This window comes from Pseudacidovorax intermedius, assembly GCF_003350475.1.
GTDB classification, from domain to species: domain Bacteria; phylum Pseudomonadota; class Gammaproteobacteria; order Burkholderiales; family Burkholderiaceae_C; genus Xenophilus; species Xenophilus intermedius.
In genome coordinates, this window is sequence record NZ_QQAV01000002.1 from 56,928 (window position 1) to 283,522 (window position 226,595).

204 protein-coding genes, 2 tRNA genes and 1 riboswitch (1 of these 207 only partly in view) are annotated in these 226,595 nt (G+C 69.2%); of the genes, 128 read left to right on the forward strand and 78 right to left on the reverse strand.

Translation table 11 applies throughout. From position 1 onward, the window contains the following. Positions 1-47 precede the first annotated feature (47 nt). On the forward strand, positions 48-1,028 hold the full coding sequence (locus tag DFR41_RS06945; protein WP_017758009.1) for a site-specific integrase: 981 nt from the start codon (positions 48-50) through the stop codon (positions 1,026-1,028). Between the two features lie 92 nt (positions 1,029-1,120). Here DFR41_RS06945 and DFR41_RS06950 read toward each other — a convergent pair whose 3' ends face one another. Further along, positions 1,121-2,329 carry a porin gene (locus DFR41_RS06950; protein WP_425326692.1) on the reverse strand — a complete coding sequence of 403 codons (1,209 nt, stop codon included), beginning with the start codon at positions 2,327-2,329 and terminating at the stop codon, positions 1,121-1,123. Positions 2,330-2,605: 276 nt separating this feature from the next. On the opposite strand from DFR41_RS06950, the gene DFR41_RS06955 reads away from it, so the two are divergent. After that, the gene (locus DFR41_RS06955) at positions 2,606-3,073 is read left to right on the forward strand and encodes an OsmC family protein (RefSeq protein ID WP_043113299.1); all 468 of its coding nucleotides are present in this window, start codon (positions 2,606-2,608) and stop codon (positions 3,071-3,073) included. Positions 3,074-3,130: 57 nt separating this feature from the next. Here DFR41_RS06955 and coq7 read toward each other — a convergent pair whose 3' ends face one another. After that, complete coding sequence (coq7, locus tag DFR41_RS06960; protein ID WP_043113298.1) at positions 3,131-3,766, reverse strand: 2-polyprenyl-3-methyl-6-methoxy-1,4-benzoquinone monooxygenase; 636 nt, start codon at positions 3,764-3,766, stop codon at positions 3,131-3,133. A 307-nt stretch (positions 3,767-4,073) separates the two neighbouring features. Between coq7 and DFR41_RS06965 the strand changes: the two genes are divergently transcribed. From DFR41_RS06965 to DFR41_RS07015, 11 genes are all read left to right on the forward strand, one after another. After that, the gene (locus DFR41_RS06965; RefSeq protein ID WP_114802247.1) at positions 4,074-5,339 is read left to right on the forward strand and encodes a porin; all 1,266 of its coding nucleotides are present in this window, start codon (positions 4,074-4,076) and stop codon (positions 5,337-5,339) included. 298 nt (positions 5,340-5,637) lie between these two features. After that, entirely contained in the window at positions 5,638-6,618 is a 981-nt protein-coding gene (locus DFR41_RS06970) for an ABC transporter permease (protein ID WP_114802248.1), read from the forward strand. Positions 6,619-6,661: 43 nt separating this feature from the next. Beyond that, positions 6,662-7,945, forward strand: coding sequence for a M20 aminoacylase family protein (locus tag DFR41_RS06975; RefSeq protein ID WP_114802249.1), 1,284 nt, complete (start codon positions 6,662-6,664; stop codon positions 7,943-7,945). A gap of 40 nt (positions 7,946-7,985) precedes the next feature. Further along, a complete protein-coding gene (locus DFR41_RS06980) occupies positions 7,986-9,560 on the forward strand; it encodes an ABC transporter substrate-binding protein (RefSeq protein ID WP_114802250.1) in 1,575 nt (524 codons plus the stop codon). Between the two features lie 141 nt (positions 9,561-9,701). Beyond that, the gene (locus DFR41_RS06985; RefSeq protein ID WP_017758599.1) at positions 9,702-10,613 is read left to right on the forward strand and encodes an ABC transporter permease; all 912 of its coding nucleotides are present in this window, start codon (positions 9,702-9,704) and stop codon (positions 10,611-10,613) included. A 17-nt stretch (positions 10,614-10,630) separates the two neighbouring features. Continuing rightward, entirely contained in the window at positions 10,631-11,701 is a 1,071-nt protein-coding gene (locus DFR41_RS06990; protein ID WP_114802251.1) for an ABC transporter ATP-binding protein, read from the forward strand. After that, positions 11,698-12,738, forward strand: coding sequence for an ABC transporter ATP-binding protein (locus DFR41_RS06995; protein ID WP_114802252.1), 1,041 nt, complete (start codon positions 11,698-11,700; stop codon positions 12,736-12,738). Before DFR41_RS06990 ends, DFR41_RS06995 begins: the two co-directional genes overlap by 4 nt. Positions 12,739-12,856: 118 nt before the next feature. After that, complete coding sequence (locus tag DFR41_RS07000) at positions 12,857-13,888, forward strand: ABC transporter substrate-binding protein (protein ID WP_114802253.1); 1,032 nt, start codon at positions 12,857-12,859, stop codon at positions 13,886-13,888. After that, the gene (locus DFR41_RS07005; protein ID WP_114802254.1) at positions 13,889-16,087 is read left to right on the forward strand and encodes an ABC transporter permease; all 2,199 of its coding nucleotides are present in this window, start codon (positions 13,889-13,891) and stop codon (positions 16,085-16,087) included. Between the two features lie 31 nt (positions 16,088-16,118). Further along, positions 16,119-17,168 carry an ABC transporter ATP-binding protein gene (locus tag DFR41_RS07010; protein WP_114802255.1) on the forward strand — a complete coding sequence of 350 codons (1,050 nt, stop codon included), beginning with the start codon at positions 16,119-16,121 and terminating at the stop codon, positions 17,166-17,168. A 102-nt stretch (positions 17,169-17,270) separates the two neighbouring features. Beyond that, positions 17,271-19,211, forward strand: a complete 1,941-nt coding sequence (locus DFR41_RS07015; protein ID WP_114802256.1) for a bifunctional metallophosphatase/5'-nucleotidase — start codon at positions 17,271-17,273, stop codon at positions 19,209-19,211. Positions 19,212-19,414: 203 nt separating this feature from the next. Here the strand turns inward: DFR41_RS07015 and zwf are convergent, their stop codons facing one another. Further along, positions 19,415-20,881 (reverse strand): glucose-6-phosphate dehydrogenase, encoded by a 1,467-nt coding sequence (zwf, locus tag DFR41_RS07020; RefSeq protein WP_114802524.1) that lies wholly within the window; start codon positions 20,879-20,881, stop codon positions 19,415-19,417. A gap of 110 nt (positions 20,882-20,991) precedes the next feature. On the opposite strand from zwf, the gene DFR41_RS07025 reads away from it, so the two are divergent. Beyond that, positions 20,992-21,630 carry an HAD family hydrolase gene (locus DFR41_RS07025; protein ID WP_114802257.1) on the forward strand — a complete coding sequence of 213 codons (639 nt, stop codon included), beginning with the start codon at positions 20,992-20,994 and terminating at the stop codon, positions 21,628-21,630. Positions 21,631-21,666: 36 nt separating this feature from the next. Here the strand turns inward: DFR41_RS07025 and DFR41_RS07030 are convergent, their stop codons facing one another. Beyond that, the gene (locus tag DFR41_RS07030) at positions 21,667-22,347 is read right to left on the reverse strand and encodes a lipocalin family protein (protein WP_114802258.1); all 681 of its coding nucleotides are present in this window, start codon (positions 22,345-22,347) and stop codon (positions 21,667-21,669) included. Positions 22,348-22,478: 131 nt separating this feature from the next. Between DFR41_RS07030 and tal the strand changes: the two genes are divergently transcribed. The 3 genes from tal to DFR41_RS07045 all read left to right on the forward strand — a co-directional run bounded on the left by tal (position 22,479) and on the right by DFR41_RS07045 (position 27,354). Next, positions 22,479-23,432, forward strand: coding sequence for a transaldolase (tal, locus tag DFR41_RS07035; RefSeq protein ID WP_114802259.1), 954 nt, complete (start codon positions 22,479-22,481; stop codon positions 23,430-23,432). After that, a complete protein-coding gene (gene pgi / locus DFR41_RS07040) occupies positions 23,432-24,982 on the forward strand; it encodes a glucose-6-phosphate isomerase (RefSeq protein WP_114802260.1) in 1,551 nt (516 codons plus the stop codon). Before tal ends, pgi begins: the two co-directional genes overlap by 1 nt. A gap of 134 nt (positions 24,983-25,116) precedes the next feature. Beyond that, a complete protein-coding gene (locus DFR41_RS07045) occupies positions 25,117-27,354 on the forward strand; it encodes an NADP-dependent isocitrate dehydrogenase (RefSeq protein WP_114802261.1) in 2,238 nt (745 codons plus the stop codon). A gap of 291 nt (positions 27,355-27,645) precedes the next feature. Here DFR41_RS07045 and groL read toward each other — a convergent pair whose 3' ends face one another. Together groL and groES are read right to left on the reverse strand one after the other, a co-directional pair. Further along, positions 27,646-29,286, reverse strand: a complete 1,641-nt coding sequence (gene groL / locus DFR41_RS07050) for a chaperonin GroEL (RefSeq protein ID WP_043113290.1) — start codon at positions 29,284-29,286, stop codon at positions 27,646-27,648. 29 nt (positions 29,287-29,315) lie between these two features. Continuing rightward, positions 29,316-29,606, reverse strand: coding sequence for a co-chaperone GroES (gene groES / locus DFR41_RS07055; protein WP_038211938.1), 291 nt, complete (start codon positions 29,604-29,606; stop codon positions 29,316-29,318). Between the two features lie 406 nt (positions 29,607-30,012). Between groES and DFR41_RS07060 the strand changes: the two genes are divergently transcribed. From DFR41_RS07060 to DFR41_RS07080, 5 genes are all read left to right on the forward strand, one after another. After that, complete coding sequence (locus DFR41_RS07060) at positions 30,013-30,408, forward strand: hypothetical protein (protein ID WP_114802262.1); 396 nt, start codon at positions 30,013-30,015, stop codon at positions 30,406-30,408. Positions 30,409-30,595: 187 nt separating this feature from the next. Next, entirely contained in the window at positions 30,596-32,716 is a 2,121-nt protein-coding gene (locus DFR41_RS07065; protein WP_114802525.1) for a TonB-dependent siderophore receptor, read from the forward strand. Positions 32,717-32,746: 30 nt separating this feature from the next. Continuing rightward, entirely contained in the window at positions 32,747-33,958 is a 1,212-nt protein-coding gene (locus DFR41_RS07070) for a PepSY-associated TM helix domain-containing protein (protein ID WP_114802263.1), read from the forward strand. Beyond that, on the forward strand, positions 33,955-34,206 hold the full coding sequence (locus DFR41_RS07075) for a hypothetical protein (RefSeq protein WP_114802264.1): 252 nt from the start codon (positions 33,955-33,957) through the stop codon (positions 34,204-34,206). Before DFR41_RS07070 ends, DFR41_RS07075 begins: the two co-directional genes overlap by 4 nt. Before the next feature lie 157 nt (positions 34,207-34,363). Next, positions 34,364-36,472: a TonB-dependent receptor family protein gene (locus DFR41_RS07080; protein ID WP_425326693.1), complete on the forward strand. Its 2,109-nt coding sequence runs from the start codon at positions 34,364-34,366 to the stop codon at positions 36,470-36,472. Positions 36,473-36,592: 120 nt separating this feature from the next. Here DFR41_RS07080 and DFR41_RS07085 read toward each other — a convergent pair whose 3' ends face one another. Further along, entirely contained in the window at positions 36,593-38,080 is a 1,488-nt protein-coding gene (locus tag DFR41_RS07085; RefSeq protein WP_114802266.1) for a nucleobase:cation symporter-2 family protein, read from the reverse strand. A 130-nt stretch (positions 38,081-38,210) separates the two neighbouring features. Between DFR41_RS07085 and DFR41_RS07090 the strand changes: the two genes are divergently transcribed. Further along, positions 38,211-39,113, forward strand: a complete 903-nt coding sequence (locus tag DFR41_RS07090) for a LysR family transcriptional regulator (protein ID WP_114802267.1) — start codon at positions 38,211-38,213, stop codon at positions 39,111-39,113. Positions 39,114-39,120: 7 nt separating this feature from the next. Here the strand turns inward: DFR41_RS07090 and DFR41_RS07095 are convergent, their stop codons facing one another. The 7 genes from DFR41_RS07095 to DFR41_RS07125 all read right to left on the reverse strand — a co-directional run bounded on the left by DFR41_RS07095 (position 39,121) and on the right by DFR41_RS07125 (position 46,952). Next, positions 39,121-39,849 (reverse strand): ABC transporter ATP-binding protein, encoded by a 729-nt coding sequence (locus DFR41_RS07095; protein ID WP_017760387.1) that lies wholly within the window; start codon positions 39,847-39,849, stop codon positions 39,121-39,123. Next, entirely contained in the window at positions 39,842-40,639 is a 798-nt protein-coding gene (locus DFR41_RS07100; RefSeq protein WP_017760386.1) for an ABC transporter ATP-binding protein, read from the reverse strand. The genes DFR41_RS07095 and DFR41_RS07100 overlap by 8 nt, the downstream gene beginning before the upstream one ends. Before the next feature lie 226 nt (positions 40,640-40,865). Then, positions 40,866-41,894 carry a branched-chain amino acid ABC transporter permease gene (locus DFR41_RS07105; protein WP_114802268.1) on the reverse strand — a complete coding sequence of 343 codons (1,029 nt, stop codon included), beginning with the start codon at positions 41,892-41,894 and terminating at the stop codon, positions 40,866-40,868. Next, positions 41,891-42,754 carry a branched-chain amino acid ABC transporter permease gene (locus DFR41_RS07110; protein WP_114802269.1) on the reverse strand — a complete coding sequence of 288 codons (864 nt, stop codon included), beginning with the start codon at positions 42,752-42,754 and terminating at the stop codon, positions 41,891-41,893. The genes DFR41_RS07105 and DFR41_RS07110 overlap by 4 nt, the downstream gene beginning before the upstream one ends. Before the next feature lie 34 nt (positions 42,755-42,788). After that, entirely contained in the window at positions 42,789-43,979 is a 1,191-nt protein-coding gene (locus DFR41_RS07115; RefSeq protein WP_114802270.1) for an ABC transporter substrate-binding protein, read from the reverse strand. Between the two features lie 187 nt (positions 43,980-44,166). Next, entirely contained in the window at positions 44,167-45,606 is a 1,440-nt protein-coding gene (locus DFR41_RS07120; RefSeq protein ID WP_114802271.1) for a glutamine synthetase family protein, read from the reverse strand. Between the two features lie 5 nt (positions 45,607-45,611). Next, positions 45,612-46,952: an aromatic ring-hydroxylating dioxygenase subunit alpha gene (locus DFR41_RS07125; RefSeq protein WP_114802272.1), complete on the reverse strand. Its 1,341-nt coding sequence runs from the start codon at positions 46,950-46,952 to the stop codon at positions 45,612-45,614. A gap of 282 nt (positions 46,953-47,234) precedes the next feature. Between DFR41_RS07125 and DFR41_RS07130 the strand changes: the two genes are divergently transcribed. After that, positions 47,235-47,972, forward strand: a complete 738-nt coding sequence (locus DFR41_RS07130; RefSeq protein ID WP_114802273.1) for a GntR family transcriptional regulator — start codon at positions 47,235-47,237, stop codon at positions 47,970-47,972. A gap of 10 nt (positions 47,973-47,982) precedes the next feature. Here the strand turns inward: DFR41_RS07130 and DFR41_RS07135 are convergent, their stop codons facing one another. Further along, complete coding sequence (locus DFR41_RS07135) at positions 47,983-48,903, reverse strand: LysR family transcriptional regulator (protein WP_052383562.1); 921 nt, start codon at positions 48,901-48,903, stop codon at positions 47,983-47,985. A 112-nt stretch (positions 48,904-49,015) separates the two neighbouring features. Between DFR41_RS07135 and DFR41_RS07140 the strand changes: the two genes are divergently transcribed. The 4 genes from DFR41_RS07140 to DFR41_RS07155 are packed head-to-tail and all read left to right on the forward strand — an operon-like array spanning position 49,016 to position 54,598. Continuing rightward, positions 49,016-50,254, forward strand: a complete 1,239-nt coding sequence (locus tag DFR41_RS07140; protein WP_017761301.1) for an NAD(P)/FAD-dependent oxidoreductase — start codon at positions 49,016-49,018, stop codon at positions 50,252-50,254. Continuing rightward, entirely contained in the window at positions 50,251-51,891 is a 1,641-nt protein-coding gene (locus DFR41_RS07145; RefSeq protein WP_244917689.1) for a hydantoinase/oxoprolinase family protein, read from the forward strand. Before DFR41_RS07140 ends, DFR41_RS07145 begins: the two co-directional genes overlap by 4 nt. Next, complete coding sequence (locus tag DFR41_RS07150) at positions 51,888-53,597, forward strand: hydantoinase B/oxoprolinase family protein (RefSeq protein WP_114802274.1); 1,710 nt, start codon at positions 51,888-51,890, stop codon at positions 53,595-53,597. Before DFR41_RS07145 ends, DFR41_RS07150 begins: the two co-directional genes overlap by 4 nt. After that, positions 53,594-54,598, forward strand: coding sequence for a Bug family tripartite tricarboxylate transporter substrate binding protein (locus tag DFR41_RS07155; RefSeq protein WP_017760529.1), 1,005 nt, complete (start codon positions 53,594-53,596; stop codon positions 54,596-54,598). The genes DFR41_RS07150 and DFR41_RS07155 overlap by 4 nt, the downstream gene beginning before the upstream one ends. A gap of 1,104 nt (positions 54,599-55,702) precedes the next feature. On the opposite strand, the gene metK is transcribed toward DFR41_RS07155, so the two are convergent. Further along, a complete protein-coding gene (gene metK, locus DFR41_RS07160; RefSeq protein WP_017758676.1) occupies positions 55,703-56,884 on the reverse strand; it encodes a methionine adenosyltransferase in 1,182 nt (393 codons plus the stop codon). Between the two features lie 207 nt (positions 56,885-57,091). Here metK and DFR41_RS07165 point away from each other — a divergent pair, with 207 nt between their 5' ends. Together DFR41_RS07165 and DFR41_RS07170 are read left to right on the forward strand one after the other, a co-directional pair. Beyond that, entirely contained in the window at positions 57,092-57,964 is an 873-nt protein-coding gene (locus tag DFR41_RS07165; protein ID WP_114802275.1) for a lysophospholipid acyltransferase family protein, read from the forward strand. A 127-nt stretch (positions 57,965-58,091) separates the two neighbouring features. Continuing rightward, positions 58,092-58,967 carry an LpxL/LpxP family acyltransferase gene (locus tag DFR41_RS07170; RefSeq protein WP_114802276.1) on the forward strand — a complete coding sequence of 292 codons (876 nt, stop codon included), beginning with the start codon at positions 58,092-58,094 and terminating at the stop codon, positions 58,965-58,967. An 81-nt stretch (positions 58,968-59,048) separates the two neighbouring features. Here DFR41_RS07170 and DFR41_RS07175 read toward each other — a convergent pair whose 3' ends face one another. Together DFR41_RS07175 and yihA are read right to left on the reverse strand one after the other, a co-directional pair. Beyond that, positions 59,049-59,963: an alpha/beta fold hydrolase gene (locus DFR41_RS07175; RefSeq protein WP_114802277.1), complete on the reverse strand. Its 915-nt coding sequence runs from the start codon at positions 59,961-59,963 to the stop codon at positions 59,049-59,051. Between the two features lie 54 nt (positions 59,964-60,017). Next, complete coding sequence (gene yihA / locus DFR41_RS07180) at positions 60,018-60,620, reverse strand: ribosome biogenesis GTP-binding protein YihA/YsxC (protein ID WP_244917700.1); 603 nt, start codon at positions 60,618-60,620, stop codon at positions 60,018-60,020. Between the two features lie 268 nt (positions 60,621-60,888). On the opposite strand from yihA, the gene DFR41_RS07185 reads away from it, so the two are divergent. From DFR41_RS07185 to DFR41_RS07205, 5 genes are all read left to right on the forward strand, one after another. Further along, positions 60,889-61,548: a c-type cytochrome gene (locus DFR41_RS07185; RefSeq protein ID WP_114802279.1), complete on the forward strand. Its 660-nt coding sequence runs from the start codon at positions 60,889-60,891 to the stop codon at positions 61,546-61,548. 113 nt (positions 61,549-61,661) lie between these two features. Further along, positions 61,662-63,845: a cytochrome c biogenesis protein ResB gene (locus DFR41_RS07190; protein WP_114802280.1), complete on the forward strand. Its 2,184-nt coding sequence runs from the start codon at positions 61,662-61,664 to the stop codon at positions 63,843-63,845. Further along, positions 63,842-65,173 (forward strand): c-type cytochrome biogenesis protein CcsB, encoded by a 1,332-nt coding sequence (gene ccsB, locus DFR41_RS07195; protein ID WP_017757741.1) that lies wholly within the window; start codon positions 63,842-63,844, stop codon positions 65,171-65,173. The genes DFR41_RS07190 and ccsB overlap by 4 nt, the downstream gene beginning before the upstream one ends. A gap of 163 nt (positions 65,174-65,336) precedes the next feature. Then, positions 65,337-66,338, forward strand: coding sequence for a protein-methionine-sulfoxide reductase catalytic subunit MsrP (gene msrP, locus DFR41_RS07200; protein WP_114802281.1), 1,002 nt, complete (start codon positions 65,337-65,339; stop codon positions 66,336-66,338). Further along, a complete protein-coding gene (locus DFR41_RS07205; protein WP_114802282.1) occupies positions 66,338-67,015 on the forward strand; it encodes a protein-methionine-sulfoxide reductase heme-binding subunit MsrQ in 678 nt (225 codons plus the stop codon). The genes msrP and DFR41_RS07205 overlap by 1 nt, the downstream gene beginning before the upstream one ends. A 38-nt stretch (positions 67,016-67,053) precedes the next feature. Here DFR41_RS07205 and lysA read toward each other — a convergent pair whose 3' ends face one another. After that, on the reverse strand, positions 67,054-68,349 hold the full coding sequence (lysA, locus tag DFR41_RS07210; protein WP_114802283.1) for a diaminopimelate decarboxylase: 1,296 nt from the start codon (positions 68,347-68,349) through the stop codon (positions 67,054-67,056). Further along, a complete protein-coding gene (lptM, locus tag DFR41_RS07215; protein ID WP_114802284.1) occupies positions 68,346-68,606 on the reverse strand; it encodes an LPS translocon maturation chaperone LptM in 261 nt (86 codons plus the stop codon). The genes lysA and lptM overlap by 4 nt, the downstream gene beginning before the upstream one ends. Before the next feature lie 19 nt (positions 68,607-68,625). Here lptM and cyaY point away from each other — a divergent pair, with 19 nt between their 5' ends. After that, on the forward strand, positions 68,626-68,958 hold the full coding sequence (cyaY, locus tag DFR41_RS07220; RefSeq protein WP_017757745.1) for an iron donor protein CyaY: 333 nt from the start codon (positions 68,626-68,628) through the stop codon (positions 68,956-68,958). Positions 68,959-69,049: 91 nt separating this feature from the next. Here the strand turns inward: cyaY and DFR41_RS07225 are convergent, their stop codons facing one another. After that, complete coding sequence (locus tag DFR41_RS07225; RefSeq protein ID WP_081682162.1) at positions 69,050-71,461, reverse strand: penicillin-binding protein 1A; 2,412 nt, start codon at positions 71,459-71,461, stop codon at positions 69,050-69,052. Between the two features lie 245 nt (positions 71,462-71,706). On the opposite strand from DFR41_RS07225, the gene DFR41_RS07230 reads away from it, so the two are divergent. The 34 genes from DFR41_RS07230 (at position 71,707) to DFR41_RS07395 (ending at position 105,879) form a co-directional block, all read left to right on the forward strand. Continuing rightward, positions 71,707-72,783: a pilus assembly protein PilM gene (locus DFR41_RS07230; protein ID WP_043113835.1), complete on the forward strand. Its 1,077-nt coding sequence runs from the start codon at positions 71,707-71,709 to the stop codon at positions 72,781-72,783. Next, on the forward strand, positions 72,780-73,391 hold the full coding sequence (locus DFR41_RS07235) for a PilN domain-containing protein (protein WP_017757748.1): 612 nt from the start codon (positions 72,780-72,782) through the stop codon (positions 73,389-73,391). Before DFR41_RS07230 ends, DFR41_RS07235 begins: the two co-directional genes overlap by 4 nt. Before the next feature lie 14 nt (positions 73,392-73,405). Continuing rightward, entirely contained in the window at positions 73,406-74,083 is a 678-nt protein-coding gene (locus tag DFR41_RS07240) for a type IV pilus inner membrane component PilO (protein WP_114802285.1), read from the forward strand. After that, positions 74,083-74,628: a pilus assembly protein PilP gene (locus DFR41_RS07245; protein ID WP_017757750.1), complete on the forward strand. Its 546-nt coding sequence runs from the start codon at positions 74,083-74,085 to the stop codon at positions 74,626-74,628. Before DFR41_RS07240 ends, DFR41_RS07245 begins: the two co-directional genes overlap by 1 nt. Next, positions 74,625-76,799 carry a type IV pilus secretin PilQ gene (locus tag DFR41_RS07250; RefSeq protein WP_114802286.1) on the forward strand — a complete coding sequence of 725 codons (2,175 nt, stop codon included), beginning with the start codon at positions 74,625-74,627 and terminating at the stop codon, positions 76,797-76,799. Before DFR41_RS07245 ends, DFR41_RS07250 begins: the two co-directional genes overlap by 4 nt. A gap of 110 nt (positions 76,800-76,909) precedes the next feature. After that, positions 76,910-77,437 (forward strand): shikimate kinase, encoded by a 528-nt coding sequence (locus DFR41_RS07255; protein WP_269214516.1) that lies wholly within the window; start codon positions 76,910-76,912, stop codon positions 77,435-77,437. A gap of 30 nt (positions 77,438-77,467) precedes the next feature. After that, positions 77,468-78,580 carry a 3-dehydroquinate synthase gene (gene aroB, locus DFR41_RS07260; protein WP_114802287.1) on the forward strand — a complete coding sequence of 371 codons (1,113 nt, stop codon included), beginning with the start codon at positions 77,468-77,470 and terminating at the stop codon, positions 78,578-78,580. A 25-nt stretch (positions 78,581-78,605) separates the two neighbouring features. Continuing rightward, complete coding sequence (locus DFR41_RS07265) at positions 78,606-79,739, forward strand: deoxyguanosinetriphosphate triphosphohydrolase (RefSeq protein ID WP_114802288.1); 1,134 nt, start codon at positions 78,606-78,608, stop codon at positions 79,737-79,739. Positions 79,740-79,753: 14 nt separating this feature from the next. After that, entirely contained in the window at positions 79,754-80,956 is a 1,203-nt protein-coding gene (locus tag DFR41_RS07270; protein WP_342354297.1) for an MFS transporter, read from the forward strand. A gap of 64 nt (positions 80,957-81,020) precedes the next feature. Continuing rightward, positions 81,021-81,587, forward strand: coding sequence for a DUF1415 domain-containing protein (locus DFR41_RS07275; protein ID WP_114802290.1), 567 nt, complete (start codon positions 81,021-81,023; stop codon positions 81,585-81,587). Continuing rightward, positions 81,584-82,504 (forward strand): class I SAM-dependent methyltransferase, encoded by a 921-nt coding sequence (locus tag DFR41_RS07280; RefSeq protein ID WP_114802291.1) that lies wholly within the window; start codon positions 81,584-81,586, stop codon positions 82,502-82,504. The genes DFR41_RS07275 and DFR41_RS07280 overlap by 4 nt, the downstream gene beginning before the upstream one ends. A 2-nt stretch (positions 82,505-82,506) precedes the next feature. Then, positions 82,507-83,211 carry a transposase gene (locus tag DFR41_RS07285; RefSeq protein WP_017759869.1) on the forward strand — a complete coding sequence of 235 codons (705 nt, stop codon included), beginning with the start codon at positions 82,507-82,509 and terminating at the stop codon, positions 83,209-83,211. A 180-nt stretch (positions 83,212-83,391) separates the two neighbouring features. Further along, on the forward strand, positions 83,392-88,128 hold the full coding sequence (locus DFR41_RS07290; RefSeq protein WP_017759870.1) for a glutamate synthase-related protein: 4,737 nt from the start codon (positions 83,392-83,394) through the stop codon (positions 88,126-88,128). A 35-nt stretch (positions 88,129-88,163) separates the two neighbouring features. Beyond that, on the forward strand, positions 88,164-89,642 hold the full coding sequence (locus DFR41_RS07295; RefSeq protein WP_017759871.1) for a glutamate synthase subunit beta: 1,479 nt from the start codon (positions 88,164-88,166) through the stop codon (positions 89,640-89,642). Positions 89,643-89,783: 141 nt separating this feature from the next. Next, entirely contained in the window at positions 89,784-90,608 is an 825-nt protein-coding gene (locus tag DFR41_RS07300; RefSeq protein WP_017759872.1) for an ABC transporter ATP-binding protein, read from the forward strand. Next, the gene (mlaE, locus tag DFR41_RS07305; RefSeq protein ID WP_043115075.1) at positions 90,605-91,387 is read left to right on the forward strand and encodes a lipid asymmetry maintenance ABC transporter permease subunit MlaE; all 783 of its coding nucleotides are present in this window, start codon (positions 90,605-90,607) and stop codon (positions 91,385-91,387) included. The genes DFR41_RS07300 and mlaE overlap by 4 nt, the downstream gene beginning before the upstream one ends. Before the next feature lie 9 nt (positions 91,388-91,396). After that, complete coding sequence (gene mlaD / locus DFR41_RS07310) at positions 91,397-91,903, forward strand: outer membrane lipid asymmetry maintenance protein MlaD (RefSeq protein WP_017759874.1); 507 nt, start codon at positions 91,397-91,399, stop codon at positions 91,901-91,903. Beyond that, on the forward strand, positions 91,900-92,688 hold the full coding sequence (locus DFR41_RS07315; RefSeq protein WP_043115074.1) for an MlaA family lipoprotein: 789 nt from the start codon (positions 91,900-91,902) through the stop codon (positions 92,686-92,688). Before mlaD ends, DFR41_RS07315 begins: the two co-directional genes overlap by 4 nt. A gap of 121 nt (positions 92,689-92,809) precedes the next feature. Next, complete coding sequence (locus DFR41_RS07320; protein ID WP_114802292.1) at positions 92,810-93,463, forward strand: MlaC/ttg2D family ABC transporter substrate-binding protein; 654 nt, start codon at positions 92,810-92,812, stop codon at positions 93,461-93,463. A gap of 13 nt (positions 93,464-93,476) precedes the next feature. Next, positions 93,477-93,767 carry an STAS domain-containing protein gene (locus DFR41_RS07325; RefSeq protein WP_114802293.1) on the forward strand — a complete coding sequence of 97 codons (291 nt, stop codon included), beginning with the start codon at positions 93,477-93,479 and terminating at the stop codon, positions 93,765-93,767. A gap of 51 nt (positions 93,768-93,818) precedes the next feature. After that, a complete protein-coding gene (locus DFR41_RS07330) occupies positions 93,819-94,766 on the forward strand; it encodes an ABC transporter ATP-binding protein (protein ID WP_114802294.1) in 948 nt (315 codons plus the stop codon). Positions 94,767-94,771: 5 nt separating this feature from the next. Next, entirely contained in the window at positions 94,772-95,542 is a 771-nt protein-coding gene (locus DFR41_RS07335; protein WP_017759879.1) for an ABC transporter permease, read from the forward strand. A 74-nt stretch (positions 95,543-95,616) separates the two neighbouring features. Beyond that, entirely contained in the window at positions 95,617-95,859 is a 243-nt protein-coding gene (locus DFR41_RS07340) for a BolA family protein (RefSeq protein ID WP_114802295.1), read from the forward strand. A gap of 43 nt (positions 95,860-95,902) precedes the next feature. Beyond that, a complete protein-coding gene (gene murA / locus DFR41_RS07345; RefSeq protein ID WP_017759881.1) occupies positions 95,903-97,183 on the forward strand; it encodes a UDP-N-acetylglucosamine 1-carboxyvinyltransferase in 1,281 nt (426 codons plus the stop codon). Next, complete coding sequence (hisG, locus tag DFR41_RS07350; RefSeq protein ID WP_017759882.1) at positions 97,180-97,821, forward strand: ATP phosphoribosyltransferase; 642 nt, start codon at positions 97,180-97,182, stop codon at positions 97,819-97,821. The genes murA and hisG overlap by 4 nt, the downstream gene beginning before the upstream one ends. 23 nt (positions 97,822-97,844) lie before the next feature. Further along, a complete protein-coding gene (gene hisD, locus DFR41_RS07355) occupies positions 97,845-99,170 on the forward strand; it encodes a histidinol dehydrogenase (RefSeq protein ID WP_114802296.1) in 1,326 nt (441 codons plus the stop codon). Further along, a complete protein-coding gene (locus DFR41_RS07360; protein WP_017759884.1) occupies positions 99,167-99,523 on the forward strand; it encodes a hypothetical protein in 357 nt (118 codons plus the stop codon). Before hisD ends, DFR41_RS07360 begins: the two co-directional genes overlap by 4 nt. 35 nt (positions 99,524-99,558) lie before the next feature. Beyond that, positions 99,559-100,671 carry a histidinol-phosphate transaminase gene (gene hisC / locus DFR41_RS07365; RefSeq protein WP_114802297.1) on the forward strand — a complete coding sequence of 371 codons (1,113 nt, stop codon included), beginning with the start codon at positions 99,559-99,561 and terminating at the stop codon, positions 100,669-100,671. Continuing rightward, entirely contained in the window at positions 100,668-101,315 is a 648-nt protein-coding gene (gene hisB, locus DFR41_RS07370) for an imidazoleglycerol-phosphate dehydratase HisB (RefSeq protein ID WP_244917690.1), read from the forward strand. Before hisC ends, hisB begins: the two co-directional genes overlap by 4 nt. Positions 101,316-101,367: 52 nt before the next feature. Beyond that, positions 101,368-102,015: an imidazole glycerol phosphate synthase subunit HisH gene (gene hisH, locus DFR41_RS07375; RefSeq protein WP_017759887.1), complete on the forward strand. Its 648-nt coding sequence runs from the start codon at positions 101,368-101,370 to the stop codon at positions 102,013-102,015. Positions 102,016-102,144: 129 nt separating this feature from the next. Beyond that, a complete protein-coding gene (gene hisA / locus DFR41_RS07380; protein ID WP_043115076.1) occupies positions 102,145-102,891 on the forward strand; it encodes a 1-(5-phosphoribosyl)-5-[(5-phosphoribosylamino)methylideneamino]imidazole-4-carboxamide isomerase in 747 nt (248 codons plus the stop codon). 51 nt (positions 102,892-102,942) lie between these two features. Continuing rightward, positions 102,943-103,803 (forward strand): D-hexose-6-phosphate mutarotase, encoded by an 861-nt coding sequence (locus DFR41_RS07385; RefSeq protein ID WP_114802298.1) that lies wholly within the window; start codon positions 102,943-102,945, stop codon positions 103,801-103,803. 8 nt (positions 103,804-103,811) lie between these two features. Then, positions 103,812-104,591 carry an imidazole glycerol phosphate synthase subunit HisF gene (gene hisF / locus DFR41_RS07390; RefSeq protein ID WP_114802299.1) on the forward strand — a complete coding sequence of 260 codons (780 nt, stop codon included), beginning with the start codon at positions 103,812-103,814 and terminating at the stop codon, positions 104,589-104,591. A 196-nt stretch (positions 104,592-104,787) separates the two neighbouring features. Further along, entirely contained in the window at positions 104,788-105,879 is a 1,092-nt protein-coding gene (locus DFR41_RS07395; RefSeq protein ID WP_425326688.1) for a polysaccharide biosynthesis/export family protein, read from the forward strand. 129 nt (positions 105,880-106,008) lie between these two features. On the opposite strand, the gene DFR41_RS07400 is transcribed toward DFR41_RS07395, so the two are convergent. The 5 genes from DFR41_RS07400 to DFR41_RS28155 all read right to left on the reverse strand — a co-directional run bounded on the left by DFR41_RS07400 (position 106,009) and on the right by DFR41_RS28155 (position 112,674). Further along, a complete protein-coding gene (locus tag DFR41_RS07400) occupies positions 106,009-108,246 on the reverse strand; it encodes a polysaccharide biosynthesis tyrosine autokinase (protein ID WP_017759892.1) in 2,238 nt (745 codons plus the stop codon). Positions 108,247-108,272: 26 nt separating this feature from the next. Then, complete coding sequence (locus DFR41_RS07405; RefSeq protein WP_043115070.1) at positions 108,273-108,707, reverse strand: low molecular weight protein-tyrosine-phosphatase; 435 nt, start codon at positions 108,705-108,707, stop codon at positions 108,273-108,275. 108 nt (positions 108,708-108,815) lie between these two features. Further along, a complete protein-coding gene (locus DFR41_RS07410) occupies positions 108,816-111,776 on the reverse strand; it encodes a YjbH domain-containing protein (RefSeq protein ID WP_114802528.1) in 2,961 nt (986 codons plus the stop codon). Continuing rightward, entirely contained in the window at positions 111,773-112,486 is a 714-nt protein-coding gene (locus DFR41_RS07415; RefSeq protein ID WP_114802300.1) for a YjbF family lipoprotein, read from the reverse strand. The genes DFR41_RS07410 and DFR41_RS07415 overlap by 4 nt, the downstream gene beginning before the upstream one ends. A gap of 56 nt (positions 112,487-112,542) precedes the next feature. Beyond that, entirely contained in the window at positions 112,543-112,674 is a 132-nt protein-coding gene (locus DFR41_RS28155; protein ID WP_280525152.1) for a hypothetical protein, read from the reverse strand. Between the two features lie 371 nt (positions 112,675-113,045). Here DFR41_RS28155 and hisI point away from each other — a divergent pair, with 371 nt between their 5' ends. The 7 genes from hisI (at position 113,046) to tatC (ending at position 116,351) form a co-directional block, all read left to right on the forward strand. Further along, positions 113,046-113,438 (forward strand): phosphoribosyl-AMP cyclohydrolase, encoded by a 393-nt coding sequence (gene hisI / locus DFR41_RS07425; RefSeq protein ID WP_017761024.1) that lies wholly within the window; start codon positions 113,046-113,048, stop codon positions 113,436-113,438. Beyond that, positions 113,435-113,839, forward strand: coding sequence for a phosphoribosyl-ATP diphosphatase (locus DFR41_RS07430; RefSeq protein ID WP_017761023.1), 405 nt, complete (start codon positions 113,435-113,437; stop codon positions 113,837-113,839). Before hisI ends, DFR41_RS07430 begins: the two co-directional genes overlap by 4 nt. 47 nt (positions 113,840-113,886) lie before the next feature. Beyond that, positions 113,887-114,276, forward strand: a complete 390-nt coding sequence (locus tag DFR41_RS07435) for a DUF4870 family protein (protein WP_043118226.1) — start codon at positions 113,887-113,889, stop codon at positions 114,274-114,276. Between the two features lie 36 nt (positions 114,277-114,312). Next, a complete protein-coding gene (locus DFR41_RS07440; protein ID WP_017761021.1) occupies positions 114,313-114,669 on the forward strand; it encodes a histidine triad nucleotide-binding protein in 357 nt (118 codons plus the stop codon). Positions 114,670-114,712: 43 nt separating this feature from the next. Beyond that, complete coding sequence (gene tatA, locus DFR41_RS07445; RefSeq protein WP_017761020.1) at positions 114,713-114,952, forward strand: Sec-independent protein translocase subunit TatA; 240 nt, start codon at positions 114,713-114,715, stop codon at positions 114,950-114,952. Positions 114,953-114,987: 35 nt separating this feature from the next. Next, the gene (tatB, locus tag DFR41_RS07450) at positions 114,988-115,449 is read left to right on the forward strand and encodes a Sec-independent protein translocase protein TatB (protein WP_017761019.1); all 462 of its coding nucleotides are present in this window, start codon (positions 114,988-114,990) and stop codon (positions 115,447-115,449) included. A 92-nt stretch (positions 115,450-115,541) separates the two neighbouring features. Continuing rightward, on the forward strand, positions 115,542-116,351 hold the full coding sequence (gene tatC, locus DFR41_RS07455; protein WP_017761018.1) for a twin-arginine translocase subunit TatC: 810 nt from the start codon (positions 115,542-115,544) through the stop codon (positions 116,349-116,351). A 137-nt stretch (positions 116,352-116,488) separates the two neighbouring features. On the opposite strand, the gene DFR41_RS07460 is transcribed toward tatC, so the two are convergent. Next, positions 116,489-117,646, reverse strand: coding sequence for a S1C family serine protease (locus DFR41_RS07460; RefSeq protein ID WP_017761017.1), 1,158 nt, complete (start codon positions 117,644-117,646; stop codon positions 116,489-116,491). A 303-nt stretch (positions 117,647-117,949) separates the two neighbouring features. Between DFR41_RS07460 and DFR41_RS07465 the strand changes: the two genes are divergently transcribed. From DFR41_RS07465 to pdxA, 3 genes are read left to right on the forward strand one after another with little or no spacing between them, the layout of a single operon-like run. Next, positions 117,950-119,263, forward strand: a complete 1,314-nt coding sequence (locus DFR41_RS07465; RefSeq protein ID WP_114802302.1) for an MFS transporter — start codon at positions 117,950-117,952, stop codon at positions 119,261-119,263. Next, on the forward strand, positions 119,260-120,024 hold the full coding sequence (locus tag DFR41_RS07470; RefSeq protein ID WP_114802303.1) for a Nif3-like dinuclear metal center hexameric protein: 765 nt from the start codon (positions 119,260-119,262) through the stop codon (positions 120,022-120,024). The genes DFR41_RS07465 and DFR41_RS07470 overlap by 4 nt, the downstream gene beginning before the upstream one ends. Before the next feature lie 10 nt (positions 120,025-120,034). Then, positions 120,035-121,087 (forward strand): 4-hydroxythreonine-4-phosphate dehydrogenase PdxA, encoded by a 1,053-nt coding sequence (pdxA, locus tag DFR41_RS07475; RefSeq protein ID WP_017761014.1) that lies wholly within the window; start codon positions 120,035-120,037, stop codon positions 121,085-121,087. A 71-nt stretch (positions 121,088-121,158) separates the two neighbouring features. On the opposite strand, the gene mscL is transcribed toward pdxA, so the two are convergent. Beyond that, a complete protein-coding gene (gene mscL / locus DFR41_RS07480; RefSeq protein ID WP_017761013.1) occupies positions 121,159-121,593 on the reverse strand; it encodes a large conductance mechanosensitive channel protein MscL in 435 nt (144 codons plus the stop codon). Positions 121,594-121,832: 239 nt separating this feature from the next. Between mscL and petA the strand changes: the two genes are divergently transcribed. The 6 genes from petA to DFR41_RS07510 all read left to right on the forward strand — a co-directional run bounded on the left by petA (position 121,833) and on the right by DFR41_RS07510 (position 126,038). After that, positions 121,833-122,453 (forward strand): ubiquinol-cytochrome c reductase iron-sulfur subunit, encoded by a 621-nt coding sequence (gene petA, locus DFR41_RS07485; protein WP_017761012.1) that lies wholly within the window; start codon positions 121,833-121,835, stop codon positions 122,451-122,453. Between the two features lie 16 nt (positions 122,454-122,469). Continuing rightward, on the forward strand, positions 122,470-123,873 hold the full coding sequence (locus DFR41_RS07490) for a cytochrome b (RefSeq protein WP_114802304.1): 1,404 nt from the start codon (positions 122,470-122,472) through the stop codon (positions 123,871-123,873). A 24-nt stretch (positions 123,874-123,897) separates the two neighbouring features. Continuing rightward, positions 123,898-124,653, forward strand: coding sequence for a cytochrome c1 (locus DFR41_RS07495; protein WP_017761644.1), 756 nt, complete (start codon positions 123,898-123,900; stop codon positions 124,651-124,653). A gap of 102 nt (positions 124,654-124,755) precedes the next feature. Continuing rightward, complete coding sequence (locus tag DFR41_RS07500) at positions 124,756-125,367, forward strand: glutathione S-transferase N-terminal domain-containing protein (protein ID WP_017761645.1); 612 nt, start codon at positions 124,756-124,758, stop codon at positions 125,365-125,367. Positions 125,368-125,404: 37 nt separating this feature from the next. Beyond that, positions 125,405-125,926, forward strand: a complete 522-nt coding sequence (locus DFR41_RS07505; protein ID WP_114802305.1) for a ClpXP protease specificity-enhancing factor — start codon at positions 125,405-125,407, stop codon at positions 125,924-125,926. A 36-nt stretch (positions 125,927-125,962) separates the two neighbouring features. Then, positions 125,963-126,038, forward strand: a tRNA-Thr gene (locus tag DFR41_RS07510). 183 nt (positions 126,039-126,221) lie between these two features. Here DFR41_RS07510 and DFR41_RS07515 read toward each other — a convergent pair. The 7 genes from DFR41_RS07515 to bcsD are packed head-to-tail and all read right to left on the reverse strand — an operon-like array spanning position 126,222 to position 138,032. Continuing rightward, a complete protein-coding gene (locus tag DFR41_RS07515) occupies positions 126,222-130,619 on the reverse strand; it encodes a cellulose biosynthesis protein BcsC (RefSeq protein WP_114802306.1) in 4,398 nt (1,465 codons plus the stop codon). After that, entirely contained in the window at positions 130,601-131,809 is a 1,209-nt protein-coding gene (gene bcsZ / locus DFR41_RS07520) for a cellulose synthase complex periplasmic endoglucanase BcsZ (protein WP_114802307.1), read from the reverse strand. Before bcsZ ends, DFR41_RS07515 begins: the two co-directional genes overlap by 19 nt. A gap of 11 nt (positions 131,810-131,820) precedes the next feature. Next, a complete protein-coding gene (gene bcsB, locus DFR41_RS07525) occupies positions 131,821-134,130 on the reverse strand; it encodes a cellulose biosynthesis cyclic di-GMP-binding regulatory protein BcsB (RefSeq protein ID WP_114802308.1) in 2,310 nt (769 codons plus the stop codon). Then, complete coding sequence (gene bcsA, locus DFR41_RS07530) at positions 134,127-136,292, reverse strand: UDP-forming cellulose synthase catalytic subunit (protein WP_114802309.1); 2,166 nt, start codon at positions 136,290-136,292, stop codon at positions 134,127-134,129. Before bcsA ends, bcsB begins: the two co-directional genes overlap by 4 nt. Positions 136,293-136,338: 46 nt before the next feature. Further along, a complete protein-coding gene (gene bcsQ, locus DFR41_RS07535; protein ID WP_114802310.1) occupies positions 136,339-137,130 on the reverse strand; it encodes a cellulose biosynthesis protein BcsQ in 792 nt (263 codons plus the stop codon). A 6-nt stretch (positions 137,131-137,136) separates the two neighbouring features. Continuing rightward, positions 137,137-137,535, reverse strand: a complete 399-nt coding sequence (locus DFR41_RS07540; protein WP_114802311.1) for a hypothetical protein — start codon at positions 137,533-137,535, stop codon at positions 137,137-137,139. An 8-nt stretch (positions 137,536-137,543) separates the two neighbouring features. Further along, a complete protein-coding gene (gene bcsD / locus DFR41_RS07545) occupies positions 137,544-138,032 on the reverse strand; it encodes a cellulose biosynthesis protein BcsD (RefSeq protein ID WP_043117362.1) in 489 nt (162 codons plus the stop codon). A 610-nt stretch (positions 138,033-138,642) separates the two neighbouring features. Between bcsD and DFR41_RS07550 the strand changes: the two genes are divergently transcribed. Then, complete coding sequence (locus DFR41_RS07550; protein ID WP_114802312.1) at positions 138,643-139,026, forward strand: DUF4148 domain-containing protein; 384 nt, start codon at positions 138,643-138,645, stop codon at positions 139,024-139,026. An 8-nt stretch (positions 139,027-139,034) separates the two neighbouring features. After that, entirely contained in the window at positions 139,035-139,475 is a 441-nt protein-coding gene (locus DFR41_RS07555; protein WP_114802313.1) for a DoxX family protein, read from the forward strand. A 19-nt stretch (positions 139,476-139,494) separates the two neighbouring features. On the opposite strand, the gene DFR41_RS07560 is transcribed toward DFR41_RS07555, so the two are convergent. Further along, positions 139,495-140,211, reverse strand: coding sequence for a Crp/Fnr family transcriptional regulator (locus DFR41_RS07560; RefSeq protein WP_114802314.1), 717 nt, complete (start codon positions 140,209-140,211; stop codon positions 139,495-139,497). A gap of 26 nt (positions 140,212-140,237) precedes the next feature. Here DFR41_RS07560 and DFR41_RS07565 point away from each other — a divergent pair, with 26 nt between their 5' ends. The 5 genes from DFR41_RS07565 to DFR41_RS07585 all read left to right on the forward strand — a co-directional run bounded on the left by DFR41_RS07565 (position 140,238) and on the right by DFR41_RS07585 (position 145,939). Continuing rightward, positions 140,238-141,935, forward strand: a complete 1,698-nt coding sequence (locus tag DFR41_RS07565; protein ID WP_114802315.1) for an adenylate/guanylate cyclase domain-containing protein — start codon at positions 140,238-140,240, stop codon at positions 141,933-141,935. A gap of 9 nt (positions 141,936-141,944) precedes the next feature. Next, positions 141,945-142,014: riboswitch (S-adenosyl-L-homocysteine riboswitch) on the forward strand. 70 nt (positions 142,015-142,084) lie between these two features. Continuing rightward, entirely contained in the window at positions 142,085-143,518 is a 1,434-nt protein-coding gene (ahcY, locus tag DFR41_RS07570; RefSeq protein WP_114802316.1) for an adenosylhomocysteinase, read from the forward strand. Between the two features lie 122 nt (positions 143,519-143,640). After that, positions 143,641-144,414 (forward strand): TlyA family RNA methyltransferase, encoded by a 774-nt coding sequence (locus DFR41_RS07575; protein ID WP_114802317.1) that lies wholly within the window; start codon positions 143,641-143,643, stop codon positions 144,412-144,414. A 20-nt stretch (positions 144,415-144,434) separates the two neighbouring features. Further along, on the forward strand, positions 144,435-145,268 hold the full coding sequence (metF, locus tag DFR41_RS07580) for a methylenetetrahydrofolate reductase [NAD(P)H] (protein WP_114802318.1): 834 nt from the start codon (positions 144,435-144,437) through the stop codon (positions 145,266-145,268). Next, positions 145,265-145,939 carry a septal ring lytic transglycosylase RlpA family protein gene (locus tag DFR41_RS07585; protein ID WP_114802319.1) on the forward strand — a complete coding sequence of 225 codons (675 nt, stop codon included), beginning with the start codon at positions 145,265-145,267 and terminating at the stop codon, positions 145,937-145,939. The genes metF and DFR41_RS07585 overlap by 4 nt, the downstream gene beginning before the upstream one ends. Before the next feature lie 51 nt (positions 145,940-145,990). Here the strand turns inward: DFR41_RS07585 and DFR41_RS07590 are convergent, their stop codons facing one another. After that, positions 145,991-146,890, reverse strand: coding sequence for a 23S rRNA (adenine(2030)-N(6))-methyltransferase RlmJ (locus DFR41_RS07590; RefSeq protein ID WP_017759428.1), 900 nt, complete (start codon positions 146,888-146,890; stop codon positions 145,991-145,993). 186 nt (positions 146,891-147,076) lie between these two features. Between DFR41_RS07590 and rplM the strand changes: the two genes are divergently transcribed. The 4 genes from rplM (at position 147,077) to mdtD (ending at position 149,915) form a co-directional block, all read left to right on the forward strand. Then, positions 147,077-147,505, forward strand: coding sequence for a 50S ribosomal protein L13 (gene rplM / locus DFR41_RS07595; RefSeq protein WP_114802320.1), 429 nt, complete (start codon positions 147,077-147,079; stop codon positions 147,503-147,505). A gap of 11 nt (positions 147,506-147,516) precedes the next feature. Then, positions 147,517-147,909: a 30S ribosomal protein S9 gene (gene rpsI, locus DFR41_RS07600; RefSeq protein ID WP_017761458.1), complete on the forward strand. Its 393-nt coding sequence runs from the start codon at positions 147,517-147,519 to the stop codon at positions 147,907-147,909. A gap of 113 nt (positions 147,910-148,022) precedes the next feature. After that, complete coding sequence (gene erpA, locus DFR41_RS07605) at positions 148,023-148,397, forward strand: iron-sulfur cluster insertion protein ErpA (RefSeq protein ID WP_017761459.1); 375 nt, start codon at positions 148,023-148,025, stop codon at positions 148,395-148,397. A 90-nt stretch (positions 148,398-148,487) separates the two neighbouring features. Continuing rightward, positions 148,488-149,915 carry a multidrug transporter subunit MdtD gene (gene mdtD, locus DFR41_RS07610; protein ID WP_017761460.1) on the forward strand — a complete coding sequence of 476 codons (1,428 nt, stop codon included), beginning with the start codon at positions 148,488-148,490 and terminating at the stop codon, positions 149,913-149,915. A gap of 88 nt (positions 149,916-150,003) precedes the next feature. On the opposite strand, the gene DFR41_RS07615 is transcribed toward mdtD, so the two are convergent. Together DFR41_RS07615 and DFR41_RS07620 are read right to left on the reverse strand one after the other, a co-directional pair. Next, complete coding sequence (locus DFR41_RS07615) at positions 150,004-151,119, reverse strand: anhydro-N-acetylmuramic acid kinase (protein WP_017761461.1); 1,116 nt, start codon at positions 151,117-151,119, stop codon at positions 150,004-150,006. A gap of 105 nt (positions 151,120-151,224) precedes the next feature. After that, the gene (locus DFR41_RS07620; RefSeq protein ID WP_081682274.1) at positions 151,225-152,577 is read right to left on the reverse strand and encodes a M23 family metallopeptidase; all 1,353 of its coding nucleotides are present in this window, start codon (positions 152,575-152,577) and stop codon (positions 151,225-151,227) included. A 165-nt stretch (positions 152,578-152,742) separates the two neighbouring features. On the opposite strand from DFR41_RS07620, the gene tyrS reads away from it, so the two are divergent. Next, positions 152,743-153,975 carry a tyrosine--tRNA ligase gene (gene tyrS / locus DFR41_RS07625; protein ID WP_017761463.1) on the forward strand — a complete coding sequence of 411 codons (1,233 nt, stop codon included), beginning with the start codon at positions 152,743-152,745 and terminating at the stop codon, positions 153,973-153,975. A gap of 106 nt (positions 153,976-154,081) precedes the next feature. Here tyrS and DFR41_RS07630 read toward each other — a convergent pair whose 3' ends face one another. Together DFR41_RS07630 and DFR41_RS07635 are read right to left on the reverse strand one after the other, a co-directional pair. Next, positions 154,082-154,702 carry an OmpA family protein gene (locus tag DFR41_RS07630; protein ID WP_017761464.1) on the reverse strand — a complete coding sequence of 207 codons (621 nt, stop codon included), beginning with the start codon at positions 154,700-154,702 and terminating at the stop codon, positions 154,082-154,084. Beyond that, entirely contained in the window at positions 154,699-155,160 is a 462-nt protein-coding gene (locus DFR41_RS07635; protein ID WP_017761465.1) for a FecR family protein, read from the reverse strand. Before DFR41_RS07635 ends, DFR41_RS07630 begins: the two co-directional genes overlap by 4 nt. Before the next feature lie 103 nt (positions 155,161-155,263). Between DFR41_RS07635 and DFR41_RS07640 the strand changes: the two genes are divergently transcribed. Continuing rightward, the gene (locus DFR41_RS07640) at positions 155,264-156,226 is read left to right on the forward strand and encodes a cation diffusion facilitator family transporter (RefSeq protein ID WP_114802322.1); all 963 of its coding nucleotides are present in this window, start codon (positions 155,264-155,266) and stop codon (positions 156,224-156,226) included. After that, positions 156,223-156,663: a D-aminoacyl-tRNA deacylase gene (gene dtd, locus DFR41_RS07645; protein WP_017761467.1), complete on the forward strand. Its 441-nt coding sequence runs from the start codon at positions 156,223-156,225 to the stop codon at positions 156,661-156,663. The genes DFR41_RS07640 and dtd overlap by 4 nt, the downstream gene beginning before the upstream one ends. Before the next feature lie 61 nt (positions 156,664-156,724). Here the strand turns inward: dtd and ybeY are convergent, their stop codons facing one another. Next, on the reverse strand, positions 156,725-157,186 hold the full coding sequence (ybeY, locus tag DFR41_RS07650; RefSeq protein WP_043115104.1) for an rRNA maturation RNase YbeY: 462 nt from the start codon (positions 157,184-157,186) through the stop codon (positions 156,725-156,727). Further along, positions 157,186-158,139: a PhoH family protein gene (locus tag DFR41_RS07655; protein ID WP_017761469.1), complete on the reverse strand. Its 954-nt coding sequence runs from the start codon at positions 158,137-158,139 to the stop codon at positions 157,186-157,188. Before DFR41_RS07655 ends, ybeY begins: the two co-directional genes overlap by 1 nt. Positions 158,140-158,187: 48 nt before the next feature. Between DFR41_RS07655 and ruvA the strand changes: the two genes are divergently transcribed. Beyond that, positions 158,188-158,769: a Holliday junction branch migration protein RuvA gene (ruvA, locus tag DFR41_RS07660; protein ID WP_017761470.1), complete on the forward strand. Its 582-nt coding sequence runs from the start codon at positions 158,188-158,190 to the stop codon at positions 158,767-158,769. 142 nt (positions 158,770-158,911) lie between these two features. Here the strand turns inward: ruvA and DFR41_RS07665 are convergent, their stop codons facing one another. From DFR41_RS07665 to DFR41_RS07690, 6 genes are read right to left on the reverse strand one after another with little or no spacing between them, the layout of a single operon-like run. Continuing rightward, on the reverse strand, positions 158,912-159,859 hold the full coding sequence (locus DFR41_RS07665) for a phosphatidate cytidylyltransferase (RefSeq protein WP_017761471.1): 948 nt from the start codon (positions 159,857-159,859) through the stop codon (positions 158,912-158,914). Then, the gene (locus DFR41_RS07670) at positions 159,856-160,560 is read right to left on the reverse strand and encodes a lysophospholipid acyltransferase family protein (protein ID WP_017761472.1); all 705 of its coding nucleotides are present in this window, start codon (positions 160,558-160,560) and stop codon (positions 159,856-159,858) included. Before DFR41_RS07670 ends, DFR41_RS07665 begins: the two co-directional genes overlap by 4 nt. Then, a complete protein-coding gene (locus DFR41_RS07675) occupies positions 160,557-161,042 on the reverse strand; it encodes a hypothetical protein (RefSeq protein ID WP_114802323.1) in 486 nt (161 codons plus the stop codon). The genes DFR41_RS07670 and DFR41_RS07675 overlap by 4 nt, the downstream gene beginning before the upstream one ends. Then, positions 161,039-162,364 carry a phosphatase PAP2/dual specificity phosphatase family protein gene (locus tag DFR41_RS07680; RefSeq protein WP_114802324.1) on the reverse strand — a complete coding sequence of 442 codons (1,326 nt, stop codon included), beginning with the start codon at positions 162,362-162,364 and terminating at the stop codon, positions 161,039-161,041. The genes DFR41_RS07675 and DFR41_RS07680 overlap by 4 nt, the downstream gene beginning before the upstream one ends. Next, complete coding sequence (locus DFR41_RS07685; protein WP_114802325.1) at positions 162,361-164,118, reverse strand: bifunctional alpha/beta hydrolase/class I SAM-dependent methyltransferase; 1,758 nt, start codon at positions 164,116-164,118, stop codon at positions 162,361-162,363. The genes DFR41_RS07680 and DFR41_RS07685 overlap by 4 nt, the downstream gene beginning before the upstream one ends. Before the next feature lie 45 nt (positions 164,119-164,163). Next, the gene (locus tag DFR41_RS07690) at positions 164,164-164,772 is read right to left on the reverse strand and encodes a CDP-alcohol phosphatidyltransferase family protein (RefSeq protein ID WP_114802326.1); all 609 of its coding nucleotides are present in this window, start codon (positions 164,770-164,772) and stop codon (positions 164,164-164,166) included. A gap of 109 nt (positions 164,773-164,881) precedes the next feature. Between DFR41_RS07690 and ruvB the strand changes: the two genes are divergently transcribed. From ruvB to DFR41_RS07715, 5 genes are all read left to right on the forward strand, one after another. Beyond that, entirely contained in the window at positions 164,882-165,946 is a 1,065-nt protein-coding gene (gene ruvB, locus DFR41_RS07695) for a Holliday junction branch migration DNA helicase RuvB (protein ID WP_114802327.1), read from the forward strand. A 36-nt stretch (positions 165,947-165,982) separates the two neighbouring features. Continuing rightward, entirely contained in the window at positions 165,983-166,975 is a 993-nt protein-coding gene (dmeF, locus tag DFR41_RS07700; protein WP_017761356.1) for a CDF family Co(II)/Ni(II) efflux transporter DmeF, read from the forward strand. A gap of 160 nt (positions 166,976-167,135) precedes the next feature. Then, positions 167,136-168,011, forward strand: a complete 876-nt coding sequence (locus DFR41_RS07705; protein WP_017761357.1) for a UDP-2,3-diacylglucosamine diphosphatase — start codon at positions 167,136-167,138, stop codon at positions 168,009-168,011. 91 nt (positions 168,012-168,102) lie between these two features. Continuing rightward, on the forward strand, positions 168,103-169,737 hold the full coding sequence (locus DFR41_RS07710) for a peptide chain release factor 3 (RefSeq protein WP_017757656.1): 1,635 nt from the start codon (positions 168,103-168,105) through the stop codon (positions 169,735-169,737). Positions 169,738-169,751: 14 nt separating this feature from the next. Further along, positions 169,752-170,561, forward strand: a complete 810-nt coding sequence (locus tag DFR41_RS07715; RefSeq protein WP_114802531.1) for an HAD-IIB family hydrolase — start codon at positions 169,752-169,754, stop codon at positions 170,559-170,561. Positions 170,562-170,566: 5 nt separating this feature from the next. On the opposite strand, the gene DFR41_RS07720 is transcribed toward DFR41_RS07715, so the two are convergent. The 8 genes from DFR41_RS07720 to DFR41_RS07755 form a co-directional block, all read right to left on the reverse strand. After that, positions 170,567-172,006, reverse strand: coding sequence for an enolase-like domain-containing protein (locus DFR41_RS07720; RefSeq protein WP_114802328.1), 1,440 nt, complete (start codon positions 172,004-172,006; stop codon positions 170,567-170,569). An 11-nt stretch (positions 172,007-172,017) separates the two neighbouring features. Further along, positions 172,018-172,797, reverse strand: a complete 780-nt coding sequence (locus tag DFR41_RS07725) for an ABC transporter ATP-binding protein (RefSeq protein WP_114802532.1) — start codon at positions 172,795-172,797, stop codon at positions 172,018-172,020. Positions 172,798-172,895: 98 nt separating this feature from the next. Next, on the reverse strand, positions 172,896-173,912 hold the full coding sequence (locus tag DFR41_RS07730) for an ABC transporter substrate-binding protein (protein ID WP_017757526.1): 1,017 nt from the start codon (positions 173,910-173,912) through the stop codon (positions 172,896-172,898). Positions 173,913-173,976: 64 nt separating this feature from the next. Beyond that, positions 173,977-174,747 (reverse strand): ABC transporter permease, encoded by a 771-nt coding sequence (locus DFR41_RS07735; protein WP_114802329.1) that lies wholly within the window; start codon positions 174,745-174,747, stop codon positions 173,977-173,979. Positions 174,748-174,769: 22 nt separating this feature from the next. Beyond that, positions 174,770-175,834 carry a dihydrodipicolinate synthase family protein gene (locus DFR41_RS07740; protein ID WP_114802330.1) on the reverse strand — a complete coding sequence of 355 codons (1,065 nt, stop codon included), beginning with the start codon at positions 175,832-175,834 and terminating at the stop codon, positions 174,770-174,772. A 4-nt stretch (positions 175,835-175,838) separates the two neighbouring features. Continuing rightward, complete coding sequence (locus tag DFR41_RS07745) at positions 175,839-176,726, reverse strand: GNAT family N-acetyltransferase (protein WP_114802331.1); 888 nt, start codon at positions 176,724-176,726, stop codon at positions 175,839-175,841. Continuing rightward, positions 176,713-177,789, reverse strand: coding sequence for an NAD-dependent epimerase/dehydratase family protein (locus DFR41_RS07750; RefSeq protein WP_114802332.1), 1,077 nt, complete (start codon positions 177,787-177,789; stop codon positions 176,713-176,715). Before DFR41_RS07750 ends, DFR41_RS07745 begins: the two co-directional genes overlap by 14 nt. Before the next feature lie 146 nt (positions 177,790-177,935). After that, positions 177,936-178,583, reverse strand: coding sequence for a TetR/AcrR family transcriptional regulator (locus DFR41_RS07755; RefSeq protein WP_017761386.1), 648 nt, complete (start codon positions 178,581-178,583; stop codon positions 177,936-177,938). Positions 178,584-178,767: 184 nt separating this feature from the next. Here DFR41_RS07755 and DFR41_RS07760 point away from each other — a divergent pair, with 184 nt between their 5' ends. Next, entirely contained in the window at positions 178,768-180,210 is a 1,443-nt protein-coding gene (locus DFR41_RS07760) for an NAD-dependent succinate-semialdehyde dehydrogenase (protein WP_017761387.1), read from the forward strand. Positions 180,211-180,422: 212 nt separating this feature from the next. On the opposite strand, the gene DFR41_RS07765 is transcribed toward DFR41_RS07760, so the two are convergent. Further along, positions 180,423-181,400, reverse strand: a complete 978-nt coding sequence (locus tag DFR41_RS07765; RefSeq protein ID WP_017761388.1) for a tripartite tricarboxylate transporter substrate binding protein — start codon at positions 181,398-181,400, stop codon at positions 180,423-180,425. Between the two features lie 276 nt (positions 181,401-181,676). Here DFR41_RS07765 and DFR41_RS07770 point away from each other — a divergent pair, with 276 nt between their 5' ends. The 6 genes from DFR41_RS07770 (at position 181,677) to DFR41_RS07795 (ending at position 187,100) form a co-directional block, all read left to right on the forward strand. Continuing rightward, entirely contained in the window at positions 181,677-182,447 is a 771-nt protein-coding gene (locus DFR41_RS07770; protein WP_170159330.1) for a porin, read from the forward strand. A gap of 133 nt (positions 182,448-182,580) precedes the next feature. Then, on the forward strand, positions 182,581-183,234 hold the full coding sequence (locus tag DFR41_RS07775) for a thermostable hemolysin (RefSeq protein ID WP_017761390.1): 654 nt from the start codon (positions 182,581-182,583) through the stop codon (positions 183,232-183,234). Next, positions 183,231-184,688: an AMP-binding protein gene (locus tag DFR41_RS07780; protein ID WP_114802334.1), complete on the forward strand. Its 1,458-nt coding sequence runs from the start codon at positions 183,231-183,233 to the stop codon at positions 184,686-184,688. Before DFR41_RS07775 ends, DFR41_RS07780 begins: the two co-directional genes overlap by 4 nt. A 40-nt stretch (positions 184,689-184,728) precedes the next feature. Further along, on the forward strand, positions 184,729-185,421 hold the full coding sequence (locus DFR41_RS07785) for an iron-containing redox enzyme family protein (protein ID WP_017761392.1): 693 nt from the start codon (positions 184,729-184,731) through the stop codon (positions 185,419-185,421). Further along, positions 185,418-186,299 carry an SDR family oxidoreductase gene (locus DFR41_RS07790; protein WP_017761393.1) on the forward strand — a complete coding sequence of 294 codons (882 nt, stop codon included), beginning with the start codon at positions 185,418-185,420 and terminating at the stop codon, positions 186,297-186,299. Before DFR41_RS07785 ends, DFR41_RS07790 begins: the two co-directional genes overlap by 4 nt. 165 nt (positions 186,300-186,464) lie before the next feature. After that, a complete protein-coding gene (locus DFR41_RS07795; RefSeq protein ID WP_114802533.1) occupies positions 186,465-187,100 on the forward strand; it encodes a tetratricopeptide repeat protein in 636 nt (211 codons plus the stop codon). Positions 187,101-187,127: 27 nt separating this feature from the next. On the opposite strand, the gene DFR41_RS07800 is transcribed toward DFR41_RS07795, so the two are convergent. The 7 genes from DFR41_RS07800 to DFR41_RS07830 all read right to left on the reverse strand — a co-directional run bounded on the left by DFR41_RS07800 (position 187,128) and on the right by DFR41_RS07830 (position 194,242). After that, complete coding sequence (locus tag DFR41_RS07800) at positions 187,128-188,483, reverse strand: ATP-binding protein (RefSeq protein WP_017761395.1); 1,356 nt, start codon at positions 188,481-188,483, stop codon at positions 187,128-187,130. Between the two features lie 25 nt (positions 188,484-188,508). Beyond that, on the reverse strand, positions 188,509-189,183 hold the full coding sequence (locus DFR41_RS07805; RefSeq protein WP_043115085.1) for a response regulator: 675 nt from the start codon (positions 189,181-189,183) through the stop codon (positions 188,509-188,511). A gap of 165 nt (positions 189,184-189,348) precedes the next feature. Further along, positions 189,349-189,425: transfer RNA gene (locus DFR41_RS07810), tRNA-Met, on the reverse strand. A 52-nt stretch (positions 189,426-189,477) separates the two neighbouring features. Beyond that, positions 189,478-190,257, reverse strand: coding sequence for an enoyl-CoA hydratase (locus DFR41_RS07815; RefSeq protein WP_017761397.1), 780 nt, complete (start codon positions 190,255-190,257; stop codon positions 189,478-189,480). Between the two features lie 132 nt (positions 190,258-190,389). Further along, a complete protein-coding gene (locus tag DFR41_RS07820; protein WP_114802335.1) occupies positions 190,390-192,273 on the reverse strand; it encodes a M61 family metallopeptidase in 1,884 nt (627 codons plus the stop codon). Then, on the reverse strand, positions 192,273-192,974 hold the full coding sequence (locus tag DFR41_RS07825; protein WP_114802336.1) for a DsbC family protein: 702 nt from the start codon (positions 192,972-192,974) through the stop codon (positions 192,273-192,275). Before DFR41_RS07825 ends, DFR41_RS07820 begins: the two co-directional genes overlap by 1 nt. 95 nt (positions 192,975-193,069) lie before the next feature. Next, positions 193,070-194,242 (reverse strand): FAD-dependent monooxygenase, encoded by a 1,173-nt coding sequence (locus DFR41_RS07830; RefSeq protein ID WP_114802337.1) that lies wholly within the window; start codon positions 194,240-194,242, stop codon positions 193,070-193,072. 160 nt (positions 194,243-194,402) lie between these two features. Here DFR41_RS07830 and DFR41_RS07835 point away from each other — a divergent pair, with 160 nt between their 5' ends. Continuing rightward, positions 194,403-195,302: an MOSC domain-containing protein gene (locus DFR41_RS07835; protein ID WP_017756871.1), complete on the forward strand. Its 900-nt coding sequence runs from the start codon at positions 194,403-194,405 to the stop codon at positions 195,300-195,302. A gap of 27 nt (positions 195,303-195,329) precedes the next feature. Here DFR41_RS07835 and rbsD read toward each other — a convergent pair whose 3' ends face one another. The 6 genes from rbsD to DFR41_RS07865 all read right to left on the reverse strand — a co-directional run bounded on the left by rbsD (position 195,330) and on the right by DFR41_RS07865 (position 201,353). Then, on the reverse strand, positions 195,330-195,728 hold the full coding sequence (gene rbsD / locus DFR41_RS07840; RefSeq protein WP_043118958.1) for a D-ribose pyranase: 399 nt from the start codon (positions 195,726-195,728) through the stop codon (positions 195,330-195,332). After that, positions 195,725-196,684, reverse strand: coding sequence for a ribokinase (gene rbsK, locus DFR41_RS07845; protein ID WP_280525153.1), 960 nt, complete (start codon positions 196,682-196,684; stop codon positions 195,725-195,727). Before rbsK ends, rbsD begins: the two co-directional genes overlap by 4 nt. Before the next feature lie 109 nt (positions 196,685-196,793). Next, positions 196,794-197,804, reverse strand: coding sequence for a LacI family DNA-binding transcriptional regulator (locus DFR41_RS07850; RefSeq protein WP_114802338.1), 1,011 nt, complete (start codon positions 197,802-197,804; stop codon positions 196,794-196,796). Positions 197,805-197,831: 27 nt separating this feature from the next. Beyond that, the gene (locus tag DFR41_RS07855; RefSeq protein ID WP_114802339.1) at positions 197,832-198,827 is read right to left on the reverse strand and encodes an ABC transporter permease; all 996 of its coding nucleotides are present in this window, start codon (positions 198,825-198,827) and stop codon (positions 197,832-197,834) included. Further along, positions 198,824-200,383: a sugar ABC transporter ATP-binding protein gene (locus DFR41_RS07860; RefSeq protein ID WP_114802340.1), complete on the reverse strand. Its 1,560-nt coding sequence runs from the start codon at positions 200,381-200,383 to the stop codon at positions 198,824-198,826. Before DFR41_RS07860 ends, DFR41_RS07855 begins: the two co-directional genes overlap by 4 nt. 16 nt (positions 200,384-200,399) lie before the next feature. Then, positions 200,400-201,353 carry a sugar ABC transporter substrate-binding protein gene (locus DFR41_RS07865; protein ID WP_114802341.1) on the reverse strand — a complete coding sequence of 318 codons (954 nt, stop codon included), beginning with the start codon at positions 201,351-201,353 and terminating at the stop codon, positions 200,400-200,402. Between the two features lie 227 nt (positions 201,354-201,580). Between DFR41_RS07865 and ychF the strand changes: the two genes are divergently transcribed. Next, positions 201,581-202,675: a redox-regulated ATPase YchF gene (gene ychF, locus DFR41_RS07870; RefSeq protein WP_017760058.1), complete on the forward strand. Its 1,095-nt coding sequence runs from the start codon at positions 201,581-201,583 to the stop codon at positions 202,673-202,675. Positions 202,676-202,754: 79 nt separating this feature from the next. Here the strand turns inward: ychF and DFR41_RS07875 are convergent, their stop codons facing one another. Next, positions 202,755-203,240: a YqaA family protein gene (locus DFR41_RS07875; RefSeq protein WP_043113748.1), complete on the reverse strand. Its 486-nt coding sequence runs from the start codon at positions 203,238-203,240 to the stop codon at positions 202,755-202,757. 204 nt (positions 203,241-203,444) lie between these two features. Between DFR41_RS07875 and dusB the strand changes: the two genes are divergently transcribed. The 4 genes from dusB (at position 203,445) to DFR41_RS07895 (ending at position 206,904) form a co-directional block, all read left to right on the forward strand. Then, positions 203,445-204,506 carry a tRNA dihydrouridine synthase DusB gene (dusB, locus tag DFR41_RS07880; RefSeq protein ID WP_114802342.1) on the forward strand — a complete coding sequence of 354 codons (1,062 nt, stop codon included), beginning with the start codon at positions 203,445-203,447 and terminating at the stop codon, positions 204,504-204,506. 70 nt (positions 204,507-204,576) lie between these two features. Beyond that, positions 204,577-204,813 carry a helix-turn-helix domain-containing protein gene (locus DFR41_RS07885; RefSeq protein ID WP_017757135.1) on the forward strand — a complete coding sequence of 79 codons (237 nt, stop codon included), beginning with the start codon at positions 204,577-204,579 and terminating at the stop codon, positions 204,811-204,813. A 40-nt stretch (positions 204,814-204,853) separates the two neighbouring features. Next, the gene (gene purH, locus DFR41_RS07890; protein WP_114802343.1) at positions 204,854-206,461 is read left to right on the forward strand and encodes a bifunctional phosphoribosylaminoimidazolecarboxamide formyltransferase/IMP cyclohydrolase; all 1,608 of its coding nucleotides are present in this window, start codon (positions 204,854-204,856) and stop codon (positions 206,459-206,461) included. Continuing rightward, on the forward strand, positions 206,461-206,904 hold the full coding sequence (locus DFR41_RS07895) for a c-type cytochrome (RefSeq protein ID WP_114802344.1): 444 nt from the start codon (positions 206,461-206,463) through the stop codon (positions 206,902-206,904). Before purH ends, DFR41_RS07895 begins: the two co-directional genes overlap by 1 nt. 24 nt (positions 206,905-206,928) lie before the next feature. On the opposite strand, the gene hemL is transcribed toward DFR41_RS07895, so the two are convergent. Both hemL and thiD read right to left on the reverse strand, forming a co-directional pair. Further along, on the reverse strand, positions 206,929-208,215 hold the full coding sequence (gene hemL, locus DFR41_RS07900; RefSeq protein WP_114802345.1) for a glutamate-1-semialdehyde 2,1-aminomutase: 1,287 nt from the start codon (positions 208,213-208,215) through the stop codon (positions 206,929-206,931). 4 nt (positions 208,216-208,219) lie between these two features. Beyond that, positions 208,220-209,203 carry a bifunctional hydroxymethylpyrimidine kinase/phosphomethylpyrimidine kinase gene (gene thiD, locus DFR41_RS07905; RefSeq protein WP_114802535.1) on the reverse strand — a complete coding sequence of 328 codons (984 nt, stop codon included), beginning with the start codon at positions 209,201-209,203 and terminating at the stop codon, positions 208,220-208,222. 110 nt (positions 209,204-209,313) lie between these two features. On the opposite strand from thiD, the gene DFR41_RS07910 reads away from it, so the two are divergent. The 6 genes from DFR41_RS07910 (at position 209,314) to DFR41_RS07935 (ending at position 219,473) form a co-directional block, all read left to right on the forward strand. Beyond that, on the forward strand, positions 209,314-209,484 hold the full coding sequence (locus DFR41_RS07910) for a rubredoxin (protein ID WP_043113757.1): 171 nt from the start codon (positions 209,314-209,316) through the stop codon (positions 209,482-209,484). Between the two features lie 73 nt (positions 209,485-209,557). Further along, complete coding sequence (locus DFR41_RS07915; protein WP_017757129.1) at positions 209,558-209,968, forward strand: response regulator; 411 nt, start codon at positions 209,558-209,560, stop codon at positions 209,966-209,968. 43 nt (positions 209,969-210,011) lie between these two features. Next, positions 210,012-210,377 (forward strand): response regulator, encoded by a 366-nt coding sequence (locus DFR41_RS07920; RefSeq protein ID WP_114802346.1) that lies wholly within the window; start codon positions 210,012-210,014, stop codon positions 210,375-210,377. Positions 210,378-210,474: 97 nt separating this feature from the next. Further along, positions 210,475-211,008 carry a chemotaxis protein CheW gene (locus DFR41_RS07925; RefSeq protein WP_114802347.1) on the forward strand — a complete coding sequence of 178 codons (534 nt, stop codon included), beginning with the start codon at positions 210,475-210,477 and terminating at the stop codon, positions 211,006-211,008. A gap of 37 nt (positions 211,009-211,045) precedes the next feature. Then, positions 211,046-213,307: a methyl-accepting chemotaxis protein gene (locus DFR41_RS07930; RefSeq protein ID WP_425326689.1), complete on the forward strand. Its 2,262-nt coding sequence runs from the start codon at positions 211,046-211,048 to the stop codon at positions 213,305-213,307. A gap of 271 nt (positions 213,308-213,578) precedes the next feature. Continuing rightward, positions 213,579-219,473: a hybrid sensor histidine kinase/response regulator gene (locus tag DFR41_RS07935; protein WP_114802348.1), complete on the forward strand. Its 5,895-nt coding sequence runs from the start codon at positions 213,579-213,581 to the stop codon at positions 219,471-219,473. On the opposite strand, the gene DFR41_RS07940 is transcribed toward DFR41_RS07935, so the two are convergent. Then, positions 219,474-220,322, reverse strand: coding sequence for a class I SAM-dependent methyltransferase (locus tag DFR41_RS07940; protein WP_114802349.1), 849 nt, complete (start codon positions 220,320-220,322; stop codon positions 219,474-219,476). A gap of 131 nt (positions 220,323-220,453) precedes the next feature. On the opposite strand from DFR41_RS07940, the gene DFR41_RS07945 reads away from it, so the two are divergent. Both DFR41_RS07945 and DFR41_RS07950 read left to right on the forward strand, forming a co-directional pair. Continuing rightward, positions 220,454-220,888: a helix-turn-helix domain-containing protein gene (locus tag DFR41_RS07945; protein ID WP_114802350.1), complete on the forward strand. Its 435-nt coding sequence runs from the start codon at positions 220,454-220,456 to the stop codon at positions 220,886-220,888. 304 nt (positions 220,889-221,192) lie between these two features. Further along, the gene (locus DFR41_RS07950; protein ID WP_114802351.1) at positions 221,193-222,398 is read left to right on the forward strand and encodes a urate hydroxylase PuuD; all 1,206 of its coding nucleotides are present in this window, start codon (positions 221,193-221,195) and stop codon (positions 222,396-222,398) included. 73 nt (positions 222,399-222,471) lie between these two features. On the opposite strand, the gene DFR41_RS27325 is transcribed toward DFR41_RS07950, so the two are convergent. Then, positions 222,472-223,275, reverse strand: a complete 804-nt coding sequence (locus DFR41_RS27325; RefSeq protein WP_147284325.1) for a hypothetical protein — start codon at positions 223,273-223,275, stop codon at positions 222,472-222,474. Between the two features lie 61 nt (positions 223,276-223,336). Continuing rightward, positions 223,337-224,725: an 8-oxoguanine deaminase gene (locus tag DFR41_RS07955; RefSeq protein ID WP_114802352.1), complete on the reverse strand. Its 1,389-nt coding sequence runs from the start codon at positions 224,723-224,725 to the stop codon at positions 223,337-223,339. A 65-nt stretch (positions 224,726-224,790) separates the two neighbouring features. Between DFR41_RS07955 and DFR41_RS07960 the strand changes: the two genes are divergently transcribed. Beyond that, the gene (locus tag DFR41_RS07960; RefSeq protein WP_114802353.1) at positions 224,791-226,131 is read left to right on the forward strand and encodes a glycerate kinase type-2 family protein; all 1,341 of its coding nucleotides are present in this window, start codon (positions 224,791-224,793) and stop codon (positions 226,129-226,131) included. Between the two features lie 21 nt (positions 226,132-226,152). On the opposite strand, the gene DFR41_RS07965 is transcribed toward DFR41_RS07960, so the two are convergent. Continuing rightward, a protein-coding gene (locus tag DFR41_RS07965; RefSeq protein ID WP_017759228.1) for an EAL domain-containing protein crosses the window boundary here: on the reverse strand, positions 226,153-226,595 show its 3' portion. 358 nt of this gene lie beyond the right edge of the window; the window shows 443 of its 801 coding nt (coding positions 359-801); the start codon falls outside the window, past its right edge — the gene reads right to left on this strand; the stop codon is at positions 226,153-226,155.

Here is a 226,595-nt window from a genome sequence, read left to right on the forward strand (position 1 = left end):
TAACAATTAAGAAAGAGTCGTCAGACGTTTTTGTCAGAGACCTCGCGATGGGCTTGCTGCAGGCGGAGCGTGCTCGCGTGCAGCGCAAGGAGATTGCGTGGGGGAGCTGGCAGATCATGAGCAACCGCATGGATGCCCACCTGCTGCCCTTGCTGGGTGACCGGCTGGCGCGCGACGTGGATGGGGTGGCCGCGCAGGAGTTGATCGATCGCCTGGGGGAGCAGGACTTCACCAGCACGACGATCGCGCAGTACATGGTCCTGCTGCGCAAGACCTTGATGCATGGCGTGCTGATTGGCGTGCTCGATGAGATGCCGCGGCTGCCCAAGGTCAAGATCCGCAGCCAGCCGCGTGGCAGCTTCAGCGTGGCGGAGTACCGGCGCCTGGTTGCCACCGCGAGGCGGTTGGTAGGTCAACCCCATCCCGTCCTCGAGACGCTGCAGCCCGGCGAGCGCTTCTGGATTGCGCGCGAGTTGCTCTACATGCCCCGGGAGTTGCCGTGGCTGATCCGGTGGATGGTGAACACCTTCGTGCGCCCCAGTGACATCAAGAGCGTGAGGCATCGCCACATCGACGTCGTGCGTGGCAAGCATGTGTACCTGCGCATGCGGTTGCCCGAGACCAAGCGGCACAGCCAGCCGATGGTGAGTCTTCGGCCTGCCGTTCAGGTCTATGAGGTGCTCCGCAGCTACCGTCGCGCGAGAGGCGAGGTGGCGCCCGATGACTACCTCTTCTTCCCTGAATTGAAGAATCGAGAGCACGCGCTCGCGGTCCTCAACTTCTTCTTCAAATGGGTGCTCCAGGAGGCCGGCCTCGAGACCGGCCCGCTTGGGCAGAAGCGAACGCTGTATTGCCTTCGCCACACGGCGATCACCCTGCGTCTGCTCTACGGTCAGGGGATTGACATGCTCACGTTGGCCCGCAACGCGCGGACCAGCGTCAACATGATCGAGCGCTTCTATGCGTCGATCCTGAGTGGGGAAATGAATGTGGGGCTGCTGCAGAGCCGGCGTGGCCGCGGGGATTAGGGAGCGCAGCAGCGCAACTAGCGCGAAAAGCCACCCGGCTCTGGCTGGGTGGCTTTCAAGAGTCTTCGACAACTGGCTCACGCCAGCTTGCATCAGAAGGAGTGACGAATACCCAGGTCGTAGCCGACCGAGGTCTTCGGCGTATAGCCTCCGACGGCGGTGCCATTCGTGATCGACACCACGGTCGGAGCCGTGATGCTGTTTGAGCCTGCACTGAAGTTGGCGCCGTTCTTGTTCTTGATGTAAGCCACGGTGGCGTACAGGGCGGTGCGCTTGCTCAGGTTGTGAACGTAACCGACAGCCAGTTGATCAGCCTTGGGGGGGCTGTAGCTGAAGGTGGAGAGCGGGTTTTGGTCCGTCTTGATCTTCACGTTGCCATAGGAGGCTTTGATCACGCCTGCGCCGACCGGAACGGTCACGCCCAGCAGATAGCCATCCAACTTGGTCGCAGGATTGAACAGGGGCGCGTTCTCGGAGTAGTCGATCACGCTCTTGGTGTTCTGGTACTGGGCAAACAGCTTGGCGGCGCCGAAGTCGTAGCTGCCAGCCAAGCTGAAGTTCTTGACCAATGCGTCGGCTCCTAGGGCGTACGACGATTTGGCGTTCTGTTCACCGTAGGATAGGGCGACATCCACGGGGCCGTTGGCATAGCCGAAGCGGCCGCCCCAGTACCGGCCGCCCCGGCTGTTGTCGTTCAGGCTGCTTTGGATGGCACTGTCGTACTTGCCTTGCTCATGGAATGCGTACTGCAGTTGACCGTAGAAGCCTCCCAGATTGCCGGGCAGGAAGTAGCCGATCGAGTTGTTGCTGCGCACGTTGTTGGCTTCGAAGGCGCCGGCGGCGCGCTGCACCAGTGCCGAGCCCGCGCCGTTCGTGCCGAACGGATCGAACACGGTCAGATTCCAGAACGTGGGCTTGTAGTCACGGCCCAGGCGCACTTCACCGAAGGGGCCCGACAGGCTCACGGTTGAGCGACGCTGGAAACTGAGGCCGCTGGCGGTACCGTCGTCGTTCGACAGCGCACCTTCCAGCCAGAAGCTGGCTGCAAGTCCGCCCCCCAGATCTTCCTTGCCGCGGAAGCCCAGGCGGCTGGAACTGTTGGCCGAGTTGTTTAGGCCGGTCTTGCTGGCCTTTGCCGTGCTGGGCAGCAATGCGTAAGCCAGAGGGTTGGCCAGCACCGTCAGCGGGTCTTGAGCCAGTTCACTTTTGTTGGAAACACTGCTGATCGAGGCATCCACGATGCCGAACAGCTCAACCGACGATTGGGCCGAGGCCACACCGGCGACAGCCAGGGCAGCCAGAGCAGCTAGGGTTGCCCACGATCTTCTAGAGTGGCCGCTGCTCGCACGAACCCACAAGCCAAAGAAAAAAGCCCCGAGTCTTGCGACTCGGGGCCAAATCCACCAATTGGGAGGGTGGAGGAGACAACTGGGGCATACCCTGAGGTATGCGTTGGGCTAAAGTATAGCAAAGCAATGCTGCATCGCAACAAGTGGGTGATGCGGAAGCGCAACATTTCTACAGATGCCCGTCATGCGGTGAAGCAGTTCACGGAGGCGGGTCAGGAAGTCTTACAGATGGAATGCACAGTCAGTTGGACCGGCCACGCCGGGACGCGCTCATCCATGGGCTTTGTTGCTGAGACGGGCAGCGGTCACATCTTGACCATGGACGGCGCGCCGGACGCTGCACGGCCTGAGAACGGGGGGCAGAACCTCGCCCCGCGGCCGATGGAGACCGTCCTGGCGGGAACTGGGGGATGCACCGCCTACGACGTCGTCATGATCCTTCGCCGCGGACGTCATCAGGTGGAAGGCTGCAGCGTGCGCCTCACCAGCGAACGCGCGGAAAAGGATCCCAAGGTCTTCACCAGGATCCATATGCACTTCACGGTGACCGGCCGTGCGATTCCGGAGGCGGCCGTCGAGCGGGCGATCTCGCTGAGTCACGAAACTTACTGTTCAGCCAGCATCATGCTGGCCAAGACAGCGCAGATCACCACGAGCTATGAACTCGTGGACAGCGCTCGAGCCGCCTCGGCCTGAGATATCGCGTTCACTGGGCGCCCGCCGCGCTACCGGTCGGTGAGGCGCATGGCGTGATCAGATTCGATGGGCGACGGTGGTCATGACACGCGCGGCCGCGCGCATGAGCGCCTTTGCCGGGGCGGGCAGTGGCAGCCCGCCCGCCTCTTCTGCCCAGGCGGCGTGAGCGGCTTCGTCCGCCTTCATGCGGGCGACTACCGCGCGGGAGGCGACATCGCCGGCGGGCAGACGACTGAGATGGCCGTCCAGATGCGCCTCGACCTGCCTTTCCGTCTCCTGGACGAAGCCCAGACTCCATCTGTCACCCAAACGACCAGCAATCAGCCCCAGTGCGAAGGCGCCGCTGTACCAGAGTGGATTCAGCAGTGAAGGTCGAGCACCGAGCTTGTCGAGGCGCTCGCGCGTCCAGCTGAGGTGATCCGTTTCCTCCTGTGCCGCGCGCAGCAACTCCTGTTTCAGTAACGGGTCGGCGGTAGTCACCGCCTGCGCACTGTAGAGCGCCTGTGCGCATACCTCGCCCACGTGATTGACGCGCATCAGCGCGCCAGCCTCTGTGCGTTCGGCGGCGGACAACCGTGCTTCGGAACCCGCTACGGCTCGGGCGGGTGATGGCATGCTGGCGCGTGGGCTACCCCAAATCGTGCGCAGCGCGCTATCCAGAGCGCTGATACAAGCATCGACAGATGAACTCATGTCGCCATTGGAACGCATCCCGCGGGCGCCTCGCTTGCAACAAGGTTTCGATGCTTTTCTCTATGTGAAACTTCTGTGGTCTATGCGCGAGCGGGAGTGCACCCTGACCTTGTTGTACTGCTGCAACGAAACGCGGAGCGCTCTCCAGATTTGGCCCAATTTGCTTTGCCGTGGCGCCGAGCGTCTGGTGCAATAGCGACAACTTCCCAAAAGGAGGTTGGCCCGGGGCCCGGCGGGAGCACAGCATGTGCCAGCGCGGTGAACCCTTCGCACCGGCGCCCTATGTTTAACCTTGGAGAAACTTGCAATGAAAAAATCTCTAGTTGCTCTGGCTGCCCTGGCTGTCGCCGGTGTGGCCTCGGCCCAATCGTCGGTGACCCTGTTCGGTATCGTTGACGCTTCCGTGAGCGGCGTGTCGAACAAGAGCGAACTGGTGACCAACCCCGCGGTTCTGCTGGCCAACCCGTTCGCCTACGCGTTCCTGCCCCAGTCGACCTCGGTGAGCAAGACCGGCCTGAACAACTCGGCCAACAGCTCCAGCCGTCTGGGCTTCCGCGGTGTGGAAGACCTGGGTGGCGGTCTGGCTGCCAGCTTCTGGCTGGAAGGCGCGCTGTCGAACGACGACGGCACCGCCAGCGGCTTCAACTTCCAGCGCCGTTCCACCGTGAGCCTGTCGGGCCCCTTCGGTGAAGTGCGTCTGGGTCGTGACTACAAGCCGACGTTCTGGAACCTGACCGTGTTCGATCCGTTCGGCACGAACGGCGCCGGCACCGCCCTGGTGCAGCGCGCTATCAGCGGCAGCACCGCCCTGCCTGGCATCGAAACGTCGAACGTTCGCGCCAACAACAGCGTCGGCTACTTCCTGCCCCCGAACCTGGGTGGTTTCTATGGCCAGGCGATGTATAGCTTCAGCGAGCAGACGAAGTACGACAACTTCCTGCAAGCCAGCGCCAACAACAACAGCCGCGGTGGCCGTTACTGGGGTGGTCGCTTCGGCTACGCCAACGGTCCCCTGGACGTTGCTGTTGCCTACGGCGAGCAGATCAACACGTCGAACTTCGCAGTTGGCACCAACAACCTGTCGAAGAACTTCAACGTCGGCGGCAGCTACGACTTCGGCGTCGCCAAGCTGTTCGCTCAGTACGTGAACGTCAAGGGCACCGTTGACTACTCGGGCGGCAACCAGCCCCTGTTCAACCCCGACACGAAGCTCGACGGCTACCTGCTGGGCGTGACCGTGCCGGTCGGCGCTGGTCAGATCAAGGCTTCCTACGGCCACGTGAAGACCAAGGTCGACCAGAGCCCCCTGGTGTACCTGACGAACCCCTTCTTCACGTACAACGCTCCGAAGGCTGACCAGCTGGCTCTGGGCTATGTTCACAACCTGAGCAAGCGCACCGCCCTGTACGCCACCGTGGCCTACATCAAGAACAAGAACGGCGCCGACTACAGCGCTGGTTCGGGCAACATCACGGCTCCGTACGTTGCCACCTTCACCAACGCCTTCGGCACGGGCACGTACCTGCCGAAGAACTCGGTGGGCTACGACTTCGGTATCCGCCACTCGTTCTAATCCGATGCTGGCGAAAGCCAGCTGACGACCAAGTTCGACAAAGCCACCCGGTGCAAGCCGGGTGGCTTTTTTCATGGCCGCGGGCCTTCACTGTTTTGACTGGAGTGCCGATCTCAAGGGGTGTTGCGGCGCACTGCCGACGCGCTGGTCGCCCCCGGTCGGCGCTGCGCGCCCTAGTGCTTTCCATGAACCAAAACAGGGCGCTGGGCGCGGTGTTTGGTCTTATGCTCCCTGCGGCCGGGATGCGGTCTGGGCATGTCCTTTGCTCTGCATCCTGCTTCGAGGAATTTCCCCACGCATGCTCGCCTTCGTCCTGCGCCGCCTCATCCAGGCCGTCATCGTCATGGTGGCGGTGGCCTTCATCGCCTTCCTGCTCTTTCAGTATGTGGGCGATCCAGTGGTCTTCCTCCTGGGGCAGGATGCGACGCCCGATCAGATCCGCGAGTTGCGTTCGGCACTCGGCCTCGACCAGCCCTTCTTCGTGCAGTACTGGCACTTCCTGATCAACGCGGCCCAGGGCGAGTTCGGCCTTAGCCTGCGCCAGGGTGCCAAGGTGTCCGGCCTCATCGCCGAGCGCTTTCCTGCCACATTGGAACTGGCGCTGGTTGCAGCAGGACTCGCGTTGCTGCTGGGCATTCCGATGGGCGTGTATGCGGCACTGCGCCGCGGCAGCTTCATGAGCCAGATGTTCATGACGCTGTCTCTGTTGGGCGTCTCGCTGCCCACCTTCCTGATCGGCATCCTGCTCATCCTGGTGTTTGCGGTGCACCTGGGCTGGTTCCCCAGCTTCGGACGAGGCGACGTGGTGCAGATCGGCTGGTGGCGGACGGGCCTGCTCACGCTCGACGGCTGGCACCACCTGGTGCTGCCGGCCGTGACGCTGGCGATCTTCCAGCTGACGCTGATCATGCGGCTGGTGCGCGCCGAGATGCTCGAGGTGCTGCGCACCGACTACATCAAGTTCGCGCGGGCGCGGGGCCTTTCGAATCGCGCCATCCATTTCGGCCACGCGCTCAAGAACACGCTGGTGCCGGTGATGACCATCACCGGGCTGCAACTGGGCGGCCTGATCGCCTTCGCCATCATCACCGAGACCGTCTTCCAGTGGCCCGGCATGGGCCTGCTCTTCATCCAGGCCGTGACCTTCGCCGACATCCCGGTGATGGCGGCGTACCTGTGCCTTATCGCGTTGATCTTCGTCGTGATCAACCTGGTCGTGGACCTGCTGTACTTCGCCGTCGATCCGCGGCTGCGCGTGGGCAAGGCGGGCGGCCACTGATGGGCCCGCGCGAACCCTTTTGCCGCGCCGCGATCCTTCAGCCATGAACACACAACGCCTGTACGCGAACGGCCGGGCCTTCGAGCACATCGCCCGCTTCCATCCCGAACTCACCGCCTTCCGGCGCGACCTGCATGCGAACCCCGAGCTTGGCTTCGAGGAGGTCTACACCTCGGGGCGGGTCAAGGCTGCACTGCAGGCCTGCGGCGTGGACGAGATCCACACCGGTATCGGCAAGACCGGCGTCGTCGGCATCATCCGTGGCCGCTCCATCGCCAGCGGCCGCATGATCGGCCTGCGCGCCGACATGGACGCGCTGCCGATCAAGGAAGACAACGACCTGCCCTGGTGCTCGGCCAAGTCGGGCCTGATGCACGGTTGCGGCCATGACGGCCACACGGCCATGCTGGTGGGCGCAGCCCGCTACCTGGCCGAGACGCGCAACTTCGACGGCACCGCGGTGCTGATCTTCCAGCCCGGCGAAGAGGGCTTCGCCGGCGCCCGCGTGATGATCGAAGACGGCCTGTTCGACCGCTTCCCCGTCGATGCCGTCTACGCCATGCACAACTGGCCGGCGCTGCCCGCAGGCACCATCGGCATCAACCGCGGAGCCATGATGGCGGCGGCCGACCGCATCAGCATCCGCATCACGGGCAAGGGCGGCCATGGTGCGCATGCCTACCTGACGGTTGATCCGGTGGTGGTGGCCGCACACATCATCACGGCGGCGCAGACCATCGCCTCGCGCAACGTTCGGCCCATCGACGCAGCCGTGGTCAGCCTGTGCGCGGTTCAGGCGGGCGACCTCGACGCCTTCAGCGTCATCCCCGGCACCGCCACGCTGGTGGGCACGGTGCGCACCTTCAACTCGCGCGTGCAGGTGCAGGTCGAGCAACGCCTGCGCGAGCTGTGCACCCAGGTGGCCGCCGCCTTCGGCGCCACGGCCGAGGTGAGCTACGAGCGCATCTATCCGGCCACCATCAACACCGCGCCCGAAGCCCAGTTTGCTGCCGACGTGGCCGCCGCCATCGTGGGCGAGGGCAATGTCGACCGCCACCTCGAGCCCAGCATGGGCGCCGAGGACTTCTCCTTCATGCTGCAGAAGAAGGCCGGTGCCTATCTGCGCCTCGGCCAGGACGCCCGCGGCGGCGCCTTCCTGCACAACAGCCGCTACGACTTCAACGATGACATCCTGCCTCTGGGCGCCGCGCTGCATGCGGGCCTGGTGGAGCAGGGTATGCCCCTGGCCGGTGAAGCCGTCCGGGGTACCGAGGCCGTCGCAACCCGCGCGGCCTCACAAGACAGGGCCGCCACCGCGGCCCCATGACCGATCGTCCCGAGCCTTGACCAACCCGAGGAGTGATTCCATGAGCTTCAAGAAAAAAGCCGCCGTCGCGGCCGTGCTGGCCGCGGCCAGCCTGATCGCCAGCGCCCAGACGGTGCGCATCGCCAACCAGGGCGACGCGCTGTCGCTGGACCCGCATTCGCTCAATGAATCGCTTCAGCTGTCGGTGGACCTGAACGTCTACGAGGGCCTGACCGACCGCAACAAGGACCTGAGCCTGGCGCCGGCCCTGGCCACGTCCTGGAAGCAGACCGCGCCCGACACCTGGCGCTTCGAGTTGCGCAAGGGCGTGACCTTTCATGACGGCACGCCCTTCACGGCCGACGACGTGATCTTCAGCATCGCCCGTGCGGGCGGCGACGGCTCCGATGTGAAGGCCAAGGTCAACGACATCCAGGAAGTGCGCAAGGTCAACGACCATGCCGTGGACATCGTCACGAAGGGCCCCTTCCCGATCCTGCCGGACGTGTTGTCCGACCTCGCCATCATGAGCAAGAAGTGGTGCGAGGAGAACAAGGCCGAGAAGCCGGTGGACCGACGAAAGGGCATCGAGAACACGGCCTCCTTCAAGGCCAACGGCACCGGCCCCTTCCGCGTGCGCGAGCGCCAGCCCAACGTCCGCACGGTGTTCGTGCGCAACATGAACTACTGGGGCAAGATCGAAGGCAATGCGCAGGAGGTGATCTTCACGCCCATCGCCAACCCCGCCACGCGCGTCGCGGCGCTGGTCTCGGGAGAGGTGGATGTGATGGAGCCGGTGCCCGTGCAGGACATCGCACGCATCAATGCGAGCCCCAGTGCGCGCGTGGTGGTCGGCCCCGAGCTGCGCACCATCTTCCTGGGCATGGACCAGAAGCGCGACGAACTGCTGTACTCCAACGTGAAGGGCAAGAACCCCTTCAAGGACAAGCGCGTGCGCCAGGCCTTCTACCAGGCCATCGACATCAACGGCATCCAGAAGACGGTGATGCGTGGCGCCTCGCGGCCCACGGCGCTGATGGTCGGCCCCGGCATCAACGGCTGGACCGAGGCCCAGGACAAGCGCCTGCCTTACGACGCCGAGGCGGCCAAGAAGCTGCTGGCCGACGCCGGCTACCCCAGTGGCTTCGAGGTCACCATGAACTGCCCGAACGACCGCTACGTCAACGACGCGCAGGTCTGCCAGGCCGTGGCGGCCAACCTCGCGCGCATCGGCGTCAAGATCAACCTGGCGGCCGAGACCAAGGGCACCTACTTCCCCAAGATCCTGCGCCGCGACACCAGCTTCTACCTGCTGGGCTGGACGCCCACCACCTACGATTCGCACAACGCGCTGGACGCGCTGATGCGCTGCCCCAACGACAAGGACGGCAGCGGCCAGTTCAACCTGGGCGCCTACTGCAATCCCAAGCTCGACGAACTGATCGGCCAGATCAAGTCCGAGACCGACAAGGCCAAGCGGCAGGGCCTGATCGAAGCGGCCTTCAAGATCCACACCGACGACATCGGCCACCTGCCGCTGCACCAGCAGTCGCTGGCCTGGGGCGTGAGCAAGAAGGTGTCGCTGACCCAGCGCGCCGACAACTTCATGCCCTTCAAGTGGATCAGCATCAAGTGATCGTCCGGGCGTGAGGGCCGCCATCGGCTGAGTCCCACGCCGGCACCGCCCCGGCCGCGCAAGACGGCGGCCCGGCGGCATGCCCTTCGCTTTGCATGGCCCCGGGCGCCTCGTCGCACGGCGCCCAGAAACTTTCCCTCGATGAAGAACACGCTCCTCCGTTGGTTCGACAGCGATGTCGGCCACAGCTTCAGGACCTCGCCCGTGGCGGTGGCGGCGGCGGTCATCGCCTTCGTCTGCATCTTCTGCTCGGTGTTCGCCGGCTGGGTGGCGCCGCACAACCCCTTCGATCTTGCTTCGCTGGAGCTGGGCGACGCGCGGCTGCCACCGGCCTGGAGCGAGGGCGGCAGCAGCAAGTACCTGCTGGGCACCGACGACCAGGGGCGCGACATCCTCTCGGCGCTGATCTACGGCGCCCGCATCTCGCTGGTGGTGGGCGTCGTCTCCGTCATCCTCTCGGTGGTGGTGGGCGTGCTGCTGGGCCTGCTGGCCGGCTTCCTGGGCGGCTGGCTCGATGCATTCCTCATGCGGCTGTGCGACGTGATGCTGTCCTTTCCGCCCATCCTGGTGGCGCTGCTGATCGCGGGTGTGGGCCGGGCGCTCTTCCCCAATGCGCACGAGTCGCTGGCCTTCGGCGTGCTGATCATCTCGATCTCGCTCACCGGCTGGGTGCAGTACGCGCGCACGGTGCGCGGCTCCACGCTGGTGGAGCGCAGCAAGGAGTACGTGCAGGCGGCGCGCGTCACCGGCGTGGCGCCGCTGCGCATCATGCTGCGCCATGTGCTGCCCAACGTGACGGGGCCGGTGCTGGTGCTGGCCACCATCCAGGTGGCCACGGCCATCATCACCGAGGCCACGCTCAGCTTTCTGGGCGTGGGCGTGCCGCCCACCTCGCCCTCGCTGGGCACGCTCATCCGCGTGGGCAACGACTACCTCTTCTCGGGCGAGTGGTGGATCACCGTCTTCCCTGGCGCCATGCTGGTGCTGATCGCGCTGTCGGTGAACCTGCTGGGCGACTGGCTGCGCGATGCTTTGAATCCGCGACTGCGGTGAAAGAAGGACGTACCGCCATGAGCCTTCTTCAGGTCAAGAACCTCGTCGTCGAATTCCCCGGCCGCCGTGGCACGCTGCGGGCGCTGGACGACATCTCCTTCGACATCGCGCCGGGCGAGATCCTGGGCGTAGTGGGCGAGTCGGGCGCGGGCAAGTCGCTCACGGGCGCGGCCATCATCGGCCTGCTGGAGCCACCGGGGCGCGTGGCCAGCGGACAGATCCTGCTGCAGGGCCAGCGCATCGACAACCTCGGCTACGAGCCGATGCGCCACATCCGCGGCCGCAAGATCGGCGCGATCTTCCAGGACCCGCTCACCTCGCTGAACCCGCTCTACACCGTGGGCCGGCAGTTGGTGGAAACCATCCGCGCGCACCTGCCCGTGACCGAGTCCGAGGCCAAGCGCCGCGCCATCGCGCTGCTGCAGGACACGGGCATCCCGGCCGCCGAGCAGCGCATCGACCACTATCCGCACCAGTTCTCCGGCGGCATGCGCCAGCGCGTGGTGATCGCCCTGGCGCTGGCGGCCGAGCCGCAGCTGATCGTGGCCGACGAGCCCACCACGGCGCTCGACGTGTCGATCCAGGCGCAGATCATCCAGTTGCTCAAGCGCCTGTGCCGCGAGCGGGGCGCGGCCGTCATGCTGATCACCCACGACATGGGCGTGATCGCCGAGACCTGCGACCGCGTGGCCGTGATGTACGCGGGCCGCATCGCGGAGATCGGGCCGGTGCACGAGGTGATCCACCAGCCGGCCCATCCCTACACGGGCGGCCTGATGGCGTCGATTCCCGAGATGGATAGCGACCGCGAGCGCCTGAACCAGATCGACGGCGCCATGCCGCGTCTCAATGCCATTCCCAAGGGCTGCGCCTACAACCCGCGCTGCCCGCGCGTGTTCGACCGCTGCCTTCAGGAGCGGCCCGAGCTGATGCCCGCTGGCGCCACGCGTGCCGCCTGCTGGCTGCACGACGGGGCCGATCCGCACCGCGGCCACGCCCGACTGGCCGCCGAGCATGCGGCCGCCGTGGCGCAGGGCGAGCGGGCCACGCCCGACGCCGCCACGCCTGTCCAGGGGATCGACGAATGAGTGCCGCGTTCGTGCCTTCCGCAAAAGCCGACGCGGCCGCCGACACGGCGCCGCTGGTCGTCGCCCATGACCTGGCCCGCACCTTCGATGTGTCGGCCCCCTGGCTCAACCGCGTGCTGGAGCGCAAGCCCCGCACCCTGCTGCATGCCGTCGACGGCGTGAGCTTCGAGATCGAGCGCGGCAAGACGCTGGCGCTGGTGGGTGAATCGGGCTGCGGCAAGAGCACCGTCGCCCGCCTGCTGGTGGGCCTGTACGAGCCCACGCGCGGCGGCATGCGCTTCGACGGCCAGGACGCGCACGCGGCCTACCGCACCGCCGCCGGCCGGCAGTTGCGCCGGCGCATCCAGATGATCTTCCAGGACCCGTACGCCAGCCTCAATCCGCGCTGGGTGGTGGAGGACATCATTGCCGAGCCGCTGCGCGAGCACGGCATCCTGCGCGAGAAGGCGGCGGTGCGCGAGCGCGTGGGCGAGCTGCTGCGCTCGGTCGGCCTGTCGCCGCTGGACATGACCAAGTACCCGCACCAGTTCTCGGGCGGGCAGCGCCAGCGCATCTCCATCGCGCGGGCCCTGGCCACGGCGCCCGAGTTCCTGGTCTGCGACGAGCCCACCTCGGCCCTGGACGTGAGCGTGCAGGCGCAGGTGCTCAACATCATGAAGGACCTGCAGCGCGAGCGCGGCCTGACCTACCTGTTCATCTCGCACAACCTGGCCGTGGTTCGGCATGTGAGCGACCAGGTGGGTGTGATGTACCTGGGCCGGCTGGTGGAACTGGCCGACAAGGCGCAGCTCTTCGCGCAGCCGCGCCATCCCTACACGCGCATGCTGCTGGACGCGATTCCGCAGATGCATGCCACCGGCCGTGCGCGCACCCCCGTGCAGGGCGAGGTGCCCAACCCGCTCAACCCGCCCACGGGCTGCGCCTTCCATCCGCGCTGCCCGCATGCCAATGCGCGCTGCTCGGCCGAGCGGCCGGCGCTGCTGTCCATTGGCGGCGTGCGCGTCGCATGTCACGCGGTGGAAGAGGGACGCATCTGACCGGCTGAGAGAGGAGCGCTGCACCAGCGGTAGTTCCACCGATGACGGCGGCAGGCCCGGGACGTAAGGTCGGCACCCCGGTCCGGCGACGCCGGGCCCCTCTCTTTCCGGAATCAAGATGCCCCGACAACAACAGACCTTCCGCCGCGCCTTGTTGGCCGCCGCCCTCGCCACCGCCGCCTCGGCCGCGAGCGCCCAGCAGGTCAACGTCATCTGCTCGGTGCAGGCCGACTGGTGCAACATGATCGCCACCGTCTATGCGCGCACCACCGGCGTCAAGATCAACCTGGCCCTCAAGGGCTCGGGCGAGGCCCTGGCCCAGCTGATCGCCGAACGCGACAACCCCAAGACCGACGTCTGGTTCGGCGGTACGGGCGATCCCCACCTGCAGGCGGCCGAGCAGAACCTCACGCTGGAGTACAAGTCGCCGACGCTCACGCAGCTGTACCCGTGGGCGCAGCAGCAGGCCCAGCAATCGGGCTACCGCACGGTGGGCATCTACTCCGGCCCGCTGGGCTTCGGCTACAACACCGAGCTGCTGGCCAAGAAGAAGCTGCCGGTGCCGCGCAGCTGGGCCGACCTGCTCAAGCCCGAATACAAGGGCGACATCCAGGTGGCCAACCCCGCGTCGAGCGGCACGGCCTACACCATGATCGCCACGCTGGTGCAGCTGATGGGCGAGGACAAGGCCTTCGAATACCTCAAGGGCCTGCACAAGAATGTCTCGGCCTACACCCGTTCCGGCACGGCGCCGATCAAGGCGGTGGCGCGCGGCGAGACCGCGGTGTCGATCAGCTTCGTGCACGACGCGCCGCAGGAGAAGATGCAGGGCTTTCCGGTCGAGACGGTGACGCCGTCCGAAGGCACCGGCGCCGAGATCGGATCCATGAGCATCGTCAAGGGCGCCCGCAATCTGGAGCAGGCCAAGAAGTTCTACGAATGGGCGCTGACCCCCCAGGCGCAGGCCTTCGGTGCGGCGTCCAAGCAGTACCAGCTGCCATCGAACAAGGCCACGGTGGTCGATCCGAACGTGCCTGACTTCAAGAAGATCAAGCTGATCAACTACGACTACAAGACCTACGGCGCCAGCGCCGAGCGGCGACGCCTGATCGCCCGCTGGGAAAAAGAAGTCAACTCGCTGCCCCGCTGAGTGCGCGCGCCCCGTTCGAACGCGGCGGCCTGGTCGTGCATCGCGATCGGGCTCGTCGCCTATGGGCTGCTGCCCTGGTATGCGATCCAGGACACCAGCTGGTGGCAGGCGCTGCCCGGCATCTGGCGTGAAGGCGATGCGGCCAACGGCCTGATCCAGGCTGCGAAGCAGGGGCGGCCCTGGCTCTTCGCGGGCCTGAGCGGGCTGGTGCTGTGCATGGTGGGCGCAAGCCGCGCACCCGGCCGCGCCCAGGGCCGCTGGTGGCTGGCGGGTGGTGGCCTCGGTGCGCTGGCGCTGGCCGTGTCGGGCCTGGCCATCGGCGCACGCGGCTGGAGCTTCGCCGCACTCAACACGCTGTTCGGCGAACTGCAGGTCAACCAGTTCGGCATCGGCATCGGCGGCATCGTCGTCTTTTCCATGCTGGTCGTGCTGGCCGCATTCGGGCTTGCGCGCCTGGGCTTCTTCCGCGGCGACCTGTTCGTCTCCGCGGCTGTGGTGGGCTGCGGGCTGGTGCTGCTCATGTTCATCGGCTGGCCCGTGGGCAAGGCACTGTCCGCGGCCTTCTTCGACGAGGACGGACATGCCTCGCTCGCCGCCTTCGGCGCGCGGGTGTTCACCGAGCGCATCTGGGGCCTGGGCTGCGTCGCCGGCGGCACGAGCTGCGGCGTGGCCTGGAACACGCTGTTGCTGGCCCTGCTGACGGCCGCTGGCACCACCTTCCTCGGCACGCTGATCGCGCTGATGGCCGAGCGTGGCGCGCGCCGCTGGCAGGGGCCGCTCAAGGTGGTGGCGTTGCTGCCCATCATCACGCCGCCCTTCGTGGTGGGCCTGGGCCTGATCCTGCTGTTCGGCCGCGCGGGTGTGGTCAACCAGGCGCTGGAAACGTGGTTCGGCATTCCGGCCACGCGCTGGTTCTACGGCCTGCCGGGCATCCTCACGGCGCAGCTCTTCGCCTTCACGCCCATCGCCTTCATGATCATGCGCGGCGTGGTGCAGGGCATCGCGCCCAGCCTGGAAGAGGCGGCGCTGATGCTGCGGGCCGACCGCTGGCACACCTTCCGCACCGTGACGCTGCCGCTGCTCAAGCCGGGGCTGGCCAATGCCTTCCTGGTGGGCTTCATCGAGAGCATCGCGGACTTCGGCAACCCCGTGGTGGTGGGCGGCCAGTATTCGGTGCTCTCCACCGACATCTTCTTCGCCATCGTGGGCGCGCAGTACGACCAGGGCCGGGCCGCCTCGCTGGCCTGGGTGCTGACCCTCTTCGCGCTGCTGGTGTTCGCAGTGCAGCGTGGCCTGCTGGGCCGGCAGAACTTCACCACCGTCAGCGGCAAGGGCGATGCCGGCGTGCCCATGCCCCTGCCCACGGGCGTGCTGCGCACGGTGCAGTGCGTGGCGCTGCCGTGGATCGGCTTCACCGTGGTGGTGTACCTGTTCGCCTTCGCGGGCGGCTTCGTGCAGACCTGGGGACGCGACTACACGCTGACGCTGCAGCACTTCCGCACCGCCTTCTCGCTGGAGTGGGGCCAGTTCGGGCTGGTGTGGGCTGGCACGGCCTGGAATTCGCTGTGGACCACGCTCAAGCTGGCGGGCCTGTCGGCGCCGCTGACCGCGGCGCTGGGCCTGCTGATCGCCTGGCTGCTGGCGCGCAACGAGTTCAAGGGCCAGGGTGCCTTCGAGTTCGCCGCGTTGCTGGCCTTCGCGATTCCCGGCACGGTGCTGGGCGTGAGCTACATCCTGGCCTTCAACGTGCCGCCGCTGGAGCTCACGGGCACGGGCCTGGTCATCGTGCTGTGCTTCATGTTCCGCAACCTGCCGGTGGGCGTGCGGGCGGGCACGGCCGCCTTCAAGCAGCTCGACCGCTCGCTGGACGAGGCCTCGCTGATGCTGCGCGCCTCCACCGCGCAGACGCTGCTGCACGTGGTGCTGCCGCTGCTCAAGCCGGCGCTGGTGGCCGCGCTGGTCTACAGCTTCGTGCGGGCCATGACCACGGTGAGCGCGGTGATCTTCCTGGTCACGGCCGAGAACGAGCTGGCCACCACCTACATCATCGGCCGCGTGGGCAACGGCGACTACGGCGTGGCGCTGGCGTACTGCACGGTGCTGATCGTGCTGATGTCGCTGGCCATCGCGCTGATCCAGCTGCTGGTCGGCGAGCGCCGTCTGGGGCGCCGCAAGGTAGCCCAACCTGTCGCCGCATGAAGCGCGCAAGAGAAACACGGAACACGCACAGATGAGCGACGGCATCGAATTTCGCAACGTCACCAAGCGCTACGGCAGCGACGCCAATGCGCCGCTGGCGGTCAAGGGCATCAGCTTCGAGGTGCCCAAGGGCACGCTGACCACCATCCTCGGCCCCTCGGGCTGCGGCAAGACCACCACGCTGCGCATGATTGCGGGGCTGGAGTCGCCCACCTCGGGCCAGATCCTCATGGGCGGGCGCGACGTCACCACGCTCGGTCCGGCCGAGCGCAACGTGTCGATGATGTTCCAGAGCTACGCGCTCTTTCCGCACATGAACGTCATCGAGAACGTGGCCTACGGCCTGCGCATGAGTCGGGTCGCCAAGGCCGAAGCGGCCACGCGCGCCCGCGAGGCGCTGCGCGGCGTCGGGCTGGTGGGTTTCGACGAACGCCTGCCCAGCGAGCTGTCCGGCGGCCAGCAGCAGCGCGTGGCCCTGGCGCGCGCGCTGGTGCTGGAGCCGGCGGTGCTGCTCTTCGACGAGCCGCTGTCCAACCTGGACGCACGCCTGCGCCGCGAGATGCGCGAGGAGATCCGCGCCATCCAGCAGCGCCTGCAGCTCACGGTGGCCTACGTCACGCACGACCAGGGCGAGGCGCTGGCGGTGAGCGACCAGATCATCGTGATGGACCATGGCGTGATTGCCCAGCGCGGCACGCCCCAGACGCTCTACAACCAGCCCGAGAGCGAATTCGTGGCCGGCTTCATGGGCGAGGCCATGGTCTTCGCCGCCGAGGTCGAAGCCGATGGCCGCGTGCGCTTGGGCCCGCTCGCCCTGGTGCCGCCGCGCGCGCTGGCACCTGGCCCGGTGAAGGTCGCGGTGCGGCCCGAGGCCTGGCGCATCGGCGCGGCCGATGGGCTGCCCGCCACCTGCATCAAGGCGGCCTACCTGGGTCATGGCTACGACTACGGCTTCAAGACCGAGCTCGGCGAACTGTTCGTCGTCTCGAATGACGCGTTGCAGCCGCTGCGCCCCGGGGACACCACCGTGCTGTCGCTGGGCATGCAGGGCGTCTCGGTCGTGCAGGCTCGCGCTGGCTGAACGGCGTCCTTCCTTCCGCTTCTTCATCGCTTCGTCATCCGGGCCGGCCAGCATGCGCGGTTCCGTACAACGAAGCATTGGGGAAGCGCCATGGATCGACACATGATCGGCACACTCGCGGCCGCCCTCTGCCTGGGCCTGTCGGCCTGCGGCGGCGGATCGTCCACCCTGCAGCTCGGTAGCGCCACGCCGGCGGCAGCTGCACCGGCACCTGCGCCTGCAGCCAGGCCCGCGCCGGCACCGCTGGAGCTGACACTGCTGCACATCAACGACCACCATTCCAACCTGGCTACCAAGACGCGCACGCTGCAGCTGCAGGCGGGCGATGCCACGCGCAGCACGGTGAGCGTCGAGGCTGCGGGCTTTCCGCGCGTGACGGCCGCCATCAACCAATTGGCGGCCGGCAAGGCCAACGTTCTCAAGCTGCATGCGGGCGATGCGCTCACCGGCACGCTGTTCTTCAACCGTGCCGGCGCCGACGGCGAGGCCGACGCAGCGCTGATGAACACCGTCTGCTTCGACGCCTTCACGCTGGGCAACCACGAGTTCGACAAGGGCGACGCGGGGCTGAAGAACTTCCTGGACCTGCTGCGCCAGGGCAATTGCAAGACGCCTGCGCTGAGCGCCAACGTCAACTTCGGGGGCGGCTCCGCCCTCAACCCTTCGCGCGCACCGGGCGCCGTGCAGCGCTCCACCGTGGTCGAGCGCGGTGGGCAAAAGATCGGCATCGTCGGCCTGACCATCGCAGGCAAGACCAAGGCCTCCTCCAGCCCCGACGCCGACACCACCTTCGAGGACGAGACCACCGCTGCCCAGCGCGAGATCGACCGCCTGCGCGCCCAGGGCATCGACAAGATCGTGCTGACGAGCCACATCGGCTACGAGTACGACCTGCAGGTGGCCAAGGCCCTGTCAGGCGTGGACGTGGTGGTGGGCGGCGATTCGCACACGCTGCTCGGGCCGGACGCGCTGAACACGCTGGGCGTGGGCTCACCCGCCGGCGCCTACCCGACGCAGATCACCAACAAGGACGGCAGGCGGGTCTGCGTGGTGCAGGCCTGGGAATACGCGCAGGTGGTGGGCGAGCTCAAGGTCAGCTTCGACGCCAACGGCGACGTCACGGCCTGCAGCGGCACGCCGCATGTGCTGGTGGGCGACAACTACACGCTCGCCGGCAAGGCGCCCACCGATGCGCAGCGGAGCGCGATCCAGGCCGACGTCGCAGCCACCAACGGGCTGCTCTACACCGTGGCGCCCGATGCCAGCGCCAGCGCCGTGCTCAAGCCCTTCGCTGACCGCATCGAGGTCTTCAACAAGACCGACGTGGCCGTGGCGGTCGACGAGCTGTGCTCGCGCCGCGTGCCGGGCGGCGCCGGCACGGTCGACTATTCGCGCTCCAGCAGCACCTGCAACACGCTCGGCAGCGTGTCGCTGCGTGGCGGCGACATCCAGCAGCTGGTGGCGCAGGCCTACCTGGAGGTGGCGCAGAAGAAGTACGGCGGCGCCGACATCTCGCTGCAGAGCGGCGGCGGCGTGCGCATTCCGCTGGTGCCCGGCAAGGTGACGGCGGCGCAGGTGATCCAGGTGCTGCCCTTCGGCAACATGCTGTTCCGCCTGGACATCAGCGGCGCCGAGGTGAAGGCCATGCTGGAGGACGGCCTCGATGCCGTCTATGGCACGGGCGGCACCACCGGCCCCTATCCCTATACCGGCGGCCTGCGCTTCGACGTCGATGCACGCCTGGCCAAGGGCGCCCGCGCCAGCAACATCGAGGTGCGCGATGCGAAGACCAGTGCCTGGGTCGCGCTGGATGCCAGCAAGACCTACAAGCTGTTCGTGCTGAGCTTCAATGCCACTGGCGGCGATGGCTATAAGACGCTGGCTGCCGTGCCGGCTGCCCGGCGCCTAGACATCGGCGTGCTCGATGCCGATGTCTTCCTCGACTACATCCAGTCGCAGGCCAAGGACGCGACCACCGGCCTGCCGGCGCTGAAGAAGCTGCCGACGGATCTCTACAGCACCAAGACCTACCAGGCCCCCTAAAAAGGGAAGCCCCCCCATGCCGCTTCGCGGCTCCCCCCTCCCTGGCGCCTCCGGCTTGGAGGGGGGCGCACCCGGAGGCCTGGCAAATCCAGTTCCTCGGGTGCCCGGCATGGCCTGCTCCGCGGCCATTGGATCTTTGATGAAGGAAGAAGGCCCGGCGCTCGACGCGGCCGGGCCTTCTTCGTTGAGCGAGCGACCAGCGCCTACTGCTCTTCGCTCCACGCCAGCCCGTCGCGCGCAATCATGGCGCTGCTCGCGCTCGGGCCCCAGGTGCCGGCGGCGTAGGGGCGGGGGCCGCTGTCGTTCTGCCAAGCCTCGATCAGCGGCTCCACCCAGCGCCAGGCCTCTTCCTGCTCGTCGCTGCGCACGAAGAGGTTGAGCCGGCCGTCGATCACGTCCAGCAGCAGCCGCTCGTAGGCGCCCACGCGCTCGGTGCCGAAGCGCTGGCCGAAGTCCAGGTCCAACTGCACGGTGGCCAGCGGCTGCGTGCCGTCGCCACTGCGCTTGCGGCTGTTCTGGGCCTGCGCCAGCAGGTGCAGCTCCAGCCCGTCCTTGGGCTGCAGGTTGATCACCAGCTTGTTGGCACTGGCGCCGGCCGGCGCGCGGAAGATGGCGTGCGGCGTGGGCTTGAAGTTGACTTCGATGCGCGCATCGCGCGAGGCCAGGCGCTTGCCGGTGCGGATGTAGAAGGGCACGCCGGCCCAGCGCCAGTTGGCGATCTCGGCGCGCAGGGCGACGAAGGTCTCGGTGCGGCTGGCCGGGTCGATGCCCGGCTCCTGCAGGTAGCCCTGCACCCGCTCGCCGTAGGCGGTGCCGGCGGTGTACTGGCCCCGTACCGCGTGCATGCCGATGGACTCGGGCGTCCAGGCTTTCAGCGATCGCAGCACCTTGAGCTTCTCGTCGCGCAGCGCGTCCGCATGGGCATTGATGGGCGGCTCCATTGCCACGGCGCATAACAGCTGCAGCGCATGGTTCTGCACCATGTCGCGCAGCGCGCCGGTCTGGTCGTAGAAGGCGCCGCGTTTTTCCACGCCCAGGTCCTCGGCGATGGTGATCTCGATGCTGGCGATGTATTCGCGGCGCCACAGCGGCTCGAACAGCGCGTTGCCGAAGCGCATGGCGAACAGGTTCTGCACCGAGGGCTTGCCCAGGTAGTGGTCGATGCGGAAGACCTGTTCTTCCTTCAGCACGCGGCCCACGGCAGCGTTGATGGCGCGGTTGGAAGCCAGGTCATGGCCCAGCGGCTTCTCCAGCACCACGCGGGTCTTGGGGCCGCCCAGGCCGGCGGCGGCGATGCGCTCGACGGTCTGCGTGAAGAGCGAGGGCGCGGTGGCGAGGTACATGACCACCGTGTCGGCATCGCGCTCCTGCAGCGTCTGCGCCAGGCGATCGTAGTCCGCCGGCTTGGACAGGTCCATGCGCAGGTAATGCAGCAGGTCGGCGAACTTCTCGAATTCCTCCGGGCTGGGTCGCTTGGCGCCTTCCACCGCCTTGAAGCGGGACTGGATGAGCTCGCGGTACTGTGCATCCGACAGGTCGTCGCGTGCCACGCCGATGATGCGGCCACCGGCCGGCAGGCTGCCGTGGCGGAAGGCCTGGAAGAGAGCGGGCATCAGCTTGCGCCAGGCCAGGTCGCCGGTGCCGCCGAAAAGAACGAGGTCGAAACTCATGGGGCAGAACATGCGCGCCGCGCGCGCGGTGGATGCGGGGCTCCGACTGTAAGCGCACCCGCGAGGCGCCCTGCGTGCCACTGGGCGAGGGTCGGAGGGACAATCGCGCCATGAACCTGGTTTTCGATCTCGGCGGCGTGCTCATCGACTGGCAGCCTGCCGATCACCTGAAAAAGCATTTCCCGCAGCGTGCCACCGACGACGCCTCGGCCCATGCGCTGGTTCGGGCCTTCTTTCACCATCAGGACTGGCTGGACTTCGACGGCGGCTTGCGGGAAGCCGAGGACGTGGCGGCACGCACCGCCCAGCGCCTGCAGCTTCCGCCGGAGGCGGTTCGCGAACTGGTCGTGCCCTTGGGCGAGATCCTTCAGCCCGTGACCGTCACCGTCGACATGCTGGCCCGGTTGGCCGAGCAGCGCGATGCGGGCGCGCCGCTCAAGCTCTATTACCTCTCGAACATGCCGCTGCCCTACGCGCGGGCGCTGGAGCGTCGCCTGCCCGAGCTGTTCGGGCGCTTCGACGGTGGCGTGTTCTCGGGAGACGTCAAGCGCATCAAGCCGAACACCGAGATCTTCGAGCTGCTGGCGTGGCGCCATGGTCTGGTGCCTGCCGACACCCTGTTCATCGACGACTCGGTGCCGAACGTGGAGTCGGCGATGGCCCTGGGCTGGCAGGCGCTGCACTGCACCTCGCCGGCCGCACTCGCTGCGCAACTGCCGCGGATGGTGGACAAGGCGCTCGGCACCTGAGCGCATGCCGCGGGCCTGAGCGCCTGCAGGGCCCGCTCAGGCGGGCGCGTCCTGCGCGCCGCTGCGCACGACCTGGTCGATGTCGAAGCCCAGCGTGCGGGCGTAGTCCAGTTCGGTGGCCAAGCTGGCCTCATCCAGGTGCTGCACGCGCGAGAGCACCCACAGGTAGTCGCGCTTGGGCGTGCCCACCAGCGCCACCTGGTAGTCGCGGTCGAGCTTCAGGATCCAGTAGTCGCCCCAAACGACCGGAAGCCAGCGCAGCCATGCGGGGGCGAAGCTGACCGCCAGACGGCCGGCGCCGGGCAGGCCCGCCACGCGCACGGCGTGGGCGATGCCCACCGACTCGTCCACCTGGCCGTCCTGCCGGACGCAGCGGTTGCGCACTTCGACAGTGCCGTCCGGCAGCGGGGTGTATTCAGCCGACACGGTGCCGCCGCAGGCCTTTTCGAAACGGTTGGGCAGCCGGGCCTGCTCATACCAGACACCGGCATAGCGCTTGAGGTCCACCGGCGCGACCACCTGGAGCGGCGCGCGCATCAACGGGGCTCCGTCCGCAGGGCCGGCGGGCAACTGCCGGCGGCGGGCCCACTTCAGGCCCGCCATGGCGGCGATTCCGCCCACGCAGAAGGCGGCTGCCAGCAGCGCGATGCGGTGGCTGGCGGCGTGGTCGTTGTCGAGGGCCTGGCTCTGGCTCAGGTCGTGGCCGGTACGGCTCATGGGGTCTCCCGGTGAGTGGATCGGAACAGCATGACAACTTAGCGTTCCCTGCGCGCGCGGCCTGTCAGCCACCAGCCAAAAGCCGCGTGCGCACGCGGGTCGCGCCACAGTCGCGCGACATAATCGTTTGCATGAACCAACTCGACGCCCTCCGCCAATGGACCACCGTGGTCGCCGACACCGGTGACTTCCACCAGCTCGCCCAGTTCAAGCCGCAGGACGCGACCACCAACCCGTCGCTGATCCTCAAGGCGGTGCAGAAGTCCGAGTACCGGCCGCTGCTGGACGAAGCCCTGTCGCGCCACGCCGGCCGGCCGCTGGACGAGATCGTCGACCGGCTGCTGGTGCGCTTCGGCTGCGAGATCCTGGCGCTGGTGCCGGGCCGGGTGTCGACCGAAGTGGACGCGCGCCTTTCCTTCGACACCACGGCCACCGTGGCCCGCGCGCTGCGGCTGGTCGAGCTGTACAAGGCCGAGGGCGTCGACGTCGAGAAGCGACTGCTGATCAAGATCGCCGCCACCTGGGAAGGCATCGAGGCCGCGCGCGAGCTGGAGGCCCGCGGCATCCACACCAACCTGACGCTGCTGTTCTCCTTCGCCCAGGCCGTGGCCTGCGGCGCGGCGGGCGTGAAGCTCATCTCGCCCTTCGTGGGCCGGATCTACGACTGGTACAAGAAGAGTGCGGGCAGCAGCTGGGACGAGGCGGCCAGTTCCGGCGTCAACGATCCCGGCGTGAAGTCGGTGCGCCGCATCTTCGACTACTACAAGCGCCACGGCATCGCCACCGAGGTGATGGGCGCGAGCTTCCGCAATGTGGGCCAGATCGGTGCGCTGGCCGGCTGCGACCTGCTGACCATCAGCCCCGAGCTGCTGGCCGAGCTGGCCGCCAGCGAAGCACCGCTCGCGCTGGCGCTGGACGCCGCCGCGGCACGCGACCGCGCCGACATCCCGAAGGTCACGCTGGACGAGCCGGCCTTCCGCTTCGCGCTCAACGAAGACGCCATGGCCACCGAGAAGCTGGCCGAAGGCGTCCGCGGCTTCACGGCCGATGCGATCAAGCTCGACAAGCTGATGGGAGCCGCCTGATGCCCGTGCGCTGCGATGAAACCGCTGCGTGGGCCCGTCTGCAGCAGTTGCAGGCCACCCGTCGGAGCTTCGACCTGCGCCAGGCCTTCGCCGGCGATGCCGACCGCGCCGCCGCGCTGAGCCAGGAGGCGCCGTACGTCTTCGCGGACCTGTCCAAGAACCTGATCGATGCCGAGGTCGAGCAGGCCTTGCTGCAGCTGGCCGCCGACTGCGGCCTGGAAGCGAAGCGGGCCGCGCTTTTCTCTGGCGAGCCGATCAACAGCACCGAAGGCCGCGCCGTCATGCACTGGCTGCTGCGCACGCCCGCCGATGCCACCGGCCTTGCACCGGCCGCGGCGGCCGAGCTGCCCGCGGTGCACGAGACGCTGGACGCCATGCTGGCCTACGCCGAGAAGGTGCGGGCCGACCACACCATCACCGACGTGGTCAACATCGGCATTGGCGGCTCCGACCTCGGCCCGCAGATGGCCGTGCTGGCGCTGGCCGAGCAGGTGGCGCCGGGCAAGCATTTCCACTTCGTCTCCAACGTGGACGGGCATGAACTGGCCGGCGTGCTCAAGGGACTGGCGCCGGAGCACACGCTGTTCCTGATCGCCTCCAAGACCTTCACCACGGCCGAGACCATGGCCAATGCCCAGTCGGCCAAGCGCTGGTACGAGCAGTCCGGCGGCACCGACATCGCCAGCCACTTCGCGGCGCTCACCACCAATGTCGAGGCGGCGCGCGCCTTCGGCATCGACACCACCTTCGGCTTCTGGGACTGGGTGGGCGGCCGCTATTCGATGTGGTCGGCCATCGGCCTGCCCGTCGCGCTGGCGATCGGTGCCGACGGCTTCCGCCGCCTGCTGGCCGGCGCCCATGCCATGGACGAGCATTTCCGCACCGCGCCGCTGGTGCAGAACCTGCCGGTGCGCCTGGGCCTGCTGGACGTCTGGTACCGCAACTTCCTGGGCTTCACCAGCCGCTGCATCGCGCCCTACCACAGCGCGCTGCGCCGCGTGCCGGCCTACCTGCAGCAGCTGGAGATGGAAAGCAACGGCAAGCAGGTCGACCTCGACGGCCGGCCGCTCGCCGTGGGCACCTCGCCGGTGCTGTGGGGCGAGCCGGGCACCAACGGCCAGCATGCCTACTTCCAGATGCTGCACCAGGGCACGGACGTGGTACCGCTCGAATTCGTGGCCGTGCGCCAGCCGGCGCATTCGCTCGAAGGCCACCATGCCAAGCTGCTCGCCAATGCCCTTGCGCAGGCACAGGCGCTGATGGTGGGCAAGGCCGACGCGGGGGGGCATCGCAACTTCCCCGGCAACCGGCCGAGCAGCTTCTTCGTGCTGGATGAACTCACGCCCGAATCGCTGGGCGCCTTCATCGCCATGTACGAGCACCGCGTGTTCGTCAGCGGCGCGATCTGGGGCATCAACAGCTTCGACCAGTGGGGCGTGGAGCTGGGCAAGGTACTGGCCAAGGACCTGGAGCCGCGGCTCGCCAGCGGCGACGTGCAGGGGCTGGACGCCTCCACGGCCCAGTTGCTGGGTCGGCTGAAACAGGGCTGATCTCGCCGCTTTCCCTCCCTCGGCCCGGGCCTTGCGTCCGGGCCGAAGTCCGTCTGGCGACGCCTGCGCCGATCAGAGCGAAAATGCCCGCCGGACCCGATTCCGACCATCTTCTCCAAGGACATCCCAGCGCCATGAGCACGACGTCTCCGACCATCATCTACACCCTGACCGACGAAGCGCCCGCGCTCGCCACCGCCTCCTTCCTGCCCATCGTCCGCACCTTCGCGCAGGCCGCGGGCGTCGACGTGCAGACCAGCGACATCTCGGTGGCCGCCCGCATCCTCGGCCAGTTTCCGGAGTGCCTGACCGAAGAGCAGCGCGTGCCGGACAACCTCGCCGCGCTCGGCAAGCTCACGCTCAAGCCCGAAGCCAACATCATCAAGCTGCCCAACATCAGCGCCTCGGTGGCCCAGCTCAAGGCCGCCATCAAGGAACTGCAGGACAAGGGCTACAAGATCCCCGATTTCCCCGAGAACCCGCAGACCGACGAAGAGAAGGACATCCGCGCGCGCTACAACAAGTGCACCGGCTCGGCCGTCAACCCCGTGCTGCGCGAAGGCAACTCCGACCGTCGCGCGCCCAAGGCCGTCAAGGAATACGCCCGCAAGAACCCGCACAGCATGGCGCCCTGGAGCCAGGCCTCGCGCTCGCACGTGTCGCACATGCACGCCGGCGACTTCTACCACGGCGAAAAGTCGATGACGCTGGACCGCGCCCGCGACGTCAAGATGGAGCTGATCACCAAGAGCGGCAAGACCATCGTGCTCAAGCCGAAGGTCTCGCTGCTCGACCGTGAAGTCATCGACTCGATGTTCATGAGCAAGAAGGCCCTGCTGGCCTTCTACGAGAAGGAGATCGAGGACGCCCGCGAGACCGGCGTGATGTTCTCGCTGCACGTCAAGGCCACGATGATGAAGGTCTCGCACCCCATCGTCTTCGGCCACTGCGTGAAGATCTTCTACAAGGACGCCTTCGAGAAGCACGGCAAGCTCTTCGACGAGCTGGGCGTGAACGTCAACAACGGCATGGTCGACCTGTACAACAAGATCGCCACGCTGCCGACGGCCAAGCAGGACGAGATCAAGCGTGACCTGCATGCCTGCCACGAGCACCGCCCCGAGCTGGCCATGGTGGACTCGGCCAAGGGCATCACCAACTTCCACTCGCCCAACGACATCATCGTGGACGCGTCCATGCCTGCCATGATCCGCAACGGCGGCAAGATGTGGGACGCCAACGGCCGCCTGAAGGACGTCAAGGCCGTGATGCCCGAGTCGACCTTCGCCCGCATCTACCAGGAGATCATCAACTTCTGCAAGTGGCACGGCGCCTTCGACCCCAAGACCATGGGCACGGTGCCCAACGTCGGCCTGATGGCCCAGCAGGCCGAAGAGTACGGTTCGCACGACAAGACCTTCGAAATTCCTGAAGACGGCGTCGCCAACATCACCGACCTCAACACGGGCGAAGTGCTGATGAGCCAGAACGTGGAGCAGGGCGACATCTGGCGCATGTGCCAAGTCAAGGACGCCGCCATCCGCGACTGGGTCAAGCTGGCCGTCACCCGCGCCCGCAACTCCGGCATGCCTGTGGTCTTCTGGCTGGACGCCTACCGTCCGCACGAGAAGGAGCTCATCACCAAGGTCAAGATGTACCTGCATGAGCACAACACCACCGGCCTGGACATCCAGATCATGAGCCAGGTGCGCGCCATGCGTTACACGCTGGAGCGCGTGATCCGTGGCCTGGACACCATCAGCGCTACCGGCAACATCCTGCGCGACTACCTGACCGACCTGTTCCCGATCATGGAACTGGGCACCTCGGCCAAGATGCTGTCGATCGTGCCGCTGATGGCCGGCGGCGGCATGTACGAGACGGGCGCTGGCGGCTCGGCCCCGAAGCACGTGCAGCAGCTGGTGGAAGAGAACCACCTGCGCTGGGATTCGCTGGGCGAGTTCCTGGCTCTGGCCGTGAGCCTGGAAGAGCTGGGCATCAAGAACAGCAACGCCAAGGCCAAGGTGCTGGCCAAGGCGCTGGACACCGCCACTGGCAAGCTGCTGGACAACAACAAGGGCCCGAGCCCCAAGACCGGCCAGCTGGACAACCGCGGCAGCCACTTCTACATCGCGCTGTACTGGGCCCAGGCCCTGGCCGAGCAGACCGAGGACGCCGAACTGGCGGCCAAGTTCAAGCCCCTGGCCCAGAAGCTGGCCGCCGACGAGCAGAAGATCGTCGCCGAACTGGCCGAGGTGCAGGGCAAGCCGGCCGACATTGGTGGCTACTACAAGACCGACCCGGCCAAGACCGACGCCGTGATGCGTCCCAGCAAGACCTTCAACGAGGATCTGGCCAGCGTCGCTGCCTGATCGGTCGCCGGGCTGCATTGCAGCCCCGGCCCATCAACGAGAAAGCCGTCGCATGCGACGGCTTTTTTCATGCGTGAACGAAACGGCCTGTGCCCGTGCATGGCAGATCTCTCGTCCAACCACGAGGGCCGGCGAAGCCGCCCGTCGGCAGGGTGCCGCGCGAAGCGCGCACCCGCCCCGCCGAAGCAGCGCGCAGGCGGGGCGCCCATGAAAAAAGCCGGGCTTCGCCCGGCTTTTTGATCTGACTTGAACAGAACCAAATCAAGCGCGCAGCAGCGCGCTTGATTTGAATTACATGTCCATGCCACCCATGCCGCCCATGCCACCGGGCATGGCGGGCGCAGCGGACTCGTCCTTCGGTGCTTCGGCGACCATGCACTCGGTCGTCAGCAGCAGGGCAGCCACGGAAGCGGCGTTCTGCAGGGCGGTGCGGGTCACCTTGGTCGGGTCCAGGATGCCCATCTCGATCATGTCGCCATAGGTGTCGTTGGCGGCGTTGAAGCCGTAGTTGCCCTTGCCTTGCAGCACGGCGTTCACGACCACGCTCGGCTCGCCACCGGCATTGGCGACGATCTCGCGCAGGGGCGCTTCGATGGCCTTCAGGATCAGCTTGATGCCGGCGTCCTGGTCGGCGTTGTCGCCCTTGATGTCGCCGACGGCTTGCTTGGCGCGCAGCAGGGCCACGCCACCACCGGCCACCACGCCTTCTTCCACCGCGGCACGCGTTGCGTGCAGGGCGTCTTCGACGCGGGCCTTCTTTTCCTTCATTTCGACTTCGGTGGCAGCGCCAACCTTGATCACGGCCACGCCGCCGGCCAGCTTGGCCACGCGCTCTTGCAGCTTCTCGCGGTCGTAGTCGCTGGTGGCTTCTTCGATCTGGATGCGGATCTGCTTGACGCGGGCTTCGATGTCGGCAGCGGCACCGGCGCCATCGATGATGGTGGTGTTTTCCTTGCCCACTTCGATGCGCTTGGCCTGGCCCAGGTCGGCCAGCGTCACCTTCTCGAGCGACAGGCCCACTTCTTCAGCGATGACCTTGCCGCCGGTCAGGATGGCGATGTCTTCCAGCATGGCCTTGCGGCGGTCGCCGAAGCCAGGCGCCTTGACGGCCACGACCTTCAGGATGCCGCGGATGGTGTTGACCACCAGGGTCGCCAGCGCTTCGCCGTCGACTTCTTCGGCAATGATCAGCAGCGGACGGCCGGCCTTGGCCACGGCTTCCAGCGTGGGCAGCAGGTCACGGATGTTGCTGATCTTCTTGTCGAACAGCAGGACGAACGGGTTGTCCAGCAGTGCGGCCTGCTTCTCGGGGTTGTTGATGAAGTAGGGCGACAGGTAGCCGCGGTCGAACTGCATGCCTTCGACGACGTCCAGCTCGTTGGCCAGGCTCTTGCCGTCTTCGACGGTGATCACGCCTTCCTTGCCGACCTTGTCCATCGCGTCAGCGATGATCTGGCCGACGTCGGTGTCGCTGTTGGCCGAGATGGAGCCGACCTGGGCGATTTCCTTGGAGGTCGTGGTGGCCTTGCTGGACTTCTTCAGCGCTTCGACCAGGGCGGCGACCGCCTTGTCGATGCCGCGCTTCAGGTCCATCGGGTTCAGGCCGGCGGCCACGTACTTGGAGCCTTCGCGCACGATGGCCTGGGCCAGCACGGTGGCGGTGGTGGTGCCGTCACCCGCGTTGTCGCTGGTCTTGGAGGCCACTTCCTTCACGAGCTGGGCGCCCATGTTCTGCAGCTTGTCCTTCAGCTCGATTTCCTTGGCCACGGACACACCGTCCTTGGTCACGGTGGGGGCGCCGAAGGAGCGCTCGAGCACCACGTTGCGGCCCTTGGGGCCCAGGGTCACCTTGACGGCGTTGGCGAGGATGTTCACGCCTTCGACCATACGTGCGCGGGCGTCGCCGCCGAAGACCACGTCTTTTGCTGCCATTTTGTGTTTCTCCTAGATCCGGGGATTGATTACTTCTCGACGACCGCAAACAGGTCGTCTTCCTTCATGACCAGCAGCTCTTCGCCATCGACCTTGACGGTCTGGCCGGAGTACTTGCCGAACAGCACGCGGTCGCCGACCTTGATGTTCAGGGCCACGAAGTCGCCCTTGTCGTTGCGCTTGCCGGGGCCGACGGCCAGGACTTCACCCTGGTCCGGCTTCTCGGCGGCGTTGTCGGGAATCACGATGCCCGAGGCGGTCTTGGTTTCGCTTTCAACGCGCTTGACGATCACGCGATCGTGCAGAGGACGAAGTTTCATTGGAATCTCCTGGAAGAGGGACGGAATGAGGGTTGTGCGGCAGGGCAGCGAGGCCCTGCCATCCACTTGGCGCCGGTGCTGTTAGCACTCACCGCCAGCGAGTGCTAATCATAAGGACTTTTGGCGGCGTTTCAACTGGGCGCGGGCCTACAGCCTGTCTGGACGGCAACTGGCAGAGCTGGCCTTGACAAGCTGGTGCGAACAATCGTGGGTATTGGATTCTTTCATTGTTCGCGTAATGGAAACGCTTCGACCGCGGGCCGGCAGGCAGTGAAGCGGCTTTGCGGGCGCATCATTCATTCCACGGCGCCGATGAAACCCCAGCGCCGGCACCGCCCGGCGACGACCCGTCGCCCCGCAGGCTCTTAGTGGGTGACCCATCCTCGCTACAGAAAAGGACAACATCATGACCAAGACTTCCAAGACCCTCGCTGCCGCCGCGCTCGCCCTGTTCGCCGCCGCCGGTGCCGTTCATGCCGAGGAATACGAAGGCGTGCTCCAGTTCAACTCCAACCTCAGCCGCGCCGAAGTGCAGACCCAGGGTGTCGCTGCCGCCCATGGCCCCGATCTCTACGCCGAAGGCGCCCTGGCTCACACCACGCCGGTGATGAGCTCGCCGCGCCTGCGCGCCTCGGTGCAGGCCGAAGCCGTCGCGGCTGCCCATGCGCCCGACCAGAACGTGCAGGTCGGCTCGCGGGGCGACCAGCGCTTCTTCGCCGGCATCGCTCCGAGCACCGTGGTCGGCGGTACCACCTGGGCGATCCGCGGCAACACGAGCGCTGCCCAGCAAGGCGCTGAATAAGCCCACCCTGCGCGAGGAGGCCAGAGGCCGGCCCGTGTCTTTTTTCATAGGCGCCTGCGGGCGCCTTTTTCAATGGCGGCCACCTTGCATTCCCACAGGCGGCGCCAGCCCATGCCGCAGCGTCAGCATCACGTCAACTTAGAATAAAAATTGTTCTCAGTTGTATTGTTATGAGGGTCGCTTGTCCATGCCTTTCGACGCATCGTTGCCGTCTCCGCGCCGCCCAGGGGTGGTCCAGAGCGCCTGGGTACTTCTGCTGAGCACGGCCACAGCCTCGGCCCAGGTACCCGCGGTTTCATCGGCTGCGAGCACCTTGCCGACGGTGCGTGTCGATGCCGAGGCACCGGCCGAGACCGCCACCTCGCCGGTCATCGGCTACCGCGCCACGCGCAGCGCCACGGCCACCAAGACCGACACCCCCCTGGCCGAGACGCCGCAATCCGTGACCATCGTGACGCGCGACCAGATCGTGGACCAGGGCGCCACGAACCTGCAGGACGCGCTGGGCTATGCCGCTGGCGTGCGCTCGGACGCCTACGGCCTGGACTCGCGCAACGATGCCGTGCGCGTGCGCGGCTCGACGCCGGACGTCTACCTCGACGGCCTCAAGCAGGCCTACGGCTACTACACCAGCACCACCCGCACCGACCCCTACACGCTCGAGCGGCTGGAAGTGCTGCGCGGACCTTCCGGCATGCTCTTCGGCGCCGGCACGGCCGCGGGCGTGGTCAACATGGTCAGCAAGCGGCCGCTGTTCGAGACGCAGCGCGAAGTGGGCGTGCAGCTGGGCAGCTGGAACCGCCGCCAGCTGCAGGCCGACCTGACCGGCCCGCTGAATGCCGAAGGCACGCTGGCCTATCGGCTGATCGCCGTGGCCCGCAAGTCCGACACGCAGGTCGACCATGTGCCGGACGACCGGCAACTGCTTGCGCCCTCGCTCACCTGGCGGCCCACGGCCATGACGTCGCTGACCCTGCAGGGCCTGTGGCAGCAGGACAAGAGCGGCAGCTCGTCGCAGTTCTTCCCGTGGCAGGGCACGATCCTGCCCAACCCGAATGGCCGTTTGCCCACCGACCGCTTCATCGGCGAGGCCGGCGACCACTACGACAGCACCCGCCGCACTTTCGGCTGGCAGTTCGAGCACCGCTTCAACGACCAGTGGGCCGTGCGGCAGAACTTCCGCGTGGCGCGCAACGTGAACGACGCGCACTACAGCTACGGGGACTTCTTCACCATCCCCGGCGGCTGGGGCGCGGACCCGATCGGCCAGCGTCGGCTGGGCCGCTACACCGACAGCAGCCTGACCCGCAACCAGATCGCCAACCTCGACAACCATGTCGAGGGCCGCTTCGCCACCGGCGCGCTGCAGCACACGCTGCTGCTGGGCGCCGACTTCTCCCGCCAGCACGAGCGCGTGTGGAGCGGCACCAGCTACAGCACCATCGACGCCTACGCACCGGTGTACGGCAACGTGCAGTCGCCGGTGCGTGCGCCGCTGCCGCGCACCGAGCAGCGGCAGTCCGGCATCTACGTGCAGGACCAGATGAAGCTCGGCCGCTGGACCTTCGTGGCCGGCCTGCGCCACGACAGCACCCGCAGCCAGTCCGACGGCAGCGAGGCGCAGCGCGACTCGGCCAATACCCACCGCTTCGGCGTGCTTTACGGCTTCGACTCCGGCTGGGCGCCGTACCTGAGCTATGCCGAGTCCTTCACGCCGCAGTCGCCGCGCCTGGGGCAGACCTTCAGGCCCTTGCGGGGCGAGCAATGGGAGGCCGGTGTGCGCTACGAGCCGCCGGGCCGATCATTGGCCTTCAGCGCCGCCGTCTACGACCTGAAGGAAAAGAACCAGATCGTCCAGACCCTGCCCAATGTCTTCGACCAGTTGGGTGTCACCCGCACGCGCGGCGTGGAACTGGAGGCCAAGGGCTCGCTCACGCGCGACCTGGATGTCGTGGCCCACTACAACTACACCGACCTCGATCCGCTGCTGGAGGGCCTGCCGCGCCACCAGGCGAGCGTCTGGGCCAAGTACCGCTTCGCCATCGCGGGCACGCCCGGCTTCTCGGCCGGCGCGGGCGTGCGCTACATGGGCAGCTTCCGCGACACCTCGGGCGGCGCCGCCGGGCCGCAGATCCCGTCGGTGGCGCTGCTGGACTTCGTCTTCGCCTACGAGACCGACCAATGGCGCTACGCCCTCAACGTGAACAACGCGACCGACAAGGTGTACTACAGCACCTGCCTGTCGCGCGGCGACTGCTGGTGGGGCGCCCGCCGCAACATCGTGGCCAGCGCCACCTACCGCTTCTGATCGGCATCGCCGGGACCCCACGATATGCGCATGGACAGCAAGACCATCAAGACCTGGGCCTGGGTGCACAAATGGAGCAGCCTCGTCTGTACGGCGCTCATGCTCCTGTTGTGCCTCACGGGCCTGCCGCTGATCTTCCACCACGAGATCGGCCACCTGCTCGGCACCGAGGTGGAGGCACCGAAGATGCCCGCCGACACGCCGCGCGTGAGCCTGGACCGCGCGCTCGAAGTGGCGCGCGCCCAGCATCCGGACCGGGTGGTGCAGTTCGCCTCGCACGACGAGGACAGCGAGGACATCTGGTTCGTCACCCTGACGCCGACGCCCGCGCCCACCGACGATTTCCGCTCGGTGGCGGTGGACGCGCGCACCGGCCAGGTGCTGGCCCAGCCGCGCTTCGACCAGGGCTTCATGTGGATCATGTTCAAGCTGCACGTCGACCTGTTCGCCGGCCTTCCGGGCAAGCTCTTCCTGGGGCTCATGGGCCTCTTGTTGCTGGTGGCGCTGGTCAGCGGCACGGTGCTGTACGCGCCCTTCATGCGCAAGCTCGAATTCGGCACGGTGCGGCGCGACAGACGGCCGCGCGCCAAGTGGCTGGACCTGCACAACCTGCTGGGCATCGTCACCCTGACCTGGGCCTTCGTGGTGGGCGCCACGGGCATGATCAACACCTGGGCCGACCTCGTCATCAAGTATTGGCAGCACGACCAACTGAGCGCGCTGCTCGCGCCCTACCAGGGCCAGCCGCTGGTGCCGGTGGCCGAGCGCGCGCCGCTGCAGCGGGCGCTCGAGGCCGCCAAGGCCCAGGCCCCCGACAAGCGCCTGTCCTTCATTGCGTTCCCGGGCACGGCGTTCTCGAGCCCGCACCACACCACCTTCTTCCTGCGCGGGCAGGAGCCGCTCACCTCGCGGCTGCTGCAGCCGGTGCTGGTGGATGCACGTACGGCAGAGGTCACCGCGGCGCCGAAGCTGCCGTGGTACGTGACGGCGCTGCTGGTGTCGCAGCCGCTGCACTTCGGCGACTACGGCGGCATGCCGATGCAGATCCTGTGGGCGCTGCTGGACATCGCGACCATCATCGTGCTGGGCAGCGGCCTGTACCTGTGGCTGCGCAAGGGCGATCCGGCGCATGTGCACCGGTCACAAGGCAAGGCGGGCGCCCCCTCGGCCAACGCTGAACGCCCCGCGCCCCTGCAGCCGCAGCCCGTGCAGGCACGCACGCGCCTGGAGTCCCTGCGATGAGCGCCCGTCCGGCGGATGCCACGGGGCATCGTGGGGCGAGCGTCGCCGATGGCGCGCCAGCGAATCCCGGCGCCGACCGTCGTCCCTGGGGCGGCTTGTGGGGCTGGCCGCTCGTCTTCGGCGTCTCGACCGCCATCGGCCTGGTCTCTTCGCTGTTCAGCGACGGCGGCTTCGGCGACTGGCTGGGCTGGCTGACCCTGGGCGCGCCCGTGGCCGCCTGCCTCTGGTGGGGCTGGCTGCGGCGTTGAGTCGTCACGTTCCGCCCACGCACGAGGCGGCTGCGGCAGCGCCACCGTCGCGCGTGCCATTGCGTCCCACGGTCGACCGGGCACGGCAATAGGCGCCTGCACCGACGCGGCCGGGCGTCGGCCTCCCGCAGAATGCCCGCCCATGAATACATGGCGCATGGCGAAGACGGTGGGGGTGGTGGTGGCGACGGCCCAGGCGGGGGTGGCCGCCGCGCAGGTGTCGGTGGCCGGACAGCTGCCCGAGGTGACGGTGAGCACGCCCAGCGGCCCGAAGCCGGCGTTTGCCGTGCCGGGCTCGGTGGATCGCGTCGAGGGCGCCGATCTGCGCGACAACCGGCTGGGCGCGCAACTGAGCGAAGGCCTGGGCGCCGTGCCGGGCCTGCAGATCCGCGACCGGCAGAACTTCGCGCAGGACCTGCAACTCTCCATCCGCGGCTTCGGCGCCCGCTCCACCTTCGGCGTGCGCGGCGTGCGGCTGTATGTGGACGGCATTCCCGCCACGCTGCCCGACGGGCAAGGCCAGACCTCCAACATCGACATCGCCTCGCTGGAGCGCATCGACGTGCTGCGCGGGCCGTTCTCGGCCCTGTACGGCAATTCGTCCGGCGGCGTGGTGCAGGCCTTCACGGCGTCGGGCGAGGCACCGGCCAGCCTGTCGTACAGCGTGGCCGGCGGCAGCAACGGCACCTGGCGCACGGGCCTGGTCGGCAGCGGCAAGCAGGGCGCCGTCGACTGGCGGCTCAGCGCGAGCCGCTATTCGACCGATGGCTGGCGCGCGCATTCGGCCGCGCAGCGCGACCTGGCCAATGGGCGCGTGGGCATCGACCTCGACCAGGGCGGCAAGCTCACGCTGGTGTTCAACCGCGTGACGGTCGATGCGCAGGACCCGCTGGGCCTCACGGCGCAGCAGTTCGCCACCGCGCCGCGCAGCGCCGACCTGGCGACGCAGTACAACACCCGCAAGACCGTGACCCAGAGCCAGGCCGGCGTGGTGTTCGAGCAGCCGCTGGGCGCGCAGCAGTCGCTGCGGGTGATGCTCTACGGCGGCGAGCGCGGCACCACGCAGTACCAGTCCATCCCGCCCTCGGCGCAGCAGAACCCGCGCCATGCCGGCGGTGTCATCGATCTGGACCGCCACTATGCCGGCGCCGACCTGCGCTGGAGCGGCAAGTTCGACCTGGCCGGGCGACCCTTCGAGCTGGTGGCTGGCCTGGGCTACGACAGCCTGCGCGAATGGCGGCGCGGCTACGAGAACTACCTGGGCAGCCCGGCGCAGCCGTTGCTGGGCGTGCAGGGCCGGCTGCGCCGCAACGAGTGCAACGAAGTCTTCAACGTCGACCCCTACGCGCAGGCCACCTGGCGCTTCGCACCTGACTGGTCGGCCGAGTTCGGCGTGCGCCGCAGCCGCGTGCATTTCGACTCGCAGGACCGCTACATCACCGCCGCCAACGGCGACGACAGCGGCATCGCCACCTACAGCCGCACCTTGCCGGTGGCCTCGCTGCGCTGGACGCCGATGCGCGACCTGGCGTTGTATGTGTCGGCCGGCCGTGGCTTCGAGACGCCGACGCTCAACGAGCTCTCGTACCGATCGGACGGCGTGGGTGGCCTCAACTTCGGCCTGCGCCCCTCGGTGAGCGACAACGTGGAACTGGGCGCCAAGGCACGCATGGCCGGCGGCATGCTCACGGCAGCGCTGTTCGAGACCCGCACGAAGGACGAGATCGTCACCGACACCAACGTGGGCGGCCGCTCCACATTCCGCAATGCCGGCCGTACCAAGCGCCAGGGCGTCGAGCTGGGCTGGCAGCACGAGACCGAGGACCACTGGCGCACGCAGCTGGCCTACACCTGGCTCGACGCGCGCTACCAGGACGGCTTCTGCACGCCCACGCCCTGCGGCGCCGCCAACTTCGTGCCGGCCGGCCGCCGCCTGCCGGGCGTGGCCAGCCAGTCGCTTTACGCCAGCTATGGCTGGATGCCGCCGCAGGGCTGGCGCGCCGGCGCCGAGTTGCGCGCCGTGGCCAAGGTCTGGGCCAACGACCTGAACACGGCCCGTGCGCCGGGCTATGCGGTGGCGGCCCTGCACGCGGGCTATGTGCTCAAGCTCGGCCGCTGGGACCTGAACGCCTTCGCCCGCATCGACAACCTGTTCGACCGACGCTATGCCGGCTCGGTGATCGTCAACGAGGGCAATGCGCGCTACTTCGAGCCGGCGCCGGGGCGGACGTGGACCGTGGGGATGGGCGGCACCTACAGTTTCTGACGCTGCGGTTCACGCAGCTTCTGCAGGGGCTGACACAGCCGGAGCTGACCGCAACAAAGCAAAAAGCCGCCAGGTCGCCCCGGCGGCTTTCTTCATGGCGAACGACGGGAGGACCTCCGCTCAGTGCGCCTCCGCCTGCCGCGCCGCGGCGATGCTCGCCGCCTCGTCATGCCGCGCGCCGTTCAGGAACAGGTTCAGCACCACGGCCGTGATCGAGGTCAGCAGGATGCCCGACTCGATCAGCGGATGAATGCCGTGCGGCATCCACTGCTTGAAGTTGGGCGCCAGCAGCGGAATCATGCCGATGCCGATGGAGACGGCCACGATCATGGCGTTGTGGCGGTTGGTCTTGAAGTCCACCCCGCTCAGGATGCGGATGCCGGTGGCCAGCACCATGCCGAACATCACCAGGCCCGCACCGCCCAGCACCACGGTGGGCAGCGACTCCACCAGTGCCGCCATCTTGGGCAGCAGGCCCAGCACGATCAGGATCACGCCGCCAGCCACGCAGACGAAGCGGCTCTTCACGCCGGTCACGGCCACCAGGCCCACGTTCTGCGAGAAGCTGGTGTACGGAAAGGTGTTGAAGATGCCGCCGATCAGCGTGCCCAGGCCGTCGGTGCGCAGGCCGCGCGCCAGGTCCTGCTGGCTCACCTTGCGATCGGTCATCTCGCCCAGCGCGAGGAACATGCCGGTCGATTCGATCATCACCACGATCATCACCAGCGTCATGGTGAAGATCAGCACCGGGTCGAAGATGGGCATGCCGAAGTGGAAGGGCAGCACCACGTCCACCCAGGCGGCCTTGGCCACCTTGTCGAAGGTCATCAGGCCCATGGCCGCCGCCGCGATGGCACCGATGACGATGCCCAGCAGCACCGAGATGTTGGCGACGAAGCCCTTGGCGAACTTCACGATCAGCAGGATGGACACCAGCACCAGCGCCGAGATGCCCACGCCGGACAGGTCCGCGTACTTGGGGTTGGGCACCGTGGGCATCAGCGCGATGCCATTGGGCGCCGGTGGCAGCGAGGAGCCGGGCGACGTGACATCGGCCAGCCACTTGGCATAGGCCGGGTCCACCACGGCCGGGGCCGTTGGGCCCACCGGGTTGCCGAAGATCCAGTTGATGCCCACGCGCATCAGCGTGATGCCGATGACCGCGATGATGGTGCCGGTCACCACCGGTGGAAAGAAGCGCAGCATGCGGCTGACCAGCGGCGCGATCAGGATCGAGACGATGCCCGCGCCGATGATCGAGCCGAAGAGCAACTGCGCCCCGGCCTGGCCCGGGTTGCCGTTGGCAATGGCCACCATCGGCGCCACGGAAGCGAAGGTCACGCCCATCATCACCGGCAGCCGGATGCCGAACCACTGCGTGGCGCCCAGGGCCTGGATCAGCGTGACCAGGCCGCAGCAGAACAGGTCGGCCGAGATCAGCAGCGCCACCTCGTCGGGGCTGAGCTTGAGCGCACGGCCCACGATCAGCGGCACGGCGACGGCACCGGCATACATCACCAGCACATGCTGCAGGCCCAGCGCGGCCAGCTTGCCGCCGGGCAGCTTCTGGTCGACGGGGTGGACGGACAACGAAGCAGACGAACTCATGGGGACGAACTCCTCGCCCTCATCGTGGGGCTGGCGCGAAGCATAGAGAAAGCCAAAAATCGTCAAAGAAGGTCAATCCGATAATTCAATCGCGTCTTCCGATCAATGGGCGCGGAAAGGGCGGTTTCCCTTGGCAATCAAGTCTTCCCTGCCGGAGCTCAGGGTTTTCCTGGCTGTGGCCGAAAGCGGTCATTTCACGCGGGCCGCGGAGCGCCTGGGCATGTCGCAGTCCTCGCTCAGTGCGGCGCTGGGCAAGCTGGAGCGGGAACTGGGCGCGCGCCTGTTCGACCGCCACACCCGCGCCTGCCGCATGACCGATGCCGGCGCTGCGCTGCTGCCGGCTGCGCGCCGGTTGGTGGCGGACTGGGACCACCTGGTGGCCGACGCGCAGGACTTCGGCCGCTTCGCCCGCGGCCGGGTGGCGGTGGCGGCGCCCAATGCGCAGTGCGCGTTGCTGCTGCCGCCGGTGATCCGCGCCTTTGGCGAGTCGCATCCTGGCGTGCGGGTGGTGCTGCACGACGTGCCCGAGCACGAGGTCCACGCGCTGGTGCGCAGCGGCGCGGCCGACCTGGGCATCGCCACGCAGACCGATGCCCGCACCGACCTGGTGGCCTCGCCGCTGCAGTCGGACGAGTTCGTGGCGGTGATGGCGCCCGACCATCCGCTGGCGGCGCGCCGCGCGCTGGAGTGGTCGCAGCTGGCGCGGTCGCCGGTGATCGGCTACCTGCCCGGCAACCCGGTGCGCACGCTGCTGGAGGAGAAGCTGGCCGCGCGCGGCATCGCGCTGGACTATGCCTTCGAGATCGCGCTGCCCTGGACCATGATGGGCCTGGCCCGCGAAGGGCTGGGCGTGGCCGTGGTGACGATGGCGCTGCGGCCCCTGGCGGTCTGGCATGGGCTGGAGGTGCGCACCGTGGGCCGGCCGCAGGTGGCGCGCATGCTCACGCTTCTGAGGGCGCCGGCCCATTCGCCGTCGCCGGCGGTGGCGGCCTTCCGCGAGCAGCTGATGGCGGCGACGGGAGCGCGGCTCTGAGCCGGCCTCAGGCGCCCTCGGCGGCGATGCCCACGCCCAGAAGCCCTTCCAGCAGTGCCGCATCCTGGGCCAGCGTTGCGCTCGGCCCTGAATGCACCACCGTGCCGCGCTCCAGCACGATGGCCTCGTGCGTCATCTCCAGGGCCAGCACCGGATGCTGTTCCACCACGACGGAGGCCAGGCCTTCGCCCTCGCACAGCTGGCGGATGGCGGCGGCCAGTTCCTCCACCACGATGGGCGCCAGGCCTTCCATCGGTTCGTCCAGCAGCAGCAGCGACGGGTTGGTCATCAGCGCCCGGCCGATGGCCAGCATCTGCTGCTCGCCGCCCGACAGCTGATGCCCCTGGTTGCCGCGCCGCTCGTGCAGGCGCGGGAAGAGGCCAAAGACGCGCGCCAGCGTCCACGCGCCAGGCCGCGCGATCACGCGCAGGTTCTCTTCGACGGTGAGTGAGGGAAAGACCTCGCGTTCCTGCGGCACCCAGCCCAGGCCGGCGCGGGCGCGGCGGTGCGGCGCCCAGTGCGTGATGTCCTCGCCCTGCCAGCGGATGGCGCCGCGCGTCACGCGCGTGTGGCCCATCAGCGTCTCCAGCAGCGTGGTCTTGCCCACGCCGTTGCGGCCTAGGATCGCCAGGCTGCGGCCGGGCGCGAGCGAAAAGCTCAGTCGGTCGAGGACCACCGCCTGGCCGTAGCCGGCGACCACATCATCGAATTCGAGCTGCAGCGCTGCTTCAGCCATGGACGGCCTCCGGCGCGTGCGGCGCGACGGGCAGCCGCGCGTGGGCCCGGCCCAGGTACACCTCGCGCACCCGCGGGTCGGCGGCGATCTCGGCCGGGCTGCCCTCGGTCAGCTGCCGGCCTGCCACCAGCACCGAGATGCGGCGGGCAAAGCGGAAGACGAGTTGCATGTCGTGCTCGATGAACAGCACCGCCACGTCGGTGGGCAGGGCGGCGACGGCATCGAAGATCTCGCCGCTCTCGTCCTTGGGCACGCCGGCGGCTGGCTCGTCCAGCAGCAGCACGCGTGGGCGTGTGGCCATGGCGAGGGCGATCTCCAGCAGGCGCTGCTTGCCGTAGGCGAGCTCGGCCACCGGCACATGGGCCAGGTCACCCAGCCGCAGCAGCGCGAGCAAGCGCTCGGCCTCGTCGTGCAGCGGCCGGTAGCGGCCCATCGGCTTCCACCACACGGCGCCGATGCGCTCGCGCTCGGCCAGGGCCAGCAGCACCGACTGCAGGGGCGTGAGACGCGGGAAGAGGGCGTTGATCTGGAAGGTGCGGGCCAGGCCGCGGCGCACCCGCGCATCGGGCGACCAGGCGGTCACGTCCTGCGCGTCCAACTGCACACGCCCTTCGGAGGGCTTGAGCACGCCGGTCAGCAGGTTGATCAGCGTGGTCTTGCCGGCGCCGTTGGGGCCGATGAGCGCATGCCGGTCGCCGGCCGCGAGCGAAAGGTTCACGCCGGCCACAGCCTGGAAGGCGCCGAAACGCACGCCGAGGTCGTGGGTGCTGAGCAGAACGGGGCCAGTCATGGCAAATCCCACTGGGTCTGGCAATCCCCAGCCCGTTCGGGCCGAGTTCTCCCAGGCCGTTTGGGCCGAGTTCCCTTGGCCCGTTCGGGCTGAGCTTGTCGAAGCGGGGACGTAACCCACGCCTGCGCGCCGTCTCGCCCTTCGACAGGCTCAGGACGAACGGAGTGGGTGCCGGTGCGGCGCCTGGCGTCAGGGCGGAAAGCCTTCTTCATCAAACACCTCCTGCTCACGCCGCACCTCCCGCATCCCGGCGCCGGCCTTGCGTCAGCCGTGCCAGCAAGCCCATCAGCCCCCCGCGGCCCACCAGCACCGCAGCGATCAGGAACAGCCCCAGCCAGAACATCCAGTACTGCGGATTCATGTCGGCGAAGCGGTCGTGCACCAGCATGTAGACCACCGCGCCCAGCATGCCGCCGTAGAGCCGCCCGGTGCCGCCCAGCACCAGGATGATCAGTACCTCGGCCGAGCGGTTGAAGCCGATGGACTCGATGCCGACGAACTGCGTGGTCTGCGCCAGCAGGGCACCGGCGACGGCCGCCACGCCGGCCGAGAAGGCATAGGCCATGCGCAGCCGCGCGTCCACCGGCGTGCCCAGCGCCAGCATGCGCTTGCGGTTGTCGTGGATGCCGCGCAGCGCCATGCCGAAGGGCGAGCGCAGCACCCGCCGCACCACCAGGAAGACGCCCAGCACCACCACGAAGCTGTAGACGAAGGCCGTGCGGCCGAAGAAGTCGAACTCGAAGCGGCCCAGCAGCGGCGACACCGCCATCCCTTGCAGGCCGTCGGTGCCGCCGGTGATGGCCGACAGGCGATTGGCCAGCTCGTACAGCAGCACGCAGACGGCGATGGTGATCATGAGCCGCGCCAGGTCGGTGCCGCGCACCACCAGCCAGCTCAGCAGCCAGCCCAGCGCCAAGCCGACGGCCAGGGCCGCGGCCAGTCCGCTGATCGGCTCGCCCCAGCCATGCTTGGCCAGCAGGCCGGCCGCATAGGCGCCGGCGCCGAAGAAGGCCGCATGGCCAACCGTGAGGATGCCGGCGTAGCCCAGCGCCATGTCCAGCGACACGGCGAACAGGCCGAAGATCAGCACCTGGCTCATCAGCGTGAGCTGCTCGGGCATCAGGAAGAAGCTGCTGGCCAGGGCCGCCCAGAACGCCACTTCGGCGGCGATCTGGCTGCGCGGCGTCTTCACCGAATGGGCTCCGCCCGAAGCATGTCCGCCTTGCAGACCGGGCGCGCGTGCGACGCCGCTCATGCCGTCACTCCTTTTCGCACCACCAGCCCATGGGGCCGCAGCAACAGCATCACGATCATCACGCCGTAGATCAGGAAGGCGCCGGTCTGCGGCAGGTAGTATTTGCCGGCGACGTCGACGATGCCCACCAAAAGCGCCGCAGCGAAGGGACCGGTGATCGTGCCGGCGCCGCCCACGCACACCACCAGCAGGAAGTAGACGAGGTACTTCAGGGCGAAGCCGGGCTCCAGCCCCAGCACGCCCAGGCTCAGCGCACCGCCCAGCCCGGCCAGGCCACAGCCCAGCGAGAAGGTCAGCAGAAAGAGCCGCTGCACATGGATGCCGGTGCCGGCCGCCACGTGCTGGTTGTCCACCGCGGCGCGCACCATGGCGCCGTAGCGCGTGCGGCCCAGCGCCAGCAGCAGGGCGGCCAGCACCGCCAGGCCGCAGCCGATCAGGAACAGGCGATAACGGCCCAGCCCCACGCCCACCACCTCGACCTGGCCCTGCAGCCAGCCGGGCAGGGTGAAGGGCTGCAGCGTGGGCCCGAAGAGCCAGGTGAAGGCCGCGATGGAGACGAACACCAGGCCGATGGACAGCAGCACCTGGTCCAGCGGATGCGCGCGGTAGAGCCGCCGGTACAGCAGCCATTCCAGCAACGCGCCCAGCAGCGCCGAGGCCACGAAGGCTGCCAGCAGTGCCAGGCCGAAGCCCACGCCATGCGCATTCATCAGCACCGCCGCCGCATAGCCGCCGGCCATGGCGAAGCTGCCGTGCGCCAGGTTGACGAAGTTCATCAGCCCCATGGTCACGGACAGCCCCACCGCCATCAGGAAGAGGAGCATGCCGTAGGCCACCCCGTCGAAAAGCACGACCGCCATCTGCCGCTGTTCCTCCGCGCGCCGCCGGCCCGCCTTACTTGGCTTCCTTGGCCGGGTCCTTCACGCGGTCGAACTTGTCGAACTCCACGTTGACCAGCTGGCCGTCCTTGGTCTTCTCGACCTTGCGGATGTAGACCGTCTGCACGATGTCGCGCGTGGCCGGGTCGATCTCGATCGGGCCGCGCGGGCTTTCGAAGGCGACGCCCTTGAGCGCTTCCATCACCTTGTCGCCCGAGGCTTCGGCACCGGCCTTCTTGTAGGCCAGCTCGATGGCGGTCATGGCGTCGTAGGCGGTGATGGCGAAGTAGCTCGGGCGCAGCTGGGTGCCGAACTCGGCCACGAAGTCCTTCACGAACTTCTCGTTCTTGGCCGACTTGTGGGCGTAGGAGTAGTGGTGCGCCGTCACCAGGCCCAGGGCCACGTCGCCGGTGGCCTGCAGGTAGCTGTCGTCGGTGGCCTCGCCGGTGGCGTAGAGCTTGATGCCGGCTTCGTCCATCCCGCGCTCCTTCCAGACCTTGAGGAAGGCCGGCGGCATCACGCCCGAGGGAAAGAAGAAGAACACGGCCTGCGGCTTGGCGTCCTTGATGCGCTGCACATAGGCCGAGAAGTCGGGGTTGTTCATGGGCGTGCGCACTTCGCCCACCACCTTGCCGCCGCCTTCGGTGAAGGCCTTCTTGAAGGCCGTCTCGGCATCGGTGCCCGAGGCATAGTCGGCCACCACGGTGTAGGCCTCCTTGACGCCGTTCCTGAGCATCCAGCGGGCCATCGGGTCGGCCATCTGCTGCACGGTGAAGGAGACGCGCGCCACATAGGGCGAGCTGGTGGTGATGCCCGACGAGGCGGCATTCATGACCACCACCGGCACCTTGGCCTGGGCCGCCACGGCGCCCACGGCATAGGCGTTGGGGCTGAAGTCCAGGCCGGTGAGCACGCTGACCTTGTCGCGCACGATCAGCTCCTGCGCGATGCGCTTGGCGGCATCGGGCGCGGGGCCCGCCGTGTCCTTCTTGACGATCTCCACCGTCCGCCCGGCGATCTTGCCGCCATGTTCCTTGAGGTAGAGCGCCACGCCGGCATCGAACTGCCGGCCGTAGTCGGCATAGGGCCCCGAGTAGGTGGCGATCAGCCCGATGCGCAGCGGCTCCGCCGCCTGTGCGGCAGCGCCCATCAGGCCCAGGCAGGCAACGGCAATCGCGCCCAGGGCGCTTCTCTTGGTGACGGTCATCGCAGAAATCCTCGTTAGAACAGCAAACAAAACCTTGGGCGTAGATAACTGCACAGCAGGCCAAACGTCAGAAGGCCGCGGAGCAGGCCATGCCTGTGGCACTCGCGGAACTGGCTTTGCCAGGCCGCGGAGTGCGCCCCCTGGGGGGGAGGCGGCTACACGAAGTGAGCAAGCAACGGGGGGGTTGTCAGTACATATCGAAATATTCGCGGTGCTCCCATTCGGAGACCTCCAGGTTGAACCGCGCGATCTCCGCCTGCTTGATGTGGCAGTAGTAGTCCACGAAGGTGCGGCCGAAGCGCTCGACCAGCACCTCGTCGGCCTGCAGCGCGGCCAGCGCGTCGCCCAGCGATCGGGGCAGCGGCTCGGCCGGCGTCTCGTAGGGCGCGTCGGCGCTTGGGCCGGGGTCGAGGCGGCGGACCATGCCATCGAGGCCGGCGTGGATCTGCGAGGCCAGGTACAGGTAGGGATTGGCCGCGGGTTCGCCCACGCGGTTCTCGATGCGGGTGCCGGCATCGCCCGGGCCGCCCAGCACGCGCAGCATGGCGCCGCGGTTGTCGCGCGCCCAGATGGCCCGGTCGGGCGCCAGCGAGAAGGGCCGATAACGCCGGTAGCCGTTGATGGTCGGGCAGGCCAGCACCGAGGCGCCCACCGCATGGGCCTTGAGGCCGGCCAGCCAGTGCAGGCCCAGCGGGCTCAGGTCGCCCGCGCCTTCCTCCGGGATGAAGGCGTTGGCGCCGTCGCCGCGCCGCCGCAGCGACTGGTGCAGGTGCCAGCCGCTGGACATCACGTTCGGGATCTTCGGCCGGCACATGAAGGTGGCGTGCCAACCCTGCCGCTGGCAGATCTGCTTGATGGCGCTGCGCAGCAGCACCATCGTGTCGGCCGGCATCAGGCCCACGGTCGGGCCGAAGGTCAGCTCGAACTGGCTGGGGCCGAACTCGATCTCCAGCGAGCGCAGCGGCAGGCCCAGCGCGATGAGCTGGTCGTGCAGCACCTGCATCACGGCGTCGACACGGTCGTAGCGCAGCTCGGTGAGGTACTGGTGGCCGTGCGACAGCAGCGACACGCGCGGCGGCTCGCCTGGCTGGCCCGAGTCGGCCAGGACCATGCGCGCATCGTCGAGCTGGAAGACGTGGAACTCCACCTCCAGCCCGGCCACGAAGTCCAGCCCTTCGCGGCCCAGCTCATCCACCGCCTTCTGCAGGATGCGCCGCGTGGCGAAGGGGCAGGGGCTGCCGTCGGCCATGTAGGCATCGCACAGCACCCAGCCGGTCTTCTTGGCCCAGGGCAGGATGCGGAAGGTGCCGGGGTCGGCCACCAGGGTGAAATCGGCGCCGCCCTGCAGACCGGGCAGCGCGAAGCCACCGCCGGCGCTGAAGACCGGAAACACCGTCTTGTGCGAGGTGTCCTTGGCCAGCAGCGTGGTCGTGAGGTTGACGCCGCCGCGCAGGGCGCTGCGGGCCTCGCTGGCCACCAGGGTCTTGCCGCGCAGCAGGCCGTGCTGGTCGGGCCAGGCGAAGCGCACCACGTCCACCTCGCCGCTGGCCAGGCGCCGGTCCAGCTCGGCGGCCTGTAGAGCCTGCTCGTCGGTCCACAGGTCGTGGCGGTCCACGAAGCTCGCCATGGCGTTCAGCCCGCCTTGCCCGTGTTCAGCCGGGCGGCGGCCCAGCTGCTCTTGAGGCGGCGCTCGCGGTCGGCCTCGCGCCAGTAGGCGTCGTTGTCGCTGCCGCGGTCGTTCACGCCGTCGATGGAGGGCGGGCCGCTGAAGGCGGCGGCCTGGTCGGCGCCGATCAGCAGGGGCGCCTCGCGCTCGCCGCGCTGCACGCTCTCGATGGCGCGCACCAGCATGCGGCGGAAGGTGATGATGCCCTTGTCGGTGGCGCCCAGGTGCTCGCGGCTGCGGTCCTGGATGGGGCCCTGCGATTCGCAGGCCCACTGGTCGTGCACGTTGATGTCCATGCCCATGCCGGTGAAGGTCTGGCTGGCCTGCTCTTGTACGTCGTAGCCGTACTGGTTGGACTTGTTGCGCCGCGAGACGTAGTCGGGCAGCTCGATGGTGGCCAGGCGCTGGTCGCGCATCTGCTGCTTGTCCACCGGGCCGGTGAAGCTGGTGAAGATGGCGTACCAGTAGGTGTGGGTGTCGTCGACCGGCACATGCCACTGGGTGATGGTCATCTCCGAACTCATCGGAATGACGAAGGCCTGCGGGAACATCACGTTGGTCACGCGCACATGCGTGGCCTTTTCATCGAGCTTGCGCAGCGTGGTCAGGCGCATGCCGTACTCGGTGGGCTCGACGGCGATCTCGGGCCGGTCGTATTCGCGCAGCACCTTGGTGATGGGCAGGTCGGAGTCGGCCGAGGCGCCGCGGAACTGCTTGCCGTAGCTCTCGGAAGTGTCCTCGTCCTCGAAGAAGCGGTGCAGGAAGGAGGCATGGGCCGGGTCCATGCCCACCTCCAGCGCCTGCAGCCAGTTGCACTCCCACAGGCCCTTGAAGGCGAAGGTGTGCGTGCCGGGTGCGACAAAGCAGTCGAACTCCGGAAAGGCCGGCGGCTCGCCCGGGCCGATGTACGCGAAGACGATGCCCGAGCGCTCCACCACCGGGTAGGCGCCCTGCTTGATGCGCGTGCACATCTTGCTGCCCACGGGTTCGGCGGGCGTTTCCAGGCACTGGCCGGTGGCGTCGAACAGCCAGCCGTGGAAGGGGCAGCGCAGGCCGCCGTCCTCCAGCCGGCCGAAGGCGAGGTCGGCACCGCGGTGCGGGCAGTCGCGGTCGAGCAACCCGAGGCGGCCGGTCTCGTCGCGGAACAGCACGAAGTCCTGGCCCATCAGCTTGACGGCCTTGAGCGGGCGGGGGCCGTCCAGTTCTTCCAGCAGGGCCACGGGCTGCCAGTAGCGCCGCAGCAGTTCGCCCGCCGGCTTGCCGGGGGCGACGCGGGTCATGAAGTCGTTCTGTTCCTGGGTGATCATGGGCTACTCCATCGAAGGTCTGCACTTCGTTGTATGCAATTGCATGCAGTGTCGGGCCGATCCTTGTGTTCCGTCAATGGCGGTTGTCTGGCCCGGCTGCAAGATGCCGGAGCATTTTTCCCTTTGTTGGTGAGGATGGAGCGAGGGAATGCACCAGCGCCGGGCATCGCTGCCGTCGCCGAGGCACTCCTCCTTCTGCATGCAACTTGCGCGCCAAGGTGCGCCGTGGGCATGCCGCTGCACGCCGGCGCCTAGAATCCGCCGCAGCTTCGGAACTGCGCCATGGACTCCCAACAATCACGCGTGCTCGTCCAACTCCGGGACATGATCCTCAAGGGTGAATTCGGCCCGGGCGAGCGCCTCGCAGAGATCCCGCTCTCGGAGCGCCTGGGCGCCTCGCGCACGCCGGTGCGCCTTGCGCTGGCGAGCCTGGAGCACGAAGGCCTGATCGAGCCCTCGCCCTCGGGCGGCTACCAGATGCGGGCCTTCACCTCGCGCGAGATCGCCGACGCCATCCGCGTGCGCGGCGTGATCGAGGGCTTCGCGGCCCGCCTGCTGGCGGAGGACGGCGCCTCGCGCCAGCTGCTGCGCCAGCTGCACGACTGCCTCGACGAAGGCGACCGCGCCGTCAACAAGCCGACCATGGAGCTGGACGATTACGCCGCCTATGTGGAGATGAACGACCGCTTCCACCGCCTGATCCTCGAAGGCTGCGGCAATGCGGCCGTGATGCGTACGCTGGAGATGCTGGCCAGCCAGCCCTTCGCCGCGCCCAGCGCCATGCTGCCCATGCAGTCCTCGATGGAAGAGGGCCAGCAGTGGATGCGCCAGGCCCACCGCACCCACCATGCCCTCGTGCAGGCCATCGAGCGCGGCCAGGGCTCGCGCGCCCAGGCGCTGGGCGAGGAGCATGTGGAAATCGCCCGCATGAACCTGGACTACGCGCTGGAGCGGCCCGATCTGGCCGCGCAGCTGATGCCCGGCATGCGCCTCGTGGCCGGCAGTCGCGGCCGGAGCTGAAGACTGCCGCTCAGCCCGCGGCAGCCCGCGCGGCGCGTTGCTGCAGCAGTTCGACGAACGCGAGGGCCGGCGGCGACAGCGCCAGCCCGCGGCGCTGGTAGATGTAGTAGGGCCGGCGCATCTCCGGCCCCCGCAGCTCGATGAAGCGCAGGCCGAAGTTGTCGGCGAAGGACCGCGCATAGTCCGGCACCGCCGCCAGCCCGGTGCCCACGCCGACCAGCGCCAGGGCGGTGGTCAGGTACTCCACTTCGGCGGCGGTCTGCAGCGAGAGCGAGGCGTCGTGGGCATGCAGGTGCCGCTCCAGATGCCGGTTGAACTCGCTCGAATAGAGCACCCAGCGCTCGTTGCGCAACTCGTCCCAGGCCACGGCCTTGCGCCCCGCCAGCGCGTGGCCGGCGGCGCAGACCAGGCGGATCGGCACGTCCATCAGGAAGGTGCGGGCCACGTCCTCGCCGGTGGGTCGCTCGGGTCCCACCCCCAGTTCGGCATCGCCACGGCGCACCGTGCCCACCACCGCATCGGCCGTGGCGTCGGCCATGCGCAGGCCGATCTCGGGGTGTGCGGCCTCGAACTCGCCCAGCACCGCTGCCACCCAGGTGCAGGCCAGCATCTGCGGCGCCACCACGCGCAGCAGGCCGGTGCGCAGCGAGCGCAGGTCCGAGGCGCCCTCGGCCATCTGCTGCAGGTCGTCCAGGATGCGGCGCGCCAGCGGCAGCAGCTGGCGGCCGGCCTCGGTCAGCGTCACGTTCTGGCCGCGGTCGAACAGCGGCAGGCCGAGCGCTTCTTCGAGCTGCTGTACCAGCATGCTGACGGCCGACTGCGTGAGGTGCAGCTGCCGCGCGGCCGCCGTGAAGCTGCCCGCGCGGGCGACGGCGGCAAAGGCGCGCATCTGCCGCAGGCTGAGGGCGTTGAGGGTGGGGGAGGGCTGCACCAGGGTGGAACGGGCAAGGCGATGGGAAGCGGCCGATTATCAGAAGTCTTGATGAGCCCATGAAAAGAATTGGCTGGCTTGATGGCCGACAAGCTTTCCAGAATGTCGGCCCATGCACATCGCCGTCATCGGAACCGGAATCGTGGGCAACTGCACCGCTGCCTGGCTGCAGCGCGACGGCCACCGCATCACCTTTATCGATCCGCTGGACGCCGGCGAGGCCTGCTCCTTCGGCAATGCCGGTTCGCTCTCGCCCAGCGCCTGCCTGCCGGTGGGCATGCCGGGCATGTGGAAGAAGGTGCCGCGCTGGCTGCTCGATCCGCTGGGTCCGCTGACGGTGCGCTGGGCCTATGCGCCGGTGGTGCTGCCCTGGCTGCTGCGCATGCTGCGGCATTCCTCGCGCGAGGAGGTCACGCGCATCGCCACCGCGCTGCGCACGCTGCTGGCGCCCATCTTCGACAGCTACGAGCCGCTGCTGGCCCATGCGCAGGCCGGACACCTGGTGCGGCGCAGCGGCTGTCTGTATGTCTTTTCCTCGCGCGAGACCGCGGCGCAATGGGCCTGGGGCATGAAGCTGCGCCGCTCGCTCGGCGTGCAGATGCGCGACGTGGAGCAGGACGAGCTCGAAGCGCTGGAGCCCGACCTCAAGGGCCGCTTTCGCTTCGGCATCCTGGCGCCGGAGAACGGCTCGACCACCGACCCGTCGGCGCTGGTGAAGGCGCTGCATGCCCAGTGCCTGGTCGATGGCGCGACGCACCTGCGCCAGCGCGTCACCGGCTTCGAGCGGCAGGGCGGCCGCGTCACGGCCGTGAAGCTGGACGCGGGTGCACCGCTGGCGGTGGATGGCGTGGTCGTCGCCGCGGGCGCCTGGTCCGGCCGACTGGCCGCCGCGCTGGGCAGCCCGGTGATGCTGGAGACCCAGCGGGGCTACCACGTCACGGTGCAGAGTTCCAACCTGCAGCTGCGCCACACCGTGATGGCGGTGGAACACAACCTGATGGTCAACCCGATGGCCATGGGGCTGCGGCTGGCGGGCACGGTCGAATTCGCCGGCCTGGCCGCCGAGCCCAACCTGGCACGGGCCGATGCGCTGCTGGCGCAGGGCCGGCAGCTCTTTCCGCACCTGGACACCTCGGCCTTCACCCGCTGGATGGGCCATCGGCCCTGCCTGCCCGACAGCCTGCCGGTGGTGGGCCCGGCGCGCAGCGCCGACAACGCCTGGCTGGCCTTCGGCCATGGCCACATGGGCATGTGCATGGGCGCCACCACGGGCCGCGAGATCGCGCACCTGGTGGCCGGACGGCCCACGCAGGTGGATCTGGCGCCCTTCTCGCCGGAGCGCTTCCGGTGACGGCCGCGCCCTGGTCGCTGGGCGTGGACATGGGCGGCACCTTCGTCGATGCCGTGGCGCTGCACGAAGACGGCCGCAGCGTGGCGATCAAGCATCCGCGCGCAGGGCGGCGGCTGGCCGAGCCGGTGGTCGAGGCGATCGACCGGCTGTGCGCCGAGGCCGGCATCGCGCCGGAAGACGTGGGCCGGGTGGTGCATGGCTCCACGGTCATCACCAATCTGCTGCTGGAACTGAACGAGCCGCCGGTCGCGCTGCTGCTGACGCGGGGCTTCGGCGATGTGCCGGCGCTGGCGCGGCAGGACCGGCGGGCGCTGTACGAGCCCGTGATTGCGCCGGCCGTGCCGGAGGCAGCGTTGTTCCCGGCACACCGGCGCTTCGAGATCGGCGGCCGCATCGACGCGCAGGGGCACGAGGTCGAGCCGCTGGACCTGTCCGCCCTCGAAGCGGCCGCCGACGCCATCGCGGCGGCGGGCGTCAAGGCGGTGGCGGTCTGCCTGCTGTTCTCGCACCGCAACCCGGCGCATGAACGGCAGGTCGGCGAGCGGCTCCGGGCCCGGCTGGCGCAGTTGCACATCTCCCTCTCCCACGAGGTCGACCCTGCGCCGCGCGAGTTCGAACGTGGGCTCACCACTGCGCTCGACGCCTATGCCAAGCCGTTGGCGACGGGCTATCTGCAGACGCTGGCCGACGCACTCTGCACGCGCCGCTTGCCGGCGCCAATGCTCATGCATTCCGAAGGGACCATCCGGCCCTGGCAGGACTTGGCCGCGCGCCCGATCGGGCTGGCGATGTCCGGCCCCTGCGCCGCACTGCGCGGCGTCGTCGCCTGCCTGGACGAAGGCGCCCGGCGCGGCGCCGTGCTCACGCTGGACGTGGGCGGCACCAGCGCCGACATCAGCCTGCTTGATGGTGGCCATCCCGCTTTCGCCGAATCGCTGGAATGCGGTGGGCTGGGCATCCGCCAGCGCTGCGTGGACATCGCCTCCATCGCGATCGGGGGCGGCAGTGTGCTGCAGGTGCTGGCGGGTGGTGCGCTGCGCATCGGCCCACGCTCGCAGGGCGCCTGGCCCGGGCCGGCCGCCTACGGACAGGGCGGCCGGCTTGCCACGCTGAGCGATGCGTTGTGCGTGCTCGGTCGCCTGCCTGTCCAGCTCGCGGGCGGGCTGGCGCTGGACCGCCGCGCCGCTGAGGCCGCCCTTGCGCACGATGTGGCGCAACCGCTGGGCCTGCCCCTCGCGGGTGCCGCCGAGGCCGTCGTGCAGGCCGCCGCCGCCCACATGGCCGAGGCGCTCAAGACCCATGCCTTCCAGCGCGGCCTGGACCCGGCCGACGCGCTGCTCGTGGCCGTGGGTGGCGGCGGCGCGCAGCATGCCGCCGAGGTCGCGGCGCTCGCCGGCATGACGGCGGTGCGCGTGCTGCCGCAGGCCGGTGTGATGGCCGCCCTGGGCATGGTCCGCGGGCCGGAGGAATCGACCGCAGCGCCGCTGCGCACGGCGCGCGAGGCCTGGGCCGGCATCGCGCCGCAGGGCCACGGTCCGACAGCGCTCTTCGCGTCCATGACCACCGTCTGGGTGCCGGCCGGCTGGCGCTGGCGCATCGAGGACGATGGCGCGCTGCTGCTGGAGGCCTTGGCATGAGTTCGGCCGCGCGCGATCCCCGCGCATCGCTCGACCCCGCCATCGCAATGCGGATGGAGCCGCTGCGCCTGGCCTTGCAGGGCGCGGCCGATCGCATGCAGTCGGCCATGATGCGCGCCGCCGTCTCTTCCATCGCCCGCGAGGGCGGCGACTGCGCGGCGGCGCTGTTCCTGCCCGACGGCCGGCTGCTGGCGCAGGCGCGTTCGCTGCCGCTGCTGCTGGGCTCGCTCATCCCGGCGGTGGCGGGTGCGCTGGCGCGCTTCCCGGCCGGCACCATGCGCAGTGGCGATGTCTACCTGCTCAACGACCCGTGGTCGGGTGGCACGCACCTGCCCGACATTGCGCTCGTCCATCCCATCTTCGATGGCCGCGAACTGATCGCCCTCGCGGCCACCAGCCTGCACCACCAGGACGTGGGCGGCATGGCGCCAGGCTCCATCCCGCCCGACGCGATCGAGATCCACCAGGAAGGCCTGCGCCTGCCACCCGTGCGCTGGCGCGATGCGGCGGGCGTGCTGCCCGATATCGACGCCATCCTGGGCGCCAACACCCGTACACCGGCCAACCTGCGCGGCGACCTGGAGGCGCAGTGGACGGCGCTGGCCCAGGGCGCGCGTGAACTGCGGCAGATCGCCCGCCACACCGGCGAGCGCTTCGCGGCCGTGTGCGAGGCATTGCTCGCCCAGTCCGCCGACATGACCCGCGCCGCGCTGGCCGCCGTGCCCGATGGCGAGTGGCACTGGCACGACGCGCTCGATGGCGACGGCGAGGGTGCCGAGCCCATCGCCATCGCCGTGCGGCTGCACAAGCAGGGCGAAGCGATCACGCTCGATTTCGAGGGCAGCGCGCCGCAGGTGCGCGGACCGCTCAATGCCTCCGCGGCGGCGATGCTGTCGGCGGCGCTGTTCTTCATGCGCACGCTGGCGCCGCAGGCGCCCAACAACGCGGGCTGCCTGGCGCCGCTCACGCTGAGGCTGCCGCCCGGCAGCGTGGTCAATCCCGACTGGCCGGCGGCCGTCAATGCCCGCACCGCCACGGTCAAGCTGGCCTGCAACGCCATCCTCGGCGCCTGGGCGCAGGCCACGGGCGTGCAAGGTGAAGGCGTGGCCCCGCATGCGGGCGTGGCCACCGTGCTCGCGCTCAGCGGCAGCCGCGGCGATGGTCGCCGCTGGATGTTCACCGAGATCATCGCCAGCGGCGCGGGCGCCAGCGCCACGGCGCCGGGGCGCGCGGGTGTCTCCACCGACGTGGGCAATGCCCGCAACACGCCCATCGAGGTGATCGAGGCCGAGGCGCCGCTTCGCGTGCTGCAGTACGCCATCCGCCGCGGCTCCGGCGGCGCGGGCGAACAGGCCGGTGGCGACGGCGTGCGGCGCGAGTACCTGCTGCTCGATGGCGAGGGCTGGATCGCCTACCGCGGCGAGCGCCACCGCAGCCAGGCCCGCGGCGCCCAGGGCGGCGGCGCGGGCGCCAGCGCTTCGGCACGCCTTCTGCATGCCGACGGGCGTGTGCAGCCGCTGGCCGCGCGCAGCCGCGTTCGCTGGCAGGCCGGCGACCGGCTGCTCATCGAGACCGCGGGCGGTGGCGCCTGGGGGGCGGTGGTCGCGGATGCAGCGGCTGCCGGCGTCTCGTCGCCGCCGTCTACTTCTTCATCGCCTTCCCCGTCGTCTTCCTTCCATCCCGACCCACGCCAGGAGTGCCCATGAACCGACCGTCCTTCCCTCTTCGCCGCCGCGCCGGCCTGGCCCTGGTGGCGGCCCTTGCGGCCGGTGCGCTGCTGGCACCGGCCCTCGGCCAGGCGCAGCCGGCCTATCCGAGCAAGCCCATCCACATCGTCGTGCCCTTTCCGCCCGGCGGCAGCACCGACGTGCTGGCGCGGCGCATCGGCGACAAGCTGGCCAGTGCCTGGGGCCAGCCGGTGGTGGTGGACAACCGTGCCGGTGCGGGCGGCACCGTGGGCGCCGACTACGTGGCCAAGTCCGCACCCGACGGCTACACATTGCTGATGGGGGTGACCGGCAGCAATGCCATCGCGCAGGCGCTGTACGCCAAGCTGCCCTATGACGTGGTGAAGGACTTCGCGCCCGTCTCGATGGTGGTGAGCGCGCCGCTGGTGCTGGCCGTGAATCCCGACGTGAAGGTGCGCACGGCGCAGGAGTTCCTGGCGCTGGCCAAGTCGAAGCCGGGCGGCCTGAGCTACGGCTCGGCCGGCAACGGCACCTCGATGCACCTGACGGGCGAGATGTACAAGCAGGCCGCGGGCGTGTCGATGGTCCACATCCCTTACCGCGGCAGCGCGGGCATGCTGACCGACCTGATGAGCGGGCAGATCCAGGCCACCTTCGGTGACGTGCTGGTGCTGATGCCGCAGATCCAGGCCGGCAAGCTTAGGGCGCTGGCCGTCACGTCGAAGACGCGGCACCCGATGCTGCCGGACGTGCCGACGCTGGACGAGGCCGGCCTCAAGGGCTTCGAGGCCTTGTCGTGGCAGGGCCTGTTCGCGCCGGCCGGCACGCCGCCCGAGGTGGTGGAGAAGCTGAGTGCCGAGGTGAACAAGGCGGTGCGTTCGCCCGACGTGCGCGAGTATTTCGCGTCGCGCGGTTTCATCGTCGAGGGCACGACACCGGCGGCCTTCAAGGCGCTGATCGAGGCCGAGGTGAAGAAGTGGACGCCGATCGTGAAGTACTCGGGGGCGCGGGCGGATTGAGCGTGGTTGCGGTTGTTGGGTTCGTGGGTGCTTGGACGTTCCAGTCCATCTGCCGTGGAGACGGGCCTGTCAGAGGTAGCGGGCCGGATCCATTGGGGCGGATGTGGCTAGGTAGCGGCGCCCGTGGAAGCTGCTGTTGAGTGGGGTTCCGTACGCTGGCGGCGCCGCCAGCCCCGGCCCGCCCAGCCGCCTCGCCCACAGGCTGCGCCGCTCGCTGAACGCTCGCGGAACCTGCGGTGCTCGCCGGATGAGCGCGCGGCGTAACTCGCTGCGCTGCCTGCCGGCAGCTCCGCTCAAACAAACGCCGCGAGTCAGTCACGACCGGCCCGCGGGGGCCGCGGGCCTCGCTCATCCGGCTGCGCGCCTCGGCGCATCCTGAGGGCGAGTCGGCCGGGCGGGCCGGGGCCGGCTCCAGGGTGATCGGGCGCGGTGCTTCCCTTGGCGTCCTTGAAGACGGCGCAGATGGATTCACCCAACAGCCGTTCGGGCTGAAGAGCGCAGGTCAGCTCACCCAACAACCGTTCGGGCTGAGCTTGTCGAAGCCAGGGCATGTGCGGATCAACGCCCTTCGACAAGCTCAGGGCGAACGGGTTGATGGACTCACCGACTGGGCAAGCGTGCTGATTGGGTAAGCACGCGGATGGGCCCCTTGGAACCTGACCAAGGCCGACACCCTTCGATCACCCCAAAAGCCCGGCGGGACCGGCCCCCAGGGCGCGGGCGTTGGGCGTGCCGAGGCGCGCAGCCTGGCGAGTGAGGTGCGCGAGCATCGCGCACCGGCCGTGACTGACTCGTGGCGCTTGTCCGAGCGGAGCGCGCCAGCGCGCAGCGAGTTGCGCCACGCACTCGCCAGGCGAGCACCGCAGGGGACCCCGAGCGTTCAGCGAGGGGCACGCACATCGGCCGCGCCCTGGGGGCCGCTCTCGCCGGGCGTCTTCGCGGAGGCAACGGTCTTTGGACATCAAATGCGACCACGGCAAATGCTTCCGCATGCCGTGATGAGAGCCCTCGAAAGTCCAGAGGTGCCAGCTGAGCGACTTCAGAGGGCCCCAAACAAAAACGGGGCCCGAAGAGCCCCGTTACCCATTCAGCGGAAGAGCCGAATCAAAGCCCCGCAGCCGCCTTCAGCGCTGCCGCCTTGTCCGTGCGCTCCCACGTGAACTCCGGCTCCTCGCGGCCGAAGTGGCCATAAGCAGCGGTCTTGGCGTAGATCGGACGCAGCAGGTCCAGCATCTGGATGATGCCCTTCGGACGCAGGTCGAAGTGCTCGTTGACCAGCGCCGCGATCTTGTCGTCGGGAATCACGCCCGTGCCTTCGGTGTAGACCGTGATGTTCATCGGCTTGGCCACGCCGATGGCATAGGCCACCTGCACCTGGCACTGGCGCGCCAAGCCGGCGGCCACCACGTTCTTGGCCACGTAGCGGGCCGCGTAGGCGGCCGAGCGGTCCACCTTCGACGGGTCCTTGCCCGAGAAGGCGCCGCCGCCATGGGGGCAGGCACCGCCATAGGTGTCCACGATGATCTTGCGGCCCGTCAGGCCACAGTCGCCCTGCGGACCGCCGATGACGAAACGGCCGGTGGGGTTGATCAGGTAGCGCGTTTCCTGCAACCATTCCTTGGGCAGCACCGGCTTGATGATCTCCTCGATCACCGCCTCGATGAAGCTGGCCTTCATCTTGGTGGGGGTCTCGCTCTGGTCCGGGTGGTGCTGGGTGGAGAGCACCACGGTGTCGATGCTGTGCGGCTTGCCGTCCACGTAGCGCATCGTCACCTGGCTCTTGGCGTCGGGCCGCAGGAAGGGCAGGCGGCCGTCCTTGCGCAGCTGGGCCTGGCGCTCCACCAGGCGGTGGGCGTAGTAGATCGGCGCGGGCATCAGCTCGGGCGTCTCGTCGCAGGCATAGCCGAACATCAGGCCCTGGTCGCCGGCGCCGGTGTTCAGGTGATCGTCGCTGGCATGGTCCACGCCCTGGGCGATGTCGTTGGACTGCTTGTCGTAGCAGACCATGACCGCGCAGCCCTTGTAATCGATGCCGTAGTCGGTGTTGTCGTAGCCGATGCGCTTGATGGTGTCGCGCGCGACCTGGATGTAGTCGACGTGCGCGTTGGTGGTGATCTCGCCGGCCAGCACCACGAGGCCGGTGTTCGTCAGCGTCTCGGCGGCCACGCGCGAGCGCGGGTCCTGTTCGAAGATGGCATCGAGGATCGCGTCCGAGATCTGGTCGGCCACCTTGTCCGGATGGCCCTCGGACACCGATTCGGAAGTGAAGAGAAAGTCGTTCGCCATGTTCGAGAAAACTCCTGCATGAAGGATGCGGACCGGGCGTTTGCCGGCACCCTCGGGAGTCTCTGGCGAACGCTTTAGCAGTTGGGTTTAACGTCGCCCTGCAAGTAGTCCTGTAACTCGGCGACAATTTCGATTCTATTCATGCCGGTCTCAGCCCGCTGAGCCGCGCGTCGGTTTTCCACCCACCCGTTTGTCCGACAACACCTGATGATCGCGTTGTTTCGTCTGCTTGCCCGTGCGCCGCTGCCGCTGATGCATGCGCTCGGCGGGCTGCTGGGCTGGCTGGTCTGGGCGTTGGCACCGGACTATCGGCGGCGCTTCCGCGAGAACGCGGCGCAGGCCGGCCTGACGCCCGAGCAATGGCGCCCTGCCATCGCTGCCGCGGGCCGCATGGCCGCCGAACTGCCCTGGCTCTGGGCCCGCCCGGCGGGCGAAAGCGTGCTGCCCCGCGTTCGCCAGTGGACCGGCGACGAGGCCCTGGGCGCCGCGCTCGCCTCCGGCCGCGGCGCCATCGTCATCTCGCCGCACCTGGGCTGCTGGGAGTTGCTGGGCCAGGCTCTGGGCGAGCGCTTTCTGGCCAGCCACGGGCCCATCACCGCGCTGTTCCGTCCGCCGCGCAAGCCGTGGATGGCGGCGCTGATGGAAGGTTCGCGCGACCGACCCGGCTTGCACATGCTGCCCACCGACGTGTCGGGCGTGCGCGGGCTGATGCGTGCGCTCAAGAAGGGCGGCTACACCGGCATCCTGCCCGATCAGGTGCCGCCGACGGGGCAGGGCGTGTGGGCGCCCTTCTTCGGCCGACCGGCCTACACCATGACCCTCGTGCCGCGCCTCGCGCAGCTGACCGGCGCCCAGGTCTTCCTGGGCGTGTGTGAGCGGCTACCGCGTGGACGCGGCTATGCCGTGCGCCTGCAGCCGCTGGATGCGCCCGCCCTTGCCGATCCCAAAGCCTCCCCCGAAGAGGCCGCCACCGCCATGAACCAAGGCATCGAGCAACTGATCCTGAGCCTGCCTGGCCAGTATGTCTGGGACTATGCGCGCTACAAGGCGCCGCGCGCCGAGATGGAGACGGCGCGATGAGCGCCGCCCGGCCGCTCCGAAGGCGCTCGCACCCGCAGTGCGCAGCACGGAGGGGTTTTTCAATGTTCGCCGCCCGGCCGCTCCGAAGGCGCTCGCACCCGCAGTGCGCAGCACGGAGGGTTTCGCTGTGAGTTTCTCGGCCCGCCTGGGCATCGGCTTCATGCGCGCCCTGGCCCATCTGCCGCTGCCAGTGGTGCGCGGCCTGGGCGCCGCGCTCGGGCCGGTGCTGCATGCGCTCGCCAAGCCGCGCCGCCATGTGGTGGACGTCAACCTGGCCCTGTGCTTCCCCGAGAAGACGCCCGAGGAGCGGCGCCGCATCGCGCGCCAGACCTTCGTGTACGTGGCCCAGGCCTGGTTCGACCGCGCCTGGCTGTGGCATGCGCCCGCCGAGGTGATCCGCCAGCGCGTGACGCTCAAGGGCGCGCTGGACGAGATCGACGTGGGCGAGCAGCCCACCATCCTCTTCGCGCCGCACTTCTACGGGCTGGACGCCGCCGCAACGCGGCTGACCATGCACACGCCCAAGCAGTCCACCACCATCTACACCACACAGCGCGACCCGGTCATGGACGAGTGGACGCGGCAGGGCCGCACCCGCTTCGGCAACGTGACGGTGCTGCACCGCATGGACGGCGTGAAGCAGATCGTGGCCAACCTGCGCCGCGGTGGCCTGCTGTACCTGCTGCCCGACATGGATTTCGGTCCGGCGCATACCGAGTTCGTGCCTTTCTTCCACACGCTGGCCGCGACCACGCCCTCGCTCTCGCGCTTCTCGCGGCTGGCGCGGGCCAAGGTCGTTCCGGTGCTGTCGCGTCTCACGAAGGAAGGCTACGAAATCGAGGTGTTGCCGTCCTGGCAGGACTTTCCGACCGACGATGCCATCGCGGACACGGCGCGCATGAATGCGCAGCTGGCCGATTGGATCCGCACGATGCCGGCGCAGTATTACTGGGTGCACCGGCGCTTCAAGACGCGGCCGCCGGGCGAGCCTTCGGTGTACTAGAGGGGAAGGCCGCTTCCAGGTTTCGACAGGCTCAGCCCGAACGGTGTCGGGTCACTGAACCCCATCACGCACCCGCTGCGCTCAGCCTCTCAGGCGCGGATGGCGCCGGATGAAGGCGCCGATGCGCGCCATCACCAGTTCCGGCTGCTCGTGCACCACCCAGTGCGTGGCGCCTTCCAGGCGCTCGATGTCGAGCTGGCGCACATAGTCTTCCAGGCCGTCGAGCAGGCCGGGGCGCAGGGCGATGTCCGCCATGCCCCAGAGCACCAGGGTCGGGATGTCCACCGTCACGCGCTCGCGCGGGATGTCTGGGATGTCGTTGCCGGGCTTGAGCGGCGTGACGCGGTAGAGGTTGCAGGCCCCCACCAGGCCCTGCGACCACACCTCGCGGTACCGCGCCTTGACGTCGTCGGTGAGCCAGCCCGCGTTGCCGGCGCCGGCATGCATGGACGACAGCATGCCGAAGAGCCGCGCGAAGTCGTCGCGCGCCAGCACTTCTTCGCTGCCGGGGCGCGCGAGCCAGTTCATGTAGGCACTGGCCTCCTGCTGCTCGGGGCTGTTCTTCAACTCCCGCGCGAAGGTGCCGGCATGCGGCGAGTTGATGATCACCAGCCGGCCCACGCGCGCGGGCATCGCGTTGGCCATGCCCCAGCCGAAGGCGCCCCCCCAGTCGTGGGCGACCAGCGTGTCGATCTGGCCGCCCGCCGATTCGCTCTCGGCCAGGGCGCGCAGGTCCTGCATCAGGCGATGGGCCTGGTAGGCCTCCAACTCCGCCGGCGCGCTGGAGCGCTCGAAGCCGCGCAGGTTGGGCGCCACGCAGCGATAGCCGCCGTTCTCCGGCCGGGCGAAATGCGCCAGCAGCGGGTCCCAGATGAAGGCCGCCTCCGGAAAGCCGTGGAGAAAGAGCATCAATGGCCGGCCGGGCTCGCCTGCCGCGCGGCAACTGAGCGTGATGCCATGCGGCAGCGCGCGCTCGAAGGTCTGGATGTCGGTCATCGCACATGTCTCCTGGGTGTGGGTCGGAAGACGCGTGCGTGGGTGCAGATCGCGTCAGCCGACGTCGGGGTGCGTCCAGCGCCAGATGATCTCGGCCGCTTCGTCCACACCCTGCTTCTTGAGGGCGGAGAAGAGTCTGACCTCGCCGCCGCCGGCCTGCAGTCGCGCAATCGACAGCGCCTTGTTGGCCTCGGCCCGCGTGAGCTTGTCGGCCTTGGTCAGCAGCACCAGGAAGTTCAGGCCCTGCTCGACGCGCGGGCGGATCACTTCCAGCAGGACCTCGTCCAGTTCGGTCATGCCCAGGCGCGGATCGCACATCAGCACCACGCCCGACAGTTGCTCGCGGGTCATCAGGTAGTTGCCCATCACCCGCTGCCAGCGCAGCTTGGCCTCGCGCGGCACGGCGGCATAACCATAGCCGGGCAGGTCGGCCAGCACGGCGTCGTCCACCTGGCCCTTGCCCACGCCGAACAGGTTGATGTGCTGCGTGCGGCCGGGCGTCTTGGAGGCGAAGGCCAGGCGCTTCTGCTGCGTCAGCGTGTTGATCGCCGTGGACTTGCCGGCATTGGAGCGGCCCACGAAGGCGATCTCGGGCAGGCCCAGCGGGGGCAGGGTGTCCAGCCGCGGCGAGCTGAGCAGGAAGTGCGCCGTGTGCATCCAGCCCAGGGCCGTGCGGGCGCGCTCGGCAAAGCTGGCAGCGGGCGTTGCGAGTGCTGCGGGAGCACCGGCGGAGTTGGGAGGACCGGCGTTCTCCGCCGATCCGCTGGCGGGTGCCGCTGCGGCATCGGCCGCGTCATCCGCAGGAGAGGGCGGAAAAGTTTGATCCATTCGGTACAGGGTTCTCAAGGAGGCCGTGGCAAGGGAGGGCGATTGTAGAATTGCCCGGTTTTGCGCCAGTCAGCGTACAAGTGAAGAAGCCCACGATATGAAGTTGTTCGCGCCTTATCTGCTTGCTGCCGTGCTGGGGACCGTTCTGGGGGGAACGGCCATGGCGGCAGATGCTCCGGCCACCGCGGCCAAGCCCGCCAAGCCGGATCCGGCCAAGGGCGACACCCTCTTCACGACAGCCCCGCCCAATGGTGTTGCCTGCGCCTCGTGCCACAACGCCGACGGCAATTCGGCCATCGCCGCCAACCCCAAGCTGGCGCAGCAGCATCCCGAGTACATCCTGAAGCAGCTGCACGAGTTCAAGTCCGGCAAGCGCAAGAGCCCGATCATGCAGCCCATGGTCGCCAACCTGAGCGAACAGGACATGCGCGACATCGCCTGGTTCCTCGGCAGCAAGACGGTCAAGCCCGGCTTCGCCAAGGAGAAGGACCTCGTCGTGCTGGGCGAGCGCATCTACCGCGGCGGCATTGCCGACCGCCAGGTGCCCGCCTGCGCAGGTTGCCACAGTCCCACCGGCGCCGGCATCCCTGCGCAGTACCCGCGCCTGGGTGGCCAGCATTCCGACTACACCGAAGGCCAGCTCAAGGCCTTCCGCGACGGCATCCGGGCCAACAGCCCGCAGATGACGGGCGTGGCCGCCAAGATGAACGACCGCGAGATCAAGGCCGTGTCCGACTACATCGCCGGCCTGCGTTGACTTAACGCAAGTCAAAAAACCGTCGAACCAACCGCCGACAATCCAACTCAACAAGGGCGGGCCGATCCCTGGGGATCGCCCGCCCTTTTTCCTGTCCACTGCTGCCTTCCGTCATGAGCGTCTCCACCCACGGCCTTCGCCTTCGAACCGGCTCGCAGGCCCTGCGCGCCGCCGTGGAGCTGCTGTCGTCGATGCGCTTCGCCATCGCGCTGCTGACGGTGATCTGCATTGCCTCGGTCATCGGCACTGTGCTCAAGCAGCAGGAGCCGATCAACAACTACATCAACCAGTTCGGGCCCTTCTGGGCGCAGGTCTTCCGCGCCGCGCGGCTTGACACCATCTACAGCGCCTGGTGGTTCCTGCTGATCCTGGCCTTCCTGGTGACCAGCACCTCGCTGTGCATCGCGCGCAACACGCCGCGCATCATGAGCGACCTGCGCAGCTACAAGGAAGACCTCCGCGTCCAGGGCCTGAAGGCCTTCGGTCTGCGCGCCGAGACGGTGCTGGCCGAGTCGCCCGACGCCGCCGCCAACCGCATCGGCCAGCAACTGGTGGGCGGAGGCTGGAAGGTCAAGCTGCAGAAGCGCGAAACGGCGGGCGCGCCGGCGGGCTGGATGGTCGCGGCCCGGGCCGGCGGCGCCAACAAGCTGGGCTACATGGCGGCCCATGGCGCCATCGTGCTGATCTGCCTGGGCGGCCTGCTCGACGGCGACCTCATCGTGCGTGCGCAGACCTGGCTGGGCGGCAAATCGGTCTACACCGGCGGCGGCATGATCGCGGACGTGCCCGCGCAGCACCGCCTGTCGCCGACCAACCCGACCTTCCGCGGCAACATCCTGGTGCCCGAGGGCGCGCAGTCGTCGGTGGCCATCCTCAACCAGGCCGATGGCGTGCTGCTGCAGGAGCTGCCCTTCGCCATCGAGCTCAAGAAGTTCATCGTCGACTACTACGCAACCGGCATGCCCAAGCTCTTCGCGAGCGAGGTGGTGCTGCACGACCGCGCGACCGGCGAGACGAAGAACGCGCGCATCGAGGTCAACCACCCGGCCAACTGGAAGGGTGTCGAGATTTACCAGTCCAGCTTCGACGATGGCGGCTCGCGCGTGAAGCTGCGCGCCGTGCCCATGGGCGCGGCGGCCAGGTCCTTCGAGGTCGAGGGCACCATCGGCACCAGCACCGAGCTGACCAACGGCCAAGACAAGCTCACGCTCGAATACACGGCGCTGCGCGTGATCAACGTCGAGAACTTCGCCGGCGCCAACGGCGGCAGCGGGGCCGACGTGCGCAAGGTGGACCTGGTTGGCAGCCTGGAGTCGCGCCTGGGCGCGGCCCACAAGGTGGACAAGCCCAAGGAGCTGCGCAACATCGGCCCGAGCATCGGCTACAAGCTGCGCGACGCGGCCGGCCAGGCGCGCGAATACCAGAACTACATGGTGCCGACGGTGATGGAAGAAGGCGCGCCGCCGGTCTTCCTGCTGGGTGTGCGCGAGCAGCCCGACCAGCCTTTCCGCTACCTGCGCGTGCCCGCCGACGACGAGATGGGAATGGCCGGCTTCACCCGCCTGCGCGAGGCGCTGGCCGATCCGGCGGTGCGTGCCCAGGCGGTGGACCGCTACGTGGCCCAGGCCATCGGCCCCGACCGGCCCGAGCAGGCCCAGCAGCTGCGTGCCTCGGCCCTGCGCGCCATCGGCCTGTTTGCCGGCGCCGAGCAACTGCAGGCGGGCACTGCGCGTGCGGATGGGCGCAATGCCTCCGGCTGGCAGGCCATCGCCGAATTCATCGACCAGCAGGTGCCCGAGGCCGAGCGCGAGCGGGCCGGGCAGATTCTGGTGCGCGTGGTCAACGACGTGCTCTTCGAGGTGCTCAACCTGAGCCGCACGCAGGCGGGCCAGGCACCGCTGTCTCGCGACGAGAAGTCGCAGGCCTGGCTCACGCAGGCGGTGCTGTCGCTGAGCGACGCCGCCTTCTACCCGGCGCCCGTGGCGCTCATGCTGACCGACTTCACGCAGGTGCAGGCCAGCGTCTTCCAGGTGGCGCGTGCACCGGGCAAGAGCGTGGTGTACCTGGGCTGCCTGTTGCTGATCGTGGGCATTTTTGCCATGCTCTACGTTCGCGAGCGGCGGCTGTGGGTGTGGCTGGCGCCGAGCGCCAACGGCAGCGGCGCCGAGGCGGCGATGGCCCTGTCGGTCAACCGACGCGGCCTGGACACCGACAAGGAATTCAACCGCCTGCGCGAACGCCTGCTGGGGCTGCCCCCGGCCGATGCGCCTTCTTCCGCGGAGACCCCATCCCGATGAACACCGTCACCAGCACCACCACGCTGAGCCTCAACGAAGGCTGGTTCTCCCGCCGCAGCCTGACCGATTGGCTGTTCGCCGCCTTCGTGCTGGCGGGCGGGCTGTTCGCGCTGACGCGCTATCACGGCGCCATGGACGTGTACGAGAAGGCCATCCTGCTCGGCACGCTGCCGGCGCTGGTGTGGCTGGGCTGGTTCTGGCGACCGCTCCAGCGCCTGGGGGTCGTCGTGGCCGCAGCCTCGGTGCTGGCCATCGTGAGCTACCAGGGCGATCTGGCGCGGGCCGACAGCGTGTTCTGGCTCAAGTACTTCCTTTCCAGCCAGTCGGCCATCCTCTGGATGAGCGTGCTGTTCTTCATGAGCACGGTCTTCTACTGGCTGGGCTTCTTCGCAACCGGCCAGTCCGATGCCATGGAGCGCATCGGCTCGCGCCTGGCCTGGGCGGCGGTGACGCTGGCGCTGATCGGCACCATGGTGCGCTGGTACGAGAGCCACCAGATCGGCCCCGACATCGGCCACATCCCAGTGAGCAACCTCTACGAGGTCTTCGTGCTCTTCTGCTGGATGACGGCGGCCTTCTACCTCTACTACGAGGAGCGCTACCGCACCCGCGCGCTCGGCGCCTTCGTGATGCTGGTGGTCAGCGCCGCGGTGGGCTTTCTGCTCTGGTACACGCTGGTGCGCGGTGCGCACGAGATCCAGCCGCTGGTGCCGGCCCTGCAGAGCTGGTGGATGAAGCTGCACGTGCCGGCCAACTTCATCGGCTACGGCACCTTCTCGCTGGCGGCCATGGTGGCCTTCGCCTACCTCATCAAGCAGCAGGCGGCCGAGACGCGCTGGTGGCGCCTGACGCCCATCTGGCTGCTGGGCGCTGCCCTGTGCTTCGTGCCCATCGCCTTCCGCCAGCGCGGCGTGGCCGAGGCCGGCGGCAGTTACTGGGTGGGCTATGCCCTGATCTCGGCGCTGATAGCGGCCGGCATCCTGCTGGGCCGCCGCCGCATCGCCGCCCGCCTGCCCGCCTTCGAGGTGCTGGACGACGTGATGTACAAGGCCATCGCCGTCGGCTTCGCCTTCTTCACCATCGCCACGGTGCTGGGTGCGCTCTGGGCCGCCGACGCCTGGGGCGGCTACTGGAGCTGGGACCCGAAGGAGACCTGGGCGCTGATCGTCTGGCTCAACTACGCCGCGTGGCTGCACATGCGCCTGGTCAAGGGCCTTCGCGGGACGGTCGCCTCGTGGTGGGCGCTGGTGGGGCTGGCGGTGACCACCTTCGCCTTCCTGGGCGTCAACATGTTCCTGTCGGGCCTGCACAGCTACGGCACGCTGTAGGCCAGGGCCGCCGGCCCGCGTGCCGGCGCAGCCCCACCCGCGGCGGGGGCAGGGCTTTTGGGGCAGACTGAAATCCAGGTGGGGCCGGCCTGCGTAACCAAATGGACGTGGGCATCGAACTTCCCTCTGTCCATCTGTGTCTCCCGCCTGCGAAAGGGCCCCCATGTTGATCCGTTCCCACGATGACGGCTTCGTCCATCCCGTCTCCAGCGAAATCACACCACGTGCGGTGTACGAGCAGCGCCGCCAGCTCCTGCGCCTGATGGCAACCGGCGCCGCGGGTGCGGCCATGGCCGGCTGGGCCGGCCGCGAGGCGATGGCGCAGGCTCAGAATTCCGGCGGCAAGCTCGCCCCGCTGCCGGGCGTCAAGTCCAGAGTGCCGGGCGCGCAGGTGATGGAGAAGGTCACCGACTACAAGGACGCCACCACCTACAACAACTTCTACGAATTCGGCACCGACAAGGCCGATCCAGCCAAGAACGCGCACACCCTCAAGACCCGCCCGTGGACGGTCGAGGTCGAGGGGCTGGTCAAGAAGCCGGGCAAGTACAGCATCGAGGACCTGCTCAAGCTCTCCGCCCAGGAGGATCGGGTGTACCGCCTCCGCTGCGTCGAGGGCTGGTCGATGGTGATTCCGTGGGTGGGCTATTCGCTGGCCGAGCTGATCAAACGCGTGGAGCCGCAGGGCAACGCCAAGTACGTCGAGTTCGTGACGCTGGCCGATCCGAAGACCATGCCCTTCGTCGGTTCGCGTGTGCTCGACTGGCCGTATGCCGAGGGCCTGCGCATGGACGAGGCGATGCATCCGCTCACGCTGCTGACTTTCGGCATGTACGGCGAAGTGCTGCCCAACCAGAACGGCGCGCCGGTGCGCATCGTCGTGCCGTGGAAGTACGGGTTCAAGTCGGCCAAGTCCATCGTCAAGATCCGCTTCGTCGAGAAGGAGCCGGGCACGGCCTGGAACAAGGCGGCGGCCAACGAATACGGCTTCTATTCCAACGTGAACCCCGATGTGGACCATCCACGCTGGAGCCAGGCCACGGAGCGACGCATCGGCGAGCCTGGCGGCCTGTTCGCCAAGCGGCGCAAGACGCTGCTGTTCAATGGCTACGAGGCGCAGGTCGGCCAGCTCTATGCCGGCATGGACCTGAAGAAGTTCTACTGATGGCGACGGCTGCACAGACGGGTCGCGGCACTGCTGCCCGGCCGGCGGGTGGCAACGGTCTCAACCGGCTGCTGATGCATCCGGCGGTCAAGCCGGCTGTGTTCGTGCTGTGCCTGCTTCCTTTCGCGTGGTTGCTCTATGGCGCCGTGGCGGATCAACTCGGCGCCAACCCGGCGGAGTACCTGCTGCGCGCCACGGGCGACTGGGCCCTGCGCTTTCTCTGCATCGTGCTGGCCGTGACGCCGTTGCGTGTGATGGCCAAGCTCACGGCGCTGGCCCGGTGGCGCCGCATGCTGGGGCTCTTCGCCTACTTCTATGTCGTGGTGCACCTGCTGTGCTATTCGTGGTTCGACATGGGCTTCGACCTGCCGGCCATCGTGGCGGACATTCCCAAGCGGCCGTTCATCCTCGTGGGCTTTGCGGCCTTCGTGCTGCTGACGCTGCTGGCCGCCACGTCCTTCAATCGCGCGATCAAGGCGCTGGGGGGCAAGCGCTGGCAGCGGCTGCATCGCGTGGTCTACCTGTGTGTGGGGCTGGGCTTGCTGCACTTCTTCTGGATGCGGGCCGGCAAGAACAACTTCGGCGAGGTCGGCATCTATGCCGTCGTCATCGCGGTGCTGCTGGGCTGGCGCGTGTGGCATGCAGTCGCCGCGCGCCGAGCAAGCGCCACGCGGTAGCGCAATGAAAGAAGGCGGCAGTGGCCGCCTTCGTCATTTCAAAGCAGTTGCTCCGCGCGCAACTGGTCTTCGACGGTCTCGCGCCGCCGGATCAGCCGTGCCTCGGAACCGCTGACCAGTACCTCGGCCGCACGGCCGCGTGTGTTGTAGTTGCTGGCCATGCTCATGCAGTACGCGCCGGCCGAGAGCACCGCCAGCAGGTCGCCCGATTGCACGGCCAGCTCGCGGTCGCGGCCCAACCAGTCGCCGCTTTCGCACACCGGGCCGACCACGTCGTAGCGCACCGGCTCGGCGTCCACCTTCAGCACCACCGGCTCGATGCGGTGGAAGGCCTCGTACATGGCGGGACGCGGCAGGTCGTTCATGGCCGCGTCGACGATGCAGAAGTTCTTTTCTTCGCCGGGCTTGGTGTAGAGCACCTCGGTCACGCAGACGCCCGCATTGCCGACCAGCGAGCGGCCAGGTTCGATGATCAGCTTGCGGTCGCCGAAGCCGCGGGCGTCCAGCCGGGCCAGCAGCTGCTGCCACAGCGCATCGGCAGCCGGCGGCGTGTCGCCGTTGTAGTCGATGCCCAAGCCGCCGCCAAAGTCCAGGTGCTGCAGCCGGATGTCCTGCGCCTCGATGGCCTGCACCAAGTCGAGCACGCGCTCCAGCGCATCCAGGTAGGGCGAGGCCTCGGTGATCTGCGAGCCGATGTGGCAGTCGATGCCGACGACGGTCAGGCCAGGCAGCGATGCGGCATGCCGGTAGACCTCGACCGCGCGGTCGTGCGCGATGCCGAACTTGTTGCCCTTGAGGCCGGTGGAGATGTACGGATGCGTCTTGGCGTCGACGTTGGGATTGATGCGCAGGCTGACCGGCGCGCGCTTGCCGGCGGCCACGGCGACGTCGCTCAGCACGTCGAGCTCGGCTTCGCTCTCCACGTTGAAGCAGGCGATGCCGGCCTCCAGGGCCTGCCGCATCTCCGCGCGGGTCTTGCCGACGCCGGAGAAGATGACCTTGCCCACGTCCGCACCAGCGGCCATCACGCGGGCCAGTTCGCCGCCAGAGACGATGTCGAAGCCGCAGCCGGCCTCGGCGAAGACGCGCAATACGCCCAGCGAGGAGTTGGCCTTCATGGCGTAGCAAACCAGTGCGTCCCGGCCTTCGAAGCCGCGGCGATACGCGGCCAGTGCGTCGAGCATCCACTGTTTGGAGTAGACGAACAGCGGCGTGCCGTGTTCACGCGCCAGCGCCTGCAGGTCGGCCTGCTCGACACGCAGGACGGCGCCGTCGCGGGCAATGTGGGGTTGGCCCGGCAGTGCGGTGCCGGGAGAGGCAAGGGAAGCGGTCATGGACGGGAGGCGGGAACCGAGGGAACCGAAGACGATGCGGGTGCGCTGGAAGCCTCGGCGGGTGCTGGTGCGGCCTTGCTGCCGGAGCCGGTGAGTACCTGGGGAAGCGTGGCACGCTGGGCGGCCGCAGGCTCGGTCGGCAGGTAGAGCGCGCCCTTCTGGCCGCAGGCAGACAGGGCGACCAGGGCTGCGAGCGCAAAGACCTTTGCGAGTTGGCGCAGGGAGGCGCTCACTAGAATTTGCCGAGCATTCAACATCGCGAAATTTTATCCAGTCATGACCGATGCCCAGTACCTCGATCTCGCGGAATCCGCTCTGGCAGCCATCGAACGATGCTGTGACCAGATCAACGAGAACACCGACGCGGACATCGACAACCAGCGCGTGGGCGGCATGATCACGCTGACCTTCGCCAACCGAAGCCAGGTGGTGGTGAATCTGCAGCCGCCGCTGCACGAGATCTGGCTCGCAGCCCGCACCGGCGGCTACCACTTCCGCCACGATGGGCAGCACTGGGTCGACACCAAGAGCGGCGACGAACTCTTCGGGCGGCTGTCGCAGGAGTGCAGTCTGCAGGCCGGCCAGCCGCTGAGCTTCACGGCTGGCTGAGCGCGCAGCCGGCGCGACCGACGCCGGGGTCTGCGCCGGTGCCTGAAGCCGGTGCGCATCCCCGATCCGCCAGGCGGGCCCGCCGGCCGGCTCAGTTGCGGAACAGGTCGAGGATGCGATTGCGCTCCTCGCCGCCCGAAGGTGCCGCGCCGGGGGCGCTGCCTTCGATCCCGGGCACCGTCACCGGCTCGACACCGAGGGTGCTCACGGCCCGGCCTGGCGTGTAGTCGTCGTAGTAGACCTCGCCGCCGATGCTGACCACCCCCGGCGGCGCCTGGATCTCGCTCACCGGCACGCCCTTGAGGGCGGTCTGCATGAAGCTGATCCAGATCGGCAGGCTCAGGCCGCCGCCCGTCTCGCGATCACCCAGCTTGCGGGGCGTGTCGTACCCCATCCACACCACGGCGGTGAGCGTAGGCTGGAAGCCGGCAAACCAGGCGTCCAGCGAATCGTTGGTGGTGCCGGTCTTGCCGTAGAGGTCGACGCGCTTGAGCGTGGCCTGGGCCTTGGCCGCCGTGCCACCGCTGGCCACGGACTGCAGCAGGCTGTCCATGATGTAGGCGTTGCGCTGCGGAATGGCGCGCGAGGTCTCGCCGCGCAGCGGCGGCTGCACGTCCACCAGCACCCGGTCCTTGTGGTCGGTGATGCGGGTGATCAGGTAGGGATTCACGCGGTAGCCGCCATTGGCGAACACCGAATAGGCCGCCGCCATCTGCATCGGCGTGACCGAGCCGGCGCCCAGCGCCATCGGCAGGTAGGCCGGGTGCTTTTCGCGTTCGAAGCCGAAGTTGGTGATCCAGTCCTGCGCGTAGCGGGTGCCGATGGACTGCAGCACGCGGATGGACACCATGTTCTTGGACTTCATCAGCGCCCGGCGCAGCGGCATCGGGCCCTCGAAGTTGCCGTCGTAGTTCTTCGGTTCCCAGGGCTGCCCGCCGGTGGTGCCGGCGTCGAAGAACAGCGGGCCGTCGTTGACCACGGTGCTGGGCATGAAGCCTTTTTCGAGGGCGGCCGAGTAGATGAAGGGCTTGAAGCTGGAGCCGGGCTGGCGCCACGCCTGCGTGACGTGGTTGAACTTGTTCTTGCCGAAGTCGAAGCCGCCCACCATGGCCTTGATGGCACCATCGCGCGGGTCCATGGCCACGAAGGCGCCCTCCACCTCGGGCAACTGCGTGATCTCCCAGGTGCCCTTGGCGGTCTTCGCCACGCGGATGACGGCGCCGCGGCGGATGCGCACGTTCGGCGCCGCCTTGTCCGACAGGCCCGACTGCGCCGGGCGTAGGCCTTCACCGGTGATCTGCAGTTCTTCGCCACTGGCGCGAACGGCGGTGACTTCCTTGGGGCTGGCCTTGAGCACCACGGCCGACATCACGTCGCCGTTGTCGGGATGCTCGGCCAGGACGTCGTCCACGGCTTCGTCCAGTTCCTTGGGGTCGCTCGGCAGGTCGATGAACTTCTCGGGCCCGCGGTAGATCTGGCGCCGCTCGTAATCCATGATGCCTCGGCGCAGAGCCGAATAGGCCGCCGATTGCTGCGAAGCGACCAGCGAGGTGTAGACCTTCAGGCCACGCGTGTAGGTGCTGTCGCCGTACTGCGCATACATCAGCTGGCGCACCGTCTCGGCCACGTACTCGGCATGCAGCCGGTCGGGATCGTTGGCGTTGCGCAGGTGCAGGCGCTCGGCACGGGCCTCCTTCGCCTGCGCCTCGGTGATGAAGCCGGCCTCGACCATGCGGTCGACGACGTAGAGCTGGCGCGCCCGCGCTCGGGAGGGGTTGTTGACCGGGTTGTTGGCGCCCGGTGCCTTGGGCAGCCCGGCCAGCATCGCGGCTTCGGCAATGGTGATGTCCTGCAGCGGCTTGCCGAAGTACGACTCGGACGCCGCGGCGAAGCCGTAGGAGCGGTTGCCCAGGTAGATCTGGTTCAGGTAGATCTCGAGGATCTGGTCCTTGCTGAGCTGGTGCTCCAGCTTGAAGGCCAGCAGGATCTCGTAGATCTTGCGGGTGAGCGTCTTTTCGGAGCTGAGGTAGACGTTGCGCGCCACCTGCATCGAGATGGTCGATGCGCCCTGGCTCTTCACCCGGTTGAGGTTGGCCAGGCCGGCGCGGATCACGCCCTTGTAGTCGACCCCGCCATGGTCGTAGAAGCGGGCATCTTCCGCCGCCAGCACCGCTTCCTTCATCACCTTGGGCACGGTGGCGATGGGCGTGAGGTTGCGGCGCTCCTCGCCGAACTCGCCGATCTGGATGCCTTCCGCGGAGAAGACGCGCAGCGGCAGCTTGGGCCGGTAGTCGGCGAGTTCCGAGACGTCCGGCAGGTTGGGATAGGCGACCGCCAGGGCCACTGCCCCCACCAGCAGCGCGCTGGCGACGGCGGCGCCCGCGATGCCCAGCATCCACAGGAGGATGCGCGTGGTCCAACGCAGCCAGGCGGGCCCGGGCGGGCGCTTCTGGGCCTTGTCTTCTCGGGGGGAGGGCGCCGGCGCGCGTGAGGAGGGGGGCATGGGGCGAGAGGCTCTTGGGGCCGCGGATTATAAAAACCGGGTCGCTTCTCACCCCTGGTTACACTGATCGTTACTTTGCGTTGAGGATGCGGGGGGCTGGCTTCGTATTCTTTTAACAACTAATGCAATTTCGTTAAAAAAAGCCGACGGCGGCTGTTGGTGCGGGGGGTGTTGCGCTGATAGCATCTATTCACACGCATTTTTTGCCAAGTGTTACAAGCACGTGAACGGCTGAGCGTCCTCCGATGGCCCTTGGATCACTTTTTCGTCGACAGCCGCCGCCTCTTCTGGGCCTGGACGTCTCTTCGTCCAGCGTGAAGCTGGTGGAACTCGAGCGCAATGCCGCGGGCAAGCTGGTGCTTCTGCGCTGCGCGATCGAACCGCTGGAACGCGGCTGGATCACGGACGGTAACGTCGAGAAATTCGACGAGGTCGCCGAAGCCGTGCGCCGGGTTGTGCGCAAAAGTGGCGCCAAGACCAAGAATGCGGCCCTGGCGCTGCCGCCATCGGCCGTGATCACCAAGAAGGTGATCCTGCCGGCCGGCCTGAGCGAGACGGAGCTCGAGGTCCAGGTCGAGTCCGAAGCCAACCAATACATCCCCTTCTCGCTGGACGAGGTCAGCCTCGACTTCTGCGTCATGGGCCCCAGCGCGGGCAGCCCCGAGGATGTGGAGGTGCTGATCGCCGCCTCCCGCAAGGAGAAGGTGCAGGACCGTCAGGGTCTGGCGGAGGCGGCCGGCCTGAAGGCGGTGATCCTGGACGTGGAGTCCTTCGCTTCCCGGCTCGCCGCGGCGCGGCTGATCGAGCAGTTGCCCGCCCAGGGCCGCGACGCCGTCGTCGCGCTGTTCGAGGTGGGAGCCAGCACCACGAGCATGCAGGTGCTGCGCAACGACGAGGTGCTGTACGACCGCGATCAGGCCTTCGGGGGTGCGCAACTCACCCAGTTGATCGTGCGCCAGTACGGCTTCTCGGCCGAGGAGGCTGAGGCCAAGAAGCGCAGCGGCGACCTGCCCGAAGACTACGAATCCGCCGTACTCAAGCCCTTTGTGGCCAGCATCGCGCAGGAGATCGCGCGGGCGCTGCAGTTCTTCTTCACCAGCACGCCGCACAACCGCGTGGATTACGTGCTGCTGGCCGGCGGCTCCGCGGGGCTGCCCGGGCTCACCCATGCGGTGACGCGCCAGACCTCCTTCGCCTGCTCGCTGCTCAATCCTTTCGAGGGCATGGAGTTCGATTCGGGCGTGCGTGCCAAGCGGCTCCAGCGCGAGTCCGCCTCCTACCTCACGGCCTGCGGGCTGGCGATGCGGAGGTTCCTGCAGTGATCCTGATCAACCTGCTGCCGCACCGCGAGGCGGCCCGCAAGCGCCGCAAGGAGAACTTCTACGCCTCGCTGGGCGCCGCGGCCCTGGCCGGGGGCCTGATCGCCGGCGTGGCCTTCCTGTACCTGCAGGCCCTGATCCTCGACCAGCAGACGCGCAACGCGCTGCTGAGTTCGGAGATACAGAAGTTGGACACCGAGATCAAGGAGATCGCCACGCTGCAGGGCGAAATCGCCGGGCTGCGCGCGCGCCAGAAGTCGGTCGAAGACCTGCAGGCCGACCGCAACCTGCCGGTGCACCTGCTCAATGAGCTGGTCCGGCAGTTGCCCGACGGCGTCTACCTGACCAGCATGCGCCAGGAAAACCAGACCGTGACCTTGCAGGGCGCGGCCCAGTCCAACGAGCGGGTCTCGGAGTTGCTGCGCAACCTGGGCAACAGCAGCCCCTGGCTGGTCAAGCCCGAGCTGGTGGAAATCACTGCGGGCGTGGTCACGCTCAGTCCCCGGGATCAGCGCCGGGTGTCGAATTTCACGATGCGCGTGGGCGTGCGCCGTCCGACGGAGGCCCAGAAGCCGACGTCGCCGGCGCCCGCGGCATCGACCAAGGGTTGAAAGGGCGAGCGGAGATGGCGTCGCGCATTTCATTGCCACGCGCGGATGTGGGTGCGGCACTGCGCGCGGCCGCGCGGCAGTTCCGCGGCCTCGATCCCAACGATCCGTCCCGCTGGCCGGCCGTGCCGCGCTACGCCCTGTGCGCCGTCGTCGCGGCGGCGGTGGTGGTGGTGCTGTGGTTCGTCTGGCTGGGTGGCGTGGACGAGGAGTACCAGGCCGACCTCGGTCGTGAGCAGTCGCTGCGCGAGGACTACCGGACCAAAGTGGCGCGGGCCGTCAACCTCGAGCAGCTGAAGAAGCAGCGCGAGCAGGTGCAGCAGTACGTGCTCGTGCTCGAAAAGCAATTACCCAGCAAGGCCGAGATGGATGCCTTGCTGTCCGACATTAACCAGGCCGGCCTGGGCCGCAGCCTGCAGTTCGAGCTCTTCCGCCCGGGCCAGGTCGAGGTGCGTGACTACTACGCCGAGCTGCCGATCGCCGTGCGCGTCACGGGGCGCTACCACGACATGGGTGCCTTCGCTGCCGACATTGCCAACCTGTCGCGCATCGTGACGCTCAACAACCTGTCCATCGTGCCCCAGAAGGACGGCGGCGGGCTGACCATGGACGCTACCGCCCGCACCTACCGCTACCTGGATGCCGACGAGCAGGCCGCGCAGCGCAAGGCGTCCGCCGCCCAGGCCAAGAAATGATGAAGAAGACCGGCCTCCTGCTGCTGGCCTGTTCGGCAGCCGTCCTGCTCACCGGCTGCCTGGGATCCGATCAGGACGACCTGGTGGAGTGGATGCGCCAGGAACGCGCCAACGCCAAGCCGCGCATCGAGCAGATTTCCGAGCCGAAGAAGTTCGTGCCCCAGGCCTACACCGAGACCGGCGCCGTCGAGCCCTTCGACAACCAGCGGCTGCTGCAGGCCCTGCGACGGGACAGCACGAGCCCTGCCGTGCGCTCGGACCTGATCGCGCCCGAACTCAACCGGCCCAAGGAGCCCCTGGAGGCCTATCCGCTGGATTCGATGGCCATGGTGGGCAGCCTCAAGCGCGGGGGTCAGCAGGTGGCGCTGGTGATGGTGGACAAGCTGCTCTACCAGGTGCGGGTGGGCAACCACCTTGGACAGAACTACGGGCGCGTGATGCGCATCGACGAGACGGAGCTGGCCTTGCGCGAGATCGTGCAGGACGCCGCGGGTGAATGGATCGAGCGCACGGCGACGCTGCAGCTGCAAGAGAGGTCGAAATGAAGTCATTGGTCAGCACTCCCGCACTGGGTTGGCTGCGGCGCGCGGGCATGGCGATGCTCTGCCTGGGAAGCATGGCGCTGGCGCAGGCGCAGAACGCGATCCAGGCCGTGACGGGCTCGGTGCAGTCGGGCTCGGAGGTCGTGCGCATCGACTTCGCCCGGCCGCTCGCCGCGCCACCCACCGGCTTCACCGTCCAGAACCCGGCGCGCATCGCGCTGGACTTTCCGGCCACCACCAATGCCCTGGGCCGGTCCTCGGTCGACGTGAACCAGGGCAACCTGCGGTCGGTGAACGTGGTGCAGGCGGCCGATCGCACGCGGCTGGTGCTCAACCTGAAGCAGGCCACGGCCTATCGCACGGACATCCAGGGGAGTTCGCTGCTCGTGGTGCTCAGCCCCGCGCCCGGCCAGGCGCTGGCCGCGCCGGCCCAGCAGTCCTTTTCCGAGAACTTCAACCGCGACAGCCAGCCGCTGCGCGACATCGACTTCCGCCTGGGCCCGGACAACACGGGCCGCGTGATCGTCGAACTCGCCAACAACCAGGTCGGTGTGGACGTGCGCCAGCAAGGCCGCGCGCTGGTGGCCGAATTCACCAAGTCGACCCTGCCCGAGGGCCTGCGCCGACGGCTGGACGTGACGGACTTCAACACGCCGGTGCAGTTCGTCAACGCCCAGCAGGTGGGCGATCGCGTGCGCCTGACCATCGACGCGCGCGGCGACTACGAGCACAGCGCCTACCAGAGCGACAACCAGTTCGTGGTCGAGGTGCGCGCCCGCAAGGTCGACCCGACCAAGCTGACCCAGGGCGTGGGCTATACCGGCGAGAAGCTGTCGCTGAACTTCCAGAACATCGAGATCCGCTCGCTGCTGCAGGTGATCGCGGACTTCACCAACTTCAACATCGTCACCTCCGACTCGGTGACCGGCTCGCTGACGCTGCGCCTGAAGGATGTGCCCTGGGACCAGGCGCTGGACATCATCATGCAGGCCAAGAACCTGGGCATGCGCAAGAACGGCTCGGTGCTGTGGATCGCGCCCAAGGACGAGATCAACGCCAAGGAGAAGATGGAATACGAGGCCAAGGCGGCCATCGAGAACCTGGAGCCGCTGCGCACCCAGTCCTTCCAGCTCAACTACACCAAGGCGATCGTCATCGCCCAGGGCCTGACCGGCACCGGCACGGCGGCCGGCGGCGGTGGCGGCACGGGGACTGCCACGCGCATCCTGAGCGCCCGCGGCAGCGTGATCGCCGAATCGCGCACCAACCAGCTGTTCGTCTCGGACGTGCCGTCCAAGCTGGCCCAGGTGGCCGAGCTGATCCAGAAGCTGGACGTGCCCGTGCGCCAGGTGATGATCGAGGCGCGCATCGTCGAGGCCACCGACACCTTCGGCAAGTCGCTGGGCGCGCGCCTGGGTGGCAGCTTCATCAACAACCGCAGTTCCTTCGGCACCTATCCGACCGTGACCGGCGGTGGCACTACCTCCACCAGCACCACCACGGGTGGCACTACCACGACCACGTCGACGACGACCAGCCCCACCGTGAGCTTCGGCACGGCCACGCTCAACAACTTCATCAACCTGCCCGCCGGCGACGCTGGCGGCACGGGCAATGCAGCCGGGGCTTTCACGCTGGCGCTGTTCAATTCCAGCTTCTCGCGCATGCTGAACCTGGAGATCTCGGCGCTCGAGGCCGATGGCAAGGGCCGCGTGATTTCGAGCCCGCGCGTCATCACCGCCGACCAGACCAAGGCGCTGATCGAGCAGGGCGAAGAGATTCCCTATCAGCAGGCCACGTCCAGCGGTGCCACCTCGATCTCCTTCCGCAAGGCGGTGCTCAAACTCGAAGTGACGCCGCAGATCACGCCCGAGGGCAACATCATCCTGACGCTGGACGTGAACAAGGACTCCCGCGGCGTGAACACCTCGGCAGGCCCCGCCATCAACACCAAGCATGTGCAGACCGAAGTGCTGGTCGAGAACGGCGGCACGGTGGTGATCGGCGGCATCTTCGAGCTGACCGAAACCAACGACGAATCGCGCATCCCGGTGCTGGGCGAGGTGCCGGTGGTCGGCGCCCTGTTCCGCAAGCGTGATCGCGTGTCGAACAAGACCGAGATGCTGGTGTTCATCACGCCGAAGATGATCACCGACCGCAACGCCGCGCGTTGATGTCGGCCGAGGCTTTGCCGGGCCGAAGCGCCCGGCAAAGCCGCTGATACACTGCCGCGCGTTTTCGCATCCTGCAGGGGCCACCAGGCTCCTGCGCATCTTCGGCTTCCGTGTCTTCCTCCCAATCCATCGCCCTGGTCGGCATGCCCGGCGCCGGCAAGTCGGCGGTGGGCAAGGAACTCGGCCGCCGCCTGCAGCGTGCCTTTGCCGACAGCGACGTGGTCATCGAGCAGCGCATCGGCTGCTCCATCCGCGAGTACTTCGAACGCGAGGGCGAGGCCGCCTTCCGTCAGCTCGAGGAACAGGTGCTCGCCGAGCTGGGCGAGCAGGGCGCCGGCGTGGTGGCCACGGGGGGCGGCATCGTCATCCGGCCGGCCAATCGCGCCTGCCTGCAACAGTCCTTCCGCGTCGTCTACCTGCACGCGGCGCCTGAGGACCTGTACCGCCGCCTGCGCCACGACACCAAGCGACCGCTGCTGCAGGTGGCCGATCCGCTGGCCCGCCTGCGCGAGCTCTATGCGTCGCGCGACGGGCTCTACCGTGAGGTGGCCCATGCCGTCGTCGAGACCGGCCGTGCCTCCGTCGGCGCTGTCGTGACGGACGTCCAGCGGCAGCTGCAAGCAGCCTCCGAAGGCTGAAGGACAGAGGCCGCCCTCTAAACTCGGGGCATGGCCGCTACCCCATCCCTTGCGCCGGCCGTCGAGCAAGTCCGCATCGACCTTGGCGAGCGCAGCTACCCCATCCTGATCGGCGCCGGCCTGCTGGCCGAGACCGCCACCTACGCCACGCTGCCGGCGGCATCGGCCGCCGTGATCGTGACCAACACCACCGTCGCGCCGCTCTATGCGCAGCAACTGCGCGAGACTCTCTGCGACCGCTTCGCCGCGGTGCGCGTGGTTGAACTGCCCGATGGCGAGTCGCACAAGAACTGGGAGACGCTGCAGACCATCTTCGACGCGCTGCTGGCCGCCCGTTGCGACCGCCGCACGGTGCTGTTCGCGCTCGGCGGGGGCGTGGTGGGCGACATGACCGGCTTCGCCTCCGCCTGCTACATGCGCGGCGTGCCTTTCGTGCAGGTGCCGACCACGCTGCTGGCACAGGTCGATTCCTCCGTGGGCGGCAAGACGGCCATCAACCATCCACTGGGCAAGAACATGATCGGCGCCTTCTACCAGCCGCAGCTGGTGGTATGCGACCTGTCCACCCTGCGCACGCTGCCGCCGCGCGAGGTGTCCGCGGGGCTGGCCGAGATCATCAAGTACGGGCCCATCTACGACATGGCCTTCTTCGACTGGATCGAGGCGAACATCGCCGCGCTGGTGGCGCGCGAACCCGCCGCCCTGGCCCATGCGGTGCGCCGCAGTTGCGAGATCAAGGCGGCCGTGGTGGGCCAGGACGAGCGCGAGTCGGGCCTGCGCGCCATCCTCAACTTCGGCCACACCTTCGGCCATGCCATCGAATCCGGCCTGGGCTATGGCGAGTGGCTGCATGGCGAGGCCGTGGGCTGCGGCCTGGTGATGGCGGCGCGTCTGTCGCAGAAGCTGGGCGGCGTCGATGCCGCCTTCGTCGAGCGGCTGACCGCGCTGGTGCGCCGCGCCGGCCTGCCGGTCGTTGCGCCGGCGCTGGGCGCGCAGCGCTACCTCGACCTGATGCGCGTGGACAAGAAGGCCGAGGCCGGCGAGATCCGCTTCGTGGTCATCGACCGGCCGGGCAGCGCCCTGATGCGCCCGGCGCCCGATGCCCTGGTGCGCGAGGTGTTGTCCGAATGCGTGGCAGCCTGAGCGTGCGCGCCGGCAAGGCGGGGCGATGAGCGCGCCGGCCTGGGCCAGCGACCCCGCCCGCAGCCGCGGACGCCGCTTCGCCGAGCCGCCCGCGCCCACGCGCGACGACTTCCAGCGCGACCGCGACCGCATCGTCCATTCGACGGCCTTCCGCCGGCTGGTCTACAAGACGCAGGTCTTCCTCAACCACGAGGGCGACCTGTTCCGCACCCGGCTCACGCATTCGCTGGAGGTGGCGCAACTCGGCCGCTCGGTGGCGCGATCCCTGGGGCTCAACGAGGATCTGGTCGAGGCCATCGCCCTGGCGCACGACCTGGGCCACACGCCGTTCGGCCATGCCGGGCAGGATGCGCTCAACGGCTGCATGGCCGAGCACGGCGGCTTCGAGCACAACCTGCAGAGCCTTCGCGTGGTCGACGCGCTGGAGCACCGCTACCCCGGCTTCGACGGCCTGAACCTCTGCTTCGAGACGCGCGAGGGCATCCTCAAGCACTGCTCGCGCGCCAATGCCGAGCGGCTGGAGACGCAGGAGCCGGGCGGCATCGCACGGCGTTTCCTCGATGGCACGCAGCCCGGCCTCGAGGCGCAGCTCACCAACCTGGCCGACGAGATCGCCTACAACGCCCACGACATCGACGATGGCGTGCGCTCGGGACTGTTGCGGCTGGAGGCGCTGCAGGAGGTGCCGCTGTTCGAGCGCCACCGCCGCCAGACGCTGGCCGAGCACCCGGCGCTGGACGATCGCCGCCTGCTCTACGAGGCCATCCGCCGCATGCTGAGCGAACAGGTCTACGACCTGATCGACACCACGCGCGCCGCGCTCGCGCAGGCCGATCCGCAGGACGCCGAGGCGGTGCGCCGGCTGCCGCCCCTGGTGCGCTTCAGCGAGGACATGCGCGGCCAGTCGGTGGCACTCAAGCGTTTTCTCTTTGCCAACCTGTACCGCCATCCGCAGGTCACCCGCACGACGGGGCGGGCGCAGGACGTGGTGCGCGACCTGTTCGCGGCCTATGTGCAGGGCGACCTGAGCCTGCCCGAACGGCACGCGCAGCGACCCGACCGCCACCGTGCCGTGGCCGACTACATCGCTGGCATGACCGATCGCTTCGCCGTGCGTGAACACGAGCGGCTGACGGGCCGGCCGTGGACGGACGAATGAGCACGGCCGCGCCCGTGTCCCGCCACGCCGCGTTCTTCGTGGTCTTCGGGGGGGTGAGCGCCGCCATCCATCTGGGCAAGCTGCCGCCTGCGTTGCCGGCGTTGCACGACGAACTGGGGCTGTCGCTGGTGCAAGCCGGCTTCCTGCTGTCGGTGCTGCAGTTCGCGGGCATGGGATTCGGCCTGCTGGCGGGCGTGCTGGCCGACGGCCTGGGCGCGCGGCGCTGCATGCTCATCGGACTGGGGCTGCTCACCGGCGCATCGGCCGCGGCAGGTGCGTGGGGGCAGATGGGCATCGGCTTCGGGGCCATGCTCGCGCTGCGCGTGGTGGAAGGGGCGGGCTTTCTGCTGGCGGTGATGCCCGGGCCGGCGCTGGTGCGGCGGCTGGCGGTGCCGGGCACCGAGAAGGCGGCGCTGGGCTGGTGGGGCGCCTACATGCCCCTGGGGGTGTCGCTCGCGTTGCTGGCGGGGCCCGTGTTCCTGCACGTCGCGGGCTGGACGGGCTGGTGGCAGGGCGCCGCGCTGGTGTCCGCCATGGCCATGCTGGGGCTGATCCATGCCGTGCCGGCCGATGGGGGGCGCACCGCACCCGCTGGCGCTGGCTGGTCGTCGCGCCTGGGCCTGACGCTGCGCGAGCCGGGCGCCTGGCTGGTGGCGGGCGCCTTCTGCGTCTATGCGGCGCAGTGGATGGCCGTGATCGGTTTCCTGCCGACCATCTACGCGTCGGCCGGCATGCCGGCAGCCTGGACGGCGCTGCTCACCGCGGTGGCGGCCGCCGTCAACATCGTCGGCAACGTGAGCGGCGGCCGCCTGCTGCAGCGCGGGCACGCGCCGCAACGCCTGCTGATGCGCGGTTTTCTGGTGATGGCGCTGATGGCTGCTCTGGCCTTCGCCCAGATCGGCAGCGGCGATCAGGTCTGGGCGCTGCCCATGCCCGTCCGCTACCTTGCCGTCTGCGTGTTCTCGCTGGCGGGCGGCATGGTGCCCGCCACGCTCTTCCTGCTGGCGGGGCGCGTGGTGCCGCAGGCGGCCTCCACCACGGTGGGGCTGATGCAGCAGGCCTCGTCGCTTGGCCAGTTCCTGGCGCCGCCCGTGGTGGGTTGGCTGGCCCAGCGCGTCGGAGGCTGGCACTGGACCTGGGTGTTCGCGCTCGGCTGTTCGCTGGCCGGCATGCAGATGGCCCGCTGGCTGGGGCGTCGCACGCAGGCTGGCGATTGAGAAGGACGGGACAATCGGCGGACGCCGGGCCCGCCGCGGCTCCTGCACACCCAAGGAATTCTTCATGACCATCGATGCCACGCAGGCCATCGCCGACACGCGCCGCTGGGTCGACCGGGCGGTCATCGGCCTGCAGCTGTGCCCCTTTGCCAAGGCCGTGCAGGCCAAGGGCCAGGTCCACTACGCCGTCCATGCCGGCGACGACCTGGACCTCCTCGCCGAGCGCCTGCTGGCCGAGGCCCAGGCGCTGCGCGAGACACCCGCCGACCTCCGTGACACCACCCTGCTGATCGTCCCCGACGCCTTGCACGACTTCTACGACTTCCACGATTTCACCGGCCGCTGCGAGCGCCTGATGCGCCGCGCCGGGCACGAGGGCGAGCTTCAGCTGGCCAGCTTCCATCCGCGCTTCCAGTTCGCCGGGGAGGACGAGGGCGCGCTGGGCAACTTCAGCAATCGCTCGCCCCATCCCACGCTGCACCTGCTGCGCGAAGCCAGCATCGACCGCGCGGTCGAGGCCTTTCCGGACGCGGCGGACATCTTCGAGCGCAACATCGACACGCTCGAAGCCCTGGGGGCAACGGGCTGGGCAGCCTTGGACGTGGGTGCTGGGGCAGGGGGCCGGCCATGAAGCGCCAGGCAGACAAGGGGCAGCGCGCGGGCGCGACCGCCGCGGCAGACGCGGCGCTGGCCGAGGAGCTGCGGCCCGGCCAGTCGGTCGAGCTGCTCAAGGAGCTGCACATCCTGACGCGCGAGGGTCGCCTCAACCAGGACTCCCGGCGCAAGCTCAAGCAGGTCTACCACCTCTACCAGTTCATCGAGAAGCTGCTGCTGGAGCTGCCGGAGGAGGGCGCTGCCGCGACCGTGGCGGACCATGGTGCCGGCAAGTCCTACCTGGGCTTCATCCTGCACGACCTGTTCTTCAAGGCCCGAGGCGGCGGACACATCTACGGCATCGAGACCCGGGCCGAGCTGGTCGAGCGCTCGCGGGCGCTGGCCGACCGGCTGGGCTTCGCGCGCATGCATTTCCTGGCCCTGTCGGTGGCCGAATCGGCCACCGCCACCGAGCTGCCGGCGCAGATCGACATGGTCACCGCGCTGCATGCCTGCGACACCGCCACCGACGACGCCATCGCCTTCGGCCTGGCCAAGCAGGCGCGCTTCATGGTGCTGGTGCCCTGCTGCCAGGCCGAGGTGGCGGCCAGCCTGCGGCAGAACAAGGCGCTGTCGCTGGCGCGCACGCCGCTGGCCGAGCTGTGGCGGCATCCGCTGCACACGCGCGAGATCGGCAGCCAGCTCACCAATGTGCTGCGCTGCCTGTACCTGGAAGCCTGTGGCTACCAGGTGACGGTGACCGAACTGGTCGGCTGGGAGCACAGCATGAAGAACGAGCTGATCCTGGCGCGCCGCACGGGCCATCGCAAGGCCAGCGCCGCCCAGCGACTGCGGGCGCTGTTGGCCGAGTTCGGTCTGGACGCACTGGCCGGGCGCCGCTTTCCGGCACTGCCGCTCGCGGCGTCGGCGACCGAGGCCGTGCACGAGGCCTGAACATGGCCAGGCAGCCCAGGCTGGCGCTGGCCGGCCATCCGCACCACCTGATCCAGCGCGGCAACAACGACCAGGCGGTGGTGGTCGACACCGCCGACCGGCAGATGCTGCTGGACACGCTGGGCGAGCAGGCCCAGCGCACGGGCGTGGCCCTGCACGCCTACGTGATCCTGGAGGACCATTTCCACGTCCTTGCGACGCCGCCGACAGCCGAGGCGCTCTCGCTGTGGATGCAGGCCGTGGGACGCCACTATGTGCGCCACTTCAACGACCGTCACGGACGGCGCGGCACGCTGTGGGAGGGCCGCTACCGCGGCACGGTGCTGCAGGCCGAGCGCTACTTCCTGCCCTGCATGGCCTACATCGACCTGCATCCGGTGCGGGCGGGCCTGGTGGAGCAGGCGCGGGACTATGCGTGGTCCAGCCATGGCCACTACGCGGGGCTGCGCACCGATCGCTTCCTCACGCCCCATGCGCTGTACTGGGCGCTGGGCAACACGCCCTTCGCGCGCGAGGCCGCGTACGCCGAAATGGTGCATGTGGGGCCGACGCGCGCTGAACAGCTCATCCTGACGGAGGCCACCCGCAAGGGATGGGCGGCGGGCGAGGCTGCCTTCGTCCAGCAGTTGCAGGCCGATACGACGCGCCGATTGGCGGTCGGGCGTGCAGGGCGTAAGCCGAAAGATCCCAGTCTTCCCGGGGGCTGATGCCTCGCAAGCGGCCGTAAGATCGGTTACTCCGCGTTGATCTTGATCTGTCCCTAATTCTGAAGCGGTAAGAAATGGCTGACGCAAAAAAGGAGTCTGACCCCAATTAAAACGTTTGGCATTCTTCGTGCAAGTCCCTATGCTCCCCGCATTCCCCACGATATCTCCGAGGAGCGTGCCATGACCCTGGCAGCAGAAATCGAACACCTCCAACAAAAAGGCCTGTACGTCACCGCCAACGAGCACGACGCCTGCGGCGTGGGCTTCGTGGCCCACATCAAGGGTGAGAAGCGCCACGACATCGTCACCCAGGCGCTGAAGATCCTCGAGAACATCGACCACCGCGGCGCCGTCGGTGCCGACAAGCTCATGGGCGACGGCGCGGGCATCCTGATCCAGATCCCGGACGCGCTCTACCGCGAAGAGATGGCCAAGCAGGGCGTCGCCCTGCCGCCGGCCGGCGAGTATGGCGTCGGCATGATCTTCCTGCCCAAGGAGCATGCCTCGCGACTGGCCTGCGAACAGGAGATGGAGCGCGCCATCAAGGCCGAAGGCCAGGTGCTGCTGGGCTGGCGCGACGTGCCGGTCAACCGCGAGATGCCCATGTCGCCCACCGTGCGCGACAAGGAGCCGGTGATGCGCCAGGTCTTCATCGGCCGCGGCGCGGACGTGATCGTTCAGGACGCGCTGGAACGCAAGCTCTACGTCATCCGCAAGACGGCCAGCGCCAACATCCAGGCGCTCAAGCTCAAGCACAGCAAGGAATACTACGTTCCGAGCATGAGCAGCCGCACCGTGGTCTACAAGGGCCTGCTGCTGGCCGACCAGGTGGGCACCTACTACCTGGACCTGCAGGACGCGCGTTGCATCTCGGCCATCGGCCTGGTGCACCAGCGCTTCTCGACCAACACCTTCCCCGAGTGGCCGCTGGCCCACCCCTACCGCTACGTCGCCCACAACGGCGAGATCAACACGGTCAAGGGCAACTACAACTGGATGCGCGCCCGCGAAGGCGTGATGAGCTCGCCCGTGCTGGGCGCCGACCTGGCCAAGCTCTACCCGATCAGCTTCGCCGGCCAGTCCGACACCGCCACCTTCGACAACTGCCTCGAACTGCTGACGATGGCCGGCTACCCGATCAGCCAGGCCGTGATGATGATGATCCCGGAGCCCTGGGAGCAGCACGCCACCATGGATCCGCGCCGCCGCGCCTTCTATGAATACCACGCCGCCATGCTGGAGCCGTGGGACGGTCCGGCCGCCGTGGTGTTCACTGACGGCAAGCAGATCGGCGCCACGCTGGACCGCAACGGCCTGCGCCCCGCGCGCTACTGCGTGACCGACGACGACATGGTCATCATGGGCTCCGAGGCCGGCGTGCTGCCGATCCCCGAGGCCAAGATCATCCGCAAGTGGCGCCTGCAGCCCGGCAAGATGTTCCTGATCGACCTCGACCAGGGCCGCATGATCGACGACGAGGAGGTCAAGGCCACCCTCGCCCACAGCAAGCCCTACAAGCAGTGGATCGAGAACCTGCGCATCAAGCTCGACGACGTCGAGGGCGCGGGCGAGGCTCCGGCCAGCCCCGTGTCGCTGCTGGACCGCCAGCAGGCCTTCGGCTACACGCAGGAAGACATCAAGTTCCTGATGAGCCCGATGGCCGTCGCCGGCGAGGAGGGCATCGGCTCCATGGGCAACGACAGCCCGCTGGCCGTGCTCTCCAGCAAGAACAAGCCGCTGTACAACTACTTCAAGCAGCTGTTCGCCCAGGTGACCAACCCGCCGATCGACCCGATCCGCGAGGCCATCGTCATGTCGCTGGTCAGCTTCGTGGGCCCCAAGCCCAACCTGCTGGACATCAACCAGGTCAACCCGCCCATGCGCCTCGAAGTGAGCCAGCCCGTGCTCGACTTCAACGACATGGCCAAGCTGCGCGACATCGGCACCTTCACGCAGGGCAAGTTCAAGAGCTACACGCTGGACATCACCTACCCGCTCGCCTGGGGCGAGGAGGGCGTGGAAGCCAAGCTGGCCTCGCTGTGCGCCGAGGCGGTGGACGCCATCAAGGGCGGCCACAACATCCTGATCGTGAGCGACCGCGCAGTGGCCGCCACACAGCTGCCGATCCCGGCGGTGCTGGCCCTGTCGGCCATCCACCAGCACCTGATCCGCGAAGGCGTGCGCACCAGCGCCGGCCTGGTGGTGGAAACCGGGTCGGCCCGCGAGGTGCACCACTTCGCCGTGCTGGCCGGCTACGGCGCCGAGGCCGTGCACCCGTACCTGGCCATGGAGACCCTGGCTGCGATGCACCAGGACCTGCCGGTCGACCTGTCGGCCGAGAAGGCCATCTACAACTACGTCAAGGCGATCGGCAAGGGCCTGTCCAAGATCATGTCCAAGATGGGCGTGAGCACGTACATGAGCTACTGCGGCGCCCAGCTGTTCGAGGCCATCGGCCTGAACACCGAGACGGTGAACAAGTACTTCACCGGCACCGCCAGCCGCGTGGAAGGCATTGGCGTGTTCGAGATCGCGCAGGAAGCCATCCGCATGCACAAGGCCGCCTTCGGCGACGATCCCGTGCTGGAGTCGATGCTGGATGCCGGCGGCGAATATGCCTGGCGCACCCGCGGCGAGGACCACATGTGGACGCCCGACGCCATCGCCAAGCTGCAGCATTCCACCCGCGCGAACAACTTCAACACCTACAAGGAATACGCGCAGATCATCAACGACCAGAGCCGCCGTCACCTCACGCTGCGCGGCCTGTTCGAGTTCAAGTTCGACACCGCCAAGGCCATCCCCGTCGACGAGGTGGAGTCCGCGGCCGAGATCGTCAAGCGCTTCGCCACCGGCGCCATGTCGCTGGGCTCGATCAGCACCGAGGCCCACTCGACGCTGGCCATCGCCATGAACCGCATTGGCGGCAAGAGCAACACCGGTGAAGGCGGCGAAGATCCGGCCCGCTACCGCAACGAGCTCAAGGGCATTCCGATCAAGCAGGGCGCCACGCTCAAGAGCGAGATCGGCGCGCAGAACGTCGAGGTCGACCTCCCGCTCAAGGAAGGCGATTCGCTGCGCTCGCGCATCAAGCAGGTGGCCTCGGGCCGCTTCGGTGTGACGGCCGAGTACCTGTCCTCGTCCGACCAGATCCAGATCAAGATGGCCCAGGGCGCCAAGCCCGGCGAAGGCGGCCAGCTGCCCGGCGGGAAGGTCACCGAGTACATCGGCAAGCAGCGCTATTCGGTGCCCGGCGTGGGCCTGATCAGCCCGCCGCCGCACCACGACATCTACTCCATCGAGGATCTGGCCCAGCTGATCCACGACCTGAAGAACGTGGCGCCGCATGCCTCCATCAGCGTCAAGCTGGTGTCTGAGGTGGGCGTGGGCACCATCGCGGCCGGCGTGGCCAAGTGCAAGAGCGACCACGTCGTGATCGCTGGCCATGACGGCGGCACGGGCGCCTCGCCCTGGTCGTCCATCAAGCATGCCGGCAGCCCGTGGGAAATCGGCCTGGCCGAGACCCAGCAGACGCTGGTGCTCAACCGCCTGCGTGGCCGCATCCGCGTGCAGGCCGACGGCCAGATGAAGACCGGCCGCGACGTCGTCATCGGCGCGCTGCTGGGCGCCGACGAATTCGGCTTCGCCACCGCGCCACTGGTGGTCGAGGGCTGCATCATGATGCGCAAGTGCCACCTGAACACCTGCCCGGTGGGCGTGGCCACGCAGGACCCGGTGCTGCGCCAGAAGTTCGCCGGCAAGCCCGAGCATGTCGTCAACTACTTCTTCTTCGTCGCCGAGGAAGTGCGCCAGATCATGGCCCAGCTGGGCGTGCGCAAGTTCGACGAACTGATCGGCCGCGCCGACCTGCTCGACATGCGCAAGGGCATCGCCCACTGGAAGGCCCGCGGCCTCGACTTCAGCCGCCTGTTCGCGCAGCCCCAGGTGCCGGCCGAAGTGCCGCGCCTGCATGTCGACAGCCAGGACCACGGCCTCGAGAAGAGCCTGGACAACAAGCTGATCGAGAAGTCGCGCCCGGCCATCGATCGTGGCGAGAAGGTGCAGTTCATCGAGACGGTGCGCAACGTCAACCGCTCGGTGGGCGCCATGCTCTCCGGCGCGCTGACCAAGGTGCATCCGGAAGGCCTGCCCGACGACTCGATCCGCATCCAGCTGGAAGGCACGGGCGGCCAGTCCTTCGGCGCCTTCCTGGCGCGCGGCATCACGCTGTACCTGATCGGCGAGGCCAACGACTACACCGGCAAGGGCCTGTCGGGCGGCCGCGTGGTGGTGCGCCCCAGCCTGGACTTCCGCGGCGAGGCGGCACGCAACATCATCGTGGGCAACACGGCGCTGTACGGCGCCACCACGGGCGAGGCCTTCCTGGCCGGCGTGGCGGGCGAGCGCTTCGCGGTGCGCCTGTCGGGCGCCACCGCGGTGGTTGAGGGCACGGGTGACCACGGCTGCGAATACATGACCGGCGGCACGGTGGTCGTGCTGGGCAAGACGGGCCGCAACTTCGCAGCCGGCATGAGCGGCGGCGTCGCCTTCGTCTACGACGAGGACGGCCAGTTCGCCTCGCGCTGCAACATGGCCATGGTCACGCTCGAGAAGGTGCTGACCACCGGCGAGCAGACCGCCGGCGTCGACCGCAAGTTCTGGCACAACGCCCAGACCGACGAGGCCCAGCTGCGCAGGCTGCTCGAAGAGCACCACCGCTGGACCGGCAGCAAGCGCGCCCGCGACCTGCTGGACGACTGGGCCCTGTCGCGTACGAAGTTCGTGAAGGTCTTCCCGAACGAATACAAGCGCGCCCTGGGCGAGATCCACGACCGCAGGATGATGCTGGCCAGCACCGGCAACGATGCCAAGGCCGGCCTGGAGCCGCATGCCGTCTCCGCCGCCGCAGCCGGCTGAGCCGCCGCGCCACGAACCAGAACGAGGAACACACGATGGGAAAAGTCACCGGCTTCATGGAATTCGAGCGGCTCGAGGAGGGCTACCGCCCGGTCGATGAACGTCTGAAGCACTACAAGGAATTCGTCGTCGCGCTCGATGACGAGCAGGCCAAGGTGCAGGGCGCGCGCTGCATGGACTGCGGCACGCCCTTCTGCAACAACGGCTGCCCGGTCAACAACATCATTCCGGACTTCAACGACCTGGTGTACCGCCAGGACTGGAAGAACGCCTTCGCGGTGCTGGATTCGACCAACAACTTCCCCGAGTTCACCGGCCGCATCTGCCCCGCGCCCTGCGAGGCGGCCTGCGTGCTGAACGTGAACGACGACGCGGTCGGCATCAAGTCCCTGGAGCACGCGATCATCGACCGCGCCTGGGCCGAGGGCTGGGTCAAGCCCCGCCCGGCCAAGCACAAGACCGGCAAGAAGGTCGCCGTCGTCGGCGCCGGCCCCGCCGGCCTGGCCGCGGCCCAGCAACTGGCCCGCGCCGGCCACGACGTCACGCTGTTCGAGAAGAACGACCGTGTCGGCGGCCTGCTGCGCTACGGCATCCCCGACTTCAAGATGGAGAAGTCGCACATCGACCGCCGCGTCGAGCAGATGAAGGCCGAAGGCGTGGTCTTCCGCACCGGCGTGGTCGTCGGCGCCGCCAAGGACGCGCTGGGCAAGGGCTCCAAGGTCACCAACTTGGCCAAGGAAACCGTCACCCCCGAGCAGCTGCAGGCCGAGTTCGACGCCGTGCTGCTGACCGGCGGTGCCGAGCAGTCGCGCGACCTGCCAGCGCCCGGCCGCGACCTGGACGGCATCCATTTCGCGATGGAATTCCTGCCGCAGCAGAACCGCGTGAACGCCGGCGACAAGGTCAAGGGCCAACTGCGGGCCGACGGCAAGCACGTCATCGTGATCGGCGGTGGCGACACCGGCTCCGACTGCGTGGGCACCAGCAACCGCCACGGTGCGGCCAGCGTGACCCAGTTCGAGCTGATGCCCATGCCACCCGAATCGGAGAACAAGCCGCTGGTCTGGCCCTACTGGCCGTACAAGCTTCGCACGTCCTCCAGCCATGAGGAGGGTTGCGAGCGCGAGTTCGCCATCTCGACCAAGGAATTCATCGGCGAGAAGGGCAAGGTCACCGGCCTGAAGACGGCGCAGGTGGAATTCAAGGACGGCAAGTTCGTCGAAGTGCCCGGCACCGAGAAGATCCACAAGGCCGACCTGGTGCTGCTGGCCATGGGCTTCGTGAGCCCGGTCTCGCCGGTGCTGGAGGCCTTCGGCATCGAGAAGGATGCCCGCGGCAACGCCAAGGCCACCGTCGACTTCAACGGCGGCTATGCCACCAACGTGCCGAAGGTGTTCGCCGCTGGCGACATGCGCCGCGGCCAGTCGCTGGTGGTGTGGGCGATCCGCGAAGGCCGCCAGGCGGCAAGGGCCGTGGACGAATTCCTGATGGGTTTCAGCGACCTGCCCCGTTGAACCAAAGGGCAGCCGTAAGGTCGAAAACCGGCCTACGTGCTTTCCCTTATCATCGGCCGCCGCCAAGCCGGGATGCCGCACAGGCGCCCCGGCTTTGTGTTTTCTTGAGACTGTCCGTCCTTCCCACCCTCCCTCCCGGCCTTGTTCCCCGTCCATTCCGCTCCTTTCGTCGAGTTTCGTGACGTGCGCTTCGGCTACGGCGAGCGCGCCATCCTCGATGGCGTGTCGTTCTCCGTGCCCCGGGGGCGCGTGACGGCGCTGATGGGCGCATCGGGCGGCGGCAAGACGACGGTGCTGCGGCTGATCGGCGGACAGGTGCGTGCCAACGCCGGCGAGGTGCGCTTCGACGGCCAGGACGTGGGGCGCATGGGGCCTCCTGCGCTCTATGCCGCCCGGCGCCGCATGGGTATGCTGTTCCAGTTCGGCGCGCTGTTCACCGACATGACGGTGTTCGACAACGTGGCCTTTCCCCTGCGCGAGCACACCCAGCTGCCCGAGCCGCTGGTGCGCGACATCGTGCTCATGAAGCTGGACGCCGTGGGCCTGCGCGGGGCCCGGGGGCTGATGCCCAGCGAAGTCTCTGGCGGCATGGCGCGCCGCGTGGCGCTGGCCCGGGCCATCGCGCTCGACCCAGAGCTGGTGATGTACGACGAGCCCTTCGCCGGGCTCGATCCGATTTCGCTGGGCACGTCGGCCCGACTCATCCGCCGGCTGAACGACGCGCTCGGGCTGACGAGCGTGATCGTCTCCCACGATCTCGACGAGACCTTCCGCATCGCCGACCATGTGGTGATCCTTGCCAACGGCAAGGTTGCGGCACAAGGCACGCCGGATGAGGTGCGGGCCAGCACCGATCCGCTGGTGCACCAGTTCGTCAACGCCGAAGCGGAGGGGCCGGTGCGCTTCCACTATCCCGGTCCCACGGTCGACGAGGATTTCGGCCACATGCAGGGAGGCCGGCCATGAGGTGGTGGCATCCCTCCGACGTGGGCTTTGCCGCACGGCGCAAGCTGGCGGATCTGGGCCATGGCGCCCGGCTGTTCGTGCGCCTGGTGGCCGACCTGGGGCCGTGCCTGCGTCGTTTCGGCCTCGTGCGTGACCAGATCCACTTCCTGGGCAACTACTCGCTGGCGATCATCGCGGTCTCGGGGCTGTTCGTGGGTTTCGTCCTGGGGCTGCAGGGCTACTACACGCTGCAGCGCTACGGTGCCTCGGAGGCGCTGGGCCTGTTGGTCACCCTCTCGCTGGTGCGCGAGCTGGGGCCCGTGGTCGCGGCGCTGCTCTTCGCGGGCCGGGCCGGCACCTCACTCACCGCCGAAGTCGGCCTGATGAAGGCTGGCGAGCAGCTCAGTGCCATGGAGATGATGGCGGTCGATCCGGTGCGTCGGGTGCTGGCGCCCCGCTTCTGGGCGGGCGTGATCACCCTGCCGCTGCTGTCCGCCGTGTTCAGCGCCGTAGGCGTGCTTGGTGGCTGGGTGGTGGGCGTGCTCATGCTGGGCGTGGATTCGGGCGCCTTCTGGGGGCAGATGCAAAGCGGGGTGGATGTCCTGCAGGATGTCGGCAACGGCATCGTCAAGAGCGTGGTGTTCGGCTTCACCGTCAGCTTCGTCGCGCTGCTCCAGGGCTTCGAGGCCCAGCCGACGCCCGAGGGTGTCTCCCGCGCCACCACGCGCACGGTGGTGGTGGCTTCGCTGGCAGTGCTGGGGCTGGACTTCCTCCTCACCGCCATGATGTTCAGCCTCTGAGGTAAACCAATGCAACGTTCCCGCAGCGATCTCTGGGTTGGCCTGTTCGTGCTCATCGGCGCGGCGGCGCTGCTCTTCCTGGCCCTGCAATCGGCCAACCTGCTCAGCCTGAATTTCCAGAAGACCTACAAGGTCACGGCCCGCTTCGACAACATCGGCGGGCTCAAGCCGCAAACGGCGGTCAAGAGCGCCGGCGTGGTGGTGGGGCGCGTGGAATCCATCGGCTTCGACGACAAGACCTTTCAGGCCAGCGTGACGCTGGCGCTGCAGGACCGCTACCGCTTCCCCAAGGACAGCTCGCTGAAGATCCTCACCAGCGGTCTGCTGGGCGAGCAGTACATCGGCATCGAGGCCGGGGCCGACGACAAGAACCTGCAGGCCGGCGACGCCATCTCGTCGACCCAGTCCGCGGTCGTGCTCGAAAACCTGATCAGCCAGTTTCTCTACAGCAAGGCGGCCGACGGAAGCTCCTCCGGCGATGCCAACAACAAGACCGGAGAGGGTGCGAAGAAATGACGACGAGAAGAACCCCCGTTGCGGCCCCGTGGCGCGGCGTACGCGCCGTGGCCCTGGGCATGGCGCTCGCAGGCTGCGGCCTGGCGTGGGCCCAGGCGCAGCAGCCGGCTGCCGCGCCGGCCACTGAGGACGCGACCGCGGCGCCTGCCGACCTGCGCAATCCCGCGGATCCCTTCGAGCCCTTCAACCGCCGCATGTTCCGCTTCAACAAGGCCTTGGACGACGCGGTGCTCAAGCCGGTGGCCACCACCTACCGTGACGTGTTGCCGTCGATGGTGCGAAGCGGTGTCACGAACTTCTTCAACAACCTGGGCGACGTCTGGAACTTCGCCAACAACGTCCTGCAATTGAAGGCGCAGAACAGTGCCGAGACCTTCATGCGCCTGAACGTGAACACGGTGTTCGGGTTGGGCGGCATCCTGGACGTGGCCTCCGACCTCGGCATCGAACGGCACAGCGCGGACTTCGGCCAGACGCTGGGCTACTGGGGTGTGCCGTCCGGCCCGTACCTGATGTTGCCGCTCCTGGGCCCTTCGACCGTGCGCGACACCGCCGCGCTGCCCATCGACTGGCAGGGCGACCCGGTGCCCTCCATCGACGACAAGACGGTGCGCTGGAGTCTGACCGGCCTGTGGCTGGTGGACCGTCGCGCGCGGTTGCTGCGGACCACCAGTCTCCTGGAAGACGCGGCACTCGACCCGTACAGCTTCTCCCGCGACGCCTACCTCCAGCGGCGCCGCGCAGAAGTGAATGACGGACGCACGCGTCAAGACGACGACCAGTGAGTAAGCGGGGCCCTTGCAGTTGGTTGCAAGTGCCGCCGCCTCGACGGAAACCCGCGCCGCACCTGGCCGCTCGAATGGGCAGGCAGCGTCGCCGCACACAACGATAGAACGGATAACCACCATGAATTTCGCCATCCAACGACGCACCATCGGCCGCTGGGCCGGAATGGGCGCGATTCTTGTGGCGCTTGGAAGCGCCTCGCTGTCGGCCATGGCCGCCGACGAGGCCCCTGATGCGCTGGTCAAGCGCCTGTCCACCGAAGTGCTGGACACCATCAAGGCGGACAAGTCGATCAAGGCCGGAGACATCCCGAAGATCATGGCCCTCGTGGACGCCAAGATCATGCCCAACGTGAACTTCCAGCGCATGACCTCCTCGGCCGTGGGGCCCGCCTGGCGGCAGGCCACGCCCGAGCAGCGCAACCAGTTGCAGCAGGAATTCAAGACCCTGCTCGTGCGCACCTACGCCGGCGCGCTGGATCAGGTGAGCGATCAGACCGTCACCATCAAGCCCTTCCGTGGCTCGCCGGATGACAAGGAAGTGTTGGTGCGCACCGAGGTCCGCGGCGGCTCCGGCGACCCGGTGCAGATCGATTACCGGCTCGAAAAGACCCCCGGCGATGGTTACGGCTGGAAGGTGTTCAATTTCAACGTGATGGGCGTCTGGCTGGTGGATACCTACCGCACCCAGTTCGCCCAGGAAATCAATGCCAAGGGCATCGACGGGCTGATCGCCACGCTGGCCGCCCGCAACAAGGCCAACGCCCGAAGCTGATCGGGGTGACCCCATGGCACTCGACGCTCTGACGCTGATGCTGCCGCCTCGTCTGACGCACGACGAGGCACCGGCCTGCATGCGGATGCTCCAGCAGGGGCTGACGGCGCAGGCGGGGTCCTCGGCCGTGGTCGACGCGAGCGCCCTGAACCAGTTCGATTCCTCGGCCATCGCTGTACTGCTCGAATGCCGCCGGGAAGCCGCGGCGCTGGGCCGGGGCTTTGCCGTCAAGGGCCTGCCCGCGCGCTTGCGCGAATTGGCCATGCTCTACGGCGTGGCCGGTCTGCTGCCTTCCGCGCCCTGATCTCCCGCCAGGGGCGGGGCCAAGGGGAACGACCTAGAATCCCCACCCCCTATGGCCGCTGTCTCCTTCCAGTCCGTCTCCAAGACCTATCCTCCGTCCCGCGCACAGCGGGCTCATGGCAATCCAGGTCTGCGGGCGCTGGAGGACGTCAGCTTTGACATCGAGGAAGGCGAGTTCTTCGGCCTCCTGGGCCCGAACGGCGCGGGTAAGACCACCCTCATCAGCATCCTCGCCGGGTTGTCGCGGCCCACGTCAGGTCATGTGAGCGTGCATGGCTTCGACGTGCAGACCCACTTCGCCGATGCCCGGCGCCAGCTGGGCATCGTGCCGCAGGAGCTGGTCTTCGATCCCTTCTTTAATGTCCGTGAGACGCTGCGGCTGCAGTCCGGCTACTTCGGCATTGCGCGCAACGACGACTGGATCGACGAGCTGCTCGCCAGCCTGGGCCTGGCCGACAAGGCCGATGCCAACATGCGCCAGCTCTCCGGCGGCATGAAGCGCCGCGTGCTGGTGGCGCAGGCACTGGTCCACAAGCCGCAGGTGATCGTGCTCGACGAGCCGACGGCGGGTGTTGACGTCGAACTGCGCCAGACCCTCTGGCAGTTCGTCGCCCGACTCAACCGCGAAGGCAGCACCGTGCTGCTGACCACCCACTACCTCGAAGAGGCCGAGGCGCTGTGCAACCGCATCGCCATGCTCAAGAGGGGCAGGGTGGTGGCGCTGGACCGCACCAGCGAGCTGCTGAAATCGGCCGCCAGCAACGTGCTGCGCTTCAAGACCGATGCCGAACTGCCGTGGGAGCTGGCCCGCCACGCGCGCATCACCGGCCGCATCGTCCAGCTGCCGGCGCAGAACGCGCTGGAGGTGGAACAGCTGCTGTCCAACCTGCGCCAGGCCGGCGTGCCGGTCGAGGACGTGGAGATGCGCAAGGCCGACCTGGAGGACGTCTTCATCGACCTGATGGCCGGCGAGCAGACTCCGCTGGAGGTCGCGCGATGAGAGAGATGCTGCTGTCGCGCGCCATGGGCTGGCGCGCCCTGCTCGCCAAGGAAGTGCTGCGCTTCTGGAAGGTTGCCGGCCAGACTGTCGGCGCGCCGGTGCTGACTTCGGTGCTCTACCTGATGGTCTTCGGCCATGTGCTGGAGGACCATGTCCAGGTCTACGGCCGCTTCAGCTACACCGCCTTCCTGATTCCTGGCCTGGTGATGATGAGCGTGCTGCAGAACGCCTTCGCCAACAGCTCGTCGTCCATCATCCAGAGCAAGATCATGGGCAACCTGGTGTTCGTGCTGCTCACGCCGCTGTCGCACTGGGGCTGGTTCTTCGCCTATGTGGGCTCGTCGGTGGTGCGTGGCCTCGTGGTGGGCACCGGTGTGCTGCTGGTGACGATGTTCTTCGCGGTGCCGCCCTTCGCGCAACCGCTGTGGATCGTGCTGTTTGCCCTGCTGGGGGCCGCGTTGCTCGGCACGCTGGGCCTGATCGCCGGCCTGTGGGCCGAGAAGTTCGACCAGATGGCGGTGTTCCAGAACTTCCTGATCATGCCCATGACCTTCCTGTCGGGCGTGTTCTATTCCATCGGTTCGCTGCCGCCCTTCTGGCAGGCGGTGAGCCACCTCAACCCCTTCTTCTACATGATCGACGGCTTCCGCTACGGCTTCTTCGGCATGTCGGACGTGTCGCCCTGGCTGAGCCTGGGCGTCGTGGCCGGTGCGCTCGCCGTGGTGAGTACCGTGGCGGTGCACCTGCTGCGCACCGGCTACAAGATCAGAGGCTGAGGAAGACCTGCCATTCCGAGGCCGCGACTGCCTGCTGGCCGCTGCTGCATCCAACGACCGCCCCGCGCCCCACCATGACCGCCCAAGAACTCCAGGCCCTGATCGAGGCCGGCCTGCCCTGCCAGCACATCACGCTGGAGGGCGACGGCCGCCACTGGTTTGCCACTATCGTCTCGGCCGAGTTCGACGGCAAGCGTCTCATCCAGCGCCATCAGCGGGTCTACGCCACCCTCGGTGAGAAAATGCATACCGACGAGGTGCATGCGCTGTCGATGAAGACCTACACGCCTGACGAGTGGGCCAAGCAGAGCGCCTGAGCCCGTTGACCGAACGGCCCAGCCGCCGTTCCAAGGAATCCTGATGGACAAACTCCTCATTCGCGGCGGGCGTCAGCTCGGCGGCGACGTCACCATTTCCGGCGCCAAGAACGCGGCGCTGCCCCAGCTGTGCGCGGCGTTGCTGACCACCGACCCGGTCGTCGTGCACAACGTGCCGCGCCTGCAGGACGTCTCCACCATGCTCAAGCTGGTTCGCCACATGGGCGTGACCGCGCAGCGCGACGACAACGGCACGGTGAGCCTGGACGCCGCCGACCTGACGCAGCCCGAGGCACCCTACGAGCTGGTCAAGACCATGCGCGCGTCGGTGTTGGCGCTGGGCCCGCTGGTGGCGCGCTTCGGCCATGCCAAGGTGTCGCTGCCGGGTGGCTGCGGCATCGGCTCGCGCCCGGTCGACCAGCACATCAAGGGCCTGCGCGCCATGGGCGCCGAGATCGACGTGGAGCATGGCTACATGATGGCGCGGCTGCAGCCTGGCCTCACGCGCCTGCGGGGCGCGCGCATCACCACCGACATGGTCACCGTGACCGGCACCGAGAACCTGCTGATGGCCGCCACGCTGGCCGAAGGCGAAACGGTGCTGGAGAACGCGGCCCAGGAGCCGGAGATCCCCGACCTGGCCGAGATGCTCATCAAGATGGGCGCGAAGATCGAAGGCCACGGCACCAGCCGCATCCGCATCCAGGGCGTGGAGCGCCTGCACGGCTGCGAGCATGCGACGGTGGCCGATCGCATCGAGGCCGGCACTTTCCTGTGCGCCGTGGCGGCCACTGGCGGCGACGTGCTGCTGCGCGGCGCCCGTGCCGATCATCTGGATGCCGTGGTCGAGAAGCTGCGCGATGCCGGTGCGCAGATCACCGAGGAGGCGGGCGGGCTGCGCATCCGCTCGCAGGGCCGCCTCAAGGGACAGAGCTTCCGCACCACCGAATACCCCGGCTTTCCGACCGACATGCAGGCGCAGTTCATGGCGCTCAATGTGATCTCGGAAGGCGCGTCGACGGTGACCGAGACCATCTTCGAGAACCGGATGATGCACGTCAACGAGCTGCTGAGGCTCGGCGCGCGCATCCAGACCGATGGCCGCACGGCCGTGATCGAGGGTGTGCCGCGCCTGTCGGGTGCCTCGGTGATGGCCACCGACCTGCGCGCCTCGGCCTGCCTGGTCATAGCCGGCCTGGTGGCCGAGGGCGAGACGCTGGTGGACCGCATCTACCACCTCGACCGCGGCTACGACCGCATCGAACGCAAGCTCGGCAGCCTGGGCGCCGACATCGAACGCATTTCCACCGGAGTCGCCGCGTGATCACGCTCGCCTTGTCCAAGGGACGCATCTTCGAAGAGACGCTGCCACTGCTGGCCGCTGCCGGCATCGAGGTGACCGAAGACCCCGAGAAGTCGCGCAAGCTGATCCTGCCCACGACCCGCCCCGATGTTCGCGTGGTGCTGGTGCGCGCATCGGACGTGCCCACCTACGTGCAGTACGGCGGCGCCGACCTGGGCGTGACCGGCCTGGACGTGCTGCTGGAGCATGGCAGCGAAGGCCTGTACCAGCCGCTGGACCTGCGCATCGCCCGGTGCCGCCTGAGCGTGGCCGTGCGCGCCGACTACGACTATGCCCATGCGGTGCGCCAGGGCGCGCGCCTCGCCGTGGCCACCAAGTACGTGGGCCTGGCCCGCGAGTTCTTCGCCCGCAAGGGCGTGCACGTGGACCTGATCAAGCTCTACGGCAGCATGGAGCTGGCGCCGCTCACCGGCCTGGCCGATGCCATCGTCGACCTGGTCTCCACCGGCAACACGCTGCGCGCCAACCACCTGGTGGAGGTCGAGCGCATCATGGACATCAGCGCCCGCCTGGTCGTCAACCAGGCCGCGCTCAAGCTCAAGCGCGAGCCCATCCGCCGCATCATCGACGCCTTCGCGTCGGCCCTTCCGCAGAACTGACTCCTTCCCACCCCGCCGCTGCCATGACCCTGCAAGCCACTCCATTGCGTCTCGCCACCTCCGCGCCCGATTTCGAGGCCGCGTTCAAGGCGCGTCTGCATTGGGCGGCGGACACCGATGCGGCCATCGAGCAGCGGGTGGCGGATATCCTGGCCGACGTGCAGCAGCGCGGCGATGCGGCGGTGCTGGAGTACACCCGCCGCTTCGACGGCCTCGAAGCGGATTCGCTGGCCGCCCTGGCCCTGGACCCGGCCGAGCTCAAGGCCGCCTTCGACGCGCTGCCGGACGCGCAGCGCAACGCCCTCGAGGCCGCCGCCCGCCGCGTGCGCAGCTACCACGAGGCCCAGAAGAAGGCCAGCGGCGAGAGCTGGAGCTACCGCGACGAGGACGGCACGCTGCTGGGCCAGAAGGTCACGCCGCTGGACCGCGTGGGCATCTACGTGCCGGGCGGCAAGGCGGCTTATCCGTCGAGCGTGCTGATGAACGCGATTCCAGCCCACGTCGCCGGCGTCGGCGAAATCGTGATGGTGGTGCCCACCCCGCGCGGCGAGAAGAACCCGCTGGTGCTCGCTGCCGCCCACGTGGCTGGCGTCACACGCGCCTTCACCATCGGCGGTGCACAGGCCGTGGCCGCGCTGGCCTACGGCACGGCCACCGTGCCAGCGGTGGACAAGATCACCGGTCCGGGCAATGCCTACGTCGCGGCCGCCAAGCGCCGCGTTTTCGGCACCGTGGGCATCGACATGATCGCCGGCCCCAGCGAGATCCTGGTGCTGGCCGACGGCAGCACGCCGCCCGACTGGGTGGCCATGGACCTGTTCAGCCAGGCTGAGCACGACGAGCTGGCCCAGAGCATCCTGTTGTGCCCCGACGCGGCCTACATCGACGCCGTGCAGCGCGAGATCGACCGGCTGCTGCCGGCCATGCCGCGGCGCGAGATCATCGCCGCCAGCCTGAACGGCCGCGGGGCGCTGATCCACACGCGCGACATGGAAGAGGCCTGCGCGATCAGCAACCGCATCGCGCCCGAGCACCTGGAGGTCTCCAGCCGCGAGCCGCAGCGCTGGGAGCCGCTGCTGAAGCACGCCGGCGCGATCTTCCTGGGTGCCTTCACCAGCGAAAGCCTGGGCGACTACTGCGCGGGGCCCAACCATGTGCTGCCCACCTCGGGCACGGCCCGTTTCTCGTCGCCACTGGGCGTGTACGACTTCCAGAAGCGCAGCAGCCTGATCGAGGTGAGCGAGGCCGGTGCGCGCGCGCTCGGCCCCATTGCCGCCGAGCTGGCCTATGGCGAGGGCCTGCAGGCGCATGCCCGGGCAGCCGAACTGCGGCTGGAAGGGCGGCCGTGAACGCCGCGCGCCAGGCCCTGCTGGCGCTGGCGCTGCTGGGCCTCGCCGCAGCGGCCCCGGCCATGAGCCTGCGCGAGTTCCGCACACTGGAGGCCGCCGGCAAGGAAGGTCCCAACTACGCCAGCTATTACCTGGTCGGCGTGGTCGAGGGCCTGCGCGAATCGGCCGAGGCGACGCAGCGCAGCGGCCAGAAGCCGCCCTTCTGCGTGGCGGGCCGCCGGCTGGAGCCCTCGATGGCGCGATCCCTGTTCCAGGGCGAGCTGGCGCGCAATGCCCAACTCTACGAGGCCGACATGCCGGTGCAACTGGTGCTGTCGGCGGCGCTGCAGAGCGCCTACCGCTGCAGCCAGTGAGCGGCCGATCGTCCGCGTCCGAACGTCCTACCGTCATGACCACCTCTCCGATGTCCGACCTGACCCGCCGCGCCCTCGACCGCATCCGTCCCGATGTGCGCGACATGCATGCCTACGTCGTGCAGTCCGCCGAGGGCATGCTCAAGCTCGACGCGATGGAGAACCCCTACGGCCTGCCGCCCGAGTTGCAGGCCGAACTGGGTGCCCGCCTGGGCGCGCTGGCCGTCAACCGCTATCCCGGTGACGAGGCCCAGCGCCTCAAGACGGCGATCGCGGCCCATGTGGACCTGCCGGCTGGCCAGTCGCTGGTGCTGGGCAACGGCTCCGACGAGCTGATCTCGCTGCTGGCCATCGCCTGCGACCAGCCGGGCGCCACCATCCTGGCGCCGCTGCCCGGCTTCGTGATGTATGCGCTGAGCGCGCAGCTCCAGGGGCTGCGCTTCGTCAGCGTACCGCTGGACGCCGACTTCCAGCTCGACGAGGCCGCCATGCTGGCTGCCATCGCCAAGCACAAGCCGGCGCTGTTGTACCTGGCCTATCCCAACAACCCCACCGCCAACCTGTTTGACGCCGCCGTCATGCGCCGGCTGATCGCTGCCCAGGGCGAGCAGGGCGGTCTGGTGGTGATCGACGAGGCTTACCAGCCCTTCGCCGCCCACAGCTGGCTTGACGAGATCCGTCGCGACCAGGCCGCCCACGGCCACGTCGTGCTGATGCGCACCCTCAGCAAGTTCGGGCTGGCCGGGGTGCGCCTGGGCTACCTGCTGGCGCCCGACGCGCTGGCGGCCGAGATCGACAAGGTGCGCCCGCCCTACAACATCAGCGTGCTCAATGCCGAATGCGCGCTTTTCGCGCTGGCGCATGCCGAGGTGTTCGAAGCGCAGGCCCGCGCGATCCGTGATGAGCGCAGCCGGCTGGTGGAAGCGCTGAAGGCGCTGCCGGGCGTGAAGGTGTGGCCCAGCGAGGCCAACATGGTCCTGCTGCGCGTGCCCGATGCCGATGCCGCCTTTGCCGGCATGAAGGCGCGTGGGGTCCTCATCAAGAACGTTTCTAGAATGCACCCGCTGCTGGCGAACTGCCTGCGCCTGACGGTCGGAACCCCCGACGACAACGCGCGCATGCTGGCGGCCCTCCAAGCCTCCCTATGAACACCCCCACGGCTCCCGACGCCATCGTTGCCGCCGCCGGCGGCTCCACGCCCCCGGCGCGTATCGCCGAGGTCGCCCGCAACACGGCCGAGACGAAGATCCGCGTGCGCGTCGACCTCGACGGCAGCGGCAAGGCCCAACTGGCCACCGGCATCGGCTTCTTCGACCACATGCTCGACCAGATCGCCCGCCACGGCCTGATCGACCTGGACGTGCATTGCGAGGGCGACCTGCACATCGACGGCCATCACACGGTCGAAGACGTCGGCATCACCCTGGGCCAGGCGGTCGCCCGCGCCGTGGGCGACAAGAAGGGCATCCGCCGCTACGGCCATGCCTATGTGCCGCTCGACGAGGCGCTGTCGCGCGTGGTGGTCGACTTCTCCGGCCGCCCGGGCCTGCACATGGATGTGCGCTTCACGAGCGGCATGATCGGCGGCTTCGACACCCAGCTGACCTTCGAGTTCTTCCAGGGCTTCGTCAACCACGCGGGCGTGACGCTGCACATCGACAACCTCAAGGGCGTCAATGCGCACCACCAGTGCGAGACGATCTTCAAGGCCTTCGCCCGCGCCGTGCGCGCCGCGCTCGAACTCGACCCGCGCTCGGCGGGCGTGATTCCCTCCACCAAGGGCTCCCTGTAAACCTCCCGGCGCACCGCCGCCCGACCGGTCCTTTCCGACCCGAATGACTCCGATGAAGAACAGCGTCGCCGTGGTGGACTACGGCATGGGCAACCTCTGGTCCGTGTCCCAGGCCGTGCGCCACGCGGCCGATGCCGCGGGCGTCGAGGTGCACGTGACCGCCGACCCCGAGGTCGTGCGCGCGGCCACCCGCGTCGTGCTGCCCGGCCAGGGCGCCATGCCCGACTGCATGCGCGAGCTGCGCGAGTCCGGCCTGCTGGCCTCGGTGCTCGAAGCGGCCGCGAGCAAACCGCTGTTCGGTGTGTGCGTCGGCATGCAGATGTTGCTGGGCCGCAGCGAGGAAGGCCCCAGCGACGGCCTCGACCTGATTCCCGGTGAGGTGCTGCGCTTCCAGCTGGCGGGTCGCCTGCAACCCGACGGCAGCCACTTCAAGGTGCCGCAGATGGGCTGGAACCAGGTCTCGCAGGCCCGGCCGCACGCCATGTGGCAGGGCATTCCCGACGATGCGTGGTTCTATTTCGTCCACAGCTTCTATGCCCGGCCGCAGGACGCGGCGCACAGCGTGGGCGAGGCCGACTATGGTGGCCGCTTTACCGCGGCGGTGGCCCGCGATAACATTTTTGCGACCCAATTTCACCCGGAAAAGAGCGCCGACCACGGTTTGCAGCTCTACCGGAACTTCCTCCACTGGACTCCCTGAATCGGCCAAGCCGATCACCGCGGCTGCGGTGGGTGCCCGCGTGCCCCCCTGCAGCCCTCGGCGGCCGGTTGGGAACCGATCGTTTTCGCCCTCTTCTCCTTCGTTCCCGGCACTCTTCAGCGCCTCATCATGCTCCTCATTCCCGCCATCGATCTCAAGGACGGCCATTGCGTTCGGCTCAAGCAGGGCGACATGGACCAATCGACCGTCTTCAGCGAAGACCCCGCGGCCATGGCGCGCAAGTGGGTGGAGGCCGGCGCCCGCCGCCTGCACCTGGTGGACCTGAACGGTGCCTTCGCCGGCAAGCCGCAGAACCATGCGGCCATCAAGGCGATCCTGCGCGAGGTGGGCGACGACATTCCGGTGCAACTGGGCGGCGGCATCCGTGACCTGGACACCATCGAGCGCTACATCGACGACGGCCTGCGCTACGTGATCATCGGCACGGCGGCGGTGAAGAACCCCGGCTTCCTGAAGGACGCCTGCGTGGCCTTCGGCGGTCACATCATCGTGGGCCTGGACGCCAAGGACGGCAAGGTGGCCACCGACGGCTGGAGCAAGCTCACCGGCCACGAGGTGGTGGACCTGGGCAAGAAGTTCGAGGACTACGGCGTCGAGTCCATCATCTACACCGACATCGGCCGCGACGGCATGCTCTCGGGCATCAACATCGACGCCACCGTGCGGCTCGCGCAGGCGCTGACGATCCCGGTGATCGCGTCGGGCGGCCTGTCCAACATGGCCGACATCGAGCAGTTGTGTGCGGCCGAAGGCGAGGGCGTCGAGGGTGTGATCTGCGGCCGCGCGATCTACTCGGGCGACCTGGACTTCGGCAAGGCGCAGGCCCGGGCCGACGAGCTGGCCAATGCGGCCTGACGCCGCGGCGCTTTCCTTTCCCGCATTCACGGCCTGCTTCAGGATCTTTGGATGAGCCTGCGCGAGATCACCGCCCAGGGCCAGCCGGCCGTCGAACTTTCGGCCACCACAGGCGACCAGGTCACGGTGGCGGTGCATGGCGGACATGTGCTGTCGTGGCGCAGCGCGGACGGCGCGGAGCGGCTCTACCTCAGCCCCAAGGCGGTGTTCGATGGTCGCGCGGCCATCCGCGGTGGCGTCCCGGTCTGCTTTCCCCAGTTCAACCAGCGCGGCCCGCTCGTCAAGCATGGCTTCGCGCGCAATCTGCCCTGGCAGGTGATCCCCGACGCGGCTGCCGACACCGTCATCTTGGGCCTGACGGCCAGCGACGAAACCCTGGCGGTCTGGCCGGAGCACTTTCAGCTTCGCCTGAGCGTGCACGTGCCCGAGGCCAATGTGCTGCGCATCGACCTGCAGGTGCGCAACACGGGCACGTCGCCCTGGTCCTTCACTGCCGCGCTGCACAGCTACCTGCAGGTGGACGACCTGGCGGATGTGCAACTCCAGGGGCTGCAGGGCGCCGCCCGCTGGGACGCGGTGCGCGACGAGCGTTCGACCGAAGGCCGCGAAGTGCTGCGCTTCGGCGAGGAGTTCGACAGCGTCTATGCCGCGCCCGCCCATCCTCTGGTGCTTCGCGCGGCGTCTGGCGAGCTGCGCGTCACCGCCTCGCCCACCTGCCCGGAGACGGTGGTGTGGAATCCCGGCCCCGCGCTGTGCGCGCGCCTGGCCGACATGCCGGCCGATGGCTGGCGCCACATGCTCTGCGTCGAGGCTGCGGCCATCGACACGCCCGTCGAACTGGCGCCGGGCAGTGAAGTGGGCCTGTGGCAGCAACTCGATGCCCGGCCTTCCTCCTTCTCCTCGACTTCCTGATCCTTCTCATGCTCGCCAAACGCATCATTCCTTGCCTCGACGTCACCGGGGGCCGGGTGGTCAAGGGCGTCAACTTCCTGGAACTGCGCGACGCGGGCGATCCGGTGGAAATCGCTGCCCGCTACAACGCGCAGGGCGCGGACGAACTGACCTTCCTGGACATCACGGCCACCAGCGACGACCGTGACCTGATCCTGCCGATCATCGAGGCCGTGGCCTCGCAGGTCTTCATCCCGCTGACCGTGGGCGGGGGCGTGCGCACCGTGGAAGACGTGCGCCGGCTGCTCAATGCCGGCGCCGACAAGACCAGCTTCAATTCCGCCGCGATCGCCAATCCGCAGGTGATCGAGGACGCCTCGTCCAAGTACGGCGCCCAGTGCATCGTGGTGGCCATCGACGCCAAGCGGCGCACGCCCGAAGAAGCGGCGACGCGGGGCGAAGGCTGGGACGTCTACAGCCACGGGGGCCGCAAGAACACCGGCCTGGATGCCGTCCAGTGGGCCAGCGAGATGGCACGCCGCGGCGCCGGTGAGATCCTGCTGACCAGCATGGACCGCGACGGCACCCGAAGTGGCTTCGATCTTGCTCTCACCCGTGCCGTGAGCGATGCGGTGAGCGTGCCGGTAATCGCCTCGGGCGGCGTCGGCTCGCTGGCGGATCTCGCCGACGGCGTGCAGCAGGGCGGTGCAGACGCCGTGCTGGCCGCCAGCATCTTCCATTACGGCCAGCACACGGTGGGGGAAGCCAAGGCCCACATGGCTAAACGCGGCATAGTGGTGCGTACCTGACAGACTTATACGGAGCCGCATCCAAAGCCGAATATCATCAACATAGCGTTGACCTTTTTTTGGCCACCGCTGCGCGCAGGGCCGTTGCTGCAGCAGTGCGTGATCCACGATCTGACAGGTATTTGATTTGAAACTCCCAGTGAATTTGCCGGCGTGGACGGCGTTGGCGACTGCAGCGCTTCTACAGGGTTGCACCGTGGTTCCCGGCATGGGACCTGTCGGTCCTTATTCGGATCAGGCGGAATTACCACCTAAGTTTCAATATGTGCCGGATGAGGCGCCCGAAGGGCGCATCACTCCCATCACTCAGGCGCTGGTGCGCACATTGCAGGAAGTCGCGCCGCGTGATGTTCCGCCTGAAGTGCAGGCCTTGTTCGGCAAACCGGAGCCCTATTCGATCGGGCCCGGCGATGTGGTCGGCGTCATCGTGTATGACCACCCCGAGCTGCTGCCCAACGCGGGCGCCGTGATTTCGCAACAGACCGATCCAACGGGCGTCAGCGTGGCGCCCGGCTTCATCGTCGGGGGCAATGGCGAGATCTACTTCCCTTACGTGGGTCGCGTCAAGATCGAAGGCCTGACCGAGGCCGAGGCATCGGACCTGATCGCACGCCGCCTGGAGCGCAACATCCAGAGCCCGCAGGTTTCGGTGCGCATCCAGGCCTTCCGCAGTCGCCGCGCCTACGTCGAGGGCCAGGTGCGTGCGCCGGGCTCGCAGATCTTCACCGACCTGCCCATGACGATGGCCGAGGCCATCAATCGCGCCGGGGGCATCACCGATGCGGGCGATCGCTCCTCGATCACGCTCACGCGCGGGGGGCGATCGGTGCGCATCGACCTGACGTCGCTGCGCGAGGCGGGTCACGATCTCAACGACATTCCTCTGCGCAACAGCGACACCATCACCGTCGGCACGCGCGAAGACACCAAGATCTACGTGATGGGCGAGGTGCTGCGTCCCACTGCACTCGCGTTGCGCGGATCGGGTCGTCTGACCCTCAACGAGGCGCTGGGCGAAGCGGGCGGTCCTTCGCTGGACACCTCCAATCCTGGACAGATCTATGTGATCCGCAAGGGAGCGACGGGCTCGCCGGCGATCTTCCAGCTCGACGCCAAGAACCCCGCGGCCTTTGCCCTGGCCACACAGTTCCCGTTGCGTCCCCAGGACGTGGTGTACATCGATCCGGTGCCGCTCGTTCGCTGGAACCGCGTCATCAGCCTGATCCTGCCGTCCGCCTCCGCCGTGAACGTGGGAACGGAAACCATCGACCGCGCTCGAGGCTGGTAAGGGCGGTAGGGCCTGCCTGGCAGGCCGTGATCGCGAAAAAATGGCCGCCCTTGGGGCGGCCATTTTTTTGCCGTGCCTTGTTCGCCGGGCCGCAGCCTCCCGTCGAAGAGAGGCCCTGGTCCGAAGAACTCAGCGCTTGTACTTGTACTCGGTGTAGCGGTAGCCGCCGTAGCGGTAGCCATAGCTGCCATAGTGGCGGCGCGTCATGTCCATGGCGTTGAACACCACGCCCGTCGGCGTGACGTTGCCTTGGCGCAGGCGCTTGACGCTTTCGACGAGCTCGCCCATCTGCGTCTGGTCGGCACGCGCCACCAACAGCACCACGGCCGAATGCGCCCCGGCAGCAGCGGCATCGGCCGCCACCAGCACCGGCGGCGCATCCATCACCACCAGGTCGTATTGAGCCGACAGCGTGTCCAGCAGGCGGGCAAAGGTGTCGGACATCAGCATGTCCGCGGGGTTGGGCGGATAGCGGCCGCTGGTGAGGACATCCAGGTTGGGCACCACCTGGCGATGGATCGCCTGCTCCAGGGTGACCTCGCCCACCAGCAGTTCAGACAGGCCACCTTCACGCGCAAGTCCGAATTGCTTGTTGATATAGCCCTTGCGCATGTCGGCGTCGAGCAGCAGCACCCGCTTGCCCGCCGCCGCCATGATGGCCGCGAAGTTGGCGGAGACGAAGCTCTTGCCGATGCCGGGCGTGGGACCGGTGATCAGCACGCGGTTGTTGGCGCCTTCGAGCATGGCGAACTGCAGCGCGATGCGCAGGCTGCGCACGCTTTCCACCGTCGTGCTTTCGGGGTTGGTGACGGTCAGCACATGCACGCCCTTCTGGCTGGACTCCATGCGCACTTCCAGTACCCCTTGCTCCTGCGTGTACGGGATGACCGACATCACGCTCATGCCGGTGTGGCTCTCGATCTCCTGCGGGTTGCGGATACCGCTGAAGAACATGCTGCGCACGAAGGCGACCGCGACGCCGGCCAGCAGACCCAGAACGCCGGCGAGCGCCACCACCAGGGCCTTTTGCGGCTTGACCGGAAGGCGCGGAGAGATGGCGGAGTCCAGCAGGCGCACGTTTCCGGTCTTGCCTTCCTTCACCAGTCGCAGCTGAAGCGAGTTGGTGAGCAGCGATTGGTACAGCTCACTGTTGACGCGCACGTCGCGCTCGTAGCGGAAGGCCTCCTGCTGGATCGTCGGCATGCGCGAGACGCGGCTGTTGATCGCGTCGATGTTGCGCTGGATGAGGCCGATCTGCTGGTCGATGGTCTGGACGCGCGGGTGGTTCGGGGTGAACAGGGCGATGAATTCACGGCGCTTCTGCTGCGCATCGAGCAGCTTCGTCTGCAGGTCGACGATCTGCGACAGCGCGGCTTTGGCTTCCTCGTCGAAGGCCACCGTGGAGTTCTGGTTGCGGAAGCGCGTGTAGGCATCTTCCGAGCGCTCTAGTTGACGCTTGAACTCGGGCAGTTGTTCGTCGAGGAAGCTCAGCGTGCGCTCTGCCTCAGCTGCCTTGCGCTCGCGGTTCTGGTCGACGTACTTGGTGCCCAGCGCATTGAGGATGGCTGTCAACCGGGTGCGATTGCTGTCTTCCAACTCGACGCTGATCACATTGGACTGGCGGCCCTGCTCGCTGGCCTGGATGTTCCGCTGCAGGTCCTCGATGGTGCGCAGACGCGAGTAGCGGCTCACATTGAATTGCGCGCCAGGCAACGCGTCCAGGCGGTCGATCTTGAGCACGATGGCGCCCGCGGCACCGGGCACGTTGTGCGTGATTTCTTGGCCCACCCGGCCTTCGAAGGGCGCATCAAGCAGCGGATGCTCCACTTCGTAACGCCCGTCGCCCATCGCCGTCACGACGAACGGCGCTTGGTCTTCGAGTCCGCCGGGCACGTCGAAGCGGCTCACCTCGATCTTCTCAGTGCCATAGACGCGACCGGCAAGCCCTGGCAACGTCATGGGGGTGGACAGGCTGCCGGCTCGCCGCGAGAGCCATTCACCCACCAGGGGCACGTAGGCAGGCTTGGCGTCGATGTAGAAGCGAGCCGCATCGACCGCGCCGCCCACGACCAGTCGGGAGCGAAGCACCTGGATTTCGCCCGTGGCCGGCGTCTTGACTTCGAACAGGCTCGAAACGTCGCCCAGGACGCTCTTGGCGTCCGGCGCTGCATCCTCGACCTGGATCAGCAGGTTCGAGCGGTAGATCGGCGTGGCCAGCAGCGCGTAGGCGGCACCGACGATCAGTGCCAGTGCCGTGATGCCGGCCACCAGCCATTTGTTGTCGACCAGGATGTCGAAATACTCGGCCAGATGGATTTCGTCATCGTCGTTCTCCAGGGACGCAGCGGGAGCGGGAGGTGTTTGCATGGGGCTTGCCGGAATGGCGGAGGACTTCAGGAGAGTTTGCGGATGCGTTCGGTCCAGGTCTGGACGCCGGCATCGATCAGCTGCAGTGCGTTCTCGAAGGCTTCGCGGCCGAGCTTGTACGGGTCGGGCACATTCAGCCGGGCGGCGTCGCCGAGCCGGTAGACCTTGCCGCGCACGAAGGGATAGCTCTGTTCGACGAAGCGCTTCTGCGCATCGTCCATGGTCAGGATCAGGTCGGTCTCCTGGCACATGGCCAAGCTCACCTGACGCGCGCGGTGCGCGCCGATGTCGATGCCACGTTCGCTCATGAGGGCGAGCGCCGTGGGATCGGCACCGTGGCCGATGAGCGCGCCGATGCCGGCGGAACTCACGGCGAGGCCGGGAAGCTGCTGTGCGAACAGGGCCTCGGCCATCGGGCTGCGGCAGATGTTCCCGACGCAGAGGACGAGGAGGGAATTCATGGACGAACGCAAAGAGGAAAGACGCAGCGCGCACGGGGCGCGGCTGCAGCGGGCGCTGCGAGGATTACGCACGCGCCGGTCGCCCGGATGCTAACCGGCACGATGAGTTCAGCGTTGGACATCGAAGTCGAGAATGTTGTCTCCCGCACGCGGGCGCGTATCGGGGGGCGGGCCGAAGCTGCGCGAATCCGGGTCACGGGCGTAGGTGAGGTCGTAGAGCGTCACGGCGCGGCCCAGGCGGGCGCCGCCGTCGCGGGTCAGCGGCGACCAGTTGAAGCCGATGACCGAGCGGCTGGAGCGGGGCAGCAGCGCGTCCAGCGGGATCGAGATGAAGATGCCCTTGTCGAAGCTGCCTTCGCCGAACTGGGCGGACGAGACGTTGGTCTTGGTGGCGTAGGCGCCCATGGTCAGGCCGTTGTCGAAGCGCTTGGCGATGTCGATCGACACGCCGCGGTCGCCGGCGAGGTACTGGCCGGCGCTCAGCCGCACGAGCACGCCGTTCCAGCCGGTGTTCCAGTAGAGCGAGGCATGGCCCGTGTTGACCTGGTAATCGCGCAGCGAGAAGTGCTGCGCGTACTCGCGCTGGCGCACGTGATTGATGTCGATGCCGAAGGCCAGGCGGCTGCCCCAGGGGCGGTAGAGCCATTCGCCGCCCACGCCCGCGAACATCGATTCCAGGTAGCCGCCATAGACGCTGTAGTACTGGTCGCTGGCCAACTGGCCCACATGCGTCAGCTGCAGGTTCGGGACCGTCACCCGGCTGGTCGTCAGGTAGAGCCGCTGGTCCGTGCGCACGCGGGGCAGGTTGCTGGGCGCGTCGTAGGTGAAGCTGCCGTAGTTGTCGGCCAGCCGCAGGTTGACCTGACCCTGCAGCCAGGTCTGTTGCGTGAAGCGGTACTGGGCGTTGGCCTTCGCGCCCAGTTCGACGAGCGCGAAGTTGTTGGGGCCACCCACCACCTGGCTGAAATTCGGCGAGATGCTGAAGTTGAAGCGGTCCGCGGGCCGCTCCCATGCCGTGGCCGTCTCGGCAGGGCCGCCCGAGCCCGTGGCGGGGGGCAACTGTGCCTCGGTGGGTTCGTCCGGCACCGGCGCGTAGTCGCGCTGCGTCACGTTGCGCGCCAGGTGTGGCGGCAACGGTTGCGCATGCGCCGCGACCCACTCGTCTCGCTGGAAGGCCTGGGCCTGGATTGCGATGCCGCGCTCTTCGTAATGGATGACGAAGGTGCGGATCCCGGCCGGCGCGCTGTGATGCAGCACGGCCACGGCGCGGTCCGAGCGTACCTCCCGGTAGACGGCATCGCTGTCGCTCACCCAGAGGTGCAGCACGTCGTCCTTGGGCGCGATGCGCAGCACGCGCCAGCCCGTCTGCGTCTCGACCTGCTCGGCCGTGCTCGCCCAGCCGGGCGGCTTCGCCGGGGCCTCGGGCACGAAGCGGGGCAGCGGTGGGTCCAACAGCTTGGGTGTCTGGGCTTCCGCCGCGTTGCCGGACAGGGTGAGGCCGATCATGAACTTGTCGCCCCGCTCGAAGCCGGCGGCGAGGGTGACGTTCTTGTTGAGCTTGTAGGCCAGTCCCACGTTGATGGGGGAGCGGCGCGGCAGCGCGTTGCTGAAGGGTTCGCTCTGGTAGTTGTTGCCGTCGTATTCGATCTTCAGGGTCAGCGGATCCCAGGGCGTGCGCCATTGCACGCCGCCGAACAGGGCGGCCGGGCCGCGGAAGTAGCTGCTCAGGTTGGCCTCGCCGGCCGTGCTGGCCGCGGGACGCGTCTTGAAGCGATCGCTCAGCAGCGTGAAGGGATTACTGATGTTGCCGCTCGAGCCCATGTAGCCCCAGCCGATGCCCAGGCTGAAATCCAGGTCGCCCCAGCGCTTGTTGCCGACCAGGTATTCGCTGGAGAACAGGCCCGTGCCGCCGATGTCCCGGAAACCGAGCGACACCTCGGGCAGGTACGTCGATTCGCGCATGAGCCTGAACTTGACGTCGATGCTCTTGTCCTTGTAGCTCTGCGTGCTGATGCTAGGACCGTACTCGCGGTTGGAGATGCTCGTGTAGCGGAAGCCCGCCTCCATCCAGTCGAAGGGCTGGAACATGATGTTCAGCCGGCTGTAGGGCCAGACGGAGCTGTACGACGCGCGGATCTCGCCCGCAGACGCCATGCGTGCCGTGGGCGTCTGGAGCAGGCCGGTCTCGCCCCAGTCGTTGGCGCTGACGTCCAGCGGGCGGGGCAGGGCACTCGCCACCGCGGGCAGGCTGCCATCGGCGACGAAGGCGGTCGATGGCGTTGAGGTACCGGCGGGCGCCGCCACGGGGCCCGGCCGCGCGGGGGCCGGTCCCTGGGTGGCCAGGAACTTGATGAGTCCTTCAGACGCAGCGACCAGGTCGGCCATCGTGCGCGGAGGGGCCCAGAGCCAGGCGCCGGGCGCCGGCTCCACGCCGGCTTCCGCATTCCAGCCGGCAATGCCGATGCGCGTGGTGCGGCCATCGGGCTGCGCCAGCCAGGCCCAGTCCGCGGCGCCCATCCGTCCGCAGGCCTGCAGGTAATCGCCTACCCAGCGGCCGCTGGCGTGCGGCACATGGCAAAGCGTGCCATCCGGCTGGACGACCACCACATCGGCCGTGCGGCCCGTGGGCAGCGCAAAGCGGGCGCGGTCACGCGCCATCGGGTCCTGCCCGGGATTCACTTCAAGCCAGCGTGGGTCGGTGATGCTCAGTGCCACCCGGCCCGTGGCCGGCAGGCTGTGCAGCCAGGCCAGCAGGCGCTGGCGGATCTCCCGGTCCTGCCCCGACAACTGGGCGGCGGACCGCTCCAGGTGGACCAGCAGGACATTGCGCAGGTATTGCTGCGGCAGCTTCTCCTGCGGCACCAGCCAGGCCAACGCCGGATCGGCCGGCTGGGGCGACTGGCGCAGCAGCCAGTGGCTCAGCCGCTCGCCTTCCAGGGTGGGCAGGGGGGCAGGATCCTCGGCCGGTGCCGGCTGTGCCTGTGCGACCACAGCGGCGCCGAGCCCGAAGGCGGCAAGCAACTGGATCCTGAGGGGATGGAGGCGGAAAGTGCGTTCGCGCGTCTTCATGAGCCGGCAGATGTCGGCGTGGCTGTCGCTGAAGGCGCACTCCACCGCTCGAAGGTGTAGCAGGCCTCGGCACTCAGGCATTGCTCCGAGTACACAACCGACGGCGAACCGTTCGCCGTCATGGCAATCCCGAATCTGGCGGGAGGCAGCATAGGGCCGGGGGATGTTGATTCGGTGACTTGTTCTTCGAACCACTTCAGCGAAGCGGCGCGCGCGCCCTTCAGGGCTGCGGGCGTGTAGCTTGCCAGCGGCGTGACGCGCACGGTTTCGCGGATATTCGAGTGGTAGCCCGGCATGACGTCGCGCACGCGCAGATAGCTGCCGGAGGTCTGTGCCTGCGCCCCTACCGGCCAGAGGGGGAGCCGCTCCACCTGGGCGCGCCGCCAGTCCGGATTCAATCCAGTGGTGCCGACGACCCGGCCATCCAGGAGGCGGACGACTTCGCCTTCGCCGCTGTACCACACCTCGACGCTGCCTTCCGGCGTGGGATCGAGGTAACCCAGCACCATGTAGATGGCGGTGCCGGCATGCGTCACCCGCAGGTAGCGGAACGCCGGATTGAAGGCCGGCGGCTGCTGGTCCCGAAGGCCGCCCGCCGTTCGGTCATACAACAGCCGGGCGCTGTCACCCAGCGCTGCACTGCCGGTGCTGCAGCCCCCCACCAAAGCCGTTGCCAGAACGCAACAAAGCAGCCTCAGATGGAGATGCATCGAAGGCTGCCGCCGCGTGGAAGAGCGCACCCCTCGGCCACGAAGGGTGCGGGATCTCACCGGCTCGTGGTGCCGGTGGTGCCCGTGGTGCCCGTGGTGCCCGTGCCGGGGAAGATGCCGGCGTTGCCACCGTCGCTGCCGCCGCCCGCGGCGGCGCCGATTACCAGAGCGCCTGCAAGGCCGGCCACGGCCAAGCCTGCCGCTCCCAAGCCTCCCGCCGCAGCCCCGGCGGCGCCAGCACCACCCGCGCCGCCAGCACCTGCGCCACCCGCGCCGCCAGCGCCGCCAGCGCCACCCGGCGTGGCTTCGGCCGGCGTCGTCGAAGACGGCGCAGGAGGCGTCTGGGCAGCGGCGATCATGGGTGCGGACACCAGAGTGGCCGCAGCGACCATCGAAACGAAACGAGCAAAGTTCATGGTACTTCCCCAAAAAGCCTGTGCAGCCGATCTGTCAGCCACGCCCCAAGGCGCACCTGACCCAAAATGTTTCCCGAAGTTTAACGGCCGTGGCCCGGGAAGGCCATTTTTTGTTGCAGTGCAGCTGGGTAACAATCTGTCCCATGACCACATGGATCGATGAAGTGAGCTGGGACGCGGCGGGGCTGGTGCCCGTGATCGCCCAGGAACACGGTTCCAAGGACATCCTGATGTTTGCCTGGATGAACCGTGAGGCCCTCGCCAAGACCGTGGAGACGGGGCGGGCGGTCTATTTCAGCCGCTCGCGCGGCAGGCTCTGGTTCAAGGGCGAGGAGTCAGGGCATGTCCAGCGTGTGCACGAGATCCGGCTGGACTGCGACAACGATGTCGTCCTGCTCTCGGTGACACAGGAGGGGCATGATCCCGGCATTGCCTGCCACACGGGCCGTCATAGTTGTTTCTTCCAAAAGTATTCTGATGGCCGGTGGGTCGCCGTCGAACCGGTGTTGAAGGACCCGACCTCGATCTACAAATGACAGTTCCCGATTCCTCCGACCCGACGCCTGCCTTTCCGACGCTCGACATCCTGGAGCGCCTTGCCGCGGTGATCGACAGCCGCCGCCCCGCCGCGGGCGGCGATCCGAACAGCAGCTATGTCGCCCGACTGCTGCACAAGGGGCCCGATGGCTTTCTCAAGAAGGTGGGCGAAGAGGCCACCGAGGTGGTCATGGCCTGCAAGGACGCCGACCATGGCGCGCCGCGCGAAAAAATAGTGAACGAAGTGGCCGACCTGTGGTTCCACTGCATGGTGGCGCTGGCCCATTACGGGCTCTCGCCCCGGGATGTGGCGGCCGAGCTGGCGCGCCGCGAAGGGATGAGCGGCATCGAGGAAAAAGCCCTGCGCAAGGCGCAGGCCCGCGAGGCGGCGGGCGATTGACGCCCGGCCCGCGCGGCGGGCACTTCGACATTCAGCTGGAGGAAGCCATGAGCAAAGACATCATCGAAGTGGGCGGCAGCGATTCGCTGCGCGCCGTGGGCTGGGTGAGCTATGTGCTGCACCTGATCGTCGCCATCGCGGCCGTGCTGCCTGGCGCCCAGGTGTCTGTGCTGTTGCTGCTCGTTGCCCTGTTGATCGACTTTGTCAAACGCGACGATGCGGCCGGTACCTGGCAAGCCTCGCATTTCACGTGGCGCATCCGCTCGGTGCTGTGGGCGGGATTGCTCTACGTCCTGACCTCGTGGCTCTGGCTGCTCTTTCTCGTGCCGGGATGGATCGCCTGGAGCCTGATCTCGCTGTGGTTCCTGTATCGCATCGTCAAGGGCATGGTCCGGATGAATGCTGGCCGCCCGATGGACACGTCGGCCGCGGCCTGACCGCCCGCCTTCCCCTTCAATAAAAGACCCAATCGAATGGCTGAGCCCGACTGCATCTTCTGCAAGATCGTCGAAGGAAAGATTCCTTCGCGGAAGGTGTACGAAGACGACGAACTGTTTGCCTTTCACGATATTGCGCCCTGGGCGCCCGTGCACTTCCTGATCGTCCCCAAGCGGCACATTGCGTCCATGGCGCAACTCACGCCCGAGGACGAGTCGTTGATGGGCCGCATCATGACGCTGGCGCCGCGCCTGGCTCTGGAGCAAGGGTGCGGCGCCTATCCCGAGGGCGGCTTTCGCGTAGTGGTGAACACGGGCAAGGAAGGCGGACAGGAGGTGCACCATCTCCATGTCCACGTCATGGGCGGTCCTCGCCCCTGGCTCAAGGGTTGAGCCGGCCTGCAGTCTAAAATTTGAATATTGTTAGGAGTCTTCCATGGGTTCGTTTTCCATCTGGCACTGGCTGATCGTGCTGCTCATCGTGGTCATGGTCTTCGGCACCAAGAAGCTGAAGAACATCGGTTCTGATCTCGGCGGTGCCGTCAAGGGCTTCAAGGACGGCATGAAGGACGGATCGTCCGACGCCCCCGCCGCGGGCACGCCCACGCAGCAGGTGACCGGCCAGCCCTCGGCCGACAAGTCCACCATCGACGTCGAGGCGCGTCAGAAGTCCTGAGTGCTGCGCGCAATTCCTGAGCGAGGGGCACGCCGGTGATCGATCTGGGCATTTCGAAGATGGCGCTGATCGGCGCCGTTGCGCTGGTCGTGATCGGCCCCGAGAAGCTGCCGCGCGTGGCGCGGACGGTTGGCACGCTGCTCGGCAAGGCGCAGCGCTATGTCAACGACGTCAAGGCAGAGGTCAACCGCTCCATGGAGCTGGATGAGCTGCGCAAGATGAAGGACAGCGTCGAAGGCGCGGCGCGTGACGTGGAGCAGAGCATCCGCGACGGCGCGCAGGACGTGCACAACGACCTCTCCGGTCTGGACACCGTCACGCCGGCCACCTCGTACGAGGCGACGCCGGTCTACCCCGTCTACCGCCATCCGAAGAAGAACTGGCGCCTCAAGCAGGGCGCCGTTCCCCACTGGTACAAGGCGCGCAACAAGGTTCGCAGCCGCGCGCAGTCCGGCGCCGCTCGCGTGGCCCGTCATCGGCCACGGCCCGGCGCCTGAGCCGCGGAGGCCGTACGGTACCGACCCGGCTCCGCGGCTTTTTTCTTTTCCGTTCATTTGTGCGCCCGATTCCGGCCACGCGGTGACCTCTGATGGCTGACTCTCCCTCCCACGACAAAGAAGACGAGCTTGCAGGCACGGAGCAGCCATTCGTTGCCCACCTGACCGAGCTGCGCGACCGGCTGCTCTACTGCATCTACGGCATCGCGCTGGCCGCGGCACTGCTGGCGGTCTGGCCGGGACCCGGGGGGCTGATCGACTGGATCGCCATGCCCATCAAGGCGCACATGCCCCCCGATGCCAAGCTGATCGCCGTCGGTGTGTTCTCGCCCTTCTTCGTGCCTTTGAAGGTACTGGCCATGGCGGCCGTGCTGCTGGCGCTGCCCTGGCTCATGTACCAGGTCTGGGCTTTCGTGGCCCCAGGCCTGTACAGCCATGAGAAGCGCTTTGCCCTGCCGCTGATCATCTTCGGCAGCTTCCTCGCTTACGCGGGCATCGCCTTCGTGCAGTTCTTTGTGCTGGACAAGATGTTCGCCTTCATCCAGCGCTTCACGCCGGCTTCGGTGGCGGCCACGCCCGACATCTCTTCGTACGTGGAGTCCATCCTTTCGCTGTACATCGCCTTCGGCCTCGCATTCCAGGTGCCTATCGTGGTGATGCTGCTGGTGCGATTCGAGATGGTGACCATCGAAAAGCTGCGCAGCTTCCGTGGCTACTTCATCGTGCTGTCCTTCGTGGTGGCCGCGGTCGTGACGCCGCCCGACGTCATCTCGCAGCTCGCACTGGCCGTGCCGATGTGCGTGCTGTATGAGATCGGCATCGTTGCCGCGCGGTACTTCTCCAACGCCACGCGGCCGCCCGAAGAGGCCGCAAGCGAAGAGGCGAAATCGGCCGGTCAATAGGCACGGCGATTCGGCGATTCGGCGGGCGGCGCACGCTGCCTGCCGTCTTGGGAAGCACGCCTTTCGACAAGGGGTGATCAAGGTGGCGGCGCGGATGCGCCGTCGACCCGATCAGCTTCCCTCGATTCGCTCCCCTGCTATTCGGCCTGGCGCCGCCGCACCGGCGTGGCCGGCCTTGTTCCGGCGGTGACGTCGACCTCGATCCGGTCGTTGCCGCGCTGAACCTGGAAGCGGCTGGCCGTGCCCGGCTTGAGCCCGGCCACGGCAGTCAGCAGTTCCTGCACATTGCCGATGGCCTTGTCGCCCACACCGGTGATCACGTCGCCCGGCCGAATGCCGGCCTGCGCGGCGGGCGCGTTCTGCAGCACGCCCGTGATGATCACGCCCTGGGTCGCCTTGACGCCGAAGGTCTCGGCCATCTCGGGCGTGAGCGTGGCGGGCTCGACGCCGATCCATCCGCGGGTGACGCGGCCATCCTTCACGATGCCTTCGAGCACCTGCTTGGCCGTGGACACGGGAATGGCGAAGCCGATGCCCATGCTGCCGCCCGAGCGCGAATAGATGGCGGTGTTGATGCCCTGCAGATTGCCCTCGGTGTCGATCAGCGCGCCGCCGGAGTTGCCGGGGTTGATGGCGGCATCCGTCTGGATGAAGTTCTCGAAGGTGTTGATGCCGAGCTGGTTGCGGCCCAGCGCCGATACGATGCCGCTGGTCACCGTCTGTCCGACGCCGAAGGGGTTGCCGATGGCCAGCACCTGGTCGCCCACGAGTAGCGCATCCGAGTTGCCGAGCACGATCACCGGCAGCTTGTCCAGCGCGATGCGGATGACCGCCAGGTCGGTGTCGGGGTCGGTGCCGATCAGGCGGCCGCTGGCGTGCCGGCCGTCGTTCAGGGTGACCTCGATCTCGTCGGCGCCCTCGACCACATGGTTGTTGGTCAGGATGTAGCCGTCCGCGCTGACGATCACGCCGCTGCCCAGGCCGACCTGGGGCTGCTCGTTGTCCTGGTCGCCGAAGAAGAAGCGGAACCAGGGATCGTTCGAGCGCGGATGCCGCGGCGCTGCCTTGCTGGTGTTGATGCTGACGACCGCGGGCGCCGCCTTCTGCGCGGCTGCCGCAAAGCTGCCGGGCGCCGGCGCGGCCGGCGCCGAGGCGGGCGCCTCGATGATGGAGACGACGCCGCCCAGGGAGGTGCTGCCTCGCCGGACCCATTCGGGCTTGAGGGTGGCGACGACGAAATAGCCCGCGAGCAGGACGGTCACGGCCTGTGCAAAGAGCAGCCAAATGCGCTTCATGAGGAGAGAGGAGGGGTGCTGTGGCAGAGGGAAGGCGGAGGGTTCCGCCGGCCCGGAATTGTCTCCCAACGGTCGGAACCGACTTTTGATTCGACGTCGGACAAGACCCCGTTGCGGCTCGAAGCCAGGGGTAAACCCTAAAATCTCCGGTCTCGGCCTATCCGGCCGCCCCGACAGTGGCCTGCGCAACCCATCCGGTTGTCCGTGTCTCACGCCTGTCGACGCCCTCGCTGTCTTCTCTCACCTTCCGTGTCCTGTGTCGGACGCACCGGCCGGCGGCCGTCTCCGCTGCATTGCTCTGCCATGTCCTCTGCATCCCCTTCCGCCGGTCCGCGTGCGCTCACCGCGCGCGACTACAAGACGCTCGCCCTCTCGGCGCTGGGCGGCACGCTCGAGTTCTACGACTTCGTCATCTACGTCTTCTTCGCGACGGTCATTGGGGCGCTGTTCTTCCCGGCGGAGATGCCCGACTGGCTGCGCCAGTTGCAGACCTTCGGCATCTTCGCGGCGGGCTACCTGGCCCGTCCGGTCGGTGGCATTGTCATCGCGCATTTCGGCGACCTGCTTGGCCGCAAGCGGATGTTTACGCTGTCGATCTTCCTCATGGCGGTACCGACGCTGGTGATCGGCCTGTTGCCCACCTACGCTGCCATCGGCGTGGCGGCACCGCTGCTGCTGTTGCTCATGCGCGTGCTGCAGGGCGCCGCGATCGGCGGTGAGATGCCGGGCGCCTGGGTGTTCATCGGCGAGCACGTGCCGTCGCAGCGCTACGGGCTGGGCGTGGGCACGCTGACGGCCGGCATCACCGGCGGCATCCTGCTCGGCTCGCTGGTGGCCGTGGCCATCAACACCCATTACGTGCCGGCGGAGGTGAGCGACTTCGCCTGGCGCATTCCCTTCATCCTGGGTGGCGTGTTCGGCCTGGTGTCGGTGTACCTGCGCCGCTTTCTGCATGAGACCCCGGTGTTCCAGGAGCTGGCACAGCGTCGCCATGTGGCAGCCGAGCTGCCCCTCAAGACCATCGTGCGCGACCACCGCGGCCCCGTCTTCTTCGTGGCACTGCTGACCTGGGTGCTGTCCGCCGCCATCGTGGTGGTGGTGCTGTACACGCCCACCTACCTGCAGAAGGTGCACCACATTCCTGCGGCCATCGCGCTGGAGGCCAATGCCCTGGCCACGCTGACGCTGACCCTGGGCTGCGTCGTCATCGGCTGGGCCTGCGACCGCTTCGGCACCAGGCCGACCATGCTGGTCGGCTGGGCCGGTCTGTTCATCACGGCCTATCTCTTCTACACCGGCCTGCCGGGCACCACCGCTTCGCTCTTCTGGCACTACGGGCTCGTTGGCCTGTTCGTGGGCACCATCGCCACGGTGCCGATCGCCGGGGTGCGCGCCTTTCCGGCGCCGGTGCGCTTCTCGGGCCTGTCGTTTGCCTACAACATGTCGTACGCCATCTTCGGCGGGCTGACGCCCGTGATCCTGACGCTCTGGCTGCAGCGCGACCTGATGGCGCCCGCCCACTATGTCGGTGCGCTCGCGGTGCTGGGCTTCGTGCTGGCCTGGTTGCCACTGGCCGCGCGCGGCCATGCCATGCGGCCCGCGACAATGCGCGCATGAGCATCACGCGATCCGCCCTGCTGCACGCCTTCGACGAGCTGCTGTCGCCCGAACGGTTCAAGGACTACGGGCCCAACGGCCTCCAGGTGGAAGGGCGGGGCGAGATCCGCAAGATCGTCTCCGGCGTGACCGCCAGTCGCGCCTTCATCGAGGCAGGCATCGCGGCAGGCGCGGATGCCTTGTTCGTCCACCACGGCCTGTTCTGGCGTGGCCAGGACGGGCGGGTGACCGGATGGATGCGCCAGCGCCTGGGCCTGCTGATCGGCCATGACGTGAACCTTCTTGCCTATCACCTGCCGCTGGATGCCCATGCCGAGCTGGGCAACAACGCGCAGTTGGGCAGGCAGCTGGGGCTGATCCCGCAGCCGCAGCGATTCGGCGAACAGGACCTGGGCTGGCTCGGCGCCCCGGGGGCAGGACTGCAATTCGAGAGCGCGCAGGAACTGGCCCTGCACATCGAGGCGCGGCTGGAGCGGCGCGTCACCGCCATCCCTGGCGATGGCCGGCCGCTGCGGCGGATCGCCTGGTGCACCGGCGGCGCGCAGGGCTTTTTCGAGGCGGCCATCGCTGCCGGGGCCGATGCCTTCATCACCGGCGAGATCTCGGAGCCCCAGGCGCACTACGCCCGCGAGTCGGGCGTGGCCTTTCTCGCCTGCGGCCACCATGCGACCGAACGCTACGGCGCGCCCGCCGCTGCCGCCCATGTGGCGGCGCAACTCGGGCTGGTGCATGAGTTCATCGACGTCGACAACCCGGCCTGAGTCGCGCGCCATGCTGGCCCCTGATCCATCTTCCATCCTGGCGATCACCCAGGGCGACCCGGCCGGCATCGGTCCGGAGATCATCGTGCGTGCCTGGCAGGAGGCGCCGGATGCGCTGCGGCATTGCTTCGTCGCCGGCGATGTCGCCGTGATGCGCCGTGCTGCCCGATTGATGGCCGGTCCGCAGGGCCTGGCCTGGCCCGTCGCGCAGATCGAGCGACCGGCTGATGCGCTGGCCGTGCCGCCTCGATGCATTCCCGTGCTGCAGGTCGGCACATCGCTGGTGCCGCCAGACTATGGCTGTATCACGGCCGAAGCGGGCCGCAGCGCGGGCGTTGCTGTCGAGTGGGCGGCGCGCGCTGCGCTGCGCCAGGAGATCGCGGCCATGGTGACGGCCCCCCTGCACAAGGAGGCGCTGTCTGCGGCCGGCTACGGTTTTCCGGGCCACACCGAACTGCTCCAGGCCGAGGCCGCGGCCTTCCAAGGCGTGAGCATCGAGCAAGTCCCGGTGCGGATGATGCTGGCCAACGACGAACTGCGCACCGTGCTGGTCAGCATCCATGTGTCGTTGCGCGAGGCCATCGATCGCCTGAGCCGCGGCGGCGTGCTGCAGACGCTGCGCATCACGCATGCGTCGTTGGCCCGCATGCTGGGCCGCGTGCCACGCATCGCCGTGGCGGGCCTCAATCCGCATGCCGGGGAGGGCGGCCTGTTCGGCCGGGAGGAAATCGAGCAGATCGCCCCGGCGGTGGCCGACGCGCGCGCCGAGGGCATCGAGGCCTTCGGCCCCTTCGCGCCGGACACGGTGTTCATGCGCGCCCGCCGCCGGCCGGGCCAGGCCGCAGGCGAGTTCGACGCCGTGATCGCGATGTACCACGATCAGGGGCTCATCCCGGTGAAGTACCTCGGCGTGGAGACCGGCGTCAACGTGACGCTGGGCCTGCCTTTCGTGCGAACCAGCCCAGACCACGGCACCGCCTTCGACATCGCCGGCCAGGGCATCGCAAAGGCCGACAGCCTGATCGCCGCCGTGCGGATGGCGCGCAGCTTGGCGGGCTGCTGAGAAGGCATTCCCGACCGGCGAGCCGGGGCCGGCGCCCAGGTACCGCGCGGGCAACCTGGGCAGAGGACTCGTCAGCGACGTGCCAGGCTGTCGCGGATCTCGCGCAGCAGCACGATGTCTTCCGGCGGCGCGGCAGGCGCGGCCGCGGCCGGTTCCGCCTTTTCGCGGCGCAGCCGGTTGATCTGCTTGACCATCGTGAAGATCACGAAGGCCAGAATGACGAAGTTGACGACGATCGTCAGGAAGTTGCCGTAGGCCAGCACGGGAACACCGGCTTTCTTGAGATCGGCCAAGGTATTCGCGACGCCGGCAGGTATCGTGCCGAGCACGACATAGAGGTTGGAGAAATCGAGTCGTCCAAAGATCAGGCCGACCAGCGGCATGATCACATCGCCCACCAGAGAGTCGACGATCTTTCCGAATGCGCCCCCGATGATCACGCCCACGGCCAGGTCGACCACATTGCCCTTGACCGCGAACTCGCGGAACTCGCTGAAAAAGCTCATGAAACGTTTCTCCTTTCCCATGTGTGTTAACACTTTAGAGGAAAGTATAGGGAGTCGGATGGGCGTTGAACCCCAGGGCAGGACTGAATCGCCGCTGTGGCCGTCGCGCCTTTTTTGTTCGGCGACGGGCGGCGGCGGGGCTTGGATATCGGGGGTGTCCCGCGTTGAAGCACCTAAAACCCCTCCGCTAAAATTGTTTGTTGACCCGGCACAGCCCACAAGTACATCGAGGAACCCCCATGAGTGATATCCCGGTCGGCCCGAAGCGGGTCGACGCCAGCAAGCGGACCTGGCTGATTGCATCCGGCTGTGCCGGCGCTGTGGGTGGGGTTGCCACAGCGATTCCCTTCGTGAGCACCTTCCAGCCGTCCGAAAAGGCCAAGGCGGCTGGCGCGCCGGTCGAGGTCGACATCGGCGGCCTGCAGGTCGGCGAAAAGATCACGGTCGAATGGCGTGGCAAGCCCGTCTGGATCCTCAAGCGCTCGCCCGCGCAGATCGCCGAATTACCCAAGCTCGATCCGCAGCTCGCCGATCCACTGTCCAAGCGCAATCCGTCCGAATTCACGCCGAAATACGCCCAGAACGAGAACCGCTCGATCAAGCCGGAGGTGCTGGTGGTGGTCGGCATCTGCACCCACCTGGGCTGCTCGCCCACCGACAAGCTGCAGGCGGGTCCTCAGCCCTCGCTGCCCGACGACTGGCAGGGCGGTTTCCTCTGCCCCTGCCACGGCTCGACCTTCGACCTGGCCGGCCGCGTGTTCAAGAACAAGCCCGCGCCCGACAACCTGCCCGTTCCTCCGCACAAGTACCTGTCGGACACGCGCCTGTTGATCGGCGAAGACGGCAACGCCAACGCCTGAGCGGGAGGAGACACCCATGGCCGAATTCAAGGACATCTCGCCCAACGCCCCCGCGGGCGCCAAGCTGGGCAACTGGCTGCACAACCGCTTCCCGACCGCCTTCGACGCCTACCGCGTCCACATGTCGGAGTACTACGCGCCGAAGAACTTCAACTTCTGGTACATCTTCGGCTCGCTGGCGCTGCTGGTGCTGGTCATCCAGATCGTCACCGGCATCTTCCTGGTGATGCACTACAAGCCGGATGCGACGCAGGCTTTCGCGTCGGTCGAGTACATCATGCGCGACGTGCCCTGGGGCTGGCTGATCCGCTACATGCACTCCACCGGCGCCTCGGCCTTCTTCGTGGTGGTGTACCTGCACATGTTCCGCGGCCTGCTCTACGGCAGCTACCGCAAGCCGCGCGAGCTGGTCTGGATCTTCGGCTGCGCGATTTTCCTGTGCCTGATGGCCGAGGCCTTCATGGGCTACCTGCTGCCCTGGGGCCAGATGTCCTACTGGGGCGCGCAGGTGATCGTGAACCTGTTCTCCGCGATTCCCTTCATCGGCCCAGACCTGGCGCTGCTGATCCGTGGCGACTACGTGGTGAGCGACGCCACCCTCAATCGCTTCTTCAGCTTCCACGTGATCGCGGTGCCGCTGGTGCTGCTGGGGCTGGTGGTGGCGCACCTGCTGGCGCTGCATGACGTGGGTTCCAACAACCCCGACGGCATCGAAATCAAGGCCAACAAGGACGCGCAGGGCCGGCCGCTGGACGGCATCCCGTTCCACCCGTACTACACGGTGCACGACATCTTCGCGGTCGTGATGTTCCTGATCGTGTTCACGGCGGTGATCTTCTTCGCGCCGGAAATGGGCGGCTACTTCCTGGAGTACAACAACTTCATCCCGGCCGACCCGCTCAAGACGCCCAACCACATCGCCCCGGTCTGGTACTTCACGCCCTTCTATTCGATGCTGCGTGCCATCACCAGCGAGATGATGTACGCGCTCATCGCCTGCGTCGTCGGTGCCGCGGTGTTCGGCGTCTGGAAGACGCGCATGGCCAGCGTCGCCAAGATCGCCGTGGTGGTGGCGGCCGTCATCGCCTGCGCGATGATGCTGTCCATCGACGCCAAGTTCTGGGGCGTTGTTGTCATGGGCGGCGCCGTGATCATCCTGTTCTTCCTGCCCTGGCTGGACAAGAGCCCGGTGAAGTCGATCCGCTACCGTCCTTCCTGGCACAAGTACCTCTACGGCGTGTTCGTCGTCGTCTTCGTGGTGCTGGCCTATCTGGGTGTGCAGCCGCCGTCTCCCATCGGCGAGCGCGTGTCGCAGGTCGGTACGCTGTTCTATTTCGGCTTCTTCCTGCTCATGCCGTGGTGGACCCGCCTGGGCGAGTTCAAGCCCGTGCCCGAGCGCGTGACCTTTGCCGCGCACTGACCGAGCCGCCGGAGAAGCATCCCCATGAAGAAACTGATCCTCTCGCTGATGATGGCGCTGGGCCTTGCCACTGGCGCCCTGGCGGCCGAAGGCGGCATCGCCTGGGACAAGGCGCCGGTGCGCACCAACGACCTGGCTTCGCTGCAGAACGGCGCCAAGCTTTTCGTCAATTACTGCCTCAACTGCCACTCGGCCGCCTTCATGCGCTACAACCGCCTGCAGGACATCGGCCTCTCCGAACAGCAGATCAAGGACAATCTGCTGTTCACCACCGAAAAGGTGGGTGACACGATGAAGGCCAACATCGATGCCCGACAGGCCAAGGAATGGTTCGGCGGCACCCCGCCCGACCTCACTTTGGTGGCGCGTTCGCGCGCAGGTCACAATGGCACCGGTGCCGACTACCTCTACACCTACCTGCGCACCTACTACCGCGACGACACCAAGGCAACCGGCTGGAACAACCTGGCTTTCCCGAGCGTGGGCATGCCCAACGTGCTGTGGGAACTCCAGGGCGAGCGCCGCCCGGTCTATGACAAGGTGGAGCAGCACGGCCACGAAACCGAGGTGCTCAAGGGCTGGGAGCAGGTCAAGCCGGGCAAGATGACGCCCCTGCAGTTCGACCAGGCCGTTGGCGACCTGGTTAACTACCTGCAGTGGATGGCAGAGCCCGCGCAGAACACCCGTGTGCGCGTCGGCGTGTGGGTGTTGCTGTTCCTGGCGGTGTCGCTGGTCTTCGTCTGGCGTCTCAATGCCGCGTTCTGGAAGGACGTGAAGTAGAGAGGACGCGGACGGCGTGGCCCGGGCTTGCCGGGTGCGTGAACGTACAGAGTGGGCTGCTCAAGCGGCCCACTCTTTTTTGATTTTTTGGAGCCTTTCGCCATGATGGTGCTGTATTCCGGAACGACCTGCCCTTTCTCCCACCGCTGCCGCTTCGTGCTGTTCGAAAAGGGCATGGACTTCGAAATCCGTGACGTCGACCTCTACAACAAGCCCGAGGACATCAGCGTGATGAACCCGTACGGGCAGGTGCCGATCCTGGTCGAGCGCGACCTGATCCTGTACGAGTCGAACATCATCAACGAGTACATCGACGAGCGCTTCCCGCATCCCCAGCTGATGCCCGGCGACCCGGTCGACCGCGCCCGCGTTCGCCTGTTCCTGCTGAACTTCGAGAAGGAATTGTTCGTCCACGTCTCGACGCTCGAGAACCGCGGCGCCAAGGGCAACGACAAGGCCATCGAGAAGGCCCGCTCGCACATTCGTGACCGCCTGACGCAGCTGGCCCCGGTGTTCCTCAAGAACAAGTACATGCTGGGCGAGAACTTCTCCATGCTCGACGTGGCCATCGCCCCGCTGCTGTGGCGCCTGGACTACTACGGCATCGACCTGAGCAAGAACGCCGCGCCGCTGCTGAAGTACGCCGAGCGCATCTTCTCGCGCCCCGCCTACATCGAGGCGCTGACGCCTTCCGAGAAGGTGATGCGCAAGTAAGCGCGCGGCGACGGCAAGAGAGAACGACGCGCCATTCATGATCAGCGCCCTCGAATCCACATCGCTGCGGCCGTACCTGTTGCGTGCGCTCTACGAATGGTGCACCGACCATGGCTTCACACCGTACATCGCGGTCGTGGTGGACGAGACCGTCCAGGTCCCGCGCGAGTACGTCAAGAACGGCGAGATCGTGCTGAACATCAGCTACGACGCGACCAGCTCGCTGAAGATCGGCAACGACTTCATCGAGTTCAAGGCCCGCTTCGCCGGCACCGCGCGCGACATCATCGTCCCCATCGGACGGGTGGTGGCCATCTATGCGCGGGAGAACGGCCAGGGCATGGCCTTCCCGCCGCTCGACGCGCAGGCGTCCGAGGCGGGCGAGGTCATCGTGCCCGGAATGGCTCAGGCCACGCCGGAGCCCCGGCCGGGCATGCATCTGGTGGGCGAAGCCGCCGAATCCCAGCCGGGCGGGTCGGCCGCCGCCATCGAGCCGCCGCCGGACGAGCCGCCGCGGCCCCCCAGCGGAGGCCGGCCAGCGCTCAAGCGCGTGAAGTGATCGGCCCGCGACCCTTTCGATAGAATCGCAGGCTTTGCCGCTTTAGCTCAGTTGGTAGAGCACCCGCCTTGTAAGCGGTAGGTCGTCAGTTCGATTCCGACAAGCGGCACCAGACAGTCGGCATCCCGCGCCAGCGGGGCGTCGATCCAAGCCCCCGGACACTTGTGGTCCGGGGGCTTTTTTGTGCCTGACGCCGCAGGCCAGCCGGCTGGCGCGCCGATCGACGAGCACGCCGCCCGACCGCCGTCGGCCGGCAAACCGGCTGACCGGACGCCTGCGGCAGAGCCGCCCGTGCTCACAGCAGCGGCGTGTACGGCGAGCTGAGCGGCGACGGTCCACTGCCGCGGCCGGCGCCTGTGCCGAAGGTGTCGCCGCCATCGAACAGGTAGCGCAGGTACACGCCGCCGCTGAACTCGCGGTAGTTGCGTGCGTTGCTCAGGCTGACGGTCCCGCCCAGGAACATCCGCGGCAATACCTGGTACTCCACCACCGCACCCAGCCCATACGCGAGGCCGGTGTTGCTCTGGGCCGCATAGCGCGCGTCGAGGACGCCGGTGTAGAGATTGGCGGCGAAGGCCTGCCGCAGCGCGGTGGCAGCGGCAGTCTGGCGCGTGCTGTCTGTCGGAAAGTAGTCCGCCGCATCCTGCTGGATCGACTGCACGCCCAGCGAGGCATTGAGCCGCCATGACAGCCGGTCGCTGCGGCCTTCCCACGCGACCGGGAAGGCCAGGCTGAAGTAGCGCTGCGGGCTGAAGTAGCCGCCGTGGCCGTAGGTGAAATAGCTGAGGTTCTTGTCGTAGTGCATGAGCCCCAGGTTGACGCCGGCCGTGAGCGAGGAGCCGGCGCTCTTGAGCACGTGGAAGTACAGGCCCGCGCCCAGCTCCAAGCGGGCGTTGTCCTGCACCTCGGTGCCGTTGAGCGCGGCTGCACCGGCATAGCCATAGATGCCCATGGTGCCGTTGTCGTAGGTCATGTCGTAGCGGCCGCCGCTGGCGACCACGCCGCCCCACCGCTCGCCGGTGCGGCTGTCCTTGGCGCCCGCGAAGGACAGCAGGCTGTCGGTCACAGGCCGGCGATAGAGCTCGGCCTTGTAGCTGAGGCTGTCGTTAAAGCTGCCCTGGTACGCCACCTTGCCGATGACGTTGGTCTCGGCGAAGCCGAGCGGCGTGGTGCCAATGCTGGCGCTGAATTGCGGCCCCTCGTAGCCCACGCTCAGGCCAACCCCTGCCGCATCCTGGGCACCTGCCGGCGCCACGCTGCCATAGGCCTGCGCGAGCGTGGCCTGAGGCCCACCGCCGAAGCGGGCGCCGGTGGCGAAATCCGCCGCCGGCGTGCCCGAGTCCAGCAGCGTGGGCGTGGCGCTAACCACCAGCTTGCCTTCGCCGACGGGAAAGCGTGCCTCGATGGGCGTCTGCAGATCGCTCAGCCGGCTCAGCCCCGATTCACCGCCGCGGGCGCGCAACACCGTGCCGACGCTCAGGCTGGGGCTGCGTGCGCTCTGAAGGTCGGCCAGTTCGGCCTGCAGCGGCGTGGCGGCCACGGCTGCTGTTGGGGCGGGCGTGACGGGCGCCGTGGGCCAGTCGGTGTCGGCGCGTGCCTGTACCTGCACCATGGGAAGACTGCGTGAGGGGATGCCCGCCACCGGCGTGCCGGGAACGGGCAGCCACAAGGGTGCGGCAGCACTGGTGCCGGCCGGGGCTGGCCAGGCGGCGGGCGCCGTGGCCACAGGCGGCGGTGTCTGGGAGGGCGCCGTCGCGGTGTTGGTGGCGCCACCGCTGCCGGCTGCCCTCCGGCGATGGGCCACCCCGCCGCTCGCCGCCGGGGCGGAGGAGGCCGCGCCCGGCGGCGATCCGGCGGGCCCGGTGGGCCAGGGCTGCAGAACGTCGCCCCCCGCCACCGCCGCCGGCCAGGCACCGGCATTCGCGCCGTAGGCGGGTGCGGCGGCGGGCTGGAGTGCTCCCGGGGCGGCTGCGCTCGACCAGCCCGCTGGGGGCGCAGGCAACGCACCGGCCGAGGCGTAGACGGCGCCCGCGCTCAGCGGCGGCGGAATGTAGGCGGCAACGGCCGCAGGTGCCGGGCGCGTCCCCGTGCCCCCGGGCCAGGCGGCTGCGCCGCCGGTCGCGCCGGTCATGCCCGCGAACGGATTGGCACTGGCCGGGGCCGCGCCGCCCGCGCCGGGCAGTGCGGTGGCCAGGCCGGCCTGCCGGGCTTCGGCCTGCACGGCCGCGGCGAGGAACTGCTCGGCCTGGCGGCTGTCACCCGCGTTGCGGTAGACGCGGCCCGCCGCCGCCAGCACACGGGATTCGCCCGGGGCCTGCTTGAGGGCGGCCTGCACATAGGTCTGGGCGTCGTCGTGGTCGCGCAACGCGCTGGCGCTGGCGGCGGCGGCCAGCAGGGTGTCGAGGTCCGTGGGCTGACGCTGCAGCACCCGCTGGTACAGCGCCAGCGCCTGACGCTCGTCGCGGGCGGCCGAGTACAGCCGTGCCAGCGCGCCAAGCACGCCCGCGTCGTCCGGGCGTTCGGCCAGCAACGGCGAGAGCATGGCGTAGGCCGCCTCCAGATTGCCGACCTGGCGCAGGGCGTCGGTCTGGCGGATCGCATAGGCGCTGCGCAGTCCGTCGAAGTCCTGGCGTTGTGCGGCCGTCAGCGCGCCCGCCTGCATTTGCCGCAGCAGGGCCGAGAGCTCGATGTCCTGCCGCGTGGCCAGCAGCAACTGGCCGTAGCGCAGGCGGTCGGCCACGCTGGGGTTGGGCGTGCGGCTGAGCAGTTGCCGGCCCATGGCCAGCGCCCGCGGCGCGTCGCCAATTTCGGCATAGGCCTCGGCCAGCTCGCTCCAGGGTTCGGCCGGCAGGTCGGCGCCAAGGCTGGACTGGGTGGCGGATAGAAGTTCGCGCGCGGCCTGCACCTGGCCGCGGCGTGCCAGCGCGGTGGCCTGGGCCGCCCTGTCCTGCACGAAGAGGCGACGCTGCAACTGGGCCATGGCCGGCGTGCGGCGTGCGGCGGGAATCCGCTCCAGGTACTGCAGGCCGGCACGTCCGTCGCCGGTGTCGGCGGCCAGCAGGGCCGACGCATACAGCGCGTCGGGCATGTCGGGCTGGCTCATCAGCAGGCCGTCCATCACCGCGCGGGCCTGCGGTACCAGGCCGGCCCGGCGGTAGAGGTTGGCCAGGTCCAGCCGCACCCACGGGCTGTTGGGGGCGGCGAGCAGCGCGTCCTCGAGCGTGCGCTGGGCGCCGGCGGTGTCGCCCGTCGCCAGTTGCTGCTGCGCCTGTGCGCGGGCCTGCTCGGCGCGCAGCGCCGACAGGTCGCCCAGTTGCGCGACCTGTTCGGGCGTCAGGCGTTGCAGCAGGGTCTGCGCATCGGCCTGTCGTCCCTGCCGGGTGTAGACGGTGACCAGGCCCGCCAGGGCCTGCGCCTGGGCGGGCTGGGCCTGCAGCACGCGGCGGTAGTTCTCTTCGGCGGCGCCGAGTTCGCCCGCCGCCTGCTGGAGGTCGGCCAGGCCGAGCCGGGCCACGGGCTCGGCCGGGTCGGTGCGCGTGGCCTGTTCGTACAGGCGGCGCGCCGCCGCGCTGTCGTTGCGTTCGCGCGCGGCCCGGGCCTCGCCCACCTGCTGCCAGTAGGTCGCGCTACGCAGGGCCTGCGCCCACTGGCTGGCCTGGCCACCGCGGCTGGCGCGCTCCAGCAGTTGGCGCGCCTCGGCATAACGCTGCTGGCGTAGCCGCACCACGCCCAGGCCGCCCAGCGCTTCGGGGTCGTTCGGGTTCTGGCGCAGCACGTCCTGGAAGCGGGCCTGGGCGGCGTTCTCGTCGCCCTGCTGCAGGGCGCGGTAGCCTTGTGCCAGCGGCTGGGCCTGTGTGCTGGCCTGCGCACCTTCGCGCAGGCGGGCCAGGCGGGCGCTCACCGCCTCATCGGTGCGGCCGGACAGGTACTGCTCGTACAGCGGCGTGTCGCTGGGCCGTGCGTCCAGCCAGATCAGGGCCTGGCGCCAAGCCTCCCGCGCGGCGGTGGCCGTGTCGCCGCCCTGGCCCGCCAGTTCGGCCAGGCTGCGGATGCCCTCGCGCCGGCTGGGCTCCCGGTAGGTCTGCAGGCGTGCCAGGGCGAGCCTGTAGGCGGCATTGCCCGGGTTACGCTGCACCAGCTGCTCCAGGCCGCGCCGGCCTTCGTCCCAGCTCTGGGCGGAACCGCCCAGCACCTGGTAGTACTCCAGGGCGAGCGGTTCGGGCACCGGCTGGTTGCCGATCACCTCCCGGTACAGGCGGATGGCCTCCTCGGTACGGCCGGCCTGTGCCGCGGCCCGGGCGCGCTGCAGGTCGTTGGTGGGCGCCGGGGCACCGGCGGGGCGGCGCAACTGCTCGTCCAGCCGCGCGAGCCGGCCATCGCCTGGCCGCGCGGCCCGCAACCGTTCGATCCAGCTGCGGGCCGCATCGGCATTGCCGCGCGCCAGTTCGAGCTGCGCCATGCCGGCCAGCGCATCGGGTGCGTTCGGGTCGACCCGCAGCAGCTTGCGCCAGCTCTCCTCGGCCAAGTCGTTGCGGCCCAGGGCCTGCCAGTAGCGGCCCTGCTCGACGAGGGCCGTGGCCGCGTCCGACTGGGCCCGGGCGGGGGTGGCGGGCATCAGCGAGCAGACGAGGCCCAGCGCGGCGGGCAGCGTGCGCAGGGACGCGGGGAAGGGGGTCAGGCGTTGGCGGGGCATGGCGGGGCAGGATTCGGCTGCAGCCGGCCGCTGGCGTCGAAGGCGAAATGGCCTTCCAGCCAGCCACGCCCGAAGAGCAGCAGCATGCGTTCGTAATAGGGCAGCAGCGGCTGGCCGGCGGCGGTGCGCAGGTTCACGAAAGCCAGCCGGGCCTGCACGAGTTGTTCATGGCCCAGGGCGCGCAGGTAGGGCAGCAGCGCCGCCGAGAAGCCCGGCGGGCCATCGCCGCGGACCGTCCCGGTGGCGGTGTCGACCCGCTCGGCGACGCGGCCGGTGGACTGCAGCAGGGCGCGGGGCCCGTACAGGCTATGCAGCAGCGGCGCCCGGCCCGTGTCGCCCGTCGCCGTCATGCCCGCCCACAGGTACACCCGGATGGCGTCGTAGCTGCCTTCCGCCCCCTTCTCGGGATCGGTGACGAAGGCCTGCCGGGCCTCGCTCCAGGCGCACCAGTCGGGCACGAAGCCGTGCGGCGAGGTGGCGGCGACCATGCGGACCGTGTTCTGCGCGATCTCGCTCCAGGGGCCGGCCGGGTTCTCGGTGGCCAGCCGGCGCAGCAGGGGCAGGGGCATGTAGCTGGCATTGAGCCGCCACACGGGGCCCTTGCCCACGCCGCGCGGCCAGGGCAGCAGCATGGCGCCCAGGCCGGGCAGGCGCACCACTTCCTCGCGGATCACCAGCACCAGCATCTGGCGGGCGAGCGTGGTGTAGGCCGGCTGCTGCCACAGGCGCCCGGCCTCCAGCAGCGCATAGGCGATCCACAGGTCGGCGTCGGAGGCAGGGTTGACATCGATCACGCCCCAGCCGCCATCGTCGCGCCGGCCCCACTGCCAGGCCGGCAGGCGGCGGTCGGGCTGCCCGTCGCACAGGTTGGCGGTGGTCCAGTCCAGGATGCGCCGGAAGGCGGCGCGGTCGCCATGCACCAGCGAAAAGAAGAGGCCGTAGGACTGTCCTTCCGAGGTCGACTGCTGGCGCGGCGTGTCGAAGTCCACGATCCGGCCATCGGCCTGCAGGTGACGGGCGGCGAAGGCGGGCCAGTCGCTGCGGTCGAGGCAGGCCAGGCCGGGCGGGGCGGCGGCCGCGGCCTGCGCCCACGCGGGCGGTGCCACCGCCGGCAGCGCGCACAGCAGCGCCTGCTGCAGCCAGCGACGGCGGGCCAGGGGCGGGGAGGGGAAGTGGAGGTCTTGCTGCATGAAGGTGGGTGTCACTCCAGCCGACGCCGCGCGCGCTGCTGCAGCCCGGCATAGGCGACGGCCGCTGCCAGCGCCGCCGCGGCCAGGGCCAGCAGTGCGGGCATGAAGGCATTGCGCGAGAGCTGCCACTGCAGCCAGGTCAGGGGCGGCAGCCGACCCACGTAGTAGGGCTGGCCGCCGAGCACGCTCTCCACACGGCCTTCGCGCACCACCGCCATGCTGCCCTGCACGCGCTGCAGCAGTTCGGGCGTCTGGAGCGCGTCCAGCAGCTTGTCGCCCTGGCCCGGCTGGGCCAACACGGCGACCACGCTGCGGCCCGGCCGCAGCGGCGACTCGAAGCCGGCGAGCACGGCCGTCTCGCGACCGGCGCCGTGCAGGTCCAGCTGCGCGGCCTGGGGCAGGTCCTGCCGCATGCGCGAGCCGGCCACGATGTCGAGTGCGCGGCGCAGCCAGTCCGGCAGTTCCAGCCGCAGGGTGTCGGCCGCGGGCTGGCTCAGCGGCATGCGCGCGCGCCACTCGCCGAACAACGGTTGGCGGTCCAGGTCGCCGAGCACCAGCAGGTCCTTGTCCGCCATCTCCGCCGCCCGGCGGGCGTCGCCCACACGCAGCCGCAGGGCGGGGTAGCCGGTGCTGCGGCCGATCTGGCCCATCAGGCCCAGGTAGAGGCCCAGATCCTGCGCCGTGGGCGCGGGCGGCAGCAGTACCGCGGTGTCGGCCAGGTCCGCGAGGCGCGAGAACGGGAAGCCCGCGTTGGCATAGGCCGCCAGGTCGGGCATGGCGATGTAGTGCGGCAGGCCCGAGAGGTCGAGCGTGGAGTCCGGATCGATGGCCCCGCGCACATTGGCCAGCAGCGGCTGGCACTTGCCGGCGCTGGGCTCGAAGTAGTAGTGCAGCCGCAGCTGGCTGCTGGGGGCCAGCAGCTGGGGCGGCACCTGCACCGTCTTCTTCTCGGCCACGGTGCCATCGGGCAGCAGCGGCAGGGCGAAGGGGTTCCACCAGGCGTCGTGCAGCGTGTTGGCGGCCCGCAGCGGCACCGAGCCGATGAAGCTCTGCCCCATGTTGATGTTCAGGGTGGACTGGTCCGGCCGCACGCGCGGGGTGTAGCGGTAATGCAGCGCCAGCGGCATGCCGTGGCTGCGCCAGGTGAAGAGGTCCGGCGGCAGCTGCAGGTTGACGCGGATGACGTCGGGCGCATAGCCGCTGACGTTGAGGTCCTGGGCCTGGGCCAGTTCGCCCAGCTGCACGGGCCGGTCGCTCGGGACCCAGCGCGGCGCGTCGTAGGGCTTGCGCGCAGGCGGCGGCTCGAAGCCGGCGATACGCGCCTGGGCACCTGCCATTGCGGGTGAGCCCACGGCCAGCGCAGAGGCGGCGCTGCGCAGCTCGGCGGCGTCGCGGCCCATCACCAGCAGCAGCTTGTGCTGGGCATTGCCGGGCATCGGCACGACCGCGAGCTGCGGGCCGTCGATGGGCGGCACGGCCACGCCCGCGGGCGCGGACTGGGGCGTGGCGAAAACCACCGCATGGCCGCCGGCCGGCAGGGCGCCCTCGCTGACCGGAAAGCGGGCGCCGCGGTAGCCTGCCAGCGCACCGAACCACGAGGCGACGATGCCCGCGGCCTCCAGCACCTCGGGTGTGGCACCAGGTGGCAGCACGAAGGGCAGCGTCAGCCGGCCCACGTCGCGCCGATCGAAGAAGGGCACCGGCAGCAGGCGCAGGTCGTTGTCGAGCGTGAGCGGCTGGACGGACAGCCGCAGCGTGCTGCCGCTGTCGATGGCGGCCCACAGGCTGCTGTGGTTGGGATCCTCGCAGTCGCGGGTGTAGTGGCCGACCAGCTCGACGACGAGCCGGTTGAACTCGGTCACCAGCCGGCGGTCGATGGCGATCTCGGCGGTCTGCGGCCGGCCCGCGGCGGCAGGGTCTACCGGCAAGGTGGCCAGCACGACGTCGTTGACGCTGACCTTCAGGTGCGACAGCGCGGGGATCAACGCCGGCGAGAAGGTGTAGTTCAGCCGCAGGTTGCCGCCGGTGACCAGTTCGTCCGCCCGCACGCTGAAGGGAATGCCCACGGCGCCGCTGGTGCCGCGCAACTGGATGGCGTAGTCCACCCCCAGCTGGCGCAGCGTGGCCTCGCGCACGGACGGGCCTGCCACAGCCGTGCCCGGTGCCGGGACGGTCGCCGCCGCCGCGCCCGTCGGCGCGGGCTGCTGCGCGTTCAGGCCCGGCGCCGGGCCTGCCAGCAGGCCGAGGGCGAGCGCGGCCGGCAGCAGTCGGCGGCCGGATGCCGGCGAGCGGCGGGGAGGCGCGGCGCGCATGCCGTTCATTTCGCCGCCTGGCGCGCCGCGGGCCGCGGATCGGGGCCGATGCGCAGGCCCGCCTGACGCAGGTAGTGGAAGCTCATGTCGCGAAGTCCGATGACGCTGATCCGGCTGATGTGCGCGAGGACCGACCACACGGACGCGCGGGGATGGTTGCCCCAGCGGGCCGCCCACAGGTCGGCGCGGGCGGTGGTGCACTGCACGAAGGCGCGCTCCTGCGCCAGCGTCATGGCATCCAGGCGCACGCCCATGCGCCCGTTCTGGTTGTGGCGCACCACCGCGTCGAAGCGATGCTCCTGCGCGCCCGCGAACAGCGCGACCGACACGCGGTCATCCGTCTTCGCCGCCACCGGCTCCGGCAGGCGCAGGCCCAGGCCTTGCTGGGAGAAGTCGTTGGTCTCGCAGCGCATCGACACGCCGTCCGACGTGTACAGCGTGGCCGCCACCTGCAGCCGCACGCGGTGCGTCTCGTGCCGTTGCTGTGCCTCGTTGGCGGCCGCCACGCAGGCGCCCAGGATCAGCACGTTGTAGACCGTCCAGGCCATGTTCAGCCAGACCGTCAGCGTGTCGTGCGCCGGCACCCAGCCGAGCCGCCACACGCCGAAGCCCAGCCCCACCACGTTCAGCAGCAGCAGTACCAGATAGGGCTTGGCGATCTGGGCATCGAAGTAACGCTCGGCGATCAGCCCGCCCTTGGCCGTGACGTTGAAGCTGCCCAGCTTGGGATTGAGCAGCGCCACCAGCGTAGGACGGAAGATGTACCAGGCCAGCACCGCCTCGTAGACCTCGTTCCACAGCAGGTAGCGGAACCGCCCCTGGATGCGGCTGTTGGTGAGATTGGCATGCAGGATGTGCGGCAGCGCGAAGGCGAAGATCATGGCCGCCGACGCATGGATCACGCTGGCACCCAGCAGCAGGTAGGCCAGCGGCGCCGTCAGGTAGATCAGCCGCGGCAGCCCGTACAGGAAGTGCAGCATCGCATTGAGGTAGCACAGCCTCTGTGCCCAGTTCAACCCCCGGCCGAGCAGCGGGTTGTCGGTGCGGAAGATCTGCGCCATGCCCCGCGCCCAGCGGATGCGCTGGCCCACATGGCCCGACAGGCTCTCCGTGGCCAGGCCCGCTGCCTGCGGCAGGGCCAGGTACGCCGTGTTGTAGCCGGCACGGTGCATCTTGAGTGCCGTGTGGGCGTCCTCGGTCACCGTCTCTACGGCGATGCCGCCCACCGCCTCGCAGATCGTGCGCCGCAGCACGGCGCAGGAGCCGCAGAAGAACGCCGCGTTCCACAGGTCGTTGCCGTCCTGGATCAGGCCGTAGAACAGCTCGCCCTCGTTGGGCACGGTGCCGAAGGTGCCCAGGTTGCGCTCGAAGGGATCGGCCGAGAAGAAGTAGTGCGGCAACTGCACCATGCCCAGCTTCGGGTCGCGTCCGAACCAGCCCATCGCGATCTGCAGGAAGGAGCGGGTGGGGATGTGGTCGCAGTCGAAGATGGCGATGAACTCGCCCCGAGTGCGCTTGAGGGCCGCGTTGATGTTGCCGGCCTTGGCATGGCGGTTGTCCGTGCGGGTGAGGTGCTCCACGCCGGCGGCTTCGCAGAAGACGCGGAATTCCTCGCGCCGGCCATCGTCCAGCACGTAGATGCGCAGCTTGTCGCGCGGCCAGTCGATGGTCTGGGCCGCCAGCACCGAGCTGCGCACCACATCCAGCGGCTCGTTGTAGGTGGGAATGAACAGGTCCACCGTGGGCCACTGGGTCGGGTCCGCAGGAAGCGGCACCGGCCGGCGCTGCAGCGGCCAGGCCGTCTGCACATAGCCCAGCACCAGCACCACGAAGGCGTACACCTCCGCCACCAGCAGGCCGGCGCCCAGCGTCAGGTCGAGCACGCCGGGCAGCACCAGCGTCTCGGTCAAGCGCCAGTAGAGGTAGCGGGAGGACACCGTCACCGACAGCACCATCATCACCAGGCTGGCGAAGCGGCCGCGGGCGCGGCCGACCACGAGGGCGGCGACGAAGCACGTCACCGACAGCAGGAGCTGCTGCCCGAGCGTGAGCGGCGTGATGACCACCAGCGCCAGCAGCACGAGCGCCAGCAGCCAGCCGCCCACGCGCACGGGCAGCAGGCCCAGCCAGGCGGGCGGCTGTGCGGCGGGCTGCGCCGGCGACGGCGTCATGCGGCGGGCCTTCCCGATGCGCCTGGGGGCGCCGTGGAGCGACGCCTCACGCCTGGGCGGGCCAGTGGCCGGGGCTGGTGGCGTCCAGGTGGGGCAGCAGGCGCCGCACCGCCTCGTCGATGTCGTGCGCGGCCTGGCTGTGCGGCGCGTACTGCGCCACCGGGAGCATGTGCGCCATGGCCTCGCTCACGGCCTGGTCCTGGTGCAGTTCGCCGATGAGGCGCGGGCCCAGCTCGTCGCGCAGGCGCTGGAGCACATCGCGCGCCAGCCGCCGCTCGGGCGCGACCTGGTTGACCAGGTACAGCAGCCCGCCGAAGCCGGCGCGTGCACGGGCGTACTTGTCGACCATGCGCTCTACCAGCTCACGCGTGGCGAAGGAGGCCGCGTCCGCCAGCAGCGGCATCAGCGCGAGCGAGGCCACGCGCAGCACCTGCTGCAGATAGACCGACGGGCCGGGCGGCGTGTCCACCACCACCACGGCGTCGGCCGGCAAGGCCCAGCCCTCGATGGCCAGCGCCAGCCAGTCCGGCTGGGCGGCCAGCGACTGCTGGAACGCGACGAGCTGCTCGTCGTCGAGCTGGCCGAAGGGCAGCAGCACCACGCCGCCGCGGCCGCGCATCATGCTCTGGCGCCAGCCGATGCGGCCGAGCACCACGTCGGCCAGGCCGTTGGTGGGCAGGGGCTGTGGCGCCAGATGCAGCCGCAGCGCGTTCTGTGGATCCAGGTCCAGCGCCAGCACGGGCCGGCCCTGGCGTGCCAGGGCCGCGGCCAGGTTGGCTGCCAGCGTGGTCTTGCCCACCCCGCCCTTGGAGGCCACCAGGGCCAGCACGGTCGCCATGGCGGCTCAGGCCTGGCGGCGCCAGCTGCGCAGCAGCCCATGCCGCACCGCGGGCGGGCTGGACGATGCAGGCGGCTGCTGCGCCAGCCGCTCGAACAGCTGCTGCAGCGGTGCCATGCGCGCATCGTTGCCGGCGGTCGCTGCGCCCACGGGCAGCGAGGGCGCCGCTGCGCTGGCTGCCGCATGGCGAAGCAGTGGCGCCAGTCGCGCGGAGGGCATGGCCGGGGAGGTCGGCTCCGCCTGCGCGGGGCCGGTCCCCGTCGACGGCGCAGCCCCCGTATGGGGCGAAGCAAGCAGGGGCCACTCGGCCGTCGGCTCGGGCGCGGCCGGCGACGCGAACTTGCGGTAGCTGCCGGCGTCGCCGTCGAATTTCTGGAACAGGCCGACGATGTCGTCGGGAGGCACGGGAGCAGTCATCGATCGGCGCGTCGGTGGAGTTGGAGATGGATGCGCGGGCTGACGGTGGGCTCGACCGCATCGGGCACGAGCGCCGACACGGCCAGCGCGGCGGGCGAGCCCTGGGCTTCGAGCCAGCCCTCGTACACGCCTTCGAAGAAGCTCTGCGCCCAGGGCAGCGAGACGCTGCCGAAGCTGGCCACCAGCGGTTGGCAGTGGTGCTGCAACCACAGCCGGTCCTCGTCCTCGTGCAGGCGCACGAAGCCCCAGCGCATGTCGGCCCAGGCGCGGTTCATCGCCGCCTCGAGTTCGGCCACGGTCTGGCAGCGCTCCAGCGGCATCGACTGCGCCACCCGCCGGCCCAGACGGGCGAACAGCGCCTTCAATTCGCTGTCCGGGAGCCCTTCGCCCAGTTCCATGCCCAGTGCCTGATTGAAAAGGCGCCATTGCCGATCGCAATGAACACTTTCGTAATACGCTATTTCTTCGGAGCTCAAGGAGGACATAAAAACGGGTCCCGCATCTCATGGGTCAGAAAAAAACATTCACTTGTAATTAAATGTTTTTAGCAAAGATAGGATTTGATTTTTCCTTTGAAAACAACAACCTGAATGACATTTGGCGAGAGTTTTCCTCATGTTGGGAAACCTTTCGCAACCATGGTATCGCGCTTTGTTTCTCAACGGCCAATTGGCCGTTGAGGCTGACAAGCCGCCTCAGAAACGATGCAAGTCCGGAAAATGTCCTCGCATTGCGAAGGGGACCGCGTCGGACAATTCCGCTTTGCAGCCGGCCCGGCGGGAACGGGGCATGGCCGGCCCTCGTACCGGGGAGGCGCAGGTGCAGACCGGCCCTGTGCCTGCGAAACAGGCAATCCGTCCAAAGTGCACGAGGGAACGGGCCTTGGCGACGCCTTCCCAGGAATATGCCCAGACTTATCCACAGAAATCCGGGACAACACGGCCTGCGCGGCAGGAGCGCGCGGGGCGACTTGTCCGGACGTGTGCGTAAACGCACTTCCGCGCACCGGCGAGGGGCAGAAACTGCAAGGCATCGATCCGGTGGCACCTGCCGCGACGGGATCGACCCCTCTCCCGACGCACGAAAGGATTCGCCATGAACAAGACCGCTCTTCTCGCCGCTGCCCTGCTGACGCTGGCCGCCGGCGCCGCCTCCGCCGAAACGCAGGAGGACTACATCCAGCAGAACCGCACGCCGGTGCACAGCACCCTGGCGCGCGCCGAAGTGCAGCAGCAACTGGTGGCCGCCGAGCGCAGTGGCGACGTGGCCGCCATCGGCGAAGCCAGCAGCTTCGGCCAGCAGCCCGTGTTCGTCAGCGCCCGCACCCGTGCCCAGGTGCAGGCCGAGGCGGTGGCCGCAGCCCATGCGGCCAACCAGAACCTGGACCCGCGCGCCTTCGTCGACAGCCGCCTGCCCGCCAACATGCAGCGTGAGCCGCAGCGTCAGCAGGCCTCCGGCACCGCCCAACAACCCCTGTGAGGCCCGCCATGTCCTACGCTTCCTCCGAGACGGGCGCCGCGCTGGTCCCGCCCCATGACGATGCCGGCAAGCTGGTGCTGCGCCTGGCGGTCGGCGTGCTGGTGTTGCTGCACGGCATCTTCAAGCTGGGCACGGGCCCGGGCTTCATCGTGAAGATGCTGGCCGCCCACGGACTTCCCGGGGCCATCGGCTACCTCGTCTATGTGGGCGAAGTGCTGGCGCCGGCGCTGATGATCCTGGGCCTGTGGACGCGCCCGGCCGCGGCGGTGGTCGTGATCAACATGATCGTGGCCTTCCTGCTGGTACACACCAGCCAGTTCTTCTCGCTGACTGGCCAGGGCGGCTGGGCGCTGGAACTGCAGGGGCTGTACCTCTTCGGTGCCCTGGCGGTGATGCTGCTGGGCGCGGGCCGCTATGCGGTCGCCGGTCCGCAGCGCGGGCTGAACTGAGACTGGGCGCGAGGCGGCGTCAGGCGCCGCCGTCGCCCATCACCTCGGCGACCACGCGCGCCAGGCGCGCCACATCGGTGACGACGAGGGCGTCGCCCTCCTTGCGCAGCAGGCCGGCTCGCACCAGCGCATTGAGTTCGCGGGTGACCTGCTCTCGGTTGGTGCTGATGCGGCTGGCCAATTCGGCATGGCGCGGTGCCGGCGCCAGCCGCACCTCGCCGGCAGTGACCTCCGGGCTGGCGGTCCGGGCCAGCCGCAGCAGTTCCGCATGAAGGCGGTTCTGTACGCCCAGCGTGCTCAACTCGATCACCCGCTCCGACAACTGGCGCACCAGCGTCGTCAGGCGCTGCATCTGGCGCCGGGCCACAGCCGGTTCCTGCTGCAGCAGGTCCAGGAAGGCCTCACGGTCCAGCACTGCCACCAGGCTGTCTTCCACCGTCATCACATCCGCCGAGCGGGGTTGGCCGTCCAGCGCGGCGAGGTCGCCGACGATTTCGCCGGCGCCCAGATCGCGGAAGGTGACCTGCCGGCCGTTGGCGCCGTAGGTGGTCACGCGCACGGCGCCGTCGATCACCAGGTAGACGTCGGCGCGCCGCTGGCGCCGCAGCAGCAGGGGCTGGCCCGCGGCCACCCGGCGCCAGGCGCAGCGGCCCGCCAGTGCGTCCAGGCGTGCCGGGGGCAGGTCGTCGAAGAGGGCAAAGCGCCGAAGCGCAAGACTGGAAGGCCGGTCGCTCATGGGCGCGCGATTATGCTCAGCCGCCCATGAGCCCGCCTCCGCCGGTCGCCGCACCGGCCGCCCCCGCCCCCTTCTCCTTGCGTTCGCGCCGCGATCTGCGCTGGGCCAGCGGCCTGGTGCTGATGGCCTACGTGACGCTGCACCTGCTCAACCATGCGCTGGGGCTGGTCTCGCTCGGGGTGGCCGAAGGGGCGCTGGGGCCGCTTCGCGCCATCTGGCATTCCTGGCCGGGCACGCTGCTGCTCTATGGCGCGGTCGCCGTCCACCTGGCCCTCGCCTTCGTGGCGCTGTGGGAGCGGCGCAGCCTGCGCATGCCGCCGTCGCAGGGGCTGCGCATCGTGCTGGGTTTCGCCTTGCCGCTGCTGCTGGCCTCGCACCTGGCGTCCATGCGCGGCGGCTACACCTTGTTCGGATTGAACGGCAGCTATGCGCGGGTGGTCGACGGCCTGTGGGGATCGGCCGGCGGGATCTTCCAGATCATCGCCCTGGCCACGGCCTGGACGCACGGCTGCATGGGCCTGCACTTCGCCCTGCGGGCAAATTCGCGCTGGCGGCGGGCGCAGCCGCTGCTGCTCGCGGCGGCCGTGTTGCTGCCCACGTTGGCGGCGCTGGGTTTCGTGGCCATGGGGCGGGAGTGGCAGTTTGCGCCAGGGCTGGTGACCGCGCCCGACGCCGTCCAGGGTCACCGGCTGGGCATGCTCGCCGAGCATGGCCAGGACCTCTACGTGACGCTGCTGGCGGCGTGCCTGCTCGCGCGGCTGGCCCGAGGGCGCCTGCACCGGCTCTCCGGCGCACGCATGCTGACGCTGCGCTATCCGGATCGCAGCGTGCAGGTGCCCGTCGGCTGGAGCGTGCTGGAGGCCAGCCGGGCCCATGGCATTGCCCACCTGTCGCTGTGCGGCGGCCGGGCGCGCTGTTCCACCTGCCGCGTGCGGGTGGCGGGCCCTGCCGGGCACTGCCCGCCGCCCGGCCCCGACGAGCAGCGCACGCTGGCCCGCGTGCGTGCCGGCGCCCAGGTCAGGCTCGCCTGCCAATTGAGGCCGACGGGCGACCTGGAGGTCTCCCCGCTGCTGGGCGCCGGCGGGGCCGCCGAAGGCCACCGTCCGCGGCTGGACGGCGAGCGGGAGGTGGCCGTGCTCTTCGTCGACCTGCGCCGCTGGTCCGGCCTGGCCGAGCGCCAGTGGCCCTTCGACCTCGTCTACGTGCTCGACCGCTACTTCGCGCTGGTCGGCCGGGCCGTGCGGGAGGCGGGCGGCGTGCCCAACCAGTTCATCGGCGACAGCGTGATGGCCCTCTTCGGCCTGGAGGAAGGCCTGGATCTCGCCTGCCGGCGGGCCTTCCGCGCGGCGGCGCTCATCAGCGCCCGGTTGCGCGCGTGGAGCACCGACTTCGAGCGCGAATTCGGCCAGCCCCTCGATTTCGGCATGGGCCTGCATGCCGGCACGGCCGCCGTGGGCGAGGTCGGCCACCTGGACGTGCAGAGCTTCACCGCCGTGGGCGAGGTCGTGAACACCGCCAGCCGGTTGCAGGAGCAGACCAAGGCGGCCGGCGCGGCGCTGGTGGCCTCGCGCTTCGCGGTGCGGCATGCGGGCCTGTCGCCGGCGGCCGGGGAAATGCGGCGCATCGACGTGCGGGGCCGCCGCGAGCCCATCGAGGTGGTCGCCTGGTCGGCGGAGGCGCTGGCCGTGGCCGTGCAGGGCCAGGGTGGATCGCCGCTTTTGTAGAATCCGCGGCCAACCGAGGAGCGTTGCAGCGCCGTCAGGCGTGAGGCTCGGAATCCACACGCAACCACGCTCACCCGCCCGTGCCGCGGTGAGTCTTCATCTCCCCCAACGCGCAGCGGAAACCCGAAACCCGTGTTCTGGAGCATTGCATGAGCGCCGTTCTCAAAGCCGACCCGTCCGCCGACCTGGCGATCGCCGACATCTCGCTGGCCGACTGGGGCCGCAAGGAAATCAAGATTGCCGAGACCGAGATGCCCGGTCTGATGGCCATCCGCGAGGAATTCGCGGCAGCGCAGCCCCTCAAGGGCGCCCGCATCACCGGTTCGCTGCACATGACCATCCAGACGGCGGTGCTGATCGAGACCCTCAAGGCCCTGGGCGCCGATGTGCGCTGGGCCTCGTGCAACATCTTCTCGACGCAGGACCATGCCGCTGCCGCCATCGCCGCGGGTGGCACGCCGGTGTTCGCCGTCAAGGGCGAGTCGCTGGAGGACTACTGGGACTACACCCACCGCATCTTCGACTTTGGCCCCAAGGGCTCGAAGGGCGAAGGTCCCAACATGATCCTGGACGACGGCGGCGACGCCACGCTGCTGATGCACCTGGGCCAGCGCGCCGAGAAAGACCTGTCGGTGGTGGCCAACCCGTCGAGCGAAGAAGAGCGCATCCTTTTCGCCGCCATCAAGGCCAAGATCGCGCAAGACCCGACCTGGTACACCCGCAAGTCGGCCGAGATCATCGGCGTGACCGAAGAGACCACGACCGGCGTGCACCGCCTGAACGAGATGTCCGCCAAGGGCACGCTGTTGTTCCGCGCGATCAACGTGAACGACTCGGTCACCAAGAGCAAGTTCGACAACCTCTACGGCTGCCGTGAATCGCTGGTGGACGGCATCAAGCGCGCCACCGACGTGATGATCGCCGGCAAGGTCGCCGTGGTGGCTGGCTACGGCGACGTGGGCAAGGGCTGCGCCCAGGCCCTCGCCGCGCTGCGCGCCCAGGTGTGGGTGACCGAGATCGACCCCATCAACGCCCTGCAGGCCGCCATGGAAGGCTTCAAGGTCGTGACCATGGAGTACGCCGCCGACAAGGCCGACATCTTCGTGACCACCACCGGCAACAAGGACGTCATCCGCCACGAGCACATGCTGGCGATGAAGAACGAATCCATCGTCTGCAACATCGGCCACTTCGACAACGAGATCGATGTCGCGTCGATCGAGAAGTACCAGTGGGAAGAGGTCAAGCCCCAGGTCGATCACGTGATCTTCCCGGATGGCAAGCGCATCACGCTGCTGGCCAAGGGCCGCCTGGTCAACCTGGGCTGCGCCACGGGCCATCCCAGCTTCGTGATGTCGTCCTCCTTCGCCAACCAGACCATCGCGCAGATCGAGCTGTTCACCAAGCCCGATGCCTACGAGGCCGGCAAGGTCTACGTGCTGCCCAAGGTGCTGGACGAGAAGGTCGCACGCCTGCACCTGAAGAAGGTCGGCGCCCAGCTCACCGAGCTGACCGACGCGCAGGCCGCCTACATCGGCGTGGCCAAGACCGGGCCCTACAAGCCCGACACCTACCGCTACTGAGCACCCGCCGGGCTTCGTGCCGCCGCCTTGGGCGCCCGTGCAGGGCGCGCGCAGGCGGTGCGCCGGAGCCGGTGGCCGCGGCGCCTCGCACGGGGCGAGCCGGCCTGCTCCCGTCTTCTCCCATGCGCGCTGACCAGCTGCTCGTCGAACGCGGCCTGGCTGCTTCCCGCTCGCAGGCGGCGCGCCTGATCGCGGGTGGCCTGCACTGGCGGTTGCACGCCAGCCAGCCCTGGCGTGCGGTCGCCAAGAATGGCGACGACGTGCCGCCCACGGCCGAGCTCGAACTGGTCGACGCCGCCGAGGCACGCTATGTGTCGCGCGGCGGCCTGAAGCTCGAAGGCGCACTCGATGCGGCGGGCCTGGATGTCGCCGGCCTGCGTTGCCTGGACGTGGGCCAGTCGACCGGTGGCTTCACCGACTGCCTGCTCCAGCGCGGCGCCGCCGCCGTGGTGGGCGTGGATGTGGGCCATGGTCAGCTGCACGAACGGCTGCGGGCCGATGCGCGCGTGCAGACGCTGGAGAAGGTCAATGCGCGCCATCTGCAGCCCGCGCAGTTCGCGCCGGTGGGTGGCGCAGATTTCGGGCTGGTCGTCGGCGACCTGTCCTTCATCTCGCTCACGCTGGTGCTGCCGGCGCTGGTGCCGCTGATGGCACCGACGGGGCGCCTGCTGATGCTGGTGAAGCCGCAGTTCGAGCTGCAGCCGGCGCAGATTGGCAAGGGCGGCATCGTCCGCGATCCGGCGCTGTACGCCGAGGTCGAGGCCCGGCTGCGGCAGGGCTGCGCCGATGCCGGCCTGCGCCTGCTCCAATGGCTGGACAGCCCCATCGCCGGCGGCGACGGCAATCGCGAGTTCTTCATCCACGCGGCGCCTTCGGCGGCCGCGCACGACAACTAACGACAAGAAAAGGGTTCCCCATGGCGCTGCCGATCAGTTTCGAGTTCTTCCCGCCCAAGACGCCCGAAGGCGCGGTCAAGCTGCGGGCCGTGCGGGCGCAGCTGCGTGCCCGCGCGCCGCAGTTCTGCTCGGTGACCTATGGCGCCGGCGGTTCCACGCAGGCGGGCACCTTTGCCACCGTGAAGGAGATCCTGGAAGAAGGCACCGACGCCGCCTCGCACTTCTCGTGCATCGGCGCCACGCGCGAGACGGTGCGCGATCAACTGCATCAGCTCAAGGCCATGGGCGTGCGCCGCCTGGTGGCGCTGCGCGGCGATCTGCCCAGCGGCTACGGCATCGGTGGCGAGTTCCAGTACGCGAGCGACCTGGTGGCCTTCATCCGTGCGGAGACCGGCCGCGATTTCCATCTCGAGGTGGCCTGCTATCCCGAGGTGCATCCGCAGGCCCGCTCGCCCCAGGCCGACATGCAGGCCTTCGCGACCAAGGTGCGTGCGGGCGCCGATTCGGCCATCACGCAGTACTTCTTCACGCCCGAGGCCTACTTCCGCTTCGTCGACGAGGCCCGCGCGGCCGGTGCAGACGTGCCGATCGTGCCGGGCATCATGCCCATCACCAGCTCGACGCAGCTGATGCGCTTCTCGGATGCCTGCGGCGCGGAGATCCCGCGCTGGGTGCGGCTGCGGCTGCAGTCCTTCGGCGACGACACGGCTTCGATCAAGGCCTTCGGCCTCGACGTGGTCGCGGCCCTGTGCGAGCGCCTCGTGGCCGGCGGCGCACCGGCGCTGCACTTCTACACGATGAACCAGGCCGCGCCCGCCTTGGCGCTGCTGGACCGGCTGGGCCTGGGCGAATGAGCGTCTGGGCAACGGCGCGGGCCGCATGTGCGGCACTCGCGACGCTGCTGGCCGTGGCCTGTGCGCCGCTGCCGACGACGCCGGACGCCGGGGCGGGTGGCACGGCGCCGCCCGAGACCGCCGCCGTCCGCCCGAAGCTTCGGCCATTGGAACGGCAACCGCCGGCCGCCGCCGAGGCGCCGCGTTCGCGCGTGGTCCAGATCTTTCCCGACCTGGGCGAGACGCCGGACGGTCCGCCCGACGACCTGCAGGTCGAGGAATTCGAGCGGGGCGGGGGCTCCTGGTACGGCGTGCAGTTCCACCGCCGGCGCACCGCCAGCGGCGAGCTGTTCGACATGACCAGCTTCACCGCGGCCCACAAGACGCTGCCTTTCGGCACCAAGGTGTGCGTGCGCAGCCTGGTGAATGGGCGCGAAGTGCTGGTCTACATCAACGACCGGGGGCCGTTCACGCCGGGCCGCATCATCGACCTGAGCCAGGCGGCGGCCGAGCAGATCCAGCTGACCACCATCGGCTTCAAGCAGGTGTCGTTGACGGTGATCCCGGACGAGGGCGGGCGCTGCGCGGGCGAGCGGGTCGAAGGTGGCCTGGCGCCCATCAACGTGGCGGCGGTGCCGCGTCCCGCTCCAGCGCGTCGTGCGCCGGCCCGGGGGGTGAAGCGCCGGCGCTGAGGTGTGGGCGGCGGCCATCGTGGACGAAACCCACCCGGCTGCCGCGGTGGATCAGCCGCCGTGCTCCAGCGTGAAGGCGGCGTTGGCGTCCTGCGCCAGCACCTGCGCCATGCGGGCCAGGCTGGGCCGCAACCGCGCGGCCAGGGTGTGCGGCGGATTGATGATGAACATGCCGCTGGCGGGCAGGCCAGGCCGGCGGCTGGTTTCGCCCGGTAGCGCGGCGGCCATGCGGCTGGACTTGACCGTGAGGCTGGCGTTGAGCCAGGGCTTGCCGGCCTTGGTCGCCAAGGTCTTGAGCCGGCGGGGCAGTTCGTGCGCCTCCGGCCGGGGAATGATCGGATACCAGACGGCGTAGACGCCCGTGGCGAAGCGCTTGAGCGCCTCGCCCACGTAGGCGGCGGTGCGGCCATAGTCGGTCTTCATTTCGTAGCTCGGATCGGTGAGCACGAGTGCGCGGCGCGAGGGCGGCGGCAGGAACTTGGTGGCGCTGCCGAAGCCGTCCTCGCGCAGCACGGCGATGCGGCGGCCCGCGTCGAGCTGGGCCACGTTGCCGGAAAGCGTTTTGGCGTCGGTGGGATGCAGCTCGTAGAGCTTGAGGCGGTCGTGTTCGCGCAGCAGCTGATGGGCGACGAAGGGCGAACCCGGGTACACGCGCAGCGCCTCGCCGCGGTTGAACTCACGCACCAGGGTCATGTAACGGGCCAGCGCGTCGGGCAGGGGGGTGTCGGATGCAGCGGCCGCCTCGGCCAGCCTCAGCACGCCTTCGGCGGCTTCGCCGCTCTTGCCTGCATAGTCGCCGTCCAGGCGATACAGGCCGGCGCCGGCATGGGTGTCGACCATCGTGAGGGCCGTGTCCTTCTCCAGCAGGTAGTCGAGCACGGCGATCAGCACCGTGTGTTTGAGCACGTCGGCATGGTTGCCGGCGTGGAAGGCATGGCGGTAGCTGAACATGGGGCAATGCTAACCGCGGCAGCGCCCATCTGGCGCGTATCTGCAGGCCGTGCATATAATGGAAGGCTTCGCAGCGTTTTACCGAGCCCCGCGGCGAAGCTCAGACACCCGCCTAAGAGCTTTCCTTCAGAGAAAGACCGACCGCGGAAAAGGGCTCTTCCAAACCTCCTTTTCCAAGGAAATCTCATGTCTACGTTCAGCGCCAAGCCCGCTGACGTGAAGCACGAGTGGTTTGTGATTGACGCAACCGATAAGGTTCTCGGTCGGGTCGCCAGCGAAGTGGCCCTCCGTCTGCGCGGCAAGCACAAAGCCATCTACACGCCTCACGTCGACACCGGTGACTTCATCGTCATCGTCAACGCGTCCAAGCTCAAGGTCACCGGCACCAAGAGCCTCGACAAGGTCTACTACCGTCACTCCGGCTTCCCGGGTGGCATCACCGCCACCAACTTCCGCGACATGCAGGCCAAGCACCCCGGCCGCGCGCTCGAGAAGGCCGTCAAGGGCATGCTGCCCAAGGGTCCTCTGGGCTACGCCATGATCAAGAAGCTGAAGGTCTACGGCGGCGCTGAGCATCCGCACAGCGCCCAGCAGCCGCAGCCGCTGGAAATCTGAGGAGTCCCGAGATGATTGGTGATTGGAACAACGGCACCGGCCGTCGCAAGTCCAGCGTCGCCCGCGTGTTCCTCAAGAAGGGCAGCGGCAAGATCACGGTGAATGGCAAGCCGATCGAGCAGTTCTTCGGCCGCCAGACCTCGATCATGATTGCGAAGCAACCGCTCGCGCTGACCGAGAACCTGGAAGCCTTCGACATCCAGGTGAACGTGCACGGCGGCGGTGAGTCCGGCCAGGCCGGCGCCACCCGCCACGGTATCACCCGTGCGCTGATCGACTACGACGCGACCCTCAAGCCGGTGCTGAGCCAGGCTGGCTTCGTCACCCGCGACGCGCGTGAAGTCGAGCGTAAGAAGGTCGGTCTGCACTCCGCACGCCGCCGCAAGCAGTTCTCGAAGCGCTGAGCGTTTCGCAGCTGCCACAGAAAAACCGCCCTCGGGGCGGTTTTTCTTTGCCTGCGTTAGCATTCCTTCCCTTGGTCGCGCCCGCCGGGCTCGGCCCTCCACGGAGATATTCCATGACCGCAGTTGCCGAAACCACCGCGCCCGCCGTGCAGGCGATGCCCGAGCCGATCGTGTTCACCGATTCCGCCGCCGCCAAGGTGGCCGACCTGATCGCCGAGGAAGGCAATCCCGATCTGAAGCTGCGCGTGTTCGTCCAGGGCGGCGGCTGCTCCGGCTTCCAGTACGGCTTCACCTTCGACGAGGTGACCAACGATGACGACACGACCATGACCAAGAACGGCGTGTCGCTGCTCATCGATGCCATGAGCTACCAGTACTTGGTCGGTGCCGAGATCGACTACAAGGAAGATCTGCAAGGTGCCCAGTTCGTGATCAAGAACCCCAACGCCACCACCACCTGCGGCTGCGGTTCGAGCTTCTCGGTCTGATCCCCCGCACCGTGCGACAACAACGCCAGTCGCCGCCATGAAAGCCGCCTTCGGGCGGCTTTTTGTTTCCCTTTGCGCCCGAGCCCGCCCTTGACCGCCTCCCGACCCGAAGCCGCTCCAGCGGCCACCGACACCTCGCAACGCATCCTGCTGTGGCTGGTGGCCATCGGCTTCTTCATGCAGACGCTGGATGCCACCATCATCAATACCGCCCTGCCGTCGATGGCGCGCGCGCTGGGCGAAAGTCCTTTGCGCATGCAGTCCGTCGTGGTGTCCTATTCGCTCACGATGGCCCTGCTGATCCCCGCCTCGGGCTGGCTGGCCGACCGCTTCGGCACGCGGCGCATGTTCATGGTGGCCATTGCCTTGTTCACGCTGGGTTCGCTGGCCTGCGCGGCGTCGCGGCATTTGGACGAACTGGTGGCGGCGCGGGTGCTCCAGGGCCTGGGTGGTGCGCTGCTCCTGCCGGTGGGTCGGTTGACGGTGCTCCGTACCTTTCCCCGCGCGCAGTTCCTGCAAGCCATGAGCTTCGTGGCGATTCCTGGCCTGATCGGCCCTCTGCTGGGTCCGACGCTGGGCGGTTGGCTGGTCGAATACGCATCGTGGCACTGGGTGTTCCTGATCAACCTGCCGGTGGGCCTGATCGGCCTGGCAGCGACCCAGCGTTTCATGCCCGACGTGCGGGCCGATGCGCCCGGCCGCTTCGACCTGCTGGGCTACGTGCTGCTGGCCTTCGGCATGGCCAGCCTGTCGCTCGCCATCGAAGGTGCAAAGGGCCTGGGGCACGCCGGAGCCCTGGTGCTGGCGGTGTTCGGCTTCGCGGCCGTGGTGGCCTATTGGCTGCATGCCGTCCGGCATCCGGCGCCGCTGTTTTCCACCCACCTCTTCCAGGTGCGGACCCTCTCGGTCGGGTTGCTGGGCAACCTGTTCTGCCGGCTGGGCAGTGGCGCCATGCCCTTCCTGATTCCGTTGTCGCTGCAGGTGTCGCTGGACTACTCGCCGATGCAGGCCGGCATGATGATGCTGCCGACGGCGCTGGCCGGCATGGGCATGAAGCGGGTGGCGGCCCAGTTGATCCTGCGCTTCGGCTACCGGAACCTGTTGACAGCCAACACCTGCATCATCGGCCTGCTGATGACCAGCTTTGCGCTGGCCTCGCCCGGCGAGCCGCTGTGGCTGCGGCTGCTGCAGTTCGCGCTGTTCGGCGCCTTCAATTCGCTGCAGTTCACCGCCATGAACACCCTCACCCTCAAGGACCTGGATGGGGCCAGCGCCAGCAGCGGCAACAGCCTGTTCTCGATGGTGCAGATGCTGGCGATGAGTCTGGGGGTCGCCATGGCCGGCGCCGTGCTGTCGGGCTTCAGCGGTGCCTTCGGCGATCACGCCCTGCCGGCCTTCCAGGCCACCTTCGTGACGGTGGGACTGGTGACCGTGGCCTCGGCCTTCATCTTCTGGCAGGTGCCGCCGGAGGCACGCTCACCCCAGCTGGAAGAACCGGACGCGGCCGGCCGGCACTGAGGCCGGGTGCCCGCCCGGCTGCAGCCATGCTGGGCTCCGTCGGCTGGGTCCATTTCGCGGCCACGCGGCCGTGCGATCTTGGAGGCGCTCAGGCCGGGTAGAGCGCGCCCAGCACCCTCAGGCCACGTGCGCCCGTCGCCATGGGCAGATTGCCGGGTTCGCCGGCCACGAGGCGCTGTGCCAGCCAGGCAAAGGCGGTGGCCTCGACCTGCTGCGGCGGCAGGCCGTGCGCGGCGGAGCTGTCGATGGCCACGCCGGGCAGCTGCTGCGTCAGGCGGCGCATCAGGTCGTCATTGGCGGCGCCCCCGCCGCAGACGATCAGCCGTCGGACCCCCGGCGCATGCAGCCGCAGCGCCTCGGCGCAACTGCGGGCGGTCAGCTCCGCCAGGGTGGCCTGCACATCGCATGGATTCGCCGCCAAGTCGTCGGGCTGCAGATGCTGCGCGAGCCACTGCGGATGGAACAGGTCGCGCCCGGTGCTCTTGGGAATGGGTTGGGCGAAGTAGGGTTCGGCCAACAGGCGCTGGAGCAGCGCAGGGCGGACCGAGCCCGAAGCGGCCCAGGCTCCGCCGGCATCGAAGGCGGTCCCTCGGTGCAGATGGCACCAGTGGTCGAGCAGGGCGTTCGCCGGGCCGCAGTCGAAGCCGCGCACCGGCCCGTCATCGCCCGGCAGCAGGCTCAGGTTGGCGATGCCGCCCAGGTTGAGCGCCGCACGGTCCTCGCCGGACCGGCCGAACAGCGCGGCATGGAAGGCCGGCACCAGAGGGGCACCCTGGCCGCCCGCGGCCACGTCGCGCGAGCGGAAGTCGCAGGCCACAGGCAGGCCCGTCAGTTCGGCCAGCAGGGCCGGGTTGTTCAGCTGCAGCGTGTAGCCCGTGCCGTCGAAGGCGCCCGGCCGGTGACGTACCGTCTGACCATGGGCGCCCATGGCGCGGATCGAGCCTGCGGCCCGACCGGCCTGGTCGAGCAGTTGCCGCACCACCGCGGCGTAGTGGCGTGCCAAGCCGTTGGCGGCGAGGGCGGCCCGGTGCAGTTCGTCCACGCCCTGCGGCTGGTTCAGCGCCAGCAGTTCGGCGCGCAGGGCGGCGTCGAAGTCGACGCTCGCATGGGCATGCACCGTCACGCCGCCGTCGAAGGCGGCGATCACGCCGTCCACGCCGTCGAGGGAAGTGCCGGACATCAGGCCGATGAAAAGCGCCGTCATGCGGGGTTCTCGAATGTCGCCAAGAAAAAAGCGCCGGAGGGCCGGCGCTGCTTGAAGGGGAAATGGGGCCCGGCCGCCGGTTCGGGGCAGGCCGCCGCGCCGTCGTCAGTCCGCGCGGGCCTGCAGCACCGCGCTGGCGGCGGCGAGTTCGGTGCGCGCCGCACCCATCGCCTTGGCGAAGGCTGCGCGGGCGGGGGCGGGAATCGGCGCGCCGCCATCCTGCTCGGCCAGCATGCGCTGCGGGTCGAAGTACTGGCCGTCGATGCGGAACTCGAAATGCAGGTGCGGGCCGGTGGCCCAGCCCGTGGAGCCCACCGCGCCCACGCGCTGACCCTGGCTCACCGACTGGCCCGCCTTGACGTCGATGCGGCTCAGGTGCGCATAGGCCGTCTGCTGGCGATTCCGGTGGTTGATGATGACGATGTTGCCGTAGCCGTTCTGCCAGCCGGCGAAATCGACCGTGCCGTCGCCCACGGTGCGTACCGGCGTGCCGGGCGGTGCGGCGAAGTCGGTGCCGGTGTGCTGCCGCCAGCTGTTCAGGATCGGGTGCAAGCGCATCGCGAAACCGCTGGACACGCGGGTGAACTCGACCGGCGACGCCAGGTAGGCGCGGCGCAGGCTTTCGCCGTCGAAGCGGTAGTAGCCGCCTTTCTGCCCGGCAGGCTCGAACCACATGGCCTGATGGACCTTGCCGCCCGTCTCGAACTCGGCGGCAAGCACGCGGCCGCTGCGCATGGCCTGGCCGTCAGCTTCGAGGCTTTCGTACTGCACGGCGAAGCGGTCGCCCTTGCGCAGCTGGCGGAAGTCCACGTCGCCCGAGAAGATGTCCGCCAGCTGGCTGGCGACAGCGTCTGGGATGCCTGCAGCGTCGGTGGCGGCGAAGAGCGAACTCTGGATGGTGCCACCAGCCACGCGCTGGTTGATGTCCAGCGTCTCGGCCTCGCTGCGCACGGCGAAGCTGGCGCCGTCCGGCTGCATCGTGATGCGGCGGAAACCGCCCGCGTTGTCGGGCACCCAGCGGGCCGACAGGCGATGCAGGCGGCCGTCCTGGCCGATCTCGGCGGAGATGGTGCGGCCCACGCGGCTGAGCATGGCGGCGCGCGCCTCGCCGTTGCCGCGCACGAAGGCGGCGGCCGCCGGGTCGTTCACGCCGAGGCGGCCGAGCAGGGCATCTGCCGTGTCGCTGGCGCGGGTGGACTCGGTGCGGAAGAGGGTGAAGCTGTAGCCGTCGAGGGCTTGGCTCTGGCTTTCGACAGAGACGGGGGTGACGGTTTCGAGGACTTGGCGGATCGGCAGATCCGCGGCATCGGGGCCCAGCGAGGCGACGGCGAAGGCGCCGCCGCCGGCGGTCATCAGCATCGCGGCGACGGCGGCGGTGAGATGGCGGGGATGGGTCCGGATGACCAGGGCCACGCGAGACGCAAACGCTTCCTCGGCGGCCAGAATGCCGTTGATCAGTTTCGACAACGTAGGAATCCAGGGCTCGGGTTCGGCGGCCGCCCTGCAGCGCTGTAGGTGAGCGCTGATGCCAGTGCGGGGCGAAAAGAGGCGCTGCGTAGAATGCACAGCGCAAAACCCGGCGGAGTATAGCGGCGTGTGTTGTTTCCGCCCCTCAAAATCGCAATGAATCCCCAGTCTCCTATTGGTCAAACACTATCGGATGGTGTAGGACAAGCGCTCGAAATTTCGCTGCGAGGCGCCGACGAACTGCTGCCTCAGGACGAGTGGATCCGCAAGCTGCAGCGCGCCGAAAAGACCGGCCAGCCGCTGCGCATCAAGCTGGGCCTGGACCCCACGGCCCCCGACATCCACATCGGCCACACGGTGGTGCTCAACAAGATGCGCCAACTGCAGGACCTGGGCCACCAGGTGATCTTCCTGATCGGCGACTTCACCACCCTGATCGGCGACCCCTCCGGCCGCAACAGCACCCGCCCCCCCTTGACGCGTGAGCAGATCGAAGAGAACGCGCAGACCTACTACCGCCAGGCCAGCCTGGTGCTCGATCCGGCGCGCACCGAGATCCGCTACAACTCCGAATGGAGCGACCCGCTGGGCGCCCGCGGCATGATCCAGCTGGCGGCCAAATACACGGTGGCCCGAATGATGGAGCGCGACGACTTCACCAAGCGCTTCAAGGCCGGCCAGTCGATCTCGGTGCATGAGTTCCTGTACCCGCTGATGCAGGGTTACGACTCGGTGGCACTCAAGAGCGACCTGGAGCTCGGCGGCACCGACCAGAAGTTCAACCTGCTGGTGGGTCGCCACCTGCAGCAGGAATATGGCCAGGAGCCGCAGTGCATCCTGACCATGCCCCTGCTCGAAGGCCTCGACGGCGTCGAGAAGATGTCCAAGAGCAAGAACAACTACATCGGCATCAGCGAGGCGCCGAACACCATGTTCGCCAAGGTCCTGTCGATCTCGGACGCGCTGATGTGGAAGTGGTTCACGCTGCTGAGCTTCCGCTCGTTGAAGGAGATCGCCGCGCTCAAGGCCGAGGTCGAGGGCGGGCGCAATCCCAAGGACGCGAAGGTGATGCTGGCCAAGGAGATCACGGCCCGCTTCCACAGCGCCCAGGCGGCCGACGCGGCCGAGCAGGACTTCATCAATCGCAGCCGCGGCGGCGTGCCGGACGAGATTCCAGAGGTGCAGATCAACGGTGCGCCGCTGGGCATCGCCCATGTGCTCAAGCAGGCGGGGCTCGCGGCATCCACGTCGGAGGGCAACCGCCTGATCGATGGTGGCGGCGTGCGAGTGGACTCCAGCGTGGTGAGCGACAAGGGTCTCAAGCTGGAGGCCGGGAGCTACGTCGTGCAGGTGGGCAAGCGCAAGTTCGCGCGGGTGCTGCTGGCCTGACTGACCGTTTCAGGCGTGCCGACTGGCACGCCTGCTTCAATGTGCCGGCCATGCCGGTCGCGCGTCAGGCGGCAGGGCGGGCGCTGCCAAGAAGCGCGCGGGGCCTTCAGCGCAGATCGACCACGACGCGCCGGTTGCGCGGCTCGTCCACCTCGTCGGCCGTGGGTACGGCCAATTCGCGCTCGCCGCGTCCGGCGGCTTCGATGCGTTCCTGTGCGAAGCCGCGCTGGATCAGCATCTGTCGCACCATCTGTGCCCGGGCCAGCGACAGCGCGTCGTTGGCCGCCGCCGCACCCCGGGTGTCGGTGTAGCCGGTGATGACCAGGTCGGCGCCCGGCCGGGCCAGGGCGTCGCCCAGCAGCGCATCGAGGGCGCGCTGCGATTGCGCAGCCAGTCGCGTGCCCCCTGTGTCGAAGAACAGCACGTAGCGCTGCGGGCGGGCGGGCCGCATCGAGAACAGGCTGGGGTTGCGGGCCTGCACCGTCGCCGCGTCGGTGGTGTCGACCACCGGCGGCTGGTTGGTGGCAACCACCGAGGCGCGTTCGTAGGGCTTGTCCAGCCGCTGCTGCCCGCCAGCCGTTTTCACGACCACCGCGGACGGCGTGCCGTCGTCCTGCGGCAGCAGCACCACGCGGGTGGAGGGCGGCGGTGGCGCCGCGCAGGCCGCGAGCAGTAGGGCTACGGCGGGAACGGCCCAACGCAGCAGGGTGAACGGGCGGCGCATCATGGGGCCTCGGCGGACACGATGAAGTCCGTCCCTCGGATGCCGATCGTGGCCGTCTGCGTCTCCACGCGCACCGCTTCCGGATGGGCCTTGCCCAGCAGGCCGCTGATCATGCGCAGCGAGCCCCGCAGCAGGCCGACCAGCAGGTTGCCGTCCTGCGTGGTGCTGTCGAAGCGGTAGTCGCGCAGGTCCACGCGCGAGGCGGGGCCGACGACCAGGGTGGTGCCGTCCCGCAGCACGAGGCCGGCTGCGCCTTGCGCGTCCGTCTCGACGCGGTCGCTGGCACGCAGCGTGCTGCCCGCCTGGGCGGCCTGCGATTGCCCGGCCGCGTTCACGATGAGAACCTGCCCCTGGACCGATTTGATGAAGCCGGCGTGTCCGCCGCTCACGGCGTCCTGCGCCTGGGCCGGGCCCACAATGCCGACCCACAGGGCAGCGGCGGCGAGCAGGCCTTGAAGCATCCTCTGTCTCATGACCTTAATCTGGCGCTAAAGAAAACCGCGCATGATAGGTCGCGCCCCACGGCGCTCTGCGGCGCGTTCAGTAGAGTTTTTGACAAAGAACATGAAATATTTCCCTATCGGTGATGATTCGCCGTTTTGGCAGCCGCGCAATCTGCTGAAGCTGTCCATCGGGGTCGCACTGGTCACCATCCTGCTCAAGAGCATCGCCGGCTATGTGACCCATTCCATGGGCCTGATCTCGGACGCCATGGAGTCCTTCGTCAACCTGGCCAGCGCGGTGTTCGCACTGAGCATGGTGACGGTGGCCTCCCGCCCTGCGGACGACGACCATCCCTACGGCCACCACAAGGCCGAATACTTCTCATCCGGCTTCGAGGGCGTGCTGATCGTCGGTGCGGCGCTGGCCATTGCGGGCGCGGCCGTGCACCGGCTGCTGAATCCCCAGCCGCTGGAGCAGCTGAGCTGGGGCCTCGTGCTCTCGGCCGTCAGTTCGGCCTTCAACGGCGGGCTGGCCTGGCTGCTGTTCCGCGCGGCCAAGAAGCACAACTCCATCGCGCTGGAGGCCGATGGCCGGCACCTGATGACGGATGTGTGGACTTCCGTCGCCGTGATCATCGGCGTGATCGCCGTGGGCTTCACCGGCTGGCTGTGGCTCGATCCGTTGCTGGCCATCGGCGTGGCGATCAACATCATCTGGGAGGGGGGGCAGCTGGTCTGGCGCTCGGCCCAGGGCCTGATGGACGAGGCGCTGGCGCCGGCCGATCAGGCGTTGTTGCAGGCGGTGCTGGATCGCATCGCCGCCGAGACGCCCGCCGACACCGAGATGCGCTTCGACCACCTCGTGACCCGCCGCGCCGGCCGCCGCTGCTTCGCCGACCTGCACATGCATCTGCCGGGCGGCTGGACGCTGCGCCGCGCCGCGCTGATGCGGGACGACGTCGAGCGGGCACTGATGGCGGTGCTGCCCAACCTGCGGGTGACCATCCAGCTGCTGCCGCTGAAATTCGAGTCGCGGGCCGCGCTGGCGCAGGACCGCGACCCCGTCGGCCGGGTGCTGCCATGAAGGCGCTGCTGCAGCGCGTGCGCGAGGCGCGCGTGGAGATCGCCAGCGAGGTGGCGGGGGCCATCGGGGCAGGCCTGCTCGTGCTGGTGTGTGCCGAGCCGGGCGACACCGAGGCTGTGGGCGAGCGGCTGCTGGCCAAGATCCTGAAGCTGCGCATCTTCTCGGACGAGACCGGCAAGATGAACCGCAGCGTGCAGGATGTGGGCGGCGGGCTGTTGATCGTCAGCCAGTTCACGCTGGCGGCGGACGTGCGCGGCGGCAACCGGCCCAGCTTCACGGGCGCTGCGCCGCCGGACGAGGGGCGGCGGCTCTACGACGCCTTCGTCACGCAGGCCCGCAGTTTGCATCCCGAGGTGGCCACGGGGCGTTTCGGGGCCGACATGCAGGTGCACCTGGTCAACGACGGTCCGGTCACCATTCCCATCGACATGCGCTGAACGCCGGGATTGCTCTCGGGGCCTCAGGCTGTGTGCAGGCGGGTCTGTGAGAGGCGCGCTCTCAGCGACCCCGATACGGATTGCGTACGCCCAGCCCGGCCAGGATCTCGATCTCGCGCGCTTCCATCGCTTCGGCGTCCTCGTCGCCGGTCTCGTGGTCCCAGCCCTGGGCATGCAGCGTCCCGTGCACCAGCAGGTGCGCGTAATGGGCGGCCAGGGTCACGCCCAGCTCCTTCGCCTCGCGCGCCACCACAGGCGCACACAGCACCAGGTCGGCCATCACCATCGGCGACTGCGCATAGTCGAAGGTCAGCACGTTGGTCGCGTAGTCCTTGCCGCGGAACTCGCGGTTGAGCTGCTGGCCTTCCTCGGCGTCCACGATGCGCACGGTGATCTCGCCGGGCGCCTCCAGCGCATGGCGGATGCAGCGGACCACGCGGTGGCGGGGCAGGGCGGCGCGGTGGCGCGCCAGCGCGTCGATGCGGCCGAACTGCAACGACAGGGAAAGTGGCGGCATCGCCATCAGTCGACCTTTGCGCTGCTGCGCTTGCGGGAGGCGTCGTAGGCATCGACGATGCGCGCCACCAGCGGATGGCGCACCACGTCGCCGGTGTCGAAGCGGGTGAAGGCCAGGCCCTGCACCCGGCGCAGCACGCGCTCGGCCTCCACCAGACCACTGGTCTGCGTCTTGGGCAGGTCGATCTGGCTGATGTCGCCCGTCACCACGCACTTGCTGCCGAAGCCGATGCGGGTGAGGAACATCTTCATCTGCTCGGGCGTGGTGTTCTGCGCCTCGTCCAGGATGACGAAGGCGTTGTTGAGGGTGCGCCCGCGCATGAAGGCCAGCGGCGCGATCTCCAGCGCATTGCGCTCGAAGGCCTTGGTGACCTTCTCGAAGCCCATCAGGTCGTACAGCGCGTCGTAGAGCGGGCGCAGATAGGGATCGACCTTCTGCGTGAGGTCGCCGGGCAAAAAGCCCAGGCGCTCGCCAGCCTCCACCGCCGGGCGGGTCAGCACGATGCGCTGCACGCTGCTGCGCTCCAGCGCGTCGACCGCGCAGGCCACCGCCAGGTAGGTCTTGCCGGTGCCCGCCGGGCCGATGCCGAAGGTGATGTCGTGGTTGGCGATGTTGTCGAGGTAGACGCTCTGATTGGGGGTGCGGGCGCGCAGGTTGCCGCGGCGGGTGGCGAGCGTGAGCGCGCCTTCCTCGTCCTCGGCCATCTGGCCGTCGCCGGCCAGAGTGAGCTGCACCATAGCGGCATCGACCGGATGTTTGGCGATCTCGTAGAGGGCCTGCAGCACCTCCAGCGCGCGCTCGGCGCGGGCCTTGGGGCCGTCGATCTTGAACAGCTCGTGGCGGTGGGCGATCTTGACCTCCAGCGCCTCCTCGATGCGGCGCAGGTGCGCGTCCATGGGGCCGCACAGGTGTGCCAGGCGGCTGTTGTTCGCGGGGGTGAAGCTGTGGCGGAGAATCACGCGGCTTTTTTCTCTGGCAGATGGAATCGAAGGATCGGCACGCAAGTCATGATAGGAAAACTCACCGGAACCCTGGCCGAACGCAACCCGCCGCAGATCGTCATCGACTGCGGCGGCGTGGGCTACGAGGTGGACGTGCCGATGAGCACCTTCTACAACCTGCCGCAGGTGGGCGCGAAGGTCTCGCTGCTCACGCACTTCATCGTGCGAGAGGATGCCCAGATTCTCTACGGCTTCGCGTCGGCGGAAGAGCGTGCGGCCTTTAGGCAGCTGATCAAGATCGCGGGCGTGGGGCCGCGCACGGCGCTGGGCATCCTGTCGGGCCTGAGCGTGGGCGAGCTGGTGCAGGCCATCGCGTTGCAGGAGCCGGGCCGACTGGTGAAGATTCCCGGCATCGGCAAGAAGACGGCCGAGCGCCTGCTGCTGGAGCTCAAGGGCAAGCTGGGCGACGCCGTGGGCACCGCCGGCGCTGCCGCCCAGCCCGCCAGCGACGCCCAGGCCGACATCCTGCAGGCCCTGCTGGCGCTGGGTTACAACGACAAGGAAGGCGCTGCCGCCCTCAAGGCCCTGCCCAAGGACGTGGGCGTGAGCGAGGGCATCAAGATGGCGCTGAAGGCGCTGGCGAAGTAGGCGCTCAGGTTCCGCTGACTTTTGCTCGAAAGGCCGCGGAGCAGGCCACGCGTGGACATCCGCGGAACCGGCGTTGCCGGGCCGCTGGATGTGCCCCCTTGAGGGGGGAGGCGGAGCGCGAAGTGCGAAGCCTGGGGGTGGGTCAAGGAACCCACCAATAGTGGAGCGCGTGGAAGTACATCGGCGCGGCAAAGATCACCGAATCCAGCCGGTCCAGCATGCCGCCGTGGCCTTCGATCATGGTGCCCCAGTCCTTCACGCCGCGGTCGCGCTTGATGGCGGACATCACCAGCCCGCCGAAGAAGCCCATCACGCAGATCATGAAGGCCATGAGCGCGGCCTGCCAGGGCGCGAAGGGCGTGGCCCACCATAGCGCCGCGCCCAGCAGCGTGGCGCTGGCCACGCCGCCGATGAGCCCTTCCCAGGTCTTGGAAGGCGACAGCTCCGGCGCCACCTTGCGCTTGCCCAGCAGCTTGCCCCACACGTACTGCAGCACGTCGCTGCCCTGCACCACGATCACCAGGAAGGCGATCAGCAGCAGGTTGCGCCCCTCGAAGCCGGGGATGTTCAGCGTCAGCAGCGCCGGCACGTGGCTGATGCAGAACACGCAGACCATCAGCCCCCACTGCACCTTGGACGTGCGCTCCAGGAAGCGCTGCGTGTCGCCGCCCAGGGCCGACAGGATGGGCAGGATCAGGAACACCTCCACCGGGATGAAGATGGCGAACATGCCGTACCACTCGATCCACACCAGGAAGTACTGCACCGGCAGTGCCACGTAGAAGGCGGCCGCCATGGCCAGGTGGTCGCCGCGCCGGGTGTAGGTGAGGCTCAGGAACTCGCGCAGCGCGTAGAACGAGACCAGGTAGAACAGCAGGATCACGCCCAGCTTGCCGAAGGCGAAGGCGACGCCGATCACGGCCACCATCACCCACCAGGCATTGACGCGGGCGTTCAGGTTGTCGATGACCGAATGGGGCGCGCCATGGGCCACGCGCCACTTGAGCAGCGCGCCGATGGCCGAGGCCAGTACCAGCACGCCGGCCACGCCGCCGAAGAGCATCAGGGTGGTGTGGGTGATGGGACTCATCGTTCCTCCGCTTTGTCATGGTCCGGCCGTAGGTCCAGCATGGCCTGCTGCGCGCGCGCCAGGAAAGCGGCCTTGTCCTCGCCGTCGGCCAGCACCACCGGCGCGCCGTAGCGCACCGAGCAGGCCAGCGGCACCGGCACCAGCTGCCCCTTGGGCAGCACGCGCCTGAGGTTCTCGATCCACACCGGCACCAGCCGCACCTGCGGGCAGGCGCGGGCGATGTGGAAGAGCCCGCTCTTGAGCGGCAGCATCACCGCATCGCCGGTGTTGCGCGTGCCCTCGGGGAACATGATCAGCGAATCGCCCGCCTCCAGCGCCTGCACCATCTGTTCCACCGGATTGGCGGCCGTGCTGCCCGCCGCACCGCTGCCGTCGCGGCGGATCATCAGCGCATTGAACACGTCCTGGCCGATGAAGCGGCGCAGCCGCGAGGCCAGCCAGTAGTCCTGCCCCGCGACGGGCCGGGTGATGGCCCGCAGGTCGGGCGGCAGCGTGGCCCACACCAGCACGAAGTCGCCATGGCTCGAATGGTTGGCGAAGTACAGCGTGGTCTCGGCCACCGGCGTGGTGCCGCTCCAGATGGCGCGCACGCCGGTGAGCAGGTTGGCCACCAGCACGATGGCCCGGGCGGCAACGAAGGCGCCGGCCTGCCGCAGCAGGACGCGCGCGGGCGGTGTGTCGGAGTCGAGGATGTCGTTCATGGCGAAGGCAGGCCGGCGTGGAGGCCGGCGATGAGGGCGATCAGGACGCAGAGGGTTTGCAGCAGCACGACGCCCAGATGCCGGCGCATCAGGGCCTGCGTGCCGCGCAGGCGCTCTTCCAGCGGGCGTGGGGTGCCCGGCGACGCGGGGCGCAGGCCCAGCCACGCCAGCGCGTCGTCCAGCGCGGCCAGGTCGGGCAGCGCGCCGCGGCCGAGGGCTGCGAACAGTCCCTCGTCCAGGTGCAGGCGCAGCGCCAGGTAGCGTTCGGCCAGGCCGAGCATCGCGCCGAGCGACCAGGCGGCAAGGCACAGGCGGCTGGCAGGCATGGCCCATCCGGCGGCGACCGCCGCCAGGGCAAGGAGGCAGGCGGCCGACAGCAGCAGGCTCCAGGCGGCCACGGGTCGCTGGGCGGCCAGCCGCGCGGCCAGGGCGGCGCAGCGGCTGCGTGCCTGCGGATCAGGGGGGGACGACGGCAGGGTCATGGATGGCGCGGCAATGGCGCGGGGCTCTGCAGGGTGGAGAGCGCCGTCCGCCACGGCGCACGCAGCACGATCTGCGGCCGCGCGCGCCGGACCACCGCCTCCGCCGCGGCCGGCTCGGACGCACCGCCGTGCCGCAGCAGCCAGCCCACGACTGTCGCAGCACTGCGCGAAAAGCCCAGCGCGCAGCAGACCCACACGGCGCCGTCGCCGGAGCGCCGCTGGCCTTCCAGCACCGCGACGGCCCGACGCAGCCGGACCGGCGAGGGCGTGGCGAGGTCCAGCATCGGCACGCAGCGGGCGCCCGGCACGCGCGGCAGTTGCAGTTCGGCGCACAGGCTCAGCAGCCGCGGCCGGCCGGCGGCCTGCCACTCCGCCTGGGAGGGGAGGCGTCCCAGCCACAAGCCCGGCGCCACCTCCACGCGGGCCGGCAGCTTGCGCGTCCAGGCCCACGCGTTGACGGCGGCCGCGGCCCGGTAGGGGCCCAGGAGCCAGCGCGCGGCGTAATGCATGCGGCCATGCCGGTCCATGCGGAAGCCGCGCGCACCGAAGCCGGCGTAGTTCAGCGCCACCAGGGCCAGCGACGCGGTGGGCCAGCCCAGCCACAGGAGCCATCCACCCCCCTGCAGCGCCAGGGCCAGGCACAGCAGGGCGCCCACCGCGTAGGCCCCGGCCAACCGCCCGCGCCCGCCGTCCCGCGCCCACCGCCAAGCGCGGGGCAGCGCCACCTGCCGCTCCAGCGGCCACAGCCACAGGCACAGCAGGCCCAGCAGCGCGCCGGTCGGGATGTCGATGAAGTGGTGCTGGTAGGTGGTCAGCACCGAGGCGCAGATCAGCAGCGTCCACACGTGCAGCACCGCGCGCGCCCAGCGCGGACGGATGAGCTGCCGGTACCAGTCCCACAGGATCACGGCCAGCGCGATGTGCAGCGAGGGCGCCTGGTTGAAGGGCTTGTCGAAGCCGCGCAGCGCCTCGAACAGGAAGGCGGGCGCGCCCTGGACCGCCGGCTGCCCGAAGCTGAAGCCCAGCGGCCAGAGCACGAAGCAGCCTACGGCCACGACCTGCGCCGTCAGCAGCCGCGCCGCATGCCGGTCCACGAGATGCCGGGTGCGTCCGAGGAACAGCGACAGCGCGTAGAAGGCATTGATCGACCAGTACGGAAAGATGGTCCAGGCCCAGAAGGGCAGGCCCCGCTCCCAGTCGAACACCACCGAGGGCACCTGGGCCCGCGTGCCGGCCCACCAGTTCGCGAGGCCGTAGCTCAGGTAGAAGAAGGGCCCCAGTAGGGCCAGCCAGGCAAGGGCGCGCTTCCAGGGCCGCTTCATGCCTTCTGCGCGAGCGAGACGGTGAAGATGCCCCAGCGGTCCACCCGCTGGGCGATCTTGCGGAAGCCCGCGGCTTCCACCAGTTGGTCCATCTCGGCCTGCGTGCGCCTGCGCATCACCCAGGCCTGGCCCTGGCGGTGGCTGGTGAGCGCCCGGGCGATCATCTCCAGCTGCGGATGCCAGGGCTGGCCGGTGTAGACCAGGTAGCCGCCGGACTCCATAGCATCGGCCACGCCTGCCAGCGAGCGGGCCACCATGTCGTTGTCGGGGAACAGCTCGTACAGCCCCGACACCACCGCCAGCGTCGGTCGTGGGGTCACTGCGGCCAGGCTCGCGCGGTCGAAGGCATCGGCCTGCACGAAGCGTGCGATGTCCTGCAGGCCTCGCTGGGCGATGAGCCGTTGCCCATCGCGCACGTTGATGTCGCTGTAGTCGCGCAGCAGGATCGACACGGGCGCGACGGCACTGCCTGCCGCGGCATCGAGCACATAGCGGCCATGGCCGGCCGCGATGTCCATCAGCCGCACCTCGCGGCCTTCGTGGGCAAGCCGGCCCATGGCTTCGCGCAGCAGCTCTTCGACATGCAGCTTGCGCTGGCGGATGCCGCGCCAGCCGATGGAGTCGAGGTAAGTCCGGTCCACCAGCTGCCCCACCAGCGGTGCGCCCGCCGGCTCGTTGCGGTAGACGTAGTCCAGCGTGCTGCCGGAATCGAAGCCGGTGGCGTGGCCCAGGGCGATGCCGCGGGACAACCGGCCGCCCAGGCGCAGGCCGGCGCGCGTGGCGGCCCAGTACAGCCCGCGCGGCGACAGCGCCGGCAGCGGGGCCGCAAGTGCCCGGGCCTCGTCGGCGGTGAAGCCCAGGCGGTCGGCCGTGCGCAGGTCGGCCGGCGCGGGTGGCGCGTCGAAGAGCCGCAGGATGAAGCCGCGCACCGCGGCCACGGCGCCGGCCCGGTCGCGCTCGCCCAGCGTGTCGTGGAAGAAGCCGGGCAGCTCCACCTTCTCTTTCACGCGGCTGCCCAGCTGGTCGAAGAAGCGATGCTGCGGCCCGGGATGCACCACCCAGTCGGCACCGGAGATCAGCAACTGCGTCGGCAGCACGATGGCCTGGGCGTCGTCGACCACGCGCTCGGCGGCCTCGTACAGGTCGAGCAGGATGTTGACGGCGATGGGCCGTGTGATCAGCGGATCGACCTGGTAGCTGGCGATGCGGGCCGGGTCGTGCGTGAGGAACTTCGGCTTGACGTAGCTGTTGACGAAGAACAGCCCGCGCAGCCTGTGCATGAGCGCGAGGCCGGGCCGTGCGAAGGGCACGTAGAGCTTGACCTTGAAGGCCGGCGAGGCGAGCGTGAGGCCGCGGACCTTGGGCGCGTAGTCGTGCGCCCAGGTCGAGATCAGCACGGCCCCCACGCTCTGGGCCACGACGTGCATGTCCTGCTCGGCCACGCCGTGCTGCGCGGCGATGTGCTCCACGAAGGTCTGCACGTCGCGCACCGAATGCGCGAAGCTGGGGCTGTGGCCGCGCGGGCCCGGCGAGCGGCCATGGCCGCGGGCATCCCAGGCGAAGAAGTCGAAGTCGGGCAGGTCCAGCTCGTCCACCAGGTGCGCCATGCGGGCGCCGTGCTCATGGCCGCGGTGGAAGAGCAGCACCGCCCCACGGCGCGCGCTGCCGGTGGCAGGCCAATGGCGATAGAAAAGCGATTCGCCGTCGTGCGTCTGGAAGTGCAGTTCCTCGGCGATGCGTGGTGTGGCCGTCATGCGTGATTCGTCCCCGGGGTTGTTGTGAAACTCATCGGCGCCGGCTCATCCGGCGGTGCGCTCGGCCAAGGCGGCGCGCACGCGGCGCACCACCGTCCAGCCCGTGGCCAAGGCCAGCAGCGGCATCAGCCAGGCCGCCGCGGCCGGCAGCGGCCAGCCCAGGGCCACGTACAGCCCCAATGCGCCGAACACGAAGGCCCGGTCGCTCTTGCCCATCGGCCCGTCGTAGCGGCGGCTGGCGCCGACCGTCGGCCCCAGCGCGCCCGCGAATTCGGACAGGCCTGCCAACACGATCACCACGCCCACCCAGAAGCCGGAAAAGGGCGCGACCAGGGCGAAGGGCAGGTACAGCGCCGCGTCGGACACCACGTCCGTCAGCTCGTTGAGGAAGGCGCCCAGCGCGCTCTGCTGGCCGTGCTCGCGCGCCAGCATGCCGTCCACGGCATTGAAGGCCATGCGCACCAGCATCCAGAGCGGCACCAGCGCGAAGGCCGCGTGGGAGGGGGCGGCCCAGAACAGCCACAGGCCGAGCGCCACGGAGACGAGGCAGGCCGCCATCGTGACCTGGTTGGCCGTGACGCCCGCCCGGGCGAGGCGTTGGACCAGAGGGCGGAGCAGGGCCTGGAAGCGGGGCTTGAGCTGGTAGATGGACAAGGTGTTGGCGATGAGCGGCAGGAGCGGTCGATTCTGCCGCCTGAATGCAGGCTGACCGCGTCCCGGCCGCGGCAGGCGCCGCCTACAATCCGCCGCTTCCCCCCGCGACATGTCCATCCACACCGACGACTTCGCCCCGGTACCGCAGCGCGTGGTGTCCGCGGCCCCCGCCTCACCCAACGAAGAAGCCATCGAACGCGCCCTGCGGCCCAAGCTGCTCCAGGAATACGTGGGCCAGGCCAAGGTGCGCGAGCAGCTCGAGATCTTCATCGGTGCCGCCCGCAAGCGGCGCGAGGCGCTCGACCATGTGCTGCTCTTCGGCCCGCCGGGCCTGGGCAAGACCACGCTGTCGCACATCGTCGCGGCCGAACTGGGCGTCAACCTGCGCCAGACCAGCGGCCCGGTGCTCGAAAAACCCAAGGATCTGGCGGCGCTGCTGACCAACCTCGAGCCCAACGATGTGCTCTTCATCGACGAGATCCACCGGCTCTCGCCGGTCGTCGAGGAAATCCTGTACCCCGCGCTCGAGGACTACCAGATCGACATCATGATCGGCGAGGGGCCGGCGGCGCGCAGCATCAAGCTCGACCTGCAGCCCTTCACGCTCGTAGGAGCCACTACGCGCGCCGGCATGCTGACCAATCCGCTGCGCGACCGCTTCGGCATCGTGGCGCGGCTGGAGTTCTACACGGCCGAGGAGCTCACGCTCATCGTCACCCGCAGCGCCGGCCTGCTCAACGCGCCCATCGACCCCGACGGGGCCTTCGAGATCGCCCGCCGCTCGCGCGGCACGCCCCGCATCGCCAACCGGCTGCTGCGCCGGGTGCGCGACTATGCCGACGTGAAGGGCGATGGCCGCATCACCCAGTCCATTGCGCACAAGGCGCTGGCCATGCTCGACGTCGACCCGGAAGGCTTCGACCTGATGGACCGCAAGCTGCTGGAGGCGGTGATCCACCGCTTCGACGGCGGTCCGGTGGGCCTGGACAACATTGGCGCCAGCATCGGCGAGGAGTCCGGCACCATCGAGGACGTGATCGAGCCCTACCTGATCCAGCAGGGCTACCTGCAGCGCACGCCGCGCGGGCGCATCGCCACGCTCGCGGCTTACCGCCATCTCGGCGTGACCGCGCCCAGCAGCCGCAGCGCCGACGGGGACTTGTTCGGCGGCTAGCCGGACGGCGAGGTGGCTGCCAGAATCGCCGCCGCCATGCACACCCACGACCTCAGCCCCTGGCAGCACAGCCACCAGTTCGACACCGGCAACCCCGCCGCCGAGCGCAGCACCCGCTGGGTGCTCGCCATCACCGCCGCCGCGATGGTCATGGAGATCGCCGCCGGCTGGTGGTTCAACTCCATGGCGCTGCTGGCGGACGGCTGGCACATGAGTTCGCACGCGGTGGCCATCGGCGTCAGTGCCTTCGCCTACACCGCGGCGCGCCGCCTGGCGCGCGACCGGCGCTTCGCCTTCGGCACCTGGAAGATCGAGGTGCTGGGCGGCTTTGCCAGCGCGGTCTTCCTGCTGGTGGTTGCGGGCCTGATGGTCTTCGGCTCGCTGGAGCGGCTGTGGTCGCCGGAGCCGATCCATTACCGCGAGGCGGTGATCGTGGCCGCGCTGGGCCTGGCGGTGAACCTGCTGTGCGCCTGGCTGCTGGCCGGGGCGCACGGGCATGACCACGGACACGGCCATGGCCATGCACACGCTGGGCATGGGCACGGCGGGCTCGGACACGACCATGGCCACGGCCACGGCCATGACCACCACCACGATCTGAACCTGCGCTCGGCCTACCTGCACGTGCTGGCCGATGCCGCCACCTCGGTGCTGGCCATTGCCGCGCTGCTGGGCGGCTGGTTCCTGGGCTGGGCCTGGCTCGACCCGGTGATGGGCGTGGTTGGCGCGGTGCTGGTGGCCAACTGGGCGCGCAGTCTCTTGCGCCAGACCAGCGCCGTGCTCCTGGACCGCGAGATGGATCATCCCGTCACCGAGGAGATCCGCGAAGGCATCGAGACCGGCCTGGCCGATTCGCACACCCGCGTGGCCGACCTGCATGTCTGGCGCGTGGGCCGCGGCGCCTACGCCTGCGCGGTGACGGTCGTCACGCATTCGCCCACGCTGGATGCGGATGGCGTGCGGGCCTGCTTCTCCATGCACGAGGAGATCCGGCATTCCACCGTGGAAGTGCAGCGCTGCAGCGTCTGAGCGGCGCATCGGCGGGTCCGGTCGCACCGCCGCTTCGCATCAAGCCGGGCGACGGCGATTTGGCACCTGCCGTTGGCGTTGAGACGGCTGGCCCCGACGTCACATCGTCGTCATGCCACCGCCATGCTGCCGTCATGCGCCGCGCCGATGCTGCCGGTCCATGCAACGCGACGACGCCTTCCTGCGCGCCTGGCAAGACAACGCCGGCCGCCTGTCCGATGCCGGCGAGGACGAAGGCGGGGGCGAGCGCCCCGTGCTGTGCTTTCGCACGCTGTGGATCTCCGACCTGCACCTGGGCACGCCCGGCTGCCAGGCCCATGCCCTGCTCGACTTCCTGAAGAACACCGAGTGCGAGACCCTGTACCTCGTCGGCGACATCGTCGACGGCTGGCAGCTCAAGCGCCACTGGTACTGGCCGCAGGCCCACAACGACGTGGTGCAGAAGCTGCTGCGCAAGGCGCGCAAGGGCACGCGGGTGATCTTCATCCCGGGCAACCACGACGAATTCGCGCGCAAGTACCTGCACCACAACTTCGGCGGCATCGAGGTGGCCGACGAATGGGTGCACGAAACGGCCGACGGCCGCAAGCTCTGGGTGATCCACGGCGACCTGTTCGACGGCGTCATCCAGTGCGCCAAGTGGCTGGCCTACGTGGGCGACTCGCTCTACGAATTCACGCTGCGCCTGAACCGGCACTTCAATTCGCTGCGTGCACGCATCGGCCTGCCATACTGGTCGCTGTCCAAGTACCTCAAGCACAAGGTCAAGCGTGCCGTGAGCTACATGGGCGACTTCGAGCAGGCGGTGGCCCGCGAGGCCGAGCGCCGCGGCATGCAGGGCGTGGTCTGCGGCCACATCCACCATGCCGAGATGCGCGAGATCGACGGCATCCTGTACTGCAACGACGGCGACTGGGTCGAGAGCCTGACGGCGCTGGCCGAGCATGCCGACGGGCGGCTGGAACTGGTGGACTGGACGCCCCGCGTGCGCCAGCAGGGCCGCCGCGCGGCGCAGGCCCTGCCGGCCCTGGGCTGATCGCCCGGCGCGAGCGCCGCCCCAAAGCCCCGGCCCGCACGGCGGGCGCGCTGCCGTCTGCGAAAATGGCGGGTTGCCCTGGAGCCCGCCTGTGTCCTCTCCCTACGCCGCCGAAACGCGCCGCCGCCGCACCTTCGCCATCATTTCCCACCCCGACGCGGGCAAGACCACGCTGACGGAAAAGCTGCTGCTGTTCTCGGGCGCGATCCAGATCGCCGGCGCCGTCAAGGGCCGCAAGGCGAGCCGGCATGCGACCTCCGACTGGATGGAGATCGAGAAGCAGCGCGGCATCTCGGTGGCCAGCTCGGTGATGCAGATGAGCTACCGCGAGCACGTGGTCAACCTGCTCGATACGCCCGGCCACAAGGACTTCTCCGAAGACACCTACCGCGTGCTCACCGCCGTGGACTCGGCCCTGATGGTCATCGACGCCGCCAACGGCGTGGAATCGCAGACCCGCCGGCTGATCGAGGTCTGCCGCCAGCGCGACACGCCCATCATCACCTTCGTCAACAAGATGGACCGAGAGGTGCGCGAGCCGCTGGACATCCTCGACGAGGTGGAGCGCGAGCTGGGCATGCCCTGCGTGCCCATGACCTGGCCGGTGGGCCAGGGCAAGAGCTTCGGCGGCATCATCAACCTGCGCACGCAGGCCATGACCGTGTTCGAGTCCGGCAGCGAGCGCCGCCCGCAGGACTTCGAGACCATTCCGCTCGCCGACACCGACAAGCTGCGCGCCCGCTTCGGCGCCGAGTTCGACAGCGCCCTGGAGAGCATGGAACTCGCCACCGGCGCCTCGCCCGAGTGGGACCACGAGGCCTTTCTCGCCGGCAAGCAGACGCCCGTGTTTTTCGGCTCCGGCGTCAACAACTTCGGTGTGATGGAGGTCCTGGACGCGCTGGTGGACCTCGCCCCCTCACCGCGCGCCCGCACCAGCACCACGCTGGTGAACCGCCAGCCTGTGGTCAAGGAGATCCAGCCCGAGGACAAGGACTTCGCCGGCGTGGTCTTCAAGGTGCAGGCCAACATGGACGCCAACCACCGCGACCGCATCGCCTTCGTGCGCATCGCCTCCGGCAAGTACCAGCCGGGCATGAAGCTGCGCGTGCAGCGCACCGCCAAGGAGCTGCGGCCCACCAGCGTCGTCACCTTCATGAGCCAGCGCCGCGAGGCGGTGGAAGAAGCCTATGCCGGCGACATCGTGGGCTTCACCACCCACGGTGGCGTGCAGCTGGGCGACACGCTCACCGACGGCGCCAGCCTGCAGTTCACCGGCCTGCCCTTCTTCGCGCCCGAGATGTTCATGACCGTGGTGCTCAAGAACCCGCTGCGCACCAAGCAGCTGCAGCAGGGCCTGATGCAGCTGGGCGAGGAGGGCGCCATCCAGGTCTTCAAGCCCGAGGCCGGCGGCAACATGCTGCTGGGCGCCGTGGGCCAACTGCAGTTCGAGGTGGTGCAGCACCGCCTGAACACCGAGTACGACTGCGACATCCGCCTCGAAGGCTGCCAGTACACCGGCGCGCGCTGGATCACGGCCGACACGCCGGCCGAGCTGCGCGAGTTCGAGAACGCCTACCCCCTGCGCATGGCGCGCGACGCGGCCGACACGCTGGCCTTCCTCTGCACCAGCCCCTACGATGTGCGGCTGGCGCAGGAGCGCTTTCCCAAGATCCACTTCCATCCCCTGCGCGAGCACGCCGGCCTGGCGCTGCAGACGGCCGGCTGATGGGGCACGAGACGATGCGGCCGTTGGCCGACTGGCCCGAAGCCGCCCGCCGCGGTCTGGTGGGCGTGTTCACCGACATCGACGACACGCTGACCACCGACGGCGCCATCACGCCCGATGCCCTGGATGCGCTGGCTGCACTGCAGGCCGCCGGCCTGCAGGTGGTGGCCATCACCGGCCGGCCCGTGGGCTGGAGCGAGCCCTTCGCGGCCCGCTGGCCGCTCGACGCCATCGTGGCGGAGAACGGCGCCGTGGCGCTGGTGCCCGAAGGCACCTGGCAGCCGGGCGGTGTGCGCACGCTGCACAAGCGCTACCAGCAGGACGCCGCCACCCGCGCCGCCAACTTCGCGCGCATGCAGGCCGTGCTGGCGCACATCGAGGCCAGCATCCCGGGCGCGCGCCGCGCCACCGACAGCGCGGGCCGCGAATGCGACATCGCCATCGACCACAGCGAGTTCACGCAGCTGTCCGAGGCGCAGATCGACAAGGTGGTGATGGCCATGCGGCACGAGGGCATGCACGCCACCGTGAGCAGCATCCACATCAACGGCTGGTACGGCGAGCACAACAAGCTGTCGGGCGCGCGCTGGATCGTGCGCGAACTCTGGGGCCGCGACTTGGGCGCCGAGATGGAGCGCTGGGCCTACGTGGGCGATTCGACCAACGACGCGCTGATGTTCCAGGCCTTCGACCACAGCATCGGCGTGGCCAACGTGGCGCGCTTCGTGCCGCACCTGTCGCACCTGCCGCACTACGTGGCCAAGGGCGAGCGCGGCGCCGGCTTCGCGCAGGCGGCGCGCGCCGCGCTGGTGGCCCGGCGCTGATCGGATCAGCCGGCCGGCCAGGCCGACGCGGGCATCGCCGGCGTCTCGTCCAACGTAGGAGGCACCGTTGTGCCGAAGCCGGCCGCCGCGAGCGAGCCGACGGCCAGTTCGCCATCCACGATCCGAAGCCGCGGGCCGGCGGGCGTGGCCTGGTACAGGTCGGGGTGTGCAGCGAGGAAGGCCTGCGCCTCGGCCGCCGGCCGGCCCTGGAAGCCGTCCACGAAGTGGTGCGCATTGCGCTCCACGTCGCCGATGCCCAGCCAGGCGACCAGGGCCAGGTCCTGCTGCAAGGCCAGCCCCGGCAGTGTGGTGAGGTCTTCCGCCGACATGAAGCAGGGGTCGGCCGGGCTCGCCGCGTTCCACAGCAGGCAGCGCGCCCGGTTCAGGATGGACTTGTAGAAGCCCTTGCAGGCCTTGGTCGAGACGCCGCGGTAGCCGAGTTGACGGGCGCGCACGAAGGCGTCCAGTTCGCCGTCCGACTCGTCGATGAGCAGCGGCGGCAGGCTGTGCAGGTCCGGCAGCGGCGCGGTAAGCGCACGGCCGCGGGCGATGGGTTGCTCGATGAAGCGCACGGCGGCGCACAGCGACACCAGCGCGGGATCGGCGCGCATCTGGCGCCACAGCGCGAGCACGGCCGCGGCGTCCTCGAACTGCTCGTTGCCGTCCAGCGTCACGGCCCAGCCGGGCGGCTGGGTGTCGAGCAGCGCCGCGATGCGGCCCAGACGTGGGAGGTCGGCCCCGGGCTGGCCGGAGAGCTTGATCTTGAAGTGCCGGTTGCCGTAGGCGGCGATCACCTCTTCCAGCGTCTGCGGCAGGCCGTCGTGCACCTGGGCGCCGGCGGCCACGTCCGCGGCGGTGATCGGGTCGAGCAGGCCCACCGTGTGGCGAGCGGCCAGGCGCCGCAGCGGTTGCTGCCCCGCCAGGAAGGCGGGCAGGTCCAGTCGCGCCAGGTCGGGCGCCACGGAGGCGGCCTCGATGCCGGGCAGATTGGCGTGCAGCGCCTGCCAGAGCCCGGCGCCTTGCAACCGGCACAGTGCGTCGAGCACGGCCCGGTCGAGCAAGGCGGGGCCGTAGCTGGCCACCAATGGGTTCAGCCCCCGGCGCTCCCCCGCCTGCTGCAGGGGGCCGTGGTGCTGCGCGAACAGGGCGAAGGCGCTCAGCGGCGGCGCCGCCAGATAGGCCTCGCGCGCCTGCTGCAGCGAGGCGCGCAGCTGGTGCTGGTTGTCCTCGTCCGACAGGCGTGGATCCTTGTCGAACCACTTGGCGGCCAGGGCGTCGGCCGCGAAGCCTTCGCCTTCCCGGCCGTCCGGCAGCCGGATGCGCAGCCGCACGATGGCCTGCTGGCCGCCCGTGACCGTGATGGTCCCGAAGCGGAAGGGCAGGCGCATGCGGTAGGTGGACTCGAACAGGTCCACTGCCGTGACGCGAAGGCGCGGCGCGTCCATGGATGCGCCGCCTACCAGTGCGGCCCGCCGCGGCCTTCGTCGCCGCGGCCGGCACTGCCGGACAGCTCGGTGTAGATGCGGAAGGCCAGCTGCCCCAGCTCGGGGGTGGCCCGCGTCCGGGCGGTGCGCGGGCGGGCGATGGGCACGTCGTGGATGTCCGCGACGCGGCCGGGGCGTGGGGACATCACCACCACCCGGTCAGCCAGGAAGACGGCCTCGGGGATGGAGTGCGTCACGAAGACGATGGTCTTGCGCGCGGCGCGGGGCTGGTCCTGTCCCCAGATGCGCAGCAGTTCCAGGTTCATGTCGTCGCGCGTCATGGCGTCGAGCGCGCCGAAGGGCTCGTCCATCAGCAGGATGGGCGGGTCCAGGATGAGTGCGCGGCACATCGCCGCGCGCTGCTGCATGCCGCCGGAGAGCTCGCCGGGCCGCTTGCCGGCAAAGTCGCCGAGCCCCACCAGCCGCAGCAGTTCATGCGCGCGCTCGCGGTAGCGGGCACGGTCCAGGCCGGCGAGCTCCACCGGCAGCAGCACGTTGTCCAGCACGCTGCGCCACTTCAGCAGCAGCGCCGCCTGAAAGACCATGCCCACCTGTGGAATGGGCTTGTCCACCGGCACGCCCTGCACGCGCACCTGCCCGCTGGTCACCGGCCGCAGCCCGGCCATGGCGCGCATGAGCGTGGACTTGCCGCAGCCGCTCGGCCCGACCAGCGCGACGAACTCGCCCTCGTGGATGGACAGCGAGATGTCGCGCAGCGCCTCCACCGGGCCGCTTTCGGCGGGGTAGACCATGCCGGCATGGTCGACCTCGATCAGCGGCCGCGCAGTGCCGGGGCTCGGCGGCGGAGAAGCGGTGGAAGCCATGCCGATGCCGCCTTCGTGACGCGCGCTCACTTCGCGGCCAGCGGCAATGCCACCTTGGCCAGCAGACCCTTGGTGTAGACGGCCTGACAGTCCACCTTTCGGGGCAGGCCCATGTAGGTGTTCACGATGTCCACCGACGCGCACATCTTCTTGTCGTCGATGGCGCCCAGGCCGTTGTCGGCGAAGTTTCGGGTGCGCATCAGATCGAAGCCGAGCAGCATGTTGGCGCGGATCACGTTCACGTCGATCTCCGGCACCCGCTTCTTGTAGATGGCCAGGGCCTCCTCCGGGTTGCTCATCACGTCGCGCCAGCCCTGGTACGAGGCCTCGAGAAAGGCCCGCAGCTGCTGGGGCCGGTCGGCGATGGTCTTGTCGCTGGCCATGAGCGACATGGCATACAGGTCGAAGCCATGGTCCGCCCAGGCCATGCGCACCACCTTGCCCTCGCCCATCGCCTTGTCGTAGAAGGGCTGACCTGTCGTGTAGTCGGCCACTCCGTCCATGCGCTTCTCGGCGATCGAGGCCACCTTGGCAGTGGGCTCGATGTTGACCCAGGTGACCTTCTGCGGGTCGATCCTGTTCAGGCGGGCGAAGGCCGGAAAGGCCAGCCGCTGGCTGTCGCCGGCCGGCGCACCCACGGTCTTGCCTTCCAGGTCGGCGGGCTTCACCAGCGGTGCGTCGCTGCGGCTGAAGAAGGTCATGGGCGTCTTGTCGAAGACGATGCCCACGATCTTGACCCGTGCGCCGCGCGAGACGGCCGAGATGATCGGCACGGCATCGGCCAGGCCGGCATCGGCGCGGCCGGTGTCCACTTTGGCGATGGCGTCGCCCGAACCCTTGGAGGCCTCGATGCTCACGTCCAGGCCGCGCTGGGCGTAGTAGCCCTTGTCCAGCGCCACCCAGTAGGCCGCGTGGTCGCCCACGGCGAACCAGTTGAGCGCCAGCGTGAACTTCTCCTTGGGCTGGGCGAGGGCCGGGCCGTGGGCCGACAGCAGCGCGAGGCCGGCCACGGTGGCCTGCAGGGCGGCGGAACGAAGAGGCATGGCAGCTTCCTTTCTGGGGAGGGAGGACGAAGCGGTGGAGGAGGATTCGGGAATGGGCGGCGCCTCAGCCGGCGCGGTCCTCGGCCCAGGGCGCGAGCAGGCGCGACAGGCCGGCCACCAGGCCGTACAGCAGCAGCCCCAGCAGGGAGATCCACACCAGCGCGGCAAAGGCGGCCGGCGTGTTCATGCTGCTCTGCGTGGTGATGATCACGTAGCCCAGGCCCTTCTGCGAGGCGACGAACTCGCCCACGATGGCGCCCACCACGGCCGAGGTGGCGGTGACCTTCAGCGCGCTCAGGATGTAGGGATAGGCATTGGGAATGCGGATCTTGAGGAAGACCTTCCACTTGGGCGCGCTGAACACGCGGCCCAGGTCCACCAGGTCCTGGTCGATCTGCGTGAGACCGACGGCGGTGTTGATGACCACCGGGAAGAACCCGATGAGCGCGCCGATCAGCATGTTGGGCAGGATGCCGTAGCCCAGCCACATCAGGAACAGCGGCGCGATCGCCACCTTGGGCAGCGTGTTGACGAAGACCAGGAAGGGCGTGAGGGCCCGCGAGAGCCCGGGCGACCACGCGATGGCCATGCCCAGCAGCACGCCGGAAGCGCCGGCCAGCACGAAGGCGCCGAGGATCTCCACCGCGGTGATCCAGGCATGCTGCAGCCACGGGATCTCCTGGCTCACCATGGCCTGCAGCACGGCCCCCGGGCTGGGCAGCAGGTACTCGCGGATGTCGAAGACCGACACCGCCAGCTGCCACAGGAGCACGAAGCCGACGAAGATGCCCACGGCCGGCAGGTAGTGAGCGAGGGCCTGGCGCAGACGGTGCATGCGGCGTTCCTGGAGTGGGGTTTCAGCGGAGCCAGCGGTCGCGGTTCGCGGCCACGAATTCGTCGTCGGACAGGTCGGCGTGCTCGCGGCACACGCGATCCAGCGCGTCGGCCTGGCCGGGGCTCAGGCCCTCCTGCGGATCGAGGCACCAGATGCCTTCGAGCAGGCCCTGGCGGCGCAGGATCTCGTGGCAGCCGGCGATGCAGCCGCGGAAGTCGTTCGCCACGTCGAAGAAGGCGCTGTTGCAGTCGGTGACGCGGCTGTCCAGTGCCAGCAGCTCGGCCGGCACGGCGCCGGCTGCGACCGCGGCCTGGCAGCGATCCAGCAACTGCACGGCCTTCTGCGTCCAGACCGACCAGTGCCCCAGCAGTCCGCCGCGGAAACGCACGGTGACGGGCGCGCCGTCGCGCATCACGGTGAACGGCGTGAGCAGGTCCAGCACGATGTGGTCGTCATTGCCGGTGTAGAGCGTCACCCGTTCCTCGGCCCGTGCCGCCACCAGGCCGCGCACCACGTCCAGGGTGCGGTAGCGGTGGAAGGGCGCCACCTTGATGGCGACCACCTGCTCGATGGCCGCGAAGCGGGCCCAGAAGCCTGCGCTGAGCACCCGGCCGCCGACCGCCGGCTGAAGGTAGAAGCCCACCAGCGGCAGCTCGGCCGCCACGGCCTGGCAGTGGGCGATGAGTTCGTCCTCGCTGCGGTCGCTCAGGGCGGCCAGGCTCAGCAGGCCGGCGTGGTAGCCGAGGTCGCGCGCCAGCCGGGCCTCGGCCAGGGCCTGGGTGGTCGGACCGCACAGGCCCGCCACGAGCGCGAGCTCGCGCTGCGTACCCACCCAGTCGCGTGCCGTCTCGGCCGCCAGCCGCAGCACCGGCTCGTACAGCCCCCTCTCGCGGATGGCGAACTGGGTGGTGTGCACGCCCACCGCGAGGCCGCCGGCGCCGGCGTCGAGGTAGTAGCGGGTGAGGGCGCGCTGGCGGCGCTCGTCCAGCTGTCGCTGCGCATCCAGGGCGAGCGGGTGGGCAGGAATGGCCAGGCCGCGCTGCAGCAGCTGGCGGGCATGGGTCACGGCGTCGTCGGCAAGAGGCATGGGGTCATCCGAATTCGGGGCCGGCCACGGCAAAGAGAGGGGCCGAGGGTTGGGTCACGCAGTCGGGCAGGGCCGGCGCCCGCGCCATGCGCACGAAGGGCCGCTGCACGGTGAAGCCCTGGGCGCCGAGCCATGCGCGCAGGGCGGTGTGGGCATCCGGGACATCGATGAAGACCGGCCCGTCCAGTTCGGCCAGGGCGGTCTGCAGCAGCGCCTGGGCCTGGGCGCTCGTGGGCGCCACCAGGGGGCCGATCTGCCAGGCCCGCCGGCCTTCGCGCGCGATGACGAAGGCCGAAGGGCCGCCGTCGCCCGCCCACAGCCACGTCCGCGTGCCGCGGCGGGCCAGCAGGTCGCGCAGCAGCAGGCCGCGCGTGAGGCCGCTCGCGTTGCGGTCGAGAGTGGTCAATGCGCCTTCGTCGTCGCCCCGGGCGGGCCGCACCGCGCTGTCCACCACCGGGGCAGGATGTCGGCCGGCCTCGCCCGCCCAGCGGCAGAAGCCGAAGCCGGGCCAGAAGCCGAGGCGCTCGTACACCGCCTGGCCGGCCGGCGTGGCGTCGAGGACGGGGGTGAGCCGGCGCTCGCCCAGGTGTGCCAGCGCCTCACGGAGCAGGTCGCTGGCCAGGCCCCGATGGCGCCATTCGCGGTCGACCAGCACCATGGAGATCCAGGCCAGTGGCCCATAGGGCAGCACGGCCGCGGTGGCCACCAGCTCGCTGCGTGCCGTGCGCCGGCCGATGGCGACGCCGTGGCGGGCGAAGAAGGCCCAGTCGTCGGCCGTCTGGTTCCAGCCCGCGGCATCGGACAGCGCCACGCCGGCGAACACGTCCGCGTCGCCCAGCCGCACCGGGCGCGTCGGCTCGGCGTCGGCGCGGGTCGCCTCAGAAGGCGCCATCCCGCACCTCGAACTTGGTCGGCTTGTGCAGGCTGGGGCGTTGCTGGATCACCCAGTCGGCCACCCAGTCGAGCATCGCGCCCAGCGGCACGACGGGATAGCCGAAGAGGCGGGTGGCCTGCGTGGTGTCCGACAGCAGGGCGGTGGGCGCCTCCTGCCCGCTCACCCGCACCGGCACGTCCATGCGGCGGGCGAATTCCTCGACCAGCCAGCGCACGGAGAGGGTCTCGGGGCCGGTGCAGTTGATGGGCGAGGGCGGCGTGGTGCAGTGGCGCAGGCTGCGCAGCGCCTGGGCATTGGCATCGCCCTGCCAGATCACGTTCACATGGCCCATGGCCAGGTCGATGGTCTCGCCCCGGTGCACCTTGGCGGCGATGTCGTGCAGCACGCCGTAGCGCATGTCGATGGCGTAGTTGAGGCGGAACAGCCGCCCCGGCGTGCCATGGCGCGCGCCGAAGTACTGGAACATGCGCTCGCGGCCGATGCAGGACTGGGCGTATTCGCCGATGGGCGCCGGCGGGGTCAGCTCCGAGGCGCCCTGGCGCCCGACCTGCGTCAGCGGATAGATGTTGCCGGTGGAGAAGGCCACGATGCGCGATTGGCGGAAGGTGTCCGCCACCAGCGCCGGCACATGGGTGTTCATGGCCCAGGTCAGGGCCTGGTTGTCCTTGGCGCCGAACTTGTGGCCGGCGGCGAAGACGATGTTGGGCACCTTCGGCAGGGCCTGCAGCGCGTCGCGGTCGAGCAGGTCGCAGGCGATGGTGTGCACGCCCCAGCCCTCCAGCTGTTCGCGCACCGCCGGGTCGCTGAAGCGGGCCACGCCGATCACGCGCTTGTGCGGTGCGGCGTTGCGAGCCAGCCGGGCCAGCGTCGGGCCCATCTTGCCGGCCACGCCCAGGATCATCAGGTCGCCATCGACCGCGGCCAGATCGTCCACGAGGGCCTGGGTCGGACGGGCCAGGAAGGCATCCAGCGCTTCCACCGAGTCGAAGCGCTCGGGCAGTTGCGTGGGGTCCAGCAGGGCCGCGGACGCAGGCGCCGCGGGGGAAAGGCTTGGGCTCATGGGTGACTCCGCGGCACCGGTTCCGGCGCCTTGGAGATGCACTGTAGGCACCGCTTTCGATGCTGTCAACCGTTTGGTTGAAAATGGACGAAAGGCAGGCGGGGCCGGCTGCAGGCCCGCGGGGCCCGCGCCAGCAGGGGGAGCCTTCAGGGGCGCAGCCCGGCCATGGCAAAGCTCACCACGTGGGCGCGGTAGGACTCGACGGCGCCGCCCTCGCACAGGTCGCGGCCGAAGATGGAGGACAGCGTCAACCGGTTCGAGAAGAAGAAGTACGACATGCCGGCAACCGACACGTACAGCTCCACCGCATCGATGCCGGCGCGGAAGACGCCCGCCGCCATGCCGCGCGCGAGCGTCTGGGCGATGAGCTCGATCAGCGGGGAGTTGGTATCGCGGATCGCCGCCGAGTCGCGCACATGGGCGGCGCCGTGCGCGTTCTCGTGGTTGAGCAGCCCGATGAAGTCGGGGTGGCGGGCCAGGTAGTCGAAGGAGAAGCCGATGAGCGCCGCCATGGCGGCGGTGGGCTCCATGTCGCCGAGGTGCAGGTCCCGCTCCAGCGAGCGGATCTCGGCGTAGACCGCTTCCAGGGCGGTGCGGTAGAGGTCTTCCTTGTTGCCGAAGTAGTAGTACAGCAGCTGCTTGTTCACGCCCGCCCGTGCCGCGATCTCGTTGACCCGGGCACCGGCCAGGCCCTTGGCCGCGAACTCGGCGCGGGCCGCCTCCAGGATGGCCTGCCGGGCCGCGTTGTGCGAGCTGTCGTCGGCGACGGGGGCTGCGGCGCGGCGTGCGGTCATGGCGAAGGGGCGGGAAGAAGGGGGAGGCGATTATCCGCGGGGCCTCGTTCCGCCCGGGCTTGCGCGCGCGGCGTGGCGAGCGGGTAGCATTGTTCGTTCTCTCCCGCCTTGCGGCACTTCGCCGAGCCTCTCGGCCCCGGCCCCTGCCGCTCCTCCCGACCGACCACCAAGGACGACGACGCGCATGACCGCTTCCTATCCCAACACCCAGCTCCTGATCGCCAACGAATGGGTCGATGCCGCCAGCGGCAAGACGCTGGACGTGATCAACCCGGCCACCGGCCAGCCCATCGGCAAGGTGGCCCATGCGGGCAAGGAGGACCTGGACCGGGCCCTGGCCGCCGCGCAGAAGGGCTTCGAGGCCTGGCGCTTCACGCCGGCGCACGAGCGCGCCGCCCTCATGCGCAAGGCCGCCGGCCTGGTGCGCGAGCGCGCCAACGAGATCGCGCCGCTGCTGACGCAGGAACAGGGCAAGCCCCTGGCCGAGGCCCGCATCGAAGTCGTGGCGGCCGCCGACATCATCGAATGGTTCGCCGACGAAGGTCGCCGCGTCTACGGCCGCATCGTGCCCTCGCGCAACCTGGCCGCGCAGTCGCTGGTCATCAAGGAGCCGGTCGGTCCCGTCGCGGCCTTCACGCCCTGGAACTTCCCCATCAACCAGGTGGTGCGCAAGCTGGGTGCCGCGCTGGCCGCCGGCTGCTCCTTCCTGGTGAAGGCGCCGGAAGAGACGCCGGCCTCGCCCGCCGCCCTGATCAAGGCCTTCGTCGATGCCGGCGTGCCGGCCGGCGTGGTCGGCCTGGTGTTCGGTGACCCGGCCGAGATCTCCAGCTACCTGATCCCGCATCCGGTGATCCGCAAGATCACCTTCACCGGCTCCACGCCGGTGGGCAAGCAACTGGCCGCGATGGCCGGCCAGCACATGAAGCGCGCCACCATGGAACTGGGTGGCCATGCGCCGGTGATCGTGGCCGACGACGCCGACATCGCCCTGGCCGTCAAGGCCGCCGGTGCCGCCAAGTTCCGCAACGCCGGCCAGGTCTGCATCTCGCCCACGCGCTTCCTGGTGCACAACAGCATCAAGGCCGAGTTCACCGCCGCGCTGGTCAAGCATGCGCAGGGCCTGAAGGTCGGCGACGGCCTGGCCGAAGGCACGTCGATGGGCCCGCTGGCCAATTCGCGCCGCCTGACGGCCATGGCCAACGTGGTGCAGGACGCGCGCGCCAAGGGCGCCAAGGTGGTGGCTGGCGGCGAGCGCATCGGCAGCGAAGGCAACTTCTTCGCGCCCACCGTGCTGGACGATGTGCCGCTGGACGCCTCGGTGTTCAACGACGAGCCCTTCGGCCCCGTGGCGGCCATCCGCGGTTTCGACACGCTCGAGGACGCCATCGCCGAAGCCAACCGCCTGCCCTTCGGCCTGTCCTCGTATGCGTACACGCGCTCGATCAAGAACGCGCACCTGCTGTCGCAGCGCATCGAGGCCGGCATGGTCTGGATCAACCAGCCCGCCACGCCCACGCCCGAGATGCCCTTCGGTGGCGTCAAGGATTCGGGCTACGGCTCGGAGGGTGGCCCGGAGGCCATCGAGGCCTACCTCAACACCAAGTCCGTGACCATCATGGCGGCCTGAGCGACTCTGTCGCTCAGCAGCAAAAAGGGCCGCATCGCGGCCCTTTTTGCGTCCGGCGCCCGTGCAACGCAGGGCGCCGAGCCAAAGTCATTCAGTCAGTACCGTTCGCCCTGAGCCTGTCGAAGGGCTTGCGCCCAGGCTTCGACAAGCTCAGCCCGAACGGCCTTGGGTGAATGGTCGGACCAACGTTGGGCCGCAGGATGGCTCAATGCTCACTGCGGCTTGCCCAGCCCCAGCTTGTCGATCACGGCCTTCTCGCGCTCCACCGTCTCGCGGGCGAAGCGGGTGTAGTCGGCGCTGCCCATGTAGATCGGCACCATGTCGTACTTGGCGAGCGAGGCCAGGTAGCTGGGTTCTTCCATCGCCTGCTTGAAGGCGTCGTGCAGCTTCTTGACCACCTCGGGCGGCGTTCCGCGCGGGGCGCCGATGCCGAAGGGCGAGTTCTGCACGATGTCGTAGCCCAGCTCCTTGAGCGTGGGCGCATCCGGGAAGCGCGCGAGCCGCTTGTCGCCCCAGGTGTTGAGCACGCGCATCTTGCCGGACTCCACGTAGGGCGCCCAGCCGGTGCTGTCGGCGCCGGCCATCAACTGGCCGCTCATCAGCGCCAGCGTGAGGTCGGCGCTGCCCTTGTAGGGCACGTGCTGCAGCTGGATGCCGGCGCGCTGCGCCACCAGCTCGGTGGTCAGGTGCGGGCTGGTGAGCGTGCCAGTGGAGCCGTAGGTGAGCTTGCCCGGATTGGCTTTGGCATAGGCCACGAAGTCGGCCCAGTTCTTGAACGGGCTGTCGGCCGGGACGACGATGCCGAAGGCGTAGCCGGTGACGTTCAGCACGTAGCTGATGTCCTTGATCGGGTCCCAGTTGATCTTGGTCGTGTAGCCCAGGCGGAACACGCCCAGCGGGATCTGCGCCAGCGTGTAGCCGTCGGGCTGCACGGTCTGCAGCTGCTGGGCTGGCAGCGTGCCGCCAGCGCCGGGCTTGTTGTCGATGATGACCGGCTGGCCCAGCACCTTGCTGGCGTTCTCGGCCAGCTGGCGCATGGTGATGTCGGTCGGACCGCCGGCCGGGAAGGCGATGACGAGGCGGATGGGTTTCTCGGGGAAGGCGCGTGTGGCCTGCTGGGCCTGCGCGCTCAGGGCGGCAGTGCCGAGGGCGGCGAGCATGAGCGCGCCGAGGAGGGGGCGACGGTGCATGGAAGAGGTCTCCGGGTCTTGCTTCGTAAGGCCGGCCATTAGGCGGGAGGCGGGGCCGCGCGGCAATCGGTGGAGGCCCCGTCGAAGGGGCTTTGCTGTAGCCAAGGTGACGCGCTCTCCGGGCCGGGCGCGGCCATGTCGCAGAACCCGGATTCATGAAGAGTTCACTCCTCCTGCGTCCAATGCGCAGCGCTTGTCCCGACCACGATGAAGAACATCCCGAATCCGCCGGCATGCCCATGCCCGCCGGCGGCCGCGCAGCCGCAACCGACCCCCGTGCCGCGTACCAGCCTGACGGCGCTGACCCTGTTGCTGTCCGCCCTGACGGCGCAGGCCATGCAGCCGCTGATCACCGACGACACCGGCACCCAGGGCGCCGGCGTGCAGCAGATCGAACTGGCCGCCGCACGCGCCCGTCGGTCCGCCGGCCCGGCGCGCCAGACCGGCGACAGCCTCGCGGCCACCTACACCTATGGCCTCACCGACACCGTCGACCTCTATGCCGCGCCCACCTTCCTGCGCATGCAGGCCGACGGCAGCCGCACGAGCGGCTGGGGCAATACCGCCTTCGGCCTCAAGTGGCGCTTCTACGAGAACGAGGCCACCGGCACCAGCCTCGGCATCAAGCCCGAGTTCGACGCGCCCGTGAGCAGTGGCCGCGAGGCGCGAGGCCTGGGCGACGGCCGCAGCTCGGCGCAACTGACGCTGCTGCTGAGCCAGCAGTTGCCCTTCGGCGCCCTGCACGTCAACTATGCGTGGGGCCGCCAGCGCGACATCGATCCGACGGCCGGTGCCATCCAGCGGCGCCTGTCCACGGCGCTGGTCTGGAACATCGCCGACGACTGGAAGCTGGCCGCCGATGTGGGCCTGCAGCAGCGCCAGGGCGTCGACGCGACGCGCCAGCGCACGCGCTATGCCGAGCTTGGTGTGGTCTACAGCCTGGGCCCGCGCTGGGACCTGGCCGCAGGGGTGATCCGCGCGCGGGACGACCTGCAGCCGGCGGTCCGCACCACCACCGGCACGCTGGGCCTCACGGGCCATTTCTGAGTCATCTGCCGGTCAGCCAAAGGGCGCGGAACGCCGCCCTGCACTTAATTTGGCGTTAAGCGCGTCCGCAGACCATCACGGCCATTCGTCAACCTGCGTAGTGGCTTTTCTGCCGCCGCGACACGGACCACCCATGCGCCTGTTCTCTCCCCTGGGCGATGCCATGCCGACATCGCCGATCCCCTCCGCCTTTCCCGTGGCGGGCCATCTCACGCGGCATCCGGAGGCCGATCCGCAACGCGCCGCGGTGGAGCAGAGCATCCGCGAGATGTATGCCCAGCGCTATGGCGCCCTGGTACCGGCCTTCGCGCCCATGCTGCTGGCGCTGCGCGAGGGCAGCCAGGTGCTCGCCGCGGTGGGCTATCGCCGGGCGGACGAAGGTCCGCTCTTCCTGGAGCAGTACCTCGACGCGCCGGTCGAGTCGCTGATCGCCGCGCATGCCGGCCGGCCCGTGGACCGTGCCGGCATCGTGGAGGTCGGCAACCTGGCCGCGCCGCGGGGTGGCGAAGGCCGCCGCCTCGTGCAGCTGCTCGGGCCCTACCTGATCGGCGAGGGCTTCGACTGGGTCGTGGGCACCGTCACGCAGGAACTGCGCGCGATGCTCGTGCGCCTGGGCGTGGCCCCGCTCACGCTGGGCCGCGCCGTGCCCGATGCGCTGGGCGACCAGGCCCGTTGCTGGGGCAGCTACTACGACCATGAGCCGGTGGTGATGGCCATCCACCTGCGGCGCGCCCTGCGGCACTTCATGACGCGCCGCGCCCGCCTTGCCGCCGGAGGCCGCGCATGACCGCCACTTCGCATGACCCGCAGGCCATCGCCCTCGACGACGGCATCCGCACCTGGCGCGCGGCCGACGTCGATGCCCAGGCCGCCTTGCTCGCGCAGCGACTGGCCGCGCAGGGCACCCGCGTGCTGGCCACGCTCATGGACAACTCGCCCGCCTGGGTGATCGCCGACCGGGCCGCGCTGCGGGCCGGCATCGTGCATGTGCCGCTGCCCGCCTTCTTCACACCGGAGCAGATCGCCCATGCCATCGGCGCGTCGGGCGTGGACACCGTGCTCACCCTGCCGCCCGTGGCCGCCCACTGGCCGCAGGCGCCGGCCGTGCCGTGCGAGATCGCCGGCCAGCCCTTCACGATGCTGCGCCTGCCCGCGCGCAAGGTGCCCATGCCGTCGGACACGGCCAAGATCACCTTCACCTCGGGCACCACGGGCGCACCCAAGGGCGTGTGCCTGACGGCCGCGTCCATGCAGCGCGTGGCCGATGGCCTGGTGGTGGCCATGGCGCCGCAGCAGGTGCAGCGCCACCTGTGCGCGCTGCCCTTCGCCGTGCTGCTGGAGAACATCGCCGGACTGATGGCGCCTTTGACGGCCGGTGCCACCTGCATCGTGCTGCCCCTGCAGGATGTGGGACTCACGGGTTCGTCCAGCTTCGATGTCGCCGCCTTCCACGCCGCCATCGTCCGGCACCAGCCGAACAGCCTGATCCTGCTGCCGCAGATGCTGCGGGCCTGGGCGGGCTATCTGGCGCAGACGCGCCAGCGCGCGCCCGAGTCGCTCAAGCTGGTGGCCGTGGGCGGCGCCGCGGTCGGCGTGGGTCTGGTGCAGGCCGCGCGTTCGCTGGGCATCCCGGCCTACGAGGGGTATGGCCTGTCCGAAGGTGCCTCGGTGCAGACACTCAACCTGCCCGGCTGCGACCGCCCGGGCAGCGCCGGCGCTGCGCTGCCCCATGCCCGCCTGCGCATCGCGGCCGATGGCGAGATCGAGGTGGCCGGCAGCCTGTTCGCCGGCTACCTCGGCGATGCGCGCGCGCCCGGCGAATGGTGGCCGACGGGCGATCTGGGGCATCTGGATGCTGACGGCTTCCTGCATGTGGATGGCCGCAAGAAGAACCTGCTGATCACCGCCTTCGGCCGCAACGTCTCGCCCGAGTGGGTGGAGACCGCCTTGCGCGGCCATCCCGCCATCGGCCAGGCGGTGGTCTTCGGCGATGGACAGCCGTCGCTGTCGGCGGTGCTCTGGCCGCTGGCGGCCGATGCCGACGATGCCTGGCTGCAGGCGGCCGTCGACGCCGCCAATGCGCACCTGCCCGATTACGCGCGCGTCCAGCGCTGGGCCCGCGCCGTCGCCCCCTTCACGGCCGAGTCCGGCATGGCCACCGCCAATGGCCGGCCGCAGCGCGCGGCCGTGCTGGCGCGCCATGCGCAGGCGCTGGAACTGCCCGCGCCTGCCCTTGCCTGAGCCCCGCCTTCTTCCTTCTCATCCCTTCACGGAGCTTCCGATGAGTTTCCATGCCCGCCTTGTCGCCGAGACCGCCACCGAGCGCGTCGGCCTGCTCGGCACCCCCATCATCCAGGGCTGCCTGCGCGGCGACGTGTCCCTGCCCAGCTACCTGGCCTTCCTGCGCGAGGCGTACCACCACGTCAGCCACACCGTGCCGCTGATGCGGGCCTTCAAGGCGAGGCTGGATGCCGGCCATGCCTGGCTCGAAGGTGCGCTCGACGAGTACATCGAGGAAGAGCAGGGCCACGACGAGTGGATCCTTGACGACATCCGCGCCTGCGGCGGCGATGCCGAGGCCGTGCGCCGCGGCCCGCCGGGCCATGCGACGGAGGTCATGGTGGCCTATGCCTACGACACCATCGCCCGCCGCAATCCGCTGGGCTTCTTCGGCATGGTGCATGTGCTGGAAGGCACCAGCGTCTCGATCGCGCTGATGGCCGCCGACCAGATCCAGAAGCCACTGGGCCTGCCCGACTCGGCCTTCAGCTACCTGCGCTCGCACGGCACGCTGGACCAGGAGCACACCGCCCATTTCGCGCTGCTGATGGAGCAGATCGAGGACCCGGCCGACCAGGACGCCATCGTCCACGCGGCCAAGGCCTTCTACCGGCTCTATGGCGACGTCTTCCGCAGCCTGCCGCTGCCGCAGGGCCAGACGGCGGCGACGTCTGCCGCGGGAGTGGCGGCATGAAGGCGGCGGACAGCCGGGTACTGCTCACCGGGGCCAGTGGCGGCATCGGGTCTGCCGCCGCACGTCGGCTGATCCAGGCGGGCGCCAGCGTGATGCTCGCTGGCCGCTCGCCCGCGCGGCTGGCGGCCCAGGCCCGTGCCCTGGTGCGCGAGCTGGGCGTGGAGCGCCATCGCGTCGAGTGGTATGCCTCCGACCTGACCCGGGTGGACAGCCTCGATCCGCTGGTGCAGGTGGCGGCGCAGTGGCAGTGCAATGCCGTGGTCCATGGCGCTGGCACGCCCGCCTTCGGCCGGCTGGAGTCCTTCGATGCCGGCGCCGTCGCCCAGGTGCTGCAACTGAACCTGTTCACGCCCATGCTGCTCACTCAGGCGCTGCTGCCGCATCTGCGGCAGCAGAAGCAGGCCAGCGTGCTCTTCGTCGGCTCGGTGCTGGGCCGGCTGGGGCTGCCGGGCTTCAGCGTCTACAGCGCCGGCAAGTTCGGTCTGCGCGGCTTTGCCGAATCGCTGCGACGGGAACTGGCCGACACGTCGGTCAAAGTGCAGTACCTCGGACCGCGCAGCACGAAGACCGAGTTCAACAGCGAAGCCGTCGAGCGCTACAACCAGGCCACCAAGACCGCCATGGACGATGCCGACACGGTCGCCCAGGCCCTGGTGCAACTGCTGGAGCGCGGCACGGCCGAACGCTTCCTCGGCTTTCCCGAAAAGCTGGCGGTTCGCCTGAACGGCATGGCGCCCGCCTTGCTGGACGGCGCCTTCGCCGCCCACCGCAATAGCCTGCCGCCGGTGCAGCCGCCCGCGCCGCTCACGCTCGAGCATTTCGAGTCGCAGCGGCCCGAGTCGGCCGACGCGCATTCGCTGCAGGCTCCGCAGCTCTGAGGCTGCAGGCCTTGCAGCTCTGAGCCCCGGACCCCGGCCCGCCTTCGACCCCCTCCACCTTCCTTTTCGAATTCCATGAAGACCACCCCCGCCACCTTCTCCACCCGTGCCGTCGCTGCCGCCAGGCCCGCCGATGCAGGGCCGCGCCGCCGCGTCTGGCTGTCGATGGCCCTGCTGGCCGGTGCCGGCGTGCTGGCGGCAGTCACGCCGCTGATCACCCGCGCCGCGCCCGTCGACGACGGCGTCGCCGAACTGCAGCACGACTGGGAAGTGATCCGCTACCAGGCGCCGCCGGCCGAGCGCGAGAAGCGCTTCGAGGCGCTGGCCGCCAAGGCGCACAAGCTGAGCGAAGCCAACCCCGGCCGGGCCGAGCCCCTGGTGTGGGAAGGCATCATCGTGAGCTCCGTGGCCGGCGAGAAGGGTGGCCTGGGCGCGCTGGGCCTGGTCAAGCAGGCCAAGGCGCTGTACGAGTCGGCCATCGCCATCAACGGCGACGTGCTCGAAGGCTCGGCCTACAACAGCCTCGGTGTGCTCTATTACAAGGTGCCCGGCTGGCCCGTGGGCTTCGGCGACAAGGCCAAGGCCAAGGATCTGCTGCAGAAGGCGCTGGCGCTCAACCCCAAGGGCATCGATCCCAACTTCTTCTACGGCGAATACCTGGTCGAGACCAAGCAGCCCGACCAGGCGATGACCTACCTGGAGCGCGCCCTGCAGGCGCCCGCGCGGCCCGGCCGGCAGATCGCCGACACCGGCCGCCGCGAGGAGGTGAAGGCGCTGATGGACAAGATCAAGGCGCGCTGAGCGGCGCTCTCGTGCAGGCGGCGCTGCTCAGCGATGCGCCGCGTCGAACTGCAGCACCGCGCGCACGCCGCGGCCGTCGGCGCGCGGTCCCAGCTGCAGTTCCAGCCCGTGCAGCTGGGCGATGCGCCGCACGATCGACACGCCCAGGCCGCTGCCCACCTCGTGGTGGCCTTCGGGCCGGTAGAAGCGCTCGCCCATGCGCGCGAGCTGACCGGCGGACAGCGGCGGCCCGTCGTTCTCCACCTCCAGCTGCTCGCGGCCGATGCGCAGCAGCACGCTGCTGCCCTCGGGCGCATAGCGCACGGCGTTGTCCAGCAGGTTGCGCACCAGCACTGTCATCAGGTGACCATCGCCCAGCAGCGGCATCGGGTGCGTGCCGGTGGGCGGCCATTCGCAGCCCAGGTCGATGCGGCGGCGCTCGGCCAGGGGCAGGCAGTCGCTCATGGCCTGCTCGACGATGGGCGGCCAGTCGATCTCGGCATCCAGCGAAGGCAGCACGCCCGATTCCACGCGCGACAGCGACAGCATCTGCGTCACCAGCCGCTCCATGCGGCGCAGGCCGGCGCTGAGTTTTTCCTCCGCCTGCCGGCGCTCGGCCGGGGTGCCGGCATGGCGCACCACGTCCCACTGCGCGGCCAGCACGGCCAGTGGGGTTCGCAGTTCGTGCGCGGCGTCGGCGGTGAAGCGGCGTTCGCGCACCAGCAACTGCTCGATGCGCTGGAACAGGCCGTTCATCGCCACCAGCAGGGGCTTGAGCTCGGCCGGCGCGCGGGCGCTCGGCACGGGTCGCAGGTCCTGCGCGTCGCGGTGCGCGAGTTCGCTGGTCAGCCGGCGCATCGGTGTCAGGGCGGCACGCACCGCCCAGGCCATCACGGCCAGCAGCACCGGCAGCACCAGCAGCCAGGGCACGACCTGCGTGACCGTCAGGCCATAGACGAGCTCGTCGCGTTCGTAGGCACCCTGGCCCGCCGCCACCAGCCACTGGCCGTCGACTGAGCGCATGTAGTAGATGCGCCAGGGCCGACCGTCCACCTCGTCATCGATGAAGCCTTGGGCGTCGGCGCGGAAGTTCAGATCCACGCCCTCCCGGTCGGACAGGGCCAGCTTGCCGTCGGCCGACCAGACGGCGATCGCCAGGTCGCGCACATCGGAGTCGCCCGCGTCGGGCGCCCCTTCCCTGGGTGCGGGCGGCAGCGTGGCCGATGCGCCGGGATAGCCATGGCCCAACGTGGCCTGCACCTGCCGCGCGAGGCGCACGAGTTCGGTGTCGAACATCTCGTTGACCTCGTGGCGGGCCCGCTGGGTCGAGAAGTACAGCGCCAGGCCCCACACCAGCGGCGCGCAGATCAGCAGGTACAGCAGCAGGCGGCGCTGCAGGCTCATGCGGGACTTCCGTGCTGCATGGGGCTCAGGACGATGCCTCGCCCGTGCCCAGTGCGTAGCCCACGCCGCGCACCGTGCGCACGATGGCCGGGTCGATCTTGCGGCGGAGGTGGTGGATGTGGACTTCGAGCGAATTGCCCTCCGGCTCGCCACCGCTCCAGTCGTAGAGCTTTTCGAGCAGCGTGGACTTGGACAGCACGCGCTGCGGCTGGCTCAGGAAGATCTCCAGCAGTGCCAGCTCGCGGCCGGTGAGCTCCACACGCGCGCCGCGCCAGTGCACGAGTTTGCTGGCCGGGTCATAGCTGAGCTGGCCGTGCTGCCACACCGCCTGCGCATGGCCGGCGGTGCGCCGCACCAGGGCGCGCAGGCGCGCGGCCAGTTCGTCGATGGTGATGGGCTTGATCAGGTAGTCGTCGGCGCCGGCGTCCAGGCCGTCGATGCGCTGCTCGACGCCGTCGCGCGCCGTCAGCACGAGGATCGGCAGCACGCGGCCGGCCTGCCGCCAGCGCCGTAGCCAGCTCATGCCATCGCCGCCCGGCAGCCCCAGATCGAGCACCACGGCGTCGAAGGGGGCGCCGGCCAGGGCGGCATCTGCCTGCGTCCCGTCGCGGAACCAGTCCACCGCATGGCCGCGCTGCCGCAGGCCCTGGGCGAGGGCGTCGCCCAGCAGGGTGTCGTCTTCCACGATCATGAGGCGCATGGCAGGCGGCGACGGGGGCAGGGTGGCAGGCCAATCCCCGCGAGGGAGGCCGGCCTGCAGCGCCTGCAGTTGCCGAGAGTGGTTCAGGTGGCAGTCAGGATATCGCACCCTGCCTCGCGCAAAAGAAAAAGGGACCCCGTTTGCACGGGGTCCCTTTTGAGGTTTTGGTGGCGCTTCACGGACTCGAACCGCGGACCTGTGGATTATGATTCCATCGCTCTAACCGACTGAGCTAAAGCGCCGAAGCCAGCGATTATAGGGGGCAAAAATCGGCGGGCGCAAGCCCCCTTGCCGTCATTGGTTCTTGAACTCTGCCTTGCGCTTGTTCAGGAAGGCATCCATGCCTTCCTTCTGGTCGGCCGTGGCGAAGAGGGCGTGGAACAGGCGGCGCTCGAACATCACGCCGTCCGACAGCGAGCCTTCGAAGGCGCGGTTGACCGACTCCTTGGCGGCCATCACCGCGATCTGCGAGAAGTCGGCGATGGTCAGCGCCGCGCCCAGGGCCTCGTCCATCAGCTTGTCGTAGGGCACCACGCGGCTGACCAGGCCAGCGCGCTCGGCCTCTGCGGCGTCCATCATGCGGCCGGTCAGGGCCATGTCCATGGCCTTGGCCTTGCCGACGGCGCGCGGCAGGCGCTGGGTGCCGCCGGCACCGGGAATCACGCCCAGCTTGATCTCGGGCTGGCCGAACCGGGCGTTGTCGGCCGCGATGATGAAGTCGCACATCATGGCCAGTTCGCAGCCGCCGCCCAGGGCGAAACCGCTGACGGCGGCGATCACCGGCTTGCGGATGGAGCGCACCGACTCCCAGTTGCGGGTGATGTAGTCGCCCTTGTAGGTGTCGACGAAGGTGTACTTGGCCATCAGCGCGATGTCGGCGCCCGCCGCGAAGGCGCGCTCGCTGCCGGTGATGATCATGCAGCCGATGGCCTCGTCGGCATCGAAGGCCTTGAGCGCGGCGCCCAGCTCGTCCATGAGCGCATCGTTGAGCGCGTTGAGGGCCTTGGGGCGGTTGAGCGTGACGATGCCGACCTTGCCGGCTTCGACGCGCACTTCGATGTTCTCGTAGCTCACGGGGGTCTCCTGGAATGAACGGACAGGGCGGGCCGGCGAGGCCCTCGCGCACTATACCGACGGCCACCCGGCCGACGTGGTGGGCGGCTGTCCGCCCGGAGACGTCGATGCCGTCAGGCGACCGGCCGCCGCTCAGCCCTGAAGCCAGCGCTTGAGCAGCTCGGCGTCGCTGCCGGCCAGGCGCCAGGTGCGCGCGTCGCCCGACGGCCAGGCCAGCGGCAGGCGCAACAGTCGGCGGTCGCGGGCCACCAGGGCCACGCATTTCCTGGCGGCGCCGAGGTACAGCGGGATGTCGTCGAGCTTGCCGATGCGCCAGCCTTCCGCGGCCTTGGCGCCGTGGGTGGCGGTCTCGACGGCCAGCCATTCGTCGCCGGCGGCGAAGCCGGCCTTCTCGGCCGCGCCGCCGCGCAGCACCATCTTGACCTTGACGGTGCCGCCGCTCTCGTCGACCCGCAGCCCCAGGGCCTGCGCCAGCTGCGCCGGGTCGTCGTGGATGGCCACGCCGTGCGCCGGCAGCAGGTCGCGCAGCGGCAGTTCAGCTGTGCCATTCGCCCACCGCGACAGCTCGTTCGTGTACGCCCGGCCGCCGACATGGGCCAGCGTCGCGGCAATCGCGGCCTCGTCGATGGGTCCGCCCTCGCTTGTGCGCCACAGCTCGCGCATCACCGCATCCAGCGAGCCCTGGCCCTCGCGCCGCAGCGTCAGGTCAAGGCACAGCGCCACCAGCGCGCCCTTGGTGTAGTAGCTCACCGTGGTGTTGGGCGTCTGCTCGTCGGGGCGGTAGTAGCGGATCCAGGCGTCGAAACTGGCCTCGGCCACCGACTGCACGGCGGCGCCGGGCGTCTGCTGCACCTGGTTGACGGTCTTGTTCAGCAGCTTGAGGTAGGTGGCGTCGTCGATGCAGCCGGCGCGGCGCAGCAGCAGGTCGTCGTAGTAGCTGGTGAAGCCTTCGAAGAACCACAGCAGCCGCGTGTAGTTCTCGCGCGTGTAGTCGTAGCGGGCGAACTCCGCCGGCCGCAGGCGCTTGACGTTCCAGGTGTGGAAGTACTCGTGGCTGATCAGGCCCAGCAGCGTGGTGTAGCCCTCGGGTTGCCGCGCGGCGCCCCGGCGCGGCAGGTCGCGGCGGGTGCAGATCAGCGCGGTGCTGTGCCGGTGCTCCAGGCCGCCGTAGCCGTCGTCGGTGGCGTTGAGCATGAAGACATAGCGGTCGTGGGGGGCGGGGTGCTGGGTGGCAGCGCGGGCCTTGGCGGGGCGCTTCGCCTTGGCAGAGGCCGTTGGCCCCTCACCCTGCCTCTCCCCAGGGGGGAGAGGAGGAAGACCGGGGTCGTCCTGATGCCAGAAGCGCATCTGCGTCTCGCAGATGGCGCGGGTGTCGGCGATCAGCTTGTCGCCATCGAAGGAGGGCGGGGCGCCGGCCACCACGAAGCGGTGCGGCACGCCCAGCACGTCGAACTCGGCGCTCCAGAAGGCGCCCATCTCGACCGGGCTGTCGGCCACCTCGTCGTAGTTGGCGGCCTGGTAGGTGCCGAAGCCGCGGCGGTCGGTCTTGAGCGGGCGCAGCGCGGTGGCCAGCTGCCAGGGCGCCTCGCCCTCGGGCAGGGCGGGCGGCACGATCTCGATCTGGCAGGGCGATCCGTCCTGGCCGTCCACGCGCAGGCACAGGCTGGTGCCGTTGAAGAAGCCGCGGGTCCGGTCGAGCCACGCGGTGCGCACCGAGTTGTCGAAGGCGCAGACCTGGTAGCGCAGCGTGAGCGGCTGCCCCGCCTTGGCGGCGATGCGCCAGCTGGCCTTGTCCAACTGCGTCACGGCCACGGCGCGCCGGCCTTGCGTGGCTCTGGGCGCGCCCTGCAGGTTGCGCGCGAATTCACGCACCAGGTAGCTGCCCGGGATCCACACCGGCAGCGAGACGACCTGGTCCGCCGCGGGCTCGTCGATGGTGAGGGTGACCTCGTACAGGTGGGCGTTCAGGTCCGCCACCGCGATGCGGTAGCGCAGGCCGGCCGGGGCGCCGGCCATCAGTTGCTCGTGGCCGAGAGTTGCTGCTCCACCTGCGCGGCCGGCACGGCGCCGGGGGTGCGCGTGCCGTTGGCGAACAGCAGGGTGGGCGTACCCGTGATGTTGTACTTGCGGCCGAACTCGACGTTGCGCTTGAGCGCCTGCGTGTCGCATTCGCCCGTGGCGGGCTTTACGCCGTCCATCATCCAGTCGCTCCAGACCTTGGCCTTGTCCTTGGAGCACCAGATGTCGCGCGACTTCACGGCCGAATCCGGACCCAGCACCGGGTACAGGAAGAGGTGGATCGTCACGTTGTCCACCTTGCGCAGCTCGCGCTCGAACTGCTTGCAGTAGCCGCAGTTCGGATCTTCGAAGATGGCCAGCTTGCGCTTGCCGTTGCCGCGCACGATCTTGATGGCGTCCTGCACCGGCAGCTTGTCGAAGTCGACGGCGGTGAGCTTGTCCACGCGCTCCTCGGTGAGGTTGCGGCGGTTCTTCACGTCGATCAGGTGGCCCTGGATCAGGAAGTTGCCCTGCTCGTCGGTGTAGTACAGGTCGAAGCCCTGCCGCACTTCCCACAGGCCGGGCATGGCGGCCTTGCGCACCTCGTCGATCTGCGCGAGCTGCGGAAAGCTGGCGCCGAGGTTCTTGCGGATCTCGGCTTCGCCGGCATGGGCGGTGGCCAGCGCGGCAGCGAGGAGGAGGGGGGCGAAGTACTTCATGGTGCGAGGGTGTTGCGCCTCTCCCCGCCGGGGAGAGGTCGGGTGAGGGGCCTGGGCTTGTGCAGCACCAGGAACGATGGGGAGGCCCAAGGCCCTCACCCCAGCCCTCTCCCGGAGGGAGAAGGAGAAGAAGAAATGCCGGACGCCAGGCCCATCGCATGGCGCGCCACCCAGCCCTTGAGGAAATGGGTGCGGTCGAAGCCGAGCATGCCCCAGTTGCGCAGCCGCGCCAGCGGCTCGATGCCCTGGGCGAAGAGTTGCTGCAGGCCGTCCGTGGCCAGGCCCATGGCCAGCACGTCGGCACGGCGGGAGCGCTCGTAGCGGCGCAGCAGGCGGGCGTCGCCCACGCTGCGCCAGTAGTCGCGTTCGCGGATCACGCGGGCCAGTTCGGCCGCGTCGGCCAGGCCCAGGTTGAGCCCCTGGCCGGCCAGCGGATGCACGGTGTGCGCCGCATCGCCGGCCAGCACCCAGGCACCGCCCTCGGCGAAGCGGCCGGCCCAGCGGTCGGCCGTGGCGCGCTGCAGCGGCCATGCGGCCCGCTCGCTGGCCAGCGTGAAGCCGCCCAGCGCCTCGTGGCTGGCTTCGCGCAGGCGGGCGCAGAAGGCGTCGGCGTCCAGCTCCAGCAGCTCGGGCGCGCGCAGTTGGCCCACGGACCACACCAGGGCCAGCTGCCGCCCTTCGGCACCGCCCATGGGCAGCAGGGCCAGCACCTCGCCCTGGGCACTGAACCACTGGCGCGCCACGCCGCCATGGGGCCGCTCGGCCTCCAGCCGTGCGGCGATGGCGATCTGCGGATAGCGGGTGACCTCGTACTGCACGCCGAGCGTCTCGCGCGTGAGGCTGGCCTTGCCCTCGCACACCACGGTGAGCGCGGCCTTGACCGGGGCGCTCACCACCTCGACCTGGGGCGAGAAGCGGACGGCGGCCGCCAGCTGTTCTTCCAGTGCCGGCACGTCGACGATCCAGGCCAGGGCGTCGACCTTCTGCTCGGCGGCGTCGAAGCGCACCCGGCCGTCCTCGTCGCCGAAGACCTGCATCTCGCGCACCGGCGTGGCCTGCGCCGCGTCGGGCCAGGCCCGCAGCGATTCGAGCAGGCTGCGCGAGGCCGCGTTGAGCGCATAGGCGCGCACGTCCGGGCGGTCGGGGGAGGGGGTGGATGGGGCCTCGGCCACCAGGGCCACGCGGACCCGTTCTCGGGCCAGCAGCAACGCCAGCGTGCGGCCGACGATGCCGGCGCCGCGAATGCAAACCTCGGGGGGAAGAGCCATCGAAACATTGTAGGGAGCGCCCCTGCGCCCCCGGCGATGGCTCGACAATGCGGCCCGCCGCCGCGGGCGGCCCGCTTTGTGCTCCTCAAGCACGACGCGCGGCGCGACCTGCCGCGCCTTTCCCCATCTGACCGTCCAGGCCTCATCGCCCTCTCTTGCCGTGACCGCTGCCGCCACCCCCGACCTCTCGCGCTTCGACGTCCAGGCCCGCATCGCGCGGCTGATCGTCTACCCCGTCAAGTCCTGCGCCGGGGTCGAGGTGCAGGAGGCCCTGCTCACCGAGACCGGCCTGGAGTTCGACCGCGCCTGGATGCTGGTGGACGAGGCCGGTCGCTTCGTCAGCCAGCGCGAGCTGCCGCGCATGGCGCTGATCCGGCCGCAGATGAAGCACTACGAGATGATCCTGCGCGCGCCCGGCATGCTGGCGCTGCACATCGCCTACGACCGCGTGGAGGAACCGGTGCGGGCCACCATCTGGAAGGACGAGGTGGCGGCCTACGACATGGGCGACGTGGCGGCGCAGTGGTTCAGCGACTTCCTCTCCGAACCCGACCGGCCGCAGCGGCTGCGCATGGTGCGCTTCGATCCGGAGCACAAGCGCCTGTCCAGCCTCAAGTGGACCGGCGGCGTCGAGGCGCAGACGCAGTTCTCCGACGGCTATGCGCTGCTGGTCGTGAGCCAGGCGGCGGTGGACGACTTCAACGCCCGTCTTGCTGCGGAGGGCCACGCGGCCGTGGACGCGATCCGTTTCCGGCCCAATCTCGTGCTGGACAGCATGGAAGCGCACGACGAGGACCGTGTGGCGATGCTGCACATCCCCACCGAGCAGGGCGAGGTGCAGCTGCAGCCCGTCAAGCCCTGCGTGCGCTGCAGCATCCCCGATGTCGACCCGGCCAATGCGCAGTCGCAGCCCGCCGTTGGCGAGACGCTGCGCAGCTACCGCGCCGATCCGCGCATGGAGGGTGCCACCACCTTCGGCATGAACCTCATCGTGCGGCAGGGCATCGACCACCTGCTCAAGGTGGGTCAGCAGGTGGGCGCGGACCTGCGTTTCGACTGAAGTGCAGGCGCGCCATGGCGCCCAGGCTCAGATCTCGAAGCTGACGCCCGCGATCAGCAGGATGTTGGCGTAGGGCGTGCACTCGCCCGTGCGCACGATGGCGCGGGCCTTGGCGCTGCGCTGCTTGAATTCCTCGTGCGAGACGGCCAGCGGCACCATCGGCAGCGCCGTGGGGTACCAGGCCGGCCGGTCCTGGTCCGCCGGCAGGGCCTCGCAGGCGACCACGGCGCTTTCCACGGTCAGTTCGCTGAGCACCGCGGCCAGCACGTCATCCAGCCGCGGCACGCCGCGCGCCACGGCCAGGTCGATGCGGCGTGGCCCGTCGGGAATGGGCAGGCCGGCATCGCCGATGACTAGCATGTCGCCATGACCCATGGCGGCGATGACCTGGGAGAGTTCTGCGTGAAGAAGGTGGGTGCGTTTCATGGCAGGGCGACCGGTGGCGGCGGAACGGGGCTGGCGAGCACCTCGTCGCGCGAAGGAATGGAAGGCTGGGCGCCATGCCGGCCGATGCACAGGGCCGCGGCGCGGATGCCCAGCTGGACGGCGGCGTCGAAGGGCTCGCCGCGCGCCAGCGACACGGCCAGGGCGCCCAGGAAGGTGTCGCCGGCGGCGGTGGTGTCCACCGCCTTCACGCGCAGCGCGGGGTGGTGGCGGCAGCCGTCGGCATCGGCGGCCACCGCGCCTTCGCTGCCCAGCGTGACGACGACGCGCACCGGGCCGCGGGAGAGCAGGGCGCGTGCGGCCGCGGCCGCTTCGGCGATGCCCGTCACGGGCAGGCCGGACAGCATCTGCGCCTCCAGCTCGTTGACCACCAGTGTGTCGATGCGCGGCCAGAAGGCCTCGGGCAGCGCCTGCATCGGCGAGGGATTCAGCAGCACCTTGCAGCCGGCCTGTGCCGCGACCTCCATCGCCAGGCCGACCTGGTCCAGCGGCGTCTCGAACTGCAGGATCAGGAAGGCCGCGTCGGCGAGTTGTGCGCGCAGCACGGCCGGCTCCACCTGCACGGCCGCGTTGGCGCCGGGGATCACGACGATGCGGTTCTGGCCGCTGTCTTCCACCATCACCAGCGCGACGCCGGTGGGCGTGGCGGGCTCGACGCGCACGCCGTCGGTGTCGATGCCGTCGAGGGCCAGCGCATCGCGCAGGGCGGTGCCATGCGCATCGGCGCCCACGCAGCCCAGCATGCGCACCGCGCCGCCCTGACGGGCGCAGCCCACGGCCTGGTTGCCGCCCTTGCCGCCGGGCAGGTGGTCGATGGAGCGGCCATGCAGTGTCTCGCCGGCGGCGGGCGCCTGCGGTACGCGCACCACCACGTCCATGTTGAGGCTGCCGAGCACGACCAGCAGCGGGGCATCGGCGGGGGTGGGAGAGCGGTTCACGGCGTCGGACTCGGGCAAGGGAAAAGAGAGGGCACTCACAGGCAAAGACGCGGGCAAGGCGATGGGAGGACGAAGCGGTGGGGCGCGATGACGGGCCGCGGTGCAGGCGTCACGCCGGCCCGAAGCGCGCGGTCGAGTCGCGCACCCGCAGCTCCGGCTGCAGCAGCACCTTGCGGCCGATCTGCCGCCGGCCGTCGATGCGCTCCAGCAGCATGTCCACCGCCAGCGCGCCGATGCGGGCCTTGGGCTGCGCCACGGTGGTGAGCGGCGGGCTGGCATAGGCGCTCAGCTCGATGTCGTCGAAGCCGACCAGCGACATGTCGTCGGGCACGCGCAGCCCGCATTCGTGCGCGGCGCGCAGCGCGCCCATGGCCATCAGGTCGTTGCCGACGAACACGGCCGAGGGCCGCTCGGCCGTGCGCAGGATGGCGTGCATGGCCTCGTAGCCGCCCTGCGGCGTGAAGCCGCCGTGCCACAGCAGCGCCGCGCTCGTCGCGGAGTGGCCGGCCTCGGCCAGCGCCATGCGCCAGCCGTCGATGCGCTGCTCGCTGGGCGCCAGGCCCGCCGGTCCGCCGATGCAGGCGATGCGCCGGTGGCCCAGCGACAGCAGATGCCGCGTGGCCAGCAGGCCGCCCTGCATGTGGGCCGTCTCGACCAGGTCACAGGCCGGGTCTTCCACCTCGCGGTCCACCAGCACGGTGGGCATGCGCAGGCCGGCCAGCAGCGCGGGCAGCGAGGGGTCGCCGCCGCTGGAGACCACGATCAGCCCGTCGATGCGTCGCTGCGCCAGCACCTGCAGGTACACGCCCTGACGCTGCGCCTCGTCGTCGGTGTTGCACAGCACGAGCGCATAGCCGGCGCCGAAGCAGCGGTCTTCCACCACCCGCACGATCTCGGCGAAGTAGGGGTTGGAGCTGTTGGGAATCAGCATGCCCACGGTGCGCGTGCTGTTGCTTTTGAGGCTGCGCGCGACCGCGCTGGGCACGTAGCCCAGGGCGCGGATGGCGTCTTCCACGCGCGCCCGGCCCTCGGGGCTGACGGCGCGGGTGCCGTTGACCACGTGCGACACGGTGGTCACCGACACACCGGCACGCAGGGCGACGTCCTTGATGGTGGCCATGGCGGCAGTGCGAAGCGGTGGCGCCGGTCAGGCCGCGCCGGCGCGCCGCTGGCGCACGGTGTCGATGATCACGGCCGCCACGATCACGGCGCCGGTGATGATGCGCTTGGCCGGCTCGCTGGCGCCCACCTGGGCCAGTCCGGCCTCCAGCACCGCGATGATCAGCACGCCGAAGAAGGTGTTGATGACCGAGCCGCGTCCGCCCATCAGGCTGGTGCCGCCGATGACCACGGCGGCGATCACCTGCAGTTCGATGCCGGCGCCGGCATTGGGATCGGCGGCCTCCAGCCGGGCCGACTGCATCAGCCCGCCCAGGCCGGCCAGCAGGCCGGTGACGGCGAACACGGCGATGCGGATCGGCCGCGGGTCGATGCCCGCCAGGCGCATGGCTTCCTCGTTGGTGCCGATGCCCACTACATGGCGGCCGAACACGGTGCGCGTGAGCACCAGGTGGCCGACGATGACGATGGCCACGGCCAGCACGAAGGCCGAGGACACGCCGCCGATCCACGGCGCCGCCAGCCCGGCGATGGCATCGCCCACGTACTGCGTGCGCGAATCCGTCACCAGGTAGGCGCCGCCGCGCACGGCTTCCAGCATGCCCAGCGAGACGATGAAGCTGGGCAGCCGCCAGGCCACCGACACCGCGCCGGTGATGGCGCCGCACAAGAGGCCCGTGGCCAGCCCCAGCGCGGCGGCGGCTGGCACGGCCAGCTTCCACTGCAGGATGGCGGCGGCCGTGACGGCGGCACTCAGCGCCAGCACCGAGCCCACCGACAGGTCGATGCCCGCGATGATCAGCACGAAGGTCATGCCCACGGCCATCACCGTCAGCGCTGGCACCTCGTTGGCGATGGTGATGAAGGTCTCGGCCGTGAAGAAGTACTCGGACAGGCTGCTGAACAGAACGACCATGCCGATCAGCACCGCGGCCAGTCCGAGGTAGGTGCCGAGCTGGCCGCGCAGCGGCCGGGTCGTGGGCGCCGGCGCGGCGGCAGCGGGAGATTGGGCGGGCGGGTTCATGCGGAAACAGGGGAAGAGGTGGGCGCGGCAGCCTCGGCGGCCGGCGTATTGCCGAAGGCGGCGGCCAGCAGCGACTGCTCGCTCCAGGCGCCGCGCTCGAAGACGGCGACCAGGCGGCCGGCATGCATCACGCCGATGCGGTCGCACATGGCCATCAGTTCGCGCAGGTCGCTGGAGACCATGAGCATGGCGTGGCCGGCGGCGGCCATGCGGTCGAGCTCGGCATACAGGTCGGCACGGGCGCCGACGTCCACGCCGCGCGTGGGCTCGTCCAGCAGCAGCACCTTGCATTCGCGGTGCAGCCAGCGGGCGAACACCACCTTCTGCTGGTTGCCGCCGCTCAGGGTCGAGACGGCCTGCTCCTCGCTGCGCGAGCGGATGCGCAGCGTCTGCACCAGCCGGCGGGCGATGCCGCGCTCGTGCGCAAAGCGCAGCCAGCCGCCGCGCGAGACGGCGCCCAGGTCGCTCAGCGTGGCATTGATGCGGATCGACTGCGGCATCAGCAGGCCCTGCGACTTGCGGTCCTCCGTCACCAGGCCGATGCCGGCGCGGATGGCCTGCATGGGTGAGCGCCAGCGCCCGCCGGGCGGCGAGGCGGCACCGGGCCAGTGCAGGTCGATGCGGCCACGGTCGGCGCGGTCGGCGCCGAAGAGCAGGCGGATGAGTTCGGTGCGGCCCGCGCCCACCAGGCCGGCGATGCCCATGACCTCGCCGGCATGCAGGTCGATGTCCACGTCCTGCACCACCTGGCCGCGGCCCAGGCCGCGGGCGCTCAGCAGCCGTGCGCCGGATGTGCGGCGCGGGCGGCCTTCGTGCTCGTGCACGGCGCGGCCGACCATGCGCTCGACCAGTTCGGACTCGCGCACGCCGGCCATGGGCCGCACGTCCACCAGCCGGCCGTCGCGCAGCACGGCCACGGTGTCGGCGATGCGCTGCAGCTCCTCCAGCCGGTGCGACACATAGACGATGGCCACACCGCGCGACTTGAGCCGTTCGATCTGCGCGAACAGGTGCGCCGTCTCGCGCGGCGTCAGCATGGCGGTGGGCTCGTCCAGGATCAGCACGCGGGTGTCGTCCTGCAGGTTGCGGGCGATCTCCACCATCTGCTGCTGACCGATGCCCAGGGCCGACACCGGCAGCGCGGGGTCGATGCCGTCCATGCCGATCTTGGCCAACTGGGCCCGCGCCGCCTCGTGCAGCGCGCCGCGGCGCAGCCAGCCCAGGCGCTGCGGCAGTCGGTCCAGCAGCAGGTTCTCGGCGACGGTGAGCGTGGGCACAAGGCCCAGCTCCTGCATCACCATGCGCACGCCCTGCGCCTCGGCATCGCGGCGCGAGGTCGGCGCGAAGGGCTGGCCGGCCAGTTGCATGCGCCCGCGCGTCGGCGAGACCAGGCCGCAGACGATCTTCGACAGCGTGCTCTTGCCAGCGCCGTTCTCGCCCGTCAGGGCCAGCACCTCGCCCGGCGCCAGCGTCAGGCTCACGCCGTCCAGCACCGTGGCGGCGTAGTCCTTGCCGATGTCGTCGAGCGAGAGCAGGGCAGTGCGCGGGGCGTGCATGGCAGGGCGCGCAGGCTTACTTGCTGTCCTTCGTGACCAGGACCACGTCGGTCTTGATCTCGGCGGGCATCTGGGCCTGGGTCTTCTTCTCGGCCAGGGCCTTCAGGGCGGTCTCGATGCCGAACACGGCCTGCTTGGCGCCGAACTGGTCGGCGGTGGCCAGCACGCGGCCATCGGCCAGCATGGGTTTGATGGCGCCGATGTTGTCGTAGCCCACCACCTGCACCTGGCCGGTCTTGCCGGCGGCCTTGACGGCGGCCACTGCGCCCAGGGCCATGCTGTCGTTGCCGGCCAGCAGGGCCTTCAGGTCGGGGTGCTCGCGCAGCATGCCGGCGGCCACGGTGTTGCCCTTGTCGATTTCCCACTGGCCGGACTGCACGCCGACCACATTGGCGCCGACGGCCTTCATGGCGTCCTGGTAGCCCAGGGTGCGCTGCTGCGCATTGAAGGTGGTGGAGACGCCTTCGATGATGCCGACCTTGTCGCCCGACTTCAGTTGCTTGCCCAGGTAGTCGCCGACCAGCTTGGCGCCGGCGCGGTTGTCGGGGCCGACGAAGGTCACCTGGATGTTCTTTTCCTTGAGCGCGGCGGCGTCCAGGCGGTTGTCGATGTTGACCACCAGGATGCCCTTGTCCACGGCCGCCTTGATGGCCGGCACCAGCGCCTTCGAATCGGCCGGTGCGATCACCAGCGCATTGACCTTCTGGGCCACCATCTGCTCGACCATCTTGATCTGGGCGGCGGTGTCGGTCTCGTTCTTGATGCCGTTGGCCACCAGCGTGTACTGGCCGGCGTTGGCCTTCTGGTGGGCCTTGGCGCCGTCTTCCATGGTGGCGAAGAACTCGTTGGCCAGCGACTTCATCACCAGCGCCACCTTGGGCTTGTCCTGGGCATGGGCGGGCGCGAGGGCGAAGGCGCCCAGAACGGCGAGGGCGGCGGCGGCCTGGGCCGTGCGGCGGGTGAAGGTCATGGCGAGTCTCCGGAGGTGGATGGATGGTTCGGGGCGGCATCGGGGCCTGCCCAGCGCGAAGCGGGGCGGATGATAGTGGGGTCGCAAACGTTTGCGCAAACGTTTGCGGCATCGTTTGACCTAGGTTTTTCCCTGAGCGCACGCCCCCCCGCAGGGCCATGCAAGCGAGTTTCCGGGGCCTGCAGGGGTGCCCGCCTAAAATCCCGCGGCTAATCCAGAGGACCCCCATGAGCTTGAAATGCGGCATCGTCGGCCTGCCCAACGTCGGTAAATCCACCCTGTTCAACGCGCTGACCAAGGCCGGCATCGCCGCCGAGAACTATCCCTTCTGCACCATCGAGCCCAATGTGGGCGTGGTCGAGGTGCCCGATCCGCGCCTGACACAGCTGGCGCAGATCGTCCAGCCCGAACGCATCCTGCCGGCCATCGTCGAGTTCGTGGACATCGCCGGCCTGGTGGCGGGCGCCAGCCAGGGCGAAGGCCTGGGCAACCAGTTCCTGGCCCACATCCGCGAGACCGACGCCATCGTCAACGTGGTGCGCTGCTTCGAGGACGAGAACGTCATCCACGTGGCGGGCAAGGTCGACCCCATCGCCGACATCGAGGTCATCCAGACCGAGCTGTGCCTGGCCGATCTGGGCACGGTGGACAAGGCCCTGCAGCGCTACACCAAGGCGGCCAAGAGCGGCAACGACAAGGAAGCCATCGCCATGGTCAAGCTGCTGGGCCCGGTGCAGGCGGCGCTCAACGAAGGCAAGCCGGCCCGCGCGCTGGGCCTGTCGGCGGACGACCAGCTGCTGCTCAAGCCCCTATGCCTGATCACCGCCAAGCCGGCCATGTTCGTCGGCAACGTGAGCGAGGACGGCTTCGAGAACAACCCGTTGCTGGACCGCCTGAAGGACTACGCCGCCAGCCAGAACGCGCCCGTGGTGGCCATCTGCGCCAAGATGGAAGCGGATATGGCCGACATGGACGACGAGGACAAGAAGATGTTCCTCGAAGAGATCGGCCAGGAAGAGCCGGGTCTTAACCGCCTGATCCGCGCCGCCTTCAAGCTGCTGGGCCTGCAGACCTACTTCACCGCCGGTGTGAAGGAAGTGCGGGCCTGGACCATCCGCATCGGCGACACGGCCCCCCAGGCGGCCGGCGTGATCCACGGCGACTTCGAGCGCGGCTTCATCCGCGCCCAGACCATCGGCTTCGACGACTACATCGCCTTCAAGGGCGAGCAGGGCGCCAAGGACGCGGGAAAGATGCGCAGCGAAGGCAAGGAATACGTCGTCAAGGATGGCGACGTGATGAACTTCCTGTTCAACGTCTGAGCGGTCGCGGCCGCTGCCGCATCCTCGAACGGCAAAGGGGCCTGCACCGGCGACGGCGCAGGCCCTTTCGCTTGGCGGGTCAGTGGTTCGGCCAGATGTACAGCAGCGCCACCGTCATGCACAGGTAGCGCGCGAACTTGCCGATGGACATGTAGACCACGCAGGGCCAGAAGGGCATGCGCAGCCAGCCGGCCACTGCGCACAGCGGATCGCCCACGAGCGGCAGCCAGCTCAGCAGGCAGGCCTTGGGGCCCAGACGCTCCAGCCAGGCGATGGCCCGCAGGTGGTGACTGGAATGGCTGTACTTGTCGGCCACCTTGTGGGCGCCGTAGCCCATCCACCAGGTGAGCGCCCCGCCCAGGGTGTTGCCGGCGGTGGCGACCAGCACGGCGGGCCAGAACAGTTCGGGATTGAGCTTGAGCAGGCCGAAGAGCGCCGGCTCCGAGCCCAGGGGCAGCAGCGTCGCCGAGACGAAGGCGACGACGAACAGCGTCGACAGCCCGAATTGGGGCAGCGCCAGCGCCGCCAGCACGGCGGCCATCGCGGACTCGAACCAGGCTTCCATGGGGGCGGGAGTATAGGAATGACCCCCGGGGCCCACGTCGGCGCGCAGGCCGTGCGCATGCCCGCTCGCGTGCCGCGCGCGACGCCGCCTTGAGGTGTCCTGCGACGGCGACAGCGTTTCAGCCGCTGAAATCGCGGGTGGCTAGAATCCGTGCCTCATTTTTCAGCAGCGCCCGCGGCGCTGCGCGCTTTTCCTCCCCACCTCATGCAGATCGGCCACATCACGCTGGAGAACCGCCTGTTCGTCGCCCCCATGGCGGGTGTGACGGACCGGCCGTTCCGCATGCTGTGCCGCTCGCTCGGCGCGGGCTATGCGGTGAGCGAGATGGTCACCTCGCGCAAGGATCTGTGGAGCTCGCTCAAGACCTCGCGCCGGGCCAACCATGACGGCGAGCCCGGGCCCATCGCCGTGCAGATCGCCGGCACCGACGCGGCCATGATGGCCGAGGCGGCCCAGTACAACATCGACCGCGGCGCCCAGATCATCGACATCAACATGGGCTGCCCGGCCAAGAAGGTCTGCAACAAGTGGGCGGGCTCGGCGCTGATGCGCGACGAGCCGCTGGCCCTCGCCATCGCCGAGGCGGTGGTGGCCGCCGCCGCGCCGCATGGCGTGCCCGTGACGCTCAAGATGCGCACCGGCTGGAGCACCGAGCACCGCAACGCCGTGGCGCTGGCACGCCGCTTCGAGGCCGCCGGCATCCGCATGCTGACGGTGCACGGCCGCACGCGCGAACAAGGCTACAAGGGCTTCGCCGAGTACGACACCATCGCGGCCGTCAAGGCATCGGTGGGCATCCCGGTGGTCGCCAACGGCGACATCGACTCGCCGCAGAAGGCGCGCGACGTGTTGGCCGCCACCGGCGCCGACGCCTTGATGATCGGCCGCGCGGCCCAGGGCCGGCCGTGGATCTTTCGCGAGGTGGGCCACTTCCTGGCCACCGGCGAGACCATGGCGCCACCGCTGGTCGCCGAGGTGCGCCGGCTGCTGCTCGCGCACCTGCACGAGCACTACGCGCTCTACGGCGAGGTGACCGGCGTGCGCACCGCGCGCAAGCACATCGGCTGGTACGTGCGCGCCCTGCCGGACGGCGAGGACTTCCGCCAGCGCATGAACCGGCTGGAGGACTCCGCCACGCAGTGGCAGGCCGTGGCCGACTATTTCGAGGCCCTGGGCGAGCGGATGGACCGCATGCCCGAAGCCGCGGCCGGGCCGGGTGCCCTGCAGGAAGAAGACGAAGAAGACAGCGGCTGCCTCACCTGCTGAACACAGGCGGTGGTTGCGCGGCGCGCGGGGGATCGGGCGCCGTCACAAGAAACATCGAACGAACGACGACATGAGCAAACACACGATCGAGGAGTGCGTGAAATCCAGCCTCGAAGACTACTTCCGCGACCTGCGCGGCACCGAGCCCGACGGCCTGCACGACATGCTGGTGCGTGCCGTCGAGAAGCCGCTGCTGGAGGTGGTGATGGAACGCGCCGAGGGCAACCAGTCGCGCGCCGCCCAGTGGCTGGGCCTGAACCGCAACACCCTGCGCAAGAAGCTGCTCGAGCACAAGCTCGCCAAGTGACCCGAATTCCAACGAAGCCCCAGACCCGACTGGCATCCCCATGGCACTGACCGCACTCATTTCCGTTTCCGACAAGACCGGCGTCCTCGACCTCGCCCAGGGGCTGCACGCGCTGGGCGTCCAACTGCTGTCCACCGGCGGCACCGCCAAGCTGCTGGCCGAGGCCGGCCTGCCCGTGACCGAGGTGGCCGACCACACCGGTTTTCCGGAAATGCTCGACGGCCGCGTGAAGACGCTGCATCCGAAGATCCACGGCGGCCTGCTGGCCCGCCGCGACCTTCCGGCCCACATGGCCGCGCTGGCCGAACACGGCATCGCCACCATCGACCTGCTGGTCGTCAACCTCTACCCCTTCGAGGCCACCGTGGCCAAGGCCGGTTGCACGCTGGAAGACGCCATCGAGAACATCGACATCGGCGGCCCGGCCATGGTGCGCAGCGCCGCCAAGAACTGGAAGGACGTCGCCGTGCTGACCGACGCGAGCCAGTACGGCGTGGCGCTGGAAGAACTCAAGGCCCACGGCCGCATCAGCGACAAGACCAAGTTCGGCTTTTCCGTCGCCGCCTTCAACCGCATCAGCAACTACGACGCCGCCATCAGCGACTGGCTGTCGTCCGTCGACTTCGAGGCCAGCGCCGGCCAGCCGGTGCCGCAGCGCAGCGCCTTCCCGGCGCAGAGCAACGGCCGCTTCGTCAAGGTGCAGGACCTGCGCTACGGCGAGAACCCGCACCAGTCGGCCGCCTTCTACCGCGACCTGTATCCGGCGCCCGGCTCGCTGGTCACCGCGAAGCAACTGCAGGGCAAGGAACTCAGCTACAACAACATCGCCGATGCCGATGCCGCCTGGGAGTGCGTCAAGAGCTTCGACGTGCCGGCCTGCGTGATCGTTAAGCATGCCAACCCCTGTGGCGTGGCCATCGGCGCGGACGCGGGCGAGGCCTATGGCAAGGCCTTCAAGACCGACCCCACCTCGGCCTTCGGCGGCATCATCGCCTTCAACACGCCGGTGGACGCCGGCACCGCGCAGGCCGTCGGCAAGCAGTTCGTCGAAGTGCTGATGGCGCCCGCCTTCAGCGCCGATGCACTGGAGCTGCTCAAGACCAAGCCCAATGTGCGCGTGCTGCAGATCTCGCTGGACGGTGTGAAGCGCGACGGCGCCAGCGCCTGGGCGCGTGGCCTCAATGCGCAGGACGTCAAGCGCGTGGGCTCGGGCCTGCTGATCCAGACCGCCGACAACCATGAGCTGCAACTCGCCGACCTCAAGGTCGTGACGAAGAAGCAGCCCACCGAGGCCGAACTGCAGGACCTGCTCTTCGCCTGGAAGGTGGCCAAGTTCGTCAAGAGCAATGCCATCGTCTTCTGCCAGGGCGGCATGACGCTGGGCGTCGGCGCCGGCCAGATGAGCCGCCTCGACTCCGCGCGCATCGCCAGCATCAAGGCCGAGCATGCCGGCCTGTCGCTGGCCGGCTCGGCGGTCGCCAGCGATGCCTTCTTCCCCTTCCGCGACGGCCTGGACGTGGTGATCGACCACGGCGCCACCTGCGTGATCCAGCCGGGTGGCTCGATGCGCGACAAGGAAGTGATCGACGCCGCCGACGAGCGTGGCGTGGCCATGGTGTTCAGCGGCGTGCGCCACTTCCGCCACTGATGGGGACGACGGGCCGCCCGGGTTCGACGGAAGACGAGGCGCCGCCCCGGCGCCCGCGCTGGCTGCTGTTGCTGCTGGCGTTGTTCGTCGCGATGTCCGCGGTCGGCATGCTGGCCACCGGCTGGTTCATCCTGCGCGGCTACGTGTTCAAGCCGCCCACGGCGGCCACGGGCTCGATGGCGGCTGGCTACACGCTGGTCCAGGCCAGCGACTGCATGCGCTGCCACCTGGCTGAGCGAAAGGCGGTGGGCCCGGGCTGGCAGGCCATCGCGGCCCGCCATGCCGACAACCCCGAGGCCGTGACGCTGCTCGCGCGCAAGATCCGCGAAGGCAGCGTCGGCGACTGGGGGCGGGTGATCATGCCGCGCCATCCGCAGATTGGCGAAGCGGATGCGCGCCTGATGGCGCAGTGGGTGCTGGCGCAGCGGCCGGCCAGTCGCTGACGCGGCGTTGCCGGCTGCCGGCGCTCAGCCCAGCGTCTTGAACACCTCACGCGCCGCCTCGATGGTGGCGGAGATGTCCTCGGCCGCATGGGCGGCGCTCACGAATCCGGCCTCGTACAGCGCCGGTGCGATGTACACGCCGCGGTCGAGCAGGCCGTGGAACAGGGCGTTGAACTTCGCGCCGTCGCTGGTCATCACCTTGCCGTAGTTCTGGGGCAGCTCGGGCAGCAGGAAGAAGCCGAACATGCCGCCTTCGCAGTCGGCACTGAAGTGCACGCCGGCATCGGCTGCCGCATGGCGCAGGCCTTCGGCCAGGGCGCGGGTCTTGGCCGACAGCGTCTCGTAGAAGCCGGGGCGGGCAACCTCCTTGAGCGTGGCCAGGCCGCAGGCGGTGGCCACCGGATTGCCCGACAGCGTGCCGGCTTGGTAGACCGGGCCCAGCGGCGCCAGCTGTTCCATGATGGCGCGCGGCCCGCCAAAGGCCGCCAGCGGCATGCCGCCGCCGATCACCTTGCCCAGCACCGTGAGGTCGGGCGTGATGCCTAGCACGCCCTGCGCGCCGTGCAGGCCGACGCGAAAGCCCGTCATCACCTCGTCGAACACCAGCAGCGCGCCATGCTGGGTGCACAGCTCGCGGCAGCGGCGGGCGAACTCGGGCGTGGCCCGCACGAAGTTCATGTTGCCGGCGATGGCCTCGATCATCACGCAGGCGATGTCGTGGCCGTGCAGCGCGAAGGCCTCTTCGAGCTGGGCGATGTTGTTGTATTCGAGCACCAGCGTGTGCTGCACCACCTCGGCCGGCACGCCGGCGGAGGTGGGGTTGCCGAAAGTGGCCAGGCCCGAGCCGGCCTTGACCAGCAGCGCGTCGGCATGGCCGTGGTAGCAGCCCTCGAACTTGACGATGTGGCGCCGGCCGGTGGCGCCGCGCGCCAGGCGCAGGGCACTCATGGCGGCCTCGGTGCCGGAGCTCACCAGCCGCACCATCTCCATCGACGGCATCAGCGCCAGGATGGCCTCGGCCAGCTCGATCTCGCGCTCGGTCGGCGCGCCGAAGGAAAAGCCCTCGGCCACCGCGCGCTGCACGGCCTCGACCACGGCCGGATGGCCATGGCCCAGGATCATGGGGCCCCAGGAGCCGATGTAGTCGATGTAGCGCTGGCCGGCAGCGTCCCACATGTAGGGGCCCTGGGCGCGGGCGATGAAGCGGGGCGTGCCGCCGACGGCACGGAAGGCGCGCACGGGCGAATTGACCCCGCCGGGAATCACGGCGCGGGCACGGTCGAAGAGCTGGAGGTTGGTGTCGGTGGTCATGTGTTCAATGTCGCGTGTCATGAGGCGGCAGCGCGAAGTCGGCGTTGTCGAGCTCTATGGCGCCTTCGTCGTCCTCGTCGTCCGGCTGCGCCCAGAACAGGCGGTCGGGCAGCACCTGGCCCATGCCGGGGCGGAAGCCCGCATCCAGGCCGCGGTCCATGTAGGCCAGGGCCTCCGAGGTGGCCGAACTGAGGTCGGCGCCTGTGGCCAGCAGGGCGGCCAGCGCAGCCGACAGCGTCTCGCCGGCACCGGCGAAGACGGCGTCGAGCCGCTCGTACTTCTCGCTCAGCACCGTGGATTGGGGCGACGCCAGGACGTTCTCCATCCAGCCGTCGGGCCGCAGGATGCCGGTCACCAGCGTGTACGACACGCCCAGCTCGCCGGCTGCGCGGGCAATGTCGCGGGGCGTGGGGGGGCGGTCGCCGTCCCAGTCGGGCAGCAGCCAGCGCCGCAGCGTGCCCTGGTTGCCCACCAGCACGGCCGTCTGCGGCAGAACGAGGTCGCGGAAGGCGTCCAGGTAGCTGTCGATCGGCTCGTCCTCCCACCACGACAGGTTGGGCATGTAGGCCACCACGGGTACTTCGGGATAGTCCGAGGCGATCTCTGCCACCAGGCTCAGGTTGTCGGGGCTGCCGGCAAAACCCACCTTGATGGCTTGCACCGGCACGTCCTCGAGGATGGCGCGGGCCTGCTCGGCCACGTGCTCCTCGTCCAGCGCCACATGGTCGAAGACCTCGGCGGTGTCGCGCACGTAGATGCCGGTGGTCACACCGAGCATGTGGGCGCCCACCGAGGCCACCGACAGCGCGTCTGCGCTCAGGCCGGTGGCGCCGCTGGCATCGCCGGCGTTGAACACCAGCACGCAGGGCTGGCGCAGCTCTTCGGCGGGAAGGAGCTCGGACTGCGCTGGGTCATCCCCGCCCGCGTCACCTTCGTTAACATCGCCCGGTTGCGCTGCCGCGATGGCTCGGGTGCCGGGTCTCTGCATGAATGGGCGGGCGCTGCGCGGAAGCATGTCACGGCTCCTTTTGACAACGTCAAAAGGGGTGACGTCTAGATACAATTGTTGCATTATTTGAACGAGGCCCGTAAGCTGCGATGAATACGAAAACCTGGATGTGCCTGATTTGCGGGTGGATCTACGACGAAGCGGCAGGTTGGCCCGACGATGGTATTGCCCCGGGCACGGCCTGGGCCGATGTTCCGATGAACTGGACCTGCCCGGAGTGCGGCGCGCGCAAGGAAGATTTCGAAATGGTCGAGATCTGAGCCTCGCGGCCAAGGCACCGCTCGGTTGCCGCGGCCGCGCAGTGTGGCCGGCGGCCAAGACAAGAGGATGGCGATGAGTGCGAACGGATCGGGTTTCAAGGTGCTGGTGATCGACGACAGCAACACGATCCGGCGCAGTGCCGAGATCTTCCTCAAGCAGGGTGGCCACGAGGTGCTGCTGGCGGAGGACGGCTACGACGCGCTCTCGAAGGTGAACGACCACCAGCCGCAGCTGATTTTCTGCGACATCCTGATGCCCCGGCTGGATGGCTACCAGACCTGCGCCATCATCAAGCGCAATGCCCAGTTCAGCCATGTGCCGGTGGTCATGCTGTCCTCGCGCGACGGCGTCTTCGACAAGGCCCGCGGGCGCATGGTGGGCTCGCAGGACTACCTGACCAAACCCTTCACCAAGGACCAGCTGCTGCAGGCCGTGCGGCAGTTCGGCGGCGACGGCACCGCCCCGGCGCCATCCGCGACATGATGGCCTGCGCCGCCCTGCGCGCAGGCACGAGAGAACACCGCCCATGACCATCCGCAGCGTGCTCGTCGTCGACGACTCCCGCACCGAGCTGGTATTCCTGTCGGACCTGCTGCAGCGCAACGGCTTTGCCGTGCGCACCGCGGAGAACGCCGAGGCCGCGATGCGGCACCTAGAGGTCGGCCTGCCCGACCTGATCCTGATGGACATCGTCATGCCGGGGCAGAACGGTTTCCAGTTCACCCGCAGCCTGATGCGCGATCCGCGCTTCGCCCAGGTGCCGGTGATCATGTGCAGCAGCAAGGGCCAGGAGACCGACCGCGTGTGGGGCCTGCGCCAGGGGGCGCGCGACTACATCGTCAAACCCGTGCAGGCCGACGAGTTGCTCGCCAAGATCCGCGCGCTGGACTGAGGCGGCCCCATGCGTCCCGCCGGCCCCTCCGCTGCCGACCGTGCTGCCGCCCCGGGCGGGCAGCGGTGGCGCGTACGCATCCGCGTCCGGGTGGCCCATGTCGCAGCGTGAATCCCTGCGCGCTTTCCAGGCCCGCCTGGCCGAGCGGCTGCAGGCCGCCCAGGCGCGTCCGCTGGCGGCACAGTGGCTGGCGGTCCAGGCCGGTGGCCGTGCCTGCCTGCTGCCGCTGCCGCAGGCCGGCGAGATCTTTCCGGCCGCGGCGCCGCAGCCCGTTCCCTACGTCAAGCCCTGGTTCCTCGGCGTGGCCAACCTGCGCGGACGGCTGTGCGGCGTGATCCGGCTGGCCCACTGGCTGGCCGACTCGCCCCTGCCCGCCGAGGCGGGCCAGCCGAGCGAGGAGGGGTCGCACCTGGTGGCGCTCGGCGAAGCACTGGGCGTCAACGCCGCACTGCGGGTCGATGCGCTGGCCGGCCTGCGCAGCGGCAGCGCCTTCACCGGCGTGCTGCATGCCGAGGCGGTGCGCCCGCCCTGGCTGGGCGCCTGCCTGGCCGACAGCGCGGGCCGGGCCTGGCAGGTGCTCGACCTGCAGGCGCTGGCGGCCGATCCCGCCTTCCTGCACATCGCGGCGTGACGATCCGCGCCGCCGTCTCCGTTCCGAAGGACCGACCGTGACCCCGATCGTCGATACGCTCAAGAAGTACCTGCCCGGCCGCGACCCCGGCGCTGCGGACCTGGACCAGCCGACCACCGTGATCGGCGCCGATTCGCCCGGGCCCGCGCCGGCTGCCGCCGCACGCCGCACCGAGACGCGGCCCGCGGGACTGGAGCCACGGCCGCCGGTCCGCGAGCCGAAGGCCGATGCGCTCCGCCCTGTCGCTGCACCGGCCGTGGCCGGCCGCATGCCCGCCGTGCGCCAGCGCTGGCTCATCGCCCTGCTGGCGCTGCTCGTGCTGATGCTGCTGGCGGCCGCCGGCTGGACGGCCGTGCGCGCGGACCGTGTCTCGCAGCAGCTGGCCTCGGCCGGCCAGGCCTTGATGCAGTCGCAGCGGCTGGCCAAGTCGGTGTCGCAGGCCCTCGTCGGCACGGTGCCCGCTTTCGCCGAGCTGCGCGACAGCACGGACGACCTCACGCGGCGCGTGGCCGGCCTGGCGCGTGGCGACGACGAACTGGGCCTGTCGCCGTTGGGCGCCGCCGATGCCGAGATCCTGGCCCGCATCCAGCCGCTGGCGGCGCGGGCCGAAGCCGGTGCCAAGGTGGTGCTGGGCCAGCAGAAGGTGCTGATCGAGGTGGGCGCGGGCCTGCGCGGCATCGCCCGCCAGTCGGCCGACCAGCTGGACGCCGCACAGACCGTGGCCACCGCCGCCCTGCGCGGCGCCTCGCCGGCCGAGGCGCAGGCGGCGAGCCAGTTGGCGATGCTCACCCAGCGCATCGGCAAGTCGGCCAGCGAATTCCTGACCGTCGAGGGCGTGAGCCCCGACGCGGTGTTCCTGCTTGGCAAGGACATGACCCGCTTCGAGGAGCTGGTGCGTGGCCTGCAGGATGGCAGCGCCTCGCTGGGCCTGTCGCCGTTGCGCGACCCCGCGGCGCGCGAGTCGCTCAACGCCCTCCTGGCCAGCCATCAGCAGAACCAGGCCCAGGCCCGCGCCGTGCTGGAGAACCTGCAGGGCGTGGTGGCCGCGCGCGAGGCGCAGGCGGCCGTACTGGCCGACAGCGAGCCCCTGCGCCGCGCCCTGGGCGAGCTGCAGACGCGCCTGCAGTCGCGCACCGGCCTGGGCTTCGAGGAGCTGGCGCTGCTGGTCATGCTGTCGCTGGCCGCGCTCGGCCTGGCCGCCGCCATCGGCTGGCTGCAGGTGCGCGAGGGCCGCCAGCGTGCCGCCGCCGCCGATCGCGAGCGCGAGCAGGCCGAGGAACAGGCTCGCGAGTCCAACCGCGTCAACAGCGCCAACCAGAGCGCCATCCTGCGGCTGATGAACGAGCTGCAGACCGTAGCCGAGGGCGACCTCACGCAGCAGGCCACCGTGACCGAGGACATCACCGGCGCCATCGCCGACTCGGTGAACTACACCGTCGAGGAGCTGCGGCTGCTGGTGGGCAACGTGCAGAACACGGCCACCCGCGTGGCCCACACCACGGGCCAGGTCGACCAGACCTCGACCGAGCTGCTGGCCGCCTCGACCGAGCAGTTGCGCGAGATCCGCGAGACCGGCCAGTCGGTGCTGAGCATGGCCGCGCGCATCAACGGCGTGTCGGCGCAGGCGCAGGAGTCGGCCGCGGTGGCGCGCCAGTCGCTGCAGGCGGCGGAATCGGGCCTGTCGGCGGTGCAGAACACCATCGGCGGCATGAACGCCATCCGCGACCAGATCCAGGACACGGCCAAGCGCATCAAGCGGCTGGGCGAGTCCTCGCAGGAGATCGGCGAGATCACCGAGCTGATCTCGGACATCACCGAGCAGACCAACGTGCTGGCGCTCAACGCGGCCATCCAGGCCGCCTCGGCGGGCGAAGCGGGGCGCGGCTTCTCGGTGGTGGCCGAGGAGGTGCAGCGGCTGGCCGAACGCTCGGGCGACGCCACGCGCCAGATCGCCGCGCTGGTCAAGGCGATCCAGACCGACACGCAGGACGCCGTGGGCGCCATGGAGCGCTCCACGCAGGGCGTGGTCGAAGGGGCGCGGCTGTCCGACAACGCCGGCACGGCGCTGTCCGAGATCGACCGCGTGTCGCGCCGTCTGGCCGAGCTGATCGAGGAGATCTCGCAGTCGGCCTCGCGCGAGGCCGAGTCGGCCAACGTGGTGGCCGCGAGCATCCAGCACATCTTCGCCGTGACCGAGCAGACCGGCGAAGGCACCCGCGCCACGGCGCGGCAGGTGCGCGAGCTTTCGCAGATGGCCGAGGAGCTTCGGCAATCGGTCGCGCGCTTCAAGATCGCGTGACTATGGATCGCCCCCAGGCTTCGCGCTGCGCGCTTCGCCACCCCCCTCGAGGGGGCCGAGCCCGTACGGGCCTGGTCCAGTGGACCAGGCCCGACTGGCGAGGGGCTGCGCCACTGGCGCAGCGCGGTCTGCAAGACCTCTCCAGCGGCCCGGCAAAGCCGGTTCCGCAGATGTTCCCGCTTGGCCTGCTCCGCGGCCATTCGAACGGGAAGCCAGTGGCGGTTGCCGGCGCTGGCGCCGCGCGCCAGGTTTGGCTTGCCGGAGTGAACGCATGAACGCACCTCACGCGAGCGGCACATCGGCGATGGACGGCGCCACCACCGACCTCGGCCCCCTGGCCTGGGTGCATGGCGAGGTGCGCAAGTCGCTGGAGAACGCGGCCAAGGCGATGCACCGGCATCAGCTGGGGCGTGCGCCGGGGCAGGCGGGCGACGAGGCCGATCTGCAGGCGGCGGTCCATCACCTGCATCAGGCGGCGGGCGCGCTGCAGCTGGTGGGGCAGGGCGGGGCGGGGCGGCTGGCATCGGGCATGGAATGGGCCGTGCAGCGGCTGCAGCGCGAGCCGGCGCTGCAGACCGATGCCTCGACGGCCGCCATCGAGCGGGCCGGCTTCGCACTGGCCGACTTCCTGGCCCGCCTCATGGCCGGCCGTCCGGCGCCGGTGCTGGGGCTGTTCCCGCATTACCGCGACATGCTGGAGCTGGCGGGTGCCGACCGCATCCACCCCGCCGACCTGTGGCCCGAGCCGTGGTCCTGGCCGGCGCTTCCCCGGCCCGAGGGCGTGCCGCCGCTGGTGCTCGATGCACAGGTGCGCGCCGGGCTCGACCGCGACCTGCTCCAGGTGGTCAAGAGCGGCAATGCCGAGTCGGCCCGTCGCCTGGCCGCGCTGTGCCTGCGCCTGATGGCCGGGCAGCCGCCCGGCACGCCGCCCGCCGGCTTCTGGCTGCTGTCCGGTGCCTTCTTCGAGGCCCTCGGCGCCAGCGTGCTGGTGGCCGATGCGTACGTGCGCCGCACCGCCTCGCGGGTGATGCTGCAGTACGCCGCCCTGGCCCGAGGCACGGCGCCCGTGGCCGACCGGCTGGGGCAGGACCTGCTCTTCTTCTGCGCCCAGGCGCGCGTGCCGGTGCCCCCGCCGGCCCCCCTGCCGCTGCTGACGACGGTGCGCCGCGCCTGGGGCCTGGGCCGCGGCGATCCGGTGGATTACGAGCAGCGCCGCTTCGGCCGCTTCGATCCGGCGGTGCTGGCGCAGGCCCGCCGTCGCGCCGAGGCCGCCAAGGAATGCTGGTCCGCCATCTCCGAGGGCGACCTCAACCGCCTGCGCCCCGCTGCCGACAGCTTCGCGCAGCTGGGCGAATCGCTGATGGCGCTGTACCCGGCCGCCGCGCCGCTGGTGCAGGCCTTCGACCAGGTGCTGGGCGAGGTCATCCACCGCGGCGTGCCGCCGTTGACCGAGCTGGCGCTCGAAGTGGCCACCGCGCTGCTGCACATGGAGGCCGCCTTCGACGACCTCGATCCGCAGGACCGCGAGCTGGCCGAGCGCATCGTTCAGCTGGCCGGCCGCATCGAGCGCGCGCGGCGCGGCGCGCCGTCCGAGCCGCTGGCGCCCTGGATGGAGGCGCTCTATCACCGCGTGAGCGACCGCCAGAGCCTGGGCACCGTGGTCGACGAACTGCGCGCCCATCTGGGCGAACTGGAGAAATCGCTCGACCAGTTCTTCCGCCGGCCGGGCGACGGCAGCGTGCTGCGCGCTGTGCCGGCCCAGCTCACGCAGATGCGCGGCGTCCTGTCGGTGCTGGGCCTGGACCAGGCCGCGCGCGCCGTGCAGCGCATGCGCGAGGACGTGGAGCAACTGCTGGCCGACGGCGCCGGCCAGGGCGCCATCGCGCCCGGTGCGCCGGGCGTCGAGCGCCTGGGTCACAACCTGGGCGCGCTCGGTTTCCTGATCGACATGCTGGCCTACCAGCCGGCGCTGGCGCGGCGGCTCTTCGTCTTCGACGAGGCCGCCGGCCGGCTCGATCCCCTCATGGGCCGCCAGGGCGCGCCGGCGCCCGTGGTGCCGCCGCGCGACGAGCTGCCGGCCGAGGTGATCGACAGCGCCCGCGCCGTGGACGCGCAGATCGCCCAGCGCCTGGCCGAGGTGGGCACGCCCGTGGCGCCGGCCCTCGAGGAATTCAGCCGCGCCGCCGAGACCTGGCCGGCCGCGTCGCCGCCATCCGTGGCACCCGCCGAGGCTGCATCGCCCCCGGGCATGGACGTGGCCGAGCTGGACGAGGACGACCTGCGCGCCATCTTCCTGGACGAGGCCCGCGAGGTGCTCCAGTCCGCCCGCGCCGCCTTGCGCTCGCTGGCCGAGCCGCCGGGCAGCGGCGACGAACTCACGGTGCTACGCCGGGCCTTCCACACACTCAAGGGCAGTGCCCGCATGGTGGGGCTGGCCGAATTCGGTGACGCCGCCTGGGCCTGCGAGCAGGTGCTCAACACCTGGCTGGCCGAGCAGCGCCGTGCCGACCCGGCGCTGATGTCGGCGACCGAAGGCGCGCTGCCCGGCTTTGCCGCATGGATCGACGCCATCGCCGAGGGCCGCACGCCGCCGGCCAGCGAGTCCTGGCTGGCGCCGATGCGCGCGCTGGCTGCGGCGCCCGAGTCCGCAGACCCGGTGCCGCCGGTCCGTGCGACGACGCCCGCGCCCGCGCCGGTATGGGCGCCGCCTGCACCGGCCGAGCCACCCCCGGCGGCCGAGGCACTGCCTCCCTTGCCGGTCTTCGAGCCCGACTTCGAGGCCACCACGTTGCCGGCCCCGCTGGAGCCGCTGCCGGCGCCCGTGGAAGATCCCGACCTGCTGCCCGAGCTGGACCTGGGCGGCCCGACCCAGCCGGCCGACCTCGACTTCCTGCTGCCGGATCCGCCGCCGCGCCCGCCGATCCCGGCGCCTGCCAGCTTCGGCCACACCCGCATGGAGGCCGAGTTCGCCTTCGACGAGCCGCCCACCCTGCCGGCCCCGATGCGCCGCGAGGAGGACGAGTCCGAGGCCGATGCCGCGCTCGCCGACTTCGAGCGCACCACGCAGGCCGAGCCGGCCGAGGACTCGGTGCCGCTGTCCTCGGACTACGGCGTGGATTTCGAGCTGTCGATGGCGCCGCCCGATGCCGCGGATGTCGAACCGCCGGTGGCCGAAGTCGCGACGCCCGCTCCGGTGCAGGACGACGCGGCGCCGCCCACGCTACCGCCGCAGGAAGCCCCGGCGCCCGTCGCGGGCGACGACGTGCGGCTGGTCGGCGGACTGCGCATTCCGCTCACGCTCTACAACGTCTACCTGAGCGAGGCCGACGAGTGGTCGCGCCAGCTGGCCGAACTGCTGGCGGGCTGGGCCCGGACGCCGGGCACGCGCCTGCCCGACGAGGCGGTTGCCGCTGCGCATTCCCTGGCTGGCAGTTCGGCCACGGTCGGCTTCGCGCTGCTGTCCGAACTCGCGCGGCTGGTGGAGAGCGCGCTGCAGCACCTCCAGGGCGAACACCGCGCGGGCGCAGCCCAGGCGGCCGTGCTCGTCGAGGCTGCAGAAGACATCCGCCGGCTGCTGCACCAGTTCGCGGCCGGCTTCGTCAAGGCCCCGGGCGCCGGCCTGCCCGAGCGGCTGCGTGCGCTGCTCGAACTACCCGCCGCCCCTCCGACATCCACGCTGGGACCGGCTTCGGTGCCCGGGCCCGATGTCGTGCTGGAGCCCGAGGACGAACTCGGCGCCGTGCAGGACGCGGTGGACCACGAGCTCTTTCCCATCTTCGAAGAGGAGGCGGCCGAACTGCTGCCTGCCCTCAGCCGGGCGCTGCGCGCCTGGGCCGCGCAGCCGCACGACGGCGACGCCCGCGCACAGGTGCTGCGGGCCCTGCACACGCTCAAGGGCAGCGCCCGGCTGGCGGGGGCGATGCGCCTGGGCCAGCGCGCCCACCAGATGGAATCGGCGCTGGAGCCGCTGGGCCTGGGCGATGCGGTGCGCGAGGCGCTGGAGCAGGCCCTGGGCCGGCTGGACGTGCTGCAGGCCGAATTCGACCAGCTTCGCGCCGCCGATTCGGCCGATGAGGCGCGGCGCCAGCAGCTGGCGGCCGATTCCGTCGCGGCCGAGCACAGCGCGCCTGCGCTGCGCATCGAGACCAGCGATGCTTCCGCGCCGATGGCATCGGCCGACGCGGTGGCGACCGGTGACGAGGCGGCCGAGGTGCCGCGTCCCGCCGGGCTGGAAGCCGCGCTGGCGGCAGCCCAGCCCCCAGCGGTGCTGGCGGCGGCCCCGGCAGCCGGGGCCGTGGTGCGCATCCGCGCCCAGCTGCTCGACCGGCTGATGGCCGAGGCCGGCGAGGTGACGATCACCCGCGGTCGCGTCGAGGCCTCGGTCGAGCAGTTGCGCGGGGCCCTGGGTGAACTCACCGGCAACCTGCAGCGCCTGCGCCAGCAGCTGCGCGACCTGGAGGTGCAGGCCGAGAGCCAGATGCAGTCGCGCCAGATGCAGTCGCGCGACGCGCAGGGCTTCGACCCGCTGGAATTCGACCGCTTCACCCGCGTGCAGGAACTCACCCGCATGATGGCCGAGTCGGTGGACGACGTGGCCGCCGTGCACCGCACGCTGCAGCGCACCGTGCAGGTGGCCGAGGACGGCCTGCAGACCCAGGCTCGCCAGACGCGAGAGCTGCAGCGCTCGCTGCTGCGCACGCGCATGGTGGCCTTCGACAACCTCGCCGAGCGGCTGTACCGCGTGGTGCGCCAGGCGTCCAAGGAGACGGGCAAGCCGGTGCACCTCGACCTGCTCGGCGGCGAGGTGGAGATGGACCGCGGCGTGCTCGACCGCATCGCGCCGGCCTTCGAGCACCTGCTGCGCAATGCGGTGGTCCATGGCATCGAGCCGCCCGAGGAGCGCGAGCGCGCCGGCAAGCCGGCCACCGGGCAACTGCGCGTGGAGATGCGCCAGGACGGCAACGACATCGCCATCCGCTTCGCCGACGACGGCGGTGGCCTGCGGGCCGAGCGCATCCGCGACCGCGCCGAGGCGCAGGGGCTGATCGAGCCTGGCGCTGCGCTGGACGAGCGGGCGCTGGCCGAGCTGGTCTTCCGACCCGGCTTCACCACCGCGACGGAGGTCTCGGAATTGGCCGGGCGCGGCATCGGCATGGACGTGGTGCGCGCCGAGGTGACGGCCCTGGGCGGCCGCATCGAGACCCGCAGCACGGCGGGGCAGGGCACCGAGTTCCGCCTGGTGCTGCCGCTGACCACCGCCGTCACGCAGGTGGTGATGCTGCGGGCGGGCGGGCTGACCTTCGGCGTGCCCGCCAGCCTGGTCGAGCTGGTGCAGCGCGCCGGTGCCGCCGAGCTGGCACAGGCCTATGCCGAGGCGCACAGCGGCTACGGCGGGGAGCGGCTGCCCTTCTACTGGGCGGGCGCGCTGCTGCAGGCCTCCGACGCCAGCGAGCAGCCGCCCGGCCGCGCCAACACCGTGGTGGTGGTGCGCAGCGCCGCCCAGCGCGTGCTGCTGCATGTGGACGAGGTGCTGGGCAGCCAGGAAGTCGTGGTCAAGAACCTGGGGCCGCAGCTCGCGCGCGTGCCGGGCCTCGTGGGCATCACCGTGCTCGCCTCCGGCGCCGTGGTGATGATCCACAACCCGGTGGTGCTCGGCACGCTGCACGGCGGGCAGGCGCGGCGGCGCCAGCGCCTTGCGGCGGACCTGCCCGCGCCCGATGCCGCCGGCCAGCCGGGCCGCACGGCGGCCCAGGTGCCGCTCGTGATGGTGGTGGACGACTCCATCACCGTGCGCCGCGTGACGCAGCGCCTGCTGCAGCGCGAAGGCTGGCGGGTGGCCCTGGCCGCCGATGGCCTGCAGGCCCTGGAGCTGCTGCAGGGCGAGCGTCCTGCGCTGGTGCTGTCGGACATCGAGATGCCGCGCATGGACGGCTTCGACCTCGTGCGCAACATCCGCGCCGATACGCGCCTGGCCGACCTGCCGGTGGTGATGATCACCTCGCGCATCGCGACCAAGCACCGTGAGCATGCGCAGTCGCTGGGCGTGGACCACTACCTCGGCAAGCCCTACGGCGAAGACGAGCTGCTGGCTCTGGTGCGTCGCTATGCCGCGCCGGTCACGTCGGTCGCGCCGACGGAGCCGGCGGCGGAGGCCGCCGCGCTCTGATCAGGCCTTGCGCCCGCGCAGCAGCCAACAGGCCGCGTCGAAGCAGACCCTCTCTTGCCGGATGAAGGGGGTGAAAGCGGACTGCACGGCCGCCAGCAGCGCGGGCCGGGTCTCGCCCGCCACGCTCGGCAGGATCCGCCCCAGCGGACCCAGGCGCTCCACATAGACCGGCAGGGCGGTCAACGGCATCTGCAGAGGCAGGTCGACGGGCTCCAGCGCGACGTCCGTCCACCCGCCCTCGTGCATGAGGCGGCCGACCCGCCCGGCATCTGCAAACGCGAACTGACCCGGGCCGTCGGGCCGCCGCAGCGGCAACCCGGGCAGCGCTGCGGAGGCGGCGCGCTCGGCGGCGGTCATGAATGGGTTCTCCGTCGCCGAGCGCCAGACGATCGCCGTCAGCGTGCCGCCCGCGGCGGCGGCGCGATGCAGGTTGCGGAAGGCAGCCGCGGGGTCGGCAAAGAACATCAGCCCGAAGCGGGACAGCAGGCGCGTCCGTGCGCCGGGACCGAATGCGTGGGTCTGGGCGTCGGCGCAGGCGAAGCGGGCCGTGCTTGCTGCCGCTGCCGCGCGTTGGCGGGCACGGTCCACCATGGGCCCGGAGATGTCGATGCCGAGGCAGCTGCCCATGGGCCCCGCCGCGTCTGCGGCCAGCAAGCTGGTCGCGCCCGTACCGCATCCGACGTCAAGCACGTGGTCGCCCGACGCGATGGCGGCGGTCTCGATCATCAATTCGGCCACCGGCGCGAACAGCTCATCGAGCATCGGTTGGACATCGACCCAGGCCTGGCCCCCGGGGCCATTCCAAAGGGCTGCCTGCTCGTCGGCAGCGGGAAGGGGTGAAGGTGTCATGGTGTGCAGTCCTCGTGCAATGAATCGAAATGACGGATGGCGCCCCGCCAGGGCCCCCCGGGGCGCCGGCGCGGTCTCCGGCGAGCCGGGATTGACAATGTGCCGCTTCAACTGCACTTGAGGTCAAGCCCATGGTCGAGATGGACATTGCGGAAGTCGGCCGCCGCGCCGGCCTGCCCGCGTCGACGCTGCGCTTCTATGAGGAGAAGGGCCTCATCGTGCCGCTGGGTCGGCGCGGTCTGCGGCGCGTGTACGACGCCGGTGTGCTCCAGCGGCTGTCGCTCATCGCCCTGGGGCGGGTGGCCGGCTTTTCGCTCGAGGAGATCCGCACCATGCTCGGCGGGGAGGGCCAGCCTCGGATCGACCGTGGCCGTCTGACCGCCCAGGCCGATCTGCTGGAGGCGCGCATCCGGCACTTGCGTGCTTTGCGGGACGGGCTTCGGCATGCGGCGGAATGTCCCGCGCAAAGCCATCTGGAATGCGCCACCTTCCAGCGTCTGCTGACGGCGGCGGGGTCGGGCCGGCTTGGCCCGAGGCGACGGGCTGCACCAGCCGCGCCTCTATGAACGAAGGGGCTCGCACGGCGGCGCACCTGACCTGGACCTGAAACCGGGGCCTGGCCCCACGCGTGGGCCTCGCCGAGGCATGCTTATTGCTGCCCAAGGTCGCATGTCAGTGATAACCCTTGCCGGCCGGCGCGGACCTGCGGCGGCTCCGGCAGACTGTATACACTCGCGTCCACAACAAAACCGCCGCAGCGGAGCGATGAGGCGCATCGGGCCCCCCGATGCCAAGCGTTCGCGGCACCTTCTGCTTACAGCGCCCGCGGTGGTGAGCAGGACAGAACTCTCATCACCTCAGGGTTGAGCGATGGAAAGCTACTACCTCGACTGGGCCAACCTGCTGCTGCGCTGGCTCCACGTCATCACCGCGATCGCCTGGATCGGTGCCTCCTTCTACTTCGTGATGCTGGACAACAGCCTCGAGAAGCCCAAGGACGCCGAATCGCTGGACAAGGGCGTGGGCGGGGAGCAATGGGCCGTGCACGGCGGCGGCTTCTACAACATGCAGAAGTACGCGGTGGCGCCGCGCAAGATCCCGGAGCACCTGCACTGGTCCTTCTGGGAAAGCTACTCCACCTGGCTGAGCGGCTTCGCGCTCTTCACGGTCTCGTACCTGTGGAACGCCAGCACCTACCTCATCGACAAGAGCAAGATGGACTGGCAGCCCGGCGCCGCCATCGCCGTGGCCCTGGCCTTCTTCGTCGTGTTCTGGATGGTGTACGACGGCATCTGCCAGATCTTCGGCCGGCGCAAGAACGGCGACACCATCGTCGGCGTGCTCATCGCCGTGTTCATCGCCTTCGCGGCCTGGCTGGCCTGCCAGTGGTTTGCCGGCCGGGCGGCCTTCCTGCTGGTGGGCGCCATGATGGCCACGACCATGAGCGCCAACGTGTTCTTCTGGATCATCCCGGGCCAGCGCAAAAGCGTGGCCGCCCTTCGCGAGGGCAAGCCAGTGGACCCGATCCATGGTCAGCGCGGCAAGCAGCGCAGCGTGCACAACACCTACTTCACGCTGCCGGTGCTGTTCGCGATGCTGTCCAACCACTACAGCTTCACCTACTCGCATCCGCAGAACTGGATCGTGCTGCTGCTGATCATGCTCGGCGGCGCCGCCATCCGTCAGTTCTTCGTGGTGCGCCACCGCTGGAAGCTCGGCAACGCCAGGAACCCGCTGCCCTACGCCATGCTCGGCATTGCCGTGCTGGGCCTGACCATCGTGTGGATGAAGCCGGCGCCCGTGGCTCCGACGCCGGCCGCCGCCCAAGCGGCGCCTGTCCCCTATGCCGAGGTGCAGAAAGTGCTGGAGCAGCGCTGCTACATGTGCCACGGCGCCGCCGTGCAGATGAAGAATGTGCGCCTCGATTCGCCCGAGCAGGTGGCCGCGCATGCGCAGGCGGTCTACCAGCAGGTGGTGGTGACGAAGATCATGCCGATGAACAATGCCACCAACATCACCGACGCCGAGCGGGGACTGATCGGCCGCTGGTTCCAGGGCGGGGCGAAGACGCGATGAAGTCGGGCGCACAGCAGATGCTCATGAAGGGCGCAGGGGGCGCTCTTCAACGGGGCATCCGCTGGTTGTCGCTTCAGTTCTGCGCACTACTTGATGCGCGTTTGAGGTCGCGTGAGACGGATTGGGCTAGATCCCTGGCGGCATCCTCAAGTGATTGCGCGCTGGCCTTCGGGTCTGCCATCAAAGCGCCGAAATTTGGATACGTGTTCTTGGCTTCTGTCGACCGCCACCCCTCTGCAGGTGGCCGCCAGCCGACTGCGTGAAAGCCGCGGTACATCGGATTCTTCTTGTCATCGCCGAGCAGGGTGGCAGGTGCGGTGATGGTTGGTAGGTACGACGTACTGCCCTGTGGAGAAACAAATCCCTCAATAGTCGGCGACACCACGAGAACCGCGTCAGCGGTGCTTTGAATGTCTTCAAACTTTAAGCTGTGACTGTTGTCCACTTCTTTCCAGGGGGCGTCTTGTTCTTGTGCAATAAAGCCCTGGGCATTAAGTTGTTTTACCAACTCGGCCACCAGGACGTTGTTGATGGCAATGCCTTGCTCCCGGTAGGCCTTTGACAGTGTCTCCTGTTTGCTGTTTTGATCGGCGGCGGCGATCAACCCGCCAATCAGGCCAAATGCCACCCCGGGATGGCCGATATTGAGGACGGTGTACGTCTTCGGTTCCGGGACGCGGACGACGGAAATTGTCTTGATCTTTGCCAACTTTTCTTGTGCGACATCAATCCGTGGCACGGGGCTCGCACACCCGACCAGAACAATCGCGGCACACGTCAACCCTGCAGCAACGCTCTTTCTAAACATATCCGTTCTCCCTGATTTTGTTGAATTTCTATTGTTCAACTTTTTTACTGCATGGTGGTGGAGGCGCATATGAAAAGCCTCCAGATTAGCAACTTCTACCGACCTGAGAGCTATGACTCATGACCCAGCACTAAGGCGTTGTGCGAGCCAGCGCAAACGCAAGCTGGTTGTGACGCTCGACAAGGGGTTCCAACTCGAGGGTGGTCAGGCACCCTTCATGCACCACCACCCGTCCATTGACCACCGTGTACGCCGCCTGCGGGCTGGCGCACAGCAGCAGGCTGGCGACGGGGTCGTGCACGGCGCCGCCGGCGAAGCCCAGGGTGCGCAGGTCGAACAGGGCCAAGTCGGCGCACATGCCGGGCGCGAGGTGACCGATGTCGCTGCGACCCAGCACCTGGGCGCCGCCGCGGGTGGCCATGGCCAGGGCGTCGCGGGCGGTCATCTCGGCCGGGCCATGGTCGCAGCCGAAGGCGTCGAGCGATCGCCGCACCCGCGCCAGCAGCAGCGCCTGCCGGGCCTCGCCCACCATGTGCGCGCCATCGTTGCTGGCGCTGCCATCCACGCCCAGGCCCACCGGTACGCCGGCGTCGAGCATGCGGCGGATGGGCGCCAGGCCCGAGGCCAGGCGCATGTTGCTGCAAGGGCAGTGGGCCACGCCGGTGCGGCTGCGCGCGAACAGGCCGATGCCGGCTTCGTCCAGCTTGACGCAGTGGGCATGCCAGACGTCGTCGCCCAGCCAGCCCAGTTCCTGCGCGTATTCGGCCGGCGTGCAGTTGAACTTCTCGCGGGTAAAGGCGATGTCGTGGTCGTTCTCGGCCAGGTGGGTGTGCAGGCGCACGCCATGCTGGCGGGCCAGGGCCGCGGCATCGCGCATCAGCTCGCGGCTGACCGAGAAGGGCGAGCAGGGCGCCACCGCCACGTTGACCATGGCGCCGTGGCTGCGGTCGTGCCAGGTGGTGATCAGGCGCTCGGTGTCGCGCAGGATGGCCTCCTCGTCCTCGACCACGCGGTCGGGCGGCAGGCCGCCCTTGGACTGGCCCAGGCTCATGGCCCCGCGCGACGCGACGAAGCGCATGCCGATGGCCTGCGCGGCCTCGATGCTGTCCTCCAGCCGCACGCCGTTGGGGTAGATGTAGAGATGGTCGCTGCTGGTGGTGCAGCCGGACATCAGCAGCTCGGCCATGGCGACCTGCGTGGAGACCTGCACCATCTCGGGCGTGAGCCCGGCCCAGATGGGATAGAGCCCGCGCAGCCAGCCGAAGAGTTCCGCGTCCTGCGTCGCCGGTATGGCGCGCGTCAGCGACTGGTACATATGGTGGTGGGTGTTGACCAGGCCCGGCATCACCAGGTGGCCGCGCGCATCGATCACCTCGTCGGCCTGCTGCGGCAGTTCGGCGGCAGGGCCGATGGCCTCGATTCGGTGGCCGCGCACCAGCACCGAGGCATCGCGGAGTTCGGCCCGCGTGTCGTCGAAGGTCGCGACGCAGGTGGCGTTGCGGATCAGCAAAGTTTTCATCGGTACAGTCCTCTCGCCAAATCAAGGACCCGTGCATGGTCACGGCGTCCATGGAGACAACGAACATGATCGCATCCGACGCAGCCTCCGTGCCCGATCCGCGCCAGCAGCCGCAGGCCTTCCTGGAGCACCTCTACCGGGTGGCCGTGCGCCAGGCCCTGCCCCTGGCACGCATGGCCGAGTACCTTCCCCCGCCGCCGCGCGGCCGTACGCTGGTGCTCGGCGCCGGCAAGGCGGGCGGATCCATGGTGCAGGCGCTCGAAGCCCTGTGGCCGCAGGACGCGCCGCTGTCCGGTCTGGTGGTCACGCGCTACGGTCACATTCCGCCGCGTCCCGAGGGCGTGCCGGCGCGCATCGAGCTGGTCGAGGCGGCCCATCCCGTGCCCGACGCCGCCGGCCTGCGTGCGGCCGAGCGCATGCTCGCCCTGACGCATGGGCTCACGGCGGACGATCTGGTGCTGTGCCTGATCTCCGGTGGCGGCTCGGCGCTGCTTACGCTGCCGGCAGAAGGCATGACGCTGGAGGACAAGCAGCGCATCAATCGGCAGTTGCTCGAATCGGGCGCCCACATCGGCGAGATGAACTGCGTGCGCAAGCATTTGTCGCGCATCAAGGGCGGCCGGCTGGCCGCCGCCTGTGCGCCTGCGCGGGTGGTGACGCTCACCATCAGCGATGTCCCGGGCGACGACCCGGCGGTGATCGCCAGCGGCCCCACGGTGCCCGATGGCAGCACTTGCGCAGAAGCCATCGGCATCGTGAAGCGCTATGGCATCGACGTGCCCGCCCGGATCATGGAGGGGCTGCAGGGGGGCTGCCTGGAAACGCCCAAGCCGGGCGACGCCGTGTTCACAGGCCACGCGGTGCACCTGATCGCGACGCCCCGTCAGTCGTTGGAGGCTGCGGCCGAGGCGGCGCGCGCCGCCGGCATCGAAGCCCATGTGCTCAGCGACGAGATCGAGGGCGAGTCGCGGGAGGTGGGCAAGGTGCACGCTGCACTCGCCCGCGCGGTGGCCCAGCACGGAACGCCCTTCGCGCGGCCCTGCGTGATCCTGTCAGGTGGCGAGACCACGGTGACCCTGCGCCAGCGCCCGCCCGGGAGTGCCAAGGGACGCGGCGGGCGCGCCGGCGAGTTCTGCATGGGACTGGCCGGTGCCTTGATGGGGCAGCCCGGCGTATGGGCCCTGGCCGCCGACACCGATGGCATCGACGGCGTGGAGGACAACGCCGGCGCCTTCGTCGCGCCCGACACGCTGGCGCGCGCGGCGCAGCGCGGCCTGAAGCTGTCGGACCACTTTGACCGCAACGATGCCTATGGCTTCTTCGACGCGCTGGGCGACCTGCTGGTGACCGGGCCCACGCACACCAACGTCAACGACTTCCGCGCGCTGCTGGTACTACCGGGCTGATCGGGTGCAGCGCGGCCCGGCTCAGGCCTGGCCGAAGATCTCTGCGGCCGGGGCAAGCCCTTCGAAGCGGGGCCTGGCGAACAGGTAGCCCTGCATCAGCCCCACGCCTTCGTGCAGGAAGAAGTCGCGTTCCCCGGCAGTCTCGATGCCTTCGGCGATCACGGTGATCGCCAGTTCTTCGCACATGCGCAGGATGCCGCGGGCGATGGCCTGGCGCGGCCGGCTGCTGTCCACGCCGCGTATCAGGGCCATGTCCAGCTTGACGACGTCCGGTTGGAAGTCCGCCAGCAGCGTGAGGCCTGCATAGCCGGCGCCGAAGTCGTCGATGGCGGTGAGGAAGCCGCAGCGCTGGTATTCCGTCAGGATGGAGGCCAGCCAGGGCCCGTCGCTGACCCGCTCGCCTTCAGTCACCTCGAACACGATGCGCTCGCGCGGAAAGCCGTACTTGTCGGCCGCTTCGAGCG

Bases quoted from the DNA above. Each gene is read 5' to 3' on its own strand.
- DFR41_RS06945 (WP_017758009.1), top strand. From the start codon at position 48: ATGGGCTTGCTGCAGGCGGAGCGTGCTCGCGTGCAGCGCAAGGAGATT.
- DFR41_RS06955 (WP_043113299.1), top strand. From the start codon at position 2,606: ATGGAATGCACAGTCAGTTGGACCGGCCACGCCGGGACGCGCTCATCC.
- coq7 (WP_043113298.1), bottom strand. From the start codon at position 3,766: ATGAGTTCATCTGTCGATGCTTGTATCAGCGCTCTGGATAGCGCGCTG.
- DFR41_RS06965 (WP_114802247.1), top strand. From the start codon at position 4,074: ATGAAAAAATCTCTAGTTGCTCTGGCTGCCCTGGCTGTCGCCGGTGTG.
- DFR41_RS06970 (WP_114802248.1), top strand. From the start codon at position 5,638: ATGCTCGCCTTCGTCCTGCGCCGCCTCATCCAGGCCGTCATCGTCATG.
- DFR41_RS06975 (WP_114802249.1), top strand. From the start codon at position 6,662: ATGAACACACAACGCCTGTACGCGAACGGCCGGGCCTTCGAGCACATC.
- DFR41_RS06980 (WP_114802250.1), top strand. From the start codon at position 7,986: ATGAGCTTCAAGAAAAAAGCCGCCGTCGCGGCCGTGCTGGCCGCGGCC.
- DFR41_RS06985 (WP_017758599.1), top strand. From the start codon at position 9,702: ATGAAGAACACGCTCCTCCGTTGGTTCGACAGCGATGTCGGCCACAGC.
- DFR41_RS06990 (WP_114802251.1), top strand. From the start codon at position 10,631: ATGAGCCTTCTTCAGGTCAAGAACCTCGTCGTCGAATTCCCCGGCCGC.
- DFR41_RS06995 (WP_114802252.1), top strand. From the start codon at position 11,698: ATGAGTGCCGCGTTCGTGCCTTCCGCAAAAGCCGACGCGGCCGCCGAC.
- DFR41_RS07000 (WP_114802253.1), top strand. From the start codon at position 12,857: ATGCCCCGACAACAACAGACCTTCCGCCGCGCCTTGTTGGCCGCCGCC.
- DFR41_RS07010 (WP_114802255.1), top strand. From the start codon at position 16,119: ATGAGCGACGGCATCGAATTTCGCAACGTCACCAAGCGCTACGGCAGC.
- DFR41_RS07015 (WP_114802256.1), top strand. From the start codon at position 17,271: ATGATCGGCACACTCGCGGCCGCCCTCTGCCTGGGCCTGTCGGCCTGC.
- zwf (WP_114802524.1), bottom strand. From the start codon at position 20,881: ATGAGTTTCGACCTCGTTCTTTTCGGCGGCACCGGCGACCTGGCCTGG.
- DFR41_RS07025 (WP_114802257.1), top strand. From the start codon at position 20,992: ATGAACCTGGTTTTCGATCTCGGCGGCGTGCTCATCGACTGGCAGCCT.
- DFR41_RS07030 (WP_114802258.1), bottom strand. From the start codon at position 22,347: ATGAGCCGTACCGGCCACGACCTGAGCCAGAGCCAGGCCCTCGACAAC.
- tal (WP_114802259.1), top strand. From the start codon at position 22,479: ATGAACCAACTCGACGCCCTCCGCCAATGGACCACCGTGGTCGCCGAC.
- pgi (WP_114802260.1), top strand. From the start codon at position 23,432: ATGCCCGTGCGCTGCGATGAAACCGCTGCGTGGGCCCGTCTGCAGCAG.
- DFR41_RS07045 (WP_114802261.1), top strand. From the start codon at position 25,117: ATGAGCACGACGTCTCCGACCATCATCTACACCCTGACCGACGAAGCG.
- groL (WP_043113290.1), bottom strand. From the start codon at position 29,286: ATGGCAGCAAAAGACGTGGTCTTCGGCGGCGACGCCCGCGCACGTATG.
- groES (WP_038211938.1), bottom strand. From the start codon at position 29,606: ATGAAACTTCGTCCTCTGCACGATCGCGTGATCGTCAAGCGCGTTGAA.
- DFR41_RS07060 (WP_114802262.1), top strand. From the start codon at position 30,013: ATGACCAAGACTTCCAAGACCCTCGCTGCCGCCGCGCTCGCCCTGTTC.
- DFR41_RS07065 (WP_114802525.1), top strand. From the start codon at position 30,596: ATGCCTTTCGACGCATCGTTGCCGTCTCCGCGCCGCCCAGGGGTGGTC.
- DFR41_RS07070 (WP_114802263.1), top strand. From the start codon at position 32,747: ATGGACAGCAAGACCATCAAGACCTGGGCCTGGGTGCACAAATGGAGC.
- DFR41_RS07075 (WP_114802264.1), top strand. From the start codon at position 33,955: ATGAGCGCCCGTCCGGCGGATGCCACGGGGCATCGTGGGGCGAGCGTC.
- DFR41_RS07080 (WP_425326693.1), top strand. From the start codon at position 34,364: ATGGCGAAGACGGTGGGGGTGGTGGTGGCGACGGCCCAGGCGGGGGTG.
- DFR41_RS07085 (WP_114802266.1), bottom strand. From the start codon at position 38,080: ATGAGTTCGTCTGCTTCGTTGTCCGTCCACCCCGTCGACCAGAAGCTG.
- DFR41_RS07095 (WP_017760387.1), bottom strand. From the start codon at position 39,849: ATGGCTGAAGCAGCGCTGCAGCTCGAATTCGATGATGTGGTCGCCGGC.
- DFR41_RS07100 (WP_017760386.1), bottom strand. From the start codon at position 40,639: ATGACTGGCCCCGTTCTGCTCAGCACCCACGACCTCGGCGTGCGTTTC.
- DFR41_RS07105 (WP_114802268.1), bottom strand. From the start codon at position 41,894: ATGAGCGGCGTCGCACGCGCGCCCGGTCTGCAAGGCGGACATGCTTCG.
- DFR41_RS07110 (WP_114802269.1), bottom strand. From the start codon at position 42,754: ATGGCGGTCGTGCTTTTCGACGGGGTGGCCTACGGCATGCTCCTCTTC.
- DFR41_RS07115 (WP_114802270.1), bottom strand. From the start codon at position 43,979: ATGACCGTCACCAAGAGAAGCGCCCTGGGCGCGATTGCCGTTGCCTGC.
- DFR41_RS07120 (WP_114802271.1), bottom strand. From the start codon at position 45,606: ATGGCGAGCTTCGTGGACCGCCACGACCTGTGGACCGACGAGCAGGCT.
- DFR41_RS07125 (WP_114802272.1), bottom strand. From the start codon at position 46,952: ATGATCACCCAGGAACAGAACGACTTCATGACCCGCGTCGCCCCCGGC.
- DFR41_RS07130 (WP_114802273.1), top strand. From the start codon at position 47,235: ATGGACTCCCAACAATCACGCGTGCTCGTCCAACTCCGGGACATGATC.
- DFR41_RS07140 (WP_017761301.1), top strand. From the start codon at position 49,016: ATGCACATCGCCGTCATCGGAACCGGAATCGTGGGCAACTGCACCGCT.
- DFR41_RS07150 (WP_114802274.1), top strand. From the start codon at position 51,888: ATGAGTTCGGCCGCGCGCGATCCCCGCGCATCGCTCGACCCCGCCATC.
- DFR41_RS07155 (WP_017760529.1), top strand. From the start codon at position 53,594: ATGAACCGACCGTCCTTCCCTCTTCGCCGCCGCGCCGGCCTGGCCCTG.
- metK (WP_017758676.1), bottom strand. From the start codon at position 56,884: ATGGCGAACGACTTTCTCTTCACTTCCGAATCGGTGTCCGAGGGCCAT.
- DFR41_RS07165 (WP_114802275.1), top strand. From the start codon at position 57,092: ATGATCGCGTTGTTTCGTCTGCTTGCCCGTGCGCCGCTGCCGCTGATG.
- DFR41_RS07175 (WP_114802277.1), bottom strand. From the start codon at position 59,963: ATGACCGACATCCAGACCTTCGAGCGCGCGCTGCCGCATGGCATCACG.
- yihA (WP_244917700.1), bottom strand. From the start codon at position 60,620: ATGCACACGGCGCACTTCCTGCTCAGCTCGCCGCGGCTGGACACCCTG.
- DFR41_RS07185 (WP_114802279.1), top strand. From the start codon at position 60,889: ATGAAGTTGTTCGCGCCTTATCTGCTTGCTGCCGTGCTGGGGACCGTT.
- DFR41_RS07190 (WP_114802280.1), top strand. From the start codon at position 61,662: ATGAGCGTCTCCACCCACGGCCTTCGCCTTCGAACCGGCTCGCAGGCC.
- ccsB (WP_017757741.1), top strand. From the start codon at position 63,842: ATGAACACCGTCACCAGCACCACCACGCTGAGCCTCAACGAAGGCTGG.
- msrP (WP_114802281.1), top strand. From the start codon at position 65,337: ATGTTGATCCGTTCCCACGATGACGGCTTCGTCCATCCCGTCTCCAGC.
- DFR41_RS07205 (WP_114802282.1), top strand. From the start codon at position 66,338: ATGGCGACGGCTGCACAGACGGGTCGCGGCACTGCTGCCCGGCCGGCG.
- lysA (WP_114802283.1), bottom strand. From the start codon at position 68,349: ATGACCGCTTCCCTTGCCTCTCCCGGCACCGCACTGCCGGGCCAACCC.
- lptM (WP_114802284.1), bottom strand. From the start codon at position 68,606: ATGTTGAATGCTCGGCAAATTCTAGTGAGCGCCTCCCTGCGCCAACTC.
- cyaY (WP_017757745.1), top strand. From the start codon at position 68,626: ATGACCGATGCCCAGTACCTCGATCTCGCGGAATCCGCTCTGGCAGCC.
- DFR41_RS07225 (WP_081682162.1), bottom strand. From the start codon at position 71,461: ATGCCCCCCTCCTCACGCGCGCCGGCGCCCTCCCCCCGAGAAGACAAG.
- DFR41_RS07230 (WP_043113835.1), top strand. From the start codon at position 71,707: ATGGCCCTTGGATCACTTTTTCGTCGACAGCCGCCGCCTCTTCTGGGC.
- DFR41_RS07240 (WP_114802285.1), top strand. From the start codon at position 73,406: ATGGCGTCGCGCATTTCATTGCCACGCGCGGATGTGGGTGCGGCACTG.
- DFR41_RS07245 (WP_017757750.1), top strand. From the start codon at position 74,083: ATGAAGAAGACCGGCCTCCTGCTGCTGGCCTGTTCGGCAGCCGTCCTG.
- DFR41_RS07250 (WP_114802286.1), top strand. From the start codon at position 74,625: ATGAAGTCATTGGTCAGCACTCCCGCACTGGGTTGGCTGCGGCGCGCG.
- aroB (WP_114802287.1), top strand. From the start codon at position 77,468: ATGGCCGCTACCCCATCCCTTGCGCCGGCCGTCGAGCAAGTCCGCATC.
- DFR41_RS07265 (WP_114802288.1), top strand. From the start codon at position 78,606: ATGAGCGCGCCGGCCTGGGCCAGCGACCCCGCCCGCAGCCGCGGACGC.
- DFR41_RS07275 (WP_114802290.1), top strand. From the start codon at position 81,021: ATGACCATCGATGCCACGCAGGCCATCGCCGACACGCGCCGCTGGGTC.
- DFR41_RS07280 (WP_114802291.1), top strand. From the start codon at position 81,584: ATGAAGCGCCAGGCAGACAAGGGGCAGCGCGCGGGCGCGACCGCCGCG.
- DFR41_RS07285 (WP_017759869.1), top strand. From the start codon at position 82,507: ATGGCCAGGCAGCCCAGGCTGGCGCTGGCCGGCCATCCGCACCACCTG.
- DFR41_RS07290 (WP_017759870.1), top strand. From the start codon at position 83,392: ATGACCCTGGCAGCAGAAATCGAACACCTCCAACAAAAAGGCCTGTAC.
- DFR41_RS07295 (WP_017759871.1), top strand. From the start codon at position 88,164: ATGGGAAAAGTCACCGGCTTCATGGAATTCGAGCGGCTCGAGGAGGGC.
- mlaE (WP_043115075.1), top strand. From the start codon at position 90,605: ATGAGGTGGTGGCATCCCTCCGACGTGGGCTTTGCCGCACGGCGCAAG.
- mlaD (WP_017759874.1), top strand. From the start codon at position 91,397: ATGCAACGTTCCCGCAGCGATCTCTGGGTTGGCCTGTTCGTGCTCATC.
- DFR41_RS07315 (WP_043115074.1), top strand. From the start codon at position 91,900: ATGACGACGAGAAGAACCCCCGTTGCGGCCCCGTGGCGCGGCGTACGC.
- DFR41_RS07320 (WP_114802292.1), top strand. From the start codon at position 92,810: ATGAATTTCGCCATCCAACGACGCACCATCGGCCGCTGGGCCGGAATG.
- DFR41_RS07325 (WP_114802293.1), top strand. From the start codon at position 93,477: ATGGCACTCGACGCTCTGACGCTGATGCTGCCGCCTCGTCTGACGCAC.
- DFR41_RS07330 (WP_114802294.1), top strand. From the start codon at position 93,819: ATGGCCGCTGTCTCCTTCCAGTCCGTCTCCAAGACCTATCCTCCGTCC.
- DFR41_RS07335 (WP_017759879.1), top strand. From the start codon at position 94,772: ATGCTGCTGTCGCGCGCCATGGGCTGGCGCGCCCTGCTCGCCAAGGAA.
- DFR41_RS07340 (WP_114802295.1), top strand. From the start codon at position 95,617: ATGACCGCCCAAGAACTCCAGGCCCTGATCGAGGCCGGCCTGCCCTGC.
- murA (WP_017759881.1), top strand. From the start codon at position 95,903: ATGGACAAACTCCTCATTCGCGGCGGGCGTCAGCTCGGCGGCGACGTC.
- hisD (WP_114802296.1), top strand. From the start codon at position 97,845: ATGACCCTGCAAGCCACTCCATTGCGTCTCGCCACCTCCGCGCCCGAT.
- hisC (WP_114802297.1), top strand. From the start codon at position 99,559: ATGACCACCTCTCCGATGTCCGACCTGACCCGCCGCGCCCTCGACCGC.
- hisB (WP_244917690.1), top strand. From the start codon at position 100,668: ATGAACACCCCCACGGCTCCCGACGCCATCGTTGCCGCCGCCGGCGGC.
- hisH (WP_017759887.1), top strand. From the start codon at position 101,368: ATGAAGAACAGCGTCGCCGTGGTGGACTACGGCATGGGCAACCTCTGG.
- hisA (WP_043115076.1), top strand. From the start codon at position 102,145: ATGCTCCTCATTCCCGCCATCGATCTCAAGGACGGCCATTGCGTTCGG.
- DFR41_RS07385 (WP_114802298.1), top strand. From the start codon at position 102,943: ATGAGCCTGCGCGAGATCACCGCCCAGGGCCAGCCGGCCGTCGAACTT.
- hisF (WP_114802299.1), top strand. From the start codon at position 103,812: ATGCTCGCCAAACGCATCATTCCTTGCCTCGACGTCACCGGGGGCCGG.
- DFR41_RS07400 (WP_017759892.1), bottom strand. From the start codon at position 108,246: ATGCAAACACCTCCCGCTCCCGCTGCGTCCCTGGAGAACGACGATGAC.
- DFR41_RS07405 (WP_043115070.1), bottom strand. From the start codon at position 108,707: ATGAATTCCCTCCTCGTCCTCTGCGTCGGGAACATCTGCCGCAGCCCG.
- DFR41_RS07410 (WP_114802528.1), bottom strand. From the start codon at position 111,776: ATGAAGACGCGCGAACGCACTTTCCGCCTCCATCCCCTCAGGATCCAG.
- DFR41_RS07415 (WP_114802300.1), bottom strand. From the start codon at position 112,486: ATGCATCTCCATCTGAGGCTGCTTTGTTGCGTTCTGGCAACGGCTTTG.
- hisI (WP_017761024.1), top strand. From the start codon at position 113,046: ATGACCACATGGATCGATGAAGTGAGCTGGGACGCGGCGGGGCTGGTG.
- DFR41_RS07430 (WP_017761023.1), top strand. From the start codon at position 113,435: ATGACAGTTCCCGATTCCTCCGACCCGACGCCTGCCTTTCCGACGCTC.
- DFR41_RS07435 (WP_043118226.1), top strand. From the start codon at position 113,887: ATGAGCAAAGACATCATCGAAGTGGGCGGCAGCGATTCGCTGCGCGCC.
- DFR41_RS07440 (WP_017761021.1), top strand. From the start codon at position 114,313: ATGGCTGAGCCCGACTGCATCTTCTGCAAGATCGTCGAAGGAAAGATT.
- tatA (WP_017761020.1), top strand. From the start codon at position 114,713: ATGGGTTCGTTTTCCATCTGGCACTGGCTGATCGTGCTGCTCATCGTG.
- tatC (WP_017761018.1), top strand. From the start codon at position 115,542: ATGGCTGACTCTCCCTCCCACGACAAAGAAGACGAGCTTGCAGGCACG.
- DFR41_RS07460 (WP_017761017.1), bottom strand. From the start codon at position 117,646: ATGAAGCGCATTTGGCTGCTCTTTGCACAGGCCGTGACCGTCCTGCTC.
- DFR41_RS07465 (WP_114802302.1), top strand. From the start codon at position 117,950: ATGTCCTCTGCATCCCCTTCCGCCGGTCCGCGTGCGCTCACCGCGCGC.
- DFR41_RS07470 (WP_114802303.1), top strand. From the start codon at position 119,260: ATGAGCATCACGCGATCCGCCCTGCTGCACGCCTTCGACGAGCTGCTG.
- pdxA (WP_017761014.1), top strand. From the start codon at position 120,035: ATGCTGGCCCCTGATCCATCTTCCATCCTGGCGATCACCCAGGGCGAC.
- mscL (WP_017761013.1), bottom strand. From the start codon at position 121,593: ATGAGCTTTTTCAGCGAGTTCCGCGAGTTCGCGGTCAAGGGCAATGTG.
- petA (WP_017761012.1), top strand. From the start codon at position 121,833: ATGAGTGATATCCCGGTCGGCCCGAAGCGGGTCGACGCCAGCAAGCGG.
- DFR41_RS07490 (WP_114802304.1), top strand. From the start codon at position 122,470: ATGGCCGAATTCAAGGACATCTCGCCCAACGCCCCCGCGGGCGCCAAG.
- DFR41_RS07495 (WP_017761644.1), top strand. From the start codon at position 123,898: ATGAAGAAACTGATCCTCTCGCTGATGATGGCGCTGGGCCTTGCCACT.
- DFR41_RS07500 (WP_017761645.1), top strand. From the start codon at position 124,756: ATGATGGTGCTGTATTCCGGAACGACCTGCCCTTTCTCCCACCGCTGC.
- DFR41_RS07505 (WP_114802305.1), top strand. From the start codon at position 125,405: ATGATCAGCGCCCTCGAATCCACATCGCTGCGGCCGTACCTGTTGCGT.
- DFR41_RS07515 (WP_114802306.1), bottom strand. From the start codon at position 130,619: ATGCCCCGCCAACGCCTGACCCCCTTCCCCGCGTCCCTGCGCACGCTG.
- bcsZ (WP_114802307.1), bottom strand. From the start codon at position 131,809: ATGCAGCAAGACCTCCACTTCCCCTCCCCGCCCCTGGCCCGCCGTCGC.
- bcsB (WP_114802308.1), bottom strand. From the start codon at position 134,130: ATGAACGGCATGCGCGCCGCGCCTCCCCGCCGCTCGCCGGCATCCGGC.
- bcsA (WP_114802309.1), bottom strand. From the start codon at position 136,292: ATGACGCCGTCGCCGGCGCAGCCCGCCGCACAGCCGCCCGCCTGGCTG.
- bcsQ (WP_114802310.1), bottom strand. From the start codon at position 137,130: ATGGCGACCGTGCTGGCCCTGGTGGCCTCCAAGGGCGGGGTGGGCAAG.
- bcsD (WP_043117362.1), bottom strand. From the start codon at position 138,032: ATGTCCTCCTTGAGCTCCGAAGAAATAGCGTATTACGAAAGTGTTCAT.
- DFR41_RS07550 (WP_114802312.1), top strand. From the start codon at position 138,643: ATGAACAAGACCGCTCTTCTCGCCGCTGCCCTGCTGACGCTGGCCGCC.
- DFR41_RS07555 (WP_114802313.1), top strand. From the start codon at position 139,035: ATGTCCTACGCTTCCTCCGAGACGGGCGCCGCGCTGGTCCCGCCCCAT.
- DFR41_RS07560 (WP_114802314.1), bottom strand. From the start codon at position 140,211: ATGAGCGACCGGCCTTCCAGTCTTGCGCTTCGGCGCTTTGCCCTCTTC.
- DFR41_RS07565 (WP_114802315.1), top strand. From the start codon at position 140,238: ATGAGCCCGCCTCCGCCGGTCGCCGCACCGGCCGCCCCCGCCCCCTTC.
- ahcY (WP_114802316.1), top strand. From the start codon at position 142,085: ATGAGCGCCGTTCTCAAAGCCGACCCGTCCGCCGACCTGGCGATCGCC.
- DFR41_RS07575 (WP_114802317.1), top strand. From the start codon at position 143,641: ATGCGCGCTGACCAGCTGCTCGTCGAACGCGGCCTGGCTGCTTCCCGC.
- metF (WP_114802318.1), top strand. From the start codon at position 144,435: ATGGCGCTGCCGATCAGTTTCGAGTTCTTCCCGCCCAAGACGCCCGAA.
- DFR41_RS07585 (WP_114802319.1), top strand. From the start codon at position 145,265: ATGAGCGTCTGGGCAACGGCGCGGGCCGCATGTGCGGCACTCGCGACG.
- DFR41_RS07590 (WP_017759428.1), bottom strand. From the start codon at position 146,890: ATGTTCAGCTACCGCCATGCCTTCCACGCCGGCAACCATGCCGACGTG.
- rplM (WP_114802320.1), top strand. From the start codon at position 147,077: ATGTCTACGTTCAGCGCCAAGCCCGCTGACGTGAAGCACGAGTGGTTT.
- rpsI (WP_017761458.1), top strand. From the start codon at position 147,517: ATGATTGGTGATTGGAACAACGGCACCGGCCGTCGCAAGTCCAGCGTC.
- erpA (WP_017761459.1), top strand. From the start codon at position 148,023: ATGACCGCAGTTGCCGAAACCACCGCGCCCGCCGTGCAGGCGATGCCC.
- DFR41_RS07615 (WP_017761461.1), bottom strand. From the start codon at position 151,119: ATGACGGCGCTTTTCATCGGCCTGATGTCCGGCACTTCCCTCGACGGC.
- tyrS (WP_017761463.1), top strand. From the start codon at position 152,743: ATGAATCCCCAGTCTCCTATTGGTCAAACACTATCGGATGGTGTAGGA.
- DFR41_RS07630 (WP_017761464.1), bottom strand. From the start codon at position 154,702: ATGATGCGCCGCCCGTTCACCCTGCTGCGTTGGGCCGTTCCCGCCGTA.
- DFR41_RS07635 (WP_017761465.1), bottom strand. From the start codon at position 155,160: ATGCTTCAAGGCCTGCTCGCCGCCGCTGCCCTGTGGGTCGGCATTGTG.
- DFR41_RS07640 (WP_114802322.1), top strand. From the start codon at position 155,264: ATGAAATATTTCCCTATCGGTGATGATTCGCCGTTTTGGCAGCCGCGC.
- dtd (WP_017761467.1), top strand. From the start codon at position 156,223: ATGAAGGCGCTGCTGCAGCGCGTGCGCGAGGCGCGCGTGGAGATCGCC.
- ybeY (WP_043115104.1), bottom strand. From the start codon at position 157,186: ATGGCGATGCCGCCACTTTCCCTGTCGTTGCAGTTCGGCCGCATCGAC.
- ruvA (WP_017761470.1), top strand. From the start codon at position 158,188: ATGATAGGAAAACTCACCGGAACCCTGGCCGAACGCAACCCGCCGCAG.
- DFR41_RS07665 (WP_017761471.1), bottom strand. From the start codon at position 159,859: ATGAGTCCCATCACCCACACCACCCTGATGCTCTTCGGCGGCGTGGCC.
- DFR41_RS07670 (WP_017761472.1), bottom strand. From the start codon at position 160,560: ATGAACGACATCCTCGACTCCGACACACCGCCCGCGCGCGTCCTGCTG.
- DFR41_RS07675 (WP_114802323.1), bottom strand. From the start codon at position 161,042: ATGACCCTGCCGTCGTCCCCCCCTGATCCGCAGGCACGCAGCCGCTGC.
- DFR41_RS07680 (WP_114802324.1), bottom strand. From the start codon at position 162,364: ATGAAGCGGCCCTGGAAGCGCGCCCTTGCCTGGCTGGCCCTACTGGGG.
- DFR41_RS07685 (WP_114802325.1), bottom strand. From the start codon at position 164,118: ATGACGGCCACACCACGCATCGCCGAGGAACTGCACTTCCAGACGCAC.
- ruvB (WP_114802327.1), top strand. From the start codon at position 164,882: ATGTCCATCCACACCGACGACTTCGCCCCGGTACCGCAGCGCGTGGTG.
- dmeF (WP_017761356.1), top strand. From the start codon at position 165,983: ATGCACACCCACGACCTCAGCCCCTGGCAGCACAGCCACCAGTTCGAC.
- DFR41_RS07705 (WP_017761357.1), top strand. From the start codon at position 167,136: ATGCAACGCGACGACGCCTTCCTGCGCGCCTGGCAAGACAACGCCGGC.
- DFR41_RS07715 (WP_114802531.1), top strand. From the start codon at position 169,752: ATGCGGCCGTTGGCCGACTGGCCCGAAGCCGCCCGCCGCGGTCTGGTG.
- DFR41_RS07720 (WP_114802328.1), bottom strand. From the start codon at position 172,006: ATGGACGCGCCGCGCCTTCGCGTCACGGCAGTGGACCTGTTCGAGTCC.
- DFR41_RS07725 (WP_114802532.1), bottom strand. From the start codon at position 172,797: ATGGTCTACCCCGCCGAAAGCGGCCCGGTGGAGGCGCTGCGCGACATC.
- DFR41_RS07730 (WP_017757526.1), bottom strand. From the start codon at position 173,912: ATGCCTCTTCGTTCCGCCGCCCTGCAGGCCACCGTGGCCGGCCTCGCG.
- DFR41_RS07735 (WP_114802329.1), bottom strand. From the start codon at position 174,747: ATGCACCGTCTGCGCCAGGCCCTCGCTCACTACCTGCCGGCCGTGGGC.
- DFR41_RS07740 (WP_114802330.1), bottom strand. From the start codon at position 175,834: ATGCCTCTTGCCGACGACGCCGTGACCCATGCCCGCCAGCTGCTGCAG.
- DFR41_RS07745 (WP_114802331.1), bottom strand. From the start codon at position 176,726: ATGGCGCCTTCTGAGGCGACCCGCGCCGACGCCGAGCCGACGCGCCCG.
- DFR41_RS07750 (WP_114802332.1), bottom strand. From the start codon at position 177,789: ATGAGCCCAAGCCTTTCCCCCGCGGCGCCTGCGTCCGCGGCCCTGCTG.
- DFR41_RS07755 (WP_017761386.1), bottom strand. From the start codon at position 178,583: ATGACCGCACGCCGCGCCGCAGCCCCCGTCGCCGACGACAGCTCGCAC.
- DFR41_RS07760 (WP_017761387.1), top strand. From the start codon at position 178,768: ATGACCGCTTCCTATCCCAACACCCAGCTCCTGATCGCCAACGAATGG.
- DFR41_RS07765 (WP_017761388.1), bottom strand. From the start codon at position 181,400: ATGCACCGTCGCCCCCTCCTCGGCGCGCTCATGCTCGCCGCCCTCGGC.
- DFR41_RS07775 (WP_017761390.1), top strand. From the start codon at position 182,581: ATGCGCCTGTTCTCTCCCCTGGGCGATGCCATGCCGACATCGCCGATC.
- DFR41_RS07780 (WP_114802334.1), top strand. From the start codon at position 183,231: ATGACCGCCACTTCGCATGACCCGCAGGCCATCGCCCTCGACGACGGC.
- DFR41_RS07785 (WP_017761392.1), top strand. From the start codon at position 184,729: ATGAGTTTCCATGCCCGCCTTGTCGCCGAGACCGCCACCGAGCGCGTC.
- DFR41_RS07790 (WP_017761393.1), top strand. From the start codon at position 185,418: ATGAAGGCGGCGGACAGCCGGGTACTGCTCACCGGGGCCAGTGGCGGC.
- DFR41_RS07795 (WP_114802533.1), top strand. From the start codon at position 186,465: ATGGCCCTGCTGGCCGGTGCCGGCGTGCTGGCGGCAGTCACGCCGCTG.
- DFR41_RS07800 (WP_017761395.1), bottom strand. From the start codon at position 188,483: ATGAGCCTGCAGCGCCGCCTGCTGCTGTACCTGCTGATCTGCGCGCCG.
- DFR41_RS07805 (WP_043115085.1), bottom strand. From the start codon at position 189,183: ATGCGCCTCATGATCGTGGAAGACGACACCCTGCTGGGCGACGCCCTC.
- DFR41_RS07820 (WP_114802335.1), bottom strand. From the start codon at position 192,273: ATGGCCGGCGCCCCGGCCGGCCTGCGCTACCGCATCGCGGTGGCGGAC.
- DFR41_RS07825 (WP_114802336.1), bottom strand. From the start codon at position 192,974: ATGAAGTACTTCGCCCCCCTCCTCCTCGCTGCCGCGCTGGCCACCGCC.
- DFR41_RS07830 (WP_114802337.1), bottom strand. From the start codon at position 194,242: ATGGCTCTTCCCCCCGAGGTTTGCATTCGCGGCGCCGGCATCGTCGGC.
- rbsD (WP_043118958.1), bottom strand. From the start codon at position 195,728: ATGAAACGCACCCACCTTCTTCACGCAGAACTCTCCCAGGTCATCGCC.
- DFR41_RS07850 (WP_114802338.1), bottom strand. From the start codon at position 197,804: ATGGCCACCATCAAGGACGTCGCCCTGCGTGCCGGTGTGTCGGTGACC.
- DFR41_RS07855 (WP_114802339.1), bottom strand. From the start codon at position 198,827: ATGAACCCGCCCGCCCAATCTCCCGCTGCCGCCGCGCCGGCGCCCACG.
- DFR41_RS07860 (WP_114802340.1), bottom strand. From the start codon at position 200,383: ATGCACGCCCCGCGCACTGCCCTGCTCTCGCTCGACGACATCGGCAAG.
- DFR41_RS07865 (WP_114802341.1), bottom strand. From the start codon at position 201,353: ATGACCTTCACCCGCCGCACGGCCCAGGCCGCCGCCGCCCTCGCCGTT.
- ychF (WP_017760058.1), top strand. From the start codon at position 201,581: ATGAGCTTGAAATGCGGCATCGTCGGCCTGCCCAACGTCGGTAAATCC.
- DFR41_RS07875 (WP_043113748.1), bottom strand. From the start codon at position 203,240: ATGGAAGCCTGGTTCGAGTCCGCGATGGCCGCCGTGCTGGCGGCGCTG.
- dusB (WP_114802342.1), top strand. From the start codon at position 203,445: ATGCAGATCGGCCACATCACGCTGGAGAACCGCCTGTTCGTCGCCCCC.
- DFR41_RS07885 (WP_017757135.1), top strand. From the start codon at position 204,577: ATGAGCAAACACACGATCGAGGAGTGCGTGAAATCCAGCCTCGAAGAC.
- purH (WP_114802343.1), top strand. From the start codon at position 204,854: ATGGCACTGACCGCACTCATTTCCGTTTCCGACAAGACCGGCGTCCTC.
- DFR41_RS07895 (WP_114802344.1), top strand. From the start codon at position 206,461: ATGGGGACGACGGGCCGCCCGGGTTCGACGGAAGACGAGGCGCCGCCC.
- hemL (WP_114802345.1), bottom strand. From the start codon at position 208,215: ATGACCACCGACACCAACCTCCAGCTCTTCGACCGTGCCCGCGCCGTG.
- thiD (WP_114802535.1), bottom strand. From the start codon at position 209,203: ATGCAGAGACCCGGCACCCGAGCCATCGCGGCAGCGCAACCGGGCGAT.
- DFR41_RS07910 (WP_043113757.1), top strand. From the start codon at position 209,314: ATGAATACGAAAACCTGGATGTGCCTGATTTGCGGGTGGATCTACGAC.
- DFR41_RS07915 (WP_017757129.1), top strand. From the start codon at position 209,558: ATGAGTGCGAACGGATCGGGTTTCAAGGTGCTGGTGATCGACGACAGC.
- DFR41_RS07920 (WP_114802346.1), top strand. From the start codon at position 210,012: ATGACCATCCGCAGCGTGCTCGTCGTCGACGACTCCCGCACCGAGCTG.
- DFR41_RS07925 (WP_114802347.1), top strand. From the start codon at position 210,475: ATGTCGCAGCGTGAATCCCTGCGCGCTTTCCAGGCCCGCCTGGCCGAG.
- DFR41_RS07935 (WP_114802348.1), top strand. From the start codon at position 213,579: ATGAACGCACCTCACGCGAGCGGCACATCGGCGATGGACGGCGCCACC.
- DFR41_RS07940 (WP_114802349.1), bottom strand. From the start codon at position 220,322: ATGACACCTTCACCCCTTCCCGCTGCCGACGAGCAGGCAGCCCTTTGG.
- DFR41_RS07945 (WP_114802350.1), top strand. From the start codon at position 220,454: ATGGTCGAGATGGACATTGCGGAAGTCGGCCGCCGCGCCGGCCTGCCC.
- DFR41_RS07950 (WP_114802351.1), top strand. From the start codon at position 221,193: ATGGAAAGCTACTACCTCGACTGGGCCAACCTGCTGCTGCGCTGGCTC.
- DFR41_RS27325 (WP_147284325.1), bottom strand. From the start codon at position 223,275: ATGCGCCTCCACCACCATGCAGTAAAAAAGTTGAACAATAGAAATTCA.
- DFR41_RS07955 (WP_114802352.1), bottom strand. From the start codon at position 224,725: ATGAAAACTTTGCTGATCCGCAACGCCACCTGCGTCGCGACCTTCGAC.
- DFR41_RS07960 (WP_114802353.1), top strand. From the start codon at position 224,791: ATGATCGCATCCGACGCAGCCTCCGTGCCCGATCCGCGCCAGCAGCCG.